The sequence below is a fragment of the Stieleria magnilauensis genome (genome assembly GCA_007753675.1).
GTDB classification, from domain to species: Bacteria; Planctomycetota; Planctomycetia; order Pirellulales; family Pirellulaceae; genus Stieleria; species Stieleria magnilauensis.
On record CP036432.1, the window covers coordinates 7567445 to 7798130 of the forward strand.

Annotated in this window: 156 protein-coding genes and 5 tRNA genes (2 of these 161 cut by a window edge); 75 read left to right on the forward strand and 86 right to left on the reverse strand. The window is 59.7% G+C overall.

The genetic code is table 11. The features are described from left to right. Window positions 1-153: the start of an ATP-binding protein gene (locus TBK1r_RS26940; protein ID WP_145217919.1), read on the reverse strand. 1230 nt of this gene lie to the left of the window's left edge; the window shows 153 of its 1383 coding nt (coding positions 1-153); the start codon lies at window positions 151-153; the stop codon falls past the left edge of the window. Between the two features lie 39 nt (window positions 154-192). Then, entirely contained in the window at window positions 193-327 is a 135-nt protein-coding gene (locus tag TBK1r_RS39130; RefSeq protein ID WP_372899467.1) for a hypothetical protein, read from the reverse strand. Window positions 328-573: 246 nt separating this feature from the next. Here TBK1r_RS39130 and TBK1r_RS26945 point away from each other — a divergent pair, with 246 nt between their 5' ends. Next, window positions 574-1680 carry a quinone-dependent dihydroorotate dehydrogenase gene (locus tag TBK1r_RS26945; protein ID WP_145217921.1) on the forward strand — a complete coding sequence of 369 codons (1107 nt, stop codon included), beginning with the start codon at window positions 574-576 and terminating at the stop codon, window positions 1678-1680. Window positions 1681-1782: 102 nt separating this feature from the next. Here the strand turns inward: TBK1r_RS26945 and TBK1r_RS26950 are convergent, their stop codons facing one another. Both TBK1r_RS26950 and TBK1r_RS26955 read right to left on the reverse strand, forming a co-directional pair. Then, the gene (locus TBK1r_RS26950; protein ID WP_145217923.1) at window positions 1783-2004 is read right to left on the reverse strand and encodes a hypothetical protein; all 222 of its coding nucleotides are present in this window, start codon (window positions 2002-2004) and stop codon (window positions 1783-1785) included. Window positions 2005-2087: 83 nt separating this feature from the next. Then, a complete protein-coding gene (locus TBK1r_RS26955; protein ID WP_145217925.1) occupies window positions 2088-2771 on the reverse strand; it encodes a sugar-binding protein in 684 nt (227 codons plus the stop codon). 108 nt (window positions 2772-2879) lie between these two features. Here TBK1r_RS26955 and TBK1r_RS26960 point away from each other — a divergent pair, with 108 nt between their 5' ends. The 3 genes from TBK1r_RS26960 to TBK1r_RS26970 all read left to right on the forward strand — a co-directional run bounded on the left by TBK1r_RS26960 (window position 2880) and on the right by TBK1r_RS26970 (window position 6716). Further along, entirely contained in the window at window positions 2880-4457 is a 1578-nt protein-coding gene (locus tag TBK1r_RS26960; RefSeq protein WP_145217927.1) for a sulfatase-like hydrolase/transferase, read from the forward strand. Then, window positions 4454-5500 carry a DUF6807 domain-containing protein gene (locus TBK1r_RS26965; RefSeq protein ID WP_145217929.1) on the forward strand — a complete coding sequence of 349 codons (1047 nt, stop codon included), beginning with the start codon at window positions 4454-4456 and terminating at the stop codon, window positions 5498-5500. The genes TBK1r_RS26960 and TBK1r_RS26965 overlap by 4 nt, the downstream gene beginning before the upstream one ends. Before the next feature lie 178 nt (window positions 5501-5678). Then, window positions 5679-6716 (forward strand): aldo/keto reductase, encoded by a 1038-nt coding sequence (locus tag TBK1r_RS26970; RefSeq protein ID WP_145217931.1) that lies wholly within the window; start codon window positions 5679-5681, stop codon window positions 6714-6716. 212 nt (window positions 6717-6928) lie between these two features. On the opposite strand, the gene TBK1r_RS26975 is transcribed toward TBK1r_RS26970, so the two are convergent. Both TBK1r_RS26975 and TBK1r_RS26980 read right to left on the reverse strand, forming a co-directional pair. Further along, a complete protein-coding gene (locus tag TBK1r_RS26975; RefSeq protein WP_419580439.1) occupies window positions 6929-7324 on the reverse strand; it encodes a DUF4430 domain-containing protein in 396 nt (131 codons plus the stop codon). A gap of 172 nt (window positions 7325-7496) precedes the next feature. Beyond that, window positions 7497-7853: a hypothetical protein gene (locus tag TBK1r_RS26980; RefSeq protein ID WP_145217935.1), complete on the reverse strand. Its 357-nt coding sequence runs from the start codon at window positions 7851-7853 to the stop codon at window positions 7497-7499. A 279-nt stretch (window positions 7854-8132) separates the two neighbouring features. Between TBK1r_RS26980 and TBK1r_RS26985 the strand changes: the two genes are divergently transcribed. Next, entirely contained in the window at window positions 8133-9089 is a 957-nt protein-coding gene (locus tag TBK1r_RS26985) for a cytochrome c (protein WP_145217937.1), read from the forward strand. Here the strand turns inward: TBK1r_RS26985 and TBK1r_RS26990 are convergent, their stop codons facing one another. From TBK1r_RS26990 to TBK1r_RS39135, 3 genes are read right to left on the reverse strand one after another with little or no spacing between them, the layout of a single operon-like run. After that, complete coding sequence (locus TBK1r_RS26990) at window positions 9090-10217, reverse strand: c-type cytochrome (protein ID WP_145217939.1); 1128 nt, start codon at window positions 10215-10217, stop codon at window positions 9090-9092. A gap of 52 nt (window positions 10218-10269) precedes the next feature. After that, window positions 10270-12696: a PVC-type heme-binding CxxCH protein gene (locus TBK1r_RS26995; protein ID WP_419581600.1), complete on the reverse strand. Its 2427-nt coding sequence runs from the start codon at window positions 12694-12696 to the stop codon at window positions 10270-10272. Further along, the gene (locus TBK1r_RS39135; RefSeq protein WP_419580440.1) at window positions 12630-13646 is read right to left on the reverse strand and encodes a ThuA domain-containing protein; all 1017 of its coding nucleotides are present in this window, start codon (window positions 13644-13646) and stop codon (window positions 12630-12632) included. The genes TBK1r_RS26995 and TBK1r_RS39135 overlap by 67 nt, the downstream gene beginning before the upstream one ends. Before the next feature lie 379 nt (window positions 13647-14025). Between TBK1r_RS39135 and TBK1r_RS27005 the strand changes: the two genes are divergently transcribed. The 5 genes from TBK1r_RS27005 (at window position 14026) to TBK1r_RS27025 (ending at window position 19480) form a co-directional block, all read left to right on the forward strand. Continuing rightward, window positions 14026-14496, forward strand: a complete 471-nt coding sequence (locus TBK1r_RS27005) for a four helix bundle protein (RefSeq protein WP_419580441.1) — start codon at window positions 14026-14028, stop codon at window positions 14494-14496. A gap of 71 nt (window positions 14497-14567) precedes the next feature. Next, the gene (locus tag TBK1r_RS27010) at window positions 14568-17546 is read left to right on the forward strand and encodes an anaerobic glycerol-3-phosphate dehydrogenase subunit C (RefSeq protein ID WP_145217945.1); all 2979 of its coding nucleotides are present in this window, start codon (window positions 14568-14570) and stop codon (window positions 17544-17546) included. Then, window positions 17543-17803, forward strand: coding sequence for a MoaD/ThiS family protein (locus TBK1r_RS27015; protein ID WP_145217947.1), 261 nt, complete (start codon window positions 17543-17545; stop codon window positions 17801-17803). Before TBK1r_RS27010 ends, TBK1r_RS27015 begins: the two co-directional genes overlap by 4 nt. 70 nt (window positions 17804-17873) lie before the next feature. Beyond that, a complete protein-coding gene (locus TBK1r_RS27020; RefSeq protein WP_145217949.1) occupies window positions 17874-18302 on the forward strand; it encodes a molybdenum cofactor biosynthesis protein MoaE in 429 nt (142 codons plus the stop codon). After that, window positions 18299-19480, forward strand: coding sequence for an aminotransferase class V-fold PLP-dependent enzyme (locus tag TBK1r_RS27025; RefSeq protein ID WP_145217951.1), 1182 nt, complete (start codon window positions 18299-18301; stop codon window positions 19478-19480). Before TBK1r_RS27020 ends, TBK1r_RS27025 begins: the two co-directional genes overlap by 4 nt. Window positions 19481-20082: 602 nt before the next feature. Here the strand turns inward: TBK1r_RS27025 and TBK1r_RS27030 are convergent. Beyond that, window positions 20083-23814: a PVC-type heme-binding CxxCH protein gene (locus TBK1r_RS27030; protein ID WP_145217953.1), complete on the reverse strand. Its 3732-nt coding sequence runs from the start codon at window positions 23812-23814 to the stop codon at window positions 20083-20085. 232 nt (window positions 23815-24046) lie between these two features. Continuing rightward, on the reverse strand, window positions 24047-24463 hold the full coding sequence (locus TBK1r_RS27035) for a neutral zinc metallopeptidase (RefSeq protein ID WP_145217955.1): 417 nt from the start codon (window positions 24461-24463) through the stop codon (window positions 24047-24049). Between the two features lie 224 nt (window positions 24464-24687). On the opposite strand from TBK1r_RS27035, the gene TBK1r_RS27040 reads away from it, so the two are divergent. Together TBK1r_RS27040 and TBK1r_RS27045 are read left to right on the forward strand one after the other, a co-directional pair. Next, window positions 24688-25635, forward strand: coding sequence for a YdcF family protein (locus TBK1r_RS27040; RefSeq protein ID WP_145217957.1), 948 nt, complete (start codon window positions 24688-24690; stop codon window positions 25633-25635). Window positions 25636-26352: 717 nt separating this feature from the next. Next, window positions 26353-26985: a response regulator gene (locus tag TBK1r_RS27045; RefSeq protein ID WP_095741090.1), complete on the forward strand. Its 633-nt coding sequence runs from the start codon at window positions 26353-26355 to the stop codon at window positions 26983-26985. A gap of 62 nt (window positions 26986-27047) precedes the next feature. Here the strand turns inward: TBK1r_RS27045 and dinB are convergent, their stop codons facing one another. Continuing rightward, a complete protein-coding gene (gene dinB / locus TBK1r_RS27050) occupies window positions 27048-28223 on the reverse strand; it encodes a DNA polymerase IV (protein WP_145217959.1) in 1176 nt (391 codons plus the stop codon). After that, window positions 28220-29620 carry an amidohydrolase family protein gene (locus TBK1r_RS27055; protein ID WP_145217961.1) on the reverse strand — a complete coding sequence of 467 codons (1401 nt, stop codon included), beginning with the start codon at window positions 29618-29620 and terminating at the stop codon, window positions 28220-28222. Before TBK1r_RS27055 ends, dinB begins: the two co-directional genes overlap by 4 nt. A gap of 150 nt (window positions 29621-29770) precedes the next feature. Between TBK1r_RS27055 and TBK1r_RS27060 the strand changes: the two genes are divergently transcribed. From TBK1r_RS27060 to TBK1r_RS27080, 5 genes are all read left to right on the forward strand, one after another. Beyond that, complete coding sequence (locus tag TBK1r_RS27060) at window positions 29771-33436, forward strand: secretin N-terminal domain-containing protein (RefSeq protein ID WP_419580442.1); 3666 nt, start codon at window positions 29771-29773, stop codon at window positions 33434-33436. Window positions 33437-33573: 137 nt separating this feature from the next. Then, entirely contained in the window at window positions 33574-34563 is a 990-nt protein-coding gene (locus TBK1r_RS27065; protein ID WP_145217963.1) for a hypothetical protein, read from the forward strand. Between the two features lie 3 nt (window positions 34564-34566). Then, complete coding sequence (locus tag TBK1r_RS27070; protein WP_145217964.1) at window positions 34567-35478, forward strand: ion transporter; 912 nt, start codon at window positions 34567-34569, stop codon at window positions 35476-35478. A 173-nt stretch (window positions 35479-35651) separates the two neighbouring features. Continuing rightward, window positions 35652-37070, forward strand: coding sequence for a PQQ-binding-like beta-propeller repeat protein (locus tag TBK1r_RS27075; RefSeq protein ID WP_419580443.1), 1419 nt, complete (start codon window positions 35652-35654; stop codon window positions 37068-37070). A 112-nt stretch (window positions 37071-37182) separates the two neighbouring features. Beyond that, entirely contained in the window at window positions 37183-37803 is a 621-nt protein-coding gene (locus TBK1r_RS27080; protein WP_145217966.1) for a phosphoesterase, read from the forward strand. Window positions 37804-38019: 216 nt separating this feature from the next. Here TBK1r_RS27080 and TBK1r_RS27085 read toward each other — a convergent pair whose 3' ends face one another. Next, window positions 38020-39729, reverse strand: a complete 1710-nt coding sequence (locus TBK1r_RS27085; protein WP_419580444.1) for an IS1182 family transposase — start codon at window positions 39727-39729, stop codon at window positions 38020-38022. Window positions 39730-40293: 564 nt separating this feature from the next. On the opposite strand from TBK1r_RS27085, the gene TBK1r_RS27090 reads away from it, so the two are divergent. The 5 genes from TBK1r_RS27090 to TBK1r_RS27110 all read left to right on the forward strand — a co-directional run bounded on the left by TBK1r_RS27090 (window position 40294) and on the right by TBK1r_RS27110 (window position 49223). Further along, window positions 40294-41460: a cysteine desulfurase family protein gene (locus TBK1r_RS27090; protein WP_145217970.1), complete on the forward strand. Its 1167-nt coding sequence runs from the start codon at window positions 40294-40296 to the stop codon at window positions 41458-41460. Between the two features lie 591 nt (window positions 41461-42051). After that, window positions 42052-44754: a PVC-type heme-binding CxxCH protein gene (locus TBK1r_RS27095; RefSeq protein WP_145217972.1), complete on the forward strand. Its 2703-nt coding sequence runs from the start codon at window positions 42052-42054 to the stop codon at window positions 44752-44754. Window positions 44755-45058: 304 nt separating this feature from the next. Continuing rightward, window positions 45059-46957 (forward strand): c-type cytochrome, encoded by a 1899-nt coding sequence (locus tag TBK1r_RS27100; RefSeq protein WP_145217974.1) that lies wholly within the window; start codon window positions 45059-45061, stop codon window positions 46955-46957. A gap of 154 nt (window positions 46958-47111) precedes the next feature. Further along, window positions 47112-48719, forward strand: coding sequence for a serine/threonine protein kinase (locus TBK1r_RS27105; RefSeq protein WP_145217976.1), 1608 nt, complete (start codon window positions 47112-47114; stop codon window positions 48717-48719). Window positions 48720-48941: 222 nt separating this feature from the next. Beyond that, on the forward strand, window positions 48942-49223 hold the full coding sequence (locus tag TBK1r_RS27110) for a membrane or secreted protein (protein WP_419580445.1): 282 nt from the start codon (window positions 48942-48944) through the stop codon (window positions 49221-49223). Between the two features lie 303 nt (window positions 49224-49526). On the opposite strand, the gene TBK1r_RS27115 is transcribed toward TBK1r_RS27110, so the two are convergent. From TBK1r_RS27115 to TBK1r_RS27125, 3 genes are all read right to left on the reverse strand, one after another. Further along, the gene (locus TBK1r_RS27115; protein ID WP_145217978.1) at window positions 49527-50651 is read right to left on the reverse strand and encodes an aldose epimerase family protein; all 1125 of its coding nucleotides are present in this window, start codon (window positions 50649-50651) and stop codon (window positions 49527-49529) included. Window positions 50652-50687: 36 nt separating this feature from the next. After that, complete coding sequence (locus TBK1r_RS27120) at window positions 50688-51731, reverse strand: galactitol-1-phosphate 5-dehydrogenase (protein WP_145217980.1); 1044 nt, start codon at window positions 51729-51731, stop codon at window positions 50688-50690. A 104-nt stretch (window positions 51732-51835) separates the two neighbouring features. Continuing rightward, window positions 51836-53059, reverse strand: a complete 1224-nt coding sequence (locus TBK1r_RS27125; protein WP_419580446.1) for an EamA family transporter — start codon at window positions 53057-53059, stop codon at window positions 51836-51838. Between the two features lie 57 nt (window positions 53060-53116). Here TBK1r_RS27125 and TBK1r_RS27130 point away from each other — a divergent pair, with 57 nt between their 5' ends. From TBK1r_RS27130 to TBK1r_RS27140, 3 genes are all read left to right on the forward strand, one after another. Further along, window positions 53117-53521, forward strand: coding sequence for a hypothetical protein (locus TBK1r_RS27130; RefSeq protein WP_145217982.1), 405 nt, complete (start codon window positions 53117-53119; stop codon window positions 53519-53521). A gap of 70 nt (window positions 53522-53591) precedes the next feature. Next, a complete protein-coding gene (locus TBK1r_RS27135; RefSeq protein WP_145217984.1) occupies window positions 53592-54527 on the forward strand; it encodes a DUF1559 domain-containing protein in 936 nt (311 codons plus the stop codon). 92 nt (window positions 54528-54619) lie between these two features. Continuing rightward, entirely contained in the window at window positions 54620-55117 is a 498-nt protein-coding gene (locus TBK1r_RS27140) for a GNAT family N-acetyltransferase (RefSeq protein ID WP_145217987.1), read from the forward strand. Between the two features lie 94 nt (window positions 55118-55211). Here the strand turns inward: TBK1r_RS27140 and TBK1r_RS27145 are convergent, their stop codons facing one another. The 7 genes from TBK1r_RS27145 to TBK1r_RS27175 form a co-directional block, all read right to left on the reverse strand. Next, window positions 55212-56675, reverse strand: a complete 1464-nt coding sequence (locus TBK1r_RS27145; RefSeq protein WP_145217989.1) for a Gfo/Idh/MocA family protein — start codon at window positions 56673-56675, stop codon at window positions 55212-55214. Between the two features lie 341 nt (window positions 56676-57016). Then, complete coding sequence (locus tag TBK1r_RS27150) at window positions 57017-60052, reverse strand: WD40 domain-containing protein (protein ID WP_145217991.1); 3036 nt, start codon at window positions 60050-60052, stop codon at window positions 57017-57019. A 258-nt stretch (window positions 60053-60310) separates the two neighbouring features. Then, the gene (locus TBK1r_RS27155) at window positions 60311-62461 is read right to left on the reverse strand and encodes a hypothetical protein (RefSeq protein WP_145217993.1); all 2151 of its coding nucleotides are present in this window, start codon (window positions 62459-62461) and stop codon (window positions 60311-60313) included. Next, window positions 62461-64950 carry a DUF1549 domain-containing protein gene (locus TBK1r_RS27160; RefSeq protein ID WP_145217995.1) on the reverse strand — a complete coding sequence of 830 codons (2490 nt, stop codon included), beginning with the start codon at window positions 64948-64950 and terminating at the stop codon, window positions 62461-62463. Before TBK1r_RS27160 ends, TBK1r_RS27155 begins: the two co-directional genes overlap by 1 nt. Beyond that, window positions 64947-66293 (reverse strand): DUF1501 domain-containing protein, encoded by a 1347-nt coding sequence (locus tag TBK1r_RS27165; RefSeq protein WP_145217997.1) that lies wholly within the window; start codon window positions 66291-66293, stop codon window positions 64947-64949. The genes TBK1r_RS27160 and TBK1r_RS27165 overlap by 4 nt, the downstream gene beginning before the upstream one ends. Before the next feature lie 207 nt (window positions 66294-66500). Then, window positions 66501-68450: an ATPase, T2SS/T4P/T4SS family gene (locus TBK1r_RS27170; RefSeq protein ID WP_145217999.1), complete on the reverse strand. Its 1950-nt coding sequence runs from the start codon at window positions 68448-68450 to the stop codon at window positions 66501-66503. A gap of 62 nt (window positions 68451-68512) precedes the next feature. Continuing rightward, window positions 68513-69412, reverse strand: a complete 900-nt coding sequence (locus TBK1r_RS27175; protein WP_145218001.1) for an ATP-binding response regulator — start codon at window positions 69410-69412, stop codon at window positions 68513-68515. A gap of 366 nt (window positions 69413-69778) precedes the next feature. Between TBK1r_RS27175 and TBK1r_RS27180 the strand changes: the two genes are divergently transcribed. Together TBK1r_RS27180 and TBK1r_RS27185 are read left to right on the forward strand one after the other, a co-directional pair. After that, window positions 69779-71017: a protein kinase domain-containing protein gene (locus tag TBK1r_RS27180; RefSeq protein WP_145218003.1), complete on the forward strand. Its 1239-nt coding sequence runs from the start codon at window positions 69779-69781 to the stop codon at window positions 71015-71017. Between the two features lie 81 nt (window positions 71018-71098). Next, window positions 71099-72268 carry a PP2C family protein-serine/threonine phosphatase gene (locus tag TBK1r_RS27185; RefSeq protein ID WP_145218005.1) on the forward strand — a complete coding sequence of 390 codons (1170 nt, stop codon included), beginning with the start codon at window positions 71099-71101 and terminating at the stop codon, window positions 72266-72268. Here the strand turns inward: TBK1r_RS27185 and TBK1r_RS27190 are convergent. The 4 genes from TBK1r_RS27190 to TBK1r_RS27200 all read right to left on the reverse strand — a co-directional run bounded on the left by TBK1r_RS27190 (window position 72255) and on the right by TBK1r_RS27200 (window position 75934). Beyond that, window positions 72255-73631, reverse strand: a complete 1377-nt coding sequence (locus tag TBK1r_RS27190; protein WP_145218007.1) for an ATP-binding protein — start codon at window positions 73629-73631, stop codon at window positions 72255-72257. The two genes, TBK1r_RS27185 and TBK1r_RS27190, sit on opposite strands and share 14 nt — an antisense overlap. Before the next feature lie 9 nt (window positions 73632-73640). Next, a complete protein-coding gene (locus TBK1r_RS27195) occupies window positions 73641-74342 on the reverse strand; it encodes a response regulator (RefSeq protein WP_145218009.1) in 702 nt (233 codons plus the stop codon). Next, entirely contained in the window at window positions 74339-74512 is a 174-nt protein-coding gene (locus tag TBK1r_RS39140; protein WP_419580447.1) for a hypothetical protein, read from the reverse strand. The genes TBK1r_RS27195 and TBK1r_RS39140 overlap by 4 nt, the downstream gene beginning before the upstream one ends. A 93-nt stretch (window positions 74513-74605) precedes the next feature. Continuing rightward, window positions 74606-75934, reverse strand: coding sequence for an outer membrane protein assembly factor BamB family protein (locus tag TBK1r_RS27200; RefSeq protein ID WP_419580448.1), 1329 nt, complete (start codon window positions 75932-75934; stop codon window positions 74606-74608). Between the two features lie 264 nt (window positions 75935-76198). Between TBK1r_RS27200 and TBK1r_RS27205 the strand changes: the two genes are divergently transcribed. The 3 genes from TBK1r_RS27205 (at window position 76199) to TBK1r_RS27215 (ending at window position 79375) form a co-directional block, all read left to right on the forward strand. Next, window positions 76199-77128 carry a WD40 repeat domain-containing protein gene (locus TBK1r_RS27205; protein WP_145218013.1) on the forward strand — a complete coding sequence of 310 codons (930 nt, stop codon included), beginning with the start codon at window positions 76199-76201 and terminating at the stop codon, window positions 77126-77128. A gap of 215 nt (window positions 77129-77343) precedes the next feature. Continuing rightward, window positions 77344-78060 carry a peptidoglycan-binding domain-containing protein gene (locus TBK1r_RS27210; RefSeq protein ID WP_145218014.1) on the forward strand — a complete coding sequence of 239 codons (717 nt, stop codon included), beginning with the start codon at window positions 77344-77346 and terminating at the stop codon, window positions 78058-78060. A 70-nt stretch (window positions 78061-78130) separates the two neighbouring features. Next, window positions 78131-79375, forward strand: coding sequence for an outer membrane protein assembly factor BamB family protein (locus tag TBK1r_RS27215; protein WP_419580449.1), 1245 nt, complete (start codon window positions 78131-78133; stop codon window positions 79373-79375). Window position 79376: 1 nt separating this feature from the next. Here TBK1r_RS27215 and TBK1r_RS27220 read toward each other — a convergent pair whose 3' ends face one another. Then, window positions 79377-80855, reverse strand: coding sequence for a sulfatase family protein (locus TBK1r_RS27220; protein WP_419580450.1), 1479 nt, complete (start codon window positions 80853-80855; stop codon window positions 79377-79379). Window positions 80856-81086: 231 nt separating this feature from the next. Between TBK1r_RS27220 and TBK1r_RS27225 the strand changes: the two genes are divergently transcribed. After that, complete coding sequence (locus TBK1r_RS27225) at window positions 81087-82238, forward strand: hypothetical protein (RefSeq protein WP_145218018.1); 1152 nt, start codon at window positions 81087-81089, stop codon at window positions 82236-82238. Window positions 82239-82512: 274 nt separating this feature from the next. Here TBK1r_RS27225 and TBK1r_RS27230 read toward each other — a convergent pair whose 3' ends face one another. Beyond that, on the reverse strand, window positions 82513-83274 hold the full coding sequence (locus tag TBK1r_RS27230) for a hypothetical protein (protein WP_145218020.1): 762 nt from the start codon (window positions 83272-83274) through the stop codon (window positions 82513-82515). 369 nt (window positions 83275-83643) lie between these two features. Here TBK1r_RS27230 and TBK1r_RS27235 point away from each other — a divergent pair, with 369 nt between their 5' ends. Continuing rightward, window positions 83644-84489, forward strand: coding sequence for a phosphatase PAP2 family protein (locus TBK1r_RS27235; protein WP_145218022.1), 846 nt, complete (start codon window positions 83644-83646; stop codon window positions 84487-84489). A gap of 45 nt (window positions 84490-84534) precedes the next feature. Here the strand turns inward: TBK1r_RS27235 and TBK1r_RS27240 are convergent, their stop codons facing one another. The 7 genes from TBK1r_RS27240 to TBK1r_RS27270 form a co-directional block, all read right to left on the reverse strand. Continuing rightward, window positions 84535-85224 carry a winged helix-turn-helix domain-containing protein gene (locus TBK1r_RS27240; RefSeq protein ID WP_145218024.1) on the reverse strand — a complete coding sequence of 230 codons (690 nt, stop codon included), beginning with the start codon at window positions 85222-85224 and terminating at the stop codon, window positions 84535-84537. 182 nt (window positions 85225-85406) lie between these two features. Next, window positions 85407-86792: a sensor histidine kinase gene (locus TBK1r_RS27245; RefSeq protein ID WP_419580451.1), complete on the reverse strand. Its 1386-nt coding sequence runs from the start codon at window positions 86790-86792 to the stop codon at window positions 85407-85409. A 44-nt stretch (window positions 86793-86836) separates the two neighbouring features. After that, window positions 86837-87619, reverse strand: coding sequence for a metallophosphoesterase family protein (locus TBK1r_RS27250; protein ID WP_145218028.1), 783 nt, complete (start codon window positions 87617-87619; stop codon window positions 86837-86839). Window positions 87620-87632: 13 nt separating this feature from the next. Beyond that, window positions 87633-88193 (reverse strand): YqgE/AlgH family protein, encoded by a 561-nt coding sequence (locus TBK1r_RS27255; RefSeq protein WP_095737078.1) that lies wholly within the window; start codon window positions 88191-88193, stop codon window positions 87633-87635. 178 nt (window positions 88194-88371) lie between these two features. Further along, window positions 88372-89373 carry a ketoacyl-ACP synthase III gene (locus tag TBK1r_RS27260; RefSeq protein WP_145223097.1) on the reverse strand — a complete coding sequence of 334 codons (1002 nt, stop codon included), beginning with the start codon at window positions 89371-89373 and terminating at the stop codon, window positions 88372-88374. 50 nt (window positions 89374-89423) lie between these two features. Beyond that, window positions 89424-90050, reverse strand: a complete 627-nt coding sequence (locus TBK1r_RS27265) for a 5-formyltetrahydrofolate cyclo-ligase (RefSeq protein WP_419580452.1) — start codon at window positions 90048-90050, stop codon at window positions 89424-89426. 29 nt (window positions 90051-90079) lie between these two features. After that, complete coding sequence (locus TBK1r_RS27270; protein WP_145218032.1) at window positions 90080-91612, reverse strand: rhamnulokinase; 1533 nt, start codon at window positions 91610-91612, stop codon at window positions 90080-90082. Window positions 91613-91909: 297 nt separating this feature from the next. Between TBK1r_RS27270 and TBK1r_RS27275 the strand changes: the two genes are divergently transcribed. Beyond that, entirely contained in the window at window positions 91910-92902 is a 993-nt protein-coding gene (locus TBK1r_RS27275) for a peptidoglycan-binding domain-containing protein (protein ID WP_145218034.1), read from the forward strand. Between the two features lie 106 nt (window positions 92903-93008). Here the strand turns inward: TBK1r_RS27275 and TBK1r_RS27280 are convergent, their stop codons facing one another. The 5 genes from TBK1r_RS27280 to guaA all read right to left on the reverse strand — a co-directional run bounded on the left by TBK1r_RS27280 (window position 93009) and on the right by guaA (window position 102051). After that, complete coding sequence (locus tag TBK1r_RS27280; RefSeq protein ID WP_145218035.1) at window positions 93009-93734, reverse strand: hypothetical protein; 726 nt, start codon at window positions 93732-93734, stop codon at window positions 93009-93011. Window positions 93735-94138: 404 nt separating this feature from the next. Continuing rightward, entirely contained in the window at window positions 94139-98278 is a 4140-nt protein-coding gene (locus TBK1r_RS27285; protein WP_145218037.1) for a hypothetical protein, read from the reverse strand. A gap of 93 nt (window positions 98279-98371) precedes the next feature. Continuing rightward, window positions 98372-98641, reverse strand: coding sequence for a hypothetical protein (locus tag TBK1r_RS27290; RefSeq protein WP_145218039.1), 270 nt, complete (start codon window positions 98639-98641; stop codon window positions 98372-98374). A gap of 101 nt (window positions 98642-98742) precedes the next feature. After that, window positions 98743-100419: an energy-dependent translational throttle protein EttA gene (gene ettA / locus TBK1r_RS27295; RefSeq protein WP_145218041.1), complete on the reverse strand. Its 1677-nt coding sequence runs from the start codon at window positions 100417-100419 to the stop codon at window positions 98743-98745. 18 nt (window positions 100420-100437) lie between these two features. Further along, window positions 100438-102051, reverse strand: a complete 1614-nt coding sequence (gene guaA / locus TBK1r_RS27300) for a glutamine-hydrolyzing GMP synthase (protein WP_145218043.1) — start codon at window positions 102049-102051, stop codon at window positions 100438-100440. A 371-nt stretch (window positions 102052-102422) separates the two neighbouring features. On the opposite strand from guaA, the gene surE reads away from it, so the two are divergent. Continuing rightward, window positions 102423-103184: a 5'/3'-nucleotidase SurE gene (gene surE / locus TBK1r_RS27305; protein ID WP_145218045.1), complete on the forward strand. Its 762-nt coding sequence runs from the start codon at window positions 102423-102425 to the stop codon at window positions 103182-103184. A 61-nt stretch (window positions 103185-103245) separates the two neighbouring features. Here the strand turns inward: surE and TBK1r_RS27310 are convergent, their stop codons facing one another. The 3 genes from TBK1r_RS27310 to TBK1r_RS27320 form a co-directional block, all read right to left on the reverse strand. Then, window positions 103246-105087 (reverse strand): CRTAC1 family protein, encoded by a 1842-nt coding sequence (locus tag TBK1r_RS27310; RefSeq protein ID WP_145218047.1) that lies wholly within the window; start codon window positions 105085-105087, stop codon window positions 103246-103248. A 93-nt stretch (window positions 105088-105180) separates the two neighbouring features. Next, on the reverse strand, window positions 105181-107979 hold the full coding sequence (locus TBK1r_RS27315; RefSeq protein WP_419580453.1) for a tetratricopeptide repeat protein: 2799 nt from the start codon (window positions 107977-107979) through the stop codon (window positions 105181-105183). Between the two features lie 195 nt (window positions 107980-108174). Then, entirely contained in the window at window positions 108175-112035 is a 3861-nt protein-coding gene (locus tag TBK1r_RS27320) for a CRTAC1 family protein (protein ID WP_419580454.1), read from the reverse strand. Window positions 112036-112080: 45 nt separating this feature from the next. Here TBK1r_RS27320 and TBK1r_RS27325 point away from each other — a divergent pair, with 45 nt between their 5' ends. After that, complete coding sequence (locus TBK1r_RS27325; protein ID WP_145218051.1) at window positions 112081-112935, forward strand: fumarylacetoacetate hydrolase family protein; 855 nt, start codon at window positions 112081-112083, stop codon at window positions 112933-112935. 64 nt (window positions 112936-112999) lie between these two features. After that, entirely contained in the window at window positions 113000-114577 is a 1578-nt protein-coding gene (locus tag TBK1r_RS27330) for an aldehyde dehydrogenase (NADP(+)) (RefSeq protein ID WP_145218053.1), read from the forward strand. A gap of 1889 nt (window positions 114578-116466) precedes the next feature. On the opposite strand, the gene clpB is transcribed toward TBK1r_RS27330, so the two are convergent. Both clpB and dnaK read right to left on the reverse strand, forming a co-directional pair. After that, on the reverse strand, window positions 116467-119112 hold the full coding sequence (gene clpB, locus TBK1r_RS27335; protein WP_145218055.1) for an ATP-dependent chaperone ClpB: 2646 nt from the start codon (window positions 119110-119112) through the stop codon (window positions 116467-116469). A gap of 287 nt (window positions 119113-119399) precedes the next feature. Further along, a complete protein-coding gene (dnaK, locus tag TBK1r_RS27340; protein ID WP_145218057.1) occupies window positions 119400-121337 on the reverse strand; it encodes a molecular chaperone DnaK in 1938 nt (645 codons plus the stop codon). A gap of 642 nt (window positions 121338-121979) precedes the next feature. Here dnaK and TBK1r_RS27345 point away from each other — a divergent pair. The 4 genes from TBK1r_RS27345 (at window position 121980) to TBK1r_RS27360 (ending at window position 128193) form a co-directional block, all read left to right on the forward strand. Beyond that, a complete protein-coding gene (locus tag TBK1r_RS27345; RefSeq protein ID WP_145218059.1) occupies window positions 121980-122621 on the forward strand; it encodes an RNA polymerase sigma factor in 642 nt (213 codons plus the stop codon). Then, on the forward strand, window positions 122618-124156 hold the full coding sequence (locus TBK1r_RS27350; protein ID WP_145218061.1) for a serine/threonine protein kinase: 1539 nt from the start codon (window positions 122618-122620) through the stop codon (window positions 124154-124156). The genes TBK1r_RS27345 and TBK1r_RS27350 overlap by 4 nt, the downstream gene beginning before the upstream one ends. Before the next feature lie 255 nt (window positions 124157-124411). After that, window positions 124412-126196: a hypothetical protein gene (locus TBK1r_RS39145; protein ID WP_419580455.1), complete on the forward strand. Its 1785-nt coding sequence runs from the start codon at window positions 124412-124414 to the stop codon at window positions 126194-126196. A gap of 287 nt (window positions 126197-126483) precedes the next feature. After that, window positions 126484-128193, forward strand: a complete 1710-nt coding sequence (locus TBK1r_RS27360; protein WP_419580133.1) for an IS1182 family transposase — start codon at window positions 126484-126486, stop codon at window positions 128191-128193. Window positions 128194-128481: 288 nt separating this feature from the next. Here TBK1r_RS27360 and TBK1r_RS27365 read toward each other — a convergent pair whose 3' ends face one another. The 3 genes from TBK1r_RS27365 to TBK1r_RS27375 all read right to left on the reverse strand — a co-directional run bounded on the left by TBK1r_RS27365 (window position 128482) and on the right by TBK1r_RS27375 (window position 133695). After that, a complete protein-coding gene (locus tag TBK1r_RS27365) occupies window positions 128482-129939 on the reverse strand; it encodes a sulfatase family protein (RefSeq protein ID WP_145218065.1) in 1458 nt (485 codons plus the stop codon). Window positions 129940-130505: 566 nt separating this feature from the next. After that, on the reverse strand, window positions 130506-131963 hold the full coding sequence (locus TBK1r_RS27370; protein ID WP_145208447.1) for an IS1380 family transposase: 1458 nt from the start codon (window positions 131961-131963) through the stop codon (window positions 130506-130508). Between the two features lie 442 nt (window positions 131964-132405). Next, the gene (locus TBK1r_RS27375) at window positions 132406-133695 is read right to left on the reverse strand and encodes a hypothetical protein (RefSeq protein ID WP_145218066.1); all 1290 of its coding nucleotides are present in this window, start codon (window positions 133693-133695) and stop codon (window positions 132406-132408) included. Window positions 133696-133929: 234 nt separating this feature from the next. On the opposite strand from TBK1r_RS27375, the gene TBK1r_RS27380 reads away from it, so the two are divergent. The 3 genes from TBK1r_RS27380 to feoB all read left to right on the forward strand — a co-directional run bounded on the left by TBK1r_RS27380 (window position 133930) and on the right by feoB (window position 138393). Continuing rightward, window positions 133930-135330: a dicarboxylate/amino acid:cation symporter gene (locus TBK1r_RS27380; protein WP_145218068.1), complete on the forward strand. Its 1401-nt coding sequence runs from the start codon at window positions 133930-133932 to the stop codon at window positions 135328-135330. Between the two features lie 600 nt (window positions 135331-135930). Continuing rightward, window positions 135931-136239: a FeoA family protein gene (locus TBK1r_RS27385; RefSeq protein WP_145218070.1), complete on the forward strand. Its 309-nt coding sequence runs from the start codon at window positions 135931-135933 to the stop codon at window positions 136237-136239. Window positions 136240-136254: 15 nt separating this feature from the next. Then, window positions 136255-138393 (forward strand): ferrous iron transporter B, encoded by a 2139-nt coding sequence (gene feoB / locus TBK1r_RS27390; protein ID WP_145218072.1) that lies wholly within the window; start codon window positions 136255-136257, stop codon window positions 138391-138393. A 1-nt stretch (window position 138394) separates the two neighbouring features. Here the strand turns inward: feoB and TBK1r_RS27395 are convergent, their stop codons facing one another. The 5 genes from TBK1r_RS27395 to TBK1r_RS27415 all read right to left on the reverse strand — a co-directional run bounded on the left by TBK1r_RS27395 (window position 138395) and on the right by TBK1r_RS27415 (window position 147015). Continuing rightward, complete coding sequence (locus TBK1r_RS27395) at window positions 138395-139576, reverse strand: HD domain-containing phosphohydrolase (protein WP_145218074.1); 1182 nt, start codon at window positions 139574-139576, stop codon at window positions 138395-138397. Between the two features lie 198 nt (window positions 139577-139774). Then, a complete protein-coding gene (locus TBK1r_RS27400) occupies window positions 139775-141910 on the reverse strand; it encodes an HlyD family efflux transporter periplasmic adaptor subunit (protein WP_419580456.1) in 2136 nt (711 codons plus the stop codon). Between the two features lie 5 nt (window positions 141911-141915). Beyond that, complete coding sequence (locus TBK1r_RS27405) at window positions 141916-143823, reverse strand: efflux RND transporter periplasmic adaptor subunit (protein ID WP_145218078.1); 1908 nt, start codon at window positions 143821-143823, stop codon at window positions 141916-141918. A 6-nt stretch (window positions 143824-143829) separates the two neighbouring features. After that, complete coding sequence (locus tag TBK1r_RS27410; protein WP_145218079.1) at window positions 143830-144663, reverse strand: efflux RND transporter periplasmic adaptor subunit; 834 nt, start codon at window positions 144661-144663, stop codon at window positions 143830-143832. A gap of 456 nt (window positions 144664-145119) precedes the next feature. Next, entirely contained in the window at window positions 145120-147015 is a 1896-nt protein-coding gene (locus tag TBK1r_RS27415) for a TolC family protein (protein ID WP_419580457.1), read from the reverse strand. A gap of 402 nt (window positions 147016-147417) precedes the next feature. Here TBK1r_RS27415 and TBK1r_RS27420 point away from each other — a divergent pair, with 402 nt between their 5' ends. Continuing rightward, window positions 147418-148095: a DUF4347 domain-containing protein gene (locus TBK1r_RS27420; protein WP_145218083.1), complete on the forward strand. Its 678-nt coding sequence runs from the start codon at window positions 147418-147420 to the stop codon at window positions 148093-148095. Here TBK1r_RS27420 and TBK1r_RS27425 read toward each other — a convergent pair. Further along, window positions 148092-149801: an IS1182 family transposase gene (locus TBK1r_RS27425; RefSeq protein ID WP_419580133.1), complete on the reverse strand. Its 1710-nt coding sequence runs from the start codon at window positions 149799-149801 to the stop codon at window positions 148092-148094. The two genes, TBK1r_RS27420 and TBK1r_RS27425, sit on opposite strands and share 4 nt — an antisense overlap. A gap of 132 nt (window positions 149802-149933) precedes the next feature. Between TBK1r_RS27425 and TBK1r_RS27430 the strand changes: the two genes are divergently transcribed. From TBK1r_RS27430 to TBK1r_RS27455, 6 genes are all read left to right on the forward strand, one after another. Beyond that, complete coding sequence (locus TBK1r_RS27430; protein ID WP_145218087.1) at window positions 149934-154850, forward strand: Ig-like domain-containing protein; 4917 nt, start codon at window positions 149934-149936, stop codon at window positions 154848-154850. Window positions 154851-154994: 144 nt separating this feature from the next. Continuing rightward, window positions 154995-163826, forward strand: coding sequence for a DUF4347 domain-containing protein (locus tag TBK1r_RS27435; protein WP_145218089.1), 8832 nt, complete (start codon window positions 154995-154997; stop codon window positions 163824-163826). Then, window positions 163823-166813, forward strand: a complete 2991-nt coding sequence (locus TBK1r_RS27440; protein ID WP_145218091.1) for an ATP-binding protein — start codon at window positions 163823-163825, stop codon at window positions 166811-166813. Before TBK1r_RS27435 ends, TBK1r_RS27440 begins: the two co-directional genes overlap by 4 nt. Window positions 166814-167000: 187 nt before the next feature. Beyond that, on the forward strand, window positions 167001-167483 hold the full coding sequence (locus TBK1r_RS27445; protein ID WP_145218093.1) for a CBS domain-containing protein: 483 nt from the start codon (window positions 167001-167003) through the stop codon (window positions 167481-167483). A gap of 57 nt (window positions 167484-167540) precedes the next feature. Then, entirely contained in the window at window positions 167541-167798 is a 258-nt protein-coding gene (locus TBK1r_RS27450) for a DUF4404 family protein (protein ID WP_145218095.1), read from the forward strand. Between the two features lie 319 nt (window positions 167799-168117). After that, window positions 168118-169650, forward strand: coding sequence for a sulfatase family protein (locus tag TBK1r_RS27455; protein WP_145218097.1), 1533 nt, complete (start codon window positions 168118-168120; stop codon window positions 169648-169650). A 2-nt stretch (window positions 169651-169652) separates the two neighbouring features. Here the strand turns inward: TBK1r_RS27455 and TBK1r_RS27460 are convergent, their stop codons facing one another. Continuing rightward, window positions 169653-170255 (reverse strand): hypothetical protein, encoded by a 603-nt coding sequence (locus TBK1r_RS27460; protein ID WP_145218100.1) that lies wholly within the window; start codon window positions 170253-170255, stop codon window positions 169653-169655. A gap of 415 nt (window positions 170256-170670) precedes the next feature. Between TBK1r_RS27460 and TBK1r_RS27465 the strand changes: the two genes are divergently transcribed. Then, the gene (locus tag TBK1r_RS27465; RefSeq protein WP_419580458.1) at window positions 170671-172986 is read left to right on the forward strand and encodes a redoxin domain-containing protein; all 2316 of its coding nucleotides are present in this window, start codon (window positions 170671-170673) and stop codon (window positions 172984-172986) included. An 89-nt stretch (window positions 172987-173075) separates the two neighbouring features. On the opposite strand, the gene TBK1r_RS27470 is transcribed toward TBK1r_RS27465, so the two are convergent. Further along, a complete protein-coding gene (locus tag TBK1r_RS27470; RefSeq protein ID WP_145218104.1) occupies window positions 173076-174890 on the reverse strand; it encodes a phospho-sugar mutase in 1815 nt (604 codons plus the stop codon). A 183-nt stretch (window positions 174891-175073) separates the two neighbouring features. Here TBK1r_RS27470 and glmM point away from each other — a divergent pair, with 183 nt between their 5' ends. After that, window positions 175074-176414, forward strand: a complete 1341-nt coding sequence (gene glmM, locus TBK1r_RS27475) for a phosphoglucosamine mutase (RefSeq protein WP_145218105.1) — start codon at window positions 175074-175076, stop codon at window positions 176412-176414. A 258-nt stretch (window positions 176415-176672) separates the two neighbouring features. Here glmM and TBK1r_RS27480 read toward each other — a convergent pair whose 3' ends face one another. Further along, window positions 176673-177074, reverse strand: a complete 402-nt coding sequence (locus tag TBK1r_RS27480) for a ComEA family DNA-binding protein (RefSeq protein ID WP_419580459.1) — start codon at window positions 177072-177074, stop codon at window positions 176673-176675. Between the two features lie 188 nt (window positions 177075-177262). Here TBK1r_RS27480 and nadC point away from each other — a divergent pair, with 188 nt between their 5' ends. The 3 genes from nadC to TBK1r_RS27495 all read left to right on the forward strand — a co-directional run bounded on the left by nadC (window position 177263) and on the right by TBK1r_RS27495 (window position 181194). Then, window positions 177263-178192 carry a carboxylating nicotinate-nucleotide diphosphorylase gene (gene nadC, locus TBK1r_RS27485; protein ID WP_145218109.1) on the forward strand — a complete coding sequence of 310 codons (930 nt, stop codon included), beginning with the start codon at window positions 177263-177265 and terminating at the stop codon, window positions 178190-178192. A gap of 70 nt (window positions 178193-178262) precedes the next feature. After that, a complete protein-coding gene (locus TBK1r_RS27490) occupies window positions 178263-179732 on the forward strand; it encodes an undecaprenyl-phosphate glucose phosphotransferase (RefSeq protein WP_145218111.1) in 1470 nt (489 codons plus the stop codon). A 145-nt stretch (window positions 179733-179877) separates the two neighbouring features. Further along, window positions 179878-181194 (forward strand): tetratricopeptide repeat protein, encoded by a 1317-nt coding sequence (locus TBK1r_RS27495; protein ID WP_419580460.1) that lies wholly within the window; start codon window positions 179878-179880, stop codon window positions 181192-181194. Between the two features lie 59 nt (window positions 181195-181253). On the opposite strand, the gene TBK1r_RS27500 is transcribed toward TBK1r_RS27495, so the two are convergent. Further along, entirely contained in the window at window positions 181254-181829 is a 576-nt protein-coding gene (locus tag TBK1r_RS27500; RefSeq protein WP_145218116.1) for a hypothetical protein, read from the reverse strand. A 138-nt stretch (window positions 181830-181967) separates the two neighbouring features. Next, window positions 181968-182867: a hypothetical protein gene (locus tag TBK1r_RS27505; protein ID WP_145218118.1), complete on the reverse strand. Its 900-nt coding sequence runs from the start codon at window positions 182865-182867 to the stop codon at window positions 181968-181970. 445 nt (window positions 182868-183312) lie between these two features. Between TBK1r_RS27505 and TBK1r_RS27510 the strand changes: the two genes are divergently transcribed. The 4 genes from TBK1r_RS27510 to TBK1r_RS27525 all read left to right on the forward strand — a co-directional run bounded on the left by TBK1r_RS27510 (window position 183313) and on the right by TBK1r_RS27525 (window position 187908). Then, the gene (locus TBK1r_RS27510; RefSeq protein ID WP_145223102.1) at window positions 183313-184464 is read left to right on the forward strand and encodes a glycosyltransferase family 4 protein; all 1152 of its coding nucleotides are present in this window, start codon (window positions 183313-183315) and stop codon (window positions 184462-184464) included. 61 nt (window positions 184465-184525) lie between these two features. Then, a complete protein-coding gene (locus TBK1r_RS27515) occupies window positions 184526-185131 on the forward strand; it encodes a lysophospholipid acyltransferase family protein (protein ID WP_095740464.1) in 606 nt (201 codons plus the stop codon). Between the two features lie 118 nt (window positions 185132-185249). Next, on the forward strand, window positions 185250-186128 hold the full coding sequence (gene kdsA / locus TBK1r_RS27520; protein ID WP_145218120.1) for a 3-deoxy-8-phosphooctulonate synthase: 879 nt from the start codon (window positions 185250-185252) through the stop codon (window positions 186126-186128). A gap of 73 nt (window positions 186129-186201) precedes the next feature. Then, on the forward strand, window positions 186202-187908 hold the full coding sequence (locus TBK1r_RS27525; protein ID WP_419580461.1) for a tetratricopeptide repeat protein: 1707 nt from the start codon (window positions 186202-186204) through the stop codon (window positions 187906-187908). A gap of 83 nt (window positions 187909-187991) precedes the next feature. Here the strand turns inward: TBK1r_RS27525 and TBK1r_RS27530 are convergent, their stop codons facing one another. From TBK1r_RS27530 to TBK1r_RS27555, 6 genes are all read right to left on the reverse strand, one after another. Continuing rightward, the gene (locus TBK1r_RS27530; protein WP_145218124.1) at window positions 187992-189041 is read right to left on the reverse strand and encodes a ThuA domain-containing protein; all 1050 of its coding nucleotides are present in this window, start codon (window positions 189039-189041) and stop codon (window positions 187992-187994) included. Between the two features lie 224 nt (window positions 189042-189265). Further along, complete coding sequence (locus TBK1r_RS27535; RefSeq protein WP_145218126.1) at window positions 189266-191257, reverse strand: S1C family serine protease; 1992 nt, start codon at window positions 191255-191257, stop codon at window positions 189266-189268. An 11-nt stretch (window positions 191258-191268) separates the two neighbouring features. Then, window positions 191269-192318, reverse strand: coding sequence for a S1C family serine protease (locus TBK1r_RS27540; RefSeq protein WP_145218128.1), 1050 nt, complete (start codon window positions 192316-192318; stop codon window positions 191269-191271). Continuing rightward, window positions 192315-194213 (reverse strand): S1C family serine protease, encoded by a 1899-nt coding sequence (locus TBK1r_RS27545; protein ID WP_419580462.1) that lies wholly within the window; start codon window positions 194211-194213, stop codon window positions 192315-192317. Before TBK1r_RS27545 ends, TBK1r_RS27540 begins: the two co-directional genes overlap by 4 nt. Before the next feature lie 8 nt (window positions 194214-194221). Further along, on the reverse strand, window positions 194222-195430 hold the full coding sequence (locus tag TBK1r_RS27550; protein ID WP_145218130.1) for an NPCBM/NEW2 domain-containing protein: 1209 nt from the start codon (window positions 195428-195430) through the stop codon (window positions 194222-194224). Window positions 195431-195627: 197 nt separating this feature from the next. Continuing rightward, window positions 195628-195843 carry a hypothetical protein gene (locus TBK1r_RS27555; protein ID WP_145218132.1) on the reverse strand — a complete coding sequence of 72 codons (216 nt, stop codon included), beginning with the start codon at window positions 195841-195843 and terminating at the stop codon, window positions 195628-195630. Window positions 195844-196163: 320 nt separating this feature from the next. Here TBK1r_RS27555 and TBK1r_RS27560 point away from each other — a divergent pair, with 320 nt between their 5' ends. The 3 genes from TBK1r_RS27560 to xerC all read left to right on the forward strand — a co-directional run bounded on the left by TBK1r_RS27560 (window position 196164) and on the right by xerC (window position 198128). Beyond that, window positions 196164-196613, forward strand: a complete 450-nt coding sequence (locus tag TBK1r_RS27560; RefSeq protein WP_145218134.1) for a hypothetical protein — start codon at window positions 196164-196166, stop codon at window positions 196611-196613. A 358-nt stretch (window positions 196614-196971) separates the two neighbouring features. Further along, window positions 196972-197217: a hypothetical protein gene (locus TBK1r_RS27565; protein WP_095740473.1), complete on the forward strand. Its 246-nt coding sequence runs from the start codon at window positions 196972-196974 to the stop codon at window positions 197215-197217. Between the two features lie 8 nt (window positions 197218-197225). Continuing rightward, entirely contained in the window at window positions 197226-198128 is a 903-nt protein-coding gene (gene xerC / locus TBK1r_RS27570; RefSeq protein WP_145218136.1) for a tyrosine recombinase XerC, read from the forward strand. A 201-nt stretch (window positions 198129-198329) separates the two neighbouring features. Here the strand turns inward: xerC and TBK1r_RS27575 are convergent, their stop codons facing one another. The 4 genes from TBK1r_RS27575 to TBK1r_RS27590 all read right to left on the reverse strand — a co-directional run bounded on the left by TBK1r_RS27575 (window position 198330) and on the right by TBK1r_RS27590 (window position 204971). Continuing rightward, a complete protein-coding gene (locus tag TBK1r_RS27575) occupies window positions 198330-201356 on the reverse strand; it encodes a M28 family peptidase (RefSeq protein ID WP_145218138.1) in 3027 nt (1008 codons plus the stop codon). Window positions 201357-201464: 108 nt separating this feature from the next. Continuing rightward, the gene (locus TBK1r_RS27580) at window positions 201465-201857 is read right to left on the reverse strand and encodes a hypothetical protein (RefSeq protein WP_145218140.1); all 393 of its coding nucleotides are present in this window, start codon (window positions 201855-201857) and stop codon (window positions 201465-201467) included. A 96-nt stretch (window positions 201858-201953) separates the two neighbouring features. After that, on the reverse strand, window positions 201954-204326 hold the full coding sequence (locus tag TBK1r_RS27585) for a multiheme c-type cytochrome (protein ID WP_419580463.1): 2373 nt from the start codon (window positions 204324-204326) through the stop codon (window positions 201954-201956). A 9-nt stretch (window positions 204327-204335) separates the two neighbouring features. Then, a complete protein-coding gene (locus TBK1r_RS27590) occupies window positions 204336-204971 on the reverse strand; it encodes a hypothetical protein (RefSeq protein WP_145218142.1) in 636 nt (211 codons plus the stop codon). 299 nt (window positions 204972-205270) lie between these two features. Between TBK1r_RS27590 and TBK1r_RS27595 the strand changes: the two genes are divergently transcribed. Both TBK1r_RS27595 and TBK1r_RS27600 read left to right on the forward strand, forming a co-directional pair. Continuing rightward, window positions 205271-208123, forward strand: coding sequence for a 2-oxoglutarate dehydrogenase E1 component (locus tag TBK1r_RS27595; protein ID WP_145218144.1), 2853 nt, complete (start codon window positions 205271-205273; stop codon window positions 208121-208123). Window positions 208124-208443: 320 nt separating this feature from the next. Continuing rightward, window positions 208444-209271: a sugar phosphate isomerase/epimerase family protein gene (locus tag TBK1r_RS27600; RefSeq protein WP_419580464.1), complete on the forward strand. Its 828-nt coding sequence runs from the start codon at window positions 208444-208446 to the stop codon at window positions 209269-209271. Here TBK1r_RS27600 and TBK1r_RS27605 read toward each other — a convergent pair. From TBK1r_RS27605 to hisH, 4 genes are all read right to left on the reverse strand, one after another. Next, the gene (locus tag TBK1r_RS27605; RefSeq protein WP_145218146.1) at window positions 209259-209996 is read right to left on the reverse strand and encodes a hypothetical protein; all 738 of its coding nucleotides are present in this window, start codon (window positions 209994-209996) and stop codon (window positions 209259-209261) included. The two genes, TBK1r_RS27600 and TBK1r_RS27605, sit on opposite strands and share 13 nt — an antisense overlap. Window positions 209997-210127: 131 nt before the next feature. Beyond that, window positions 210128-210721, reverse strand: coding sequence for a CAP domain-containing protein (locus tag TBK1r_RS27610; protein WP_372895981.1), 594 nt, complete (start codon window positions 210719-210721; stop codon window positions 210128-210130). 580 nt (window positions 210722-211301) lie between these two features. Beyond that, a complete protein-coding gene (locus tag TBK1r_RS27615) occupies window positions 211302-211793 on the reverse strand; it encodes a hypothetical protein (protein ID WP_145218148.1) in 492 nt (163 codons plus the stop codon). 11 nt (window positions 211794-211804) lie between these two features. Then, window positions 211805-212434 carry an imidazole glycerol phosphate synthase subunit HisH gene (hisH, locus tag TBK1r_RS27620; protein ID WP_145218151.1) on the reverse strand — a complete coding sequence of 210 codons (630 nt, stop codon included), beginning with the start codon at window positions 212432-212434 and terminating at the stop codon, window positions 211805-211807. Here hisH and TBK1r_RS27625 point away from each other — a divergent pair. The 9 genes from TBK1r_RS27625 (at window position 212433) to TBK1r_RS27665 (ending at window position 220607) form a co-directional block, all read left to right on the forward strand. Then, the gene (locus tag TBK1r_RS27625) at window positions 212433-212609 is read left to right on the forward strand and encodes a hypothetical protein (RefSeq protein ID WP_145218153.1); all 177 of its coding nucleotides are present in this window, start codon (window positions 212433-212435) and stop codon (window positions 212607-212609) included. The two genes, hisH and TBK1r_RS27625, sit on opposite strands and share 2 nt — an antisense overlap. Before the next feature lie 229 nt (window positions 212610-212838). Beyond that, the gene (gene hisE / locus TBK1r_RS27630; RefSeq protein WP_145218155.1) at window positions 212839-213189 is read left to right on the forward strand and encodes a phosphoribosyl-ATP diphosphatase; all 351 of its coding nucleotides are present in this window, start codon (window positions 212839-212841) and stop codon (window positions 213187-213189) included. A gap of 16 nt (window positions 213190-213205) precedes the next feature. Continuing rightward, window positions 213206-214069 carry an ATP phosphoribosyltransferase gene (hisG, locus tag TBK1r_RS27635; RefSeq protein ID WP_145218157.1) on the forward strand — a complete coding sequence of 288 codons (864 nt, stop codon included), beginning with the start codon at window positions 213206-213208 and terminating at the stop codon, window positions 214067-214069. Between the two features lie 11 nt (window positions 214070-214080). Next, window positions 214081-214419 carry a rhodanese-like domain-containing protein gene (locus tag TBK1r_RS27640; protein ID WP_145218159.1) on the forward strand — a complete coding sequence of 113 codons (339 nt, stop codon included), beginning with the start codon at window positions 214081-214083 and terminating at the stop codon, window positions 214417-214419. A 193-nt stretch (window positions 214420-214612) separates the two neighbouring features. Further along, on the forward strand, window positions 214613-215677 hold the full coding sequence (locus TBK1r_RS27645) for an AAA family ATPase (protein ID WP_145218161.1): 1065 nt from the start codon (window positions 214613-214615) through the stop codon (window positions 215675-215677). After that, window positions 215674-217137 (forward strand): DUF58 domain-containing protein, encoded by a 1464-nt coding sequence (locus TBK1r_RS27650; protein ID WP_145218163.1) that lies wholly within the window; start codon window positions 215674-215676, stop codon window positions 217135-217137. Before TBK1r_RS27645 ends, TBK1r_RS27650 begins: the two co-directional genes overlap by 4 nt. Then, entirely contained in the window at window positions 217097-219496 is a 2400-nt protein-coding gene (locus tag TBK1r_RS27655; protein ID WP_145218165.1) for a DUF4129 domain-containing transglutaminase family protein, read from the forward strand. Before TBK1r_RS27650 ends, TBK1r_RS27655 begins: the two co-directional genes overlap by 41 nt. Continuing rightward, complete coding sequence (locus TBK1r_RS27660; RefSeq protein ID WP_419580465.1) at window positions 219493-219813, forward strand: DUF167 domain-containing protein; 321 nt, start codon at window positions 219493-219495, stop codon at window positions 219811-219813. The genes TBK1r_RS27655 and TBK1r_RS27660 overlap by 4 nt, the downstream gene beginning before the upstream one ends. A gap of 317 nt (window positions 219814-220130) precedes the next feature. After that, window positions 220131-220607, forward strand: a complete 477-nt coding sequence (locus tag TBK1r_RS27665) for a hypothetical protein (RefSeq protein WP_419580466.1) — start codon at window positions 220131-220133, stop codon at window positions 220605-220607. A 71-nt stretch (window positions 220608-220678) separates the two neighbouring features. Here the strand turns inward: TBK1r_RS27665 and TBK1r_RS27670 are convergent, their stop codons facing one another. Continuing rightward, a complete protein-coding gene (locus TBK1r_RS27670; RefSeq protein WP_145218167.1) occupies window positions 220679-222634 on the reverse strand; it encodes a YjhG/YagF family D-xylonate dehydratase in 1956 nt (651 codons plus the stop codon). A 487-nt stretch (window positions 222635-223121) separates the two neighbouring features. Next, window positions 223122-224603, reverse strand: a complete 1482-nt coding sequence (locus TBK1r_RS27675; protein WP_145218169.1) for an aldehyde dehydrogenase family protein — start codon at window positions 224601-224603, stop codon at window positions 223122-223124. A 205-nt stretch (window positions 224604-224808) separates the two neighbouring features. Here TBK1r_RS27675 and TBK1r_RS27680 point away from each other — a divergent pair, with 205 nt between their 5' ends. Beyond that, entirely contained in the window at window positions 224809-225927 is a 1119-nt protein-coding gene (locus TBK1r_RS27680; protein WP_145218171.1) for a hypothetical protein, read from the forward strand. Window positions 225928-225935: 8 nt separating this feature from the next. Beyond that, the gene (locus TBK1r_RS27685) at window positions 225936-226364 is read left to right on the forward strand and encodes a hypothetical protein (RefSeq protein WP_145218173.1); all 429 of its coding nucleotides are present in this window, start codon (window positions 225936-225938) and stop codon (window positions 226362-226364) included. Between the two features lie 111 nt (window positions 226365-226475). Here the strand turns inward: TBK1r_RS27685 and rplK are convergent, their stop codons facing one another. The 9 genes from rplK to TBK1r_RS27730 all read right to left on the reverse strand — a co-directional run. After that, entirely contained in the window at window positions 226476-226901 is a 426-nt protein-coding gene (gene rplK, locus TBK1r_RS27690; RefSeq protein ID WP_095740494.1) for a 50S ribosomal protein L11, read from the reverse strand. A gap of 54 nt (window positions 226902-226955) precedes the next feature. Then, complete coding sequence (nusG, locus tag TBK1r_RS27695; protein ID WP_372894598.1) at window positions 226956-227717, reverse strand: transcription termination/antitermination protein NusG; 762 nt, start codon at window positions 227715-227717, stop codon at window positions 226956-226958. 108 nt (window positions 227718-227825) lie between these two features. Next, window positions 227826-228284 carry a preprotein translocase subunit SecE gene (gene secE, locus TBK1r_RS27700; protein ID WP_145218175.1) on the reverse strand — a complete coding sequence of 153 codons (459 nt, stop codon included), beginning with the start codon at window positions 228282-228284 and terminating at the stop codon, window positions 227826-227828. A gap of 152 nt (window positions 228285-228436) precedes the next feature. Then, window positions 228437-228509, reverse strand: a tRNA-Trp gene (locus TBK1r_RS27705). Between the two features lie 141 nt (window positions 228510-228650). Beyond that, the gene (gene tuf / locus TBK1r_RS27710; RefSeq protein WP_145218177.1) at window positions 228651-229847 is read right to left on the reverse strand and encodes an elongation factor Tu; all 1197 of its coding nucleotides are present in this window, start codon (window positions 229845-229847) and stop codon (window positions 228651-228653) included. Between the two features lie 342 nt (window positions 229848-230189). Continuing rightward, a tRNA-Thr gene (locus TBK1r_RS27715) sits at window positions 230190-230261 on the reverse strand. Between the two features lie 9 nt (window positions 230262-230270). After that, window positions 230271-230341: transfer RNA gene (locus TBK1r_RS27720), tRNA-Gly, on the reverse strand. Between the two features lie 76 nt (window positions 230342-230417). After that, window positions 230418-230499 (reverse strand) — tRNA-Tyr (locus TBK1r_RS27725). A 185-nt stretch (window positions 230500-230684) separates the two neighbouring features. Continuing rightward, a tRNA-Thr gene (locus TBK1r_RS27730) sits at window positions 230685-230686 on the reverse strand (it continues 71 nt past the right edge of the window).

Below are 230686 nucleotides of genomic sequence, written 5' to 3' on the forward strand. Positions count from 1 at the left end.
ATGGAGCGCATCTCGATAGACCTGGGCGGCTTCCTCAGCCCGCGACATTTGCAGCAGCGTTTTGGCGAGGTGGTCCGCCAACGCAATGTTCTCAGGTGCCAAACGAACGGCTTGGAGCAAGGCATCCAAGGCGACTTGGTTGGGGTCATTCATGACGTTTTTCTTGGTGGGTCGATGAACGTGGGCTTGGGCTTATTCACCCAGACCGGCGATCGAGTGCACACAGGCAATGGTGGCAATCAAGCCGATCAGGGACAGCACGATGATCGGCAACCATGACGGGCCGGCTTTGTCGAATCGATCGAAGAGTCGTTGGGAAGCGTTCATGGATCGTTAGCGGTGGGAAGTTGCCGAGGAAAGGAAACCCGGTCCACGACATGCTAACAGTTGAGCATGCCAAGTACGACCGGCGGATCGCAGGATCGGTGATCCCAGGCGATGGTTCGACCGTTTTCCACCTGCAGGCCATTTTATGCTTGAGATCGGCGGTTAGAATGACACACCGGCAGTGCCCTTTCACTCAGTCCAGAGGTCTTGGAAGCGGGGCCGTGAACCACGGTCGCTGATCGCCCCATGATCTATCAACGTCTCCTTCGTCCACTGTTGTTTCGCTTTGATCCGGAGTGGGCGCACGATCAAGCGATCGCCTGGGGGGCGGTGGCCACGCGAATTCCCGGTCTGCTTCGCTGTGCGTCACGGATGCATCGCGTCGAAGATTCGCGGCTAAACATCCAGGTCGCCGGAATCTCTTTCGAGAATCCTCTCGGTCTGGCCGCGGGGTACGACAAATCGGGACGCGCGGTCGCGGCGATGGCGTCCTTGGGGTTCGGCCACCTCGAAATTGGATCGGTTTCGGCGATGCCCTCGGCGGGAAACGCCAAACCGCGTTTATGGCGATTGCCGATCGATCACGCGATCTGCGTTCATTACGGATTACCCAACGACGGTGCCGCCGCGGTCGCGAAACGATTGCAAGGCCAGTCGATCAGCACTCCGTTGGGGATCAACTTGGTCAACACCAATCATGGCGAGTGTTTGGGCGCGTTGAGCAACGACGAGATCATTCAGGACTACGTCACCGCGGCCGAAACGTTGCAGGCGTGTGCGTCGTATTTCATGCTGAATCTGAGCTGTCCCAACACCTCTGATGGCCGAGCTTTTTTTGACACGCCGGGACGCCTCCGCGAGCTACTTGATCGACTGGCATCGATTTCCATCGACGTCCCCCTGTTTCTGAAACTCTCGCCAGACTGGGACGATGCAGCAATCGATCGGATCTTGCAGACCGTTGATGGCTTCGATTCGGTCGCCGGGTTCATGTTCAATTTGTCGTCGCGGCGGAGGTCGGGTTTGGCGACGCCGCGCGAGATTTGGAACGATTGGCCCGGCGCGATATCGGGTAAGCCGACAAGGGAATGGATGGACGGGCGGATCGTCAGTCTGTACCGGAAAATGGATCGCCGGCGTTATCGGATCATCGCCGCGGGCGGAGTGGTGACCGCCGAGGATGCCTATCGCAAACTCCGCGCGGGCGCCTCGCTGGTTCAGTTGTTGACGGCGCTGGTGTACGAAGGTCCGGGAGTGGTTCGCCGGATCAATCGTGGGCTGCTGAAATTAATGGAGCGGGACGGCGTCTCGCACGTCGCGGACATCGTGGGCACGGATGCCGATCCATCGTAGCGCATGCCGTGGCGTACGCTTCCAGCTTGCGATCCGGGCCGAAGGCCCGTGGCGATGTAGGGGATGCTGTGCCCGCCATGGTTGAAGCACCGCGGTACCGACTCACTTCAGTCGAATCCAACGCAGTCCGTTAAACATCTCGACGTCGTGCGGCTTGACGCGGAGCAGCCAACGACCGTCGCGAAAGACAACGGTCGATCGCGTGCGGCCGATCGGTTCGTCAAAGTGATTCGTCTTTGTTGTCTTGTAAGAAAACCACTCGGAGCGATGGTTGGCCTTGCAGATTTCCACCTGGATTCCCCTGCCCACTCGAAACGATTGCATCGCACATTCCTCCCTGGTTGATTGACGCGGCAATCATCCGTCGGGTGTGCGACACCCTTGGTCACTGAGCTTGGACGCGATGTCTACTCGGCGGCCGGCTGCAGAACCAACGTGCCGAAGTTTGACGTGTCTTGCCAGGAATCGTCGTCGGTGTGATTCCATTTGGCGACCGCGCCGCGTTCGCCGCTGCCCGGGTCGTCGTTGACTTGCAGTTCGACGCCCAACTTTCGGCCGGCGGTCAGTGGTTCGCCCTGGATCTTGATCGCCATTTCGACGACGTAGCCCGTTTTGGTTTTGCGAGCAGCCGCTTTCAAGTTGGATTCGTCAAAACCGGCGACTTGCCCCGACAGTTCGCCTTTGTAATTGACCCGGTATTGTGCGTCGTCGGATTCATAATAGGTTGTTCGTTTTTGGTTCTCATCCAAGAAGAATTCGACCGAATCCTGGGCCCATGAATCACTCGCGTCAGCGGACAGGTTCGAGTCTTTGACCTGCCAAAGTGCGTAGAGATGATCTTTGTCCCACAGCACGCGCACGGTCGCCGTCGCCATCTCGTCTTCGTCGACGGCAAGTAACCCTTCGACGGGCTTGTTGACGTTGACGCGGGGCGCCTTCTTCCACGCTTCGTCGACCTTGCCATCGATCTCGGGAGTTCCCTGGATCGCCTTGATCGTCGGTTCCTGTGGTTTGGGTTTCGCGTCCTCCTGGGCGACGGTCGGGCTGACAAAGGCGAGGCATACGGCGGAGAGTAGGGTCAGGCGGTTCATGATTGGAATTCCAATGACGAGGGGAGGTGAAAAGTGGAATGCCCATCGATGTTATACTGTCGCCAGGGGAGACTCTGTGTCCGAAAAGGCGTCCACTGGGGCCAATCGATGAACTATTTCCGTTTGCTTGTACTGGTGCTCTTGGGCGCGTCGTGTGTCGCCGCGGACGAGCGACCCAACATTCTGTTCATTTATACCGACGACCAGTCGTCGCGAACGGTCGGTTGCTATCCCGATTCGTTTGACTGGGTGGAAACGCCCAATCTCGACGAACTCGCCAAGACCGGAGTCCGGTTTTCACATGCTTACATCGGGTCCTGGTGCATGCCTTCGCGGGCCACGCTGTTGACCGGGTTGCACCAGCACGGGATCGAGTCCATGCGGATGGTCGGCCAATATCCCGGCAGCGACTACGATCCGAAACAGTGCCGATTCTGGCCAAGCGTGTTTCGTGCCAACGGATACACAACCGCTCAGATCGGCAAGTGGCACACGGGGATTGATCCCGGTTACGGCCGCGACTGGGATTATCAAATCGTGTGGAACCGGCCACGTCATCCCGAGAATTCGCCGAACTATTACGACAACCAGTTGATCAGCAAGAACGGCGGCCCGCCGAAGATGACCAAGGGCTATAGCACCGACAATTACACCCATTGGGCGGTCGAGTACATTCACGGTGAAGGCCGCGCGGCGGACAAGCCCTGGTACCTCTGGCTCTGTTACGGAGCCGTGCACGGACCGTTCACGCCGGCCGACCGCCATTTGGACGAGTACCCCGGCATCGATGTGCCGTTCCCCGCCGATGTCTATCCGCCGCGGCCGGGAAAGCCGAAGTACGTTCGCGAAATGGAGTTCTGGGAACCCGGCCCCGACGGCGTGCCGGTTGAACGCAAGGTCCGCGACTTAGGCCCTGTCGGCATGAAGGACATTCCTGGACGCCCGCTCGCCGATTGGATTCGCCAATACCATCAGGGCGTATTGGCCATCGACGAGGGAGTCGGCCGCCTGATGAAAGCACTCAAGGATTCCGGACAAGATGAAAACACCCTGGTCGTCTTTACGTCCGACCAAGGGTTTGCGTGGGGCCAAAAGGGGTTCAAGTCCAAAGTCGCTCCGTATCGGGGGACGGTCGAAGCGCCGTTGATCATTCGTCCGCCCGGAAAGATCGCTGATCGTTGTGCCGGACGGGTCATCGAGCAACCGGTCAGCGGCGTCGACTTGCCGCCGACGTTCTTTCGGTTTGCCGGAATCGATCTGCCCTGGAAGATGCACGGGTTTGATCTCAGCGAATTGTTTCAGTCGAAGGCGGAAAACTGGAATCACCATGCCATGCTGGTCCATACCGCGAAACAATACGGATCGGCGACCGATCAAATTCCGGCAAGCGATGATCCCGATTTGTACCATGGGCCAGGCGTCCCCTGGTACGTCATGTTGTGTGAAGGGCGTTACAAGTACATCCGTAATCTGGTCGCCGGTGAAACCGAAGAGTTGTACGACACGGAAAACGACCGCGAGGAATTGATCAACCTGGCGCACGACCCGACAAACGATCCTCTTTTGGAACGATTGCGGAACGCGACGGTCGATGAATTGAAACGCACCGAAGCGGGATTCGTCGATCAGCTTCCGCCAGTCGGGACCGAGCAAATCCGAAAAACGATGAAAGGAACTGAGGAATGAATCGCAGTGTGTTCGGCAATCGATGCCGTGTTGGGTTGTGGGTCGTGGTGGCCGTCTGTGCAATAGGACGATCGTCGATCGCACAAGATTATCGTCCGCCCCGGTGTGAGATCGTGCCGTTGGCCGATCATCAAGTCTCGCTGCGAATCGATGGTCGTGAAAAGCTGCGTTGGCACTATGGTGAGCAGTACCCGCGACCGTTTTTTTATCCGTTCAACGGACCATCGGGAGAAACATTGACGCGGATGGGGCACCCGGGCGCCCAGAATCATGATCACCATCGATCCGTCTGGTTTGCCCACCACAAAGTCGACGGAATCAATTTTTGGGCCGACGGCACCGGATCAAAAATCCGACAAACCCACTGGTACCGTTACCGAGATGGAGATGAAGAAGCCGTCATGGCGACACACTTGGTGTGGATCGACGGCGAAGGTGTTGAGCGGATGCAACAGGACGTCGTCGTCGCGCTGATGGGCATCGACAACGATGCGGAATCCGCCGAGCATGCGGTCGAGTTTCAGCTCGCGTTTCGTCCGGGCGAGGGACGAGACAAAGTAACGTTGGAGCAAACCAATTTCGGTTTCTTGGCCGTCCGCGTTGCCGCCAGTCTGTCAGCCTATTTCGGAGCCGGACGGCTGACCAACGACGCCGGGGTTCAAGGCGAACCAAGCCTGCACGAAAAGCGGTCTCGGTGGATGGATTATTCCGGACCGATCGCGGTTCCGGTCCCGGAAGGACGCAAGCTGGTCGAGGAAGGGATCACGTATTTTGATCACCCCAGCAATCCAGGCTTTCCGACGCATTGGCATGTTCGTCAAGACGGCTGGATGGGAGCGTCACCGGGGATGAAGTTCGCGATTGAGGTTACCAACGAGAATCCGCTGGTCCTTCGCTATCTGCTGTATGCCCATTCAGGTTCCGCTGATTTGGAACGCGCCGAAACGGTCCACCATGCGTTTGCCAATCGTCCGGGGTTTCGAATCCGTAAACCGAATCAAGATGAACCGCACCGGCAGTATGAGGTGGAGCGGATGCGGTAGTGGAAGGTGTTGGGGCAAGACGATGGGGGCAAGACGATGGGTGGCGTCGGGCATGAGGACGAGGTGATCCAGGAGACTCGCAAGCTGGAAGCTTACGCCACTGGTTGGGGATCGTCGGCAAACGTGTTAAAAGAATGGCCGGTCGGATGGACTGTTATTCTTTCTAGTGAGCACCTCGATGCAGCAACGTAGACTTGGACGCAGCGGAATCGTCGTCAGTGATATTTGTATGGGCACGATGACGTTCGGGCTTCAGTGTGACGAACCGACCAGTCATCGCATTTGCGACACGGCGTTCGACGCCGGAATCGATTTTTTCGACGCCGCGGAAATCTATCCCGTGCCGCCGTCGGCCGAACGATTCGGAGTGACCGAAGAGATTGTCGGTCGCTGGTTGAGCACCAAACCACGCGACTCGGTGATCGTGGCGACGAAGGTGACCGGGCCCGGGCACGGCTGGTTCAAGCCGCCGGTCCGCCACGGAAAAACCGCTTTAGATCGCAATCAAATCATCCGCGCCTGCGAAGATTCGCTGCGCCGGTTGGACACCGATTACATCGATTTGTACCAGACGCACTGGCCCGATCACGGCATGCCGTATGAAGAGGTGTTGGGCGTGCTGACGGAACTGCGTGACGAAGGAAAAGTCCGTGTCATCGGCGCAAGCAACGAAACCTGTTGGGGCATGATGAAGGCTTGTTGGGCGGCGGACGTTTACGACGTCGATCGCTACGAGACGGTGCAGAATAACTTCAGTCTGATCAACCGTCGCTGTGAAAGTGAGTTGGCGCAGGTCTGCCGCCGTGAAGGCATTTCGTTGCTGCCCTATTCGCCGCTCGGCGGTGGCGTGCTGACGGGCAAGTACCAGGATGGACCGCCGCCAGGGGCTCGCTTTACCGACTACCTGACCGGCGACGGGGAACGTCAGAAACGGATGGCCAAACGCTTCGTCAACGATCGCACGCTGGAGACCACGCGACGTCTGACCGAGATCGCCGGCAGCATCGGTGTCAGTGTGACCGCACTGGCGGTGGCCTGGAGTCGCCAGCATGACTTCGTCGCGTCAACCATCATCGGCGCCACGTCCGTCGAACAATTGAACGAATCGTTGGAAGCACGCGATCTGATTCTGTCCGATGAAATCTTGGCCCGCATCGACGAGGTCGACTTCGAGATCCCGACGCCGATGACCGAAGACGGCCTGCGGCGTCTCTAGTACGCAGGCAATTCCGAATGGTACGGGCCTACGTGCTGGTGTGCAGGCTTTAGCCGCATCGTCTCGCTGCTCCGCAGCGACCGGGGATCGCCTAAAGGCTAGACACCAACGTGCGCTGGTGTGCAGGCTTTAGCCGCATCGTCTCGCTGCGTCGCAGCGACCGGGAATCGCCTCAAGGCTAGACACCAACGTGCGCTGAATCCCGTGTCCGCTCAATTTTCGAACGTGCCGTAGGACCAGGTGACGGTTGTCGGCGGATGCAGCACGGTTTGGCCGATGCCTTGATTGGCGAATGCACCGTCGACTTTAAAGGTCCAGCCTTGGCTGGCATCGGTTTTGATGTCGCCGATCGAATCGACAAACGCGGTCGACCCGCTACCGGAAACGCTCACCGGCACTTGCTCCACCATCCGCATCACCGTCTCCAGCGTCGTTCCGTCGGCGACGTCAGGAACCTGAATCGACTGCGTCGCCGCATCCGCGGATTGGATTTCGAGGGTCACCACGCCGACAGCCGCATCGGACCCTGGCGGTGGAGGCGTTTGGCCGCAACCGACGGCGACCAGTCCGATCAACAGGCAGATCGATAACGTAAAAAAAGATCGCACGAAGACAAACTCGCTCATTTAGATGCCAGGGAAGCCAGTGACCGACTGCCACTGACTTTAGCACATGGCTACACGTGGCGTCAGCCAGTGGCGCGCGATGGCGGCGGGACACTACAACGCGCCGCTCGCGAACGCTTCCCGCTGGGATGTGTTGCCGCGCTGGGGGCTCGCGTCAGTTCGTGTGGATCGAACTTCCGTCGGAGAGTTTGCTGAGGAAATCGGGCAGGATGCCGACGTAGCAATTGCAGTGTTTGCACACGCTGGCGGCAGTGCTGATGGCAACGCCACAGCGTGAACAGGGACGCAGCTTGGGTTCACGCTCGACCGCCGGGGCGGGAGCCGCGGGGGCGTCACCGAGGATCCGCACCACGGCCGTGTCCGTCACGTCCTGACGCACCTGGTAGCCGAATACAAATTTCTCGCTGCAACGCGGACAACGTACCGTCTCGCCGATCAGATTCGTGCCGCCGCGCAGCTTGTGTCCGCGCGGGCATCGGCAGGTGATTCGTTCTTGATCGTTTTGTTTCATCTAATCTTTTCCCCTCGTTGAAGATGCGATTCCCTTCACACTCATTACAAACCCCAAGGACCCAGGCGGGTTCCGAATCAATTCGGGGCGCGAGCGAATTCGTCTTTCGCGTCGTCTTCTTGGCGGATTCAACCAGAACACGTTGACAGCCCGCAAACCCCCGCTCGGGTGTCGGCTGCCCCTTTCCTTTATCGGACGCTCGGCGCTGGATTCTTTGTGGTGCTAAACTGAATTAAACTGACGGAATCTATCCTGCCATTGCACCTGCCGAGTCACGTGATGAAGACCCGAAATCGCACTTTACCCGTTGCCGTCTTAGTGGGTGGTTCGGTGCTCTTTTCTGCCCATTCGTACATCGCGTGGGGCGAAGAAAAACGTGCGCCGGCGCCAAAGTTTTCTGCCGACGCGACCAAAGGCGTCTTCTTTGATTCAGTCGGCGATGCGATCCGCGGACAGCGGCCGACATTGCAAGCGTTGCGAAAGAAAAATGCCCAGGCGTCGAGTGTGGTTGTGGACGCACCCGAAGGCGGGGGTGGTGCGACAGCCGGACCCTGGGACAAGTTGATCTCCCCGACCTCGATCGAAGACGAGATCAAACGGATGAAGTTGCACTACGATTCCGTCGTCACTCAGCCCGGGCCGTTCAAGAGCGGAGGTTATGAGGAGGCTCGCTTGGACTTGATGGTGATGAGCAGTTTGTTTGCGATCATCAGCGAGTACGACGGCGATGTTCGCTGGAAGGAAGATGCGGCGGTCGCACGCGACCTGCTGGGGCGGACGGCGTTCAACTGCAATGCGGGAACGAATCAGGTGTTCAACGAAGCGCGGGCGCGAAAGGACGACTTGCAAGACCTGTTGTCGGGCACCGGACTGCGCGGCGGCAAGGCCGCCGAAACCAACGACTGGGCTTCGATCGCCGACCGTGCCCCGTTGATGGAATACGCCGAATTGCTCAAGGAGCAACTTCGCAATGCGACCAGCAACGCCGATGACGTCAAAGCGGAACCGAACGATGTCCGCCGCCCGGCGGAGTTGCTGGCGATCTTGGGCCGAATCCTGGTCAAGGAAGGCATGGACGACTCGGACGATGCCGACTACGTGGCGTTCAGCGAAGCGATGACCAAAGCCGCGCAGGGAGTGACACGGGGATTGGAGCTGGATGATTACGATGCGATCGGCAGAGCCGTCGGCGCGATCACCCAGTCATGTGATGATTGTCACGGCCAATACCGTTGATCAGCCTTTCTTCTTCAGCGTCATCATGTATTCCACGATGTCGATCAAGCCCTGCCGGCCGGTGATGTGGTGCAGGTTCTCCGGCATGATGGACTTGTCGCTTTTCTTGATCGTCACGACGTCTTCGGATGGAATCTTGCGATTGATCGCATCGGCCGTTCGGATCACCACTTCATCATCGGTCTGCGAGATCTTTAGTCCCGTGATCACTTGGCCTTCTTCGGTCAACACGCTGAAGTTTTCGTAGTTGTGGCTGATGCCCGCGCTGGGCGCCAACACGGCCGTTAACATCGCTTCACGCGAAAGCTTGGTTCCGATCTCCGACAGATTCGGGCCGACGTCCTTGCCGTAGTCGTTGACGATGTGACAGTTGGCACAAGTCCCTGCGCCGCGAAACAGTTTCTCGCCTGCGGCGACATCCCCGGTCATCTTGGCCAGTTCGTCGATCGGGGGTAAGGGCTGGGAATCTTTTTGGGCCGGTTGCGGCAACACGTTCGCGGCGGCTTTGCGAATGCCGCCGTCTTTGCTGCGCGCCAACAACGCGCCGGCAATCAGGACGGTGTCGCCGACCAGCGTTTTCTCGGTCGCTAAATCGATCAGCCGTTTTTCACCGTCCTTGGTTCGCGCCAACCCGGCGACGGCCGCGCGGCGCTGATCGTAGGGACGCTCGGCATCGGTCGCGACCTCGGACAGGAAATGATTGGCGCGTCCGTTACCGAGTAACCCGAGCGTTTCGATCACGCCGCGGGCCTGGTCGGGCGAGGCAAGCAAGTTGCGGATTTCTCGTCGTCCGGCATCAAGTTCCAACAACAACTCCGCCGATTCCACCGCCGCCGATCGATCATCACCGACCAACGCCACCGTCAGTTGCGATTCAATGCCATCGGGTTTGAAACGTTTGACCAGTTTCATGAATTCCGGCGTGCCCTCGCTGCGCCGGATCTGCCGCATGACGGCCTCCGCCACCGCGGGGTCGGAGCGGTAGTCATAGCCATCGATCCGCTCGATCGCCCGCACGACGATGGCGTCGCGACGAGCCTGCGCGGCATTGTCGGCAGCAGGCAAGCTTGATGGCGCGGTGAGGAGATACAGGAAGCCGACGGTCAGGATCAACGCGTGAAGTTTCATCGGGGGTGGGCAAAGAAGTGAAGGGAAAGGGGGACCAACAAAGCCGAGGCGTTCAGGGAAGCAGCCGTTTCAACGCGGCGCTGCGGACGTCCGAATCATGGAATTCGAGACTGCGAAAGTATCGATCCGTTTCACGCAGCGGTCGGTTCGGATCGGCGATCAATGAGACCATGGCGTCTGCCGCTTTAGGGGCCCGGATTCTCCAGACCACGTCTCGGCCGGCCGCCGTGTCCCAGCGGCCGTTGACGGCATCCAGGTAGGCTTCGAAACAGGCTTCGGGGCGGACGTCGCTTCCGATCCCGAGGGCTTCCAGATACCAGCGGTCCTGGCCGTCGTAGGCCGTTGCCAGCTTGGCCCACAGCGTCGGCATGGTGTCGCTGGTGTCGTAGCGGAGCGCGACAGCCAACTCGCGTCGCACCGCCGCCGATTCATCGTCGGCGGCGTCGGCCAGCCACCGAGACGGTTGGGCGGTCAGTTGCTTGGCCAAACGGATCGCCGTGATGCGAATGTCTGGATTGGAATCGGCCAAAGCCTTGGTCACATAGTGCTCTCCGCGTCCGTCGATCTTACCGAGCAACCACAGCGCGCGGGCTCGCAGTCGCGGATTGGAATCAGCGTAGAGTTCCAGCAATTCGGGTTCGGCATCGCGGCCCATCGCGTGCAGCGTTCTCCAGGCTCGCGAGCGGACGGCCAAGTTCGGGTTTCGCAGCGCTTCGACAGCGCCGTCGGCGGTGGTGAAGTCGAACGTCGGAATCGTGTAAGCCGACCCGGGAGGTGCCAGTCGAAACAGCCGTCCCCGGTCCGAGTCGCCTTGATTGTGACCTCCCACGCCGGGATCGTACCAATCGGTCACGAACAGCGAACCGTCCGGTGCGGTGCAGACGTCGGCCGGTCGGAACCAGCGGTCGGTGGTTCCCGTCATCAATGGCTCGATCGTCGCGGTGTATCCGGCGCCATCGGGCTTGGCGGGGTAAGCGCGGACCATGTTGGGGCCGGGGTCGCAGTGGATGATCTGGTCCCAAAAACGTTGCGGCAACAACCGGCCTTCGTAAAAGCAGATGCCGCTGGGCGAGCCGGCACCGGTTTGCAGCATGTTGGGGACGACACCGGGATCGTTTAGGTGCCAGTGACGGTGCATGATTTCGTCTTCTTGGTTGATCCGTTCGTCGCGCCAACCGCCGCCGGTGATCTCATCGCGATAACCGTAGTTGCCGTGTTCCATCACAAAGTTGATTCGCGTGCCGCGGTTGCCGTCATCGTCGTTGTCACTTTGCCAGAGTGTGCCGAACGAATCGACGGTGGTTTCCCAGTTGTTGCGAAAGTTGTGCGCCAGGACTTCGAAATTGGAACCGTCCAGATCGCATCGAAACGGCATGCCGCCGTACAACGGTGCTCCGTTGTCGATGACGGGGCGGCCGTGAATGTCGATGACCGTTTCGCCATCGGCGTCTTTGACTTGCTCGCCGGTGTTGCCGAAGTTCCAGTAGAGTTTTCCGTCGGGGCCGAACAGGAACGAATGGCCGGAGTGGTCGTGTTGGGGGTTGCCGACTCCGGTGAACATCGCGGTCTTGCTGTCCGGCACGTCATCGCCATCGGTATCGACGAAACGCCAGACGTTGGGCGAGGCGGTGACGATGACATCGGTACCGGTCGCGTTTTCGAGCACGCAGATGCCCATCGCTGAATCGATGTCGCGGCCTTGGTAAAACGTCTTGGCATCGTCCAAGACTCCATCGCCGTCGGTGTCCTCCAGGATCATGATCCGATCGCCTTCGGGGCGTGCGCCTTGATTGCGTCGATAATTCATCACGTCACAGACCCAAACGCGTCCGCGCGAATCGATATCCAGGTTGGTCAGGCTGCGGAGCAGCGGTTCGCTGGCCGCCAGGGTGGCTTCCAGACCTTCGGCGATCGTGATTCCCTTGATCGCGTTGGCAGGGTCGCGCTGGTCACCGTCGCTGGAGTTGTCCGGGGCGCTGCCCAGGGACGCCGGTGCGGCGCCGGCGTAGACGGCCAATCGGACGCTCGTGCTGGTGCCGCCGTTTTGACGCGTCCCCCCGGTGTCCAGGGCTCCGGTCGCCGTCAGCCGCGTGTAGCCCTCGGGGACCTTGAAGTGGATGACGCTGTTGGCGTGGGTCCCGATGGCGTGTTTTCCGATCACCTGGCCGTCGACCGACCAGGGGGCTCCACTGCAGTTGAGATCCTTGCCAACGCTGCCCCAACCGGTCGTCGCGGACTGCCATCCCAAGTCGACCAGTGACAGCGATCCGGCAGGACCGTGCAGGGTCGGGTCCACCCAGTCGACCCAATCGCATGCGAATCCATCTCCGCCGTCATCGACGATCAGAAACAAGTCCGACACGCCAGCGATCGAAGTATCGATTTCGACGCGATGGCGTTTCGTTTGGCTGGTCAGCGTGCCGGAAAGGAAGATCGGTTTGGCGGATTCAGTCGACTCTTTTTTTTTTGCGCCGTCAATTGAAACCGCTTGGCGGTTTCTTCTTCATCGAAATCATCGGGGCGTTCGTAATCTTGATCTTCCAGCAGACGTTTGATTCCGATCGGTTCTTCGCCCAACGAGGAGCCCTCCGGACCGATGGTTTCACCCGCGGTCCAGAGGATCGCGTTGGTCACCAAACGTCGCACGTCATCGTTGCCCCAGTTCCAATGGTAGTGTCCGCCGGTGAAGCCGAAGGACCGGCCGCCGTCGGGACGATCGTAAGCCCAGGCGACCGTTTGGGGTTCGCCCGCGGCAACACTCTTGCGAACGTGGGGATTGCCATGGTGTGGCCCGTCAGGCCGCTTCATGGTGTGATCGGGGGCGACCGCGGAAAGAATTGGCGTGACTTTGCCGAGTTCCGTAAACCGCAGGTGGAAGTACCACTCGTCGTCGGTTGCGAAGGGCTCGACGCCGCGTGTGATCGGATGGTCGGGCAGCGACTTGAATTCCGCCACCCAATGCGGATTGACGCTGTAGTTGATTTCGAAGTGGCCGCCGAGAAGCTCTTCCCAGTCTTTGCCGGGTTCACCGGGAACCATCTCGACCGCGTAGTGCAAGCACACCAACCCCGTTCCTTCGCCGAGACGTTGACGCAGTTGGTCGCGATGGTTCATCGCGACATGCCGCCCGCCGCCGTCGCAGTAAATGACGATCGTGTCGGCGGCGGCGATTTGGTCATCCGACGGCCAGCCGCGAACGAGTGTGACCCGAGCGGTGTCGCTGCTCTGTTGGATCGCGTCTTGCAGGATGCGAAGTCCCGCAAAGTGTTCATGAGCGCCGAATCGGTGCGACGGCGGACCGGCGACCATCAGGATCTGTTTGATCTCCGAGTCCGCGGCTGTTACCGGGGCGGCGGTCAAACCGAGGGAAAAGCAAACCGTCACGGATGCCAGGACGGTAACGAGCCAAGATCGATGTCGACGCATCATTTCGAAAAGCCTCGGGAGGCAGGCGGGGCAGGAAGCGGGCAGAAGGGAGCAGTCCGACGGCACCGCATTAACGGCACCGCAACCGCCCTAGTCTAGCAGCAACGCCCGCGCCGGGGGAGTCAGAGGGGCGGTACCCAGTACCCAGTACCCAGTACCCAGTACCCAGTACCCAGTACCCAGTACCCAGTACCCAGTACCCAGTACCCAGTACCCAGTACCCAGTACCCAGTACCCAGTACCCAGTACCCCAAACCCCAAACCCCAAACCCCAAACCCCAAACCCCAAACCCCAAAAACATTCCCCGTTGGGGGGGCTGAACCCGTCTGGTTTTCTAGTCTGTTGACGTTCTGTTTCGAATCCATGCGGGAGCGATCAAACATGGCAGGTGTGAACCGGTTTACAGAACTCTTGTTTTGGCAGAAGTCGCGAACGTGGTCGAAAGAGATTTTTCAACGAACCCGCCGCGATCCCTTTGCCTTAGACCGTCGCTTGGTCGTCCAAATCAATGACTCCTCCGAGTCCGTGATGGCAAACATTGCCGAGGGGTTTGGCCGAGGAACTCAAGGTGAATTCGTCCAGTTTCTAGGCTACTCCCTCGGCGGCCTGAATGAGACTCAGTCGCACTTGGTGGCCGCATTCGATCGGGACTATCTGGAACGAGAGGACTACAGGACGCTGTTCGCCCAAGGCACCGAAATTCGCAAGATGATGGTCGCCTTCATGCGCTCGATGGTGAAGACAGGCTCCGGTGTCAAACACATCCGAAAATACAAATCGTGGTCGGATGAAGTCTGGGAGATGTATGAGAAGTTCGCCGGAAAACAACGCCCAGAGCTGTATCGGTCGTGAATCGGGGAACTCCACCCCCCGAAACCTGCGTTGTGGTTGACTTTGGGGGCGGGATGGGTTCGAACTAATGCATGGAAATCGACCGACAACGCATTCAAGACGATTTGCGGGGCATCGTGCGCGGCGACGTGATGTGCGATGCCGTGTCGACGACGTTGTACGCCACCGATGCGAGCATTTATGAAATCCAGCCGGTCGGCGTGGTGCGGCCGCGTTCGGCCGCCGATGTGGTCGCGTTGGTGCAGTACGCCGGCGAGCAGGACTTGCCGATCCACCCGCGCGGCAGCGGCAGCGGTGTGGCGGGGGAGTCGGTCGGCCCAGGACTGGTGGTCGATTTTTCGCGCTACATGCGTCGGATGCAATTCGATCCGCTCAAGTCGCTCGCGACGGTGCAAGCCGGGCTGCCGATCGCGGAACTCAATCGCAATCTAAAACCGCTGGGCCGCTGGTACGGACCCGACCCGGCGACCCGCAGCATCACAACGATGGGCAGCGTGCTGGCGATCAACGCGTCGGGCAGCCACTACTTGCGCAGCGGTTCGGCCCGCGACAACATCGAATCGCTGCGTTTCGTCACCGTGGACGGCGAATTGCTGGACGTCTCGAAGCATCATCCCAACGATCCGGGAACGGTCGGCCGACTGGCCCGAGGGTTGCTGGAGATTCAGACGCAATATCAAGACTGTTTGGAAAAACTAAAAGACGCACCACCGGCCCGTGGCGGCTATCGGTTTGACGGCCTGGTCGACGACCTGGGACGCGTTGATTTGGCGAAATTTCTGGTGGGGACACAAGGAACGCTGGGGCTGATCGTGGACGCCACGGTTCAGACGGAGCCGATTCCGAAGCATCGTGGGGTTGTGATGCTGTTCTTCCATCGCTTGGAATCAGCGGCGCGGTGCGCCGTGCGGTCACTGGGTTATGGGCCGGTTGCATGCGACCTGATGGGGCGGCGGTTGCTGGGGATCGCGCGGGAAACCGAGCGGCAATTTGAAGCGGTCTTGCCGCAGGAGGCCGAAGCGATGCTGTTGCTGGAGCTTCAGGGGGACTCGCTCGCTGAACTGACCGACCGCATTGAAATCTTGCGCGATGATTTATCGCGTGGACCAGACGCCGCATTCGTCGCCAATTCGGCCACCGACCAGGCCACCCGAGACCAGTTCTGGGCGTTATGCCGTCGCGTCACGCCGCGGCTGAGTCGATTGAAGGGCCCGGGAATGCCGATTCCGTTCACCGAGGACATCGCGGTGCCGGCGGAGAAATTGCCGGAGGCGTTGGCGGCGATTCAAAAGACGTTGCGAGACAACGAATGCACGGCCACGATTTTTGCCCATGCCGGTCATGGTCATCTGCACGTGCGGCCGTTTGTCGATTTGTCGTCCGCCGCGGAACGCAAGAAAATTCGTCGGGTCGCCGAACAGGTCGCCGAAGTCGTCTGGCAATTCAACGGGCACGTCAGTGTCGAGCATGCCGCCGGGCTCAGCCGCAGCGCGTTGTTGCCCAAGCAGTTCGGTGAGTTCTGGCCGGCGATGGGACAGGTCAAGCGGCTCTTCGATCCACATCATCGGTTGAACCCGGGCAAGCTGTTCGGGGCCGTCCTGCAACAGCCCAACGAAAACATTCGTCCGATCGGTGAGACGATCGAAGTCACTTCGGATACGCGAACGCTGATCAAGGCCGCCGACCGGATCGTGCAGGCGGCGCGGATTCAAAACACCGCCGTTCCCGAATTGCCGGTTCTGCAGCAGTGGTCGCCCGGCCAGATGATCGACGTGGTGGCCGAGTCGTGTAACGGGTGCGCCCGCTGCAGAACGACGGCGAATTCCGAGCGGCAATGCCCGGTGTTTCGCACCACGCGGAGCGAAGAGGCGTCGCCACGTGCGAAGGCAAATTTGTTACGCGGCGTGTTGAGCGGCAAGATCGATGTCGAAGCGCTGACCGGTGATCGGGCCAAAGCCGTCGCGGACCTGTGTTTCAATTGCCATCAGTGCCGATTGGAATGTCCCGCCAGCGTGGATATCCCCAAAATCGTCGGTGAATTGAAGGCCCAGTATGTGGCGACCAATGGCCAACCGCTGTCGGATCGATTGATCTGCCGGCTCGATATCATCGCCGCGATCGGCTCTCGGTTCCCTTGGTTGTCCAATCTGTTGATCCGCAACGGACTCTCACGGTGGCTGGCCGACAAGTTGTTCGGGTTGACGGCCTCACGCGAATTGCCGCCGATCGCATCGGGCAGCTTCATGCGGTATTCCGCACGTCGCCGCTGGACCAAGCAGCCGGCCGGCGAAGGCGCCAAGGTGCTTTATTTTGTCGACCATTACGCGAACTATCACGATCCCGACCTCGGTCGCGCGTTGGCCGAGATCTTGCAACAAAACGGGATCGCGATTTACGTCCCCACGTCGCAGTCCGGCAGCGGCATGGCGCGGATCACGGCGGGGGATTTGAAAGGCGCCCGCCGTATCGCACGCCGGAATGTGCGGATGTTGGCCGAGGCGGTTCGATCGGGCTACCAGATCGTTGCCACCGAACCGGCGGCGGTGCTCTGTTTGAAACACGAGTACCCCAACCTGCTCGACGACGAAGACGCCCATCTGGTCGCCAAGAACTCTTTCGAAGCGTGCGAGTTTCTACGTGGCCTGCACGCCGAAGGAAAACTGGATCGCGAGTTTCAATCCATCGACCTGGAATTCGCCTACCACCGGCCCTGCCATTTGCGTGTCTTGGATCCGGACATCGCATCGATCGAATTATTGAAATTGATTCCCGGCTTGAGTGTTCAACATGTTGAAGCCGGATGTAGCGGGATGGCCGGAACCTGGGGATTGCAGCGAAAGAACTATCGCAATAGTCTGCGAATCGGTTGGCCGATGATTTCGGCTCTGCGGCACAGCGGGGCGCAACTTGCGTGTACCGAATGCAGCGCTTGTAAAATGCAGATCCAACACGGGACCGACCTCCAGACCCTTCACCCACTCAAGCTGCTCGCGTATGCCTATGGCCGATTGCCGAAGGTCGGTGAGGAGCTCGGATTGCCACCCGGATGACTTCCACCGCCCCGTTGCGTATTCTGCTGTTTGCCGGTGTCCGTGATGCGGCCGGTTGCGACGTCGCCAACGTCTCGGTCGATCACCCCGTCACCGCGGCGAAAGTCATCGAGACCGTGGCGACCCAGATCCCCGCGGCGGCCCCGTTGATCGGCGTCAGCCGGTTGGCCGTTGATGGCCAGTACGTCGCGGCGGATCACGTGATCGAACGCACCGACGTGGAACTCGCGTTGATCCCGCCGGTCAGCGGCGGTTAGCCGAGACGGTCCGCGACGTTGTTACGCGGACGGCGGTTTGCGCCGGCTTTCATTTCCCGGAAACGTGTTGATGATTTTCATTCGCCTTGTTCACACAGCGATCGAACTTTCCGATTGGTCGTCCAAAATTGATGATCCGGATACCGGGGCACATGCCTGGTTCGCCGGAGTGACGCGGCGAAAAACAACGACGGCTTCGGGGGCCGTGCGGATCACCAAGACGCTTCATTATCAGGCCCATGAATCGATGGCCGAAACACAACTGCGGCAACTCGCCGAACAGGCCAAACAAAGGCATTCCCTGGCCGCCGTGGTGATCGTGCATCGATTGGGTGAAGTCCCGATCGGCCAGGCAAGTGTCTTGGTCGGATGCAGCAGCGCCCATCGCAGCGATGCCTTCGCCGCCCTGCCGTGGATGATGGACCGATTGAAAGCGGACGTGCCGATTTGGAAACGGGAAACCTACATGGACGAATCGACCGAGTGGATTCATCCATGAATCGTCGCATCTACCTGGACCACGCCGCGACGTGTTTTCCCAAGCCAGCGGTCGTGCTTGATGCGATGCACGCGTACTCGGTGCGTGATGAAGCCGCCGCCGGTCGGGGAGCGTACCGGGCTTCGCGAAACGCCGGCGAGATCATCGCTCGGTTGCGGCGCGAACTTGCGGCATGGACCGGTGCCGCCAGCGACCAAGAAATCTCGCTTCATACCGGTGGCACGTCAGCCTTGAACGCCGCGCTGTTGGGGATGCTACGACCCGGCGATCACGTCGTGACCACCGCGGCCGAGCACAACAGCGTGCTCCGTCCCCTGCAGCACCTGGTCGCGAACCAAACCATCACCTGGACCGTCGTACCGGTCGATCCGCACGGTCAAGTCGATGCGGCAGATGTGATCGCGGCCATCACACCGCAGACACGGATGGTGTCGATCGTTCATGCCGCCAACGTCAACGGAACGCTGCAGCCGGTCGAAGAGATCGGGCGACGGTTGCACGGTCAGTTCGCCGCTGCCGACAAGCCGCTGTTGATGAGCGACGCGGCGCAAACGTTTGGTCATTTACCGCTGAGCGTCTCCCAAGCTCACCTCGATGTGCTGGCCGCTCCGGGACACAAGGGCGGCGCCGGACCGTTGGGAACCGGGTTTTTGTATGTCCGTCGCGAGGTCCAGGATCGGATACGTCCGACGGTGTTCGGTGGGACCGGGACGCGTTCGGAATCGCTGGAGATGCCGCAGGAGTACCCGGCCAGTTTCGAGGCGGGCAACATGAACGTTCCGGCCTATGCCGGATGGTTGGCCGGGCTGCGTGAACGTCGCGGGGACGGCTCACCAGAGCTGGCATTAGAACAATCGCAAGCCAAGCTGGCGGAGCTTGCGGCCGAACTCTACCGGGGGCTGGAGTCGATTCATGGCGTTCGCGTGATCGGTCGTCCCCACGATCCGGTGTTGCCGGTTGCCAGTATCGCGATCGATGGCTTGCCGGCCGCTGACGCCGCGATGATTCTGGACAGCGAATTCGGCATCGAAGTCCGATCGGGGTTGCACTGCGCGGCGTTGATCCACCAGGCCATCGATTCGCCGCCCGATGGAACCGTGCGGATCAGTTGCGGTGAAACGACGACCACGGAGGAGCTGGACTGTTTGTTCAACGCATTGGCCGAGCTGTGTCGGTGATGTTGGCGGAGCTGTGTCGGTGATGCTGTGCATCACATTCCGGCGTTCTCCCATCACCGCCGGCCTGGGTCGGCAGAAGAAGGCGGGCTGAAAAAAACCAGCGTAAACAACGAGACAAGAAAATAAAATGACAGGAAAATAGTTACTCCTCGCTAATCACCACGAACCCCGACTGCGGAAATTCAGTTCCGCTCGACAGATTCTGAGACGTCCCTGAGACCGATCGGCGTTGTTCGTCGCGATGCGATGGACAAGAAGGTTGGTCAAAAAATAAGAATAGCGGCACTGCACACGTGTACGAGTGAATCAATGAGAATCAACCACATAGGCCGTGCGGAACCTCAGTGGTCGATTCACTGTCGCGTTGGGGTTCCCGACGGATACCTCCGCCTCCCCCTGACGGAACTCTTCATTTTTTGACCACCAAATTTTTTGACCGATTTCTCGTCGTCCAACGGGCGTGATGAATGAAATAGGGTGGCGTTCAGCGAGAATTGTCGGAAAAAAGCATCGAAGTGTCTGACCAAACCGGCACCGGATCCGGGTCATTTTCTTGTCACCCATTTTCCTGTCGAACCACTTCCAGACCGCCGGGATCTGATTCACTCGCCGAAGACGACGGCCTGATACAGGTGGAAGGTTCCTTTGCCGTCCAGTCCGATCCGGATGTACTGCCCCTTCGTGCCTGCGGGGAAATCGATCATCCACTCGCCCTTGAGTTTGTCGGCTTTCCAAACCTGTTCGTACGACTGGCCATCCATGCTGACCCAGACCGTCAGCCCTTCGGCTCGGGAGTAGAACTGCTGGGACAATCGGTTTCGCAGCAACAGGTGTTTGAGCGTCGCGGGTTCCTTCAGCCGAATGGTGACGTATGGCGACTGCACGTCGTGGTCGCTGTGGAAGGCGAAATCGAATCCCTCGCGGCCGACGGGAGTCAGCAACAGGTGGGGGTCGGAGTTCCAGGTGCCGTTGCCGAAATTCTGTCCCAGTTTGATTGCTGCATCGTGAGAGATTTCGGACACGCCGTTGTGCGACCGCAGTTTCGGCTCGGTGCGGTACTTGGCACTCGTCCATCCGCCACGCTGTGACACCTTGCTGATCGCACGTTGTGAGGACAGGTAAGCGAGCAGGTCCAACACTTGGATCGGCGCGATTTGTTTGACCAGCCCTTCGGGCATCGAGCTGGCCTTCATCGGTTTTTCGATTTCGATGTCGTCCAGGGGGATATCGACCTGTTTGCCGTTGGCGATCCCCAGCGAAAGGGTGTCATCGGTTTTCGCGATCACGAATCCGTTGAAGGTATCGCCGTCGACGGTCAGGATATTGACCGTCTCGTAGCCTTTGCTGATCTCGGCATTTGGCATCACGATCGAGCGGATGATTTTTTCTTTGTCGAACCGCGATCCGATATCGGACAGGTCCGGTCCGAACTTCTTGCCCAGGTCGCCGATCTGGTGACAGGCCGAGCAGACTTGTTTGAATACGTCTTCGCCGCGGCCGGCGTTTCCACCGCGCAGCCCGGCCAGGGTCTTGATGGCCGCGTTTCGGTCCGCTTCGGATGCATCGACGTCGTCGGCGATTTCAAGCGGAATGACGGCCGCGCCGCCTGGGCCGGCCATGCGTTGAAATCGCAAGAAGTAGTTCTTGGCTTGCTCGGAACTGTTCGCCAGAAAGTTGTCGGATTTTTGAGCTTCCGACCAGGCCGGCTCCAGCGCGTACAAGGTGTGTTCGAGCGTGTAATCGATCCAGTAGTCGACCGGATGATCGGTCACCGCCAACGCCAATTCGGTCGCGTCGGGGGTTTCCAGGAAGCTGATTCCACGCAGGGCTTCCAGTCGAACACGCGGGTGCGGATCGGAGGTTGCGGCTGCCAGATAGTCGTGGGCGGCATCGATCCGCAGCATTTCGTTGGTGACGGTATGGATGGCCGCGGCGCGGGCTCGATAGTCGTCCGATGCCAAGACGCGGTCGATCAGATCCGTGTCGACGCTTCGAAGACTCTCTTGAATCCACATCGCTTCGCACAGCCGTCGCGGATCCTCCGTGTCGGCGATCCAGTTCGCCAGCGCTGCAAACACCTTGTCTTGCGGGCGGTCGCGCAAAACGCGTCGCACGCGATAGCGGGTGCGCAGTTCCGGCACCAACAGCTGATCGAGCAATTCGGCTTCGCTCAGTTCGGTCAAATCGACGATCGGTAACAGCGGTTTGTTCTTGTTGACCAGACGATAGACACGGCCGTGCGTGTGGTCTCGGTTGGGGTCCCGTTGCGAGTACTGCATGTGACCGATCAACGCGTTGCACCAGTCGCCGAACCAAACCGCTCCATCGGGTCCGATTTTGGGATCGACGGGGCGAAAGATCATGTCGGTCGAGGACAGCAGGTCGGCGACCCGTTCGCCCTCGTAGCCCGCCCCGTCGCTCTCGTAACGAAGATTGAATCGCGGCATGCCGTGCATGTTGATCACACAGGCATAAATGAATTGTCCCTGCATCTCGTCGGGCAGATGTCGTGACAACAGGAACTCGTTGCCGACCGCCGGACGCATGCCCTCGTTATCAAAGACCGGTCGCAGCGTCTTGCGGGTGTCGACCTCTTTGCCGGCCAAGGGGGCGATCCAATGTTGTTTCGCGTTCGTCCCGTCGCCGACGATCCCGTTGCCCCACTCGTCAAAGACCAGGCACCAGGGGTTGCCGTAGCCCGGTGTGCGATAGTGGAGGACACGTTGCGAGATCGGATCGAACACGTAGGCACCGGCGGTGCTTTTGTTGCGGAACGGGCCCCAGGGCGTTTCCAGCGTGGTCGACAACGAGACGCCTTCGAGCATGTGCAGCTGGCCGCCGTGAGAAAATTCCCAGGCTCCCATGGTGTGGTGCGTGTCGTCGGTGGCGATGCCGTCGATCAATTGAATCACTTCATCGGCCTGGTCATCACCGTCGTTGTCCTTGAGAAACAGAATCCGCGGTTCGTCCACCACCAAAACGCCGCCGTCATAGAACTCGAATCCGGTCGGGCAGATCAGTTTGTCGTAGAACGTCTTGCAGACGTCCGCTTTGCCATCGCCGTCGGTGTCTTCGAAGATCAACAGCCGGTCGTTCGGCGCCGCCGCGCCGGGTTGCCATTGCGGGTAGTTGGCCATGCACGAGACCCACAAGCGGCCCTTGGCGTCGAAGGCGATTTGATTGGGATTGGCCAGTTCGGGGAATTCACGTTCGGACGCGAACAGCTGGACTTCCATCCCATCCGGGACCGTCATCATGTCGATCGATTCTTCGGGCGTCGGATAAACGAGTTCCTGCGGTTCTCGCATCTTGCGAAAGTTCTCGTCTCGCGTTCCGAACATCGTCTCGGGGGTGACGACCTGGCCGGTACCGGAATCGTCCGGCCGGTCGGCGACGGGGTTGCCCTGGGCCAGATCCCAAATGTACTGATCTCGTACCGCGACCATCTCTCGAATCTTGCGGTATTCGCTCGGGAAGGTCTCGGTGTCCCAGGTGCGGCGACCGCCGTAAACGTACCAGCCGTTGAGCATCCGGTAGTCTTGCAGGTGCAGCCACGATTTGTCGTTGACCCACTTTTGCACCAATTGGAACCGGTCGTCATCAAACGATTGCGAATCACGGAACAGCGCGCGATCGAGCAATTGCGACACCCAACGGTCACCGCGTTCGTTCAGATGCAGCCCGTTGATCGTGTATTGGGTTCCCGGTTCGGCATCAAAGGCCGCTTTGGATTCGCTGAACAGGTCGATAAACGGCAGGTTTTCTTCGTCAGCGAGTTTCTCGATGGCGTCGCGGTAGATCTTCAGCGCCGCGTTCCGCTCGCCGGCATCGGGATGCAGGGGATGGCCGGTCGATTCAAACGCGATCGGGCTGATGAGCACGAATTGTGCTTTGCCGCCGGAATAGGTCGCGTTCATCTGGGCCAAGTAGTCGCGATAGGCAGCGACAAAGGCGGCGACGGTCGCGTCGTCCGTGCCGGCGTAGGATTCGTTGGCGCCGAAGAAACACAGGTAGGCCTCGGGGCCGAAGACGGCCAGTGGGTCGTCGATCTTGGTGTAGCTGCCCGGCCGTTGGCGGTTGCCGACTTCATCGGCCGGCCAACAGAAGTTACGAAACCGGATGTTTGTTCCGGCGTGCCGCAACTGCAGTCGGGTTTCAAAGTTCCCGTACAGGTTCATCCGCTCGCCGAGCGAATTGCCGACCAGTGCCAGTTTGATTCCTTCGCGCAGCTTCAGTGCTGGGGCGTCTGCCGCTGCGATCGGGGACGCGATAAACAGCGGGCATGCCGCCAGAAAGACAAAGAGCGATGCCGAGAGATAGCCGAGACGTCTCATGGGGGACCTGAGATTGGAAATCGGGGGCGGAAATCCGAGTCAAAACCACACCTGACCGTCCGCCGGTGAGTACGGTGGGCTGAATCAGAACGACGAAGACGAACGCTCTGGAGCGATTAGTATAACCGGCCGCTGAAAAAAAACGTCACCCGAACGGGCTTGGTGATTCCGATTTCCCGGCCCGTGGATCGGAAATGCAGCCCGATCGGTCGACGTGATGGGCGGCTACCGATCACAGTTCACGCACGCTGAACGTATCGCCCTGGCTGAAGTCGCCGGTTTCCAGTCCTCTCCTGAACCAGCGCAGACGTTGTTCACTCGTTCCGTGAGTAAAGGATTCGGGGACCGTGTAACCTTGACTCTGCTTTTGCAAACGATCGTCCCCGATCGCCGCTGCGGCGCGGAGTGCCTCCTCGACGTCGCCCGGTTCAATGATTTGCTTTGTCCTTTGGGTGTGATGCAACACGACACCGCCTTGTTGTGCCGCCTGCTGTTGCTGCTGCAAAAACTGCTGCGGATTTCCACCCAGAAGCATGATCACCACGGCGACGACGATGACTCCGAGCCCGCCGCCCGCTGCAGCCACACGACCTCCCGATCCACGACGGTCTTCGACATTGGTGCTTCGTGCTCTACCTCTCCAACGCATGATGATCTCCTCGACGGGGGGACAGAACCTGAGATGGCCGGTTGGTCCGACGATTGGTCCGTCACCGGTCTATTCCTATCGTATGGTTGAGGCAATCATGAGATTGGCGACTCGAGCAGGATGCAGCAGGTATACTTCCCCCGGGCGACTGGCTGAACGTCGGATTGGGGTAACGTCGTTGGTCGACATCTTTCAACTTTCTGTGCAAGGAAACACTACCAACGATGGAGTCTCTTGAGGTTCCCAGTCATCAACACGAGCGGTCGCTTGAGCGTCGGGGGATCGGCAAGGCGCTCGTCGTCGGAATCCTTGCGGCGGGATTGCTGGCGGTTTCGCTGGTCGCCTTGACCGGCATTCAAGCAGGCAGGTCTCCGGCCGAGCGAGCCGCGACCAGTCTCGCGATGCCGATCGCGTTGATTTGGTTGCTGTTGTTCGCCGGTACGATCGCATGCTTCATCCGCAGACGTGTCCCGCTGGCGACCCTGTTGGCACTCGCCTGGTTGACCGTGGGGATTGCGTTCAATGGCTCGGTCGCCGGCCGATGTTTGCGTTCGCTGGAATATCCTGCGGCGTCCGATCCGGCAGCGAATCTGGAGTCAACGCTGGACGCGGTGGTCTTGCTCGGTGGTTACGCCGCCGACAATCGCTTCGAGGTTCCCCAGCTCGGCGACGACGGACAGCGGCTGTTGTTTGCCGCCCAGCTCTGGCACGCGGGGAAGACAAAAACCCTGATCAGCACCGGAACGGCAATCGGTGATGCCCGAGATCCGTCGCTGATCGGGCGTGAACTGTTGACCTCCATCGGTGTTCCCGACCACGTCATTTTTGAGGTGCCGGGCGTCAACACCGATGCGGAAATGGTGCAGTTGAAAGCCTTTTTTGAGGATCCGCCGGATCAGTGGCTGCAGCTTGTCGGGGCGACGAGGAACAAATTCAGTGCGGGCCCTCAGGCTGGCGGCCCCTCGATCGGGCTGGTCACCTCAGCCGTCCATCTGTCCAGGGCCATGCGATTGGCGGACAAGCGGGGGCTGACCTTTACCCCGCTGGGCTGCGATTTCAATGGGAGGCCGGCTGGTCGGTTCGAGTTCCGCGATCTGATCCCCTCTTCCGGCGCGGGGAGAACGTTTGCAGTCGCATTAAAGGAGCAACTGGCGCGAATTGTGGGAAGGTGAAAGGGGGGAGAGTAATACCCGCAAAACTCGCGATCACACGAGATTTCGATTGGAAATTCAGTTGTCACACCCGTAGAATGAGGTAGCAACAAACCATTGGGGCCTCTCGCGAGGTGTCATGGAGCCGCTCAGTGAGCATTTTTGGCAGGTTTAGCCGGCGGCGGCCCGCCAGCACGGATTTTTTGATTCACCAGATTGACATGTTTTCGAGAAAAGAGTGGGCATTTGGCGATTTTTGAGTACTTCGGTGACATTTCTTGCCAACTTGCTCCCCCTTGGGGTGTGACAAGACCGTCCAGACGTAGTGACAGTATCTATTTCTGTGTGCGAATATCGGTCATACTCCCAGCCACTCGAAATTAGTAGCAAAACACGCTCCAGGACGGATCGAGTTCCAAACTGGTGGTGTGGGGGCGGTGAGTGGCTGCAAGTCGACATTGTTGTTTTAGTAGACGAACGTTCCGGCAGGAACGAACGACACAGGACGACGATGTGGCAGGATGCCGAGTGGTCAGGATGTTGTTCGGTTCGCCAGCCTTGGGCGGGCGAGACGAGCAGCAAAAGAGAAAGGGGTGTGGTTGGACAACAACCGAAAGCGCCCAAGCATTTGTAATTTCACATTTCTTGTCCCGCGAATCGAATTCCCCCTACTGAAGTAAGTGGTAGTGTTCGCAGGGTAGAGAGAACCCAAACCCCTGGAATCAGAAAGGAGATTCTATGAGTAAGAATCTATTAGTTGTCGACGACCATTTGGTCATTCGGATGGGCCTGAAGGCGATGTTGGAAGGCACCGATTTGGTCGTCGCCGAAGAAGCCTGTAACGCGGCAGAAGCTTTGGCGGCCGTGGAGCGATCGGTACCGGATTGTGTGCTGATGGACATTCGCATGGACGGCGGCGATGGCCTGAACACGCTGGGACGATTGAAACTGGATCATCCCGATCTGCCGATCGTTCTTTATTCGGCTTATGACAATCCGACCTACATCGCCCGTGCGGTCGCCCTCGGGGCAGCCGGCTACGTGCTCAAATCGGCACCGCGTGACCGATTGATCGACGCTTTGAACACGGCCGCAAGCGGTGAATCGGCATGGACGCGCGAAGAATTGCGACGCGTCACCGGTGCCCTGGCGACGCCGCGATTGAGCCAAGAATTGGACGTTCCGTTGACGCATCGCGAAAGCGAAGTGCTTCGTCAGATGGCCCAGGGCTTGACCAATAAAGAAATCGCCAAGATGCTCGGCATCAGCTACGAAACGGTCAAGGAACACGTCCAGCACATCCTGCGTAAGATCGGCGTGACCGACCGCACGCAAGCAGCGGTTTGGGCCGTGCGAAAGAACTTGGTCTGACCCTGACGTCGAACCATCGAACACAAAACGGCCGTCTCTGCCGATGCAAGACGGCCGTTTTTTTATTGGCGGTTTCGCCAGCGATGGCTGGCCGCACGGTACACCGTTTTATCGCCCAGCTGTTGCGAGAGTTGATCGACGACTTGGTCGACCTTTCGTTCGGCTTGCTGTTGCTGGAGATCGTCGAACAAGGAAAGCTGCACCGGTCGGTCCGAGGCGACCAGCGATCCGAGTGACACCCCCAGCAGCCGCACCGCACGCGGCTCGCTGTGGCGCATTTGATCGAGCAATTCCGAGGCGATTTGAATCACGTCACCCGTCCGGTCGGTCGGTGATCCGGTGCTGCGTGATTTTGTGAACGTCTTGAAGTCTTCTCGACGGTATTTCAGCGTGATCGTGGCCGTCTTTTGTTTACTGGTGCGCAACCGCATCGTCGTCTGTTCGCACAGGAAACAGAGCACGGCGTGCAGCAGTTCGGCATCGGTCTGGTCGTCTGAGAATGTTCGCTCGTGGCTGATTTGTTTGGCGTGGCGGTCCGGCACGACGGCACGGGCGTCGATGCCGTTGGCCAATTTCCACAGATGGTCTCCCCAATCACCGAGATGGGACACTAACAGCGTGCGATCGTAGCGGCGGATGTCGCGAATCGTCTTCAGTCCCAAGCGATGCAGCCGATGCCGTCCGACGGAGCCGACGCCCCAAAGTTTCTCAACCGGCAGCGGGTCCAAGAACGCCGTCAATTCCGACTCGCCGACGACAACAAACCCATTCGGTTTATCCAGGTCGCTGGCAATCTTGGCGACGAACTTTCGTGGCGCGATGCCGACGCTGGCGGTCAGTTGCAGTTCGTCGTGAATCGCATCCTTGATCCGACGCCCGATCGTTTCGGCATCACCATGTAAACGCTCGGTGCCGGAAACATCTAGAAACGCTTCGTCCAGTGACAACGGTTGGATGATCGGTGTGAACCGCCCAAAGATCTCACGAACCTGTCGACCGACGTCGACATAATGAGACATCCGGCCGCGGACGAAGACCGCATGCGGGCAAAGTTCGGCGGCACGACGGCCCGGCATCGCGCTGTGGATGCCGTACTCGCGGGCTTCATAGCTGGCCGCCGCCACCACGCCGCGCCCCGTCTTGCTGCCCCCGACGACCACCGGTTGACCCGTCAGTTCCGGGTGATCGCGTTGTTCGATCGACGCATAAAAGGCGTCCATGTCGATGTGCAAGATCATCGTGCGGAGGATCCATTGGAGGATGCCGAAGCATATCGGATTCGACCTCGCAGGACCGTGGTCTCGAGCCAGCGGTCGTCCCAGGCAAACATCAGCGTCGACAACGGCTGGGGAGAGTCTCGCCAGGGAACGTCGGGCCGAATGACCAGCAAATCGGCGGAGCAACCGACGGCGACGCGACCGACATCGGTCCAACCCAAGGCATCGGCATTGCCCGCGGTGATTTGGTGCCAAGCCTGGGCCGCGGTCGGGATCCACGCCGAATCATCGACTCCACGCCCCGCGTTCATCGAAACCCGGACCGCCGTTTCAATCATCGCGCGGCCGACACGAACCATGCTCCGCTCAAACCCGGCGCCGATGTCGCTGCCGAGTGTCAACGTGATTCCATGCGAAAGGTGGGAATGACGATTCATCAGCCCGCTGCCGAGAAAGGAATTGGCCGTCGGACAATGGGCGATGGTGCCGCCTTGCCGTGCCAGACGCGTTTGTGACGCCGAATCGAGGTAGATGCCATGGCCGAAAATGCTGCGTCGCGTCGCCAGTCCGGCGGCGGCGTAGACGTCAAGATAGTCTCTGCCGCCAAAACGCTGGGCAACGGCGTCGCATTCGGCGAGCGTTTCCGCCAAATGGGTTTGAATGACGGCTCGGTGCGATGCCGCCAGTCTGCCGGCATGCTCCATCAGACGCTCGCTACAGGAGAGTGCAAAGCGGGGTGTGACGGCGGCCGCCATCCGCTGGTCGGCCGGAAACTGTTCCAGCGTGCGAGCGACCTCGTCGGCCAGCTGCTGCGGCGGACGCAAAAGTTCCGGCGGCGCGTCCCGGTCCATCATCACTTGGCCGACCACGCCGCGAAATCCAATCTCACGAAATGCTTTCAAAGCGGCCATCGTGGCGTCATGGGCCACGGTCGCGTAGGCACAAACGCCCGTGGTTCCCACTGCCAGGCACTGTCGCGCTACCCGATCGATCATCGTTTGAGCAAAATCGAGATCGTTCCAACGTTGTTCGGCGGGGAAAATCACTTCCTGCAGCCAGGGCAACAAACGCAATCCGGCCACACCGATGGAGTCAAATTGGGGCAGATGAAGGTGGGTGTCGATGAATCCGGGGCAAATCAGCGTGTCGGGATCACCGTGGTCGACCCGGCTCGGCACGTTTGCGAATTCGACGCCGACGATTCGGTCGTCGGAAATCTCGACGACTCCCGGTCGGATCGTGGCATGCCCATCGGGCTGGGACTGCAGGATTTGGCCGCCAAGGGTGATCATCGTGACCGGATGGTTCAGTGAAAAGGGACGATTGGGAGCTTTGATGCCGGGTGAATGTCTTTCCGGATCAGAATAGTTTGCCAGGCTTGCCGAGGCTTTGGGGTCGTTACTTGTTGTGGCAATCATGCCTGATAGACGGATTCGCTACCAGTATCGCGGTCAGTTTGACTGTAGGGGATGCAAGGGGCACGACGATCACCAGGGATGAGCGGAGGAAGCGCTCTTGGAGTTCCGTTCTGTTTGCCGTTGACCTATGTACGCCTAAAGGTGTTGCCCGTGCACCGTTTGAAAACCGTTGTCACCCCCGTCGCCGTCGGTCTCAGGCGAGCGATGAGTCTGAAGCTGGTCGCGGCGATTGCTGTTTCGACCGCTTGTGCCCAATCGCCACAACTTCCTCCACCCGGACGAGTCACCGGCACCGCGCCATCCCGAATGCCCTCGATGGACGCCGAAGCCTACCAGCGGTATGTGCAGCGGTCGGTGCAGGGAGCGACCCACGGGGCTGCCAACTCGATGGTTCGGACGGTTGCCGCGACGACTCCGGCGACTTCGATCGGCGATTCCCCGCAGTTGCGCAAACTGGCCGTACCGGCCGCCCACGCCGACGCGATCGCGACGACGCTCAGTCTACGGTATCAAGATTTACCGGGCGTCACGATTTCTCCCGACCCGGCGAACAGCCAATTGGTGATCATGGCGCCGGCCAAGACCCAGGCGGTGATCGCATCGCAAGTCAAAACACTCGTCGCCGGCGCGGTTCGCCAAGCATCCTCGGTGACCGCCAGCCCCGTCAGCGTGCGACTGCAGAACATCTCCTGGCGCGAATTCGAACGCGACTTGAAGCAGGCCGCCGGACAAGATGTTCCGATGACGACCCGCAACAACGGCAACCAGGTGACGTTCCAGATGAACGTGCCGCCGATGCAGGGGACGTTGGTCGAAGTCGACCGCCGGCAAAACCAAGTCACCGTCCGGGCACCCGATCCCGCCATCCCCGGTTGGGAAAAAATGATTCGTGCCCTCGACCGAGTGCCCAATCGCTACGACGACGTCACCCAGGTGCACCGATTGCAACAAGCCGACATGGCACCGGTGCAACGCACCATGCGATTGCTCCGCGCACTCCGCGGCGATGGGATGTCCCCTTCCAACCCCGGTGTGTTTCGCAACGCAGTGATGCAAGCCGATCAGGGCAGTGCACCGGGTGCGGGTGACCAGGGCGGATTGCCCGCCGACGTTGAAGCCGCCGTCGAAGGGGCCGGTCCGCTGGGTGATGTGCAAATCGAATACGTACCCGAACTGGGTCAGATCATCGTCAAGGGTGCGACCCGAGACGTTCAACGCGTGATGGAATTGATCAAGGAGATCGAATCCAAAGCCCAACTGACCCAACCCGATTCGAAGGTCGTTGCCCTTCAGCATGCCGATGCCAACGCGGTGGCCGAGTTGCTCACGCAGCTTTACGACGACGTGTTGTCGACGCGCCAAGGCGACGTCAGCATCACTTCGCTGGACAGCCCCAATGCATTGTTGTTGATCGGTCGCGCCGAAGCGATCGCGTCGCTGGAAGACTTGATCAAGAAGATCGACCAGCCCGTGGAAGAAGCCAGCCGCCTGCGTGTGTTCCGGCTTCAGAACGCCTCGGCCGTGGATGCCCAAGATGCGATTTTGACCTTCTTCAGCAACCGTCCCGGGATCGAAGAAGACGTTCGCAACGGCTTGGGACCGCGTGTTCGAATCTCGGCCGACTATCGAACCAATTCGCTGATCGTCAGTGCCGCGCCGCGTGACATGACCGAGGTGACTCGGTTGATCAATGAACTCGATGTCGAAAAGACTCCGGCGACCAGTGAGTTGCGAGTCTTCCAGCTCAACAACGCCGTTGCCGAAGACTTGGCCACCACGCTTCAAGACGCCTTTGCGGCCGGCGAAGTCGCCACCGCCGGCGACGCCACCGCCCCGTCGACCTCGCTCTCGATTCTGACGGTCGATAGCGACGAGCGACGGATGGTGGAATCCGGCATCTTGGCCGGAGCCACGATCACCGCGGAAACAAATTCGAATTCAATCGTCGTTCGCGCCCCTTCCTCGAGTATGCCGTTGATCGCGGAACTGATCCGTCAATTGGACAAAGCCCCCGGCATCGACTCGCTGGTGAAGGTGTTCACGATCGAAAACGGTGACGCGGCTCAGTTGGCCGCCTCGTTGGAGACCCTGTTCGGGTCCGACGCAGCCACCAGTGGAACCAGCGTCGGTGGTGCAAACGCCGCCGGATTGCCTTCGGCCACCGCGTCTGCCGACAGCTCGCTTGTGCCGCTACGTTTCTCGACCGACATCCGCACCAACAGCATCGTGGCCAGCGGATCGTCGTCGGACTTGGAAGTCGTCGAAAGCATCTTGCTGCGATTGGACAGCGAAGGGTTCGCCGAGCGGATCACCGAAGTGATCTGGCTGAAGAACAACGAAGCGACGTTGGTCGCCGCGGCGATCACCAACTATGTCAACGAACGTCAACAATCACAAACCACGATCCAGCAATACCAACAAGGCCTCGGCCCGTACGATCTTCTCGATCGCGACATCGTGGCGATCGCCGAAGAGAACTTCAACAGCATCCTGTTGAGCGTCTCACCGCGACTGTACGAAGAGGTTCGATTGTTGATCGAGCGACTGGACCGTCGCCGCCCGATGGTGCTGATCAAGGTCTTGTTGGCCGAGGTGTCCTTGGAAGATTCGTTTGAGATCGGCACCGAACTCGGGTTGCAGGACTCGCTGGCGTTCAGCCGTGGTCAAGCTGTTGTGGATGTTCCGGGCAGTGTGGCGGCTGGAACGCCTGGCTTTAACTTCAATAATGCAGGTGTGCAGAACGTGAATGATTTGAATCAGAATAGTCTGGCCGCCAGCACCGTCTCGACGTTCGGGCTTGGCCAAAGCAACCCGGCGATCGGCTACGGCGGATTCGTGCTCAACGCCGCCAGCGAGTCGGTCAGTCTGTTGTTCCGCACCTTGCAAGACGCCGGTCGGGCACAGATTCTCAGCCGCCCGCAGTTGATGACGGCCGACAACACGGAATCGCTGATCAACGTCGGACGACAGATCGCCCGATTCCGTGGCAGCACGGTGACCAACAACACGGTGACGCAGAACATCGAAGACATCACCGTCGGTCTGATTCTGAACATTCGACCGCGTGTCGGAAGCGACGGAACGATCTTGATGGAAGTCAACATCACTCGGTCCGATCGTGATACCGCCAACGGGACGACCGTCCCGGACGGCGACGGAGGTACCGTTGTGATCGACGACATTGTCGACACCACGGCTCAAGTCACGCTGTCGACCATGAGCGGCCAAACGGTGATCATGGGAGGACTGATTCAAAAGCTTCGCGCCAACAGGAGCCGCCGTCTCCCTTACCTGTCCAACATTCCGATCTTGGGCAACCTATTCAAGTACGACTTTGAGACCGAAGAACGCCGAGAGACGTTGATCGTGTTGACGCCGATGCTGGTCACCGGCGAACAGGACTTGGAGTACATCAAGCAAACCGAGTCGAGCCGGATGAGTTGGTGCTTGGCCGACGTGGTGGAAGCTCACGGCGACGTGGGCTTGAGCGGCGGCTACGGATTGTGGGGGCCGGCGATCGGACCGACGATCTATCCCGACGTGCACCCGACGATCGATGGAGAAGTCGTCGTCGGCGAACTGCCCCCGGGTGTCATCACCGACCAGAACAAGCCCGTCATCGGTCAGCCCGCCGGCGAATCGATTCTGAATCCGACCTTCGGAACCGAAAACCTGGCACCGGCCAACCGCAGCGATTCACTGCCTGCACCGCGGCCCGACGTGAATCAGTCGTCGTTCCAGATGCCCGCCGGCATGATCGGCAGCGAAGCCGACCAGACGCTGCCGGCCGGTTGGGTCAACCAGATCAGCCAGTAGGCGATCGCCATTAGCGCAACGAGAGTGGGAGAGGTTTCCAGCCTGTCGAACCTGAACCGACAGGCGGAAAGCCTCGCCCGCTGCGTTGATCCACCACTCACTCTCCACCCGATCCTTCACGAACGATCTGAATCGATATGTCACACACAGCACGCAGCACCAAAGCATTGGCCGTCGCCGTTCTCGCTGCCGGGTCGCTCGTCGCCGGCGGATGCACCAGCCCGGCGACTCGGGGCGATTCCAAACTCGCCAACTTTTTCGAAACGCCGGGTTGGATGAAGAAGGCTCCCTGGTCCAAGAGCCAGGACGAGCCGCCGACTCCCTATCCCGGTCCGGTCAAGATGGCGACGACCTGGTCGCCCGATGTGCTGGTCCAAACCGGCAAGACGCCGACGCGTGGTTTCGGCGGACGCTTGTTCTTCTTTGATGAAAAGACGAAAGCGGTTCCGGTCGAAGGCACCCTGACGGTGCACGGTTTCGAAATCGGCGCCGACGGCAAAGACGCTCAGGTCAAGCCGTTTAAGTTCACGCCGGAACAATTCACCAAGCATTTCAGCCAAAGTGATTTCGGCGCCAGCTACAGTATCTGGATTCCGTGGGACGCCGCCGGCGGAGAAGAAAAGCGGGTCTCGCTGGTTCCCACCTTCCAAACCACCGAAGGCAAGATCGTGCAGGGTAGTCCGACCAAGGTCATTCTGCCCGGTCGTAAACCCAACCACGAGTCCGGCGTAGCCAACAGTTATCTGTCGCCCCAGTACCGCGGGCACCAAGATGCGATCGCGCAACATGCGACCCGTCCCAGCGGTCTGGTGACCACAACGATTCGGCGTCATTCCGCATCGCCTGACGGAACAACCACACTGCCCAGCGGTTCGTTGCAAGACCGCGTCAACGCAATCGCAGCGACGTATCGCAACGCGACCGGCGAAGGCAGCACGCCGTTCATCGATGTTCCGCTGACCGCCCCGTCACTGGCCGGTCAGACCCCCGGTAGGGTGTCGACACCCGGCGTGATGCCGGCCAGTGCCGTGATGTCGGACCAGGGGGCCAACCCGGTGCGATCGGCCGGCGCTGCGGTCACTGCACCGCGTCGCATCCAATCGCCCGTCGCAGGCAGCGACAGGTAACCGATGAGCCGACGCCGATCAAAAGCCGAGCAACGTCCCGATGGTCCGCCCTGGCGCGTGACCATGCACGACGTCATCTTTGAATCGGACACGCCGGCCGGTTGGGTGTTCGACGTCGCGCTGTTGCTGGCGATTTTGTTGAGCGTCACGGTGGTGGCGGTCGAAACAATCCCCTCGGTCGCCGAGCGAAACTGGCTGATCCTGGGGCGGTTCGAATGGTTCTTGACCGTCCTGTTCACGATCGAGTACACCGCGCGGCTGGCCTGCGCCCGACACCCGCTGCGGTACGCCGTCAGTTTCTGGGGTGTGATCGATCTGCTCAGTATCTTGCCGACCTACATCGGGTTCTTTTTCGTCGAGAGCGACGCCAACTCCTTCGTCATCCTCCGCAGCATTCGTCTGCTGCGGGCGTTCCGCGTGCTGAAGCTGTGGCGGATGATGGACGATGCCGAAGAGTTGTCACAGGCGATTTGGAAGGCTCGGCACAAGATCATCGTGTTCCTAATCGTCGTCTTGGTCGCCGTGACCATCAGCGGCACGTTGATGTACTTCGTCGAAAACGTGATTCCGCGGATGACGCGGGGAGAATCACCGGCGGACGATTCGGAGTTCATCGCCAGCCAGTTCGATTCCATTCCCCAGGCGATGTACTGGGCCATCGTGACGATGACGACGGTCGGCTATGGCGACATCGTCCCCAAGACCACGATCGGAAAGTTCATCTCCGCCACGCTGATTCTGCTCGGTTACAGCCTGATCATCGTGCCCAGCGGGTTTGTCACCGCTGAGCTGACGTCCAAAAAGTCCGCAGAACCCGCCGGCGAAACGAAGTGTCCACGCTGCACGTCCGCCGAACACCATGGCGAAGCCGTCTACTGCTACCGCTGTGGCGAAAGGCTGACGGCGGAGGGCTGACGGCGGAGGGCTGACGGCGGAGGGCTGATCGGCGCTTGATGGGGCGGACCATGATCGTGGGAAAGGCGTCCAGCTTGCGACGCGGACCTGGCTGGAAGCCCATCCCACTTGGTTTCCGCTCGTTGCTAGACTGGTGGTTTATCAAACCGACGAACCGATCGAAATTGAACCCCATGAAGCCTGTGTTCCGAATCCTTTCCTCCATTCCGCTGCTGTTCTGTTTTTGTAGTTTTGCGTCGTGCGATCAGCCATCGACGACGAAGGTCGTCGGCGAGACGCCGGATGCGACTGCGGCGATCCCGCCGATGGAGCTGGAAGGTTCCGACTGGCCGCGTCTGTTGGGGAAACACTTCGACGGCGTCGCTGAGGTATCCGGCAAGGCATTCGATTGGAGCAAGACGCCGGAGATCGCCTGGCGGCTGCCCGTCGGCGATGGCTATGGGCTCGGCTGCGTCGTCGACGGACGCTACTACCACGCCGACGCCGTACGCAGCGATCAGTCGTCCGGCGGGCGGCAGACGGTCGAGCGGTTGCGGGCGTTTGATCTGAACGATGCCCGTTTGATCTGGTCGGTCGAGCGTCCGCTGGAGTACCGAGACCTGTATGGTTATGAAACCGGTCCGCGAGGGACGCCGACCAGCGACGGCAAATCGATCATCACGTTCGGCTGTGACGGCGAATTGTGCTGTCGTGATCTCGCCGACGGAACGTTGAAATGGAGCGTCTCGACAAACAAAGCCTACGGCGTGGTCCAAAATTTCTTCGGCGTCGGATCGTCGCCGTTGCTGTTGGATTCGATGGTGATCGTTCCCGTCGGTGGCAGCCCCCCGGAAGATCAACAGATCGCGCCGGGGCGACTCGATCGGGTGATCCCCAACGGATCGGCGCTGGTCGCGTTTGATTTGGCCAGCGGAGAGGAGGTTTGGAAATGCGGTGGTGACTTGGCCAGCTACAGCAGCCCTCGCACGATGAAGATCGGTGATCAAACGGTGGTGCTGTTGTACGCCCGCAATCATCTGTTGGCCGTCGACCCTGCACTCGGCAAGGTGCTGTGGAAGGTGCCGCACCGAGCGGACATGCTGGAAAGTGTCAACGCGATGATGCCGGTCGTGGACGGCGATCGCGTGTTCATCAGCGAGTGTTATCAGGTGGGCAGCCAGCTGTTGGAGGTGTCGTTGCTGCAGCCGACCACGCTCTGGTTGGATCCGCCCCGAAATCGTCGCGCCCAGGCGATGCGTTGCCACTGGTCGACGCCGATCTTGGTGGACGGTTTCCTGTATGGCTGCAGCGGGCGAAACAATCCGGACAGCGATTTTCGTTGCGTCGAACTGGCCAGCGGCAAGGTGCAGTGGAGCGACGATCGGGGGATGCGAACGTCGGTCACCCGCGTCGGCGAGCACCTGGTCGTGTTGGACGAATACGGGCGGATCGAAATCGTGCGTCCCAATCCCGAGAAGCTGGAGATCTTGGCGGAATATGATTTCAGCGACCAGATTCGGACCCCCTGCTGGGCGGCACCGATCGTCGTCGGCAATCGAATGCTCGTCCGCGGCGACCGTCACGTCTTGTGCCTGGCGATCCCCACCCGCTGACCGGTCGCCCGGCGGCCGGCATCGGTACACCAATCGGATCGGGCATGTTACGATCGGGCGGTTCCAACTAAACCGCTCGTTGTTATTGATTTCCCGCCCTGCCCAAGCATTCATGTCCACCCACGAAGAACACGTCCTGGTCATTCCCGCATCGGTCATCGACGAGATCGGTGTGATCGACGGATTCGAATCCGACATCGATCGATTCCTCGGACCGATCCTGCAGAGTGACCAATTGTCCTATCGGCCACGCTCGGCGATGGAAGTCGATCCCAGTTTCAAACAATTGATCCCCTACGTCGTCTTGGAATGGACCGACAAGTCGGGCCGACTCCATGTGTTTGCCTACACCCGCGGCGGCGGTGGCGGCGAAGAACGGTTGCACGCCAAACGAAGTATCGGAATCGGTGGGCACATCAGCCGCGAAGACGCCGCCGACGGCAACGACGCTTACGCCACCGGCATGCAACGCGAACTGGCTGAAGAAATTCAATTGGATGCCCAGTACACCGAAACCCGCGAGGGTTTGATTTACGATCCGTCCAACGAAGTCGGACAGGTTCATTTGGGCGTGGTGCATCGGTTTGTGCTCGATTCACCGCAGGTCGCCAGCAACGAAGTCGAGTTGGCCGAAGGCGGCTTCGTCTCCATCGATGAATTGCGCGAGCAACACGAGCGACTGGAGACGTGGAGCCAGTTGGCACTCGATGCGCTGTATGGACAAGTGGGGTAAGCTTCCTGCTTGCCTGGCAGGTTGGGGCACGACAGGTGTTAGCGGAACGGCGCGAGCGGCCTGTCGATTTAGTTCCTGGGGACGGTTGATTCGATTTTGGTTCCGGACGAGGCTTTTATGGTGCTATGCGGGGCATCCAGAGTCGTTGGTAAGCGTGTTGACGGGATCGTGGCGTTCGCTTGTGGCGGATTTCGTTCGAAATGCCCCCTATCTCCCCTAGTTTGCTGTTCCGAGCGATTGTGTCGCCGCGGCGGCGCGCAGCTTCGCCAAGTAACTCATGATTTTCTTCAGATTGAATCCGGTCGCCGCCCAGCGCCATTCTTGATTCACACCTGCGATACCTCGAAGCAGGAATCGCCGCATATCAAGCGTGCTCTTGATCACGGCGAAAGGCGTTTCACCGAAATGCTGACGACGAGAGTAAGCCTCTTTGGCTGCAGGCGTTTCCATTCGCGCACGCTGCCGACGTCGCGCTCCTTCATGCTCATCATGCATCGTCTCGCGACCACGTGGCGGGCCAGGCTTGCGACCACGTCGCTTGCCCGCTCGCTTGTCCGACGAGGTCGCTTCGCTGGACTCCTGGGACGATGCCTCGCTGCTGCTTGCCTCGTCTTTTGGCTTCACGTTCTTGCGACAACGCCCAGCCAGCGTGCAGCCCTCGCATTCAAAACAGGTGTAAACCTTTCGCTGCACCGGAGAGCCGTCGCCATGCGTCGTGTTCTCGGTCGTCCGATGTGAAAGCACTTTGCCTGCCGGGCAGTAATAGCAGTCGTTCGCTTCGTCGTACACAAACGCTGCTTTGTCAAATCGTTTGGTTTGTGGATTAACCGGCAACTGATCAATCTGATCGGCGGCAACGGGCTCAGTCAAATCCGAACGCTCGGCAGGGTTGTTCTCGCGATTGGTTTCGGCAAGCGGGCCAATCAGTTCGATCTGTTTTTCCTCAGCCGCAGTGAGGTTTTTGCCCGTCGTGTAAGCCGAGTCAGCCATGACTCGCTTAATGTCAATTCCAAAGTCGTTGGCCACACAGTCGACGATGGTGGCAAATTCGTGGTGTTCGACGTTGCCGATCAAGACGTCCGCCGCAACGATCAGGCCGCTCTGCGTTTCGGTCGTCGCCATCGGAGTAAAGTTGGCTGCGTAACCACCCTCCTTATTGGGAAGAATGCGACTGTCCGTGTCAGTCTTGGGTAACTGGGCGGGGCCCTTCGTCCCATTTTTCCTGCGGACTTCGTCCATCGCATTGACCGTCTCCAGATGAGCGGCCAGTTGTGAGCGGCGTGACTTCAAGTTGGCGACGGCGGCGGGGAGGCGGTCCGCCGAAACGTCCTGGCCGATGAGATCTGCGTCGCATGCGTCGTTGACTTCGAAGGTTTCCAGGGCCTCATCAATTTGCGCGTCAAGTTCTTCGAGTGCTTTGGCTAATCGTTTGGCCGTCCAAGTCTTGTATTTGTTGGCGTCAGCCAGGATGCGTGTGCCGTCGATGCACAGTTCCGAGAGATTGGCGATCCCCAGGTTGATCGCCAGCTTGACCATTTGTTTGAAGATGCCTTTGACTGCATCACTATTGTTTCGGCGGAAGTCGCTGATCGTGCTGTGATCGATGCGGCGACCGCTGCTAAGCCAGATAAAATCGATCGAATGCTTGAGTTCGTATTCAATGTTCCGGCTGGATCGGATTCGCCGAATCATGGCAAACAGCAGGATCTTTGCCATTACGCTGGGATGGATCGGCGGCTGACCGAATCCGCCGTTGTAGGCCGCCTCCCAATCAGTCCAGTCCATCTGATCGAGAATCTCGTCGACCAAGCGAACGGGATGATCCTGAGGGATGAGTTCCTCCAGGGCGGTGGGAATGAGGACCAGTTGCCCGCGTGGTGTAGGAGCTTCCTGCCAATAGCTGGTCTTGGGTTGTCTCTGGCTCACTGGGCAAGCCTCCCTGCGTGAGAAGTGAATCGCGACGACGATCCGCCAAGAATAGCAAACATCGTGACGATGCCTACTAAGCCACCTCCCCTCGTTTTGTGGATACACTAAACCGACAGGCCGCGAGCCGTCCGGTTTCAGTTTGAAAACACGCTGACAGACCGGAGGGCTCGCGCCCTGCCGCTAACTGTGGCGCTGAGGGTGATAGCGGAACGGCGCGAGCCGTCCGGTTTCAGTTTGAAAACACGCTGACAGACCGGAGGGCTCGCGCCCTGCCGCTTACTGTGGCGCTGAGGGTGTTAGCGGAACGGCGCGAGCCGTCCGGTTCCAGTTTGAAAACACGCTGACAGACCGGAGGGCTCGCGCCCTGCCGCTAACTGTGGCGCTGAGGGTGTTAGCGGAACGGCGCGAGCCGTCCGGTTTCAGCTTGAAAACACCGTCCAAGACCGGAGGGCTCGCGCCCTGCCGCTAACAAGTAACACGCCGATTGGAGTTAAAGTATGTGGTGTTGCGGCGCAGGCCACTTGATCGCAAGCTGGAAGCGTACGCCACTTTGGAGGGTCGATGATTTATTTGGACAATCACGCGACGACGCCGTGTGATCCACGTGTCGCCCAACAGATGATGCCGTGGCTGGTCGAGCATTTCGGCAATCCACACAGCACGTCTCACGAGATGGGGCGAGAGGCTAAGTCAGCGATGGATGCCGCGGTGGCGATGATCGCCTCGCATCTTGGCGTCGCCGCCGATTCGGTACTGATCACCAGTGGGGCGACCGAGAGCAATAACTTGGCGATCGATGGGATCTGCCGCCACCCGCGACAGCGAAGGCGTCATGTGGTCACCAGCACGATCGAGCATCCCGCCGTTTTAGATGTCGTCGCCAGACTGGAAAAGGACGGTTTTCGGGTCACGCGTGTTCCGGTCCATCGCTTCGATCACCCGCTGGCCGGACAGATCGATCTGGAGCAACTGGCCGCAGCGATGGACGATGACACCGCACTCGTTACGGTGCATTGGGCGAATAACGAAATCGGCGTGATCCAACCGATGTCGCAGATCGCCGCCATCGCTCATCAAGCCGGCGCACTCGTCCACAGCGATGCGACCCAGGCGGTCGGGCGGATCGCGGTTGATTTGCAACGCGTCGATGTGGATCTGATCAGCGCGTCGGCCCACAAGTTTTACGGACCCAAGGGTGTCGGCATGCTGACGATGGCCGGCGGGATTCCCGGACGTCGCGTGCGATTAAAACCGATGATCGTCGGCGGTGGTCAACAACGAAATGTGCGCAGCGGCACGATGTCTCCGGCGAACGTCATCGCGCTGGCCACCGCGCTCGATCTGGCCGTCGCGGAATCGGCGCAGGTCGCCCGGCGGGTCGGTGACTTGCGCGGCCAACTTTGGGACGGATTGCGACAGGGCATCGAAGGCATCTGTCTGAATGGACCGCCGCTCGACTCGTCGATGCGAATGGAGGGCAATCTGAATTGCAAGCTGCCGGGGATCGAAGGCGAATCGTGGATGGCCGCTTGCAGCGACGTCGCGTTCAGCAGCGGGTCGGCCTGCAGCAGCGTCGACGCCAAACCCAGCCACGTGTTGACGGGATTGGGGTTGAGCGAAAGTGAAGCTCGGCGGAGCGTCCGGTTCGGAATCGGGAAATTCAACACGTCCGAGCAGATCGATCGGGCGATCGAGATCCTGGTTTCAGGCTATCGGAGTCTGGTGTGAGCTGGACCGCCGGAGCCGGTGGGCGTTGCGATTGCAGAGCAATTTGCGTCGCCGGGAAATGAGTTTGCGTCATCGACGCCGGCCGTCGTTCTCCCGGGTGTCACAAAACGCGACGGAATCTCATTAAACCGGTGTGAGAATGCGGGATACTCCGCGCAACCGACGATTCTTCGCTACCGTCTTGAGGGTCGACGGTGCATAATAGTGCGGCAAGAATTCAGCGGAGAGCATGCAGGTTGAACTCACGACCGGTCAACGCCTGTTTGACCCAGCGGTGTCACCGGCGTCTCCCCGCCCCCGCGTGCTTGATCCAGTTTGAATGGGTCTGTCACCGCACTGTGTCCGTCACCGTGCTGTGTCGGTTGCACAGTCCAGGCTCTCGTGCAGCCCAGGCTGTATCGCAGCCCAGGCTCTTGTGCAGCCCCTGCTGTGCATGTCGGCGTTCGGTCAGCCATGGCTTGGCCGACGTCGAGACTCCCACCTACAAAAGCTGGATAGAAAACTCAAACGGTGTTGCATCCCGACCGGATGTGGCGCCCCGCTTTTCAATCCCACCGATAGATCTCCATCATCCGACGGACCCTACCGACAATGAAATCACTTTCCCGGAATATCTGCCTGGCTGCTTCGGCGGCGCTGGCCTGTCTGCTGCTTTCCAACTTCACCTTCGCCGCTGATCTGAAACTGCAAAAAGGCGACCACATCTGTTTGGTCGGCAACGCTCTCGGTGAGCGGATGCAGGTTCAAAATGAATGGGAAACGCTGTTGCACACCCGCTTTCCCGAGCTGGAATTGGTGGTGCGAAATCAGTGTTTTCCCGGTGACGAACCCTACACGCGAATTCGTTCGAAAAACTTCGGCGATCCGACCAGCCACCTGACGCACAGCCAGGCTTCGGTGGTGATGTATTTCTTCGGATACAACGAGTCGTTTGCCGGCGAAAAAGGTCTTAAAAAATACAAGTCCGACCTGACCAGGTTGGTCACGGAGACAAAGACGGCGGACTACGGCAAGGGACGCCCGCAAGTCGTCTTGGTGTCGCCGATCGCATTCGAAGGATCGGACGATCCGAATCTTTCCGACGGCAAAGAACAAAATAAAAACTTGGCACTGTATACCGAAGCGATGTCGGACGTTGCGTCGCAAACCGACGTCGTCTTCGTCGATTTATTCACGCCGACCCGGGCGCTGTTCGAGAAATCACCCCAGCGTTTGACGATCAATGGGTTTCACTTGAACGACGTCGGATACGAACGGTTGGCGCCGATCTTGGATCAGGCGTTGTTTGGCAACAAGCTTGCCGCGGCGATCAATCCGGATCTGAAAAACGAAATCGACGACAAGAACTTTCATTGGTTTCACCGCTATCGTGCCGTCAATGGATTTTCCATTTACGGTGATCGTGGCTTGGCGGGACAAGACGGAGACCGCAAGTACAACAACCGCATCGTGATGGAACGCGAACGGGCAATCCTGGACGAGATGACGGCGATTCGCGATGCCCGCATTTGGGCGGTGGCCGCCGGCAAGCCGGTTCCGGAAACCATCGATGATTCGAAAACGTTGCCGTTCCTCAACCCGACCACCAACGTCGGCACGCCGAACGACAGGAACGCCAAAGCTGGGAAACTCGGATCGTTGGAATACCTGCCCGCCGCCGAACAAATCAAATTGTTCGATTTGGCCGACGGGTATGAAATCCAGTTGGTCGCATCGGAAGAGCAATTTCCCGAATTGTCCAACCCGGTCGCGCTGAATTTCGACAGCAAGGGACGATTGTGGGTCGCGACGATGAAGTCGTATCCGCACTGGAAACCCAAGTCTCCGATGAACGACAAACTGTTGATCTTTGAAGACAACGACGGCGACCATGCCGCCGATGTTTGCAAAGTCTTTGCCGAAGGGTTGCATCAACCGACCGGATTCGAACTCGGTCACGGCGGTGCCTATGTGTCTCGCCAGCCCGACATCTGGTTTATCAAAGACACCGACGGTGATGACAAAGCCGACGAGGTGACGCGACAATTGATCGGTTTCGATTCGGCCGACTCGCACCACGGCATCGCGGCGTTCGAATGGGGACCCGGCGGCAACCTGTACTTCGAAGAAGGCACGTTCAAATTCTCGGCCGTCGAATCACCTTACGGCGTGCGTCGTTTGGCCGAGGCCGGGATTTGGAAATACAATCCACGAACCGAACGCCTGGACGTTCACGCCTCGTTCGCGTTCGCCAATCCCTGGGGTTACTGCTACGACAAATGGGGACAAGACTTCATCGGTGATGCATCGCCTGGAAATGCCTACTGGGCCGCACCGATCACCGGGCATGTGGAGTTCCCCAACAAGCATCCCGGCGGAAGCCAACACCGTCGTGTCGCGTCGATGGCCGGCGGAGACCCCAGTTACAAGTTCCCGACGTTCTATCCCAAGCGGATTCGACCGTTGGCCGGATGTGCGATCGTCTCCAGTCGCCATTTTCCCGATGACATGCAAGGCAACTTCCTGGTCACCAACGTGATCGGTGAACGGGCGATTCTGAATCACAAGATCATGCCCGCCGAGAACGGCAGCGGGTTCGTCGGCGAGGAAGTCGAGATGTTGCTCTCGTGTCGCGACGGCAATTTCCGCCCGGTCGATCTTCAGTTCGCCCCGGACGGCTCGCTGTACATCGTCGACTGGCACAACGCCTTGATCGGTCACTTGCAACACAACCTGCGAGATCCCAGTCGCGATCATTCCCACGGTCGCATCTGGCGTGTCACGCACAAGGAACGCCCGTTGCTGGAACCCGCCAAGATCGATGGTGCGACGATTCCCCAGTTGCTGGAATTGCTGAAATCACCCGAAGACCGAACGCGTTATCGGGCACGTCGTGAATTGGCCGCACGCGACAGCGAACCGGTGTTGAAAGCGCTCGACGCTTGGGTGGCCGGTTTGGACGCATCGGATCCCAACGTCGAACATCAGCAAATGGAAGCCCTGTGGATGTACCAAACGCACAATCAGGTGCGGACCGATTTGCTGGACAAGCTGTCGGCTTCGGAGAACGATCGTGCCCGTGCGGCATGTGTCCGGCTGACGTCGCACATGATGCACGCGATCCCCGATCACGCCGATCGATTCGCAAAAGCCGTTCACGATGAGCATCCGACGGTTCGCTTGGAAGCCGTTCGCGCGATCAGTTTCCTGAGCGGAGACGACGCGATCGAAATGGTTCTCGGCGTGCTGGAACACGACATGGACGACTACTTGCAGTACACGCTCGATGAAACGATGCGTCAACTGGAACAGTAGGGCTGGTGATGGAGTAATCCTGTCGGGAGCGAGGGGGGCTTGAAGATAACAAGCCCCGGTTCTCAATCTGGACGGAGTACTACGGCAGTTTTGCCGGTCCAGCCAGCTCAAATCATACCCACCGATGGCAGCGCGAACCCACGGATGACAGGGTGCTGAAAATCCGTGGGTTCGCGCTGCGATCCGTGGGCTCAGTGGCCATTCTCATCGCTCTGCCTCCCGCATCAATCGACATCCCTCGGGATCCGGCGCTCACGCCAACATACCACCCCACACCACCACCAACACCATTCCAAACCAAACCATGCGTTTGCTCTCACGCCTGTTGTTGCTTGTCGTCATCGCGCAGATCGCCTTCGTCGCATCTTGTCTGGCCAAGGACGCCGAGCCACCGACAATCTTTTTGGACAAGTCGCCACGCATCGTCGCGTATCAATTGGGGCGGCTCAACGACGAGCGATTGTTGCTCGTTCCTCGGTCAACGGAGGACAAGAAGTACATCCCGGTCTATGAAGCCATCGTGGGGCGACCGGCGATGGCGGCGGGTATTCGGGACGAAGCGTTTGCGGCGCTGGCCAAACTGAAAGACAGTACGGTTGCGGCGGAAATGCTGGCGACGATCACCAAGTCGAAAATGGACACGCCGGACGCGAGGCGGTTGGTCGATCTGTTGACCGGGCTGATGTTGAAGCGTCCCGCGGCGGAATTGACGGCGCTCCAACCCGTGCTGTCCGAGCTGGCCCGCGATGACGACCCCGCGCTGCGTTCGATCGCGCTGGCGGGACTGATCGTCGCCGGCGACACGGACACGGCGCGATCGATCGCCGATACGGACGCCGACGCCACCATCGCCATGTTGGCCGCAATCCGCAAACTGCCCAACAAGAAATTGAAAGTGGCGCAGCGCGACGACGCAGTGTCCCAATTCGAATCAGCGGATTCGCTCGACGTCAAACTCGCCGCGATCGACGCGTTGTCCCGCATTCCCGCCGATCAAGACGACACCTACCAGCGATTGATCACGCAGGTCGATGATCCGGCAACGCGAGTCGCCGCCTGCCGCGGTCTGATGCGATTGCCACCGTCCGTTTTTCAAGCCGACAGCTCACTCGAGGCAGCCGAAGCCCTGGTTGCGTTCGCCGAAGTCACGCCGGCGGCCGAGCGGACGACCGACGCGTTCATCGATGCGATGCAGTTGGTCGATCGGCTGCTGACGAAGATCCCGCCACAGCAATCCAGAGCATTGCGGATCCGGCTTCGCGAAGTCACCGTCCGGGTCGTGAAGATCGGGACGGTCGAAGAAGAGATGCGTTACGACGTTGCGTACTTCGCGGTCGAAGCCGGGCGTCCGGTGCAGATTCTTTTGGAAAACCACGACCTGATGCCGCACAACCTGGTGATCACCCAACCGGGCGCACTCAAGGGAGTCGCGATGGCAGGGTTGGCGGCCGGCCCCGAAGGCAGCGGCGGATTGCCGTATGTTCCCGATTCTCCCAACGTCATCGCGGCCAGCGAGATGGTTGCGCCAGACAACTCGACACGGATCACCCTGACCGCTCCGTCGGAGCCGGGCGAGTATCCGTATGTCTGCACGTTTCCGCAACACTGGTATCGCATGTACGGCGTGATGGTCGTGGTCGACGACCTGGATGCCTGGAACCAGAATCCGGTCGAACCGGCCAATCCTCTCGGCAGCACCCGCTCGTTCGTCCAAGCGTGGACACTGGAAGATTTCGCCGGCGACTTTGATGCGGACCTTCGCGGCCGATCACCGGAGATCGGCGAGAAAGTCTTCAATGAAGCCTCCTGCGTGGGATGCCACAAGATCAACAACGTCGGCGGCGCGGTCGGACCCGAACTGACCGATACCTACACCAAATGGAAGTCCGATCACCTGGGGATCCTACGCGAGATCTTGGTCCCTTCGCATAAGATCGACAGCAAGTACGCGATGCAGATCATTCTGACCGTCGATGGTAAGACTCTGTCGGGTATCGTGGTCGATGAAAATGACGACACCGTCACGTTGTTGACCAACCCCGAAGCCAAAGAACCGGTGATCATCCTGCAGGACGACATCGAGCTGATCAAACGCAGTGCGACATCGATGATGCCCAAGGCGTTGATGGACCAGTATAGCAAAGACGAAGTGCTGGATTTGATGGCGTACCTGAAATCGGTGGCCGAGGCGAAGGTGGAATAGGCAGCCCTCGGTTGGTGCGGGGCATGCCATCACGGCGAACGTTAAGAGGGCGTGGCCGAATGTGATGCACAGCATCACCTACTTGCTGCGATGCTAAGCGTAGCTGGTAGGGCATGCTGTGCATGCCATCACGGCTTTCAGTTATAGTTGCCCAATGGCCACCGACAAAACCAATCCGAACGACACCCCGATCGAAGGCGATGACGCCTTGGACGAGATCTTGGCGGAGTATCTGCAGCGTCTCGAAGACGGGCAGTCGCCCGACCCGTCGGATTATTTGGCACGCTACCCACAGCATGCCGACGAGCTGTGTAGCTTTTTTCGCAACCATCACTGGATGGGCGAGACGCCGCCGCCGCAGATCCTGTCGCTGTGTGGTCAGGAGATCGGATCGTACCGGATCGAATCCGAGATCGCTCGCGGAGGCATGGGGGTTGTGTACCGTGCGCGTCAGACGGGACTCGATCGCCCGGTCGCGGTGAAGTTGATCAGCAACGGAGTGCTGGCCAGCGAGGAAGAACGCAAACGGTTTCGCATGGAAGCCGAATCGGCGGCCCGCTTGGATCATCCGGGGATCATTTCGATCCATGAAATCGGGACGTGGAACGGCCACGAGTACTTTTCAATGACATTGGTCGACGGGCCGACGTTGCAGCAGTTTGTCAATGACCAGTCATTGGCGGACACCCGCGCCGCCGAACTGGTCCGCGAGATCGCCCGAGCGGTCGCCTACGCGCATCGGGCGGGGATCGTGCATCGTGACCTCAAACCGGACAACATTCTGATCGACCAGGAAGGCCGACCGTTGGTGACCGATTTCGGGCTGGCCAAGTGGAGTCGCGAGGGGACGATGTTGACACGGACGGGACAGGTGTTGGGGACTCCCAATTACATGAGTCCCGAACAGGCGTCCGGTAACGCGGGATCGGGAGTCGCCTCGGACGTTTATTCTCTCGGCGCGATGCTCTACGCACTGATCACCGGCGTGCCACCGCACGAGGGCTCCAACCCGGCCGAAGTGATCCGAAGCGTGTTGCAAGATGAACCGTGTTTGCCACGCAGCTACCGTCCGCAATTGTCACGCGATCTGGAGAACATCTGTCTCAAAGCGATTCGGTACGAACCGGAATGTCGCTACCAATCCGCCGACGAACTGGCCGACGATCTGGATCGCTTTCTTGCCGGTGACACCATCAAGGCGGCCGGCAGCGGTTTGATCGAACGGGTGGCCCGCGAGATCGGACGTGACCAGCATCAAGGTCATTTTATGCATTGGCACGGCACGCTGCTGTTGCTGGGGGTGATCATCTTCGTCACGCACGTGTTGATTTTTGTCTTGCTGCAGATGAATTTTCCACCATCGATCGCCTATTGGATTCCGCGATTGACGATGTTCGCGCTGATCATCGGAACGATTTATCGAGCCCGCGACGGGGCCCTGTCGCCGCGCAGTATCGCCGAACGCCCGGTCTGGTCGATCTGGCTGGGCTACCTGAGCGCATTGGCGGTCATCAATATCTTGTTGGTCATCGGCGGCATCAATCATTCCGCGTTGTTCCCGCTCGCCTCGGCACTCAGCGGATTTGCCTTTGTGGCGATGGCCGGTCACATCTGGGGCGGCTCGGCTCTGGCGGGCATCGCGTTTTTTCTGGTTGCTCCGCTGATGGCCTGGTGGCCTGAGATCGCGCCGCTGCTGTTCGGGACGATGTATCTGGTCGCGATCTTGGCGATCAGCCAGCATTACCGCCGCCAGAACAAATGAATTGGTCTACCGCCGGGCCGGACGGTTTCGGTACGCTGCAAAGTAAGCATCCTGCTCGCCCCAAGTGGGGTAAGCATCCTGCTTGCCATTGGCTGAAGAAGAATTCACAAGCTGGAAGCCGACACCACGCTCGTAAGCTGGAAGCTGACACTACGGATCGCAAGCTGGAAGCTTACGCCACGCTCGCAAGCTGGAAGCTTACGCCACATGAGGGGATGGACGATGGACGCACGATTAATTCGACGATGCCTTTGTGGCGGTTTGGGTCTTGCCTTGACGATGACGGGCCTGACGGGCTGTCAGAGCTTGGTCAACCGCGGCTGGGTGGCTCCGCCGGGGCCGATGAATTACCAGCAAGCCAACGCAGTCGTCCACGACCCCTTTCCACAAGCCGACATCGGTCCGGACGATAAATCCATGCGTCCCCCGGACTACCAGAACCCGTTGGCCTTGCCGGTGCGAAACCAGATGAAAAACCAAGTCACGCCCTGGTTGTTGCCCTAGTGCTCTGGCTACGGTTGATTTTGCGGTAGCCCTCCAGCAATCTTACCGGGCTATCCATCGAAAATTATGCCCACCGATAGCAGCGCGAACCCACGGATGACAGGGTGCAATAAATCCGTGGGTTCGCGCTGCCATCCGTGGGCCCCGTCATCGTTTCGTCGTTCCGCAAGTTGCAGTCTGGCCACCCTATGGGGCCCGTAGGCTCGCGCCAAACGGCTGATCATCGTTTGTTATCAGCCGGTTCGCGCCAGCGCGAGCGGCGCCCCTCAGTGTCGATTGAGCGAGACGCGATTCAAGCTCACCTCAGCGCGTCGAGAACTTGAAGATCGTCTTGGTCGCGTATTCGTCGTCCGGTTTCAGGATCGTCGAGGGGAAGTTCGGCTGATTGGGGCTGTCGGGATAGTGTTGGGTTTCCAGACAAAAGCCGCCGCGGTGGACGTAGCTCTTTCCCGACTTTCCGGTCAGTCGTCCATCGAGAAAATTTCCACTGTAGAACTGAATGCCCGGTTCGGTGGTTGAAATCTCCAGCACCCGTCCGCTCTTGGGTTCGTAAACGGTCGCGGCCAACGTCATCTCGCCGGTTTGGCCGCCCTTGTCCAGGACCCAGTTGTGGTCGTAACCGCCGCCGAATTTCAACTGTTCGTTTTCAGCGGCGATGTCGCGGCCGATCGGTTTTGCGGTTGTGAAATCGAACGGGGTTCCCTGCACGGCCGGGGTCTTGCCGGTCGGGATCAGGGTTGCATCGACGGGGGTGAAACGGCGGGCGTTGATCATCAGTTCGTGGCCCAGAATCGTGCCCTCGCCTTCGCCTTTGAGGTTGAAGTACGTGTGCTGGGTCAGGTTGATCGGCGTCGCTTTATCGGTCGTGGCCGAGTAATCGATTTCGATTGCGTTCTCGTCGGTCAACCGATAGGTCACCGAGCAATTTAGATTTCCCGGGTAGCCTTCTTCACCGTCCTTGGCCAGGTAGGTCAGCGTCACCGCGTTGGCTTCCTCGTCGACGCTTCCGTTCCAGATGACTTTGTCAAAGCCGATGATTCCGCCGTGCAAACTGTTCGGCGGGTTGTTGATCGCCAGCGAGTACTCTTGGTCGTCGATCGTAAACTTGCCTTTCGCGATTCGATTCCCATAACGACCGACGACGGCACCAAAGTAGGGTTTGTCCACGGCGTTGGTGTAGCTGGCGATGTCGTTATAACCGAGTGCAATGTCGGCCATGTTTCCTTCGCGATCCGGGACCACGATGGACATGATGATCGCACCATAATTGGTGATTCGCACCGTCATGCCGTTGGCATTTTTTAGTGTATAGAGCTGAATGTCATCGGCCGTTTCGACTTCAACCGCCTTGCCGACCTGAGGAAGCAACAGGACGGACATCAGGACGAGGCCGAAGCACGGCCGAAGGAGCGCGGAGATTCGTTTCATGATCGGAAGAATTGGGAGGGATAAATTGGGGAGAGACTACGCCGACACGCCCGGTTGAATGACCACCTTCATCGCACCCTTCTCACCGGCATAAAGACGCGAGAACCATTCGGGGCCTTCTTCGAGTGTTGCCGTCGCGGTAATCAACGGTGCGACCTGAATCGCGCCGCTCCGCATCAATTCAATGCACGCAGGGTACTCACCACACGAGGCACATGTGCCAAAAACGTTCAATTCTCGGGTGACGATCGCCTGCAAGGGAACTTCAACACGAGGTGCCAGGTTGCCGACCAGCGTGATCGAGCCGCCTTTGCGCAGGCAGGCGATCGCGGTGTCGATCGTCGCACTGGCGCCGACGACTTCCAAGGCGACGTCGGCGCCGCGGCCACCGGTCAATTTTCGAACCTCTTCGGCGACATCGACCTCGTCGGCCTTGAGTGCCACGTCGGCCCCCAGTGACAACGCGGCGTCCAAGCGGTCCTGGTCCAAATCCACCGCGATCACTCGGGCGCAGCCGGCCAGCCGGATTGCTTGGATCGTCAACAATCCGATCATACCGCTGCCGACGACCACCGCCGTGTCGCCCAATTGAACCGGCGTTCGGTTGGCCGCGTGGACGGCCACCGAGACCGCTTCGATCAATGCGGCATGTTCAAACGGCATCTCTTCGGGCAAGCGGTAGCAAATGTGTTGGGGCACCGAGACCAGTTCGGCGAACGCACCGTGACGGCGGTACTCGCCACACGAGACGCCCAGGACGGTGCGGTTGTCGCACAGGTTGATCTCGCCGCGGCGACAATGAAAACAATCGCCGCACGAAACGGTGGAATCGAACGTCACGTGATCGCCGACGGCAAAGCCGGTCACCTCGCTGCCAATCTCGGCAACGATCCCGGACGCTTCGTGTCCCATCACCAAGGGCGGAATCCGACGTCCGCTGCTGCCGTCGTACCCGTGGATGTCGCTGCCGCAGATGCCACACGCTTTCACTTGAACCAGCAGATCTTTCGGCCCGACCGTGGGGTTGTCCACTTCGGTGACTTCCAAGTGTTTGTATTCGGTCAACAGCATCGCTTTCATGCGTCAAGATCTCGGTCAGGGGGGAGGTGAAACGGATTCGGACCGTTAGCCTAAAAGATAACGGATTTAACGCAATGAGATGCAGCTTGGAGCGTTTGCGAGTCTTATCCAAACAGAATCGCGATCACGACCGAAATCGTGATCAACAGGGCTCCGCCGAGGCGAAACACCATCGTTTTTCGCGATAAATTCGCTTCGCTGCCGCCCCAGATCAACGCCGCCCCCCAGGCCAGCAAGACGCCCCAAATGCCCCGCATCGAATAAACCACGTTCACCCGCGGTGCGTCGCCGAAGGCGGACAGGGTGAAGACGATGCACAACGCCTGTAAACCGATCAGCAGCCCGCCGATCAGCAGGGACCGCCGGACCGCCGGGATCGCAAATTTTTCCCGCTGAAAGCCGACCAAAAAGACGGTCGAGAAGCTCGCGACGAACCAGAACATGATCGGCAAGAAACGCCCCGATGACCACGCCGCGGTCGGCGAAGAGCAGAACCGCTGGACCAGTACGTCGAAGATCGAAAACGACGTGCTGGCAACCATTGCACTGAGAATCGTGTAGCCAATGCGGCTGTGCGTGCCCGACCCCGTCCACTGAACCAGGGCGATGCCGATGGTCGCCAGTGTGGCCGCCAACCAAATCGCCGTCGGCAGACTTTGGCCACCAATCAACGTCGCCAAAATCGCCACCAACAATACTTTGATGCCGAACAGCGGCGCCGCGATCGAAACATCGCCGTGCGTGATCGCAAAAAACGTCCCCATCTGGCCGCTGATGTAAAACACCGCTACGAGCGCCGGTTGCCAGAGCAACCAAACGTTGACCGGTTCGCTTTCGAGAAACCAAAACCCCGAAAACAGCGTCGCCGCCCACAGATTGGCGACCAAGGACACGGTCCACGGATTGGCCCCTTCGAGGGTTGCCCGTTTTAGAAAAAGCAGGCCACAAGCGAATAGAACGCTGGCGGCGAGAGGAAACAGCAGGTGATAGGAGTCGTCGAGCACGGCAGGCTGGGGGTGGCGGAGGGACCGATAGCCTAGCGGACCGGCGGCAAAGGGGAAGTCACGCTGCCGCGGGAGATCGGCAACGACTTGGTGATGCCATACAATCGAGTCATGAAACGCTTCACCGCCGCTGGCATCCCTGTCGTTTGGTCCGCCGTGGTTTGGACCCTGTTGATCGGCTGTACCGGCTGCGGCACGTCCGCGCCGCCGGAACCGGTGGTCGTCATCGATACCCAGTCGGATTTGCGGCACGATCACAAACATCTTCACGGTGATCCGCATCGCCATGACCACGACCATGGCGAGAACTTCAGTGGCGCTCACACGCATCCCCACGCCCATGGCCACCGCCATTGGCCCGCTCCACACGGAGGACACGTCGTGAGTTTGCGCTGGCGGGGCGAGCCGACTTCGGCGAACCAGCCAGCGACGCGTTCCGTTCCATTGGGGCCACATTTGGAGATCGTCGAGGGGTTTCCGGAACGATTGACGGTTCACTTCCTCTCGGAAACCGACGACGGTCGGTGGGAATCCTGGGATGTCGGTCCATCGCCGCCCGTCCTTCGCCTGACCGTCGACACCGACTCATTGACTCTGACTTTGGAAAAAAACGGTCAGGAAGGCGGATACGAAGCAACGTTGCCGCCCCAAATACAGACGCTGTTCGTGGAGGAAGACAGCGAAATCCGGCTCACGGAATGGACGATGGACGCGGCAGGCCACACATTTGACGTTTCAGAAAATGTCGTCTACCGGATGGGTGAACTGGTCGTGGTTGTAGAGTAATCTGTTCAGTCGCTGAGGAAATTCAGCCGCCAGATTCCCCGCCATTGTCCAACTTTGCGATTGAAACGACATGACTCAAGCATCGCCCCGTCGGTCTGCGTTCACCCTGGTCGAATTGCTGGTTGTGATCGCGATTATCGGAATCCTGGTCGGATTGTTGCTGCCGGCGGTCCAGGCGGCGCGGGAAGCCGCTCGGCGCATGTCGTGTCAGAACAATCTAAAACAGCTGGCGCTCGGGCTCCATAATTACGAAGCGACGTTCAAAGTGTTTCCCTCCGGCTACTTGCACAAGCCCGGCCCTCAGGGAACTCCCCTTCAGCCGGCCAACCACATGGGACTGGCTTGGGGAGCGGCGATGTTGCCACAACTGGAACAGGGGCAAGTCGCGGTGTTGTTTGATTACAACCGACCGATTTGGGCCCCCGAAAATCAAGACGCTCGAGAGATCCCGTTGGAAGTGTTCTTGTGCCCCAGCGATACGTATTCAGCCGATGCGTTTGTGATCCGCGACGAGTCGTCCGACCCGATCGAGAAGTACGCGGCGGCCAGTTACGCGGCCAACTGGGGACCTGCCGATGCATCGACCAACCTGGACGATACCCCGACCGCAAGTCGAGGCGTCTTTTATCGCAACAGCCGGACTCGGGTGGCGGCCATCCTCGATGGACTGTCCAACACCCTGGCGTTCGGTGAACGACACAACGGACCGATCCCATTGAGCCAAACGACCGCGGGAGGTCACAGTTCGTTTGAGAACGCTTGGAGTGCGGCGGTTCGTGATATCGATGAACTGGACGACGATCACGGACACATGGTGCTGTTCGAAACCCAATTTCGACCCAACCAGAAAGATGGCGATGACAAAGGTCTCGCCGCTCCCCACGTCGGGCTCTGCCAATTCGCCCTTTGCGACGGATCCGTCCGAGCGATCACCGAGAACATCGACGCCGAACTCTATGACGCCCTGGCGACACGTCGCGGCAATGAGATTATCGAAGAGTTTTAGTGACTCGGCGCGGCTCGGTTTTGCCGTAGGGGACAGCGAGTCCTTGGTTGCTTTTTCCGTTTCTATAAGACGTTGACGATCCGAGGGAGTTGATGGAGGCATTGATCAGGCTTGCGGCGGACTCCGACGCGGCCGCCATCAGCGAGATCTACAACTACTACGTTCGCACTTCCACGTGTACGTTTCACACCGATCCTGAATCGATCGAGGATCGGCTGGCCTGGCTGAGGGCGCACGGCGAGCGGCATCCGGTGACGGTCTACTGTGTCGACGGGACCGTCGTCGGCTGGGCTTCGCTGTCTCAGTGGCATCCCCGCCCGGCGTATTCCGAAACCGCCGAAGTTTCGTTTTACATCGACAGCCGGTGGCATCGACGCGGGATCGGGCGGGCGCTGCTGATGGATCTGATCGAACGCGCGTCCTCCCTCGGGTTTCATGTCTTGATCGGTGGGGTCTGCACTGAGCACGTGGCCAGCATGGAACTTCAGAAGTCGCTCGGTTTTAAGGAAGTCGCCCGATTCACCGAAGTCGGTCGAAAGTTTGATCGCTGGCTGGACGTCGCGTACTTTCAATTGACCCTGGACCAATGAAGCCTGCAGGCCTCGGTGGGGTTGTGTCACGCGCCACTGGCTAACGCGGCGTGCTGAGATGTCAGCGGGACGCGTGAGGGACCGGCGGGTGTTGCTAAACCGGTGATTCCCAGCCCTGGCGATAATCGCGGCGGACCAGTTTGCTCAGGTCATCGCGTCCTTGGATGGTCATCGATCGGGAATCCCACTGCAGTGTTTCATCGGGGTTGCGCTGGGCGATCACGCCTAACAAGATCATCTCGGTCATCGGACCGGAGTGGCCGAAGTGCGATTCGGCTTGATCGATCTTTCCGGAGACCGCGTCCATCCATTCGACGTAGCTGTTTTGTCCGCTGGCCCGCGGCAGCGACGGGGCCGGCCAATCAAACCCATCGATCGACTCGCCCGTTTCCAACACCCAATTGTTGCGGGATCGATTGAAGAACAGTTTGCCAGCGTCTCCGATGATCACGCTTCCATAGCGTGAAAAATCGACGTCCCCCAAGACTTCTTTGCTGGGATGGTTGTACTCGTCACCGTTCTTGATCAATTGCCAACTCTGGCGATCAAATTTGGCGTCGATGTAGCCGTCGTACCAGTGAAACGCGAACCCGTCTTTGGCGGAATACGGTGTCGCATCAAATTCCCATTTCAAGACCGAGTTGATCGGCGGAGAAAGATCGGTGGCGCCGGCCTGGGTGGCCCGAACACTGCGCGCCGATTTGGCATCCATCGCCCAGAAACCCATGTCCATGATGTGGCAGGCCATGTCGCCAAGGGCGCCAGTTCCATAGTCCCACCATCCGCGCCAGGCGAAGGGTGCAATGCGTGAACTGTAATCGACAAACGGAGCCGGCCCGCACCATTGTTGCCAATCGATCGCATCGGGGACGGGCTCTTTTGCGGGCGGCATGGCAAAGCCTTGCGGCCAGATCGGTCGGTTGGTCCAGGCGTGGATTTCTTGGACCTTGCCGACGATGCCCGCGCGGACCAGCTCGACGCAACGTCGCATGTGGTCGTTGGCGTGGGCCTGATTTCCCATTTGCGTTTTGACGCCGGTTCGGGTGGCCAGTTCGTTGAGCATCCGTGCTTCCCAAATCCCATGCGTCAACGGTTTTTGGCAATAGACATGTTTCCCCGCCAGCATCGCCATCGCGGAGGCGTGGAAGTGGTGGTGGTCGGGCGTCGAGACGGTCACCGCATCGACCTTGTCTCCCACGTCGGCCAGCATTTCACGGTAGTCGCGATAGAACGAAGCGTCGCTGTATTGCTCTCGCACGCCGGAAAGTTTTTTCAAACGTGAGGCAGCTTTCTTGTCACCCGGAAGATCCGCCAAACGTCGTGCATCGACGACGTCCACCAGCGATACGACCTGAAACCCTGCCTTGGCGGCACCGTTGATATCTGACAATCCCTTGCCGCCGGCACCGATCGCCGCCAGCGTCGGTTTTTCAAGTTTCTTGTCGGCCAGCGCGGGAAAGAAGTGAAAGCCGGCGGCCGCCCCGAACGTCGCCGCCGCGGTTTGATGAAAGGTCCGCCGAGAGACACGCGAGGGCTTGGGGGATTGTGGTGACGTCATGGGGCAATCCTGTGGAGAGGGAGGGGATCTTGAAGATAACAAATGCCGACATGCCGTGCGTCATCTCGTTCCTCGGCTACGCCATGGGACTCAAGTCCGGACGAAGCACTCGAGCAGTTTTCCCGGACCCACCCTCGCAAAGATTAACCCACGGATGGCAGGGCGAACCCACGGATGGCAGGGTGCAAGAAAATCCGCGGGTTCGCGCTGCTATCCGTGGGCTCAGAGTTCCTTTCATCGCTCCGCAAGCGACAGCCTGCCCCTTCTCACGCTCGACAACCACAACCCTAAATTCAAATTTGGCCGAAGCATGAGAGTTCTGGAAGTCCTCCGTCCGACGGCTACCATTGCCCGGAGGGTTTTAAGCCTTCGGTTTGCCAGACGTGGACAGCGCCGGTCTGTCCGGTGGCAAACACGCGCCCCGCATCGGTGCTGATCCCGAGCGTGAACAGGAAATCGCCCGGGGCTGCCGCCGCGGCGACCGCACCGCCGTTGTTGGTTTCGTGAATCCGCAATTGTCCGTCGGCACAGCTGCTGGCCACGCGTGTGCTGTCGCCCACAAATTCCACCGCGGTGACTTCATCGGGGAATCCGCCGATGGTGCGTTTTTGTTGGCCGGTTTCCACGTCCCATGTCTTGATCGTTCCGTCTGCGCTTCCGCTGGCGATCAGGCGACCGTCCTGTTTCCAGGCCACCGAGAGGACATGATGGGTGTGTCCGTCGAGTGCGCCGACGACTGCTTCGGTCTGCACATCCAACAATCGGATCGTCTTGTCGGCCGATGCGGTCACCAGCAGCCGGTCATCGGGCGAAAAACGAACACACAACACCGAATCACTGTGCAGATCGTCGAACCGACGTAACACGTCACCGCTGGACGTGGCGACGATCAACACTTGTCCTCGGCGACTGGGTGTCCCACTGCCGATCGCGATCGATTGCCCGTCACCGCGAAAATCCAATGACGTCACGCGGTCGGAAATAAGATCGGACTCAAGCCCACCGATCGTTCGCTCAAGTATCCATCGCTGCCGTCGATCAATCATCAGGGGAGGTCCGCTGCGACGATGGACGACCAGCTGATGTTGATCCAGGAAGTAGGCGTCGGCGAGAACGTCGGAGCCTGTGGAGTTGGCAAACTGGATCCGTTCCAGCGGCTTTCCATCGGTCAATTGATAGGTCCGCGCGCCGCCATCGACGTCTACCACGACGACCGACGACTCGTCGTCGGACAACGCGATGGATGCGATCGCGGCGGATTGATTCTGGCGATCCACGGCGCTGGCGTGGCGATGTTCTAGATCCGTCAGACGATTGTTTCGCTTCCGCAGAATCTCTTGGTGCTTGGGCAGATTCGCAGACGCCCGATCACGCGTCTTTTTTGCCGTCACCAAAGCTTGCTCTCGCTCGGCTGCGTCGGCCTGTTTCTTTTCAACCTCTTTCTCCACCGCGGCAAGGGACTCAAGCTGTTTGGTGAGTGTTGCTTTGGCGGATTCGAGTTGCTTGGCCGATTCAGCCGCCGCCGCTTTGGACTTCGTCAGGGTTTCACCGGCGACGGCGCTGGATTGCGTGACGCTGGCCAGTTCGGTTTTCTTTGCTTCGACTTGCTTTGCAATGACCTCGGCGGACTGTTTCGCGGCGGCCAGCATTCGATTGGCTTCGTCGACTTTCGCCTGGGCCAATTGAACTTGCGTGACGGCCGTCGCGGATTGTTGTTCCAGCGGTTGCAACGCGGTTTTCAACGCTTCCATTTGAGCCTGATTCTTGGCGATCAAGGCTTCGGCATCCGCAGCGGCCCGCGTCGCTGCGTCGATCTTCGCTTGGGCCTCGACGATGTTTTTTTCGGTGCCCGCGATCTGCGTGGCCGTTTCGTCTCGCTGCTTGGCTTTTTCATCGAGTTCTCTGACCGCTTTTTCACGAGCCTCGGTCACTTTGGCCAACGCCGCTTCTTCCTTTTCCAGCAATTGATTGAGTTCTTTCGTCTTGCCCTGGAGTGTTTGTAGCCACGACTGTTCGCGTTTGACGTCTCGGTCCAGCGAGGCGATTTGAAGCTGCGATTGGCGGTCACCGAGATACGTCTGCATCAGTTTTCCGTCAGCGAGGTCCCAGCGTTTTGCGATCCCATCGCTACCACCGGTGACGAGCGTCTTTCCCGCTTTGTCGATGGCGAGTGCTTGAATGCTCGAACCGTGGGCAAGTTCAAGCACAACCTTGTCAGACGCTGCGTCGATCAGTTTGACAACGCCCGATGCGGTGCCGACGACCAAGGTGCCGGGAGCGGAAAACGCAATCGAGGTGGCATCGCTGATCGCATCGATCGTTTGCGAGGGATGCGGTTGGTCACCGTCAAACAACCGGACTTGACCGTCAATGCCGAGGGAGGCGACGAAGTTGCTGTCACGGCTCTGTGCGACCGCAGCGATGGCATGATCCAGCTTCAGCCGTGCGATGGATGCTCCGTCTTGAGCACCGTAAATGCCAATGTCTCCGCTTTCGTATCCCACGACCAGTTGTTCGCTTTGCGACCAGGTGATCCCGGCGACCCGTCCAAGACTCGGCAGCGTGTGCCGCAATTCCTGTGACGCGGTCTGCCAGATTTCGACGTCACCGATGGCATTGACGACTGCGACCGAACCCCGGTCGGGGCTGACGGTGGTTGGCCCGGATGCGTGGCGAAGGGCGAGCGGAATGGCGGGCTCGGTCGGTTGTCGTTTCCAGATTCGAACGGTTCGGTAGCCGCCGGTGGCGATGCGATCGGCCCAGGGGGAAAATGCGATGGCTTGGACGACGTCAAAGTCCGCGACGCCGGGCTGGGGAAGGCTTTCGTCGATCAGATTTCCAACGTGCTGACCGGACTGTGCATCGCGCAGTTCAACGCGATTGGCGTGCCCGACGGCGACCAAGCGGTTGTCCGGTGAAACGGCGAGTGAATAGCTGTTGCGAATCGAATCGGGGATGGGTTGCCAATCGATCGCATTGTCAACGGAGTGTGCGTCCAAGATTGCGCCCTCGTTGATCCAGGTCCGCAGCAACGCAAGTTCCTCCGGTGTCAATCGTTTGGCGCCCACCGTGTTGTCGTCCGGTGGCATCGGATCGTCGTCATCGCTGGCGCGCAGATACAACGCACTCGAATCGGGTTGCTTGGCCACGAGTAACGATCCGCTGTCGCCGCCGGCCTGGATCGCCTCGTGTGTCTCCAGCGACAACCCACCCTCGGCTTGTTTGACGCGGTGACAGGCGACGCAGTTGCGTTGCAAGATGGGAGCGATGTCACGTGCGAAACTGACGGACTGGTCTGGATCGGTTTGCTCGGCAAACGCCGCGGAGCCAAGGCAGCAGAGCAAGAAGACGAGAGGCAGCGATGAAGCACGCATCATTGCGGTGTGTGGGGTGGGAGGGAGAGGGAGGGTGTGGGCCTCATGCCGCTGAAGGAGCGTCGTCGTCCCAGGGGTGGGGCCCGAAGGCTGGCGCCAATGCTACTTACTTATACACCAGTCGGGGTGTTTTCTTGTTAGCGGCAGGGCGCGAGCCCTCCGGTCTTTCAAGGTCATACCGGACGGCTCGCGCCGTTCCGCTAACTCCCTCAGTACCAAAGTAAACGCTACGACGAGCTCCAATCCGAATCCACGCTCGGCTTACTGAATCTCTAGTGTGATCAAACTCATCGGGACGTAGACGGTAAAATCTCGGGCGGCGACCTGTTTTTTGATCGCTTCGATCCGCTTGTCCGTTTCCGCGATCGCCTTGTCGATTTCTGCATGATCGCCGGAGCGGTCGGGATCGGCTCGGATGGTTTTCAGGGTGTCGCGGTACTGGGTTTCGCGCGCCAGTGCCTGCGGGTTGACGGAGAACTTGACCTTCGTTTCGCCCTGGCCCCAGAACGAGTAGCTGCCGACGGCGGTGTTGTTTTTTACATCGATCGTCCACTCGGCTTCCGATTTGTCTTTGGCGATCGTCAGGTCACCGGCGCTGACGCCCGGTGGCAGGTGTTGAGCCCTCAAGACGACGGCCTCGGATGCTCCCTCGCGACGTGTCACCTTGATGGGGACCGTGACCTTGGTTCCCTTTTTCGCCACCACCACGTCCTGACTGGCGGGGGCGATGCTGAGCGGACAGGTGTCGAGATCGGATGACGCGACCTTCAATGGATCGGTCAAACGCGTGTGTGCGGTGGGGCGATAGCCGTCTTGTTGCCAGATCACCGATGCCGCCTGCGCCTGTCGCGTTTCGCTTTGCCCGTCACGGGTGACTTCGCCGACCACTTGCAAGGGACTGTGTTGGGTCGGTGCCTGGTCCGTCGCGGTGATCACCAAGTCGGTGTGGTTTTGGTTGGCCGCGATCCAGGCGGGACGACAAACCAGTCCGGGAGGCAACTGGGGAATCGAAACCTGAATCGGCGCCGACATCTGGTTCCGGATCACGAAGACACGAATCGTCGTCGCCCCGCCGCGCATCAGATGCGTTCCCGAAGGTTGAGACGTCTTGGGGTCTTTGTGGAGATAGACGTGATAGGCCAGCAGTTGCCAATCCTGGTGGGGTGGGCCGATGGCAAGTTGATACCGCTGGCGTTCGCCGAGTGATTGGCCCGTGTCCAAGTCGGCGACCGTGATTCGATAGTCGCCGTCTTCGGGTGGTTGGAAACGCAGCACGGGATCACCCGTGGCAAATCGGATGACGGAGTCCGACAGATTGGGGCCGTCTTCGGCGGTTGCGACCCGTTGCCAGGTCTGCGTTCCCGCTGCGTCGACCAGCGATCGATCGATGATCAACCGCGCATCGGTCGGCTGGCCGATCCGATCGGACACCACTTCGATGAAGACCGGTTGGCCCTTGGACAACTTGCAAAGGTATTGATCGGTGTCGCTGGCCGAATCAAAGTCGGCTTCCACACACGCCGGGACCGTCAGTTCGATGGGGACATCGGTTTCGTCGACTTCGACCGTATCCCGCGTCACCACGCTGACTGATTTGGGGAACTCGGGTTGCAAGTCGGGCTGTGTCTGGATGCCTTCGGTCACCAGCAAACCGTAGGGATAGGCTGCACCGCCCCGGAACAATGCGTCGTGCACTGCGACGGTCAACGGGCCGTTGTCGGTTGCCGTCAGCGTGAGTTGCATGTCCGAATGGTCGCTGCCGATCGCACTTTCCAGCGTTTGCCCCTTGGCATCGGCGACCGAGACGGCGCCGATCAGCTGGGAATCGATGGCTTGTGCGATCACCCGAATGCTGTATTGCTTGCCGGCGACTGCGTCGAACGCATAGAAATCTCGTCGCTGTGGCGAAACGCGCCGGCAATGCGTTTGTCCAAGTTCCAGGGCAGTTGCCGTCGACGGATCGGTGCCCACCGAGGGGACGATGCGAATCTCTTTTTGAACGACAATCGAGCGCGGATTGGAGATCCCGAAGCGGCCAACCGCGCGGACTTCATAGCGTCCTACGGGAACGTCGGGGGCGACCGTCACACTGAAGCTTCCGTAACGCGGTGCTTCGATCTTGGTCAACGGTCTGGCCGGGCCGCTCAACAAGGTCGCCGTGATGCCCGGATGCGAGAAAACAAGCTCGCGAACCTCTTCCGTGTTTGCACCTTCGGCGATAGTGACCTCGTACGATGCTCCGGGGGCAAAGAACGATTGGGAAAGCGCCCGGAGTCCGATCACGGGCAACTGTGCATCAACGTTGCCGCCTGCCATGCAGATCATGGCGAGCAGGGCGACCAACACACGGCAAACGTAAGGCCGGTCGCCGCGCGACCGATCGGCGAAAAAAGGATTGGATGGGTGGGGCATCAGTGGTTGAACAAAAACTCTTTGGAGTTCACTAAGGCCCAGATCAAATCTTCCCAGGGCTCTTTTTGATTCTCGCGTTCCCCCAGATAGCTCAGCGTCGACTTGAGTTCTCCGTCGTTCGGTTCGCGGCTCAACGCCAGCTTGTACAGTTCTCGAATCTTGGCTTCGATCGGCCGTGAAGTGTCGGCGGCAAACGCGGCGGCTCGTCCCTGGTCATGCGTCAGCTTTTTCTGCATCTCTTCTGAATTGAGCAGGTGCAGACTTTGCGCAAGATTCGCCTCCGAGGATCGCTCGCACTCGCAGGCCGTCTTCGAATCGGGCTGACCAAACACGGACAAGAAATACGAATTGAATCCGGTGTCGGGCAGTTCGACGGCGCGTGTTCCGGCCGGCATCCCGGCGAACGCCGTGGACGCTCCGGTGACCACATCGATCGAATCGAGCAGCGTTTCGGCTTGCAAGCGTTTGGGGTAGTAGCGCGAGTGGCTGCGACGATCGATGACGTTGTCGGCGAGCGCGTCGGAGGAGGCGTTGTAAACGTCGGAGTGACAGATCAACCGGATCAACGCTTTCAAGTCGTAATTCGATTCGACAAACGATGCCGCCAAGGCATCCATCAGTTCAGGATTTGACGGCGGATTGGTGACGCGCATGTCGTCTTCCGGTTCGACCAATCCGCGTCCCAGAAAGTGTTTCCAGTACCGATTGACGAGTGCTTTGGCAAAGAACGGATTTTCTGGCGACGTCACCCAGTCACTCAAGTCACCACGCGGGTCGGTCGCCGCATCGGTCTGAATTGCTTCGGCATCGAGTCCGGCCGGCGACACGTTCTGGCCCGTTTTCGGGTGTTTGGCCGACGGTGCGGCGATGCGGGTCACGAATGTGACGTCGGTGCCCTGTGTTTTCTTTGAGATCGTCGAGAAGAACGCCGACATTCTCGCGTAGTCCTCTTGGCTCCACTTCTCGTACGGGTGGTGATGGCAACGTGCACACTGAATCCGCTGACCCAGGAACAATTGGCTGATGTCTTCGACCCGTTCGTTCTGGTCGGTGACTTGCGATAGCCAAGCGGTCGCGGGGTTGCTGAACAGCGAGCCGCTGGCGGTGAGCAATTCGTCGACGAGTTGGTCGTACGGTTTGTTGTCGCGGAACGACTCCTTCAACCAATGATGAAACAGCATGTTCGAGACTTGCAGCGAACCGCCGGTGCGTCGGTTGCGCAGGATCACGCCCCACTTGCGCGCAAAGAACGAGGCGTAATCGTCGCTCGCCAACAAGCGTTCGACCGTCTGGGCGCGTTTGTCGGCCGCGTCGTCGGCAAGGAACGTGTTGGTTTCATCCAGGGTGGGAAGCCGACCGGTCAGGTCCAGCGTCACGCGTCGAAGATACGTCGCGTCATCGCATGGCGGCGACGCGGGAATTCCGAGCGAGTGGAGTTTCTTGCGGACAAACCGGTCCACCACGTTGACCGATTCGGGTGCGGCCGGATCACCATCGGCGGCGATCGACTCGGAAGGCATCTCAATTCGCAAGGGAATTTCGGCGCGGAACACCGTCACGTGACCTTGGTAGCGGGCCATCACGGCGACATCGCCGACCAACTGGCCGGTTTGCACCAATCCCGTGGCACTGACTTCCGCCATTTGCGTGTCGTTGGATTCGTAGACCGCCGCTCGGGTGACGTCTTCGACCGAACCATCGCTGTACGTCGCGATCACTGAGAGTTGTTGCTCGCTGCCGCCTGCCATTCGGCGAACTTGGGGATAGCAGCGGATCGAACTGACCGTCCGGATTTCGCCTTGGTCGTAGGGCATTCCCTGTGAGATCCATCGCCGCAGGACGCGGTACTCGTGCGAGTCGCGATCGGTCCGGGCTCCGCCACCGTGTGGCATCGCGTTGATCGTTTTCATCAACAACAGACTGCGATCGGGCGAGGCCAACGAAACACGACGCCCGCGAGATTCCGCCACCAATCGTTTGTGATCTTCGCCGGGTTCAAAACCGAGCAAGGAAAGCCGAAACCCGTTTTGACCGGCGATCTTTCCGTGGCATCCGCCGCCGTTGCATCCCAACTTGGTAAAGATCGGAACGACTTGTCCGCAAAAGCTGACCGGTTGAGCCTGGCCGGTGCCGGAAACGACCAGCGTCACGGTGGCGTTTGCGCCATCGTCGCTGGTCGCTGACAAATTGACGGTCCCGTCGGCCAGCGGAGTGACCAATCCGCTCGGATCGATCGAAACCAAACCGTCGGGCGAAGCTGTAAATGTCACCTGCCGCGTCCAGTCGGTCGTCAGGCCGTTGGATTCAGATCGAGAAACGATCAGTTGCAGCCGAGCGTCGGTGCCGACCAACTCGGTGGCAGCGGCGCCTTCGGTATTGTCGATCTGTAGGGTGTCGGCAACGCAATGGAGGGCGGGCAAGCAGAGCATTGCGAGGAGAGCGAGGGCTCGGATCGCAAGCTGGAAGCTTTGGGGATTGGTGGGGGTCATGCGATCAACTCGGCGATCGGATCACTGTCGACCAGAAATTGCGGGCGTCCGGTCGGATCGGCAATGGTGGTCGAGTGGGTGTCGATGCCCAGGGTGTGGTACAGCGTCGCGACGACCTCTTGCATGTCGACCGGGCGTTCGACCGCCTCTTCGCCCATTCGATTGGTCGCACCGATGGCTTGACCGGTTTTTAACCCGCCGCCGGCCAGCCATGCGCAACTGACTTTGGTCCAGTGATCGCGTCCGGCGTTGGCATTGATCTTGGGAGTGCGTCCGAATTCACCCCAGACCGCGATCGCGACATCGTCCAACATGCCCCGCTCGTCCAAGTCATGGACCAGCGCACTGAGGCACTGGTCGAGTTTGCCACCGTGGTCGCGGACCAGGTCAAAGTTTTGGCCGTGGCTGTCCCAACGCCCGTAGCTAAGGCTGACGACACGGACGCCGGCTTCGACCAACCGGCGCGCGACCAGCAATTGATCGTTGCACGTCGGGGCTCCGTCGTACTGATAGTTGTACGGTTTGCCGTCGCCGTAGCGGGCAACGATTTTGGGGTCTTCTTTGGACAGGTCCAACGCATCGACCAACTTGCTGCTGGTGAGCACATCGAGTGCGCGTTGGCCGAACGCATCCATACCTTCCATCGCCCCGCTGATGTCGATGTCCCGGCGCATCGTGTCCAGTTCGTTCAACAACTGGCGGCGATCTTGCAACCGATCAAATGAAATCCCTTTCAGCGTCATGTTCTGCATGCCCGGCCCGTCGGGCTTGAAGGGCGAATAGGCCGACCCCAAGAAACCGGCTTGACCGGAGTCGGACCAGGGGACGTGACGCGTCGGCGCGGCGAGGCCGACAAAGGGCGGCACTGAGGGATCGACCGGGCCGAACAACCGCGCCGCAGCCGCACCGATCGAAGGACGGCCGCCGAGGTTCTTCAACGAGTTGCCTTCCCAACCGGTAAAGCATTGCATCCCGTCGTGTCCGCCGCGGCAACCGACGACGCTGCGAATGACCGCCGACTTGTCCATCAACGCGGCAAGTTTGGGGAACACCTCGCAGATCTGAATGCCGGGCACGTTGGTGTTGATCGGCTGGAATTCGCCCCGGACTTCACTAGGTGCCTCGGTCTTGATGTCCCACATGTCTTGGTGCGGTGGACCGCCGGCCAAGAAAATGTTGATCACTGATTTGTGTGATCGAGGAGACGGAGAGGAAGCTTCGGCGCGGTACAGGTCGGCCAACGAGAAGCCGCCCATGCCGAAGGACAGGCCGCCGATCTTTAGAAAGCTTCGCCGGTTTCGTCCGTCGCAATAGCGACTGGAAGGACCCTTGATCGTCAACATGATCAGGCCGGGGTAAGTGGTGGGATGATTCAGGTGGGACCCGGGCGGGATCAATCCGTTGGCCCGAGCGATGCATCGATCCGCAGTATAGCCGTCTAAAGGGAGTTTACGCAACCTTTTTGAGGTGCCGGCCCAATCGGGGCCTTGTCCGTCATTAGAGGGGGTTGGCGGCATCGCACCCGCCACGCGAAGAGATCCGCTTTCGGTTCAACGGGTGGGCAGGTGAAGAAACGGTGCGCCGCGTTGATAGGTATCGTTTTTGTTCTCCGCCGGGCTTTCGATCGGCATCGTTTCGGTCATCCAACTCATGTCTTGGACTTCTTGGATCGACGTGATTTTGTCACGGACCTTCATCAACGCGTCTCGTACCAGGCCGGCCCCGCCGGCGCGGATGATCGATCGGATCTCTGATTCCGGTTTGCGAGTCTGGATCGCGTCGATCAGTTCGTCATCGATCACGACGGCTTCGAAGACTCCGACTCGGCCTTTGTAACCGGTGCCGCGACAGTGCTCGCATGATCGGGGTCGGGCGATCGTCGTCGGCACGACCAGGTTGTGGGCTTCGAAAAGCGCTTGCTCTTGCTTCGTCACCGGACTGATCTGACAACAATGCGTGCACAGTCGACGGACCAGTCGTTGGGTGATCACGCCGGCCAGGTTGCTCGCCAATGTGGTCGGATCGATTTCGAAATCTTGCATCGCCGAGAGCGTCGACGAGACGTCGCGTCGGTGAATCGTGCTGAACGCGCGCTTTCCACAGGACGCGGCATGCATCGCGACCTTGGCGCCTTCACGATCGCGGATCTCGCCGACGAAGACGACGTCGGGATCCATCCGCAAGATGGTCGACAGCCCCGCCTGCATCGTGAATCCGTGCCGCTGATCGACGTCGATCTGTCTCATGAACGGAACGATCAATTCGACCGGGTCTTCGATCGAAATGATGTTTTGTTTTTCCGAAAACAGGACATTCAGCATCGAGTAAGCCGTTGTCGTTTTGCCGGCCCCCGTCGGGCCGCTAATCAAAACGACTCCGGACCGCCGATGCAGCATGCGGTAAACCGAGGCGAAGGAATTTTGGGAAAGCCCCAGCTCGCTGAGCGGTTTGCGGGATTGTTCATAATCGATCAATCGCAACGCGATGGCTTCGCCCTGGGCGACCGGTGCCGTCGTGATGCGGACCTCGTGGGTCGAGATCGAATCGGGCAGCTCCAGGCGGCTTTCGGAGGGCCGGAAGGGATCCGACAAGCTGACGTTGGCCATCAGTTTGAGTTGCTTCATCGCTTGAGACGCGATGTTCTGATGCATGGTGCAGAACTGCTGCATCTTTCCGTCGACACGAAAATGGACGACGTATTCATTTTTGGAGAGCGGGTCGAGATGAATGTCGGTGGCTTCGGCTTCGATCGCTCGACGCAGCAAGCTGATCGCCGTCGTCGTTTCGGCGAAGTCTTCGGCAGCCTTGACCGACGCGGGGGCGTCCTCGGTTTTCTCCACGTGAACCTGCCAGTGTCCGAGATGCTTCTCCGGGTCGTCGCCATCGGCCGATTCCGTCCAGGTCAAGATGCCTCGCGTTTCCATTTGTGCGATCAGGCGTTCGGCTTGTTCGCGAGGCAATTGCAATTCCGCTTCAACGGCCTCGCGCAGCTGGACGAGCGTTTGATGGTGCTGGCCGGTCCGGGGCTCGTCGCCGAGGGCTTCGACCACCTCGGCGGCGCGATGGATCTGACCCGATTGGGCCTGGTTTTCGAAGGGTTTGATCAACACCGGGATGGTCACCACGTCGAGCACGCGATTGACGATCGAACGAAACTCCTTTTTGTCCGTCGCGCCGACGCCTTCCGGGGCAAGGTACAGCATGTTGATGCCGTGATCGCGGACATAGCCGGAGATGCAATCGGTCAGCGTTCCGCGTCGAATGTCGCGTTTGACCGTAACCTGATCGTTGGGGATTTGCAGAGCGACCAGTTTTTCGCGGGCCTGGTGCAAACGTTTCTCGCTGCCGAAGCGTGGAATCGCGTGCTTGGCCACAACGTGTAGCAGATGCAATTCCGCTTGGTTGCGTGCCGCCATGGCCAATGCATCGGTCAGCGGTGAATCCGCAGACGTCTCAACGTCAATCACGGTGAGTATTCGGCGTAGCTTGATCATCGGCATCACTTCGGTCGGATGATGGGGTGGCAGCACATCGGGTGATTAGTCGAGTTCCATCGGGTTGGCTAACCGTCGGCGGTGGATCGAAAGTCTCTCACGAGCGTGACTTCATTGCCCTTGGCATTGAATGACACGTCGTCCATGAATGAACGCATCAGTCGAATGCCGCGGCCGATGCCGCCTTCAAAGGGCGACAAATCGTTTTCATCGGGTAGTTGAGCGACATCAAAGCCGGGGCCTTCATCTCGGATGACAAATTTCATCGCGGCGCCGGAGACACTGAGTCGGACGAAAATGGTGCGATCGCAGTACGGCGGTTCGTCGGACCGATTGCAAAACACGTCGCTGGACGGGTTGATGCCGTTGCTGGCCACTTCCGCGGTTAATTCGAAATTGCCATGCACCAATGCGTTGAGTAACGCCTCTTCGAGTGCCAGGCTGATGCGGATCGCTTCGGTCGCATCGCAAATGGCCAACCCCGAAGTGGTCCTTTGGACCAAGTCGACGAATTGGGGGATCAGATTGATGTCGCTGCGCAAATGAAACGTCAACTCGGCATCGGAGAGACAACGGACGACGCCGCCATAGGGATGGACGGCTTGCTTGAGCATCAGCACTTGCCGGACGGTATCGGACAGTCGTTCGGTCAACTGTAATTTGGGGACAAAACTCGCCGCGCCGACTTCTAACGCTTCGATGGCATTGCTGGCCGACCCCATCGCCGTCATCACGATCACCGGAATTTCCGGCCGGTCCTGTCGAATCCGACGGACCAATTGCAAGCCATCCATTTCAGGCATCATCAGATCGGTGACCACCAAGTCGGGGGCTTGCTGTTGGATCGATTGCATCGCCTCGACGCCGTGTCCGGCAAAGCGAAGTTCCAGATCGTGATGATTCGACAAGATCCCCTGGACCAGCGTCTGATCGACACGTGAATCGTCCACGACCAAAATAGTTGTCATCGTCAATCTGCGCGTTTCAGGATCTCGATTGTGAACGTCAGGATGGCCCCGCTCTCCAAGTGGGCGGTCCCCACTGCCCTACCGGGCGGTCGACGGCATCGTTTAGTCTATCGATCTGCACGGTCGGGTGCGGGCATGGTGGCCCGATCAGCGGGCGGAAATCAAGAATCGCCAACCGCTTTTCCGCGGGGATTGCCGCTTTCCGGATGACGCCGCGGACTGCCAATGCGGCGGGGCATGAGGGCCCTCATCTGGACCCCTGCTGATGGATCGCCGGTTAGTTGACAGCAGCGTTGAAGTAATCAATATTAGAAGTCCTCGATTCCACCCGTCCGCTTTGGTCTGGTTACTGGAGACGACCAAAGGATGGAAGAAATAAACATTAAATCCGTGGGCCGATTTGAGCTGAAACAATTGCTCAAACGTGAAGGGCGTCAGTCCGTCTATTTGGCGTATGACCCACATCTGGATCGCAAGTTGACGGTCCGAATCGCCGATTTCTCCGGCTTGGATGCACAGGTCCGCAGCGACTTTGATGCCCGTGCACACGCACTGGCGGGGCTGCGGAACGCGCATCTGTCGGCCGTTTTAGATTTCGGCCAAACCGACGGCGTGGATTACCTGGCGACGACCCTCGTCGAAGGTCCGAATCTACGCGAAATCACCGCCCAAAACGCGACGGTCGAGCCGAAGCAAGCCGCCCTGATCGAACCCCGGCAGGTCGCCCTGCTGGTCGGAAAGCTTGCGTTGGGTGTCAGTCAAATGCACGCGGCCGGCTTGGTCCACGGATACCTTTCTCCCGAATGCGTGGTACTGGAAAAGAACGGCGAACCGGTCATCGCGGATCTCGGGATGCCCGGGATGCTGTTGTCCGAAGAGGACGAGGAATCGGCGGACTTTCGCAACGAGTTCGCCGCCCCCGAGGTGTCGGTCGGATCCGGTGACGCGATCCGGCCCCAGTCGGATGTCTATTCCCTGGCTGCCATCGGATTCTTCGTGCTGACCGGTCACGCGCCCCAGTCCGCCGAGGAAGTGTTCCAGACTGCGCTGTACGAGGGATTGGACAGCGGTGCGGCCGATCAGTTCAAAACGACCTTCGCCAAGGCATTGTCGTTCGGTGCCAGCGAGCGTTATGCGTCGGCACGTGAATTAGCCGAGGCGATGGAAAGCCTGTTTCGGGTGACACCGCTGACGCAGCCGCGCGAGACGAAGTCGGCCGAAGAGGTCGCGTTCGACGAAGTGACGGAATCGGAATACGAACAATTCGATCTGCAGGAAATCGAAGGCGCCCACGTCGTGCATCTTCACGATGCCAGCGTGCTGTCGACCGAATCACTGGTGCAGACCAAGCATGAGTTGTTCGCGATGGTGGAGAAATGCGATCCGAAACGATTGATCGTCAATTTCGCTTCCGTTCGGTTTTGTTCGTCCGAAACCGTCGGAATCCTGATTCAGCTGCACACCGAACTCAAGCCCCGCGACACCCGTCTGTATCTTTGTGGGATGCGTGAATCGATTCGAGAGGTGTTCCGGGTGCTAAACTTGGATGGAACGGTCTTCGAAATCCGCGGCACCGTCACCAACGCACTCAAGAGCGCCGAATGATTCGGCCTTCGCGATGACGGAGCGTGGTTTCACCACGCCGCTCGGATTTGCATTTCTGTCGATCGATCAACGTGTCTCTGGATGATGGGAACTCAACCAAGCGAATCGGCTGCAGCGGGCGGGGACCGATTTCTGATTCTGGTCGTCGAAGATTCTCTCGTTGATGCGATGGTCGTGCGAGAACGATTGGAACGCGACGGGCGTTTTAACGTCACGCACGTTGCGACCTTGGCAGAGACGCTTGAGCGGTTGTCGCAAGGTGTCTTGCCCGATGCGGTGATCCTGGATTTGAACCTGACCGATTCGGCGGGGCTGGAGACGTTTTGTCGGATCCACGATCCGTTTCCCAATCTACCGATCATCATTTTGACCGGCGATCACGATGAGTCGCTGGGGATCAAGGCGATGCGGTTGGGCGCTCAGGACTATGTCGGTAAATCCAATTTGGACGGACAGGTCCTGGTTCGATCGCTGCTCTACGCGATCGAGCGAAACAAGCGGCGAATGGTCGAGCACCGCCAACGGGCGGTGGACCGTGAGCTGCAGTTTGCCAAACAGATCCAAGAGTATTTGCTGCCCAATGATTCACCGGAGATCCCCGGGTTCGACGTCGCGGGCCGTTGTGTCGCGATCGATTCGACGTCGGGAGATTTCTTTGATTTCATCGACCACGGGGACGGCAAATGGGACATCGTTCTAGCCGACGTCTGCGGACACGGGATCGGCCCGGCCATGATCACCGTCGGCACGCGTCGTTTGTTGAGATCGACCGCCGAACTGTATGAAGACGTAGGCCAACTGGTCACGATTGCCAATCGTGGAATTTGCGAAGACACGTTCCAATCACTCTTCGTCACGCTATTCTTTGCCAGACTCGACTCCAATGCGATGCGATTGACTTACGTCGGTGCAGGTCATCTGGGGTTCTTGATCGACTCCGATGGCAAAGTCGCTGAGTTGAGAACGCGTGGGATTCCGACCGGGGTCGATCCGGACTACACCTACCAGGTGGACGGATCGGTCGAGCTTTCGGCCGGATGCATCGTGTTGCTGATGACCGATGGGATCTGGGAAGCCCGCGGAGACGATCACGTTGCGTTCGGGAAAGAGCGCGCCGCCGAAGTCGTTCATCGCAACCGCAGCAAACCGGCTTCGGAAATCGTCGCCGAATTGATCTCCTCGGTGACGTCCTTTTGCCATCCCCATCCGATCAAGGACGACATGACGGCCGTGGTGATCAAATCGTTTTGACGCCCGCGGTGCTGGGCAGCGTCAGCGAGAATCGGGCGCCTCCGAGTTCACTTTCGGTCACGCTGACCCCGCCTCCGTGCCGCTCGGCGATGCGTTTGACCAACGCCAAGCCGAGTCCCGTGCCGGTCTGGTCCCCTTTCGAATCGGTTCCGCCGGTGAGCCGCTGAAACGGTTCAAACACCGTTTCACGATCCTCGGGTGCGATGCCGCCTCCGTCATCGTCGATGCGGATGCAAAGTTCGTGGTCGGATTCGTCCGCCGACACGATGACTTTCGATGCGGCGTATCTTCCGGCGTTGCTGATCAGGTTGCCGATCGCACGCGAGATGGCGGCGCGATTGCCGGTCAATTCGGCGCTGCCCCCGTCGTCGCTGCTCCCGTCGATGCCGACCCCTTCGCTGTCAGCCCCTTCACTGCCGGCGAGCGAGACCGCATTGTGGAATTCCACGTTCCGGTACAGCGGACCGTGCACCTCGATCAGTTCCGTCACCAGTTCGCGGACGTCAAAGGTCTCGATGTGCTTGGCGCCGCAATCCGCTTCAGACGACTGCGCGTCCAGACGCACGTAGGTCAGTAGTTCGCCGACGAGCGCATCCAACTGATCGGTAGCCGCTTCGATCGAGGTCAGGCGTTGCTTTCGTTGCTCCTCGTCGTCGGCCGTCTCGATCAGCTCGGTGGCGAATTTAATGCGAGCCAAGGGGGTGCGTAATTCGTGCGAAACCGTCTGCAGTAATTCCCGTTGTGACCGCAACAGATTTTCGACGCGATCGGCCATGGTGTTGAAGGCTTCGGCAAGAGGCCCGCTGTGTCGAAATCTTCCATAGTCGATCCGGGCACCGAGGTCACCGCCGGCGATGGCGAGTGCCGCTTTTTCGACGCCCCGCAGTTGCTTGCTGACCGGGTGCAACAGGATCGCGATGCCGATCGCGGTCAACAAGAACACGCCTCCCAACGCGAACGACAATTCGGTCTGGCTCGGCTCGTCAAAGCGGGGCAGCGGTCCCAGTTCAACCAGATAGGGCGTGTCTGCAATGGCCGTCTCCAGTCGATCGTAATACAAGATGCTTTCACCGCGGTCCAACCGCGCGGTCGACGCCTCATCCATCGGGCGCTTGTCTCGACGCACCACGCGGATCGGATAATCGAATTGATCTTCCAGGTACTCCATCGTTTCGGAAAACCCTTCTTCGCCACCGTCAACGATCCGATCACGAGCCAGTCGCCCGCTGCTGGCATAGATGTCTTCGATGACGTGGATGTTCTCCTGAATCGAACTTTTGCGAAAAACGGAGGTCTGGATCAACCAAGCCGCGATCAGAATGCCGATGACGCCTAAGTAGAATCGCAGGAACAGTCGCGTCATGTCATCACATCATTTGGCAAAAAGATACCCGACACCGCGAACCGATTTGATGCGGGTCGGCTTGTGGGGATCGTCGCCCAATTTGCGTCGCAGTCGTGAGACGCGTAGGTCGAGCGACCGGTCCATGCCATCATACGGGATTTCCAGCAATTCGACGTACAGTTCCTTGCGGGAGACCACGCTGCCGGCGCGGCGGGCCAGGTACTCGATCAAGTCGAATTCTGCGGTCGTCAACTCGATCAGTTGATCGCCGACCACGACGCTGCGACTGCCCAGGCTGATGCTCAGGTCACCGACAACGATGTCCGCCGGTATGGTGCTCGAATCGGCAGGGTGCAAGTCGAATCGACGAAGGTGGATTTTCAGGCGTGCGAGCAGGGCATTGGGACGCACGGGTTTGCTCATGAAGTCATCCGCCCCGGCTTCCAATGCGACGACTTCATCCAGTTCCTCTCCCCGCGCGGTGAGCACGATGATCGGGCCTTTGAAATGCGGTCGGACACTCTTGCAAACACTGAATCCGTCCGTCCCCGGAAGCCCGATGTCCAAGATGACCGCATCGTAGGCTTCGGATGCGATTCGCCGGATCGCCGACAAACCGTTGGCCTCGACCGCGACGTGGTATCCCTTGCCGGTCAAGAAATCCTTCATCATGCCGGACAATTCGGCATCGTCTTCGACGAGCAGCAAATGATGGAGGGTGTCACTCATGCGACATTTCCTTCGGCAGGTTGAGGGCGTTCGGCGGTTGTGATGGGTTTAGCGTCCATTGCGTCTGATGCGGCTTTGGGACGAATCCGTTTGCCATTCAATAACGTTCCGATGGGCGTGTAGCGGATGCACAGCTGATAGCTGAGCAGTAGCAGGGCGCTCGTGACCACGCAAACGATCCAAAATTTCAAAATCGGCGACAGCGAATAATCACGAACCCAGTACTGTGCGTAAATGATAAGCGGGATGTGAGCCAAATACAGCTAGTCGTCGTTGGTGATGCAAACCAGTTTCGTCAACGTGCGAATCAGCAACCGTCCGTCGGCAATGCTCGGCGTCGCGATGCAAAGTTCGTCGAGCGGATTGGTGTGCAGGATTTCAAAGTCGCGGCCCGCTTGGACCACGTACGTCAATCCGTCTTCGCTGAGGCAAAAGACTTTGCCGTCATACGCCCACGGCGATGCGGTGAACGAACCCGACGGCGAGAACCGACGTTTGCCATAGACCTCCTCGCCGGTCTTGGCGTCGTGACAGGTCATGAATCCTTGGTCGTAAACGGTATACAAGTAATCGCCGTAGACGATTTGGGAGGTGTTGTAAGGCGACGCGGTGGGCTGGTACCACTGAATGAACTCGCTGTCGGCAAAGTCGCCTTCGGGGGTGATGTCACCACTGGCGCCTGGACGAACAGCAAACGTCGGTCGGTGCGAATCGCCAACGTATCCCGAGGCGAGGTAGCAATAGCCGTGTGAGGCAAACGGCGACGGGATCACCAACACCGACATGTCGCCATCGAATTCCCACAACAGGTCGCCGCCGAGCGAGTAGCTGCGATTTTTCTTTCGACCCGTCACGACGATTTCGGTGCGTTGATCATGTTCCCAGACCAACGGCGTGGCCCAGGAATGCGTTTCGTCGCGCGGCGTTCGCCATTTCTCCTCCCCCGTTTTCGCATCAAAGGCGGCGATCCATGATGATTCCAAGTTGTCATAAACGACGATCACTTGACCGTCATGAACCACCGGTGACGCGGCGGCACCATAATCCAGATTGGTTTTGCGCGGTTCGATTTCACGTGACCAAAGCGGTTCGCCATCCAGGCTGTAGCAATACAGTCCGACGTCACCAAATAACACGTACAGGCGTTCGCCGTCGGTCGTTGGTGTTTCCGCGGCATACGAGCTTTTGGGGTGACGCGGTACGACCGGGCGTCCCGTCTTAGCTTCGTGCCGCCAGAGTTCTTTGCCGCTGTTCAAATCGAAACAGTAAACCATCCAGTGATGAATCCCCTTGGCCGGATCGCGAACACCCTTGCCGAGATACAGTCCCTTTTGAGGCTGGATGTTTTCTTCATCAGCGACGACCGATGACACAAACACGCGATTGCCGACAACGATCGGACTGCCCCAGCCCTGACCCGGCACTTCGATCGACCAGGCAACGTTTTCGGTTTGATCCCACTTCGTCGGCAAACGCGGGTCGTCGGCCACCACGCCGGTCGCATCGGGGCCGCGAAACCGACTCCAATTCTCGTCGGCGTTACTGGTGGAGTTGAAAATGCACCACACCCCGATCAGTAAAACGCACGACACTGATGGTCGATCGAACAGAGGTTTTGTCATAGAAGACCACGCGACGGTGAATAAAGGTGAGAAATGCGGGGACGAGGCGACCGCATTGTGAGTGACACCCACGTCCATCGCCACGCCGGAAACAAAAGCGTTTAGTATCATTGTGTAACGCAGCCCAAAGTGGGGTAAGCTTCCAGCTTGCCAATCCAAAACCGCAGGTAAGCTTCCAGCTTGCCAATCCGACGCCAATGGCAAGCTGGAAGCTTACCCCACGTGATCAAAGTCATGTTGAAACTTGTTTGCTCTGTTGTTGTTCTGATGACGATCTCGGTCGCTCTTGATTGCGGCGCCGAACCCCCGATCACTTCGATCGAGTTTGCTCCCGATGGATCGTCGGTGGCCACGTGTTCTCAATCTGGAGTCGCGGTGTACGGTTGGCCGGATCTCAAGCCGCTGACAACGATTCAAACGTCGTCCCCGAATCTTCACGACCTCGCGTTTTCACCCAGTGGCGATCGCCTGGCCGTCGCCGGTGGGACGCCCGCGGAAAACGGCACGGTCGAAATTCTGTCGTGGCCGGATGGGAAATCGCTGCGCGTCCTCGATGGGCATTTCGATTCGGTGATGGACATCGACTGGCTGGACGAAACCAGACTTGCCTCGGCCGGGCTAGATCACAACGTTTTGATTTGGAACACCTCGACCGGCGCTCGAACAGAGACGCTGAAGGGACATTCACGCGGGGTTTTGGCGGTCGATCATCTGGCCGCATCGGGGTTGTTGGTCAGTGCGGGAATTGACCAAAGTCTTCGTGTCTGGGAAACCGAAACGGGCAGCCTGGTTCGCAGTCTGGCAATCCATGTCCAGCCGGTCGGAAGTGTTGCCGTTCGTCCATCAGACGCGGGTTTGCCGATGATCGCATCGGCCAGCGACGACGCGACAGTGCGGTTTTGGCAACCGACGATCGGGCGGATGGTGCGATTCACGCGACTGCCGTCCAAACCGCGCCAACTCCGCTGGCTCCGCGATGGATCGCTCGTCGCGACGTGTTGCGACGACGGACGCGTCTATTTGGTGAATCCCGAGACCGTGGAGGTCACCGCTATCGACGCGGCCATCAACGGACCGGCGTACGCGATCGCGATTGCCAAGTCCGGCGGCAGTGTCCTCGTCGGCGGTGTCGACGGCCAACTCATGCGAATCGATCTGCCCTGACGACTTGGCATTCCGCAACACATCATTCTGCCCCGTATCATTCTGCCACATCTCCTCCCCACACCAATTGGCCGAACCGACGCACCGCGATGTCGCGAGGGAGGCACGCTGTGCGGGACAGCGCGCTAATTTGCATTGCAGCGCTGGCACGGGTATGTTCGCGTGGTGCGACAGCTTCGATTCAGGAGCCCCTCCTTCTCTCCAGGAATCCAACCATGACCCTCTTTCTCAGCGCGTCAGTCGGGCACCGTGGATCCAATCAGCACAAAGATGTCATGGAGGTGCAAGACGCCATCAACAAGGTTCCACTGGACGAAGGCGGCTCCCCTGTTCCATTGAAACTGGATGGCAAGTGCGGGCCGAAGACGATCAAAGCGATTCAGCGTTTTCAGCTCCATCATTTCGGTTGGGGTGGATGCGACGGATTGATCGAAGTGGGGAAGCAAACCTACTTGAAGCTGGTGCTCTACACGCTGCCGGAACTCAAACTCCCGCCACCACCGGCCAAACGGATCGAACCCAAGTCGCTGAAATTTATCATCATGCGTGAGAATGCAAATGATTCCTTCGGGGCTAAGAATCGAGATCACTATTTCGAGATTCGATCGGTCCCGCATAACTTCGCCAGCGTCTATTTCTTGGGGCGCCAGCAAGGCATGCACCCTCATCCGATTCCGACCCGCTTCGACGGTCATTTCAGTATCTTCAGAGCGAAACGCGCGATCACAACGAAGGAATTTGAATGCCAGGCGGTCTATTTCACGCGGGAGAAAGCGGGGAACACTTCAGACAGCCACCTGACGCTGTTTCTCGAATCGGGCACGATCCAAATTCCGATGGACGCCCATTTGATCGGTCCCCAAGGAATCATCTCCGGCGGTCACCCTGGGACCAGTACGTTCCGCTCCGGGATTTTTGATTTTGTATCCTGAGTCGTTCCACGGCCACGTCGATAAACTGCTTTGCGGCTTCCGTTGTTCCCTTTCCAACATGAGAAATCCTATGCGAGTTGCTTCCGTTTCGCTGATGTTGCTCTCGGCAGCCGTGATGGTGCCGAATTTGACTGCCGCCGATTGGCCACAATTTCGTGGCCCCGGTGGTCAGGGTGTGACGAGTGACACCAACCTGCCGCTGGTCTGGAGCGAATCAGAGAACGTCGCCTGGAAGACAGAATTGCCGGGGTATGGCGCGTCGAGTCCGATTGCGCTCGGGGATCGCTTGTACGTGACTTGTTACAGCGGTTATGGGATCGACCGCGAGAATCCCGGGCGGATGGAAGACCTGACGCTGCACGTTGTTTGCCTCGGTAACGACGGAGAGATCGTTTGGGACCAACATGTCCAGCCTAAACTCCCTGAATCCGAACGCGTGCGTGACCACGGCTACGCGGCTGCAACACCCGCAACCGACGGAGAGTTTCTGTACGTCTTCTTCGGCAAGACCGGTGTGTTGAAATTCGACCTGGACGGCAATCAACTTTGGCAAGCCGACGTGGGTGATAGGACGCACGGTTGGGGCTGTGGGACTTCACCGGTCTTATACAGAAATCTGGTGATCGTCAACGCGAGTGTCGAGAGTGGTTCGCTGGTGGCGATCGACAAGGAGACGGGCGAGGAAGTCTGGCGTGCCGGCGGGATGGACGCTTCCTGGAACACGCCGCACCTGGTGGACGTCGGCGGCGGTAAACAGGAACTGGTGGTCAGCGTCAAAGACAAGATCCTGGCGTTTGACCCGGCAACCGGGGCCCCGTTGTGGAACTGCGACGGGATCCCCGACTACGTTTGCCCCAGCATTGTCTCGCAAGACGGCGTCGTTTATGTCATCGGTGGGCGAACTTCGCGTGCCATCGCGGTGCGCGCTGGTGGCCGGGGCGACGTCACGGACACCCATCGATTGTGGGAAGCCAAGGCGGGGGCGAATGTCGTTTCGCCTGTGATCCACCAGGGGCACCTGTATTGGGTCAGCGATCGCAACACGATCGCCTACTGCGTGCGACTGGCGGACGGCGAAGTGGTCTACGCCGAACGGTTTCGCGGCCAGCCTTACGCGTCCGCTTTGGCCGGTGATGGCAAGCTGTACGTCGTCACCCGAAACGGCGGCACCTATGTCTTGGCTGCCAAGCCCGAGTTTGAGCAACTCGCCCACAACCGACTCGACGATCGCAGTACCTTCAACGCCAGCCCGATCGTCGCCGACGGCAAACTGTATTTGCGCAGCGACAAATACTTGTATTGCATCGGCGAGTAAGTCAAGGGTTGACCGCGCCGTTCAAGTCACGGCTTCGCGACGCCCGCTTGATGGCGGCGAGTTCCTCGCGCAGTGAATCGACCAGTTTCGGATGCTGGTCGACCAAGTTGTTCGTTTCGCCGAGGTCTTCGGCCAGGTTGTACAGTTGGCCTTTGGGGTTCTTGGGCTTGCCCTTGGCTCCGCGGTCGCTGAACCCTCCCGATCCGTCTCCGTCGATGAACTTCCAATCCCCACGGCGAATCGTCATCAGGCCTTTGCCGCTTTGAAGTGCGAGCGAGGGGCGTTGGGGCGCCGTGGAGGGTTTTCCGGTCAGTTCGCCGAGAAAGCTGAAACTGTCCGGTCCGACATCTGTCTTGTCTTTGTTTTGAAAGACCCCCGCACCGGTCAGTTCATCGGCGGTGGCGAGGAAATCGACGAAGCTGATCGTTTTGTCGCTGACCGAATTGGCCGCAACGGTTCCCGGCCAACGCGCGATCATCGGCATCCGGTGGCCGCATTCCCAGGCGTCCGCTTTCATCCCGCGCAGTCCACCCGAACTGTCGTGTCCGAATCGCTGCACGTCGGTTTCGTACCAGACCGGCCCGTTGTCGCTGGTGAAGATCACCAGCGTGTCGTCGGTCATCTTTGCCGCATCGAGTTGCTTGAGGATCTTGCCGATCATCGCATCGACCATCATCGCAAAATCACCGTACATCCCCGCGCCCGACTTGCCGGCAAACTCATCGGCGGGCAGCCACGGTGTGTGGGGCGCCGGATAGGCCACGTAGAGCATCAGCGGTTGATCGCGTCCGGCGTGCGACTGGATCACCCCGCAGGCCTCGTCGGTGAATTTGGGCAAGACGTCTTTCAGTTCCATCCCCGGGGCGATCCCACCGGCCCGCCAAAACGCCCCTTGGATCGGCGACCAGCCTTCACTCTGATTCGCCTCGATCGAATCCGACGGCGGCGCGACGGCCATCCGGTCTCGGATGTAGAAGTACGGTGGAATATCCGTCGACGCCCGGATGCCGAAGAACGAATCGAATCCACGGTCGACGGGACCACCGGGCAAGGGTTTGTCATAGCCGTCCTCATCGAACCCCACGTGCCACTTGCCGACCATCGCGGTTCGATAACCGACGTCCCGCAGCAGCGACGGCAAGGTGACTTCGTCGGGCTCGATCAACGCCTGCTTGGGCCAGCGCCCCACATTGATTCGAAACGGATAGCGTCCCGTCATCAACCCGTAACGCGACATGTGACACAGCGGTCCCGACGCGTGCGCGTCGGTAAATCGCATGCCTTCGGCCGCCAAGGAATCGATGTTCGGCGTCGGGATCTTACTGTCGGGATTGAAGCACCCGGGATCCCCGTACCCCATGTCATCGACCAGGATCAGGACGATATTGGGCAACTCGGCCGATTGGGCCTGGCCTGAGAAACCAACGATGAACAAGGCGATCATCGCGAACGATGCGATCGATTTTTGAGCGGCAATCATTGTGAGATCTACGCGGGGAGAACGTGGCGGGAGCCTCTCGTCGGGGAAGGACAATCGCAGCATTCTAATCGACAGCAGTTGGACGCGTGCCGATAGCCAACAAAGGGGTCAGGCAGCCAACAAAGGGGTCAGGCCTCTTTTGACGTTAAAAGGGGCCACCCATAAGTTTTGACAGATGACCGTTGTTTTGGTCTACTTTCCTCTGGCTTCATTCACCTTGGGGAGATTGCTATGGCTCGGAAACCTCGCTCCGAAGTTGTTGATCCTGCCGATGTTCAGGTGTTGCACTGCGTGCAACGCTGTGTCCGCAGGGCGTTCTTGTGCGGCAAGGACCACTTCACCGGCCAGTCCTTCGAACATCGACGGGAGTGGATTCGCAGCCGGCTGGAGTTTCTCGCGTCGGTCTTTGCGATCGATTGCCTGACCTTTGCTGTAATGAGCAACCATCTGCACGTGGTGCTCCGCAGCCGGGCCGATGTCGCAGCGACCTGGAGTGATGAAGAGGTCGCTCGACGTTGGCTGCGTTTGTTTCCCAAACGTCGTAACAAAGACGGTTCGCCGGCGACGCCGACTAAGCCAGAGATTGACATGATTGTCAATTGTCCCGAGGTGTTGGCGGAGCGACGGTCTCGGTTGAGCGATGTCAGCTGGTGGATGCGATGCACCGCCGAGAACATCGCCCGCCGCGCCAACGCGGAGGATGAGTGCACCGGCAGATTCTGGGAAGGACGCTACAAGGCTCAGGTGTTGCTCGATGAAGCATCACTGTTGGCGTGCGCGGCCTACGTCGATTTGAATCCGATTCGGGCTGCGCTCGCCGAAACGCCTGAAGAGAGCCAGTTTACCGGTGCCAAGGCACGGATTGATGACCTTGTTGAGCAAGAGACGGTCGAGCCGGAGCCGAAAGCAGGCCGCTTGCGGGACCGGAAGTCCAAGGCAGCGGCTTGCGCAGGCGATCAGCCTAAGTATGGTCGGCGTCGGACGCATGACTGGGAGCGAAGTCGGCGTCGCAAGCGAAGCGGATGGATGAGTCCGGTCGAGGTAGACGAGCAGAATGACTCAGCGGGTCCGGATGTGGAATCGAGTGGCCGCAGGGCGAGCAAGAAGGGGTTCTTGAGTGTATCGCTTGCCAGATACCTTGAGCTGCTTGATTGGACTGGTCGGCAAGTCCACAAGCAGAAGGCGGGGCAGATCCCAGAGCACCTCGCTCCGATCCTAAGCCGGATCGGTCTGGACAGTCACGGTTGGTGCGAACTGGTGAAGAAGTTCGGCAAGATCTTCAAGCGTGCCGCGGGGGCGACTGACAATCTAGCGGCTGAAGCCACACGTTGCGGCCAAGGTTGGCTCTGTGCGCCGGGGAACCCGCTGCAGCCGTCAGGCTGATTCAAGCCGTCGCATCTTCAGGGCCGATAAGTCAAGCAGTTGGTGTTGGCTGCTGCGCTGACGATGGCAACTCGTTCGGTTTTCGACCGCAGTTCGATCCATTGGCAGAGAAAACGGAATGTGAGCGACCTGCCTGCCACTCCGCGCTGCTGTGGAGTTTGGGTGGCCCCTTTTGAGACCGTCGGTTCGATCCATTGGCAGAGAAAACGGAATGTGAGCGACCTGCCGTGCCGCTCCGGTGGAGTTTGGGTGGCCCCTTATGAGGGCCGGCGCGTTAGCGCCGGTACTCGTTCAAGAATCCGCCGCGGGATGCGGTCTCGGTGCGGGGGTTGAAGATCTTTCGGGTGCGTTGTGGGGCGTAGGGTTGTTCGCGGACAGGATACGCGGCCTGACCGGGTGACTCGATGATGATCTCGCCCGCCGGTGGCCCGTAGCTTTCGGTCATCCCTCCGCCGCAGTTGCAGCCGCCTTCGCATCCGCACGCCGGTTCGCAACTGCAAGGGCCTTCACACCCACAGGCCGGTTCAAAGCCACAGCCGGGTTCGAAACCACATGCCGGTTCGAAACCACAGCCCGGCTCCATGACGGCGCAGTCGCAGGGGCCTTCGCAGCCGCATGCCGGCTCGATGCCGCAGCTATCACAACCATCGCATCCGCTTGCACAGGCCGGGGCGAATCCGCGTCGGGTCGTGGAGATCGGACCCGGGTCGCAGCCGCAGCGGTATCCCCAAAGTGTTCGGACGCCTGCAAACACACTGCGGCACTTGCCGCAGCTTTGTCCGTTGTAATTGCCACAGGCATCGCAAGGATCGGTGCAGTCGGCCGGATGATTGATCCATGGATCGACATACAACTCGCCGCATCCGGTGCACGAGTTACAGCTGCCGCAAGAGGAGTCGCTGCAACCGGCGTCGCAACTGCCGCCCCATCCCGGTCCGATCGACGTGCCGCAACAGCCGGCTCCCATCGGTCCGACGCATCCGGTCAGCGAGACTGTGATCCATCCAACGAGTAACAAGCCCAACACGCGTGACATCGTGATTCATCCCTGAAACGAAATCGCTTGCGAATTCCTTTGCAAAAAGTTCTCGCATGCCTTGTGATCTAATCCAACAACAGGCGACCGGCACGCCCTGCCTGCTGGCACGCCTGTCTAGAGTCGTCATCGTCAACGCAACCGTCAAAGTTGACTAAAACTGCGTAAACGGATTCTTTCGTTTCCCGGCGGGGTTCACGTCTCGGTTCCAGGCGGGTTGAAAATGCGTCTTTCATTCTCGGAGGAGATTTCGCTAGTGTCCGACGTTGAACGTGGATGGCCGGTCGAAATTAGATTGGCACCCGGCGATCCTGTTTCACGAACCGATGTTTCACGGACACCGCTCAACGCCCGAGAGTTGCCTTCCTCATGCGATCTGCAGCACCACTCCACGAGACCCCCAGCGGCGATGAACCCGGCCGGCCGACACCGCGGCCCGAACCCGCGGTGGGCGATGCAAGCTTGCGTTTGGTCTATCCGCAGACCGAGGGGGCTGTGGCCGCGTTTCGGGTCAGCGCCCTGCTCTGGTTCGCCGGAATGCTGTTGCTGTCGGTGCCGATGATCACGTTGATCGACATTTCCGTGGCGCGGTGGTTTTCAAATGATCCGTTGCCGCGCGAGCTTCGCAACGGACTGGAGTTGATGCAGATCTTCTCGCACGGCAGCGGTGTCTTTTTGGTGCTGTTCGGGATCTTTTTGATGGCTCCCCAGTGTCGCTGGCATTTGCCTCGTCTGGCGACGCTGGCGATCGGTGCCGGAGCGATTGCGACGTTGGCAAAGATGTTTGTCTTACGTCCGCGTCCGTCGGGATTGAACTTGGACGTCGCGTCGATCGATTCGGCGTGGCTGTGGGCGTTCGACTGGACGCTCTCCCAGGTCGCCACGTTTGATGCCAGCACGCGCGCCTTTCCCAGTGGGAACATGGCGACGGCCACCGCGTTGACGGTTGGGTTGTGGATGGTGTTGCCCCGAGGTCGCTGGTTGTTTGCGGCGATCTGTTTTGGGACCGGGGTGCAACGACTGGCGAGCATGGCTCACTTTCCCAGCGACATCCTGGGTGGTGCGGCGTTCGGGTTGATTTGGGCGTTCGTGTGTTTGCACCCGCGGCTGCTGGGCAACTTGTTTGACAAGATGCAACCCGAATCGGAACCACGTCGACGCCGGCGGACAGTTGGTGAGGCGACAGAGCAGGACACGTCCAACGCAGCGGCCTAAACGCCCGATGCCGCGAACAACAGGCACCCCATTTGTCGCGATGCGTTACTCTTTGAAACGGTAGCCGACACCGCGAACGGTTTCGATCAAGTCGGCGGCGCTACCCATCTTTTTGCGGAGCGCGCGGACATGGACATCGATGGTGCGGTCCAGGACAACCGTGTCTTCGCCCAACGCGGCATCGACCAATTCGCTACGGCCGAAGGCGCGTCCGGGTTGTCGGATCAGGGCGTCGAGCAGCCGGAATTCACTCTTGGTCAACTTGAGCGGAGACTCTTCGACCGTGACCACGAAGCGTCGGCGATCGACGGTCACGTTTTGGTGGCTGACCGATTCATGGTCGTCCAACATCGGTTCTCGTCGGCGCAGCAACGCTTTGATTCGTTGCAGCAGCACCTTGTAGCTTTCGACGGGTTTGACGACGTAGTCATCGGCACCGACGGCGAACCCGACCACCTGATCTGACTCTTCGCCCATGGCGGTCAGCATCAGAATCAGCGTTTCCCGGGTCTTGGGATCGGCACGCAACTGTTTGCAGACTTCGATGCCACCGAGGATCGGCAGATCGATGTCCAGGATGACGAGATCGGGAAGATAGAGTTTCGCCTGATCGACTCCCTCACGTCCGTCGCTGGCGCGATAGACTTCGTAGCCGGCTCGTTTGAGTTGATACTCAAGCGACTCCGCCAACGGGCCGTAATCTTCGACGACCAAAACCTTGGTATTGGTGGACATGCCTCAGCGTTTGACTGGATCCATGCGGACAAATCTCGAAAGGAGGCTGGCCGCCGTTTCCGCGTCTGGGGCGGTCGGCGGGCGGACAGCTCGCAAAACGACATCCTGGTGGAAATGCCTGAAAAGTACACCCTACTGAAGCACTTTTTCACCATGAAGCTTTCGTGAAGGCGTGGCGGGAATCAGGGTTTGGGCAGCCAGACTTCGAACGTCGCCCCCTCCCCGGGGCTGCTCGTTACCGAAACCGTACCACCCAAGGCCCGGGTCAGGTTCTTGACGATCGCCAAGCCGATTCCGGTCCCCCCGTCGGCCGCCTTGCGGGCCCGCTTGACGCGATAGAAGCGTTCAAAGATCCGCTCCTGGAACTCCGGGGCGATGCCGACGCCGTCGTCTTCCACGGCCATCATCCAGCCCTCATTCTCTTGCCGGCAGGACACGCTGACGTGCCCGCCGGCATCGGTGTGCCGAATCGCATTGCTGATCAGGTTTTGGGTGATCGCCAAGGCGGCTTCTTCGTCGGCCAGGACGTGAACCGGGGCACCGCTGGGACGCAGGGTCAATTCGATTTGCTTGGCTGCGGCGACCGGCAGAAACGAACTGAAGGCCTGCCGGATCACTTTTTCCAGATCGATTGTCTGGACCATCAGCGTGCCCTTGCCGGATTGGGCGCGGGCCAATCGCATCATGTCCGCGATCAGGTCTTCCAGTCTCAAGCATTGTGTGTCGATTTGGGCGATGAAATGCTTGGCCGCTTCGGGGTCGTCCTCGATCGCCAATTCCACGGTTTCGGCATACCCTTTGATGGCCGCCAGCGGGGTTTTCAGTTCATGCGAAACGTTGGCGATGAATTCACGCCGGATCGCTTCGACACGATGGGCGTCGGTTTCGTCGCGCAAGACCAGCAACAGGTGCGGCGGATCGGCGTCATGGATCCGGCTGATGCGGACGGCCACAGGTCGAACGATGGAGCCGTCGACGATTTCGACGGAGACGTTTTGATCGACGTTGTCACGTTGAGTCTTTCGAGTGGCCTGAATGATTTCGGGCACGCGAACGAGTTCTGCCAGGCGACGCCCCAAGTAGACGCTATCGATCGGGATCGCCAGCAACCGTGCTGCCGCTTCGTTGATCAGCAGGATCTCGGTCTTGGGGGACAGCATCACGATCCCATCGGACATGTGAGACAAGACCGCGCCGGTGCGTGTCGATTCAGAATGCAGCTTTCGAAATCGCGCGTTCCAAGTCTCCGCACTCATGCGTTGTTTCTCGTAGGCGTTCTCTGCGTTCTCCCAACGAAGCAGGTTGTTGATCACTAGCGCGGTGCCGACCAGAAAGCAACTCGCAGCGGTCGCGACGAGGGTTTCGGTCGTGCCCGCATCCAACAGCGTGGTCAACCAGACGGTGAGGAACACGAACGCGATGCCGGTCACGATCATGCCCGAACGCGGTTGATAGCCGACGCGGGGAAACGAATCGACGGTCGCTTTTGTCGCTCGCGACGGGCCGGGTGGATCGTGCGTGGGCAAGGGCGCGGGCGCGACGGCGATGCCGCCGGAGCGTGTCGGCATCGCAGTGGAACCCTCTGCTGCGCCGTCTGGTGGCGTGTTGCTCATCACTCCGGTTGATCGCCGGGTTTCGGCGCGTTGAGAGGTTCGGCGGGGATTGGCAGTTCCATCGGGCGACGTTTGGTGATCAATCGGTGGACGAATTTGAACGAATCTGCAACGAAGAGCAAAAACGCCGCCGCCGGGACTCGCCGACGGAATCCCTTCTTGTCCACTTGGATGATTTCATTGGTGGCCACGTTCATGCCGGTCAAGAAGCCGTTGCCGAAGCAATAGGTGTCGACACAGACCAGGTAGCCTAGATCGAGCACGATGCCGCTGGGTTGGGGCGTATGCCCGACGAAGACTTTCTTGCCTGAAAAGTGCGGGCCCGGTGTCGTGTTCAGGTGGGTCCAGTAACGCAACTCTTCGGGCTGCTCGTCCATCGGCGCTCGCGCATCGTAACAGGCGTGCACGAAGATCGACTCTGGCGTTTCGTAGTGCGGCAGCAACGACAGCAGAAACTTCTTGTGGGCGGCGGGAATCTTGTCGAGCGATCCGCCGTAGCTGGTCACGGTCGCCTTGCCACCGGCGGACAACCACATCTCACCGTCGAGCCCGCCGAAGGCGACGCCGCACAGCATGATCTCATGGTTGCCACGCAGCGCGACGACACGGCAACGCGATTGCAGTTCGATCAGCTGGTCGATCACGCCGCGGCTGTCCGGTCCGCGATCGACGTAATCGCCCAAGAAAATCAGCTCGTCGTCCGGCTCCGGCGCGATGCATTCGATCAGCGTTCGCAGAGCCTTGTCGCAGCCGTGAATGTCTCCGATTACAAAACGCCGCATTCGCCCGACCGCTTTAATTCACCGACGGATCGTTGAAACGCAATCCGGGCGAGAGTGAAGAAAGGATTTCGTGGCCGCAGCGTTTGACCGCCGACTCCCAAACCTGTTCCGGGTCCTCGAACACCACGTCGGCATTGGCCACGCCGACCAACCAACCCCCGCACTGCATTTCGTGATCCAATTGACCCGGGCCCCAACCCGAATACTGCGACACGAACCGGACGCGGGCATCGACACGCGATAACAGTAACCGCAGGTGATCTTCGTCACCGGTCAGCCACAATCCGGACGAATCTTGGCCGACCGGTGATCCGATGCCGACCAAATCGTGCAGCGCCAACAGCGGGCCGTCGACCGGACCGCCTTCGAAAATCAAGTCATCGTCGCGGACCGAACCCTGCGGCATCGACAGTTCCACGATCTCGCTGAGCCGCTGGTCGGTGGGCCGATTGAGTGACAGGCCGAACGCCCCCTCGTCGTCATGGCTGACAATCAAGACGACGCTGCGCAGAAAGTTCGGGTCGTTTAAATACGGCGACGCGATGAGCAGTTTTCCGCTTAAAAATTCGACCATGGTTGGATGCTACCTGTTCAGTCCGACCCGATGCTTTGTGGACCAGACATGGTCGTTTCTCGGGTGACGGTCACAACGCCATTGTTCAGCCTGCAGATCGAATCCGCAGTTCAAATCCGCAGTTCAAATCCGCCAATCTCTCCCCGCCTGATTCAGTCCGCCCGTTCCGCCTACCCGTTCAGCCCGCCAGATCTTGCCAGACGCAGCCTGCCCAGGACAGGCCGACGCCGAAGCCGATCAGCATGTTAACGGATTCGCGGTCCAGTCGACCAGACTTGCGGAGCTGGTCGATTAGGATCGGCAGCGTGCACGAGACGGTGTTGCCGATGTCCGCCAATTCGATCGGAAGCCGCTCGGGCGCCAGATCCAGTCGGATCCGCAATTCGTCGAGCATTTTCCAGGTCGCCTGATGCATTAAGTATTGCGAAATATCGGCGTCGGTCAGCTGCTCCTGTTGCAAAATCTGGTCGATCAACTGGGGCACGGCGTCGACGGTGAAACTGATCAGGCTCGGCCCGTCCATGTACAGCCGGCTTTTCCAGCGTTTGCGGTGTCGCGGTGGGATCGCGTCTTCGGGGGGGCGGGCGCCGCCGTCGCCGACGATCAACATGTCCGCACCGCTGCCGTCACTGCCGAATTTGAACCCTCGCAAGGAGGGCGTGTCGCCGGCGGTGACCAACGTCGCCGCGGCTCCGTCGGCGAAAATCGTTCGCAAACTGCGGTCCGCCGGGTCGATGTATTTGGTGTACGTTTCTGCAGTCAGAAACAGAATTCGCTTGGCCACCCCGCTTTGGATCAGACCGTCGGCGACGGCCAGTCCGTAAACGTAACCGCTGCAGCCGAGGTTGAAATCCAAGGCCCCACAGTGTGTCGGAAGCGACAGCCGATCCTGGATCAGGCAGCTGGTCGTCGGCAGCGGGTAGTCGGGCGTTTGTGTGCAAAAGAGCAGGAAATCGATGGAGTTCGGGTCGATTTGCTGTTCCGCGAACAGTTTCTCGGCCGCGGCCACTGCCAAGTCGCTCGATGTCTCGCCCTCGGCGGCGATGTAGCGTTGGCGAATCCCCGTTTTTTCTTCAATCAGGGCCAAATCCCATCTCGGGAATTCTCGCTGAAGCTCCTCGTTGGTTTCTACCTTTTCCGGGAAGTGAACGGCGATAGGGCCAATTTGGGCGTACGGCACAGACGGCATCCTAAAATTGCCAAGTGAATAAAGACGTTCAAAAGGAAAGCCTACCAATGTTCGCCGCCAGCGCGGACCCGGGGATCGCCCTGACAGCCTATCAAACGCTTCTCGGTGACCACCCAATCCATCGAGACGTCATGATCGTCCAGCGGGACGTGTGGCACGATCTGGCACTCAAAGGCCACACCGACGAGCGCCGTTTCAGCCCGCACGCCGGCCAACAGACGGTCGTAAAATCCGCGGCCGTGCCCCAGCCGCCCCCCGTCGGGGTCAAAGGCAACGCCCGGAACCACGATCAAATCCAATTCCGTCGCGGCAACCGAACGGTCCGCTCGGCCACGGATCTCGGGACGCGGTTCCAAGATGCCGAATGCCCCGGGTGACAGATCGTCCCACCCTCGCAAATCGAACAGATGTAGGTCCTCGCCGACACAATACGGCACCGCGATCCTCTTGCCGGCCTGCCGGGTTCCCCGCAGCGTCTGCTGCAACGCCTGTTCGGTGCGGACTTCGTCCCGGACGTGGACGTACCACAGGACGCAGCCGGCTGCGGCATACTGCGGCATCGACTGCAGCCGATCGGTGATCTGGCGGCTGAGCCGTTCTTTGTCCCCTTGTTCGCGTCGTGCAGCGGCGGCTGCGCGTCGGATCGAATCTTTCGTTGGGGCGCCCATCGGCTGGTTCTCCCGCGGGGCCGGAGGCATCAATCGGCCAGGCCGACGAATCGCTGGGCGGGCTCGTCCCACTGGGCCGCATTGTGTGGCGTGTAGGTCTTCACCGCAAAACTCTCTCGCACCAGTTTGCGGGACTGCAGCACGGCGGTGGTCAGCTCTTGTGGATTACCGCTGCCGATCACGCCGGTGCCCACCATTTGCATCAACAGGTTCCCGATCGCCGTCGCTTCGACCGGCCCGGTGATCACGGTTCGATTACAGGCATCGGCGGTCATCTGGCACAGCAGCTCGTTCATCGTTCCGCCGCCGACGATATGAATCGTCTCGATGCGGTTGTCGACCAGTTGCTCCAACATGCCCAAACAAACTCGGTACCGCAGCGCCAAGCCTTCCAGTGAGGCGCGATAGTAGCCGCCTTCGGCATCCGGTTTCGGCTGTCCCGTTTTCGACGCAAACCCGTCGATCGCATCGAGCATGTCGGTCGGAGCGGCGAAGTCGGGATGGTCCGGGTCGATCAGCAACTGAAACGGTGCCGCCGACTCGGCTTGGGTGACCATGGATTCCCACGTCACCTCGTTTCCGCGGCGTTGCATGGACTTGCGAAGCTGTTGGAAAATCCACAAGCCGCCGAGGTTCTTCAGCAAACGCGTGCTGCCGCCCACTCCGCCTTCGTTGGTGAAGTTGAATTCCGAACATTGTTCGGTGACCCGTGGTGACGCCAATTCACAGCCCATCAGGGACCAAGTCCCAGAGCTGATGTAGCACCAGTCCGGCTTCTCCGGCGCGAAACCGTCGACCGGCACCGCGAGCACCGCCGAGGCGGTGTCGTGCGTGGCCGGCAAGACGACGGCCACATCTTTCAAACCCGTCACCTCGGCAACCGAGGGTTGAACGTTGCCCAAGGTAGTCGCGGGCAATGAAACCGGACCGAGCAGCTTGGTCGGAATGCCGAGTGCCTCGATCATCTCCGTCTGCCACCGGCCCGTTCGGGGATCGAGCATCTGGCTGGTGGAGGCGTTGGTGGCTTCGATGCTGCGTTTGCCCGAGAGCAACCAGTGAAAGAAGTCGCCCATCATCATGAAGCCATCGGCAATTTGCATCGATCGCTCGTTGTGTTCGACGGCCGAAAGCAGTTGAAAGACCGAATTGATTTGCATGAACTGCAATCCCGTCGCTTCGAACATCCGTCGACGCCCTTCTTCGGCACCGCCGAGGATCTCAAAGGCGCGTTCGACCATGCCGTTGTTGCGGGCATCGCGGTAGTGCCGAATCGGCGACGCGATCTGGTCGTTTTCGTCGACCAAGACATAGTCGACGCCCCAGGTATCGACGCCGACCGATCGAATCGACTCGAAACGGGTCGCCGCGATCCGCAGACCCTCCAGAATTTCGGCCCACAAACCGTGAACGTTCCACTGCAGCGAGTTTTGAATCATCACCGGATCGTTGGCGAAACGATGCACCTCTTCCAGCTGTAGCTTTCCGCCGTCGATGCGTCCGGCAATCACGCGGCCACTGGAGGCTCCTAAGTCGACGGCCAAGTGAACGGATGTGTTGGGCATGGAAGTGGCTCAGGGGGGAAAAGAGGGAGTAGGTGTGCAGAATTCCAGGTCCGGCGTGGGAATTGCGTCAATATAAAACGTTGGGCGCGCCCCGAGTAGCAGTCTCCGGCCGCATGCGGGCTCAGGGCCTGCCGACAGGCGTCGATTCACTTCGGATCCTCTCGCCAAGACCGGCAAGAAAATGTTCGCGTTTTTCCGCCCCGTGCGAGACAATGAGGTGCCGGGTAATCAGTGCATCGACCGCGGCCACTTCGCGGGCGTGTTGACTTCTGGCCACGAGCAGTCATGAGCTGAGCGATGAAAATTCTTGCCAATACCGGTCGCGAGTGTGTCGAGCACATTTTTGAAGGGGGTGTCTCGGCTTGGGACATCGGCGCGTCGGTCGGACAGGGCGGTCGAAATGACCGCGACGACGTCCGCACGATTCAACGGCTTCTCAACTTGATTGGTCCGCAGGACGGCGGTCCTGTGATCGCGTTGGACGAGGACGGCTGGATCGGTCCGAAAACGAATAAAGCGATTCTTGATTTCCAACGCTTTCAACGGACCGGCAGTGATGGCCGTGTCGACCCGCACGGGCCGACACTCAAACGGATGAATGAGATTCCGAAGCATCGCATGAAAGCTCAAAATGCCGCGCTGCTTGCCAAGGTCGTCACTGCGATGCCGGATTTGAATCAAATGTCGCTTAAGGCGCGGCGTACGATCGAGGGCGCGATCGACTATGTGCGTCTGGGAGAGGGATTGTTTACCTCCAAACGCAACTACGAATTGGCCGATCTCTATTTCGATTTCAGCAAGCTGTCAGACTCCGAAACGCTCAGCGAACTGGGCCTCATTCGAACCACGCTCCGGCGGGCCTACGCTGCGCTCCAGGTTCCCCCGATCTCACTGACAGGCTCGAATCCTGCTGGAATCTCGATCTTCACCATCGATCCGCTTGGCAAAAATTACTATGCGTACGTTCCCCGCACAGAAACCAAGAAAAACAAACGCAGTCCAGGATCCGATCCGGCGTATATCTACGTGTGTCAAAAAATGAGCAAACCGGTGATGGACAAGTTCACCCACATTCTGATGCATGAGTTGTTTCATTTCATCGACGATGAAACGTTTCTGTACATCAGAGACCACTGCTATCGAGAAAAGATCTTCAACCTGACGCACAAGCAGCGGATGCGCAATGCGGACAACTATGCGGTGTTTACTTCACATGTCCATTTCGGACGTGAACGACTGTTGAAGAGCCAACCAAAACTCAGGCCACACATCCCGGTGCATCTGCACTAAGGTCGTTTTGGGACATGGCCGTCAAGCTTGGTTCACATCAGGAATGAGGATCCAGAAGATGACGATCCAGAAGATAACGGAGGTCGCCAAGACTTTCGGCAATTCATCAAACGGCCAAACCGATTTCCGCGTTCACTTCACGGCCGCGTCGCAATAGCAGGCTGATGGTCAGAATGACGCCGGCGTATTCAAAAAGTTCTTCGCCAACGGCAATCAATTCAAAGGTCAACGAGTAGTGCTTGTCTCCATCGTAATCGTGACCCGCCGTTTCGTATTCGACGTAGGTGCTAGCCATTTCCAGCACGATGGCACCAAAGACGAAAAGTCCTGCGGCGGTGATCAATCCGACGGCCAGCCACTTCGGCTGTCGGCTCAAGAATCGGACAAAGAAAACGGCGACAAGCAGACAGAGAATGGCGGCCGGAATGACCCAAGCATTCATCATGATGCCACTGCGGTTGCCGAATAGCTCACCGACAATGCGACTGGGCGCATTGTGGATCGACGCGACTTCATCGATTCCCATCAGCAACAACAAGACCGCGATCGCCTGCCAGCTGAGTCGATTTTCGGGTGCGTCTTTGATCGAAATCGACCCGGCCAAGAGCGCAGCGAGGTGCAACAGCGCGGCAGCGAACCAGGTTGGCAAATTGCCCTCGGCATCCACGTCAACCAGCTGTCTAAATCCCATCAGGGACGCTGTCCCCGGCCCGAGCATCAGATGGGCCGTTGCGGTCAACACCAGAAAAACTGCCGCGATCAGGGCAAGGAACCAAGGCGTTCGCTGACTGATCGTGACCGTTGTCGGGCGTGGAGGTGTGTCTTCTGGCACTGGAATGTTACTGCTGAACAAAAATGAAGCCTTCCGCAGGCAATCCCGGCGGATTTCCGGCGACGTTTTGGGCTGCGTGGCGACTTAGCTTTGCCTGATTGTAGTTTCTTAAAACGGTGTGTCAGCGGATTTTCGAAATCTCTGACAGGAGTTGATCGGCGCCCTTTTCCTGCTCCAGGATTGAGAGGGCATTGGGTCAAAAAATGAATGGGGCAAAAAATGAGAGTGCTGGACCGGATGGTTGCCGACGAGCTGGGCCACTTCATTTTTTGACCACCCCATTTTTTGACCAACACTCCGTCGTTGGCACGAAGATCGAGTCGATAGCGAAAGTCGTCTCCCGTCGCTCCGGCACACCATCAGCTGCCGGCTTTCTAGCACAACCGATGTTGGGGTCTAGGCTGCTACTCTTTGGACCGCATGTGTGGCAGTCGTCGGCCTTGGGATTGGGCGATGTCGAGTTGGTCGTTGAGGTCATCGACGGCCAGCGGAATGATTGGGATGGTCATCAATGATTCGGGATCGATCTCGCTGCTGGCGCTGCGTTTGGCGAGTTGCTCGACTTCCTCTTCCAGTGCCGCCAGCCAAGCGGGCACGTCCAACCCGGCGCCGGTCGGCGTGCGGGCGAGTAACTCGGCTTCTTCTTCCAGCAATTCAAATCGCGAACTTTCGCGGCCGGCTTCGGCATCCCGCATGGCGGGTTTGACCAAGGCGCGCATCCGCGCGATCGTCATCGGTTGGACGAAGCGTTCCAGGATGCGATCGGCGACGGTGGGCATTCGCATCGAGTAGTTCTTTTGCATCTTGCGAAGCCGCATGACGAACTTTTCGGCTTCGGCGCCGATCCGTTCGCTCAGACTGCGGCGCCACATCATCGCCGCGTTTTCCAGTCCGTTTCCGACCAGGACTTCGTGGGCCCACATGACGGGTTTCAGGTTCCATGCGATGCGTTCATAGCTGGCCCGCAGACGCAGGAAGTCCATGAACATGTAAACCAGATCGCCGCGGTCGCTTTGCGTCGTCGTGCTGTTGTAATCTTGGTACTCGGCGTGATGATCGATCAGCGTTTCGTAGACCAGTGTGATCCAACGATTGGCTTGGTTCATCGACAGCTTTCCGCTCCGCAGATCCTCGAACAATTGCATGTCGGCGATCTGGGCGTCGTCTTCATCGATCACCCGTTGCAGCCAGTCGGCGACGCCTTGGTGCAGGATGGCGCGGACGTTGCCGAGCTGCAAGAACACTTGGGTGAAGATCGGGTCACCGTAGCGGCGGATGAACTCGACCAATCGTTCCCAGCTTTGCCGATCGTTGACTGTTTCGAGCGGCGACAAACGCAGCGTTTGGCTGTGGGCGAGCCACGAACCGAGCATTGTTTCGGTCAATCGTTCGACCAGCGGAATCAGGACTTCGCCGATCGCGGTTTCGTCTCGGTTGAGTTCTTCGTAGTCACGGTCTTGGCGCACCGCGGCGGTCAACGCGTCGACCAAAGCCGTGAATCCGTCGCGGAACAAGCTGTCAAATTCCGTGACCGCGCCGATGCCGACGCTGTTTTGCTGTTCCATCAAACGCGACACTTCGATCAAGCGGCACGCTTCGCTGACCAGCCCGCGACGTGGCAGCCAGTGCATCAGGTGACGCAGAACACGTTGACGCAATCGGGCCAAATAGATTTTGACCGGGTCGCCGCCCCGCGAGATCGGAATGTACAGCAGGTTTTCGCGGCTGATCGCGTCGACGTATTCGGGGAACAGTTTGCGAGTTGATTCGACATCGCCGGCGATCAAGGACGCATACAGTTTGACCGCTTGGACGTCGTCGGCGGACATCTCGTCCAGGCCGGCCTCTTCGCCGGCCACCTGATCGGTCGACGATTCGCTGTGCTCGGCATCGCGACGCAGTGATTCGTGGCGGCCGACGTGAGCAATGATCGCGCCGCAGATCAATCGCCGCGCGTCGGACATTTCGACCGCCGTGCCGATGATCCGTTCCATCAGCGAATCGCGCAGCACCCGCGAGCGATCGTAGTCTCGCATCGACTCCTTGTCGCTACCGCCGGGCGTGATCTTGTATTCGCGGACGGCATCGAGCAGTTCCAGCAATCCGATCCGGTTGACCTTGGCCCGTTGGGACCAATCGCGAAGCGCGACCAGTTGGTCTTGGGCACGTTCGGCGTCGTCTTGGTCGTCGGTGATGACGATATCGGCAGCGACCGACCACATGCGGGCGAGCGACTGCAGGAAGGTCAGCCGATCGACCAGTCGTTTCCATTCGGCTTCCAGTTCGTCGCGGCTTCCGTCGCCGGAATACTCGAAAACGGCGCCGTCGACTCCGTCGTCGGTGGTGTCGCGATAGGAAACACCGTCGTAAGCGGCATCATACAATCCACCGGATTCGGAGTCGTCTTCTTCGTCCGGGGTTTCGCCGGCGAGTTCGCGTTCCCAGTCGCGCGGCGGTTTTGCGTTGTCGGCGAGTTCGAATTGGGGGGCCGACCAAAAGTCTTCGGCGTTGGCTTCCAAGTAGTCGAAGCACTTCCGCGCCAACGGCCAAATCTCCGACGGCTCGCAACCGGCCCGCTGGGCATCGTCTTGGGATTCGTCGTCGAACTGGCCACGCAGTCTCATCAGCCAGCGTTCGGCCAACCGCGGCAACGAGTTGCCGCCTTGGCGAAGTCCGATTTCGTTGGCGTTGCCGAGCCAGTGAATCAGCAGTGCCATCGAGGGCAGGAAGTCGTAGCGTTCCAACAGCGCCGAGATCACCAGCGAGTAGGCTCGGGGAGAATCAAAGAACTCGGCGTGAGGCGCCCAAAATTTCACGTCGCCGGCCGCCGCACCGCCTTCGTGCCAGACGCGTAGGGCTTGGGCGACCAGGCGTGCCGAATCGTAGGATTCCAGCGGATCGGCCGCTTCGAGTGATTCGACCGTGTGGGCGCCGAATTGACGCCACCACTCGGCGACTTCGCGGTAGAGCTTGCTGATCGATTCGTAAGCCGCGGTATCGTTGCGTGCCGCCGCTTCGCTCCAGACCTTGGCCATGTAGCTGAACAGCTGGTCGATCAAGTACAGCAGATCGTCGGCTCGCGAATCGTGAACGCTGCATTCGGGACTGGGGTGCAAGCTGAATTGGCCGGCAAAACCGATCAAGTCCCAGGGATCGGCCAGGGCGCCGCACTTGATGGCCCGTTTGATTAAGTCATAGACGCGCTGCGGCACTTCCATCGCCTGATCGAGCTTGCCGAACCGTAGGGCGCGCAGACCCAGTGTGGTTTCGCAGTCGATGCGGCAAATCATCCGCGCCGAGGCGGCCGGAACGACGTCGATTTGTCGTCCTGCGGCGTCGGGGTATCCCATGCGGGCGTACAGCCGCGCCAATTGGACATGTTGAACTTGCGCTGCACGGCGTTCGGCCAATGCCGCGTTCAAGTTTTGGCGGGCGGCACCAAAGGGCTGTCGGCGAACCTGTTGCTCGGCGTCCAATCGTTCGCGATGGTCACCGGTCAGTTTGCTCAGCCGGTCCAAGTAAAACGCGTCGCGATACTCTGCGATCGGTTTCATCAATGTGCTCAGCGTAACATCGCTGGAATAAGCCGTCGGTCCCCAGCCGCTGATCCCGCTGGCCATCAGGATGGTGCCGGCCAGAACCGTCGCCGCTTCGGTCATCAATTCGTCGGGGGCCAGCCCTTGGATTTCGACCTGTTCTTGATCGTTGACCCGTTTGAGCAGCGAATCGAGCGTGACCTGTCGCAGCACGAACCGATCGTAATACCCTTCGGGATTGACGCTGTGCTCGTCCCAGCCACCGAAGTGATAGTTGGGGCGTCGATTGACCGGGTGGTCGAAATCATAGGCCCGCGGGTCGAGCGACAATTCGGCCAGTTGTTCGAAGTCGAACGAGGCGCTGCGGAGGACGTCGGGGTCGCTGTCTCGCAGGATCTGGATCGTTTGTGTGATCAGCTCGTAATAGGGTCCTGCCGAGACGCCGGCCCCGCGGACATAGAGCGGGATCGGACGGACAAACTCGTTCGGGTAGGGCTGGCATCGCCGGTTTTCCAAGACCGCGACGGGGCGATAGCCGACGAAGTCATTGAGTTCGCGAATCGCTTGATAGACCAAGTCGGACGTTGCGTCCTCGTCGGCCGAGGCGTCCTGTTCGCTGTATAGTCGCAACAGGGATTCTGCGGCCCGGGCCAAGAAGAACCCATTGAACAGGACTTCGGGTTCCTGGTGGAACAGCAAGTCCCGGTGGTAGTCCATGTAGGCCGGCAGCAATTCGCTGAGCAACAGTCGCGAGACGTCGCGTGCCTGGGTGATGTCGGCAAACGCGGACGTCGACTCGGTCAGCGTGACCAAGGTTTGCTCGATCCAGTTATTGAGCACGAGCCAAGCCGGCGTTCCCGTCAGGGGATTGCCTTGGCTGGCGTGGTAATACGCTTCGTTCCAAAGCGCAGCGATCTTGGGATCGCTGCTGCCGCTGGAGAAATTCAGGTACCCCGCCAACCGCTTGAGCGAATCGCAGATCGATTCCGGTGGTGGAAGATTGGACATGGGGTGGGGGCAGCAAAAAGTAGGGCGACTCACCGAATCAGAGGACAAACAACCGTGGGCGGAATTCGACTGGAACTCGCCCCACGGCGGGGATCACTTTTTGGTCGTCTTTTTCTTTTTGACGCTCTTTTTCTTGGTGCTCTTCTTCGGAGCGGTCACGCTCTTGGCGACGACTTTCTTTGCCGTCTTCTTGGCGGCTTTCTTTTTCGCCGGCTTCTTTGCGGTCACGTCGGCGGCGGCAGCCTTTTTCTTGCTGGCCTTTTTGGCGGCTTTCTTTTTGCCCGCCTTTTTCTGCTTGCCGCCAAAAATGTCTTCCCAATTGTTGGAGTACTTTTCGTTCGTTCCGATACGAAGAATGGTCATAGCTAAGTTTGGTTAGGGAAAAAAGGGAACTGCCGCATCAACGGCATGACGGATTGGGGAATCAAGGTGTACGGCGTGTCGGCGGATGGACCGACCGGCGGTTAACCGGCATGGATGCTTTTGTAGCGGGCCTGTTTGATTTCGTTGGGGTCCTCGCCCATCCGCTCTCGCAGTCCTCGGTCGTAGACTTCGAAGTTGCCTTCGCACCACGTGACTTTGCCGTCGCCTTCGAATGCAAGGATATGCGTTGCGAGGCGATCAAGGAACCAGCGGTCGTGCGAAGTGACCACGACGCAGCCGGCGAAATGCATGATCGCTTCTTCCAGAGCACGCAGCGTGTCGACATCGAGGTCGTTGGTCGGTTCGTCCAGCAGCAGCACGTTGCAGCCACGCCGCAACAGTTTTGCCAAGTGAACTCGGTTGCGTTCACCACCGGACAGGTTGCCGACTTTCTTTTCCTGGTCGGGGCCTTTGAAATTAAAACGCGAGACATAGGCCCGCGCGTTGACGTTGCGGCCTCCCAGTACGATCGTCTCGGTTCCGCCGCTGATTTCTTCAAACACGGTGTTGTCGTCGGCCAGCGAATCGCGGCTTTGATCGACGTAGCCCAAGTCAACCGTCTCGCCGACGCGGAACTGACCTTCGTCGGCCGGTTCTTCGCCGGTCAGCATTTTGAACAGCGTCGTCTTGCCGGCACCGTTGGGACCGATCACGCCGACGATGCCACCGGCGGGCAAGCGGAACGACAGGTCGTCGATCAAGACCTTGTCGCCGAATGCCTTGTGGATGTTCTTGCCTTCGATGACCAGTTCACCCAGATGACGATTGGAGGGAATCTGGATTTCCAACTCGTCGGGCCGATCCTCGAATTTCTCGGCCGCCAAATCCTCGTAGGCCTTGATCCGCGCCTTGCTTTTCGCCTGGCGGGCTTTGGGGCTCATGCGGATCCATTCCAATTCGTTGGCCAACGTGCGTTCGCGCGCCTTGGCCTGGCGTTGTTCCAGCTGCATCCGTTTCTGGCGCGCTTCCAGCCACGCGGTGTAGTTGCCTTCGAACGGAATGCCGCGGCCGCGGTCGATTTCCAGGATCCACTGGGCGACGTTGTCCAGGAAGTAGCGGTCGTGGGTCACCGCGACGACGGTACCCGGGTACTTGGCCAGGTGTTGTTCGAGCCAAGAGACCGATTCGGCATCGAGGTGGTTGGTCGGTTCGTCCAACAGCAGCAAGTCGGGCTGGCGGATCAGCAGTTGGCAAAGTGCGACACGTCGGCGTTCACCGCCCGAGAGCGTGGTCACGGTGGAATCGCCGGGGGGCAGATTCATGACGGCCATCGCCATTTCGACTTGTCGATCGAGTTCCCACAGGTTGTAGGCATCGATCGTGTCTTGCAGCGTCGCCATTTCGTCGCACAGCTTTTGCATCTCGTCGTCGTCGGTGACGTCGCCGAGCAGCATGCTGATTTCATTGAATCGATCGACGATCGCGCGACGCTCGGCGACGGCGGTTTGAACGTTTTCAAACACCGTCTTGGTTTCGTCCAGCGGCGGTTCTTGTTCCAGGTAGCCGACGGTGAAGCCTTTGGTCAGTTTCGCGCTGCCGTCAAAGTCGGTGTCCTGGCCGGCCATGATCCGCAACAGCGTCGACTTTCCGGCACCGTTGGGACCGAGGACGCCGATTTTCGCGCCCGGATAAAACGCCAAATTGACTTCGTTGAGCACCGCCTTTTGACCGTGCTTTTTCGTCAAGTCTTCGACTTGGTAAATGTATTGCCTGCCCATGCCTTGCTTGTTCCTGTCCTATTCCCACTCGATCGTTGCGGGCGGCTTGCTGCTGATGTCATAGCAGACTCGGTTGACGCCCTTGACTTCGTTGATGATTCGTGTGCTGATCCGCGCCAGCAGCTCGTACGGCAATCGGCTCCAATCGGCCGTCATGAAATCGTCGGTGTTGACGCTGCGGACGGCGATCGCATTGTCATACGTTCGCGCGTCGCCCATCACCCCCACACTTTGGACCGGCAACAGGACCGCAAAGGTCTGGCTGGTCTCGCGGTACAGTCCCGCCGCTTCGATCTCTTCGATCACGATCGCATCGGCGGCTCGCAGCACGACCAGTTTGTCGCGTGTGACTTCGCCCAGGCATCGGACGGCCAAACCGGGGCCGGGGAACGGATGTCGCCAGACCAGTTTTTCCGGCAAGCCCAATTCCAAACCCAGTCGTCGCACTTCGTCCTTGAACAGGTCGCGAAGCGGTTCGATCAGTTCAAACCCCAGTTCTTCCGGCAGCCCGCCGACGTTGTGGTGCAACTTGATCGTCGCGGCCGGTCCGTCAGGATCGGCTCCGCTTTCGATCACGTCGGGGTACAGGGTGCCTTGGGCGAGGAAGTGGGCGTTCTCGATCGATTCGGCTTCCTTTTTGAAGCACTCGATAAAGTCATGGCCGATGCGTCGGCGTTTTTCTTGCGGTTCGACGACTCCGGCCAGCGACGCGAGGAACCGGTCTTCGGCGTCGACGACGTGCAAGTCGGCTTTGAAGTGATTGGTGAATTCGTCGATCACCAAGGCCTGTTCGTTTTTGCGGAGCAGCCCGTTGTCGATCAAGATGCACGTCAACTGGGGGCCGATGGCTTTGTACAGCAGTGCCGCGACGACGGAGGAATCGACGCCGCCGCTGAGCCCGCAGATCACGCGTCGGTCGCCGACGGCGTCACGGATCTGGCGGACGGTGGCGTCGGCGAAATCACTCAGTTGCCAATTGGGTTCACAGCCGCAGATGCCTCGGACAAAGTTTGCCAGCACCTTTCCGCCCAGCGGGGTGTGCGTGACTTCCGGGTGGAACTGCATGCCGTAAACCGGCAATTCCTTGTGCCGGATCGCCGCAAACGGGCAGGTGCTGGTGCGGGCGAGCGGTTCGAATTGCTCGCTGATCGCCGAGATCTGGTCTCCGTGGCTCATCCAGACGTCGATCTCGCCCGGCAGTTCCTCAAACAGCGTTCCGGGCTCGACGATTTCGCACATCGCGTGGCCGTATTCGCGGCGCGAGGTGTTGGTGACCTTGCCGCCGAACGCTTCGCAGGCGACTTGCAAGCCGTAGCAGATGCCCAGAACGGGAATACCCAGGCGGAACAATTCGGGATCGCAGCGGGGCGCCCCGTCCTCGTAAACACTGGACGGTCCGCCCGACAAAATGATGCCTTTGGGGGCGAGTTCGGCGATCCGATCGGCGGACAGATCGTGTCGGATGATCTGACAGTAAACGTTCTGCTCGCGAACGCGTCGGGCGATCAGCTGGGCGTACTGCGAACCGAAATCCAGGACAACGATCCGTTGATCCGTCAGCACCGAAGCGCCGGCCTCGGAAAGGCTTGATTCGGTGGAGTTGCCCGTCGAGTGGGCGCTGGAAACACTCATGCAGGTGTGAATGGATTAAAGGGGAGCCGAGGTGGCAGGGACGTCGGGCCAAACACGCGACGAATCGGAAACGCCGGCGGCGTCGATCAGCCGCCTGCGTTTTGCTGGATCGACTTTGTTGCGCGTGCCGTAGTCGCCAATGCCAAACCGGGAGTGTAGAAAATGCACCGGTAATCCCCAAGGGGCTAAACCGCTGACGCCGGGTAGATCGTTCGGCTCTGCCGGCCCTGGGGGGCGTTTTGACGGGCTGTCGATGCGACCGGACCGACCCGGATTTCGGCCGCCAGCCCCCGGGATTGACCGACGATTGACTCCGCCGATGGTTCGGCCGATCGCCAAATTTTCTTCCACGATGCCACCTTGATGAACCCATGCGAATTCTTTTGACCAACGACGATGGTGTGTTCGCACCCGGACTGGCCGCACTGGAACAACAACTCCGCCACCTCGGGGAGGTGATCGTGATCGCACCGGCGACCGAACAGTCGGGCGTCAGTCACTCGATCACCTTTCTCACCCCGTTGGTGGGGAAATCGATTCATCGCGATGGCCGGCACTGGGCATGGGCGGTCGAGGGTAGCCCCGCCGATTGCGTCAAACTGGCGATCGCCGAACTGCTGCGAGATAATCCGGTCGATCTGGTCGTCAGCGGCATCAACAACGGACTCAACGCCGGCATCAATGTGCTGTACAGCGGCACCGTCGCCGCGGCCATCGAAGGGGCCTTTTTCGGAACCACCAGCGTCGCCGTCTCACTCGAATACGACCCCGATGCCGATTTTCAGTCCGCAGCCGTGATCGCCAAAAAAATCATCGGTGGGATCGCAAAGCACCCCTCGTCCAAAGGGAAGTTGTTCAACCTGAACATCCCGACCGCAGCCACCCAGTCGCCCGCGGAATTGCAAATCGTACCGATGGGACTGGCCCAGTACGGCAACCGCTACGAAAAACGCCAAGACCCCGGCGGACGAGATTATTACTGGGCACTGTGGGAAGAACCCAGCGAGCCGCCGCAAGAAAAAACCGACATCACCGAACTGCGAAAAGGCAACGTGACCCTGACCAGTTTGCAGTTCGACATGACCAACCACCCGTTGACCGATGACATGGAAGGCTGGGGATTAAAATTGTAGGGCGTGTTGTGCATGCATGCTGTCACGCACAGCGTGACCTACGTCTCGTTGCAGTCGTCGCTTACTGCTGCACCAACTCGATCAACCGATCGACGCCGCTGACTTCCACCGGAACGGGGGCTTCGCCGGGCCAGGTTACGGTGACGCGATCGACGGTTTCCGCTTCGCCGAGCCCGAAGGTCAGCTCCAGTTCCGATTGGCTGAGGTAGCTGCGGGTCGGCATGACGACGCGTGTTTGCGATTGGTCTCCGATCGTCACGGTGACCGCGGCCCCGATGGCGTCGCGATTGCAACGTGTCCCCTGCAATCGAAATCGCAGGTAGTGATGTCCGCTGGCCTGGTCGTTGCGAAATAGCTTGGCCGGCCCGTCGCTGACCGAGATCACGACGTCTTGGTCGCCATCATTGTCAAAATCACCAAACGCCGCACCGCGGCCGACGATCGGTTCGCAAAACGACTCTCCGGTGCAGTTTTCGTCCAACAGCGCCAATTCGGATTGCGCGTCACGTCCCGCGTTCCAGAACAACTGGGGCGGTTGGGCGTAACGCAACGTCCGCTGCGTCTTTTCAATCTCCTCTTCCAGGTGGCCGTTGGCGCCCAGGATGTCCAGACGACCATCCAGGTCGGCGTCAAAGAAGAACAGGCCGAAGGTCAGGCCCAGTCGTGTCGGCGGTCCGAACCCGGTGAACATGGCCGCGTCGACAAACGTCTGCCGCTTCGGTGACGCCATGTACAGCGCGCTGGCTTCGTTGGCGAAGTTTCCGATGCCGATCGCCAGCGTGCCGTCGGTGCGAAAGACGGCGGCATCGATCCCCATCGCGCCGCGGGCATTGCCGCTGGCGAGGTCGTAGGCGATTCCGGCCAGCCGTCCCGTTTCGGTGAACGTGCCGTCACGATTGTTTTCGAACAGAAAATTGCGCACCGTGTCGTTGGCGACGACGATGTCCAGATAACCATCGCGGTTGACATCGACCGGAACGACTCCCATCGCTTTGCCCAGCACGACATCCGTTTCTGGGCTTCGCATTTGAATCCCCGCCGACTGGGAAACGTCTTTGAAAACGCCATCGCCTTCGTTGTGGTACAGGTACGAATGGGCGCCCGAGAACGCGTCGGGCGGGCCGTAGGATCGGTTTTCTCCGTCGATCGAAAACGTTTGCGAGAGGTCCAGGTCGCGGCTCCAGGTGACATAGTTGCAGACGAACAGGTCCAAGCGTCCGTCGTTGTCGTAATCGAAAAAGCCCGCGCTGGTGCTCCAAGCGCCTTCGGCTCCCGACACGCCGGCCTGGTCGGTCACATCGACAAACTTTCCGTCGTCATTTCGCAACAAGCGATTGGATCCGACTGCGGTGATGAAGACGTCGCGATCGCCATCGTTGTCGTAGTCGCCGACGGCGGCCCCCATTCCGTAAAGCGACAGATCGAGCCCGGTTTGCTCGGAGACATCCACAAACTTGAACGTGCCGTCCCCTTGATACAGACGACAGGGACTTGCCGACGCGTTTTCGGTCCAGGGCCAATCTGTCGAATTGATGAACAACAGGTCTTGGTTGCCGTCTTGGTTGTAATCGAAGACCGCGACACCGCTGCCCATCGTTTCGGGCAGCAATTTCTCGCCCTGCTTGCCGGCGTAATGTTTGAAGTCGACGCCGGACGCCTGCGTGACCTCAACCAGCGGAATTTGCGGAAGCGTGGCCTGGTCAACCTGCCGGCCTTCGGGAGCCTCGGGCTGAATCTCGATCGCCTTGCGGTCCTTCTGGCGGAGATTCAGAAAGGCCAGCATCCCGATGATCGGGAGCATCATCACGATGATGAAAATCAGCGACTTTCGAAACGCGGATTCGATCACCGCGTCGTTCTGCACGTCTTCGTCTTCGGCGGGTTCGGTCGGCAAATTGGTCATGGAGAAGTGGTCAGGGGGAGTGACTTGGCGGTCGAGGGGAGAGTCAGTGTCGGTTGCGAAAAGTGGGAATGGCTTCCAGCCTATCGCACTGTTTCATTCGCGATGCAAGTCATAGATCACGAGGGCCTCGGCCGCATGGCTGGCGGCTGGGTACTTGCGCCGCGCCGCTGGCAACGCGACAGCCGACGCATTGTCATCGAGTTTGTATCGATCGTGCAATCGGCGATGATGTTCTTGCGCCGCCTGGTCGCCTGCCAAACCCGCGATCTTGGCCAAGTTGGCATGTGCGGTCGCGTTTTCCGAGTCGAGTTCCAACACACGCAAGAACTCGGTACGTGAACGTTCCAGATCGCCTTGGAAACCCGCTTCGTCTCCCATCACGTCTTTCTGTTGCGCGATATCCAACAGCGTCAGTGCCAATTCATTGCGAACGACGTAGTCCAGCGAGAAATCAAACCCCCGCTCGGGGACGCGGGTGTCCAGCGTGCCCTGCAGCAGTTTCGCGGCGGTCTCCAGGTTCCCCTGCTGTCGGTTCACCACGCCGCTCAACCAAGCATGCGTCCACGACGGCGGCGGGGGATCCATTTCGAGCGCTTCGGTCAAGCTGTCGGTCGCACCGTTCAAGTCACCTTCGGCAAACTGAACCCGCGCCAGATTCATCGGGCCGTCGGAACGTCCAAGCTCACGCACCCTGGTGAACGCTTCGGCGGCTTGTTTCTGTTCGGCTCTGCCCCTGAGCAACATGCCGATCCCGTAATCGTTCCAGCGTTGCCAGGTCGGAATCGGTTTCAGATCATCGGACTGTTCGGCTTGAGCCCATTTGGGATCCAATGCCACGTGTTGATCGGTCACCGTCAGTGTCACTGCGTCACGCGCGATTTCGATGATCGGCAAATCGTTGGGATCGCCGACGTTGCCCAAGTCGAGTGGATCGCGCGCGGGATCGCGGTCGGCGCGGATGTAATCCAGGTACTCGGTGTCAAACTTTCGGTACAACAATCGCGCCGTGATCTCGATCGGCGCGTCGGAGCCTTGGGGGACGTTCAACAGGTAGTGGACCGTTTGACCGGCCCCCGGTGGGATTTGGTGTGCGTACAGCACGGTGAAGATATCTTGGGCGTTGCGTCGATTGATGCGATTGCCTTCGCGGTCGACGACGAAGTTGTTGACGAAGTGGGACCACTCGTCGACCCGCTCCCGCTCGTCACGACTGCCGCTCTTGCCGATCACCTCCCCGTCTTGAATCGCGGTGAACTCGATCCAAATCTGATTCGAATCGGTGGTGCCTTGGGTGAAATGGTGACCCAGAGTTAACGTTCGCAGCACGGTTTCGACCAGGTAGGACTCGCCCTTGACGACGCTGACGCCCTGGTTGGGCAGCGGCGCGATCAACTCGCCTTCGATCGACCCGCCGCGTCGCAGACCGAACAGGTCCAGACGCAGCGAACCCTCGAGTAACTTGCGGTGCGCCTCGATGCCGTCCAGGTCACCGGTCCAGTAAGACAAGGCGGAATTGGCACTGGGGAACCGGTGGTCGTGGACGGCCAAGCCACCCAGTTCAGCGTTGTACTTTGCACCGAACTGGTCGCTGGCCCGCGCCGGCATGTGGCATTCGTTACAGTTTTCCTGGGCTTTGGGCGGATAATAAAAACTCCGCGCCCCGTGACCGGACACGCCGCTGAGCAGGTAGCTGTCGTAGTGATTTTGACCACGCAGCCAGTCTTTGTAATGGGTCAATTCGCCGGGCAGAGACACCTTATGACAGGTGCCACAGAACTCGGCGGTCTTGTGAAACGGTTTCAACATTTCGGACTTGTGGAAGGCCGGTTTCGCCTTGACCATCAAATCGCTCAACGTTTGAAGCATGCCGTGATCGCTGTAGGCAAACGGGTAGTGCCGAGGTTCGTCGATCGTGTAATCCGCGTTGCCGACGTGTGAATCGATCGACTGAATCGCGTGGCACGAGGTGCAGGTGATTCCGGCATGGGCGGTCACGTCATCGACATCGTCGTAATTCGGGTCGTCGAACTTGCCTGAAAAGAAGGGAACCGGATCGTGACATCCGGCGCACCAACGCGAGGCTTGGACGGATCCGTCGCGTTGGGCGGCGACTCGCCGTGTCTCGCGGACCGACGCGCGATAGGCCGGGTTATTGAAACTGCTTAATTTGTGAACGCTGTGAACCCAGTCCTCGTGGATGTCGCTGTGGCAGCGCAAACAATAATCGTCGTTTTGTAAGACGTCTTGCGAAATGAATTTGCCCGTCGCCGTCGAGGCGAGCGAAGGCTGGAAGTACTTGTCGCCTTCGGCCGGCGCGATGCCTTCGCTGATCCGTGGATCGCTCGCTTGGAACGCCACCATCACCGCCACGAAACAGCCGATCGCCGCTGCGACGCGACGTCCGATGTGCCACTTGATCCGAGGACCGACCAAGCGATGCAGCCAGTACAGCCAAATGGCGATCAGCGGCGTCAGCAAATGCGCCCAGTAGATGACGCTTCGGACCGAAGGGTTGACGATGTTGAGCGAGCCGATCCGCGTCAGCAAGACGCCGCTGATCAGAATGATCAACGCGACGGCCAGCAATGCGTAACCGATCTTGACCGCGCGGCGATTGCGTCGATCCTTGGCACGCCACATGTGCGCGAATCCAAAAATCACCACCGGCAAAATGAGCAACAGACCGAGCCCGAGATGGCCCAGGAACATCAGCTGATAAAAATGCGACTCGTAGACCTGGCCGGTGAAAACCTGCAGCCACGTGACGCCGGTCAAGTACAGTCCGTTGGCAGCCAACACACCGAACAGCGTCAACACGACGTACAGCATGACCCGCAAGCGAGGCGTGATGACGCGCCGAGGTTTCTTGGTGGGAGCGGGAGATGCGGTCATGGGAAAAGCGGAGGGAGGTTGCTGCAGAGGGGGGCGGTCAAAGGGCTGATCTTTCGCTGACGCCTCGCAGGCGTTGTCCGCCAGAGTCCATGGTTGCGAAGAATCTGGTTCGCTCCACCTACTACGACGCAGCCAAACCGCTTTCGGTTTGGTCCGTCCGCTCCCGATGCGACGTTTTTCCGCGGCTGCTTCCTGCTAACCGGCATCGACGGTCGTTAAAAACGGTTTGTCGCTGGGCTGACCACGATTCCAAAACGCTCGGAACGATTGGCGGCGACGCAGCGAATCCGCGTTCTTGCGTTCGACCGAGTCAAATTGATCGGCCGACTCCGCCGTCGGGGGGTAGCCTCGCATGTCCCGAATCGGCAACGGTCCGATGGACTGCCCGGTCAGGGTGTTCAGGTCGGCGTCCTTGTCCCAGCCCACACAGTGCAAGATGAAATCGCGTTTCCAACCGTCTGGCAGCGTCTGCTCGGGGGCGCGAAACCGCATCCGGATTTCATCGCCGCCGCTGATCACGACCATCGAGTCATCCCACTCGCGTAGTCGTTCGGTGCAGTCGCCGAATTGGGTCACCGTGCCACGTAGCGGCGGCCATTTCGGTTGCGAATCGGCTTGCCCGTAGTCGTAGGTTTCCGGACGTGTCGAGTCCGCATGGATGCGTTTGGAGAATCCATGGAACGCGACTTCGGCGTCGATCATCGGCATCGGCTGAGTCACGCTGGACGCCGGATCGTTCTGGATCGCCAGCGAGGCTGTGTCCCAATAGATTTGCGCGCTGGTGCGGACGCGAAGGCGTGGATCGTCCGGCTGCAGGTGCTCGGAAACGTCGACGACGATCGTCTTGGTCTTGCCGCCTGGAAAACCCATGAACTCGATCGCGTTTCGCCAGCCCGATTCGGTCGATGCATCGGGCACCCACACCGACGGGAACTCGATCGCCGGCAGTTCGGGGTTTTGGTCGATTTGAATGTTCAACGACGTGTCGGTCGGCAAGATCCAACCGCGGAGCACGAGATAGACCGCCTTCTTGTCGCCGCCGCTGAGCTGTTGTTTGACCGCGTCACCGAAATCCAAATCGATCCAGTGCGGCGGGCAAAGTCCCTGTCGAATCCGTCGGTCAAAGCCTTGGACGTAGCGTTCATCGGCCGAGGTCAACAATTCAGTCACGTCGTTTGCGCGGGTGTCCGAGGCGACGGCGACCGGATGCAACTCGTTTTCATCAAAGGAAAAAATGGTCGGAGTCGCGACGCTGGGGGGGCCGACTTTTTCGTTGGAATAGATCGCGACGTCGGCGGGGTGGTCGACGGCGGTCAATTCAATCTTGTCGACGTAGGCGACTTCCCACAGTTCTTCAGTCAATCGAAACTCGTATTCGCCGTTTTCGTGTTGACGCACCAAGTCGCCGTCAATTTTCAGATACTCCCACGGTCGATCCGGCTGGACGACGCCGGCGGCGACTTGCAGTCCTAACGGAGCCGCCCACAAACAGTCGGTGACGAATGCAAACCGGTCTCCGTCCCAGCTGTACAGGTACGGGCACGATCCCTTCAGCGTTTGCTCTTCCTCGATGATCGAGTCGACTTCGGGGCTGCGGATCGTTTGCGTCAATCCATTGGGCATGATGACACGGATGGTGTCGGCCGAGTCGAATCCGTCCATGCCGAAATGTGTCCCCGGTCCACGGACGATCCGGCTTCGATAGTGTGGCCCGAAACGCAGTTCCAGGACCGAACCGATTGCGTAGTGGTTCACACGTCCACTCGCCGCGGCGTTGTCGGCGATGCCTTTGAAACGAACCGAAATCTGGTGGGCGTCTCCGGCAGACTGGTTGATGCCGACTTGGATGTCACTGCCGCTGAGCGCTACAAGGTCGATGCGGCCATCGCTGTTGAAGTCAGCGGCGGCGCCGGCCGTCAGGTTCTCGGGCAGGTCGGTGTCCGTGTTGACGACATTGATTCCCCACGGGCCGAGTTTCAGCGTTTGCGCCGACTTGGGGGATGACGCGGCGCCGATCCACTCGAGATAGGAATCGTTGTCAAAGTCAGCCAAGACCGGCCGCGATGGAAAGCCTGGACCCGTTTCGACACGGTCGACAGTCCAGACCCCGATGTCGGCTGAGTTTCCGAAGGCGACCATCGATTGTTGGCTGGACGTTGCGATGACATCCCAGCCGACGTTGGCGTCCACGTCTTCGACCACGATGCTCAGTGAGCGATCGTCTTCGGCGACCGGCAGCGGCGGCACGTCGTCTAGGGTTCGGAAGCGGAATTGCAGGTGCAACAGGTTTTCCAAAATGCTGACCCGTCCGGACTGGTGGATGGCCAAGACGTCCAGGTCGATGTCGCGGTCCAGGTCGGCAATCGTCATGTCGGCGATCGGATCGTCGGCGTCTACGGTGCTGGTTCCGATGGGAGCTTCGAAAAAGGTACGGTTGCCGCGATTGATCCAGACACGGATCTGGCCGTCCGCCGGCGCGACGATCAAATCCAAGTCGCCGTCGCCTTCCAAGTCGCCGGTCGTCACGGCCGAAATCGCCGGCAGATCTTCCAGCCCGGTCGTCTTATCGACCAACGTCAATCGCTTGTCGGCGGGAGTTTCGCTGCGGGTATCGATTTGAACCAGACGCAAACCGAACGGGCCGTACGCGACCAAGGCGGGTAACGTGTCGTGGCGTGCCTTGGTTGAATAGTCACGTTCGGTTTGATCGTCGGCAACCGGTTCGCTGCGTTTGATGCGATCGGAATCACTGCTGTCGACCATGAATAAATCCGCGGCCACCAAACCGCTCGGTGTAACGCCGAGATCGAGTTCGGCGACCGCTTCCCAGGCATCATCTTGTTGCGTCAGCAATCTCAGTTTTCCGTCGCTGGTGACGGCGGCCAGATCCATTTTGAAATCCAGATCCGCGTCCAACGGTAACACTGCTGCGGCGTCACCTGCGGACGAAAACTCAAACGAGATCGCGGTCTCGTCACCGGCGATCGGTTTGGCGGTGGCGATTTCGGTGCTCAACTGACGGACGGTGTCGAAGTTCAGTCGGTCCAACGGGTGGGGCGATGTTCGGCGCCGATCGGTGCGGACAATCTCCAGCGGATTCAAGACGTTCGACCACAAGACGGAGGACTGGTCGGCTTTGGCCCAGTCCCCCTTCTCGATCGCCTCTTTGATTTGATTGACCAGGTCTTCCGGTGAGAGTCCGATCGGTTTGGTGTACGCGGCCAAGGTCGGCTCGACGGCTTGGGCCAGCCGCCAGGTGCGATCGACCAGTTCGGCAGCGGACGGATCTTGGTTGTCGATCGACAAACGCAGTGCCCGCAGCGCCAGGAACAGATTGTCATCGTTTTCGTCAGAAAGTCGTCGCAGCGACTTGGCGGCCGGTTTCAAGACGGAATCTGGTAGCCCATCGACGGGGTCGGACATCTTTTCCAACAGGTCGATCAGCGGTCCGCCCAAGATGACGGCCCTGGGGTCTTCGCCCATCGGTCCATCGATGGCTTGGGTTAGACGCGTGAACAGATCGCGGCGCAGCGATTTGCCGATTGTTGTCCCAAGTAGTGCCGCCTCGTGTGCGTCGATGCGGCTGTTCAGCCACCGTTTGGTGATCTCATCGCCGGAATTTTTCTGATAATCTTCGATCGCCTTTCGCGCCGCTTCGATCGCGTCGGGAAGCCGCGCGCGTGCCGCCTGTTTTTCTTCGCTGGATTTGACCGAGTCGGTCGCCGCGGCGGTCAGCATGTCGACCGCCAGCACGGCGTTGAGGGCCCGGTTGAGTGCCACCGAGGGGTCGTCGGAAAACTGATTTCGCAGCCCCGACCAGAGCTGTTCGGCCTGCTCGGGTTCCATGTTTTCCGTCGCCGCGAGCGCCTGGTTGATTTTTACCAGGTTCGCCTCCGATTCACTGTTGAGCGGTGGCGTGGTACCGTTTCCGTTTCCGCCAGGGTCTCGAGTGCAGCTGCAACCGGCAAACGTCAACGTGATGGATGTTGCGACCGCGGCGAAGGCGAAGGTCAAGTGCCGATGCAGGTTCGGGCGGTTCGTCGGGGGTGCGTTCACGATGTATGCCATCCGTTGGGACCATTCATTAAAAAGGTTTGACATATGAAAGTAGCAAAATTCTTTGATGCTTCCGACACGATTCGCGTCGGACTGGTCCGCGAAAACGAATTATTTCCGTTGGTGATGACCGATGAAATCGCAAGCCTTTCGGATCTGATCGCCCATTCCACGCCAATTGCTGCTGCCGAATCACTGCAAACCGAAGCCGCGATCGAGATCGATGAGCAACTGCGATGGCTGCCGCCGATCGACCATCAGGAAGTCTGGGCGGCGGGCGTCACCTACAAGCGTTCGCAAACGGCACGGATGGAGGAGTCCGAAGCCGCTGCGTCGTGCTACGACCGCGTCTACAACGCCGATCGCCCCGAATTGTTTTTCAAGGCGACTCCCCATCGTGTGTCTGGTTACGGGCAACCGTTGCGGATTCGATCCGATGCCAGTTGGAACGTGCCCGAACCCGAAATCACGCTGGTGATCAGCCCCCAAATGCGGATCGTGGGATTGACCGTGGGCAATGACATGAGTTCGCGAGACATCGAAGGCGAAAACCCGCTCTATCTGCCGCAAGCGAAGTGTTATGACCAGTGTGCCGGGCTGGGGCCATGGATCACCTTGTTCGACACCTTGCCGCCGGCGGATTCGATTGGCGTCGACTTGCAGATCGTCCGCGACGGCCAAACGGTGTTCGATCAACAAACCAGCGGCGGCCAGATGGCACGAACGTTTGAAAACTTGGTCGACTGGCTCGCCAGAGACAATTCGTTTCCCGCCGGTGCATTTCTGATGACCGGGACGGGGATCGTGCCCACCAGCGATTTCACACTGCTGCCCGGCGACATCGTCAATATCACCATCGACGGCGTCGGCACGCTCAGTAATCCGATCATTCAGGGGTAGGCAGTTGTTCGCGCCCATCGGCTGATCGCCTGTCCCATTCAACACTAAACCCAGGAGCCTCAACATGACCGCAAAAGTACTCCTCGCCGGAACCTGGCGTGACGCCGATTCGGTCGGCACGTTCCAAGCGACCAACCCGAACACCAACGAAAAGCTGCCCACCGAGTTTCCGATCAGCTCGTGGGCCGATTGCGATGCCGCGCTGGATGCCGCCGCCGGAGCGGCTCGCGAAATGCGAACACTTCCCGCCGCGAAGATCGCGGAGTTTTTGGATCTGTACGCCGACAAGATCGACGCGGCCAAAGACAGTCTGGTCGAGGCGGCACACGCCGAAACCGGTTTGGCCAAGTCACCGCGACTGGCCGATGGAGAGTTGCCACGAACCAGTGGCCAACTTCGTTCCGCCGCAGAATCCTGTCGCAGCGGCGATTGGGCGATGGCAACGATCGACACCGCCGCCGGGATTCGCTCCTGCTACGAGCCGCTCGGACCGATCTGTGTGTTCGGTCCCAATAACTTTCCCTTTGCCTTCGGGTCGGTTTCCGGCGGAGACTTTGCCGCGGCGATTGCGGCAGGCAATCCCGTCATCGGCAAAGCCAACAGTTCCCACCCCGAAACGACGCGACTGTTTGCAGAACTTGCTTTGGAAGCCGCAAACGAAACCGGCATGCCCTCTGCCACCGTCCAGTTGATCTATCGCACCGGACACGCCGACGGCGAACGTTTGGTCGCCGATCCACGCGTCGGTGCGACCGGGTACACGGGCAGCCGATCAGCCGGATTGAAACTCAAGGCGGCCGCCGACGCGGCCGGCAAGCCGATCTATTTGGAACTTTCCAGCGTCAACCCGGTCGTCTTGTTGCCGGGCGCCCTGGCCGCCCGCGGCGATGAAATTGTCGACGAGTTTTGCGGCAGCGCGTTGATGGGATCCGGCCAGTTTTGCACCAATCCCGGCGTGGTGTTGGCGATCGCCGGTGAAGGCACTGACAAATTCATCGCCGCGGTCAAAGAACGCTTTGCCGGCTCGCCCGCGGGAACATTGTTGTCACCCGCCGTTGCCGGAAGCTTGAAAGACAGCATCGAGAAACTTTGCGGGTTTGGCGCGGAGTTGTTGGTCGGCGGCGGCGAGGTTGAAGCCGGCCGATGCGCGCTGGCCAACACGTTGATGACCGCGACGGGAAAACAGTTTCTAGACGACCCCGAAGGGTTCCAGACCGAAGCGTTCGGCAATGCATCGCTGGTCGTGGTCACCAAGGACCTGGACGAACTTTGCAGCGTGCTGGCCAGCTTGGAAGGCAACTTGACCGGCTGCGTTTACAGCGATCCGGCCGGCAGCGACGATGCGTCGTACGACCAGGTGGCGTTCGAATTGACGCCGAAGGTCGGGCGGGTGCTCAACGACAAGATGCCGACCGGAGTCGCCGTCTCGGCCGCGATGAATCACGGCGGACCCTATCCGGCGACCGGGCACCCGGGTTTCACCGCCGTCGGCGTCCCCGGATCGTTGCTGCGGTTCGGGAAACTGACCAGCTATGACAACGTCCGGCCGGAACGATTGCCGGCGTTGTTGGCGGACAAGAACCCGACCGGCCAAACCCCACGCCGGATCGACGGCGCGTGGACGACGGCGGATGTGTCGTGATGGTGTCGCCCGGGTGGGATAGGTTGTGGATGCCTACGAGCCTGTCCGTCCGTTTCGCTGCGAAGCAGCGAAACGGGCGGCTGAAGCCTGCACACCAGCGCCGGTTGGTGTCCAGCCTTCAGGCGCATCCCCACGCGCTGCGAAGCAGCAAGACGGGCGGCTGAAGCCTGCACACCAGCGCGTGTTGGTGTCCAGCCTTTAGGCGCATCCCCACGCGCTGCGAAGCAGCAAGACGGGCGGCTGAAGCCTGCACGCCAGCGCCGGTTGGTGTCCAGCCTTGAGGCGCATCCTCACGCGCTGCGAAGCAGCAAGATAGGCGGCTGAAGCCTGCACACCAGCGCTGGTTGGTGTCCAGCCTTTAGGCGCATCCCCACGCGCTGCGAAGCAGCAAGATGGGCGGCTGAAGCCTGCACGCCAGCGCGTGTTGGTGTCCAGCCTTCAGGCGCATCCCCGCGCGCTGCGAAGCAGCAAGACGGGCGGCTGAAGCCTGCACACCAGCGCTGGTTGGTGTCCAGCCTTCAGGCGCATCCTCACGCGCTGCGAAGCAGCAAGACGGGCGGCTGAAGCCTGCACACCAGCGCTGGTTGGTGTCCAGCCTTCAGGCGCATCCTCACGCGCTGCGAAGCAGCAAGACGGGCGGCTGAAGCCTGCACACCAGCGCTGGTTGGTGTCCAGCCTTTAGGCGCATCCCCACGCGCTGCGAAGCAGCAAGACGGGCGGCTGAAGCCTGCACACCAGCGCGTGTTGGTGTCCAGCCTTTAGGCGCATCCCCACGCGCTGCGAAGCAGCAAGACGGGCGGCTGAAGCCTGCACGCCAGCGCCGGTTGGTGTCCAGCCTTGAGGCGCATCCTCACGCGCTGCGAAGCAGCAAGATAGGCGGCTGAAGCCTGCACACCAGCGCTGGTTGGTGTCCAGCCTTTAGGCGCATCCCCACGCGCTGCGAAGCAGCAAGATGGGCGGCTGAAGCCTGCACGCCAGCGCGTGTTGGTGTCCAGCCTTCAGGCGCATCCCCGCGCGCTGCGAAGCAGCAAGACGGGCGGCTGAAGCCTGCACACCAGCGCTGGTTGGTGTCCAGCCTTCAGGCGCATCCTCACGCGCTGCGAAGCAGCAAGACGGGCGGCTGAAGCCTGCACACCAACGCCGGTTGGTGTCCAGCCTTCAGACGCATCCCCACGCGCTGCGGAGCAGCAAGACGGGCGGCTGAAGCCTGCACACCAGCGTCTGTTGGTGTCCAGCCTTCAGGCGCATCCCCACGCGCTGCGAAGCAGCAAGACGGGCGGCTGAAGCCTGCACGCCAGCGCCGGTTGGTGTCCAGCCTTGAGGCGCATCCTCACGCGCTGCGAAGCAGCAAGATAGGCGGCTGAAGCCTGCACACCAGCGCTGGTTGGTGTCCAGCCTTTAGGCGCATCCCCACGCGCTGCGAAGCAGCAAGATGGGCGGCTGAAGCCTGCACGCCAGCGCGTGTTGGTGTCCAGCCTTCAGGCGCATCCCCGCGCGCTGCGAAGCAGCAAGACGGGCGGCTGAAGCCTGCACACCAGCGCTGGTTGGTGTCCAGCCTTTGGGCGCATTCCCGCGCGCTGCGGAGCAGCAAGACGGGCGGCTGAAGCCTGCACACCAGCGCCGGTTGGTGTCCAGCCTTCAGGCGCATCCCTACGCGCTGCGAAGCAGCAAGACGAGCGGCTGAAGCCTGCACACCAGCGTTGGTTGGTGTCCAGCCTTTAGGCGCATCCCCACGCGCTGCGGAGCAGCAAGACGGGCGGCTGAAGCCTGCACACCAGCGCTGGTTGGTGTCCAGCCTTCAGGCGCATCCCCACGCGCTGCGGAGCAGCAAGACGGGCGGCTGAAGCCTGCACACCAGCGCATGTTGGTGTCCAGCCTTCAGGCGATTCTTACTTGAACACGTAGTGCATCCCGTCATGGTCGACCGTGACGGTGCTGCCTTCGGCGAAGTCGCTTTTCAGCAGCGCCGTTGCCAGTTCATTCTGGACTTCACGCTGGATCACGCGTTTGAGCGGGCGTGCACCGTAGGTCGGGTCGTAGCCGGTCTTGGCGATCTCATCGATGGCGGCATCGGTGACCTCAAGCGTCAACCCGTTGTCCTGCAAGCGACGTCCGAGATGGGCGAGTTGCAGTTTGACGATCTTGCGAATTTGCGCTTGATCCAACGGGCGGAAAATGACGGTGTCGTCGATGCGGTTAAGGAACTCGGGCAAGAACCGGGTGCGCAAGGCCTGTTCAACGGCCTCCCGCATCTCCTCTTCGTCTCCACCGTCGGCCGCGATCTGCTGAATCTCTTGGCTTCCCGCGTTGCTGGTCATCACGATCACCGCGTTGGTGAAGTTCACCGTCCGTCCGTGACCATCGGTCAATCGGCCGTCGTCCAACACTTGCAGCAAGATGTTGAACACATCCGGGTGTGCCTTTTCGATTTCATCGAGCAGGATCACGGTGTAGGGACGTCGACGCACGGCCTCGGTCAACTTGCCGCCTTCTTCGTAGCCGACGTATCCGGGCGGCGCACCGATCATCCGGGCGACGCTATGTCGTTCCATGAACTCGGACATGTCGATCCGCACCATCGCGTTCTCGTCGTCGAACATGATTTCGGCGAGCGCCTTGCATAATTCCGTCTTGCCGACGCCGGTCGGTCCGAGGAACAAGAAGGATCCGATCGGTCGGTTCGGGTCGGCCAATCCGCTGCGGCTGCGGCGGACCGCATCGGAGACGGCTCGAACGGCTTCGTCTTGACCGATCACACGGGTGTGCAAGCGTTCCTCCATGACCAGCAGTTTGGCCCGCTCGGTTTCCATCATCCGGCTCACCGGAACACCGGTCCAAGCTGAAACCACTTCAGCGATTTCCTCCGCCGTCACTTCTTTTCGCAGCAGTCGGCGCTCGGGTTCATCGGACGTTTCTTCGTTGGACGAACCTTGATCGCGTTTTTCGATTTCTTCCAGTTTTGATTCCAGCTCTGCCTGACGCGATTGGACTTCCAACATCTCTCGATACAGGTCTTCGGGGTTTTCACCGCGAAGCTGAGTCTGTTTGGCTTCGGCGTCGAGCGTCGCGAATCGGTGCGCCAGTGTTTCGGCTTCCTGGCGAATGGATTGCACGCCTTCGAGCCCGATCTTTTCGCTTTCCCATTGTTCCCGCAGGTCGGCAAGCTCTTTGCCGAGCGATTCCATTTCGGATTGAATCTCTTCGCGGCGGCTCACAATCGATGCATCACCGGAATCTTCGTCTTGAAGTTGTCGCTGGGCGAGTTCCAGTTGACGCAACCGGCGTTGGATGCGGTCGATGGGTTCGGGCACGCTTTCTTTTTCCATCGCCAATCGGCTGGTCGCTTCGTCAACCAGGTCGATGGCCTTGTCCGGCAGAAAGCGTTCGGTGATGTAGCGATCAGCGAGTGTGGCGGCGGCGACCAGGGCGCTGTCGGTAATTCGCACGCCGTGATGAGATTCGTAGCGTGATTTCAGGCCACGGAGAATCGCGATCGAGTCTTCGACCGATGGTTCTTCGACGTAAACCGGTTGGAATCGCCGTTCGAGTGCGGCGTCCTTTTCAATGTGTTGGCGATATTCGTCCAGCGTCGTCGCACCGACACAGCGGAGCGCGCCGCGGGCGAGTTCCGGTTTCAACAAGTTGGCCGCGTCGGGTGAACCTTCCGCCTTGCCCGCGCCGACGACCAGGTGCAGTTCGTCGATGAACAGGATCACGCGTCCATCGGAATCCTTGACTTCTCGCAGCACGGCTTTGAGGCGTTCTTCAAAATCGCCGCGGAACTTTGCCCCGGCGACCAAGGCTCCCATGTCCAGCGCGATGACGCGTTTGTTCTTCAGACTGGTGGGAACATCGGCTTCGAAAATTCGCAGCGCCAAGCCTTCGGCGATCGCGGTCTTTCCTACACCGGGTTGTCCGATCAGGACGGGATTGTTTTTTGTGCGTCGCGACAGGACTTGGATCACCCGACGGATCTCGTTGTCCCGGCCGATGACCGGATCGAGTTTTCCGGCGGCGGCGAGTTGGGTCAGGTCGACGCCGTATTTTTCGAGCGCCTGATAGGTGTCCTCGGCGTTCTGGTCGGTCACGCGTGCGCTGCCACGGATTTCGCTGGCCGCCTTCAAGACGTCGTTGGCGCTGACGCCACACAATGAGAGCAGGCTCTGTGCTTTCGTCTTGGCTTTGGCGATCCCCAGCAACAGATGCTCGGTGCTGACGAATTCGTCTTTCAGCGATTGCGCACTGGTGGCGGCTTCGTTGAGGGCCGATTGCAGTTCCGCGGCGATGCTCGGTTGTCGACCGCCGCTGACCTTGGGCAATTTGTCGAACTCGCTGGTGGTCAGTTCACGCAGTTGGTTCGCATCGGCGTTCATCTTGGACAACAGCGCGGCGGTGATGCCACCGCTTTCGTCGAGCATGGCCGAGAGCAGGTGCAGGGAGGTGATTTCGGGATTGCCGGCCGATGTCGCACGCCCCTGTGCTTCGGCGATCAGGCCTTGGGCTTTGGTGGTCAGTTTGTCGAATCGGAAGGTCATCGCGAATGCTCCTGCGTGGGTGACAAAATCCAGTTGGCATGCACAGCATGCCCTACGTGTCTGAATGAGTTAGCGGAACGGCGTGAGCCGTCCGGTCGCGTTTCAAAAACACCGTGAAATACCGGAGGGCTCGCGCCCTACCGCTAACAAAACACAGCCCGTTTGGTGGTGATGGGGTTCGGTAGGTGCGTAAAAAAAGACGGGCGACATGACGCCCGTCTGTCGTCGCCACCGACCGGCGGTGTGCCGGCCGATGACGTTTGATCGTTCAGACAACCTGTCGTCGTCTAGCTCTTGACTTCGAAGTCGGCGTCGATGGCGTCGTCATCGTCGGAGTCACCGGCCGGTGCGGCTGCTCCGGCGGCCGCGGCGTCTGCGTCGCCACCGGCTGCGGCCGTCTTCTCGTACAAGACTTTGCTGAACGCTTTGGCGGCGGCGTCCAGTTCTTCGGTCGCCTGCTTGATGGCGTTCACATCGTCGGTGCCCGACGCCGTTTTGACTTTTTCGATCGCTTTGTTGAGCGGTTCTTTGTCACCGTCGGAGAGCTTGTCGGCGTGTTCGGTCATCTCTTTTTCGAGCTGGTGAACTTGCTGATTCGCCTTGTTGCGGGCTTCGGCCAATTCGAACTGTTTGCGGTCCTCTTCGGCATTCTGCTCGGCATCGCGACGCATCTTTTCGATGTCGTCATCGCTCAGCGCACCGGCTTCCTTGATTTCAACCTTGGCTTCTTTGCCCGTTTTCAGTTCCTTCGCCGAAACGCTCAGGATGCCGTTTTGGTCGATGTCGAACTTGACTTCGATCTGTGGCACGCCACGCGGTTGAGCCGGGATGCCTTCGAGGTTGAACTCACCGAGCAGCCGGTTATTGGCCGCCATCTTGCGTTCACCTTGGAAGACACGAACAGTCACGGCGGTCTGGTTGTCCGCGGCGGTGCTGAAGACGTTCTTCTTTTCGACCGGGACGGTGGTGTTGCGTTCGACCAATGGGGTCATCACGCCGCCTTCGGTTTCGATCCCCAAGGTCAACGGTGTCACGTCCAGCAACAGCACGTCGGTCCGGTCGCCGGCCAGAACGCTGCCCTGGATCGCGGCACCGATGGCGACGACTTCGTCCGGGTTGACGCCTTGGTGGGGTTCTTTGCCGAAGATCGCCTTGACGATTTCGCGAACCTTGGGCACCCGCGTGCTACCACCGACCAAAACGATTTCGTCGATGTCGCTGGGCGAGAACCCGGCGTCCTTGAGCGCCTGCATGACCGGGGTCTTACATTGTTCGACCAGATCATCGATCAGCTCTTCGAACTTGCTGCGGGTGATCTTCATCGTTAGGTGTTTCGGACCGGCTTGGTCCATCGTGATGAAGGGCAGATTGATGTCGGTCTCGGGCAGGGTCGACAGTTCTTTCTTGGCCTTCTCACATGCTTCTTGCAAGCGTTGCAACGCCATCGGATCATTGCGAAGGTCGATCGCGTTTTCTTTCTTGAACTCGTCGGCGACGTAGTTGATCAACGCTTCGTCAAAGTCGTCACCGCCCAAGTGCGTGTTACCGGAGGTGCTGATGACCTGGAAGACGCGGCTTTCGTTTTCTTCGTCACCACTGTCGGCGACTTCCAAGACGGAGACGTCGAAGGTCCCACCGCCAAGGTCAAAGACGATGATCTTTTCGTCCTTGGCTTTGTCGAGCCCGTAGGCGAGTGCGGCTGCGGTCGGTTCGTTGATGATCCGTGCGACTTCCAGCCCGGCGATCTGGCCGGCGTCCTTGGTCGCTTGACGTTGCGCGTCGTTAAAGTACGCGGGAACCGTGATCACGGCCTTGTTGACCTTGTGACCGAGATAGGACTCGGCGGATTCTTTGAGCTTGCGAAGCACCTTGGCCGAGATTTCCTGCGGCGTGAAGGTCTCGTCGCCGACTTCGATCTTGACGTACTCGTTGGCGGCCCCGACGACACCGTAGGGGACCATCTTCTCTTCCGATTCGACCTCGTGATGACGTCGACCCATGAAACGCTTTGCGGAATAGACGGTGCGTTTGGGGTTGGTGACCGCTTGGCGTCGTGCGGGTTCACCGACAATCGTTTCCTTCTTGTCGGTAAACGCGACCACACTGGGCGTCAGCCGGTTGCCTTCGGGGTTTGGAATGACTTTCGGCTCACTGCCTTCCATGATGGCGACCACACTGTTGGTCGTTCCGAGGTCAATGCCGATGATTTTTTCGCCCTGAGCCATAACGCTTCATCTCCGTGAAAAGTGGATTGTTCGAGGTGGATTCGGCCGTGGCGTTTACCGCGCTGGGATGCACGCTTGGGGGCCGTCGTTGGGTTGTGCTGAACGTGTCAATGTTGATGGTGTTCATGGCAGGCGACCGCCGTCCGATCTGCCTGTCGTTTTCGCCTGCTGAGGCGTCGGTGTGATCGAAAAGCAAAGGACGTGCCAGTCGAACGTTCGTCGCGCAGAAAAACGTCGGCTGCCACTAGGAAACATGCGTATCCTCCGCGAATCGTTAGTTTTCCAGCGGACGAAACTCTCTGGAAACCTTTTTTGGCAGCGTCGCTTGAGAGCGGTTTTGGGGGCTCCAACGGGCAATGCCAGATTGACAGTTCTGGTGCCGGCAGCGGCACCTCGCCGCACCGACAGTCGCGCGCACGCACCGGGACGGTCGCTTGGCCCAACATGGCCATCTGCCAACAGGCTCGCCGCCGACCTCGCCGCCGGCCTCGCCGTCGACCTCGCCGTCGACCTCGCCGTCGACCTCGTCGTCGACGCGATCTTTTTCCTCGCCGGACAGGATTTCTTGTCAGAATCCGATTCCGATGGGGTCTATCACGTGTTCCCCCACACGCTGTGCGTCGTTCTGCGAGAATCGATTGAATGCATCCCTGGCCTGATACCGAACCGAAACTCGTCCGGCGCTTGGCCGACTCGCGAGACGATGCGGCGTGGAACCGCTTCGATACGCTTTACCGCCCGGTGATTTATCGCTACGCCAGGGGCCGTGGGTTGCAACACAGCGACGCCGAAACCCTGGTCGCCGAGGTGATGTCACGGGTGTTTCGCGCCGCCAGCCGGTGGTCCAGCCATTTCGAGCAAGACAACCCGGCCCGTCCGCAACGATTTCGAGCCTGGCTGCGACGCATCGCCGAGAACGCCTTGTTGAACTTGGTCACGCGCCAGTTGTCCAAACGCGGCACCGGAGGCACCAGCGCCCAGATTTCGTTGTCGCAACGCGCTCGCGCCGATGACGCGTCGCGGATCGAGTGGAATCGGCAGCACCAACAGCATCTGTTTGTCACCGCTGCCGGAAACGTTCAGTCCAAGGTCGATGCGGAGCATTGGAAAATCTTCTGGCAGACCCACGTTGACGGCCTTTCGATCGAACAGGCCGCCCAGCAATCGGGGCGCTCGATCGGATCGGTCTATGCCATCCGCAGCCGGATCGTCCGTCGGCTGCGCGATGCCGTCACGCGGATCGAACAACTTGAAGACGTCGGTCTGAGGGAGGGCTCGCGATGACCGATCAAGCGAACTGCCCCGATGAAATCACTTGGCGAGATTGGCTGACCGGCAGCGGCAACGTCGCCGTGGACGAAACGGTATTACAGAGCCATCTGGATGATTGCGAGCGGTGCCAGGGCATGGTGGCGCGTTTGTCGGCCGACGACCCGTTCCTTTGTCAGTCACGCGAGGCGCTTCGATCGACAGGGCTGACCAGTCACGATTGGCAAGTGGGCGATGCCGACGGTGCTGATCGGCCGAGTAGCGAAACATCCAGCCCCGCGATCGTTTCGCTCGTGCAGACGCTGCTCGGTCCCACCGAAGACGAACGGTCGCTCGGTCGGCTGGGACGATTTGAAATCTTGGGCGTGGTCGGCAGCGGCGGTATGGGAATCGTGCTCAAGGCACGCAGCGTCGACATGGACCGTGTCGTCGCGATCAAAATTCCGCAGCCCCAGTATTGGCAATCCCCGCAGACCTTGCTGACGCTTGAACGCGAAGCCCGCTCGGCCGCCGCGGTCGTTCATCCCAACGTGATTTCGATTTATCACGTCGATCGATACCGCGATGTTCCCTATCTGGTGATGCCGTATTTGGCCGGCCAGTCGTTGGAGCAGCGGATTCGCGATTCGGGTCCGATGCCGCTTGATGAAGCGCTGCGGATCACACGTCAAGTTGCGTCCGCGCTGGCAGCGGCACATGCCTGTGGCGTCGTACACCGAGATGTTAAACCCGCCAACATTCTGTTGAACGCCGGAACCGAACGTGCGGTGTTGTCGGATTTCGGCTTGGCCAAAGTGCAAACCGATGCGACGTGCACTGCGACAGGAACATTTGCCGGCACGCCGATTTATCTGTCGCCCGAACAAGCCTCCGGCTGTGGCGCCGGCCCGGCCGGTGACATCTATTCGTTGGGGACGGTGCTGTGGACCATGCTGGTCGGTCAGCCGCCGATGTCCGGCATGCACACGCACGCGATCGTTCGTCGCATCGCCGATTCCCAGCTTCCGCTGCTATCGGATCATTGCCGCGATCTGCCCGTCTGGGTGAATCGATTGATCGCCAAGCTTCACGCCGACATTCCCGCTGATCGACCGCCGGCTGAACAACTGACTCAGTGGATCGAAGCCTGCCAGCGACATCTCGCCGAAGGCGGGTCCGCCCCGATTCCCAAGGAGTTGTCCGTGAACGAAGTCAAGTCGAGACGCACTGCGGCGATCGCTGCAATTTGCCTGGCGACGGTGCTGATCGCCGGAGCGGGCTGGATGATGTTCGACGCATTCGGCGGTGGTTCCGAGACAACACCGCATCGCGAAAAGACGCGCACTGTCCAGCCCCGCAATTCCGGTCCGGTCAAATCAAACGCGTCCGCCCCGCAACCCTCTAAACCGACAACGCCGACCGAATCCGTCGCCGACGCACCATCCAATTCGATTGCGGACGAAACCGACACGTATCTCGACCAAGTCGAAGCGGAGCTGGACCTATTGAACCAAATCGCGCTTCCGCGATTGGAATCCGAACTGCAATCGTTACTTCCCGATTCACCGTGAGGTCTCACCGGGGCTAATCTTCCTGCCTCCAAAATCTTCCTACCTCTCCACGCAACCGCCGTGCCCTGACGCGTCGGTGGGACTCAGGGGAGGGACGGCAGAATGATTCGGGGCAGAATGATGGAAGCAGAATGTTGCAATGCGCGTCGGCTGGCGTCAAACGGCTGATCCCACGAAGCCTCCGTGGACTTGACCCCATCGAAATTCCCCGATCGAAACTTTTTAAATGAAAACGCTTATCAACGGAACCGACTCATGAATCGCACGACCCTCTTGATCTTCTTCGGTTGCCTGCTTGGGGCCCCGATCGCCGCGGCAGTCGACATCACGTTTGTGACACCCGACGGTCAACCGGCCCGCGGCACCAAGTTCTATCGCACCTATCAAGATCCGGGGATGGAGGAAATGGGAATGGACATGATGGGCGGCATGATGATGGGCAGCGGTGGCGGCGCCGAAGATGAGATGTATGGCATGGAGATGGGCATGGGAGACGGCATGGGCATGGGCGGGGGCGGGGGCATGGGAATGGGCATGGGAATGGGCCCTGGGGGGATGCCAACGGCAGGTTTTCCTTCCGCGCCGTACGTTGCATTTCTTGATGGGAAGCCACTGCAACCGATGACCCCGCCTCGAGGCGAACTGTTGACCGCCGGAGACGACGGCTCCATTGATCTGGACAAGGGGATGCTGGTGCGTCATCGCGGCGTTAGTGTGCACGCGGTGTCGGCGTTGGCCGTCCATGAATCGGGATTCAGCTTCATTCCGGCACGAACGACGTTCTCACCGAAAGTCACGCTGCGGCGAGGGGGCAAGCTCATTGTATCCCCGCCGTCGGGTATCGACGCCTCGCGGTATCAAGTCCTGACGTGTTGGCAAAACGGTTTCGCCTATCCCAGCCTGGAAGAATACAAACGGGAACTCAACTCATCCCAGGCGTTGGGCAAACAACTTGACGCCGACGATTGGCGATTCAGTCCACGGTTTCGATGGTACCAAACCGCCGAGTTGGGCGAAGTGATTTCGGTCCCGCCGGGTGAGGTTCGGGTGACGATCGTGCCTCGGCTTGCCAACGCACCGGACCCCTCGGATCGTGGTTCGGCGCAGTGGTTCGAATGGCTCACCGCGAGAGGCCCCAGCACGATCGTTGTGGTTTCGGGCTCGTCACCCGATCCGATCACCGTGGAGTTTCCGGTGTTGCGATCGTTGGTCCTACGTGCCCCAGGAAGGAGCGACGACACGCTTCCTGAATGGGGCGATCAATCATCGCCTCGCTACTATCTCGAACCGTTCCATCGCCAGTCGTTCGGGGATACGCCGACCCTGACAACACCTCCCGCATCGGCCGTGACCTCGCGATCAACGATGGCCAAGTTTTTGAACCAGCGACGCGACGAGCGAGCTGCCTATCAAAAGGTGCGATTGCCTTCGTCGACCGATGGTCGGAACATCCGGTTCGATCTGCTGCGGCCCGGCTGGTATGTCATCATTCGGGTCGGTGATGACGGTCTCACCACGCGGGGCATTCCCGTCATCGATTGGGAACAAGGCGATGGCGTCGCCACGGCAGTCTTGGCCGAAGAAAAAATCAAAGGTGTCGATGGGGCTCTGGAATTGGCCGTCACCAAGACCGGGCAGGCAATCTTTCGCAGCGATCGGTCCGCGGAAAGCGCCGCTGAGGGATCGGCCGACACGCGAAGATCTGACGCCGAGAAATTGAAACTCGTCCAAACGCTGCGACGCGATATCGAAGCGACGGTGGCGAGATTGGCCAAGCATCGAAAGCGGTTGATGGAACTCGAAGCCACGCTGCGCCGTAAACTGTTGCCGCCCAACCCCAATCAAGACCCCTTCGGCGGACCCGGCGTGATGGAAGACCCCTTCGGCGGACCAAGCGGCGGTGCCGATCCATTCGGAGGAGGTGATCCGTTCGGCGAGGGCGGCGGGACATCGAGCGATGATCCGTTCGGTGGCAGCCCGCAAACGGTTGAACCGTCTGGCGGCGGCGCTTCATTTGGAGCGGACCCGTTCGGTGGATGAGGCCGTCGGGGACGACGTGGAAAGTTTGGCTGATGCATTTCGCGTCCCGCGGCGTCGCGGAACCATTCACGGCCGCCGACCCCAACGGGCTACGCTGTGACGCAATTTTTAGCGGTAGGGCGCGAGCCCTCCGGTGTTTCATGTTTTTAGCGGTAGGGCGCGAGCGGCCTGTCGGTTTAGTGTATCCACAAAACGAGGGGAGGTGGCTTAGTAGGCATCGTCACGATGTTTGCTATTCTTGGCGGATCGTCGTCGCGATTCACTTCTCACGCAGGGAGGCTTGCCCAGTGAGCCAGAGACAACCCAAGACCAGCTATTGGCAGGAAGCTCCTACACCACGCGGGCAACTGGTCCTCATTCCCACCGCCCTGGAGGAACTCATCCCTCAGGATCATCCCGTTCGCTTGGTCGACGAGATTCTCGATCAGATGGACTGGACTGATTGGGAGGCGGCCTACAACGGCGGATTCGGTCAGCCGCCGATCCATCCCAGCGTAATGGCAAAGATCCTGCTGTTTGCCATGATTCGGCGAATCCGATCCAGCCGGAACATTGAATACGAACTCAAGCATTCGATCGATTTTATCTGGCTTAGCAGCGGTCGCCGCATCGATCACAGCACGATCAGCGACTTCCGCCGAAACAATAGTGATGCAGTCAAAGGCATCTTCAAACAAATGGTCAAGCTGGCGATCAACCTGGGGATCGCCAATCTCTCGGAACTGTGCATCGACGGCACACGCATCCTGGCTGACGCCAACAAATACAAGACTTGGACGGCCAAACGATTAGCCAAAGCACTCGAAGAACTTGACGCGCAAATTGATGAGGCCCTGGAAACCTTCGAAGTCAACGACGCATGCGACGAAGATCTCATCGGCCAGGACGTTTCGGCGGACCGCCTCCCCGCCGCCGTCGCCAACTTGAAGTCACGCCGCTCACAACTGGCCGCTCATCTGGAGACGGTCAATGCGATGGACGAAGTCCGCAGGAAAAATGGGACGAAGGGCCCCGCCCAGTTACCCAAGACTGACACGGACAGTCGCATTCTTCCCAATAAGGAGGGTGGTTACGCAGCCAACTTTACTCCGATGGCGACGACCGAAACGCAGAGCGGCCTGATCGTTGCGGCGGACGTCTTGATCGGCAACGTCGAACACCACGAATTTGCCACCATCGTCGACTGTGTGGCCAACGACTTTGGAATTGACATTAAGCGAGTCATGGCTGACTCGGCTTACACGACGGGCAAAAACCTCACTGCGGCTGAGGAAAAACAGATCGAACTGATTGGCCCGCTTGCCGAAACCAATCGCGAGAACAACCCTGCCGAGCGTTCGGATTTGACTGAGCCCGTTGCCGCCGATCAGATTGATCAGTTGCCGGTTAATCCACAAACCAAACGATTTGACAAAGCAGCGTTTGTGTACGACGAAGCGAACGACTGCTATTACTGCCCGGCAGGCAAAGTGCTTTCACATCGGACGACCGAGAACACGACGCATGGCGACGGCTCTCCGGTGCAGCGAAAGGTTTACACCTGTTTTGAATGCGAGGGCTGCACGCTGGCTGGGCGTTGTCGCAAGAACGTGAAGCCAAAAGACGAGGCAAGCAGCAGCGAGGCATCGTCCCAGGAGTCCAGCGAAGCGACCTCGTCGGACAAGCGAGCGGGCAAGCGACGTGGTCGCAAGCCTGGCCCGCCACGTGGTCGCGAGACGATGCATGATGAGCATGAAGGAGCGCGACGTCGGCAGCGTGCGCGAATGGAAACGCCTGCAGCCAAAGAGGCTTACTCTCGTCGTCAGCATTTCGGTGAAACGCCTTTCGCCGTGATCAAGAGCACGCTTGATATGCGGCGATTCCTGCTTCGAGGTATCGCAGGTGTGAATCAAGAATGGCGCTGGGCGGCGACCGGATTCAATCTGAAGAAAATCATGAGTTACTTGGCGAAGCTGCGCGCCGCCGCGGCGACACAATCGCTCGGAACAGCAAACTAGGGGAGATAGGGGGCATTTCGAACGAAATCCGCCACAAGCGAACGCCACGATCCCGTCAACACGCTTACCAACGACTCTGGATGCCCCGCATAGCACCATAAAAGCCTCGTCCGGAACCAAAATCGAATCAACCGTCCCCAGGAACTAAATCGACAGGCCGCGAGCCCTCCGGTGTTTCGGGAACGATGAGGGACCGGAGGGCTTGCGCCCTGCCGCTAACACCTCGTCAAACACAGGGGAAAAATGCTTCACAGCGTTGCCCGCTGGGGTTCCTTCCCTTCTTTGCTTTCACTTGCCCGGCCGCTTGTTGATCACGATCTCGGCGTCGTTGGTTTGCGGCAATCCGGGAGTGCTGCGGCCGCGTTTGACCTGTTCTTCCAGCAACTCTCGAAGTTCCTCCACCTTGCCTTGATGGTCTCTCGCCAGATTCGTCTGCTCGCCCAAGTCCCCGTCCATGTCGATCAACTGCACCATCGGCAATCCTTCTTTCTCGTATTTTTCCCAGGACTTTTTGGACGGTCGGGCGCCCGTCCATCCTCCGGAATCCGGGCACAGCGAGAGTTTCCAGTTGTGTTGGCGAATCGCAAAGTAGCCGCTGACGCTGTGATGGATGACGTCCTGTCGATCGTGTTCGGTTTCTCCTTTCAATAACGGCAAAAAGCTGATGCTGTCTTCGGCGGCGTTGTCGGGCAGTTCCAAATCCAAGATGTCCGCGACCGTGCGTGTGACGTCGGTCAAGCAGACCAGCCCGCTCGATCGGGAACCCGACTGCACCACGCCCGGCCAGGAAACCAGGAACGGGACGCGGTGGCCGCCGTCCCAAATGTCTGCTTTGGATCCACGCAGATCGCCGCTGGGAAAGTGTCCCATTTCTTGAAGCTGACCGATCTTCGATGTCGGTCCCGAGGTTCCGTTGTCGCTGCTACACAAGATCAACGTGTTGTCCAACAGGCCGTTGTCACGGAGCGCGTCAACGACTTTGCCGAAGCTGTCGTCGGTTTGCATGACGAAGTCCGCGTGTGCATTGAGCCCGCTCTTGCCTTGCCACTGTTTGGTCGGAATGACCGGGCTGTGCGGCGAACTCCAGGGCACGTACAGGAAAAACGGTTCCGATTGGTCTTTGCGCGATTCGATGTATTCGACGGCCGTTTTCGTCAGTCGCGGCAGCATCTCGATCGGCTCGATCGTTTCGGTGACGACGTCGTTGTCGATCCAGGTTTCGATTTGTCGGGCGTGATGAAAGCCATGGAACTCATCAAATCCGCCGCGGTCGATCGGGCCGTGAGTGACCTTGGCGCCGACCGGGACCGCTTTGGCAATGTGTTGTCCATCGAACAGCATGCCGAGGTGCCACTTGCCGATGACGGCGGTGTGATACCCCTGAGACGACAGCAGTTTGGCCAAGGTCAGCCGGTTGGTGTCGATCAAGGACGGACCGCCGGTCAGCACACCGCTTTGCAGGCGCGTTCGCCACGCGTAGCGCCCCGTCAACAGACCGTAGCGGGTCGGTGTGCAAACCGATGAACCGCTGTGGGCGTCGGTAAAGACCATGCCGCCGGCGGCGATCGCATCCAATTGCGGCGTCGGGATTTTGCCACGTCGGGGATTGAGACACTGCAGCTCGCCGAACCCCATGTCGTCGGCCAACATGATCACAATGTTCGGTCGATCGGCGGCACGGCCGTTGGTGGTCAGCACGATCGAACACGCAAGTAGAGCAACGAAGGCTCGAAGGGTTTGGTTCATGACGAGTCACCAAGTGGGAGTCAAAGGAGGATTGATAGTCGATGTTTAATTTCGCGCAGGTTGGTGTTTAGCCTTTAGGCGATTCTTTTCGCTGCTCCGCAGCGAGCGTGGGCGGCTAAAGCCTGCACACCAGCGCGGGTTGGTGTTTAGCCTTTAGGCGATTCCGTTTCGCTGCTCCGCAGCGAGCGTGGGCGGCTAAAGCCTGCACACCAGCGCAGGTTGGTGTTTAGCCTTTAGGCGATTCTGTTTCGCTGCTCCGCAGCGAGTGTGGGCGGCTAAAGCCTGCACACCAGCGCGGGTTGGTGTTTAGCCTTTAGGCGATTCCGTTTCGCTGCTCCGCAGCGAGTGTGGGCGGCTAAAGCCTGCACACCAGCGCGGGTTGGTGTTTAGCCTTTAGCCCGGATATTGCATCCGCTGACTGGTTGACTCTGATTTTAGACTGAGTTACGGCGAGGCTGTCCACGATAGCCGGTTTTTGCTGCAATCGATTCGCTGCGGGCAGAGGGCCCCCTACCCCCAGACGACCGGAAGTCGCTGCGCGGTGCCACACGATGCGATGGGAGTGGCTAATCGCTACGGCACAGACGTGCCAGCACCTGATTGAACAGCGGTTCCCAGGGGCAATGGCTGCAAAGATGAAATACCACCCGACGACAAGTCACTCGAACTCGGGCTGCTATTTTCAACAGTCGCAATCGAATCGTGTCCACACGTAGACGACTCTGTTTCGTTCCACTCAGGCCCAGGCGACGCAACCCATCGAGTAGAACGTAAGCAAATGATGAAAGCATCACGCGGAACTGATTGGCAATAAAACGGGTGCAACTGGTGCGATCAGCGAACAGACAAAGCTGTTGCTCTTTGATCCGATTCTCCATCTCGCCACGCATGCAGTAGTGCTCTCGATAAAACTTCTCCGGGTCATAAGCGACAGAGCACCATGTCCCTGGAGTCTTAACTTGTAGCGGCTGCCTTTTGCCATCGACCATCGGTCGATGGTAGGTCGTGTCGACAATGTCGTCACTTGAGAAACAGTTTGTTACGACGAAGCGAGGATTGGGGCCTTTGGCGGTATACTCTGCTTTGCCGACCACCCAGCGATGGCGGTCCCACGTCCTGCCGGTGCGATAGCGAAACCACTTGTAAAAGGCTTGTTTGCCACCACGGTGGAATCTCTCGACTCTTGCGCGAGTCATTTCGCAGGCAATTTGCTTGACCAAAACCTTATTCTTGGGCAAACCAAAGACGTAGTGGACATCGTTTTTGTCGCACCAGCGCATGAGGCGTTCGATCGCAAAACCTCCGTCACCACGAAGGGTGATTTTGACCCGAGGCCATCGTTGGCGGATCCTTGCAACAAGCAATTTTGTGATTCCGCGTGCGTGATGGCCATCACCGAGGTTGGCTGGACGAAGATACGAGACGAGAAGTTGGTCGCCGCAAAACACGTACAGAGGTTGGAAGCAATAGCTGTCGTAGTAGGCATTGAAAGCCTTTTTATCTTGATCGCCGTGTACCTTGTCGTCCGTTGCGTCTAGATCGAGTGTGATTTCATCAGGCGGGGTGTCGAAGCTGTCAAGAAAAATGTCGACGAGGATCTTGCTGAGTTCGAAGAGTTCTTTTTTGGTGATTCGGTTTTCAAATCGGGAATGAGTCGAGGGGCTCGCCAGAGTGGGATCCCAATCGTCATCCGACCTGTCATTGATTCGAGGGGGCCGTCCGGCGGCGACTTGAAAGGCGGCATCATCGCGAAGCTGCTGTTGATCGTTTGCGTCTTCGTATCCGGCCGCGATCGCAAAGATTCGACTGATAAGGATTTCCGCTTGAGAATGAACGGTGTGAATCGGATCACGCGGGTCGTGAATCGCTTGGTCGATCCGCTTGATCAAATTGAGCTTTTTGTCGACTTCGCGAAGCAGGACGAGGCCCCCATCGGAAGTGAGCGATCCGCCGTCGAAATCTACCTCAACGGCCTGCCTTCTGAGGCGTTTCAATGCGGGACGATTTCGTTTACGCTTTGTCATTGCCGAAAGCCTTGGTTTTGTGGTCTATGAAGTGTCGTAACTCCAATAGATACACGAACTAAGGCTTTCGCGCTATAGGGGCAGTCGAATAAGCGGATGCAATATCCGGGTTAGGCGCATCCCCACTCGCTGCGGAGCAGCGAAATGGGCGGCTAAAGCCTGCACACCAGCAACCGTTGGTGTCCAGCCTTTAGGCGCATCCCCACTCGCTGCGGAGCAGCGAACCTGGGCGGCTAAAGCCTGCACACCAGCAACCGTTGGTGTCCAGCCTTTAGGCGATTCCGTTTCGCTGCTCCGCAGCGAGTGTGGGCGGCTAAAGCCTGCACACCAGCGCAGGTTGGTGTTTAGCCTTTAGGCGATTCTTTTCGCTGCTCCGCAGCGAGTGTGGGCGGCTAAAGCCTGCACACCAGCGCGGGTTGGTGTTTAGCCATCGTACTGCAAATTATGCCTGTTTCAGCACCTCGGCGATGTCCAGCAGATAGACCTGGCGGCCTCCATCGTGTGGGCTGTCGATGGCGACTTGGGTTCCGTCGTTGCTGCTGCGGGGATGCGTGTCACAGCGCCATTCGCCGGTGTACGCCGGTGGCGAGGGGAAGTGGCCGAGGTCAAACCGTCGCCCGCTGGGGACGTGATACAGATAGACCGTTTGTCGCCGCGTCTTGCGGTCGGGATAGGTGTCGTTGAGGATCCAGTCTTGATAGGGGGCCGGCAGATAGGTGTTGTGTCCGTTGGTCGGCATCTTGTCATGGCCGACCGGGCGAACGTGATCGGTTTGGTCGACGAATTCGTAGAACCCTGCTTTTTGTCCGGCCGGTTTGGTCCACATCGTGACCGCATCGCTGCCTTTCCAGATGAAGTGCGAAGTGTAACCGGACGGATCGAGCACGTATCGGTCCGTGCCGTCGATCGCCGCGGTCAGCATGCGTGTGACAAACCCGCCTTTGAACTGCAACGTCTTGGGATCAAACTCGGGGCGATAGCGATGCAAGACGATGAAGCGTTGCGCGTCCGGGCTGATCAACAGATGGTTGAAGTAGTGCCACGCTTGGGCATGGTTGTCGCCGTCGGGCCAAGGCATCGCCGCGACATCGGCCAACGACAGGATCAGTTCCTCTTGCCCGGTTTCCAGGTCCACCCGCCAGATCCCCGAATCAGCCGGCGCACGCACGGCAACATTGGGATCGGCCAATCCGTCGTATCCGTAACCGGGACGCAGATTGTCGATGCGTCGAAAGTCAGCCGACAAACCAAAGCTGCCGTCCGGCGACACGGTGTAAATCGGTTTGTTGATCGTGCGTGTCGTTTGGGTGTCGGTCGAATAGATGCGGCAAACGAACGAGTCGCCTTGACGGTCGTTCCACAAGATCCGTTTGCCATCGTCGCCCAACCATTGCAGCATGCAGCCCTGCTGCCATCCCCAGGCCTTGCTGGTTCCGATGGGGTGCCAGCGATCGCCATTGCCGGTGTCCGCGTAACCCACGGCAATGCTGTCGTCCGCGGTCGGCGAACGGCCTTCGAAGGAAACTTCGTTGGAAAGCACGAGCGTGTTGGTCGGATCAAACTCGCGTTTGTCGTAGTAGCCGAACCAATGGTTCTTGGGGCCACGGGTGATCGCTCGGCACGGAACGAATGTTTCCAGCGGCCCGGTTTCCGCGGCATCGATTGCGGCGTGGTTGACAGCGATCGCGGACGAGGCGGCGATCGCACCAAATTGGCGTCGAGAGAGTTTCATGAAGGAATCGGATCGGTGAAGCTGGGGAAGCAGGTGGGACAGAGAAGATCATAGTCTAACAATCAACCCGGACCCGTTGGATCGACAGACGATCGCACTGAAGTTTGGTATGTTGGCAGGGCGTGTTTTCGGGGATGATCGATCAAACCTCTCGCCTGCTCCCCGCGCCCTTTTCGTCCGGTTCATCGTTTTCAGCGTTCGTCGTTTCGTCACCTCGCAACTTTCGGCCCACTCATGTCTGACGCCAATCCTGATTCCACTCCGGCTTCCGACGATCAACCGCACGGGAATTGGCTGGCTTATGCGATTTTCTTTTCGATCGTCGCTGCCATCGCACTGGCGCTGATCAGCCCACACCTGGCGGCGTCTCTGGAAATCGGCGGTGAAGTCTTTTTGCGAATGTTGAAGATGATCGTCGTGCCGCTGGTGTTGACCTCGGTGATGTGCGGCGTGTTGGGCATGGGCGATGTTCGAAAACTCGGACGCCCCGGTGCTGCGGCGATCGGGTTCTATCTCGTCACCACCATCTTGGCGGTCGTGGTGGGGCTGGTGGTCGTCAACATCGTGCAGCCGGGCGTCGGCACGGTTGACCAGGCGGCGGTCCAGGCGATGAACACCGAGGGGCAGGGTTCGCCGAAATCCAAGATCGTCGATGCGCTCGCCCAGACGACGGGGCTGAGCAAGGTCGAAGTCGGAGGCGTGTTGGAGGGTTTGCCGCAAGGCGAGAGCGTGCAGCCGAACATCGGCACGATCTTCAAGAACCTGGTGCTGATGTTGGTGACGGACAACCTGTTTGTTTCGGCCGCCCAAACACAGTTGTTGCCGATCATCGTGTTCGCGATCGTTTTTGCGGGCATGCTGACGACGATGCACGAGGACGTCAGCAGCATCACCCGACTGATCACACAAGCAAACAAGGCGCTGATGCAATTCGTGATGCTGCTGATGAATTTTGCCCCCTTGGGTATTTTTTGTCTGGTCGCGGCGCGTTTCGGTGAGGCTCAGGCGGAAGGCAAGTTTCTCGAAGAGCTCTCCCAAATCGGCTGGTACTTCGGGACGGTCGTGGGAGGCCTGGCATTCCACGCCCTGATCACGTTGCCGGCGATTTTTTATCTGGTCCGACGGGAAAACCCGTATCGGTTTATTCTGGCGATGTCCAAAGCCCTGTTGACCGCGTTTTCGACGGCCAGTTCTTCGGCGACGTTGCCGGTGACACTCGAATGCGCCGAGGAAGCCGGGATCTCCAAACGTTCAACCGAGTTTGTTATTCCCTTGGGCGCGACGATCAACATGGACGGGACCGCACTTTACGAAGCCGCCGCCGCCATCTTCATCGCCCAAGCGGTGCCGGGAATCGATCTCGGGTTCTGGGAACAGGTGATCGTGGCGGTGACCGCCACGTTGGCCGCGATCGGAGCGGCGGGGATTCCCGAAGCCGGGCTGGTCACGATGCTCATCGTGCTCAACGCCGTCGGGTTGCCGCTGGAATACATGGGGCTGATTCTGTCGGTCGACTGGTTGCTCGATCGCTTTCGCACCACCGTCAACGTGTTGGGAGACAGCGTCGGCGCCGCGGTGGTCGAAAAAACGCTTCCCGATCGGCCCTCCCCCCCTGGACTGGCCGCCGGGGCGTAGACGGGCGGGGCGTCGAAGTGAACCCCGCGATGGACCGTTCGACCTCGCTTCGCTCGACCCTCCTGCCAGGGCATTGGTATCTACATAAGTCACTTTTTGCCCAAAGGGCATGCATATCCATAGCCTGGGGCAAGCAAACCGAGCATTTGCGAGGGTTGCGCCGCCCCAGGAACCTCATCGCAATGAGGTTTAAATTGGCCAACGGCCATGCACAACCTTCGCGTTTGACGAGGCATTCGTTGATGGCCGTTGGCCAATCCCTCTCGTTCTCGTTTGCGGACCTTGGGCGATGCCCAAGGCTATGGATGTGAACGGCCGTTCGCCGAAACCATCCACTCAGAACAGATCTGACATACAAAAGATGTGTAGATACCTATGCTGCCAGGAGGGTGACTTTAAAAACGGCACAACCTCTGTGCGGGAGGGTGGCTGCAGATGCGTGGACAACAGCGCGTCCGGCGAGGTTGACTAACGAGGTGCGACAAGCTGGAACGCTTGACAGTTCGGGTGCCGCCTGCCATCCTATTGAGATTGATTCTCATTTCCGGCCGCAGCCTGCCTTGCGGCTCCCGCCCGCCCACGATCGGATGGTTCAACTCGATGGCAATCGTCCAGGTTCCCCCGGATCAGATTTACTCGACCACCCTCGCTGACATCCAACCCGGTCAATACGTTTGTAAGGATGTTCACGCCGCAGGCCAGGACGCGGTGCGGCTGAAGCGTTTGGGCGTTTGCCAGGGCCGAACGATCGAACTGGTGGGGCGAGGCGATCCGATGATTTTGAAGATCGGGACGTCACGTGTCGGCCTCTCGCGTCAGCTGGCCAAGTTGGTCTTGGTCGATCCAGCGTCTGTTTCGCCTTTGAATCCCGAGTCCGCGCCGGTTTCTCTCCCGGCTTCGGCCCTCTAAGCCAGAGTCCGCCCCTTGAGTCTTCCGACGGTTCGTTCGATGCCCGGGTCGGACGCTACGGCTACGAAACCGGTGGTGCTGCTGGTCGGCAATCCTAACGTCGGCAAGACGTCGTTGTTCAATGCGCTGGCGGGGATGCGGGCCAAAACGGCGAATTACCCCGGCATCACGGTCGACCTGCGCAAGGCGATGATTCACGTCGCGGCGGTGGACCAGGATGCACGCTGCCAGGCGACCAGCGAAATTGAACTGGTGGACCTGCCGGGCTTGTACAGCATGGAAACGGCGAGTCCGGAAGAAGAGGTCGCCGCGCGAAGCATTCGGGGAGAATTCCGGGGCGAGCTTAGTCGTCTGCCCGACGCGGTCGTGGTGGTCGTCGACGCGACGAACATCGCCCGCACGTTGGTGTTGGCCGGCGAGATTCTCGATCGCAATCTGCCGACGATTGTCGCAGTCAATTTGATCGACGCGGCCGAGTCGTCGGGAACCGAGATCCGGTTCGACGAATTGAGCGAAAAATTGGGCTGTCCGGTGATTCCGGTCAGCGCCCGCAAAGCGCGTGGGCTGGGCGAGTTGCGTGAAGCGATTTACGAGATGACCAAGCAGGCCAACCCGCTGCTGCCGATCGCACGCGAACCCTGTGTCGCCGGTTGCGGCGGGTGTCCGTTCGCGGCGCGTTTTGAATGGGCCGACGGCGTGGCGGGCGCGTCGGTCCGCCAGACCCCTGGCAAGGGCGTCAAACTGGAGTGGCTCGACCGATTGCTGACCTCGCAAGGGGTCGGATTGGTGACGCTGTTGGGCGTGATGCTGTCGGTGTTCTTTTTGATTTTTTCGTTGGCGGATCTGCCGATGTCGGCGATCGAAGACGGATTCGGTTGGGCCGGTCGGGTGATCGACAATCTGTTGCCGACCCGTCCGCTGTCCACGGCCATTTGGCTGCCGCTGGCGACCGCGATTTCGTTGTCGGTGTTTGCGGTCGCGTACTGGTTGAACGAAACGAAATGGACCCGTTGGTCGGCGTCGGTCGCGGTGTTGACGTCGTTGGTGATCGGCAGTTTGCCGCTGGAGGATTTTCGCTCGTTGGCGATCGACGGAGTGGTGGGTGGTATCGCGGGTGTCGTGGTGTTTTTGCCACAGATCTGCATCCTGTTCTTTTTCATCACGCTGTTGGAAGATTCCGGGTACATGGCCCGTGGGGCGTTTGTGATGGAGCGGTTGATGCGTCGTGTGGGGCTGCCCGGCAAAGCGTTTGTGCCGATGCTCTCGGCGCACGCGTGTGCGATTCCGGGGATCATGGCCGCCCGCACGATCGAGACATGGCGAGACCGGTTGGTGACGATTCTGGTGTTGCCGTTGCTGACGTGTTCGGCGCGTTTGCCGGTCTACGTGATGGTCGCGGCGTTGCTGTTTGGCGATAGCCCCTGGAAAGCATCGCTGATGTTTGCCGGTGCCTATTTGTTGGGGCTGCTGGCCGCGTTTTCCACGGCGTTTTTGTTGAAGAAAACGGTGGTACCGGGCGAAGCGGCGCCGCTGGTGCTGGAGTTGCCTAATTATCGGATGCCCAGCTTTCGCAATGCCTGGTTCACGACGGTGGAACGGGCGACGGTCTTCTTGCGTGGCGCGGGGACGACAATCCTGTTGATCTCGGTGGTCCTGTGGGCCTTGGCAACGTATCCGAAGCTGCCCGATGACCGGACGTTCGCGTCAGACAGAGAACAGGCTCAGGCGGCGCTGGAGTATTCCTTTGCGGGGCGTTGCGGCCGGATGGTCGAACCCATTTTTGCGCCGCTCGGGTTCGATTGGAAGATCGATGTCGGGATCATCACCTCGTTCGCGGCGCGTGAGGTCTTGGTGTCAACGCTTTCGATCGTGTACGGTTTGGGCGAAGACGCCGCGGAGGAACCGGCCGGTTTGGTCGAGACGCTGCGGCGGCAACGACGTCCTGACGGCACGCTGGTGTTTTCAACGGCCACCGGGTTGAGTTTGTTGGTGTTCTTTGTGTTGGCGATGCAGTGTTTGCCGACACAGGTGGTGACCAAGCGTGAGACCGGAAGCTGGAGATGGGCGGTCTTTCAATTCATCTACATGACCGTCTTGGCCTACGTCGCGGCGTTGATCGTTTTTCAGTCGCTCTCCGCGGCGGGATACGCCTAGATCACTGGTCGGCCAAACTGACGACGATCTGTGTCACTTCGTCCAGTCGTGACAGGAACGCGTCCAAGACCTTGGGGTCAAAATGTTTGCCGCGTTCTTTGCGCATGATTTCGATGCATTGATCCAGCGGCAAGGCGTCTTTGTAACAGCGTTTACTGCTGAGGGCATCGAAGACATCGGCGACGGCGGTGATCCGGCCGACGATCGGAATTTCCTCGCCGGCGAGTTGTTCCGGGTAGCCCGTTCCGTCCCAGCGTTCGTGGTGTGTTTTGGCGATCACCGATGCCATCCGCAACACGGGCGACCGCGTCACGGGACGACGGGAATGGAGAAGAAACGGTTCGCTTTCGTCGCTCGGTTGGGCTTTGAGAATTTTTTCTCCGAACTCACAGTGACGCTTCATCATCGCGAACTCGTCCTGGGAAAGCTTGTCCGGTTTCAACAGAATCGAATCGGCGATCCCGATCTTGCCGGCATCATGAAGGATGGCGGCGTGTTCGATCAGCTCGGAATCGGATTCTGAGCAACCCAGTTCTCGGGCGATGATTCCTGCGAATCGGCCGACCCGAATGACGTGGTTGCCGGTTTCCTGGTCGCGGTATTCCGCGGCACAGGCCAGCACGTGGATGACCTCTTCACGCGATTGGGCCAGATCGGCGGTCCGCTGGGCGACTTCGGCTTCGAGTCGTTTGGAATAGGCGGCCATCTGGTCGTGGTGCGCCTTCAGCACCAACGAGTTGCGGACCCGGGGCAGCAGTTCGGTGGGCTTGACCGGTTTGTGCAAGAAGTCGGTGGCGCCCAATTCGAGTGCATCGATCTTAGTCTGTTCGTCCGTCGACGCCGTCACGATCAGAACCGGCAAATGCGACTGGTCGGGCGTGTTGCGAATCGTCTCCAGGATTTCCAGGCCCGTGACGTGCGGCATCACCACGTCTAACACCAGAATGTCCGGACGGGTCGAACGCACCAAATCGACCACCTCGCGAGACTCGCTGGTGGTGACAAAATCATGGTACCCCGAGCTGCGCAGATACTTCTGAATCAACTTGATGTTGATCGGTTCGTCATCGGCGATCATGACACGACCAGACTTTGTCGCCTCGGCCTCCTTCGACTTCAACGAAGCAGCACGTGTCATGGGTGCCGCGGCACCGGCTAACGTTGATGGAGTCGTCGCGTTCATCCGCCCTTCGGGTTGGCTAGAAAACTTCGCAGGTACTGTGCTCAAACTAAAACCAGTCTGCAGCAAACCGTAAGTCAATGTGTTGGTGTGAGAGGAGATGTTGGTAGGGCAGGCCCCGCGAACAAATTGGATTTTCGACACGGGCCCCTCGTTATCGTTAGATTCGATAGGATCCGATGAACGCGTCCGAACATGAACCTACTCCATCCACTCGGCCAGCCGTTTCCACAGGTGCGATCCCACGGTCTCGTCGAGTGATCCGATCGAAACTTGTGCCCGCTGTCCGCTATACAAATCAACGCCTTGCGACGTGCTGAGCGGCACAATGGCCTCGAAATGCGGCACCAGCAATTCGAACTCCGGGCCGGATTGCGACGCATCGTTGGCAACTTGTTTGACCGGCAAAGGACCCCCGTTGGAGGCCAGTAGGGACGGATAATCCACACCCGTTCTGGCGCGGGGAATGATCTTGGCCAAGGACGAGGTGTTCGTCGCGAGTCCGCGGGCGCGATAACGCACCGGTGCGCCCACCTGGTCACGAAACTGGTCGAACCGATCCTGCGAGATCAGCACACGCAACTCCTTTTGGGATTCGTCACCGATCACCAGCAATTCATCGCCTTGGGCGACGTAGGTCCCTTCCAATTCATTCAACCGGCGACGGACCACGACACCGCTGCGGGGGGCACGGACGATCAGCGAATCGAGTTGTTCCTTCGCGTCCAGGTGTTGTTTTGTCAGAGCCTGCAGTTCGGTTGCCTCGGCCTGTGCGGCGGCGTGCCGACCTTGCAGCGTTTGTTGGCGGGTGCGGAGAGTCGATTGCTGGATTTTTGTTTCCAGCTTCCCTGCCTCCAGGACGAGGTCGGGGTTGCGAAGCGTCAACAGTTTTTGGCCCTCGGATACGCGTTGCCCCGCGGCAACATGGATCGTGTCCACAAAACCCGGCACTTCGGCGCGAATCACTTCGTGCGGTGAATACTCGACCACCGCGGGGACGGGGGCGGCGCCCGGCCAGGGGATTGCCGCCAACAGCGTCGTCAGCAATGCCGCCGATCCGGTCGCCACGCACGTGAATCGGCGACGTCCGCTGCGGGGAGCCTGGCGGAACAACTTGGCCACGCGCCAGGCGGGACCACCGATCCAAACGATGCAGGCGACGACGGCCAACAGTGTGCCCAGGCCATGGAACAGTTTCGTCGCGGCAATCGTCAGCCCGAAACAAACGAAACACTTCCACAGCAGTGCCAGCCAAGCGTAGACGGCAACCGCGATCCGGTAACCATCTTGCCAATTCGGTTCTTTCAACTCACCGCCGAAGAACCACCGCCGGGCCTGACGGGCCAAGTAGTTTTGGCTGTCTGTGTACAGATTCGGTGCCCGAACCCAATCGGTCAGTACAAAGTAGCCATCGAACTTCATCAGCGGATTGGCATTGAAGATCAACGTCGCTACACCGGCCGACAACATCACGCTGATGCAAACGTGTTTGACCAGCGGTGAATCGGCCGATTGCCAAATCAGCATGGCGGTGGCGGCGACGAGCAGTTCCACATAGATCCCGGCCGACGCAACGTGAATGCGTTGCCAGCGGCGACGAAATCGCCAAACCGAACTGACGTCGACGTAAGCCAGTGGCGCCAACAAGATGAACAGGACGCCCATCTGTCCGACATCTCCCCCGTAGCGTTTGCACACGATCGCATGCGCAAACTCGTGGAAGATCTTCAAGACGATTGTGACGGCCAGCAACAGAGTCAGTGCCGACGACGAAAACAAGTATTCCGAGGAATGCGTCAACTCGTTCCTGTGCAGGATCGCCAGGCAGCCGCCCAGCAGGATCAGCAAGATGCCGGCGGCGGTCGCCGGAAGCCCGAAGATCCAGCCGACGTACTTCATCATCTGTCCGATCAGGCGATCGGGATGAATCAGTGGGACACGAATCGCGATCGGATTGGCGTGCTGCTTGATTCGATTCGTTTTCGCTTTTTCGGTGGAGCGGTGAAGTCGAGCGGAGGATTTGGAGGACTCGGTGTGCGCCAGTTCGTTGTCGATCAGCCACCGACACAGGTCCGCCGCATCCTCTTCGGACAATTGATGGTCGGGATACTGTTCGCAGACTTCGCGATAGGCTTGGGCGATCGTGCGTGAGGCGGTCAGCCGAATGGCCAGCGCGTATTCGATTCTGCCGAGCCGATAAAACGAGCCCGCGACGGGGTCTTCGACGATCACGTGCGGTTGCCGTGCATCGTCACACGGTGTCAAACGCAAATCTTGTCGAAAGACGACGGACGTGGTGCTTTGGTCGCTGGCAAAATGCTGGTGGTTGTCTCGCATGACGTTCACCACCAGAACCATTGGGAGAGGGCTTCGATGGGTCGGTGAAACAGAATCCAGCCGAGTGCACGACGACCACAAGCGATCTTCAGCGTGCCCTTCATTCCCGGACGCAACAGTTGTTCGTCGTTGGAAAGTTTGCATTCCGCGATGAACACGTTTTCTTCGTCACGAATTTCACTGCGTGGATTGACGATTCCGATCGTCGTGTCCCAGTTGCGATCGGGATAGGCGTTCAGTCGCAACTGGGCGGTTTGGTCCTTGCGGACGTACGCGATCTGATCGTCTTTCACCGCCGCCTCGACGATCATTTCCAGCAGTGGCGCGATTTCAAACAGAGATTGACCGGTGGTCAGTGGGGCACCCTTGACGCGTTTTAGATCACCGGCGACGACCATCCCGTCGACGGGGCTGCGCAGTTCGAGTTCGCTTAATCGGAGATCCAGCAATTGAAGTTCGGATCGAAGCCCGTCGATTTCCAACTGGGCGATCCGCTGATCCGCGTAGGCGCGTGAGGCCTGGGCGGCGTCTCGTTTTTTGATCGCCTGGTCATGGTCGGCCTGCAGCGACTCTCGTTTCCACCTCAATTCGCGGCCGTCGAGCGTCGCCAGCAGATCGCCACGTCGGACAAGGTCGCCGGGCGCGACGAAACAGTCTTTGAGTGTCGCTTCGAAGGGCGCGGCCACGAAACGTTTGAAGCGGGGTTCGACACGCACGTCACAGCTTTCGCGGTGACGGAGCGGAACAAACATTGCGGCGATCAATGCGATCATGACCGTCAACGCAATCACGCCACCGCGTGATCGGACCGCTCGGACGCTGCGACGAAGTAAATCGGTTGAACGACGCTGATCGTGTGCGTGCAACACCGCCCCGAGTGACGGACCGGCCGCTTCGAAGAATTGTCGCATCGGCTGGACAGGCGATTCGGAATCCAAGATCGCCAGAAACACGGCGCACGTGTCTCTGGATTCATCGACGAGCGGCACGGCCAAGACGCTGGCGGCATGTTGACGCGCCAATTCGCCGACGCTGCGCGACGCGTCCAGTTGGGTTGTTGTCGGTTCGACGATCGAGATGGACCCCTGCATCAACGCTTCGTCCATGGCGTTTTCGATGGACCGTGTCTGGGCGGTCGTCGTATCGATTCGAGTCGAATCGCTGAGTGCGACCAATCGGCAACTGCCCGCCCCCGATGTCGCGATTCCGATCGCAGCACGGCAAAGGTTCCAGTGATCGGCCAGTTCGGTGACGATCACCTGACAGGCTTCGCTGCGAGTTTTCGAATCCAACGCCCGGGTGAGCAGGTCGACCGTGGCGGCGGCATGGGACGCGACGGCGGACTGTTGATCCAGGCGATGTTGAACGTTCCAGAGGGCGAACTGTTGGGCCAATGTGTGGACCGCTCGGGTGAAACCGTGCAAGTCCGCGGGCAACGCTGCGATCAAGCACAGGGCATCGGACGGTTGCCGCCCGGTGTCGATCGGCACGGCCAGGATGACTCGTTCGGGCTCAAGTTGTCGGCGGGAATGAATCTGGCCGCTGAGAGCAGATTGGTGACAGACCGAAATCAATTGCGTCCGTTGCGATGGGGACCTTTGTTCGGCCGGGTCGATCCGCAAGTGATGGAGTTGCTGCGACTTGTCGTTTGCGTTCGGCTGACAACGCACCACCGCAAGGATGGTGGAGAGTTCGTCGAGGCGTTCCAGCAGGATCTGGTCGGCTTCCTGGAGTGTGTTGGCCGATTGAAACGGAGACACGACCGGCGGATCGACGGTCGGATCAGCGACGTCGCGCGGCGTCGCGTGAATGCGGGTCGGCGTCGTCTCACGCGGGACCGATTCGTGCGTGACGGCGCCCACCAGGATGGGTGCAGCGAGGCCTGATCCGGCGTTGGGGATCTCGGTCGACACGGGAAATCAATCCTTCAATTGGATCGTGCAGCGGGCACCGCTGCGGAGGGTTCCGTCCGGATTGCTGATCGCAATTTTAACCAAAACGGTTCCGCTTTCGGCATCGGTCACCGGCGAGATGTAGTGGACGCGGCCGGAGATGGATTGCCCCGATTCGGTGAATTGAAGTTCGATTTCTTGGCCGGTGGTCAGCTGTTCGGCTTGGGGGCCGAGCAGTGAAAAATTGGCTAGCAGCGTGTCCAGCTGGACGAGCGTGATGACATCGGGTTTATTGGGCGCGACGAATTCACCGGGTTCTTTATGAAGTTCAGTGACGACTCCGCTGACCGGAGCCTGAATCTCGCGTCGCTTCATTTGCGTGAGCAATCGTTGGTGTTCCAAACGACGCGTTTCCATTTCTTCGACGACGCTGCGAAGGTTGGCTTGGGCGACTTGGAATTCTTTGGCCGCGCGTTGCAATTCGGCTTGGCGGGCGTGTCCTGACTGACGCAGCGATTGGAGTTTTTCCAACCGTTGAGAGGTCAATTCGACTTCCGCCCGGGCCGCATCGAGCCGTCCCTCGGCATTCATCTGCTGTTTGGCGACCTCCAACTGGGCCAAGTGGACTTGGCTGTTGAGCCGCAGCAACGGTTGGCCTTGCTCGACGGTCTGGCCTTGCCGGACCAACACTTCGGCGACGGTCCCTGTTTCGTCCGATGCCACTTCGATCGTCCGGATCGGTTCGGTGTATCCCAGCACCTCGGTGGCGAGGGAATCCCGACATGACAGTGCGATGATCGCGATCAAGACGGATTGGAAGGAGCGAATTCGCAGCTTAGAGGGGTGGTGGCAGAGTTTCATGGCGTCGCGGCAAGCACAAATGGAGACCGGGAAAACAAAGGCGGGCGGCAAGAATCACTTGCTCTGGGCAAGCTTAGGTCACCAATAAGTTGGCAGCACCGAGAAAGTCGCCCCCGTGAGAGGCGAAACAGCGGGATGCGCCTGAAGGCTGGGCACCAACCTGCGCTGGTGTGCAGGCTTCAGCCGCCCCGTCTTGCTGCTTCGCAGCGCGTGGGGATGCGCCTGAAGGCTGGACACCAACGGTTGCTGGAGTGCAGGCTTCAGCCGTGCCGTTTCGCTGCTCCGCAGCGAGTGGGAGTCGCCTGAAGGCTGGACACCAACGGTTGCTGGTGTGCAGGCTTGAGCCGCCCCGTCTTGCTGCTTCGCAGCGATTGGGGATGCGCCTGAAGGCTGGACACCAACCTGCGCTGGAGTGCAGGCTTTGGCCGCCCGTCTTGCTGCTTCGCAGCGCGGCACTCAAGGAACGGTGTTGGACGCCGACCCGATCGGTTCGATTTGCAGCAGCGTGCCGGTCGCCCGCTTCAGCCGTGACGTGCTGAGCGTGTAGTCGATTTGCGCCCTGGCGAATCCGACTTCCTCCACCAGCAAGCGGTCTTGGGCATCGAGCAAGTCCTCCAGCAGGGAGTTGGCGGAATAGCCGTCTCCGGGCAGTTCACGCCATCGATTGGAGATCAGTTCGACGTATTGTTGTGCGGAAACCATCGCCACGTAGCGTGCTTCGAGTTCTCGGTGGCTGGTTTCGACTTCGCGGACCGCCGCGGCGACCTCGGCATGGAGTTTGGCGATCGTTTCACTCAACCGACTGGCAAGTTTACGCAGTTCTGCTTGACGGCGAAGGATGTTGGCCTTGGCGGCGCGGCGCTGCAACGGCACTTCAAACCGCAGCCCGGCGCTGTAGCTCGGTTCGCCGACGCTGAACTGGTCGATCCAGGCACGGCCGATGTCTTGGCTGCCACGCAGTCCGCTGAAATAGGTTTCCAACACCAGGTCCAGCATGGGCAGCAGTTCGTTTTGGGCGACGTTCAAACGCACCCGAGCGGTATCCAGCTCGCGTGCGACTTCATTCATTTCACTCCGCTGTTGCAGGGCCGTGACCACGGCGTCTTCTAGCGACACGGGGACCAGGGCCAGCGAGGGGGGACGCACCGGGATGATCTCCGCCGTTTTGTCGCTGGTCAGTGCGGGAGAATTGACCAACATGCGGAGCTGATCTTCGGCGTTTCGGATCGAAGTCACCGCTCGGGCAAGTTCGGAGTTGCGTGTGGCGACGGCGGCTTCGGCGCGTTTGAGTTGGCTTTGCAAGGCATCCAAACCCTGCCGCTGTTCCAGCCAATCGTGAATCGACTTGGCTTGATTGAGATGACGGATTCGCAAGAGCAGCGAGGCGCGCTGGTAATACAGGTTCCACATGGATTCCTGGACGGAAAGCAAGTGGTTTTGGATCGCGGTGGTGGCGGCTTCGCTTGCGATTTGGGTGTCAAGCTTCGCCAACACGATCAGGCTTCGATTGAACGCCCGGCCGGCTCCGTTGAGCAGCGGTTGATTGAAGCTGAGGGTCAGCCGGGAATTGCCTTGGTTGTTCGGCGTGAAGAATTGCGAACTACTGTCGCGCAACCCGATCTGCTGTCCGATCTCAAACTCGGCTCCGGTTTGAAGTTTGCGCCGCAGGCCGCCGGAGAACGAAAAATCTTCTTCTCTCAAACGGTCGACGTTGCTGCCCGCGTCGAGGTCGCTGCCGGTGGGGACGCTGGTGCGCAGGAATTTTGATTCGACAAACGCGGTCGGATCAAAATCGGCGGCCGCGCGAGTGATTCCGGTGCGGGCGATGCAGATGTTTTCGTTGACCGCCGAGATGCGATAGCTGTGTCGCAAGGTCTCAAGGATCAGGCTGTCGCCATCGACGACGATCGAGGAAGGCGACAATTCAAATGGCGCCGTCGCGGTGGTTTCCCACCACGGACGAAAGTTGTCCGCAATCGGGGAACTTTCGGCCTGGGACTTCAAAAACTGGCGTACCGATTCGGGGGAAAGCGGCGTGTCGGTGTCGGACTTGGCGATCGATGTTTCGTTCAACCACTCGTCCGGCAAAGCACCAACCGTCAACGGAGGTGGTTCCGCACCCGAGTCGGTTGACGCTGGGGCGGAGTTTTGGGCCACGCGGATGCCGTGCTGCGCTTCGTCGCCGACAATTGGTTCGGCGAATACCTCTGTCAGTTCCGGCGATGGATCGAGGCTTCGCTGCGTCGGTGCAGAAAGCCACGACGGCAAATCATCCGTTTGCGCACCGGCCGATCCGGCGACCAAGCAGCAGGTCGCGATCGCGATGTAGCGTTTGCAAACGGTTCGATTCATGAAACACTCCGTCCGTGGAGTTGATGACGTGGGACACTTTGATCGTTCATCGGTTCGGAAGACCGTCGTTGGCTTCCGGCAGATGGCACAAGCCGGCCGCATTTCGGACTCGGTCACGCATCCTCGGAATGAAAGGCAAGCTCTTCAAGACTCGTCCAAACGGCTCAATCGTTACGCCTTGCCTTGGCGTTGTCGCCATCTCGGCTTCATTGGCGCATCTTCGCCAATTGCTGACTTAGGGTAGGGGTGAATGGATCAGTTCCTCATCTGAATTGTCGGGCTTAGGAAGTGCGCTGGCGTAAACGAAAATCAATTGGCGACTCAAGTTTCGTTCGTTCTACCGGATACCTGCTTGATGCTGCTGTGTTGGAAAAGCGTCTGTTGTTCAGCGCCACCCCGGTAGTGCCCGCCCCAGTTGACGGCGTCCCCTCCGATCACGAGTTGGCGGTACCGACCGTCGAACTGAATTTCTCGGACATGGCTTCCGCGGACACGGCTTCATCTGGCAATCCGTCCGGCAATTCGAGTGGTGATGCAGAACAGGCCGAACACGAGCGACAGCGATTGGAACTGGTCTTCGTCGACGCGGGCGTCCAAGATTATCAACAATTGATCGCCGATCTTCGCAGCGGCAACGAGCACGCCGACTTGGAGATCTATCTGCTCGACGCGACGCGCGACGGTGTTCGTCAGATCGGCGAGATTTTGGACGGATATGTCGATGTCGATGCGGTTCACGTGCTTTCGCACGGCAACGACGGCAAGATTCGCCTCGGCAACACCGTGCTCGACGAACGAAATCTGGCCGGATACGCGGGCGAATTCGCCGGCTGGGCAGGCTCACTAAGTGATGACGCGGACTTGATGTTGTACGGCTGTGAGCTGGCCGAAACGGTCGACGGCAGGACGATGCTCGCGGCCTGTCGATTTAGTTCCTGGGGACGGTTGATTCGATTTTGGTTCCGGACGAGGCTTTTATGGTGCTATGCGGGGCATCCAGAGTCGTTGGTAAGCGTGTTGACGGGATCGTGGCGTTCGCTTGTGGCGGATTTCGTTCGAAATGCCCCCTATCTCCCCTAGTTTGCTGTTCCGAGCGATTGTGTCGCCGCGGCGGCGCGCAGCTTCGCCAAGTAACTCATGATTTTCTTCAGATTGAATCCGGTCGCCGCCCAGCGCCATTCTTGATTCACACCTGCGATACCTCGAAGCAGGAATCGCCGCATATCAAGCGTGCTCTTGATCACGGCGAAAGGCGTTTCACCGAAATGCTGACGACGAGAGTAAGCCTCTTTGGCTGCAGGCGTTTCCATTCGCGCACGCTGCCGACGTCGCGCTCCTTCATGCTCATCATGCATCGTCTCGCGACCACGTGGCGGGCCAGGCTTGCGACCACGTCGCTTGCCCGCTCGCTTGTCCGACGAGGTCGCTTCGCTGGACTCCTGGGACGATGCCTCGCTGCTGCTTGCCTCGTCTTTTGGCTTCACGTTCTTGCGACAACGCCCAGCCAGCGTGCAGCCCTCGCATTCAAAACAGGTGTAAACCTTTCGCTGCACCGGAGAGCCGTCGCCATGCGTCGTGTTCTCGGTCGTCCGATGTGAAAGCACTTTGCCTGCCGGGCAGTAATAGCAGTCGTTCGCTTCGTCGTACACAAACGCTGCTTTGTCAAATCGTTTGGTTTGTGGATTAACCGGCAACTGATCAATCTGATCGGCGGCAACGGGCTCAGTCAAATCCGAACGCTCGGCAGGGTTGTTCTCGCGATTGGTTTCGGCAAGCGGGCCAATCAGTTCGATCTGTTTTTCCTCAGCCGCAGTGAGGTTTTTGCCCGTCGTGTAAGCCGAGTCAGCCATGACTCGCTTAATGTCAATTCCAAAGTCGTTGGCCACACAGTCGACGATGGTGGCAAATTCGTGGTGTTCGACGTTGCCGATCAAGACGTCCGCCGCAACGATCAGGCCGCTCTGCGTTTCGGTCGTCGCCATCGGAGTAAAGTTGGCTGCGTAACCACCCTCCTTATTGGGAAGAATGCGACTGTCCGTGTCAGTCTTGGGTAACTGGGCGGGGCCCTTCGTCCCATTTTTCCTGCGGACTTCGTCCATCGCATTGACCGTCTCCAGATGAGCGGCCAGTTGTGAGCGGCGTGACTTCAAGTTGGCGACGGCGGCGGGGAGGCGGTCCGCCGAAACGTCCTGGCCGATGAGATCTTCGTCGCATGCGTCGTTGACTTCGAAGGTTTCCAGGGCCTCATCAATTTGCGCGTCAAGTTCTTCGAGTGCTTTGGCTAATCGTTTGGCCGTCCAAGTCTTGTATTTGTTGGCGTCAGCCAGGATGCGTGTGCCGTCGATGCACAGTTCCGAGAGATTGGCGATCCCCAGGTTGATCGCCAGCTTGACCATTTGTTTGAAGATGCCTTTGACTGCATCACTATTGTTTCGGCGGAAGTCGCTGATCGTGCTGTGATCGATGCGGCGACCGCTGCTAAGCCAGATAAAATCGATCGAATGCTTGAGTTCGTATTCAATGTTCCGGCTGGATCGGATTCGCCGAATCATGGCAAACAGCAGGATCTTTGCCATTACGCTGGGATGGATCGGCGGCTGACCGAATCCGCCGTTGTAGGCCGCCTCCCAATCAGTCCAGTCCATCTGATCGAGAATCTCGTCGACCAAGCGAACGGGATGATCCTGAGGGATGAGTTCCTCCAGGGCGGTGGGAATGAGGACCAGTTGCCCGCGTGGTGTAGGAGCTTCCTGCCAATAGCTGGTCTTGGGTTGTCTCTGGCTCACTGGGCAAGCCTCCCTGCGTGAGAAGTGAATCGCGACGACGATCCGCCAAGAATAGCAAACATCGTGACGATGCCTACTAAGCCACCTCCCCTCGTTTTGTGGATACACTAAACCGACAGGCCGCTTGAGGCGTTGGCCGAATTGACCGGTGCGGACATCGCCGCGTCGGTCGATGACACCGGCAGCGGCTCGCTCGGCGGCGACTGGGAATTGGAGTTTGCGACCGGACGGATTGAATCCGATCCGATCCTTTCCGAATCCTATGATGCGACGTGGAGCGGATTACTCGCGACGCCGGAAATCGCGACAACGGGTGAACGACTTGTCAATTCGCCGGCGACGGGGAATCAATCGATCCTCAACCCACACCAGTCGGTCGCGGTCGACGGACTGGGCAACAGCATCGTCACCTGGATCGATTACAGTGCCGATCTGAGTGGATCGGCCGTGATGGCGCAGCGATTTGATGCTTCGGGGGCAAAGCTGGGCGGGCAATTCCAGGTCAACGTCACCACCGCCGGGGATCAGACCTTGCCGGTCGTCACCGCCGACGCCAGTGGGCGATTCGCGATCGCCTACGTTTCCGGCGATGCAGACGGAACGGGCATTTACGTCCGCCGATACGACGCCAGCGGAGCGGCGATCGATGCCGCGGATGTTTTGGTCAACGCGGGTTCGGAATCGGGCAACCAAACCAACGTTTCCATCGCAAGTAATAGCGTCAACCAAATCGTGCTGTCGTGGGAAAGTAGCGGCGCGACCGAGGGCATCTATGCACGTAATTTCGACTACACCTCCACGCCGGTCGGGAACGCGTTGTCCACGACACTGCTGACCGTGGATACTGATTCATCGGCAACCGACGCCGTGATCGACATCAACGAGGGCGGACGATTTGTCGTGCTTTGGAAGGATGGTTTGAGCTCGTACGCTCGCAAGTACGATTTTGGGTCGGGGACGGCGTTGAATTCGCGCCTTGACGTCAACTATCCGGGAGCGAACGACCGGCAGTTGGCGATCGCGGTCAAGCCGAACAATGACTATCTGATTGTGTACCGCGAGGACAATTTCCTGGGACTGGGAATCTGGACCCGCACCGTGAAGGACGACGGGACGTTGAATTTCCCGGACCGCATCATTTCGGTCGGTTCGGCGGAAGCGCCTTCGATTGCGATGGATGCGGCAGGCAACTATGTCATCAGCTACACACAGTTGGACGGCAGCGGCATGGGAGTGAAGTACATCTCCTTTGACGCGACCGACTTTCAGGTCAACGGTGTTGAATCGGTCAGTCAATCCACGTCCGGATCGCAGATCGCCGCCTCGGTTGCGATGCACGATTTGGACAACTTCGTCGTGGTGTGGAGCGGTCAAGGGGACCAACCAGGGCAAGTCGACTCGGCGGGCGTCTTCGCCAGACAGTACGGAACGGCAGTCGTTGCAAACACGGCTCCCGTCGCAGACCTGACCGCTGGCGCCCCCTACACGATCAATGAGGGCGACTCGCTTTCGCTGGACGGTTCCAATTCCTCCGATGCCAACGGGGACACGCTGACGTTTGCCTGGGACTTGGACAACGACGGGAACTTTGGCGAGACCAACGAACCGACGACCGCGACGGCAACGGTCGATTGGGCAACGCTGGCCAGTTTCGGGATCGACGACGACGGGACCTACACCATCGGATTACGCGTCGACGATGGAAACGGCGGTGTCACGACCCAGACCACCACCGTCACGGTTGAAAACTCCGGTCCCCTGTTGTCGATCACAGGGAGTAGCAATGCTGTTGCATCCACGGTTTACACCCTCAATCTTTCCGCAACCGACGCCGGCGACGACAGCATCACAAGCTGGCGTGTGGATTGGGGAGATGGAAGCATCGTCACGTATGTCGGTAACCCCAGTAGCGTGACGCACACCTACAACGTCGCGGGGCTTTCTCACAATCTCCTCGTCTCCGCTACCGACGAAGATGGGGTCTGGTTTGATGCAGACCTTTTCATCGCCACTGAAAACTCCACGCCGGTGTACCGATACGATGCCTTGACGGGAACGTTCGAGACCGGGATCGGCAGCGATGTCACACTGACGAAAGCGAGAAACATGATCTTCGGCGCCGACGGATTGCTTTACGTCACCGCATTCGATACAAGCAATGTGCAGCGATTCAATCCCGTGACAGGAATGTTCGTCGACGAGTTTGTCATGTCCGGAAGTGGAGGAATGGATCAAGCCGACGGGATCGCCTTTGGCCCTGACGGCAATCTGTACGTCAGTAGCCATCGCAACGACAATGTGCTTCGCTATGACGGAACGACAGGGGCGTTTATTGATGAGTTTGTCGTGGCAGGTGCGGGCGGAATGGACCACGCCGCATTCCTCGCGTTCGGGACCGACGGCAATTTGTACGTCGCCAGCGAGCGAACCGATCGCATCTTACGTTTCGACGGAACGACGGGGGCCTACATCGATGACTTTATCGATTTTCAAAGTGGTGGACTGACCGATTCCGCCAGTTTCGGGTTCGGCCCTGACGGGAAGTTTTACGTCGTATCAACCGTCACCGACGAAGTGCTTCGCTATGATGCCACCGGTACATTCCTCGATGTCTTTATCACCGCGGGACTGGGGGGATTAGACGATCCCGAAGGCTTGGCGTTTGGTCCGGACGGATTGGTCTATGTCACGTCGAGGGGCAACGACAACGTCTTGCGATTTGATGCGTCCGGAAATTTCGTGGATGAATACATAGCGAGTGCCGCAGGCCTCTCGCGGCCGCGGGCGTTTGCGTTTTCGCCAACGCATCAAGTCACCGTGTCGGCGAGCAATGTCGCCCCGGTCGCGTCGAACGTCAATCAAGTTAAGAACTATCTCGAAGGTGACGCTACGGTTGGGTTGGATAACATCGTCGTGACGGAACCCGATAGCGGAGATGCCGTCACTGCAACGTTAACGCTGAATCTTCCCGGGGCAGGCGTTTTGACGACGGGCACATTCGGGGCATCCACCAGTTCGTACGACGTGACGAGCGGCGTTTGGACCGTCAGTGGAAGTGTCGCTGATGTCAATGCAGCGCTCGCGGATGTCTCCTTCACTCCCGCAGCCGACAACGACATTGACGCGCAGGTGACCGTTCATCTCGAAGACTCCTTCGGTGCCGGACCAGCCGACGGGCTGATCCAGTTGAACGTCACGCCACAGAACGACCCGGCCTTCATCGATCTGGACAACGACAATTCGAGTGGGGCGCCCGGAACCGCTTTCAATGCCGCGTTCGTCGAAGGCGGCGGCCCCGTTTTCATCGCGGATGGGGCCGATGCGGTGATCACCGACATCGACAACTCGACATTGTCTTCCTTGACCGCCACGATCACCAATGCTCTCGACGGCGTGGCGGAATCCCTGTCGGCCGACACAAGCGGCACCAGCATTACGGCGTCCTTCACGGGCGGGACGTTGACGCTCAGCGGAGTCGACTCCGTCGCGAACTACCAGCAAGTGTTGCGGACCGTTCGCTACAACAATGCGTCATCGGCTCCCGATCCGACGACTCGGACGATCAGCCTGGTCGCCAACGATGGCTCCGCGGACAGCAATGTCGCCAGCGCGAACGTCACGGTGACGCCCGTGAACAGTGCTCCCACGATTGTCGTTCCCGGCACCCAATCGCCGACGGAAGACATTCCCTGGCAGATCAACGGCATCAGCTTTAACGATCTCGATATCGGAACGGGGACCATGCAGTTTTCGTTCGACGTCAGCCGAGGCAGCTTGACGCTGGATCTCACGATTACCGGTGGAGTGACGGCGGCAAATGTTTCTGGCAACGGCGGTTCTTCGCTGAGAGTCAACGTGTCGCTTGCCCAGATGAACACGACGCTTGCGGCCACCAACGGGCTGACCTACGCGAGTGATCCGAATGTCAGTGGAGCGGATGCTCTGGTTGTCGGGGCGAGTGATGGGGCGGCATCGAGCCTCGCCAACGTCGACATCAACGTGCTGCCGATCAACGATGCACCGGTCGCGGTCGCGGATTTCTATACCATGGACCCCGGCAGCACCTTGAGCCGCGGACCGGCGGGGCTACTGGCCAACGACTTTGATGCCGACGGCAACACTCTGACCGTGGTTCCGGTCAGCGGACCTTCGTCGGGGACTCTGACGCTGGGATCGGACGGCTCCTTTCAATTCACGCCGGTCGCATCATTCTCTGGGACGGTGACCTTCTCGTACGCCGTGACCGATGGCATCACCACGAGTGCGCCGGCTACGGTGGTCATTGAAGTCTCCTTGCCGATCCGTTCGGCAGACATTCAAAGCGTCAGATCCGATCACGAGCCCGAAGCTCCGCCGGAAGAACCGCCGGCCGACGATGCAGAAGACGCCGACCAGGTTGACGAGCAGGAGGACTTGTTGAACGAGATCTCGGCCACTGATTCGGGGACCGAGGTGCCGCTGGTGTTCACGCCGCGCGGTGTCGTCCAATCCGGTGAGGAAACTCTCCTGACCCTCAGCGTGATGTCTCCACGGGCGGCGACGCAGACCGAAGCGGTTGTGGAAGAAGAGGAGGCCCGCACGTCATCGGACAGCGAGGACGGTAGTCGCTCACGACGGGATCGCAAGGAGTCGTCGCGTGATGGAGTTTCCTTAGTGGGAGTCGCTAAATTCGACAGCAAGCTGCTGTGGAGTGACATGGAAGAGTTGGAGCAGGAACTCAAGCAGGGCGACAGCACGCCGTACCTCTTCGCCGGTTCCTTCGCCGGGGTCTCCAGTGCGCTCTCGGTCGGCTACGTGATGTGGACCGTTCGCGGCGGGCTGCTGGCGACGAGTTTGTTGGCTCATTTGCCGGCGTGGAGTTTCGTCGACCCGCTGTTGGTGCTCAATGAGTTCGAGGAGGACCAAGACGGCGAGGATGATTCACTCGAAGAGATGCTGGACAAGAGCGAGTCCGGAAAAAAGGAAGCACACAAGACCAGCCCGGAGGTTTTCGTTACCGCCGCGGACGATCGCACCGCTTCGCCCGCTACCCTCTGCGAGGGGAGGTGATTGACGCGGACAATCAGAAACACCCATTCAATTCATTCCTTCGTTACCAAGATCTCGGACGTTTCTCATTCACGCCGAGGAATCTGACCTACCTTTTTAGAGACGCGTCCCCCTTCCAGATTCCGGCTCTCCCAAGATTCCGCCATGCCCTGGCTCAGTCGTAAACGAAAGAACGATTCTTCGTTGGCAGGCCGAGGCAGGCATTTGCTCGACGCGGCAGTGTTGGAGAAGCGATTGCTGTTCAGTGCAACGCCGATCGCGCCGCCGGTTGATCTGGCAAGTACGGGGGTGGACGTGGACGAGCCCGAAGCGATCGATGTTACTGCCGCCGACACGGTGAGTGACGTCGGAAGCGGTAAGCAATCGGACGACCAGTCGCAACAATCCCGTCGTTTGGAACTGGTTTTCGTCGATGCGGGAATCGAGGATTACCAACAACTGCTCGACGACTTGCGATCCGATCGCGGAAACGCGGACTTGGAAATCTATTTGCTCGACGGGGCACGCAACGGGATCGACCAGGTCGGCGAGATCCTCTCCGGCTACACGGACGTGGACGCCGTTCACTTCGTCTCACACGGCACCCAAGGCCAGTTCCAACTGGGCAACACTTGGCTTTCGATTGACAACTTGGATGCCCACGCTGGATCCATTGCCAGTTGGAACGATTCGCTGCGGGACGGGGCCGACCTGTTGATCTACGGCTGTGACTTGGCGGCGAGTGATGATGGTAGGGCACTGGTGCGGTCGCTCGGGGAACTGTGCAACTGTGATGTCGCGGCCAGCGACGACAAGACGGGACAGCAAACGCTAGGGGGCGACTGGGATTTGGAATTTGTCGTCGGCGGAATCGACACTGACATTGCGTTCGGTTCACCGCTTCAGCGGGAATGGTACGGTTTGCTGGCTGGATCAAGAATCGACGGAAAGATCTATGAGGACGTTAATGGAAACGGCGACGTCGCAGACGATGGTGTAGGGGTCGGCGGTGTCACGGTCGATATCTACTTGGACGACGGGACGACGGTTGATGCGCCTGATTCCGGCGACAGTCTTGTCGGTACAGATACCACAAACGTGACGGGCGCGTACTCCATCAACGGTTTGGCCGATGGGACCTACTGGGTGATCGTTCATTCGCTGCAAATCGCGCCGGATGCGGGATTCAATTTCGGCTATGCCCAGGGCGATGTTTGGGCGGAACAAACGTTCGGCGACACCGGAAGCGTATCGTTCGATGGCGTTTCTTACAGTTTTTCTGGGGCAGCGGGCGCCCACTTTGGCGGCATGCAAGCGGGCGTTTCCGATGATGCGACCTCGTTGACCACGGCACAACACGTCACACGCGTCGTCCTCTCGGGAAGCAATGTGACCGTCGATTACGGATTTAGTTTTCAATCTGTCTCTCACACCGCTGATGCCGATCACGACCTTGTGAACAATCGTTTTTCACAAGGATCGTTGCGACAGGCGGTGCTGAATGACAATGCGGTGGTCGGCGCGAGCACGATTGCGCTGCCGGCAGGGACGTATACGAATGCGTTAGCGACCGACATGGGGGTGCTGGATGACCTGACCCTAAACGGTGCCGATCGCAGCACCACGATCATTGACGGAGCCGGCGTCTCCCGAAGCTTTGACGTCAACGGAACCTTGAACCTCTCCGATGCGACGATTCAGGGTGGCGGTGGTTACACCAAGGGCGGTGCAATCCATGTTAGTTCTGGTGGCGTGGTCGATCTCGCCCGAGTCGTGCTGACGGGCAATACGGCGGACCAAGGTGCTGCGATTTTCAATGGTGGAGTGCTTACCGCGACAGATGTTGACATCTCCGGTAACACCGGCGGCGGGGGAAGCCCGACCGGCGGTGGGATTCATAACACGGAAGATTTGACGCTCAATCGGGTCACCATTCGCAACAATACGGCCGAATTCGGCGGCGGGATTTACGTCGCGAATTCGTCATCGAACGTTTCGCTGACGAACGTCACGATCAGCGGCAATTCGGTGTCGGGGGCAGGTGAAGGAGGTGGGATTTGGACGCGAGCGGCCGTCAACTTGGTGAATTCCACGATCGCGTCCAATACCGCGGTCGACGGTGGCGGCATCTTCAACGATGACAGCGGGCCGGTCGTGACGATCACCAACACGTTGATCGGAGACAACACGGCCTCGGTCAATCCTGATGTGTTCGGCGGATTCACCAGCGACGGATCGAATCTGATTGAGAACACAACCGGAGGCACGGGATTCGATCCGGGCGACATCACCGGCGTCGACCCCAATTTGAATCCGCTGGCCGATAATGGTGGCTACACGCTGACTCATGCCCTCCAGAGGACCAGTCAAGCGAGAGACAACGGCACCACAGTCGGCGCGCCGGCAATCGATCAGCGAGGCAAGTCGCGTTACGCGGCGTATGACATCGGGGCATTCGAATTGCCGTCGCTGATCGTGACGACGGCCGACGATGTGCTGGATGCACCCGACTCGTCAACCATCAGTGCGTTGCTGAGCAACAAGGGCGGCGATGGGGAAATCTCGTTGCGTGAAGCGATCCTCGCCGCTAATGGCACCGTCGGGCTGGATGAAATCCATTTCGATATTGCGGGTGCCGGCCCCCATGTCATCAACATCGATGCGATCCTCGGCGCGCTGCCGACAATTACAGAAGCTGTTGTCATTGACGGCTACACACAGACGGGGGCATCTGCCAACACGTTGGCAGTGGGCAACGACGCGGTATTGAAAATCGCCATCGACGGATTTCCATCTGGTTTGAGCGTGGATGGGTTGACGCTGGCAAGCAGCGGCAGCACGATCCGCGGGCTCAATATTCGTGGCTTCAAGAAGAGTGGTATCGAGATCACCGCCAACGGCAACACGATCGTCGGCAATTTCATCGGAACCAACATCACCGGTACGTCGGCTATCTCAAACGATGACGCCGCGATCAATGTTCTCTCGGCGAACAATCAGATCGGCGGTGCCGCGCCTGCCGACCGCAACGTGATCTCCGGCAACAAACTCGAAGGGATTCTGATCGCCGGATCGGGCAACAATGGAAACACGATTCAAGGGAACTATATCGGGACGACCGCCGACGGCCTGTCTAACTTGCAGAACCAAGCCGAGGGAATCTACATCCAAAACGGATCGTCGAACAATCAGATCGGCGGATCGGGGGCAGGCGAAGGCAATCTGATCTCCGGTAACAAGAAGTCGGGAATTCACCTCAAGGACGCCACGACCACCGGCAACATCATCCAAGGAAACTTAATCGGAGTCGATCGGGACGGCAATTCATCGCTGGCGATGAGTAACGAGGCCAGTGCCATAGTGAGTGATGGGAACAATAACGTCTTTGGGGGGAGCGATCCGGGCGAAGGCAACACGATCTCCTCGTTGGAACCGCTCAAACATGGTATCGAACTCGGTGGTGGTACCGGGAACCTGATTAGCGGCAACAGCATCTTCGATGTCTCGGGATCTGGCATCTTTCTGGTTCCCGCGAGTGGCGCCAACACGGAACCGACGCCACTGACATTGGCCAATGCCGCTACGACGGGGACGACGCTGAGCATCGATGGCACGTACTCCGAAGGACCAGGAGTCACCTTGATAGTCGATTTCTTCTCCAATCCCACGTCGGCCACCGAAGAAGGGAAGGTCTATCTCGGCAGCGACACGTTCGTGACCGACGGTTCCGGGACGTTTACCTCGCTAATCACCGCCACCGTTCCTGTCGGCGATTACATCACCGCAACGCATCGCAATTCCGGCAACAATACAGCGGCATTTAGCAACAACTTCCAAGCCGTCGGTGCCGGGCCTCCGGTGATCACCGGGCTGGCCGGCGATACGCTCTCTTACAGCGAAGGCGATGGGGCGAAAGTCATCGAGCAGGGCGTCAACGCGGTCGTGACTGACGGCGATTCGGCTGATTTCGACACCGGCAATCTGACGGTGGCGATTCTCGCAGGCGGTGATGCAAGCGAAGATCTGCTGTCGATCCGTGACCAGGGCCCGGGTGTCGGAAACATTAGCGTTTCCGGCAGCAACGTCTTGTATGACTTCGGCGGTGGGCCGATCGTGATCGGTTCGTTTACCGGGGGCACGGCGGGTGCCGATCTGGTCGTGACCTTCAACGCCAATGCCACCGCCGTGTCGGCCGATGCGTTGATCGAAAACATCACCTACCAAAACACCGACACCGACAATCCCACGACCTCCGCCCGCACGATTCGATTCACGCTCAACGACGGCGACGGCGGAACGTCTGCAAACTATGACACCACGGTGAACGTTGCCGCACAGAACGACGTCCCGACGATCAGCAACCTGGCCGGTGACACGCTCAATTTCACCGAAGGCAATTCGGCAACAGTCATCGAGCAAGGCGGGGACGTGACGGTCAGCGACGTGGATTCAGCCGACTTCGCCGCGGGCAGTTTGACCGTGTCGGTCGTCGCCGGTGGCGATGCATCCGAAGACGTGCTGGCAATCCGTGATCAAGGTCCGGGCGTCGGAAACATTTCCCTTTCCGGCGGCAACGTGCTGTACGACTTCGGCGGCGGTCCGGTCGGGATCGGCACGTCTAGCGGTGGGTCTGCAGGTGCGGATTTGGTGGTGCTCTTCAATGCCAATGCCAACGCGACCGCCGTCGACGCCTTGATCGAGAACATCACCTACCAGAACGTCGACACCGATAACCCGACCACCGCGTCGCGGACGATTCGATACACGCTCAACGATGGCGATGGCGGCAGCAGCGCCGACCATGACACCACCGTCAACGTCGCAGCGGTGAACGACGCGGCGACGTTAGCTGACATCGCCGGTGACGGGTTCGCCTACATCCAGGGTGCCGGTGCCCTGGTGATCGACCAGGGCGGTGATGCGGTAGTGGCTGACGTCGATTCGGCCGATTTCAACTCGGGTAGCCTGTCGGTTTCGATCGCCGCCGGAAACGACGCCAGTGAAGACGTGCTGGCGATTCGCAACCAGGGAACAAACCCGACTGAAATCAGCGTCGTGGGCTCCAGCGTCTTCTACAACTTTGGTGCCGGATCGGTGTTGATCGGAACCTGGGCCGGTGGCAGCGGCGGCGCAGACCTGGTCGTGACGCTGAATTCATCCGCCGACGCGACAGCGACCTCTGCCTTGTTGCGGAACATCACGTACGAGAATACGGACACCGTCGCCGCGACCACGGGAACACGTACGATTCGCTTCACCGTCAATGACGGCGATGGCGCGGTCAGTTTGAATCACGACGCCACGGTCAACGTCGTGCAAGGTGCACCGGGAGGCGTGTTGAGCGGTCTGGCGTTGTGGTTGAGGGCTGACGCCGGTGTCACCATCGGCTTGGGCGGGGTCAGCCAATGGGAAAACCAGGTCACCAACGCGACGCTGTCCGATCTGCAACAAGTCCTCGCCACTCAGCGCCCCGATCTGATCGCGTCCGGCTTGAATTTTAACCCGATCATTTCGTTTGATGGCATCGATGATCATTTGGCGGACCTCACCGTTTTGGGATCCGACCTCTTTGGAACCGATTCCGCCTCCCTTTTCCTCGCCGGAAGCACCAACGGTTCCAATGGAGTGATGTTGCAGTGGATTGACACGCTCAGCAACCGGGTGAATCTCGAAGACGACATTCGATTTGACTTTGGCGATCTGACGAATGATCAATTGACCGCTTCGGCGCCGAGTGCCGGATACCACATTATCAATGCCCAAACGGCGCCCGGCAGTCCCGCCGGCCTGAGCATCAACATCGATGGTCGGCAAACCGCATCGGGAAATGCAAGCGTCGGCGCTCCACTGGACAACACTCAATTCGGGCAATTCTTCTTGGGTGAGTATCCGGGCGGAGGATTCAACGATGATCTGGACGTCGGCGAAATCGTGATCTTTAAGACGGACCTCAGTGCGACGGATCGATTAAAAGTGGACTCGTATCTGGCCATCAAATATGGTCTCACGCTCGATCAAACCACCGGCACGAACTACCTCGATTCGATGGGGGCGGTCGTCTGGAACGCTGCGACGAACACCGGATACGACAACGACATCGCCGGAATCGGACAAGACAACGCATCGATGCTGGCTCAGGGACAATCTCGATCCGACAACGGCGATGCCATCGTCACGATGTCGGCCGCGTCCAACCAGGACGATCGGGAGTTCCTGATGTGGGGGAACAACGATGCTGCGTTGGGTGAAGTGACCGCAGAGCCGGCAGGCGTGGCGGATCGACTCGCCCGCATCTGGCGCGTCGACGAGACGGGCGACGTCGGAACCACGACGATCACGTTTGATCTGAGCGGGTTGACCTACACCGGCACAACGGCGGCGGATTTTAATCTCATTGTCGATGGCGATGCGGATTTCAGCAGCGGTGCGTCGCTGGTTGCCGCAACCAGTTACAACGCGGGATCCAAGCTCGTCACGTTCACGGGCGTCAACCTGGCTGACGGAAACTATTTCTCGTTGGGCACGTCGATTGCGGTCAACGTCGCTCCGACAATCAACAACCTGGCCGGCGACACGCTCAATTACAGCGAAAGCGATGCGGCGACGGTGATCGAACAGGGAACCAACGTTACGGTCAGCGATGGCGACTCGACAGACTTCGACACAGGAAACCTGACCGTGTCGGTTTTCGCCGGAGGTGATGCCGCCGAAGATGTCTTGGCCGTCCGCGATCAAGGCCCTGGCGTGGGCAACATCAGCGTTTCCGGCAGCAGTGTCTTGTATGACTTTGGCGGCGGCCCCGTCGTGATCGGCACGATGACCGGCGGCACCGCCGGTGCGGATTTGGTGGTCACGTTCAACGCCAACGCCACAGCGATCTCCAGCGACGCATTGATCGAGAACATCACCTACCGGAACACCGACACCGACCAACCCACCAATTCGTCGCGAACCATTCGTTTCACACTCGATGACGGCGACGGCGGCACCAGCGCCGCGCGCGATGTAACGGTGAACGTGGCCTCGGTCAACGATTCGCCGGCGTTCAGTGGCCTTGACCATACACCGACGTTTGTCGAAGGCGGATCGGCGGTGATCTTGGACAACAACGCCACCATCGCGGATGCGGAATTGGGGGCGGCCGATGACTTTAGCGGGGCAACCCTGTCGTTGGTGCGAAACGGCGGCGCCAACGCCGACGACGTGTTTGACGGCAGCGGAACGCTTGATCCGTTGGTCCAGGGCGGCAACCTGGTTGTCGGCGCGACCACCATCGGAACCGTCACCACGAACAGCGGTGGCCTGTTGGTACTGACGTTTAACAGCAACGCCACTGCCGCACGGGTGAACAGCGTCCTGCAACAGATTTCGTATGCCAACAGCAGCGTCATGCCGCCATCGAGCGTTCAAGTTGACTTCACATTCGATGACGGAAATGCGGGGGCCCAGGGCAGCGGCGGTGCTTTGAATGATCTCGGTTCGGTCACCGTCAATCTCACGTCCGTCAATGCGGCTCCGACGATCGATCTGGACGCGAACAATTCCAGCGGTGCGACCGGTGCAGACTTCGACACAACGTTCACCGAAGGCGGCGGGCCGGTCGCGATCGCCGACTCGGCCGACGCAGTGCTCGCCGACATTGATTCGCCCAGCCTGACCCAACTGTCCGTCGTGATCAGCAACATGTTCGACGGGGCCAGCGAATCGCTCTCGGCGGACACCAGCGGAACCTCCATCACCGCCACCTATGCCGCCGGCACGTTGACACTTTCCGGAACTGACACGGTCGCCAACTACCAGCAAGTCCTGCGAACGATTGCCTACAACAACAGTTCGGCCAATCCGGACGCGACCACTCGGCTGATTCAATTCGTCGCCCATGACGGTTTAGCCAACAGCAACGTGGCAACGGCTCGCGTCGACATCGTGACCGTCAACGACGCGCCGACGGCAGCGGACGACAACTTTGTCACGCAAGTCGGCAAAACACTGACCATCGGTGCCGGCGGATTGCTCGCCAACGACTTCGATTTGGACGGCAATGCGTTGACGGTGATCCCTGTCTCGGGGCCGATCACGGGGACACTGACACTGGCCGCCGATGGCTCGTTTCAGTTCACGCCGGCGGCAAACTTCACGGGATCGATCACGTTTACCTACGCCGTGACCGACGGTATCGCGACGAGCGCCCCGACGACGGTCACGATTCAAGTCGCCAAGCCCAACGACCTCAGCGAGGTCACACCGGCGGACATTTTGAGTGCCGGCCCCGATCCAGAACCTGAGCCGGAAACATTGCCGGAACCGCCGGTCGACGAAGAGGATTCCGAGGGCGAAAGTGAATCAGAGCTTGCCACGGCGATTCTTCCAGACGCGATTCTGAACCCTGACGTTCCGTTGGTGTTGACCGGAGGCGCGGTCATTCAGACGACGGACGACGAAATCTTGACGCTGAGCATCATGCCCACCAGCACGCCGGACCTGACCGATGCCGTCCAGGAGTCGGAGCGAATCGCCAGTTTGTCCGATAGCGAGACTGGCCGTGTCAGCCGCCAGTCACGAATCGACTCAACCCGCGCAAGTGTTTCAATCCTTGGGATCGCCAAATTCGACAGCAAGCTACTTTGGGGCGACATGGAGAATCTGCAAGACGATATCAAACAATCGGATATCGCGCCGTACTACTTCGCAGGCACGTTCGCGGGTTTCTCCGGCGCCCTTTCGGTCGGCTATGTGATGTGGACCGTTCGTGGTGGTTTGTTGGCGACCAGCTTATTGGCTCATTTACCGGCCTGGAGTTTTGTCGACCCACTGCTTGTCCTGAACGAATTGGACGATGACGACGACACGGACGACGACTCTTTAGAAGAAATGTTGGACAAGACCGAAAAAGAACGAGAGAACAGCGGACCGGTTGAGACGGAGGGCCAGACGGTGCTCCAGCCAGTGCTCCAGCCAGTGCTTCAGCCAACGGGATCCGGGGAAACCGTTATATGAATTTTTTGAGACTCAACGCCAAAACGCGTATCTCGCTCGGGTTGGTCTGCATGCTGCTGTCGGTGCTGTCCGGAGCGATGATGCTGGGACTGGTGCCGGAACGCGAGTCGGCGATTCGTGAAGGACGCGGTAATCTTTGCGAAACAATCGCGCTGACCAGTTCGGAATACATCTCGTACGGCGAAACCCGTCGCTTGGACCAATTGCTTGAGGCGGTGGTCGAGCGAAACGATGATGTCGTTTCCGCTGGTGTTCGCCGGGCCAACGGAGACTTGGTGTCGGTGTTCGGTCATCACGAATCGGTCTGGCCGAAGGATGAATCGAGTCGGTCGACCGACACGCACGTCCGCGTTCCGATTCGTAGCGGCAAGGACCGCTGGGGAGCGGTGGAGTTGTGTTTTCGTTCGTTGCATGACGACAGTTGGATGGCAACGTTCACCGACCCTTGGATGCTGCTGACCGTATTCGTCTGCCTAGCGAGCTTTCTGCTGTTTCAGCTCTACTTGAAGAAGATGCTGGCCCACTTGGATCCCTCCAAAACGGTTCCCAAGCGAGTGCGGACGGCACTCGACAATCTCGCCGAAGGTCTGCTGGTGTTGGATCGACAGGGGCGTGTCGTGTTGGCCAATCAGTCCTTCGCCGATTGGGTCGGCAGCGAAGCCGACAAGCTATTGGGCAAGAAAGCAGACGAGTTGCCCTGGAATTTGGATCACCTGGAAGGTTCGCCGTGGCACGAAGCGGTGATCTCCGAATCGGTGGTTTCGGGGGGCATGATCGAGCTGAAGCAACCCGGACAACCGGCTCGGACGCTGATCGCAAACGCCTCGCCCGTGCAGGGCAGCGAAGGCAAGTGTCGTGGCGTGCTGGTCAGTTTCGATGACGTGACTCAATTGGAGGAAACCAAACGTGATCTGACCGTCGCCAAGCGCGCCGCCGACGATGCCAATCGCGCCAAGAGCGAGTTCTTGGCACGCATGAGCCACGAAATCCGAACGCCGATGAATGCCATCTTGGGCTACACCGACGTGCTGCGTCGCGGGTTCGACACGTCCGTGACCGATCGCCAGGAATACCTTGATACGATTCATGGCAGCGGCGAACACCTGCTCGCGTTGATCAACGACATCTTGGATTTGTCCAAGGTCGAATCCGGGCAGATGGAACTGGAACTGGGGCCTTGCTCGCCGTACAAATTGATCAAAGAAGTCGTTTCCTTGCTCCGCAGCAAGGCCGACGAGAAAGGCATCTCGCTCAAATTCCGCAATGAAGGTCTGTTGCCCAAGACGATGCAGGGCGACTCGGTTCGTCTGCGGCAAGCGATCATGAACCTCGCCGGCAACGCGATCAAGTTTACCGACCAAGGCGGTGTTGAAATCGTCGCGCGGATCGATCAAGACGCGTCCAAGCGACGAAGCGACGAAAACCTGGTCTTGGCCATCGACGTCACCGATACCGGGATCGGGATTTCACCCGAAGCCCAAGCCAAGGTGTTTGAGCCGTTCGCCCAAGCGGACACGTCGATCACCCGGCGGTTCGGCGGCACCGGGCTCGGGCTGGCGATCAGCAAGCAACTCGCCGAAGCGATGGGCGGCGATATTTCATTGGTCAGCACACCGGGCGAAGGCACCACCTTTACGATTCGAATCACCATCGGAAGCGCCGACGAACTGGAACTGGTTGACCCCGCCGACCAGGCCGAGGCCGAAGAGGAATCCGCGTCGGGCAAAGCCAAGGTGCGGCAGTTGCCGCCCTGCAAGATCCTGGTCGCCGACGACGGTTCTCCCAACCGAAAACTGTTGCAGTTGGTACTCGGCCAAGCCGGCGCCGAAGTTGTCGCGGTGGAAAACGGCCAGCAGGCCATCGACGCGACGAACGAACAGTCATTCGACATCATCCTGATGGACATGCAGATGCCGGTGATGGACGGTTACACCGCGACGCGCCAGTTGCGTTGCTCCGGGTACAGCAAACCGATTTTTGCACTGACCGCCAACGCGATGCAGGGCGATCAGGAAAAGTGCTTCGATGCGGGCTGCAGCGGGTTCTTGTCCAAGCCGATCAAAATCGATCATCTGCTGGAAACCTTGGCCGAGGAACTCGGAGACGAACCGGGCGCAGTAACCACCGAGGCCACTCAGGCCGATGGGGCCACGGCCGACGAGTCCATGGCCGACGAGTTACAGTCCGTGCCCTCACCGGAGAGTGGTGCGGTCGACCCGCCGGTTGAGACCGCCGCCGAAGACGAAGGGAGAATCACGTGCAGTTATCCCCTGGATGATCCCGACTTCTTGGAAATCGCGCAGGACTTTGTCGACGCATTGCGTTCGCGATTGCCCCAGCTCGATCAGCTGCTCGACGATTGTGACTTTGATGCCCTGGCCGCTGAATCACACTGGCTCAAAGGCGTCAGCGGAAGCGCGGGCTTTGAACAGTTCGTCGATCCCGCCTTTGCCCTCGAGCGGCACGCCAAGGCCGGTGATGCCGCCGCCTGTCAGCAGCCACTGAAACGACTGCACAACCTCGCCTCACGCATCGATCTGCCCGGTGACGTCGCCGATTCACCACTTGAGACAATCGAGCCGAGTCGCGAGACGCCCCGGCAAGAGTCGCCGCGGCAAGACGTTCCCTCAGGAGCCGTTTCGGTGCCAACTGTTTCAAGCGAATCAGCAGATCAACCCGAGCAGCCGATTCACTCCACGCTGCCGATGGATGACCCGGAGTACCGCGAGATCGTGATCGATTTCCTGCAGCGATTGGACGGCAAACTGTTGGACATGGATGCTGCCATTGATCGGCAGCAATGGGACGACGTGGCGTCGCTGGCACACTGGCTTCGCGGAACCAGCGGTTCGCTGGGGCTGCCGCAGTTCAGTACACCGACGTTGGCGATGGAGCGATTCGCCGAGTCGGCCGATCCGCAGGCAACCCGGTTGATCATGCAGGATATCCACGGGATCGCCAAGCGAATTGTGGTTCCGGTCGCTTGAGTGTGTCATAGTCGCTCGCGGCAGCCGAAGCGTTGAATTGGAACGCACACCCTGTGACGCCGACGCACGTTTCTGTGCGGTGATCGTCGGACTTTCATTTTTTGTTCTTGCTGGCACGGCATGTGCGGAAAGCGATCGGTATAACAAGTTCTGCACTCGCCGACGTTTTTTCACAAGGGACTCAACGATGGTTGCCCAACAAGATGTTTATACCCGGCCAATCAAAGACATCATGAACCGTGATGTCGTCACGATCAACGCGGCGGGGACGATTCATGAAGCCTTGATCTTGATGGAAGAAAACCGTGTCTCCACGCTTCCGGTGGTCGACAATGATGATCACTGTGTCGGAATCCTGTCGACGTCGGATTTGGTCGACATGACCCGCGATGTCGATGATGACGTCTACGAGCTGGATCATGCCGATCCGGCCAGCCAACGGTTCTTGGTGGAAAAACTGATCCACAGCATGGGCAGTGAGTCGGTGCAGTCGTTCATGAGCGAATCGGTCTCGACGGTGGACGCCAAGGCGACGATCATCAAAGCGGTGCGAAGAATGCTGAAGGATCAAATCCACCACTTGCCGGTCCTGGATGAGAACGGCCGATTGGTCGGAATTGTCTCCACGATGGATATCTTGGGGGAGTTTGCAGACGCGTCCACGGAATAGTCTAATATCAGGTGTGTCCCACCCCTGTGAAAGCGATTTGGCGAGAACAGCTCTGCAATGCGAAACGAACTCGAAGAAGCCCTCCGACAACTGCATACGGCGCTGGAGTCGATTGAGACCCTGGAGCCCGATGAGGCGGAGCGGCTTCGTCGTGCCGTGGCTGAGATTTCCGGCACCCTGGACGAACAGGAAGTCGATTCGGCGACCCTGGCCAAACGGTTGCAGGAGCAAACCGATGCGTTCCAGGAGTCCCATCCCGTGCTGACCCAAACCGTCGGCCGGATCGCCGACATGTTGGCGCAGATGGGCATCTAACAAACCCGCGTTTTCCTGGTTCCGCGGCCTCCTGCGGCTCTTTGTTTGCGTCAGCGCGCGGGCGCAATACCGCTGAATCGACATTGATGGGTGCCGCTCGCGCTAGCGCGAACCGGCTGATGTCAATTGAGCATCAGCCGACTGGCGCGAGCCTACGGGCCCTGCGCTGGTCAAGACCTTGTCGATTTAGCGGAATAGGCCACGAGCCCTCGGGCTTTCCAGCTGCCACCGGCCCCACCGCGCTCGACGGTCTGGATTCGATTAGAATACCGAGTCTGCCATGGTTCCCCTCCTTTCTCGCCCCCCAAGCAAATTTCCGATGTCCGCACGAATTGCGTTTTCTCTACTCGTCGCACTGACTTCTTGGCTCTCCTTGACAACGGCAGGCCGCGCCGCCGAACGGAACGTCATCTTTATCATCACCGACGATGAGAGTCCGACGCTCGGCTGTTACGGCGACACGGCTGCGAGAACCCCGGCGATCGACGCGTTGGCTGCCGATGGCGTCGTTTTCCGAAACGCGTTTGCGACCACCGCGTCTTGCAGCGCCAGCCGAAGTGTGGTGATGAGCGGTTTGCACAATCACCGCAACGGACAATTCGGGCACCAACATCACTACCACAAATTCGCGTCGTTTCATGACGTCGTTTCACTCGCGCTGCCGCGCGTGATGCAGCGAGCCGGCTATCGCACCGGTCAGATCGGAAAGTACCACGTCGCTCCGGAGACGGTTTATCAGTTCGAAACCTACCTCAACGCGAATTCACGAAACGCCGTCGAGATGGCCGAGACGTCCAAAGCATTCTTGACCAATCGTGACGACGAACGGCCGTTCTTTCTGTACTTTGCGACGTCCGATCCCCACCGCGGCGGCGGGGTGGATCAGTCCAGCGAGCGAGAGCTGAAACCGAACCTGTTCGGGAACAAACCGAATCGCGGATCGTTCCCCGGTGTCAACGAAGTCTTTTTTGATCCTGCCGATGTGACCGTGCCGCCGTTCTTGCCCGATACGCCTGAAACGCGCGAAGAGTTGGCGCAGTACTACCAGTCCTGTTCGCGAGTCGACGCGGGGGTGGCGCGATTGGTCGAAATCTTGAAAGAGGCCGACTTGTTCGACAAAACCATGATCGTCTTCACCAGTGACCATGGGATGGCGTTCGCCGGTGGGAAAACGACCGTTTACGAAGGCGGATTACGGGTGCCGTTTGTCGTCCGCGATCCGTATCAAACCCGCCGCGGCGTCGAATCCCAAGCGTTGATCAGTCACATCGATATCACGCCCAGCCTGCTCGATTTTGCCGGCGGATTGGACGCCAAAACCAACGGCCCCAAGAACCCACTCAATCCCAACAAGTTCTGGAAAGAACGCGACGAGGCGCTGAAGGAGAATCGAAACGGAAACAAGCCGTTTGTTTCGTACCACGGCAAATCATGGATGCCTGTGTTGGCCGATCCGACGAAGCCGCATCATGAAACGATCATGGCCTCGCACACGTTTCATGAAATCCAGATGTACTATCCGATGCGCGTCGTCCGCGACAACGACTACAAATTGATCTGGAACATCGCCCACCCGCTTCCCTACCCATTCGCGTCGGACCTGTGGGCTGCCAGCAGCTGGCAAGCCCAATTGGCCAAGGGCGATGACGCGCCGTACGGGCAGATGACGGTCGGACGCTACGTGCAACGACCGGAGTTTGAGTTGTACGACATGCGAACCGATCCGAACGAGTCGACGAACCTGGCAACCAGTTCCGGTCACGCGGATGTCCTGGAAAAGTACAAAGCCAAACTGAAGGCGATGCAAAAGGAGTTTGACGACCCTTGGATTTTGAAATGGACCTATGAGTGAGCTTAGTGTTCATCGCTGATCTGCGCCGCTTGCCACATCTCGCAAAACTTTTCGGCGACGTACGGTTCCAACTTGTCGGCGAAGTCTTTTGGCAAGCTGTTGGCGCGGACCAACTGAATGACATCATCAAGGTCTCTGGGGCGATGCGGCGCCGTCATGCCACTGGCCAGCTTCAGCTCCAGTAGCGTCTTGAGCGAGACGAACGGAATTCCGTCCTCCTTGACTTCCGAGACCTGTTCCGGTTCGGGGAACGAAACCGGTTTGGGCAGCCCATCACCTGGGTAGCCACCGACAAGGAGCGCGTCGATATCGACCGCACACACGGCATCACGAAAGTTCTTGGAGCCTTCGAATTTATTGATCCAGCCGCGTCCGATGTAATGCGTTTTAAACTTTTCCAATTCTTCGGCGCGAATCAAAATGTTGATGTCGGCCGTCGTCCGCCGGTGGCCGTGCGCATTGGAGGCCATGGCGCCGGCGATCGCGAACGGGATTTTCAGCTCGCCAAGCGCCTTGGTCAGACGCAGCATGGCCTGGTGAATCGGTGATTTTCCCCTAAAGAATTGCCCCGCACGCTCGGCCACTTTGGAGATCGATTCTGTCATCGGTTTGCTGACGAAGGGAATGGAGCCGACGCTTCATCCTGAACCATCGCGCTGCGTCCATCAAGTCTGTTTCGTCGCCGCATGCCCGATCAGAGCCCAAACGGCGCCGGCATCCGTCGTGACATCGTCCCAACGCCCCGCAAAACGCCCACAGAATGGACTCATGGGATCAGCCGTCGAAAGCGAACCGAGCGACGGACAGACCCCCATGAGTCAGACAAGCCGGGGACCGATCCGGACCCGTTCAACACTGCTGGTAGCATTGATCGCGACCGATCGGACACCTCCGGTCAATTGGGGTTCGCGCCCTGGCCGTCACAGACGGTGCGGAGGGATTCGGTGCCGGTGGCGTCTGGATCGATTACAATTCGGGTCCCTCCGCCAATCCCACCACCCCACTGGCCCACATTCGAACATGATTCTTTTTCGCGTTTTCTGCGCCGCTGTTCTCGCCGGATCGACTTTTGCAGGTCTCCACGCCGCGGATGCCGCGGATGCCGCGGATGCTGCGGATGCTGCGGAGACCGATTCCGTTGCCGCCGGCCACAGCTACCACGGGGAAGCGTTTAACGAAGGCCCACGACAAGCCGCGGTGATGATGCCGGGGATGGCGCCGATCGAGTTTCCCACCTCGACCAAGTCCGAGGCGGCGCAAGGGTTCACCGAACAGGGAATCGCTCAGCTTCACGGATTCTGGTACCTGGAAGCCGAACGTTCGTTCCGCCAAGCCGCCAAGGAGGATCCCGAGCTGGCGATCGCGTACTGGGGAATGGCGATGGCCAATGTCAACAACGACGACCGGGCGCGAGGGTTTATCGACCAGGCCAAAGCGAAATCCGCCAAAAATACTTCGAATCGGGAAAAGCTGTACATCGACGCGCTCGATCGTTTCTTGCCCAAGCAGGACAAGGGCGACGGCAAAAAGGACGGCGAGTCGGCGAAAGACCAGAGGGACCGTGAGAAAGAAGAAAAGAAGAAACGCGGTGAACGTTACGTCGCCGATCTGGAAAAAATCTTGCACGAGTCTCCCGATGACATCGAAGCCAAAGCATTTCTCGTCGTCCAGCTTTGGATGGGCGACCGCTACGGTGTCAAACTGACCAGCCGTTATGCCGTCGACGCGTTATTGGGTGAAATCTTTGCCGCCAACCCGGCGCATCCCGCTCATCACTACCGAATTCACTTGTGGGATTCGGCACGCCCGGACAACGCACTCGTTTCGGCTGCCCAGTGCGGACCGGCCAGTCCAGGCATCGCGCACATGTGGCACATGCCCGGTCACATCTATTCCAAGCTGAAACGGTATTCCGATGCCGCCTGGCAACAAGAGGCTTCTGCGCGGGTCGATCATGCGCACATGATTCGCACGCGATTGATGCCCGACCAGATTCATAACTTTGCCCACAACAACGAATGGCTGGTTCGCAATCTGATTCACATTGGCCGCGTTGAGGACGCTTTGGATTTGTCACGCAATCTGGTGTCGTTGCCCCAGCATCCGAACTACAACTCGTTGGAGAAACGTGGCAGCCACAAGTATGGGCGTCAACGTCTGGTCCAAACGTTGACCCGTTTCGGGTTGTGGCAGAAATTAATCGATGAAATGGGCGGTCCGTCGTTGCTGCCGACCGATCATCAAGAGACCCGTCGCGATGAACTGGGATGGCTCGGCGTGGCACAATTCATGGCCGGGCACAAATCCGAAGGCGCAAAAACGCTTCGGCGATTGCAGCGCGAACGAATCGAATTGCAAAGCCGCCTGCTGGACGTGGCCGATCGCGACGGCACCGAGGCTGACACGTCAAAGGTTGACGATCCGAAGGAGTTGAAGAAAGAGTTGGATTCATTGCGAGCAGTGATCGCACGGGTCGCTGCGGCTGCCGCGGCCAAACGCAAGGACGTGGCGACGTTTAACAAGCATCTCAAGGCCGCAAAACTTGACGCGACGATGGAGGCTCAGTGGCTGGGGCTGGCCGGAGATCGCTCCGCCGGGATCAAAGCCGCCGAGCGGGCGGTCAAGTCGGGACCGTCCGAAGTGCTGCCGTTGGCGGTGCTGGTCGATTTGCTCTGGACGGACGGCAAGCAGGACGAGGCGAAAAAGCAATTTGTAACACTGCGAACCGTCGCCGCCGACGCGGATCTGGACACCCCGATCTTGGCCGGGCTGTCGGAGTTGGCGAAGTCGGTCGGAGCGGAGGGCGACTGGAGGAAGAAGCCCGAACCGGCGAGCGATCTCGGCCCGCGTCCTCCGTTGGACGAGTTGGGGCCGTTTCGATGGCAGCCTTACATGGCCGAATCGTGGCAAGCGAAAACGCCTGAGGGCGACGTCATCACGGACGTCGAGTTGGGCAACGGCCCCAAAGTCTTGATTTTTTATCTCGGTTTTGGATGCTTGCACTGCGTCGACCAACTGCACGCGTTCGCGCCGCATGTGGAAGCGTTTCGCAAGGCGGGTATCGATCTGGTCGGTATCAGCACCGAGACGACCGACGACCTGATCACGGGCATCAAAGCGTTCGACAAGAAGCTCGAGTTGCCCTTGTATTCTGATGGCGAGCAGCAAGTCTTCAAGACGTTTCGTTGCTGGGATGATTTCGAAGACCAGCCGTTGCACGGTACGTTTTTGATCGACGCGACCGGTCGCGTCCGCTGGCAAGACATCAGCTACGAGCCGTTCATGGACGCCGAGTTTCTGTTACAAGAATCGAAGCGTCTGTTGGAACTGCCGTAGCTGCCTACTGTGGCGTACGCTTCCAGCTTGCGTCGCTCATGCTTTGCCTGAAGCCCGATCGGCATGCACAGCATGCCCTACCTGAATGATCAGCTATTCTCTTTTGCAAAGGTTCGCATGTCGGATTCCAGCGATTGGAGTCGCTGACCGAGTTTGGTTGCGGCGGCGTCCAGGTCTTGCGACTCGTCGGCGGCCAATTTGGTGAACACATAGAGTTTGATCTTGGGTTCGGTGCCGCTGGGACGTGCGGCCACATAGTTGCCTGCTTCGGCCAGGTCCATGATGATCAGGTTGCCGACCGGACCGTCCAGCGGCGATTGTTCTCCCGTGGTGGTGTCGGTGGCGACGCTGTTGAGGTAATCGCGAACGCGTGTGACGGGGATCCCGGCCATCGACTTTGGCGGGGTTTCGCGGAACGCCTTCATCAGCCGTTGCATCGCGGCCATCCCCTCGCTGCCTTCCATCACCAGATTGATCAAGTATTCCTGGTGCAGTCCGTGAGTGCGATACAGTTCGGCGAGGTGGTCGTGCATCGACACGCCGCGTTGTTTCAGTTCGGCAGCCAGTTCGCTGAGCAGCATGCAGGCGACCGCGCCGTCTTTGTCACGACAATACTGTCCGACCAAGTAGCCGTGCGATTCTTCGGTTCCGAAGACGAACTTGTCGGGGCCGTTGGCGTCCATGGCTTCGGCGATGTACTTGAACCCGACCAACAGGTCGCTGATGCATTTGACGCCGTAGCTGTCGCACAGGCTGCGGATCAGTTCGGTCGTGACCAGGGTCTTGACGACGTAGTGGTCGGCTGACAGCGTGCCCGCTTCTTTGCGTTTGCCCAGGATGTAGTCGGCCAACAGGGCGCCGATTTGGTTTCCGTTGAACGTTCCCCACTCTCCCGAGGCATCCAGGGTCTTGGGGGCGGCGACACCCAATCGGTCGCAGTCGGGATCGGTGGCCAGGATCAGATCGAATCCGTTGGCTTTGGCATGTTCGATCGGCGCTTCGAAGACCGCTTTATTTTCGGGGTTGGAAACGTGTCCGGGGACGTTGGGAAAGTCACCGCTTTTTTCGGCGTGCGGTCCATAGACTTCGACGTCGGAAAAACCATCGGCGGCCAGCAACGGCATCACGGCTTCGGCACCGACACCGTGCAGCGGCGTGTACAGGATCCGAACGTCACGCGATCCTTCGAATGCCTGCTCGGAGGTGACTTTTAAGAACGCCTCGTCGATTTCTTGGGTGATCATTTCGACTTTTCCGTCGGCCAGTGCCTGGTCGAAGGGCGTGACGCGAATTTCTTCGCAGCTCATCACCCTGTCGATGATCGCCTTGTCGTGTGGCGGCAGCACTTGGGCGCCGCTGGACCAATAGACTTTGACGGCATTGTCGCTGGGCGGGTTGTGGCTGGCGGTGACCATGATGCCGCAATCGCACTGTTTGTAACGGACCGCGTACGACAGCTGCGGCGTGGCACGGTAGTCGTCCAGGAAATACACCTTGAATCCCGCCGCGACCATGATGCCGGCACACAGCTCGGCGAAGTGTCGCGATTTGTGCCGGGTGTCGTAGGCGATCACGCACGACAGGTCTTTTTGGCCCTTGTGGTATTCGACGACGTAGTCGGCCAGTCCCTGGGCACTTTCGCCGATCGTTCGGTCGTTGATGGCGTTGGAGCCGATCGGGTACATTCGGCCGCGGCGGCCGCCGGTTCCGAACGGGATAATGGTCCAGAACGCATCGTCGAGCGCTTGCCACTTTTCCTGGGCGATCTCGGCGGCGACCTGATCGCGGTACAGTGCATAGCGATCCTCGGTCAGCCAACATTGGATGTTCTCGACGGCAGTTTCGCTCAGTTTTCCGTCGGACGAGGCTTGTTTTGCGGCGGCCAGGGCATCGGTAGCGTTCATCAAGAGGGTGCCTGTGTTGAAGGGGAGAGGCAAAAACGTCTTCTTGTCGATTCTGTTGCTGGCGATTCTATTTGTTTTTTGATGTGCTTTGCAACGACCGGTGGTCCGAATGACCGGTCGGTCAAGTGCCATGGGCGGTAACGGCGCCTTGTCCCGAATCTCTAGCGCAATCGGAACCTTTGGATGAGCAATTTGATCATCAGTGTCAGCGGACTACGCGGAATTGTCGGCGAAACATTGACGCCCGTGGTCGCGGGCAGCTTTGTGGCGGCCTTCGCGGCGGAATTGCCTGCCGGCAGCATCATCGTCGGGCGAGACGGCCGCAGCAGCGGTCCGATGCTGCGGGACGCGATCGTCGCGTCGCTGCGGGCGTGTGGTCGCGACGTGATCGATGCCGATGTGGCGTCGACGCCGACCATCGGTGTGCTGGTGAAGCAAACGGGTGCCGCCGGGGCCGTCCAGATCTCCGCCAGCCATAACCCGCCGCCGTACAACGGCATCAAGCTGTTCGGCGGCGACGGGCGGGTGCTCGACGCGGTCACCGGCGCGAAAATCCGTGATGCGTATCTCAACGGGACCGCCGCCTGGTGTCCGTTCGACCAAATCGGAGACGCTCAAACGGAACCCGATCCACACGCGCCCCACCTGGAGGCTGTGCTGAAGACGGTGGACGTCGATGCGATCCGGGCGGCAAAGTTCCGCGTGCTGATCGACAGCAATCACGGGGCCGGAGGCTTGTTGGGTGTGCGACTGTTGACGGCGCTCGGTTGCGACGTGACCGCGTTGGGCGAGACACCCGACGGCCAATTTGAACATGTCCCCGAGCCGACCGCCGAGAATCTGGCCGGGGTCGCCGAAACGGTCGCCCAGTCGGGATGTGTGGTGGGATTCTGCCAAGATCCCGACGCCGATCGGTTGGCGTTGATCGATGGCGAGGGACGCTACATCGGCGAAGAGTACACGTTGGCGCTGTGTGTTCAACGCGCGCTGGCTGACGACGCCACTCGCGGTCCAATCGTGATCAACGGGGCCACCAGCGGAATGAGCGAGCGTTTGGCCGCGGCGGCCGGAGTTGCTGCCTATCGCAGTGCCGTCGGGGAAGCCAACGTCGCCGACAAGATGATCGCCAGCAAGGCGACCTATGGCGGCGAAGGCAACGGCGGACCGATCGACCCGCGTGTCGGTTACGTCCGTGATAGCTTTGTCGCCATGGCCCAGGTCTTGGATCTGATGGCGTCGACGGGAAAGTCGCTGGCGGAATTAGCCGATGCCCTGCCGAAACTGGCGATCTGTAAAGACAAAGCCGCGGTGTCGACCGATGGCTTGCCGGAGCTTTTTCAGAAACTGCGCGAAAAATACGCCGATGCCAGCGCCGACGAGAGCGACGGGCTGCGTCTGGCCTGGCCCGATCGCTGGTTGCTGGTTCGCGGCAGCAACACCGAACCGATCGTGCGGATGATCGCCGAAGCCGAGTCGGAGACCGACGCGCAAGCGTTGTGCGACGCGGCCAAGCGGCTGATCTGAAAACGATCTGCCGATGCACTGCAAGAGTCACCCTCCCTGGCAGCATTAGTATCTACAGATCTTTTGCATGTCAGATCGATTTTGAGTGGATGGTTTCGGCCAACGGCCCTTTACATCCATAGCCTTGGGCATCGCCCAAGTCCGCTGCCCTGGCAAAAAGGGTCGAGCGCAGCAAGGGGAGGGTCGAAACGTGAGAAACCAAAACCCGATCGTCGCGACGCCCGACGGGTCTCTCCGTCAGCCTAACGGGCAGCGATCTCATCGCTCGGCGAACAGTGTTTCCTGGTGCGGTGCGATTGTCTCGACGATCGGCAGGCAATGCGGGGCGATTTCTTGGATCGTTTTGGGGCCGATCCCAGGCACGCGTTGGAGATCGTCGAGTGAAAGAAATGGGCCATTCGTTTGTCGGTCCTCCAAAATCCGCTCGGCGGTCCGCGGCCCGACGCCCGGCAACAGCATCAATTCGTGCACGGCGGCGCGATTGAGATCGACTTGGAAGGGATGCAGCGTGATAGGAGACTCGTCGTGGTGGCGACCTCGGGCCGCCCAACCCGAATACAACGCCAATCCGACGATTGCGATCAATGACAGCGCACGGGTCGCGTTCTGAATGGCCGGATGAAGCAGCGATGGTAAACTCTTGTTCGTTTCAGCGTTCATCCGCATTCGCCTTTTTGGCGTCTCCTGCGGCGCCTGCTTGGACGCCGCCACTGTGTCGCGTTAGAGTTTCTGCCACCGCCTTCATGTTTTTGCATCGTTGCGTGAGCCGCAAGGCGCCAGGAGTGGTCTGCCGTCGACTTTCGCGAAATAGATGTTGCTAGCGTTTTTCCCAACCCCACCAAACCGTCATGTCCGATTACGTCACCGTCACCCCCGATTCGTCCCTCGAGAACGACACCCGCTTGCTAGTTCGACTGGCGATCGCCGAGGACCTCAGCGATTCGGTCGACTGGACCAGTGTTTGCATGGTCGATGATGAGCAACGTGGCGGGTGTGAAATCGTGCCGCGGGAATCGGGCGTCTGTGCCGGGTTGGCGATCTTGCCGTGGATCGTCGATGAATTCGAAGCCGACCTAGAATTGGAAGTGCTCTCGGACGATGGCAGCGCGTTGGTTCCCGGACAAGCGATCGCGCGGTTGCGTGGGAATGTCCGCGACTTGCTGACCAGTGAACGGACCATTTTGAATCTGCTGTCCCGTCTGTGCGGCGTGGCGACGCAAGCCAAAACGTACGTCGATGCGATCGCCGGGGCAAAGGCGTCTGTTTTTGACACCCGGAAAACGACGCCCGGTTGGCGGTTGTTGGAAAAGTACGCCGTGGTTTGTGGCGGCGGTCGCAATCATCGTCGCGGGCTGTACGACGGATTTCTGATCAAGGACAACCACTTGCAACTCGGTGGTACCGCTGGCCAGCCGATGTCGCCTCGGGAAGCGGTCGAAAAAGCGTTGAAGTGGCGTGGCGGTCAGGTCCAGCGAATGACGGCCCCGTCGATCGTCGAGATCGAAGTCGACACGCTGGATCAATTGCGTGATGTTCTGTCGGCCGGCCCCGATATCGTCTTGATCGACAATTTCTCACTCGATGACATTCGAGCCGCCGTTGCGCTTCGCGATCAATTGAATCCCAACGTCGAATTGGAAGTTTCCGGTAACGTTACGATCGACACCATCGCTGCCATTGCTGCGACCGGTGTGGAACGCATCAGCAGCGGCGCGTTGACGCACCAAGCGACGTCGTTGGACCTGGGGCTGGATTGGTACGACGCAGCAGCGAGCTAGGCTTCCAACGAGACTCCGATCGGGTCTCGTTTCGATACGCCGCCCCTGTCCTGTCCAGACCTCGCTCGCCATGCCTGAACGTTCTTTCGACAAACACTCGTCCATCGCGGGTGAACGCCACCCGTTGGATTTGCTGCAACCGACCCTCGATGCGTTCTCCATTTTGGGGGCGCTGTATGCGGTCAAAATCGTGGCGCGAGGCTGGATGGACGATGCGGGAATCGTGCTCGGCTTGCTGGCCGTGATCATTTTCCTGATCCTGTCCAAGATCACCGGGCTGGCGCGAACGCGTGACCGTGGCAACGCGGACTATGAAATCACCGCGATCATGATCACTTGGGTGATGACGGTGATGTCACTATCGGTGATCGGATTTGCGACGCGTTATGGTGAGGTGTTTGCCCGCAGCGTGATGTTCACCTGGGCGATTCTGGCGCCGATGACGGTCGCGCTTTGCCGGATGTTGTTGCGGATTGTCCAGCAGTCGGCCAAACGTCGTGGATACGGGACGCGTCGGGTGGCGATCGCCGGGCTCAACACGCTCGGTCGACAAACGGCCCAGAACATCGATGCCGAGCCCGCACTCGGGTTCAACCTGGTCGGATTCTTTGACGATCGCGTCGAAGACCGCCCCTCGTTGTCCGTTTCGGACATGAAAGACAAACTCGCCGCGGACAGCGGTGACGGTGAGTCACACGACGAGGCCACTCTGTCGGGAAACCTGAGTGAATTGGTCGATCAATGTCGCGCCGGACAGATCGACACCGTGATGGTGACCTTGCCGATGCGCGCCGAAGATCGCATCCGATACCTGCTGGACCAACTCAGCGATTCGACAGTCTCGGTCTACATCGTTCCCGATTTTTTCGTGTTCGAATTGCTGCACTCTCGCTGGACCAACATGGGCGGCTTGCCCGCGGTCAGCGTGTTCGAGAACCCGTTGTTCGGCGTCGATGGTGCCTTGAAACGCATCGCCGACGTGGCGATCGCATCGGCAGGCTTGCTGGTCGCGGCGATTCCCATGATGTTGATTGCGTTCGGAATCAAGCTGACCAGCAAAGGTCCCGTTTTCTTTCGGCAAAAACGATACGGTTTGGACGGGAAAGAAATTCTGGTCTGGAAGTTTCGCTCGATGCGAACGTGCGACAACGGGCCGGTCGTCAAACAGGCGACCAAGGGCGATCCACGCATCACACCGCTGGGCGGCATCTTGCGAAAAACCAGTCTGGACGAGTTGCCGCAACTGTTCAATGTGATCGAAGGCACGATGTCGTTGGTCGGCCCACGGCCCCACGCGACCGCCCACAACGAACAGTATCGAGGATTGATTCGCGGGTACATGCTGCGGCACAAGGTCAAGCCGGGCATCACCGGGCTGGCACAGGTCAACGGTTGCCGCGGCGAAACCGAGACGATCGAAAAGATGGAGCAGCGGATTCAATGGGACCACCAATACATTCGACGCTGGTCGATGTGGCTGGATCTGAAAATTCTGTTCAAGACCGTGCTGGTGGTCTGGAAACAGGACACCGCGTATTAGCCCGCGTATTAGCCCGAGTACTCGTCTGAAATCGCCTCCAGACAAGACGCTCATGTGCGTGGAGCGGGTGTGGCCCCCCTCACGCGGATCTTTGATACACTGACGGTCGAACACAGGTCGATTACACCGTCAAGTGAGTCGTGTCGTGGCAACATCGGAACCGTCTTTGGCGTCGGCAATTGAGTCCTTGGGGCAAGGTGATTTCACGGAGGCGGAAAGCATTTGCAATCGCCTGCGGGCAACCGATCCCGAAAACGCCAAAGTCTGGCATCTGTCGGGGATCGTGTACGCACAGCAGAACGAATTGGCCGAGGCGACCGAGTGCTTTCAGAAAGCGATTCAGCTCCGCGACGATGTCGCGATCTATCACTACAACCTCGGCCTGGCCTGTCAAAACCTGATGGACCGTGACGGAGCGCTGCAAGCGTATCGGGCCGCGGTAGCGATCCAGCCGGAGTTCCTCGAAGCCCAGAACAACTTGGGGAATTGTCTGATCGACCTGGGCGAAACCACCGCTGCGGTCGACCATTTCCGGGAGCTCGGAAACGAGTTTCCCGACGAGAGTATCGTTCACTACAACCTGGCCAACGTGTTGCAGGACGCGGGCGAGTACAACGATTCGATCGACGAGTTTCGACGGGCGATCGAATTGGATCCGGATTTCGCCAGCGCGCGCGAAAACCTCGGCCGCGCACTTTCAGACGTCACCCGTTATGACGAAGCGTTGGAGGTGTGGAGGGCGTGGTTGGAACATGATCCCGACAACGCCGTCGCGCGACACATGGTCGCTTCGATCACCGGCGAAGGGGCGCCCGAGCGATGTGACGACGATTACGTCCGCGAGACCTTCGACGAGAACTTTGCAAAGTCCTACGAGAAACAATTGCAGCGAATCCAGTACCGGGTGCCGGAGTTGGTGGCTCAAGCGATCCAGTCGATCGGGATCGATGGGAGAGAGCTGGACGTGTTGGATGCCGGATGCGGCACCGGTTTGTGTGCCGAGGCGTTGCGACCGTTGGCCCGGCATCTGGTCGGCGTCGATCTGTCCGACGACATGTTGCAAGAAGCCAAGAAGCGGAACACCTATGACGAGCTTTACGAGCGTGAGTTGACGCAGTTTCTGATGTCCGGCGCCGGCCCCTTTGACTTGATCGTTTGCGGCGACACGCTGTGCTACTTCGGAGCGTTGGACGATGTCTTGTCCGGATTTTACAAGTGCCTGAAGCCGAATGGGAAGTTGGTCGTTACCGTTGAACGGATTGACCCAGAGGAGGAAACCAGCGAGCAAGTGTTTGAGTTGCAACCACACGGTCGCTACCGTCATCGCGAAATTTACATCCGCGACACGCTTTCCCAAGCCGGCTTTGATGCCATCAACATTGATATCGATACGCTGCGACTGGAACGTGGACGCGACGTCGTCGGTATGGTTGTCAGTGCGACGCGTCCGTCCATGGAATGACCGGCTCGCTCCAGACACTCCAACAGGCCTGGTCGGCGTCCAGCGGCGAGGCCTTTACGCTACCGCCTTCGTCTCCGCCGCAATCCCAACGAGGTTCCCAGGGCCACGAGTAGAAACCCTGAAGACGCTTCCGGAATCGCAGTGATGGTGCTGGTCTGGAAGGTAAACGCGTAGCCGAACGTTTCGAACTGTGTTTCTTGCAGCCAAATCGTGTAGTCGCCAGGACCGAGCGGCGCTGAAATTCCTAACGTGTCCGGCGCGAACGGATCGTCGTTGGTCAGCAAGTTGTCGTTCGCTTGCGAGCTGCTGATCAGTCGCGCCGTCAGCATGGTGTTACTTTCGGTCGGACTGATTTGAGTCCCTTCGGAGATTGCGAGAAAGTGTCGATCGCCGTCGACAGAAAGCAGGATCGAATCGAGGGCCAGATTCGTATCAACCGTGAACGTAAAAATGTCGATGTCACTTCGTTGGGCGTTCTCGATGAATCCGGCGACCAAACTTTCACCGAGAGGCAGCGATCCGAGCACTGTCGGGGCGGAATGAGTGTCGCTTAAATCTGTTCCCAGATCACCGAACTCCTCCAGATAAAAATTAACGGGATCTGCAACCGAAGTCGCGGCGAGACCGCAGCTCATTGCGGCCAAAAGCATGAAACGTAACATTTGAATAAGCGACCAACGACGAGAGGAGAATGGAGGATCGATCCCAGGTCAGGTCAACAGAGTATAGCCACCCGGCGTGGCCACGCCAAAGAATGGCCGGCGAATCGTTGATCAAAACCTGGGCGAGGGACGCCGCCATTGCAGGTCGCTGTCGCCACTGGTGGTCGTGGACGGAAAGGGTTCGGTCGACGGCAGGGTCGCGCTGTTGGGACGGCCGGCGGTTTGCACGTTCGAGCGGTCGCCAAAACTGGTCGCGTCCGAAAAGCCGTTCGCCGTTCGGACAAAGGTCGAGTTGGTCGGCTGACCGAAGCCCGGTTGGCTGTTGGGAAACTGGTTGCTCTGCGTCTGGGGGGCCGTCTGTGGATAGGGTGCGGACGCGGGGAACGCTCCGGCACCGGGGCGGTTCTGCGGAGGAACATAGCCGGGGGGGTAAGGGGCATGCGTCAAGTCGATCACCTGCATCCCTCCCGCACGAGGGCTGGCCGCCGGATCTGCCGTCGGGGTTGCTTGGTTTGCCGGGGACAGTCGCGGATCGACTCCGTTTCCGAATCCGTTGTTGCCTTGCGATGCGTCGCCGATCCAACCCGTTTGACGGACGCCACTGCCCGATCCCACGCCGCCGGCGTAGGCGGCCGGTGCACTCAGGTCGGTCAAACCACGCGTCATTCCGTTGGAGCCCAGCGTGGCTCCCGAAGGTGATGGACCGTTGGGGACTGATCCGCCGGGGGCGTAGTTACCCGTCGGGGCACCATAGGTGGAGGGTGCGCCGTAGTTGCCCGGCGAGCGATAGGATCCCGTGGGCGGCGGGGGCACGCGGGTGGGGGCTCCAAACGTTCCGATGCCCGAGGTCGGCTGAATCGGTGACAGCGTCGCGGTGCCTTGAACAGGCGACAGCGGTGAGAGCAGCGACGAGCCGCCGAGCGGCGAGACGGGCGTACTGGTCGTGTTGCGGCAGCCCGCCATGACCAGCAACGCCCCTGCGGTCAGCAGCACGCGGGTCAATGTGGTCATTGGGACTGTCCCCAAACGTCTTGGATTGTTTCGTCGCATGATCGGAAAGCCTGTGCGGAAAAGAAAATGCACCACGGCTTTAACAAAACGACAGATTTTGTTGAAAGTCCAACCAACGCGAAAACCTGGTTTTTCGGCCTGAAATCCGTAGAACCGTTAAAGTTCGCGTGAATCGGGGGGCCGAATCGTGTCGGCCTTGCGACGCGTCGGGATTCGTACGCCGCATGAAAGTCCGTGAGGTAAACCCTAAACAGTGTTCGCTTGTGATCCCAAACCACAGGTGGGAAGCCGATTGCCCGGTGATGACACCGCCATCGATTGACCGCGTTTGCCAGCTCGCCCCTCGCCGTCATCGCAGTTCCCCATTTATCAATAGACCAACCCCATGATGTTTCGTCGTAGGTGGAGAAGTGGTCCGCCACCACAACCCCACCGCCCCTTGCGGATGCAGTTTGTGATCACCAGCATGCCGGTCGGCGGTGCCGAGACGTTGTTGGTCAACCTGCTGCGGCGGATGGATCGCAGTGTGGTCTGTCCGGAAGTGATTTGTTTGAAGCAGCCGGGCCCACTGGGCGAGGCGATTGCCGATGAGTTTCCCGTGCACAGCCAGTTGATCGGCGGCAAATATGACGTCAGCGTGCTGTTCCGGCTGGTTCGGCTGATGCGGCGGCGTCAGACCGATGTGGTGATCACCGTTGGTGCGGGCGACAAAATGTTCTGGGGGCGTCTGGCCGCCTTCCTGGCCGGAGTGCCTGTGATTGCGTCGGCGCTGCACAGCACCGGATGGCCCGACGGCGTGGGGCGTTTGAATCGAACCTTGACGCCGTTGACCGATGCCTTCATCGCGGTGGCCCAATCACACGGCGAATTCTTGCATCAGTTCGAAGGCTTTCCCCAGGGCAAGGTCCACGTGATTCGCAATGGGGTGGATTGTGAACGGTTTGGACCCAATGAAGCCTATCGCCGGGAGGTGCGTGAGGAATTGAAGCTCGATCCGGGCGCGCAGCTGGTGGGCATCGTGGCGGCACTTCGCAGCGAAAAAAATCATTCGCTGTTGGTTCGCGCCGCGGCGCAACTGCGTGATCGTCATCCACAGTTGCATTGGTTAATCGTCGGTGACGGACCCGAGCGTGGTGCCATCGAACGGCTCGCCGAAGCGCTTCAGGTGGCGGATCGAATTCACCTGTTAGGAACACGTCACGACACACCGCGGCTGCTTTCGGCGTTGGACGTCTTCACGTTGTGTTCGCTCAATGAAGCCTCGCCGGTCTCGATCCTGGAAGCGTTTGCCTGCGAAGTGCCGGTGGTGGCGAGCGACGTCGGCTCAGTCGGCGAGACCGTCATCGACGATCGCACCGGCCGTCTGTTCGCATCCGAAGATCTCGATGCGATGTCCCAGGCGATCGAGCAACTGCTCGGCGATCCGGCGCTGCGGCGTCGCATGGGCCAGGCCGGACGGGACTTGGTGCTTCGTACCGGATCGCTCGAGTCGATGGTTGCCGGCTATCAAAATCTGGCCACGTCGCTCTATGACCGAGCCTGCCCACAACAAGCCCCGGTTGCCAAAGCGGACCCGGCGGTCATGCGGTCGCAGTAGGCCGGTCGGAGTCAGGCTGCGACCACTTATTCTCGCTGCAAACGATGATTAGACTTGGGGCATGACCCTCACTAGTCATGTCATCGTTCTGTTGGCGAAGCTGTTTAGCGGCTTCACCGTGCGCTGGGTGGATTGTCAGCCCGACACCTGTCAGCGCATCTATTTTGCCAATCACACCAGCCATTTGGATGCGGTGGTGTTGTGGTCTGCGCTGCCCAAAGAAATCCGTGCGGTCACCCGCCCCGTGGCGGCCAAGGACTATTGGAGTTCTGGCTGGGTCAAGCCGCACATGGCGGCCAGTTTCAACGCGCTGTTGATCGACCGCAAGGAGATCAAGGTGCACCGCAGTCCGATCGATATCATGCTGGAAGAAATGGGGGACATTTATTCGCTGATCGTGTTTCCCGAAGGCGGACGCAGTGCCGGCGACGAAATGGGCGAATTCAAAAGCGGGCTATATTACATGGGCAAGAAACGTCCCGATTTGGAGCTGGTGCCGGTTTACATCGACAACGTCAATCGGATTTTGCCGCGGGGCGAAGTGTTGCCGGTGCCGCTGTTGAGTTGCATCACGATAGGGGCGCCGATTTTCCTGGAGGCCGGCGAGCCGAAAAACGCGTTCCTGAAGCGTGCCAAAGAGGCAGTTCAGCGGTTGAAGGATCTGTGAGGCGGATGCCGCGCGATGGTGTTCGGTCTTCAGGCGGTCTCTCGGCTCTTGCCCGACCGGAGAACAACGCCTCGCACTGCGATTGCCAGAACTCAGCGAATCGCCCAAACTCACGGGTATGAGTAATTCAGAGACTTCCGCAGGTGTCCGATCCGTTTCCGTCGGCCCGTATCGGTGCGGCGACCGACAGCCGTTGTTGTTGATCGCCGGTCCGTGCGTCTTGCAATCGGATGAGATTTCATCGCAGATCGCCGACGTTCTGACCCGAATCAACGCGCGAGACGACGTCAATGTCGTCTTCAAAGCTTCATTCGACAAAGCCAATCGCACCAGCGCTGCGGCGATTCGTGGACCCGGCATGGAGCAGGGGCTGGCGATGCTCGACCGGATCGCGCGCCGAACCGGGTTGCCGGTGACGACTGACGTCCACTTGCCCGACCAGGCCCAGGCGGTCGCGGAGGTCTGTGATCTGCTTCAAATCCCCGCGTTTTTGGCCCGCCAGACGGATTTGATCGTTGCCGCGGCGGAAACCGGGCGGCCCCTGAATGTCAAAAAAGGCCAGTTCATGGCTCCCGAAGACATGCGATACGTGGTCGACAAAGCCAACGCCGCGGGAGATGGGGGCGTGATGCTCTGCGAACGGGGGACCTTTTTCGGCTACGGCCGACTGGTCAATGACATGCAAGCCCTGCCGGTCATGCGGTCGCTCGGCGTGCCAGTCGTGTTCGATGCAACGCACAGCGTGCAGCGGCCCGGATCGGGGCAGGGATCCACGGGGGGAAACCGGGAAATGGTCGAACCATTAGCCCGCGCGGCCGTAGCAATCGGTATCGACGCGATCTTTTTCGAGACCCATCCGGATCCAGATTCCTCCCCGAGTGATGGTGCCAACATGGTGCCCCTGGACCGATTCGAGGGCTTGGTCGATCGCCTGCTCCAGATTCGACACACGATCCTCTCCGTTGGCCAATTGAATGGCACCGACCAAGCTCCCTAGGTTTTGCTTCACCTTCCCCGTTCCAAACCGCAGTCGCGGTGGCGTCCATCGATGGGGAGCCCTGTGGATTGGCGTGGCGAGCCTGTTGACCGTCGGGTGTCAGGACGACACGGCGCTGGTCCGTGAAATCCAAAGTCGCCGGCAAGCCCAGCAAGAAACGCTCTCGCGACGCGATCACCTCGGTGAATCATTTGTGTTGCTGCGAAAGTACGTCGAACTCGATCCGCAAAAGGCGCAGGAGCAGATCGCGTTTCATCTCAACGGCTGGAGTGCCACCCGGCCGCCGAGTGAAGTCACCGAACCCAAGCTGGTCGACACCCTCGGCGATTTAATCTCGCAAAACGAATTGGCCGACCGTGTCACCGGCCGGACCTTTTTGCCTAGCGATGTAGTGCATCTGCGTGACAGCTACCTGTTCCACTCGCTGTACAGTTGGGTGGACGTGCCGCAGCAGGACGAGTCTCTGTTGACCGATTGGTTCAAGCAGCAGCGTGAAACGCTTCCGGCCGAGACGGTCGATCGGCTGGTCACGGCGACGCGTTTGTTCGACTGGACGATTCGCAACATCGCCTTGGAGCCGAACCAGCCGTTGAATCCCGCGCCGCAAGGACCCGACTTTCCTGCGGGCATCGAATTTCGCGGCGCAGGCTATCGTCAGACGGATTTTCAAACCGTCATGCGTGGAACCGGTGACGGACTGCAACGGGCCGGGGTGTTCACCCAATTGTGCCGACAGTCGGGGATCCCCGCCGCGGTGTTGGGCACGATCGACGGCCAATCCGGGGCCGTGACGCCGTTTTGCGTCGGCGTGCTGGCGGGTGACCAGATCTATCTGTTCGAGCCGACTCTGGGCGTGTTTGTCCCCGGTCCGGATCAGGTCGGAATCGCGACGTTGGCCCAAGCACGCCGCGACGCCGTCGTCTTGCGGCGTTTGGGAATTGCCGGTCTGGATCAATTCACCTATCCGGTGACCAAGGAAGACGTTCAACAATGTGTGGCGTTGTTGAATCTGTTGCCCGAGGCGATCAGCCCGCGGATGAAGAAACTTCAATCGGGTTTAACTGGCGATCGCAGGATGAACGTCTATGTCGATGCCGATACCCTTGCCGAACGATTTGACGCGGTCACGGGCATCAGCTCGGTTCGACTTTGGGACGTTCCGGTGAAAGCCGAGATCTACCAGTCGATTAGCCAACAATACACCCAACGTGATCCGGTGTTCGCGTTCTGGTACATGGCACGCTGGGCGATGATGGATGCCGGTTTCGAAAGCGCACGAGAACTGACACGCGGGCGATGGCAACACTTGAAGGGGCAGTTCGCCGATCTCGAAGAAGACAGCGTCACCGGCGCGCGGACGTTGTACATGAATCAGCGGGCGCCGGAATTCGAGATCGAGGATTTGAGGATCGATGTCGAGCTTCAAAAACAATACGGCATTCGACGTGAATTGGGCGTCGACGCACAAGTGTACGACCAACAAGTCGCTCAGATCCAAGGGTTGCTGCGAATGGGCAAACGCACCGCGACGTATTGGTTGAGTCTGCTGCAAGCCGACGACGGCCGACTGGAAACCGCCGAAAGCTGGCTTGAAAAACGCGTGCTGACCGAGGAGCAGCAATCGTATTGGACGCCGGCGGCCCGCTACAATCTGGCCCGCTTGCACGAGGCGCTCGGGAAGACCGAGCAAGCGATCGAGATGTACAAACGCGAAGGCGAACCCCAGGAACACGGCAACCGCGTTCGCGCGCGGTTGGTCGCCAAGCAAGTCGACGAATAGGTCACGCGGCGCGTGAGGTAAGTCTACGGAAAAGGGCATGCACGGCATGGCCGATGACAAATGGCATCGACGGCCGACGCGATTTACGGGCGATCGCGGAAGGGCCATTCGGGACTGCCCTTGGGGTCGTCGCGATGGGGGGCCTTGCCGAGTTCAAAGTCTGTCGGTTGCAGATTCAGCTCCTCCCAATACTCCTTGTCGTTGATGAATCCGTAGAAGGTCGGGTAATACGGATCCACGTAGGCGACGTCGGCTTTTTCCGGCACCGTTTTGTCGAGCAAGAAGTAGGTGGCGTTGACCAGCAGTCGGCGTAGATCCTCGTTGACCAAGTCGACGCTGGCACCGGCGGTCGTGCAAAACGATTGCCCCTTGGTCCCCGAGGGCGACTCATAGGGGTGCAGCCAAGCCAGGGGCTGCATCGGATCGTTCTTGGGTCCCTCGACGTTGGCCGATTTCGGGTCGAGCGACTCGGTCACCGCGCCACGCAACAGGATCGTGTCCTGGTCGGTCAGGTGGGTGACTCCATAAACGTCCGAGGGGACGAAGATGTCACTGACACTATTGAGGATCGGATGCCCTGCGGCCTGATCGGTGATCACCGCTCGCGCGCCTTGGCGTTTGTGTTGGCCGTGGTGGCTGACCCACTGCTCACCAAGGATCTTGCGTCCAAAGTTGCCATAGGTCACCTCACCGCCGAACGAACCCTTTCCGTTGAAGGCGTGTGTCGCGGTGCGGATCCCGATCAACGGTTTTCCGGCGTTGATGAACTTGGTGATGTGGGCCGCTTGCGACTCGCTGGGTTTGCGAAAACGCGTTCCGATGATCATCAAGTCGGCATCGTCGAGCGCTTCCCAGCCGACCACGCCGCTCTGGTTGTTCGGGTCGATGTATCGCCCATCGGCGGACATCGAAAACAGAACGGTGCAATCAAAGCCGTGTTTCACGCTCAGGATTTTGGCCAACATCGGCATCGACTCTTCGGTGCGATACTCTTCGTCGCCCGAAACGAGAACGATTTTGCCTTGGGAGTCACCCTTGGCGGGAAAGTGGAGCACGCCCGACTGGGCTGCCACGCTGTGACTGACCAGCGGAACGAAAAGCAGGGCGAGTGAAAGAAGCGTACGGTAAATCATGCTGCGGGACAGGGTTAAAGGACGACGGGGCAGAAAGGTGTCGCGACGGGAGCCGTCACAACAAGAGTTTAACGAGACAACGCCGGTTTGAGGTCCGGCGGTCGGAAAATACCCGCACGAAGCGTCCGCTCGTGGTCCTCGGACGCCGGCGCGAACCGGCTGAGATCAAACGATGACCAGCCGTTTGGCGTGAGCGGACGGGCCCAAACCGTGTGGCGGATCATTCAAATCGTTTGCAGCAAGCGAACCCAACGCAGCAGGTCATCGATCTCTGTTTCACCGCCCAACGCAATGGGGTATCCGGCGTTCGCCAGCGGTGCCAGCCAGGTCGGGCCGTCGTCGAGTGACTCGATCGGCAACATGATTTCCAGGGCGCGATCGGGCTCGTTTTCACGCAGCCGAACGGCGGGGGGCTTGGCACTTGCCGAGACCGCGATGCCGGCAAAATTCTTTCGATCCGACAGCGCCATCGCGATCACCATGGAATCGGCTGCCGAAGCCGGCGTGTCCTTGATCGCACCGTTCGCCGCGACCGCGCTAACGAGGACGGGGACTCGCTGCGCCATCAGGGTGGCCATGCGAGAGACGACGTCGATTTCTTTTTGTTGCCAACGCTGTTCATCTTCGCTGCAGACGGCGCAGACCACGACGCCGGATTTTCCGGCTGCATCGCGCCAACCCTGCAACGCTTTTTGCGGGTCGCGGGTGTCCGGGGGGAGCAACAGCACCAGCAACGCCAGTCCGTCGTCGGCCGCCATCGCATCGGGTTTGGGGGCCACGTAGGCGGCGAGATTGGGGACATCGGGAAGCCGCAATTCCTGGACATCCCAAGGGTTTTCAGGCGGTTCGCCGGACCATTGATCGATCGTCTTTTTGAGTGTCGGTCCGGCGATCGACGTGGGGATCAATTTGATTTCCAACGGTTCCCCGTCACGATCGATGGCCAGCGTCAGTTCTTCATCGGCGACCGCGGTGATCATCGTCCGACCGGCCGTTGCCACGTCTGTGATTTTGGTTTGATTGATTTGCTTGATCACATCGCCGGGGTTCAATTTGCCGTCGGCAGCCGTGTCGGGGACGACGGCGCGGACGACCACGTTGGGCTGCTTCGGTGCCTCGTCGTTGGCTTCCTCGGTGTCTTCTTGCGTCTCTTCGGTCAACCAGACGCCCAGACGCTGCGGATTCAACGGGGGAATCGACTCGGCCAGCGTGACGCTGACGGTCCGTGTTTCGCCGTTTCGACGCAACGTGATCTCGAGCGACTCGCCGGCGTCGTAGGGGCCGAGGGCTTGTTTGATTTGCTGAAACATCCGGACGGGTTTGCCGCCGATGGCAACGACGGAGTCCCCGGGCTGGATGCCGGATTTTTCCGCCGGGGATCGGCTGCGGACGGCTGCCAGTTCGGTGTCTTCGGCGTACGGGTCTTTGGCCTTGGGGACAATCCCGATCAGCCCCTTGCGGATGTCTTCTCCGGCACGCAGACGCGGCAGTTTGTTTGCCAACACCGGCGACGGGACGGCGAACGCGATTCCCGAGTCGTACCAACTGGTGTCGTCCGGCGCTCCGCCTTCGGCGACTGCGGGGACCAGGACACCGATCACGTTTCCGTACAGATCGACCAACGGGCCGCCGTAAAACGATGGGGAGACGCGCGCGTCGCTTTGCAACATCGTGCCTTCCAATCGGCCGGTGGCACTCAAGATGCCGCTGCTGACCATCGGCGATCGATCGCCGCCGTAGCGTCCGATGGCGACGACGGTTGACCCGATCGGCGTGTTCACCGCTTCGGCCAAGTCGATCGGGACCAGGGGCGTTTTGGTATCGACCCGGAGCATCACCAGACCGCGGTGATAGTCGCGGGAGACGAGGGTTGCGGCCAGTCGAGTCGCGTCGGGCAAGACGACCAAGATGCTGGCCGATGGACGACGGACGATGATGTCCGATGCGACGATGTACCCTTCTGCGTCAACGACAATCCCGCACGACGGAGCGTCTTGGGCGACTTCGCTTTGCTGGTTGCCGCCGCCGGCCACTTCGGCCACTCCGATCACTTCGATGGAAACGATCGATGGCAAGACACGCTCGGCAGCGTTGCGCACCGCGCGGGCCATCGCTTGGCGATACTCTGCGGTGTCACTTTGTGCCGAGCAGACGGTGCTTGCGAGCAGCCAGGCTGACACGAACGTGAACCAGTAGACCGTTTTTAATTTCACCACGCGGCGGGCTCCTAAGGTTGCAAACGAATCGGCAGCACTTCGTTGCCGCGCTGGATCGTGATTGACACGGCATCGCGCCGATCGATCCGACGCAAAAGATCGATCAGGGTTTGTTGGTCACCGACACGCTGTCCTTCCAGCAACAAGATCAAATCGTCCGGACGCAGTTTTGCATCGGCCGCCGGCGAGTCGGGGGCGACGGCATCGATGTAGGCCGGTGTGGATTCCAGGACGTTGGGCACCAGCACCAATCCCAGTGTCGTCAGGTTGTGTGACTGGTCCCGTCGCAGCACGGGGTTCTCTTCTTTGGGGACGGTCGTCGTGCGACCGGCGATGATGTCACCGAGTGCGGTTCGGAGCGCATCGATCGGCAAGGCATAATTCAGCCAGACCCCGGTGCCGCTGTCACGAAGCTCTTTCCCCAGCATGCCGATCAAGCGGCCCTCGCCATCGACCACCGCGCCGCCGGCGGCACCCGGGTTGTTCGCGATCAGATCCAAGATCAGCACTTTGCCGCGGTAGGGTGTTTGGAAGGTGCCGCGCCGTGCGTCCAAATTGGTCACCGCGGCAATGGTGCCTTGCATCACACTGGCCGGTTCGTTGCCCGCGGCAATGTTGAACAGATTGCTGACGGCCAAGATGGGATCACCCCACTGGGCATGGAGTTCTTTGTCGACTTCGAAGTACGGCAAGTCAGAGGCGTCGACTTTTAGGACCGCCAGCTCGAGCGCGGGCTCGATCCCCACGATCGTGGATTCGAACCGGCGTCCATCATCGAGCACCACGATCGGTTCGACGTCCAGCACATAGCTCCAAGCCGTCGCAATGTGGCCTTCCGGTGAAACCAGAAAACCGCTTTGGTAGGCCTCCAGCCCTTTGATTCCGCCGGCACCGTAAATCTTGACCACACGCTGTTGGACTTCACGTGTGATGGGTGCAGTGGGCGGCTGGGCCAACGCTTCGGCTGTGATCGGCAGCCAGGTGAGCAGGCCGGCCAGCAGGCAGGCCAGTCGGTGCAGCGGTGCAGCGAGGGTTGGCGAGGGAAGACGCGTGGGCATCATGGCTGTGCGGTCTCCGTTTGCTTCCAGTCGCTGATCGAGACGTTCAGTGCGACGTCGGTTCCGTAACGCAATTCCAATCCGCTGATCTTGTCGCCCTCGCGAAGGATCCAGAGTTCCGCCGGGTCCGAGTCGCGATCGGCGAACACTTCGACGCATTCGACCAAACCACTTTCGGGATGAGAAAGCCAGCGCACTTCCATGTCCCCGTACAGACCGATCATACAATCGCGGAGGGGGCGTTCGCCGCCTAACGGCATCGTGCCTTGGTAGTAAGCCTCGCCGAACTTCTGGGGGCCGAGTTTCAACATGGTCCGCCAGGCATCCAGCGCGGGCAGAATCCCGGCGATCGAATCGGTGTCGACCGCGTCATACAGCTCCGATCGTTTCGTCGCCTGCATCGCCGTTTCACCGACAAGGATCGCAAACTGATCGTCGGCGACGCTGAGTTTGACCTCCGCCTCGCCGGTCTTGCCGGTGATGGTCCACGCAGTGGATTTCGATTCCGCATCGGCGGGAAATTGATCGGCGGGGAATTGGTTTCGCAGCGAGTCGATGAAACGGTCCTGCTGAACTTGATTGAAGTGATAATTGGCGAATCCCCGGCGTTGGATGATCAGGTCGGAAACCGATTTGGGGATCGCCGGTTTGGCACCGCCGTGGGGTGATGGCGGCCGCGCCCGTTTTCGATCGGGCGGTTGAGGCGTCTCGTCATCGTCTTCGTTTTTGTCTTGATTTTCCTCGCCGTCTTTTTCTTCCGCGTCGTTTTCGTCTTCCGGTTGATCGGGAACCGGCGGTGGGGGCGGCAGGGCTGAGGACATTTTGGCCAGCAGTTCGTCCTGGCGATGAACGCCCATCAATCGTACCGGGACGCGTTTGGTGATTCCGTCGTAGCGAAACGTGACCGGGACACGCCATCCACTGGGCAGGGTACCCAGCACATTTTGAACATCGTTTGCGGTCATCACGGGACGGCCATCGATTTCCAGGATTTGGGCGTTGTAGCGAAGCCCGCGTCGGTACGCGTCACTGGATTCGAGAATGTTGCTGACGACGACTCCGCCATCGGGATCGGTCGTCACGGTCGCGCCGAGTGTGGCGTGGTCGACGATGCGGCCGCTGCGCAGATAGCCGAGGAAGTTTTTCGCCTGGTTGATGGAAATCGCGTAACCGACGCCGACGTTGACACGTCCGCGTTTTTCGAAGGAGCACCGCCCGACGATGCCCAGCAATTCGCCTTCAGCGTTGTAGATCGGGCCGCCCGAGTTTCCGGGGTTGATCGACGCATCAGTCTGCAGGCAATCGGCATATTCCAGCAACGTGCCGGAAGGATACTGATAACGCCCGACGCCGCTGAGGATTCCCCAGGTCACGGTGGGCTGAAGATTGGTCGCCAGCAGGAACGGATTGCCGATCACCATGCACCAGTCGCCGGCGCGGGCTTGTCGGCTGTCGGCCAGCGTGGCATAGGGAAAATCATCGCGTCCGAGCAGCTGAATCATCGCCAAGTCGCCGACCGGATCGAGTCCGACCAAGACGGCATCGTAGACGCGGCCGTCGCTCAACCCGCAACGCATGAACGTTCCGGCGGGGCTGGTGACGTGAAAGTTGGTCAGCGCGAAGCCGTCTGGTGAGATCAGCACGCCGCTCCCGCCGCCTCCGCCACCGGGCACAAACACGCTGACGGCGCTGGGACGGGCGCGATCAATCGCCGCGACACGCGCCTGTTCGACCGACTGCAGCAGCGGATCCAACTCGAGAGGGCCGGCGATCGAAATGGTATCGGGGGCAGCGTCTTGCGCGCGCGACACTCGCGCCGGGCAGAACGGCGTGATGGCAAACAGCGCCAACACCGACGCGGTGAAAAGCGCGGCGGATCGCGGCAATCGGTCGTTCACTCGTCGGCTCACTTGATCAACCTGGGTTTCAAGAATCGGACTTGGTCTCCGACGTCACCATCATCGCCTGCCAAGGCTTCCAGCCGGACGCGGTTGGCGCCCGCGACCGGAACGCGAAATCCTTTGCTGCTCGAATCGGTCAGCGACTGTTCCCATTGCACCTGGCCATCGACGACCACGCGAACGGTAACGGTGCCGCCGGCGGAGACAAGTTTATCTCGCCCGACGCTTCCGGCCAGCGTTTGGAATCCAGGCTCGACGCGATACTCGGCGTTTCCTCCGGCGACCATCACCAGATCTTCGCCCTCGGCCGCCGGTCCGAACCATTCGGTCATCAGGCTGGTCGGCAATTTTGTTTGCAACAGGGGGGACATTCCGTTGGAGGCGGGGCTTTCACGCGCCAACATGACTCGACCGCTGGACCACGTGATGCGCTGGATCTGATCCAATGCAATGCGATGGCGGACCTGGCCAGGCAACAGGATCTCGATCGCGTCGGTCGCGTCGCTGGGTTCCAGACGGGCGACCAGAAACGTGGAACCAAAGATGTCGCTGACCTTGACCGCTGCCCTCGCATCCGAGGACGCAGCCGAGCGAAGAAAAACGCCCTCCAGGCGGTCTCGCGGCGCTTCGATTTTGTCTCCGTCGAGTTCGAAGAGCAGGTTTTGCGGATCCAAGCCGACCACCACGCCTTCGATCGGATCGAGCTGGTCATTGCCGCGTCGAATCACCATCAAATCACTACGCTGCTCTTTGTCCTCCAATCCGAACCACTGCGGATCGGTAGCCGGTCCGCCCTGACGAAAGCGGATCGAACGCACCTGATTGATCGGAACATTGATTGCGGATTGACGCCGCGGTTCAATCTTGACCGTCGTGTCATCCATCGAAACGTCTTGCGCGAAGAGGGACGATCCGTTCGTCAACGTGACGTTGATCGTCGGGCCGGCCGACGTCTCCTGCGGCGCAGCCAGCTTCAGAGTGACGACCTGGTCGGCGGGCAACTTTCGCAGCGACGATCCGTCATGGAGTTGAAGCGACGAAGCGGTCGTCCCGGCCCATTGGCCGCTGACGATTTCACCCGAGCTTAATTCGATCTGCACCTCCGTCGCCTGAACAGGGGATGCAAAGGCCAGAACCAGCAAGGCGGCGCCGAAGACTGCAGTGCCGACGACTGCGGCACACGAGATCGCGGGCAACCACGGAAAAAGTTTCATAGAGCGCGGGTCGATAGGGAGCGTTGACGGGGTGCTTCGGTGGCGGCGAGCCACGACCGTCACAGTTTATCACAACATCCCGTCAAACGGATCGCCCGAATGGTGTCGAAGGCGGAGCCAGGCGTTGGCGCCCCCCGATGCGTCTGAAGAAGACCTGTCGGGGGTGGCGGCGACCGCAATCTGCTCTTGTTCGTCCGCTACGGCGTTTCGCCGACGGGCGTTTCGCTGGCGGTGGTCGTGTTTCCCGTCATGTTGCTGGTGGTGTTGCTGCCGCTGGTATTGCTGGTCACCGTCGCGGCCGGTTCGGAGCTGTCGGCAGCCGGCGCCGGTGGTTTTGGAGGTTGGCAGCCGAGTGAAAAAGTCATCAGTGCGGCTGCGGCGGAACCGGCGAGGATTCGTAAAACGTTTTTCATGGGGTTCTCCAAAATCAGAATGAGGGGGGCGGGACCCTGCAAACAGTTCGGCATGGGACGCCAGCAGGGTGGAGCGGGATGATTTGCCTGTGCTGCGTCATTCTTTGCAGACTGGCGTCAAATGACCATCCCCGAACGGGTGACTTTTCGGTTGGATCGAGCCAATGGCAGCAAAATAACCATCGATGACCCGATAACCGGCACGAAGAGACCGTTTGGCAGGGTTTTTGGCCTCACGTTTTTTGCCACGCTCATACCGCTGGACCCATGATGCCGATTCGATTCCCACCCGCCCTTCCAAAATTACCCCGGGGAATCCCATGAAATCCAACCTCAAAAACGGTCTGCTCGGTCTCGTCTGGGCCGCCATGGCATCAATCCTGACGGCCGGCTCGGCCCTCGCCCAGTTCCCGTTTCCCGAATCCTCTGCGCCGGACATCGCTCCGCCCGAGATCACCCGTCCCGAAGCCGCTGCGCCGCAACGCGTTGCCCAGAAGCCTGCCGCCGAGGACGCCGACATCATCGTCACGCCCCGGTTGGTCGATGTCGTGCCCAGTTCGTCCGACCTGTCCGCCGGCGAGCCGACCGCCGCCGAACTCCGCCAAGCCCGAGCCCAATTCCGTTCGCAACAGCGGATGGAGCGGATGGAACGAAACCTGTGGGCCGGCTACGAACCGCTGCGTCCCAATTGGAATTCGATTCCGATGATGAGTAGCCGCTACCCGTATCGCCAGACGGTCGTCGTACCGCTGTACGTTTACCCTCGGTAGACACCTACTCTCGGAAGACACACTGGTGTTGACCTCAAGACCGGATGCCTGTGAGTTGCGATCGATTCGTGCTCGCAGGCATTGTTGTTTTATCCCTCTTGTTGGATTCGGTCGTCCCCCGTCGATTCGAGTTGAACGATTGTGACGCCTCGGGCGTTTCGGGAATCACTGGCTTTGGTAGGGACCGCAACGCGACAAAACGGCGCTTGCATCACGATCGCAGCCAACGCCGCTCAGTACCGCCTCGCGGCATGCCGATAGCTCTCCCTGGGACGAATGGTCGAGATCATTTACTCGGCCGCACCACCGCCCCGAATCGCATCCGTGACTTCCGCTCAATTGCAGGCATCCCACGCAGATGGACAAAGAGATAAACGTGCTGGCTTTGGTCAAAGGCGAAGAGAAATTCATCTTCATGTTCGACGATGCCAATCGCGACCAAACGCTACGTCAGCTCGCACGGTTTGCCGCCAATCCCGAATTGGACTTCTCGTGGTACGACGCGGCGATGCTGAGTCGCAAGATCCGCGACGCGGTGCCCGTCGAAGACGACCTGTTGATCGATAACGAACTCGACAACCTTTCGGTCGAAGACTTTAGCTAGGAGCCCGCATGCACTCAGCGATCGCCCAGTTCCTGCGATACCTGGTGACCGAACGCAACGCGTCGGAGTTGACGATCAAATCCTATCGCGAGGATCTGTTCAGCTTCGTCGAGTGGCTCGAAGCGACGCGTGGCAAGGTGCCGCATCCCGATTCGCTTTCGCCGCAGGAACTGAGGTCGTTTCAAGCGGCGCTCCAGCAAGCCGATTACGCCCGTTCGAGCATCGCCCGCAAACTGGCGGCGCTGCGCAGTTTTTATAAATTCGCGATGCGTGAAGGTCTGGCAACGAGCAACCCGGCGAAGCCGTTGCGCAATCCGCGTCGGCAACGCAAGCTGCCACACGTGTTGACCGACGACGAGGTCGGGCGTTTATTGCTCGCCCCGCCGGCAGACAAGGTTGCCGGGCTTCGCGACCGCGCGATCTTGGAGACGATGTACTCGGCAGGATTGCGGGTCAGCGAACTGGTCGGGCTTCAGGACGGTGACATCGACACGCACGAACAAATCGTTCGCGTCCGCGGGAAGGGCCGGAAGGAACGGATTTGTCCGCTCGGTTCGTTCGCCATCAAGGCGATCGAAGCCTACGCCAAACGCCGCCAACGCAGCGACAAAAGTCAGGCGTTGGGACGCAAGGCGCCGGTGTTTGTCAATCGCTTCGGAAATCTCCTGACCGCGCGAAGTGTCGGCCGGATGCTGGAGAAATACCTGGCCGTCGCCGAACTCGATTCGCGAACCAGTCCCCACACCTTGCGTCATTCGTTCGCGACGCATCTGTTGGACCGCGGCGCGGATATCCGCAGCGTTCAAGAGTTGCTCGGTCACAAGAGTTTGGCGACCACGCAAATCTACACGCATGTCAGTGCCGCCAGCCTGCGCGCGGTTTACGAACGGGCGCACCCGCGAGCCAACTGAAAACGAGGCTCCTGACCCTTTTAGTCGCTGTTGGTGTCTAGCCTTCAGGCGATTCCGGGTCGCTGCGGAGCAGCGAAATGGGCGGCTGAAGCCTGCACACCAGCGCCGTTGGTGTTTAGCCTTGAGGCGATTCTCGGGTCGCTGCGGCGCAGCGACGGTGGGCGGCTGAAGCCTGCACACCAGCGCGCTCGTGACCCTTTTTCAGTCGCGTGAAGTGGGGGTGATCTTCAGCGGCACCTCTTTATCGCCCCGCCGAACGGTGATGCCGACTTCTTCGCCGATCTTCAGGGCTTCGATGGCGTAGGTGTAATCGTAGATGTCTTCGATCTTCTTTCCGGCGAGTTCGATGATCACGTCGCCGCCCTGAACGCCCGCTTTGGCCGCCGGACCCTCGCCGGCGACGCCGCTCAATTTCAGCCCCTTGATCTTTCCCGCCGCATAATCGGGCACCGTTCCCAGGTAGGCGGTCAGTCGCGCGCGCGGGACTTCGTCTTGTTGCTTCTCGCCTTCGTCGAGCTTGAATTCGGGAACGTCGGCGTCGGTCAACAGGCCGCGGGCGATCAGCGCGAACAGCCGAGCCGTGCTCGCTGCGCCTTCATAGTTCAGCTTCTCTTTGGTGTCCCGCGGCGTATGGTAATCTTCGTGGGCGCCGGTGAACGCCGACAAGATGGGAACATCGCGGGCGACAAAGGCCGAGGCATCGGTCGGCAATCGCGTGCTGGTTTTGTCCAGCGTCAGCGACAGGCCGACGGGTACGTTGCGGCGATTGACCAAGGTTTCAAACTTGGGCGACGAACCGATTCCCTGGACGACCAGTTTCTCGCGCAGTCGTCCCACCATGTCCAGATTCAGGTACGCGGCGATCGCGGAGGTCAACGGCGCGGCGTTGGTGGTCATGCCGTGAGCCCGCGCGGCACGCTCGGCCTCTTCATCGATCTCGACTTTGGGGGCATCGGGGTACAGTGTCTCGAACGATTCGATGAAGGATTGGGAACCGAACAGTCCCAGTTCTTCGCCGCTCCAACCGGCGATCACCAGGTCCCGCTTGGCGTTCAACCGTCCGGCCCGTTTTTCGTCTGCCAGGTATTGCGCGATCTCCAGCATCGCTGCGACTCCCGACGCGTTGTCATCGGCGCCTTGATGGATCAGATCGCGTTCGTCGTCCTTGGCCAGCGAGTTGCTGCCGGAACCACGCCCCAAGTGGTCGACGTGTGCGCCGACCATCACGAACGGGTACGTGGGGGCGGTGCTATCGCCGGCGGGCAGACGGGCGATCACGTTTCGTCCGGTTCCCGTTTTGCGTTCGATTTCGATCGTCGTGGCGACCTTCGCTCCTTCCAGGATGTAGCCCATCGCCAGCGATCCGTCGTCGAGTTGGGTTTGCTGTTCTTTCAGGTCGCCGTCGGACTCGGAGAACAGTTTGGACGCCATCGCATTGGTGATCGAGATCGCGGCGATGCTGACACCGGCCGAGGCGGTGGAGTCAAAGCGAATCAACTCGTTCTGAACTTTGCTGGTCGGGCCGGCGACGAAGATGATGCCTTTGGCGCCGAGATCGCGGGCGAAGGTCGCTTTGCGGCGCGGCGAGCTGAAACGCGCCAGTTGCTGTCGCCGTTCGGGGGTGATGTCTTGGGGCAAATCTCGAAACACCATCACCCATCGATTGGCCACGTTCAGGTGGACGTAGCTGTCGTATTCCGGCGAGTCTTCGCTGGCCGGGACACGCATGCCATAGCCGGCGAAAACGACCTCGGTGGGCTCGATCTGGCCGTCGGCTGAAAAGGAAAGTGGACGCCAATCTTCGTTCAAGGTTCCGGTCTGGTCCCCGATGGTGAGCGTGTTGTTGTCGGTCAGTGAACAACCCGCCGGGAACTGGAACTCATCAAAAAACGTGCCCGATTCGCCGGCCGGGACAAACCCCAAACTTTCCAGGTAAGCGGCGACGTAAGCGGTCGCCCGTCGTTCGCCTTCGGTCCCCGTCAAACGACCTTCCAATTCCGGACGCGTCAAGTAATCGACGTGGCGGGCGATGTCGGCGGGCGTGAATTGAGGCGATGATTCTTCGGCGGCATCGAGTGCCGCTTGTCGATCCGCGTCGTCTTGGTCGGTCAATCCCAGGCGTTTGCGGATCTCGGCATCGTTCCAGTTGCCGAGAAAGATCTGTGAACGTTTCTCGGCCGTTCGGTTGCTGGTCCACGCGATGCGATCGCCGCCGGGCAAGAAGACGGGCAGGCCATCGAATCCATCGGTGTAGGTCACGCGAACGGGTTGCCCCTGGCCATCGGCGCGGACGCAGTAAAGTTCAAAGTTGCCGAAGCCGTGTCGGTTGGTGGTGAAGATCAAGTAGTCGCTGCTGGGATGATAAAAGGGTGCCCAACTCATTGCGCCGATGTCGGTCAAGCGGCGGACGTCGGTGCCGTCGGTGGCCATCGTGTAGATTTCCGCCGTCGTTCCGTCTTCGGAAAATCGTCGCCAGCAGATGCGGGCTCCGTCGGGAGAAAAGAACGGGCCGCCGTCATAGCCGTTGACGTCGGTCAACTGGCGGACGTTCGATCCGTCGGCGTTCATGATGTACAGGTCGATGAAGTACGACTTGTCGGTCTTCAGCAACTCAGTCTCGCGCGGCGACAGCGTCTCGGAGTATGCGGCTCGGTTCGACGCGAACACGATCTGGGTTCCGTCGGGACTGTAACTGGCTTCGGCGTCATAGCCGACCGCTTCGGTCAGTCGGTTGTACGTGCCGTCATCGAGTCGCTCGTAGATTTCAAACTCGGGGTCGTAGTCCCACGAATAGCGTGGCTGTTTTCCGGTCCGGCGAAGCTCGAGCAGTTCGTTCTGCTTTGCGACCGAGGTTTCATCGTGGTGCGTGCTGGAAAACAGCACCCGATCGCCGCTGGGGTGGATCCAGGCGCAGGTCGTTTTACCCTGCCCGGGTGAGATCTGTTGCAGATCGCCGGTTTCGAGATCCATCAAAAAAATTTGGTAGAACGGATTGGCCGGATCGCGTTCACTTTGAAAGACCATCCGTTTGGCATCGCTGCTGAAGTAGCCTTCGCCGGCACGCAGTCCGTCAAAGGTGATCTGCCGTGCTTCGGAAATCAGTTCCGCTTCCTTTTCCGGCGACAGATCGGTGGAGGGATCGTCGCTGGGTGGCTGGGCGCTCAGTGAAGGGGCGCCGAGCAGGATGGCCGAAAGCGTGATCAGAAAGAGCAGGGCTGCGTGTCGCATATGAATTCGATCGTGGTAGGTTCGATGAAGGGAGGCGTGGAGGGTAGGACGGATTGTCAGTCCGTGCCCTCGTCCATCAGATTGTATTGCAAGTGGTGCGGTGTCGTTTCAGGGGTCGACCAATCCCTGGGCCCCACGCAGCTGGATCAAATCCTCGCTCCAGCGGAGAAACAATTCTCTTCGTTCGCTCGGATCTTGAAAGACCCGGACGGAGTTTGTTTTGTGGCGAATGTCGTCGCGGACCAACCCGTACAGGTTTTCGTAGACTGCTTCGGGATCGGGGCCCTCGGTTTCTTCGGCCTGCAGCCGCGCCGTCGCTTCGAAGCGAAACACCTGGAGCCAACCGGGGCGTTGGACGGCGACCAGACGCACATTTTGCAGTTTTGCCGAGCCGCCGTAGTAGCCGTTTTGGGTCAGGTGTTTTCGGATCTCCAATTCCATTTCGCGGTCGCCGCACCAGTCATTCCATTTTTGCTGAAGCGATTTCAGGAGTGCGATCATTGAATGCCTCAGCGGGTTGGCTGGCGATTGCGGATGGGAAAGGGGCTGCCCCGCGTTTTGTTCTGAGAGTAAGGGACGCACGTCGCGCCCGATTCACTATTGTGAGCTGTCCATCTTTTCCTTGAGCAGCCTGACTGCGGTTTGAAATTCGGGGTTGTCCGGTTCCAGCGTGACGGCTTTTTCGAGTTGCGAAAGTGCGGCGTCGAGTTGTCCGTCCAGGTACAGCAACAGTCCGTAGCGGTACTGAATGCCGGCGATTTGGGGCGCCAGCGCGGCGTCACGCGCCAGCAGCGGCAGTTCCTGTTTGCGGAGTGTTTTGACGCGTTTGAGCAAGGGCTCTCGCTCGGATTCGGGCACGTTCGGGGCAAGCTGTTCCAGCAGGCTGGCCAGATTGGTCCTGGCACCGACGGCGCCCGGTTCGACGCGAATCGCCGTCTGATAAGACTCGATCGCTTCGCCGTAGCGTCCCAATTGTTCGCAGATTCCCGCCCAGCCCATGTGTGCTCCGGCGCGGTCCGATGCGACCATGAACTCCTCGTGGACTTCATTCAACACGGATTCCAGTTGGGTCCGCTCGGACGGTGAAAGCTGGCCAAAGGCGGGAGATCCCAGCAGTGCACGGGCGGCCGAGGTTCGCACCAGACGCGAGTCGTCACCGAGTAGTTTCATCAGCTTGCTCTTGCCGGTCGACGCGTTGGCCATCGCCAGCACGGAGGCGGCGGTTGAGCGGACCAACGGATGCTGGTCGGTTTGATCGGCCAGTTCGGCAGCGACGCGTGGCACCGCGGCGACGCCTTGCCTGGCGAGTTCCTCCAGCAGCGTTGCTTTGGCGATCGCGGGGGCGCGTTCGTCGTTGATCGCCAGCATTTCAATCGCCTTCCGGGCGGCACTCGGATCGCCGCGACGCAGTGGCACGAGTGCTTCGGCGAAGTGCAGCGGTTGCTTCCTTTGTTCGCCGTACCATTGTTCGCAAGCGTCATCACACCACTGGTCGGTTTGCCGCATCAACTCCGCCAGGGTTTCGCCGTCGGTTCCGATGGGTTGTTCGCCGTCTTGCTCGGCGGCCAATAGCCATTGCGAGTATTCCTTGGACTGGAACGTCTCGCGATGCTCGGCGGCGATCTGCGGCAGTCGATCCTTGACGTGGCAGTGGCTACACGCGTTGGGGGTTCCCAGTTTGACCGAGAGATCCGGTCGCGGGATCCGCAAGCTGTGGTCTCGCCGCGGGTCGACTTCCATGTACGTGGTGTGGGGCATGTGACAGTTAACGCACTTGGCGCCTTCGGTGCCAGGGGCGTGATGGTGGTGGGCCGGAACATCGTATTTACCGGCGGCGTGCTGATGGCAGTTGGTGCAGGTCTCGTTGCCGGGGAATTTTAATTTCAGCGAGTGGGGATCGTGGCAATCGGTGCAACGGATGTCCTTGTGATACATCTTGCTTTGGATGAACGATCCGTAGACGTAGACTTCGTCTTTGATTTGCCCGTCACCGTGGTACGTCGCCTCGCCAAGTGTTTCCAGGCGATAGTGGTCAAAGTAATCGGGGCCGGCGGTGAACCGTTCATCCATCACGCCGCGGCGGCTGTGGCACGGCGCACAGGTCTGCAGTTGGGGCTCGGGGTCGGGCCCTTTCAATTTGGCCAATCCATATCCGTGGCGTCGGTCCCAGAACAGCGATTTCTTATTGGCCAGTTCGATGTGCAGGGACGCCGGTCCGTGACAGGCTTCGCAACTGACGTCGATTTCGGAGAACGTCGTGTGGTAGGTGCCCGAGTCGGGGTCGAAGTTGCGTTTCAGGTTGGTGGAGTGGCAATCGGCACACATCGTTTGCCAACGCTGTGCGATGCCGGTCCAGTGCAGCGGGTCGTCGGCGGCCAGTTTGTCCGCGACATCCGGCGGGCGGAGGTAGAACCACTTGTGGTCGCGCGAGTCCCAGCTGATGCGGAGGACTTGCAGACGAGCGACGTCACAGGATTCCATGTCTTCGCTGCGGTCAAATTCGACCATGTACTGTTGAAGCGGGTAGACGCCGAACACGTATTTGACTTCGAAGTCCTGCATCGTGCCGTCTTCGCCTTCGGTGTGAACCATGAAGCGTTCACCGTCGCGAAACAATCGATTGACCAATCCGTCGTGCTCGAACGTGACATCGTTAAAATCGCCGAGCACGGTTTCATCGGTCGCCAGGTCCATGGCTTTGTCGTGGTCCGACCCGATGAAATCCTCGGTTTGTTGTCGGTGGCATTCGATGCAGGCGTCGCGTCCGACGTAGCTGCGCACAATGCCTTCAGGTTCGGCCGACCAGTAATCGGCCAACACGCCACCGGCGATCAGCACCCCCAGGACAAGGACGGGAATCGACCACCGCCGTAACAAACCGCGGGGAGGCTCGACGGTGGGGGCGGCGTCCGGATTCGCTGGCGAGACAGTTGGGGGGAGCTTCGATGATGGGCGTCGGCGGTCGGACAAGATGTGCGGCTAGGGAGTGAGTCGAGGAGGGGGGCGAAGGCGGTCGTGGGATGTGGGCGACGGATCGCCGGGCAGTCCGCCGGATGTGTGTGCCCGCTGGTGCGATTGGGGCTGGTGATCCGATTGAGGCTGGAGGGGACGATGGGGATCGGCCGGATCTTGCAGCAATCGAACCGCTTCCTGGTGCATCTGATTGACCAAGTACGTCTGATTTTCACTCTTGGGTTCGATTTTGTCGAGCAAGCGAGCGGATTTCAGAAGCATTTCGGCGGCCCGCCGTCTGCGGCGGACGGACTCGGTTCCCGGCAAACTTCGTGGCGGCGCGATCGTGGGCATCTCCGGAGCGGCGAATTTTGGATCGAGCGAGGACCCGTCCAGGACACTGCCGGTACTGCGCAGCAGGTCCTGCAAGTCATCGGGTAACAGGGGGGCAGCGTCGCGATCGCCTTGCAGCGCCCGTGAGAGCGCCTCGCGGGCGGCCGGGTTATCCTGGGGTTGGGAGTCAACCGGCAAGGGGACATCGGGCAACGGCAGGATGCGCTGAGGTGGTTCGGCGGCAAGCGGTCCGGCGAGCAGGCCGAGGTGCAGCAGAAACCCGCCGGAAGCGAAGAACAACAGAGCGGGCCGCGCTAGCAACGTGATCATCGTCAAATCCGTTTGTGGTGGAGAGGTCGTGCGGGCGGGCAGGATAGCGTCTCAGGCGGTTGCGGGCCAACAACAATTCGGCTCCAAGGAAGCCCCCAATGTGACGAATGTTTTTTTGAAAATCGTTCTGGCTTTGGCGGAGCGAGGGTGGCGGTTGATCGTCCAAAATCTAGACTGTGTTGAGGACGATGGTGGAATCTCGGCGACGGTTCAGCAATGCGATGAACTCGCTTCGGCCGCCCGTCAATAAACGCTTGAACGCTTCCAACAGACCAGGCCCGTGATCGGCATCGGTTGATATGAATAGCTTTAGCTTGGACTACATCGACGATTTGTACGTCCAGTATATTCAGGATCCTGAGAGTGTCTCGGAGACCTGGCGGCAGTATTTTGAGCAGTTCTTGGTGAGCTCTCCCGCAACGGCAAGGAAACGCAACGCCGGCGTTTCACAAAGCCGTCGCGCGTCCGCATCAAAATCCGCTGCCGCCGGATCGTCCGCCGGCAAGCCCGGCGGAAACGGTTCCGCCCTGGCCGTCGCCCAGCGCCGGGGATCGACCGGTGACGAAGCGACCGATCAGGCGCTTTGGATGTCGCGGATGCAAGACCGCGTCAACCAATTGGTCCGCGAGTATCGCGTCCGCGGACACCTCAAAGCACAGCTCGATCCGTTGGGCATCGACCGCGGCGACCGGCCCGAGTTGAGCCCCCAACGCTACGGCCTCAGCGAAACCGACATGCAGCGCCGCTTGGATTCGTCTGCGGTCGAGCACGTCAAGGGTGACACGCTTGACGTCATTTTGACGAAGCTTCGCAACACCTACTGTCGGTCGATCGGCGCGCAGTTCATGCACATCGACGATCGCAACATTCGCGATTGGTTGCAGCAGCGAATGGAGAGCACCGAGAACCGGCTGGACCTGCCTCACGAAACTCAGCGGCGGATCTACGCGCGGTTGGCCGACGCCTCGATCTTCGAAGAATTTGTGCGGCGTAAGTTTGTCGGCGCGAAAACCTTTTCGCTCGAAGGTGCCGAAACCCTGATCCCGCTGATCGACTTGGCGCTGGAGAAGGCGGGCGAGCATGGGGTGCAGGAAGTCGTCATGGGGATGGCTCACCGCGGCCGTTTGAACGTGATGGCCAACATCCTCAAAAAACGCGCGATGAACATCTTCTGGTCCTTCGATGATCCCAATCCGGAACTCAGCCGTGGCGGCGGCGATGTCCGCTACCACCTGGGATACAGCAGCGACTGGAAAACCGCCCGGGGGGATCATCTCCACATCTCCTTGTGCTTCAACCCCAGCCACCTGGAATACGTCAACACGGTCGCGATGGGACGCACGCGTTGCAAGCAGGATCATCGGGGGGATGGCGACCGGCGACAGGTGATGAACGTGTTGATCCACGGCGATGCCGCGTTCGCCGGCGAAGGGGTCGTGCAAGAAACGTTGAACCTGAGCCAATTGGACGGCTACCGGGTCGGCGGCACGTTGCACATCATCATCAACAACCAAGTCGGGTTCACGACCGAGCCGGAGCAAGGCCGCAGCACCACCTACGCGACCGACGTGGCGAAGATGCTGCAAATCCCGATCTTTCACGTCAACGGCGAAGATCCCGAGGCGGTCGCGCAAGTCGTCGCCTTGGCGATGGATTTCCGTAACGAATTTCAACGCGACGTCGTCATCGATCTGTACGCGTTTCGTCGTTGGGGGCACAACGAAGGCGACGAGCCACGATTCACGCAGCCTCGCATGTACGCCGAAATCGATCGTCGCGCCGGCGTCCGCGAACAATACCTCAATCGACTCAAGGCACTCGGGAAAATTTCCGAAGAGGAAGCCGAGGAAATTCAGAAGGAACGAACCGAGAAGTTGGAGTCCGAATTCGACGCCAGCAAGAATCACCAGTTCGTCCCCGACACGCAAACGCTCGCCGCCGGTTGGAGCGATTACTTCGGTGGCCCCGAGCCGGTCGAACCGACCGACACGACCTTCGACGAAAACCTGTTGGGTGAACTGGTCGACGCGGCGACGCGGTTGCCCGAAGGGTTCGCGCAGCACAAAAAATTGAAGCGGTTGATCGCCAATCGTCGCAACATGGCGGCCGGCGAAAAGCCGTTCGATTGGGCGACCGCCGAACTGGCCGCCTTCGCGTCGTTGCTTTCAAGCGGGCATGCAATTCGGTTGACCGGCCAAGATTGCCAACGCGGAACGTTCAGCCAACGGCATGCCGTTCAGCACGACGTCAAAACCGGCGAGACCTACATGCCGCTGGAGCACTTGGCCACCAATCAGGCACGCGTCGAGCTGCACAATAGCCCGCTCAGCGAAGCCGGTGTGCTCGGATTCGAGTGGGGGTATTCGCTCGACGCGCCCGACAGCTTGGTGCTATGGGAAGCCCAGTTCGGTGACTTTTGGAACTGTGCACAAGTCATCGTCGATCAGTTCATTGCCAGTGCCGAAGACAAATGGAATCGACTGAGCGGTTTGGTGATGTTGTTGCCGCACGGGTTCGAGGGGCAAGGCCCCGAACACTGCAGCGCCCGGGTGGAACGGTTCTTGGCCATGACCGCCGAACACAACATCCAGGTCTGCCAGCCGACCACGCCGGCGCAGTACTTTCACCTGCTGCGTCGTCAAGTGATTCGCAAGTGGCGAAAACCCCTGATCGTGCTGACGCCCAAGAGCCTGCTGCGACACCCCGAAGTGGTCAGCGATCGCAAGGAACTGGCCGAAGGATCGTTCGAGCGAATCCTGAGCGACAAGGATGTGGATCTGTCGAAGGTTCGCCGCGTCATGCTGTGCACGGGAAAGATTTACTACGACTTGAAAAAGAGTCGCCAAGAACGCGAACTCGATGATGTGGCGTTGATTCGTCTGGAGCAACTTTATCCATTGGAAAGCGACGAATTGATCGCTGCCCTGGATGGAGTGCCCCGCGATGCCGAGATCTTCTTTGTTCAAGACGAACCCCGGAACATGGGAACCTGGCCTTATCTGAAGCTGAACTTCGGTGATGATTTTAATAGCGCCGGTTGGACGCTGGTTCCCATCACACGCGCCGAGTCGGCCAGCCCCAGCACGGGAAGCATGGCGGCGCACTTGATGGAACAAAAGGAACTGATCGAAGCCGCGTTTGCAGGGCTGTAGTCGCGAGAATCGCCCAAGCGGTTCCTACGAGTGGGTCGACGCCGACGGCGTACCTGTTGTTAGCGGTAGGGCGCGAGCCCTCCGGTCTGTTACTAGCGGTAGGGCGCGAGCCCTCCGGTCTTTCACGATGTTGTTGAGCTGGAACCGGACGGCTCGCGCCAACGGCTGATCATCAATCGACAACGCACGCCGAGTGGCGATGGCAAAACGTTTTGCCCAAAAGTGTTTTGCCATCAAACAGTTCGCGCATCGTTCGTTTTGACGATGGGTTACAATCCTGACCGACGCCACGTCGACGCTCTTCGATTGATTCTTTCTCCATGGCCGAAGCACGGATGAACACGCTTTCTGTTAGCCAGCTCTCAACACTGCGTTGGGACCTGGAGTCGGACGTTAACGCCTATGCCCAACGCGGGTTTGGCGGCATCGGACTGTATCGTCCCAAGGTCGAAGATTATGGTGTCGAGCGAACGATCGAATTGCTCGCCGAACATTCGATGGTGGCCACGTCGCTGTCCTGGGGCGGCGGGTTCACCGGCAGCGACGGACGGCCGTTCGAAGATGCCGTGTCGGATGCGGTCAGCGCCGTCATCCAAGCCGCGCAATTGCGTGCCGGCACGTTGATCGTGTTGGCCGGCGGCAAGAACAACCACATCAAAACACATCTTCGCCGAACCCTTTGTCAAGCGCTCGATCGGGTTGCGGCGGTTGCGTCGGAACACGGCGTCAAGTTGGCGCTGGAACCGTTTCACCCCGGTTGTGGTGACGAATGGTCGTTCGTCCATGATCTGCAATCAACGCTCGACATTATCGAACGCGTTGACAACCCGTCCCTAGGGATGGTGATAGATACCTACCACATCGGGATGGATCGAGATGCACTGCGCTGGCTACCCGACGTGGCTCGCCATCTTCATCTGGTTCAACTCGGTGACGGCCGCCATTGTCCGCACGGCGAGATGAATCGTTGCCTGCTCGGTGACGGGTGCGTGCCGTTGCCCGAACTGATCGAACTGTTGCACGAAAATGGTTACTGCGGGTCATGGGAAGTGGAGTTGATCGGAGAGGACGTCGAATCGATCAGCTACGATCATCTGCTCGATCACACCAAACGTTATCTCGATCACACCCTTGGTCAGTTGTGCTGATTTTCGATGGATGTGAAACCCGACATCCAATCCACGGCGGAAAACCGTAGATCGTCGCGTTTCTTGTCGATCGCCTTGTTCAGCTTGGCGTGAAGCTTCTCGTTGATGTCGTCGATCAAGATTTCATTGACGATCTTTTCAACGATCTCGCCCCAGGTTTCTGCGACCTCGCCACCGACCTTGCTGATCCGGTCGACATGCAAGGCGTCCAGATGCAATGACGCCGACGTCACCGTGGGGTCGATCACGATCGCCGGTGGAAGCACCGAATAATCGGGATAGCTGCTCAGCCGTCCGTGCACGGTCAGTCGGATTTCCATGTGTCCGCTGACTTCGACGCTGTACCACTGGACTCCCAGATTCCAGCGCTCGATGCGAGCGGAAAAGTCCAGTGGCGTCGCCAGTTCACATTCGATCGTCCAGCCGGCGCGCTGGGACGCGTCGCCGTTGCAATGCGTGACCTGACGCACCTCGGCAATGACGGGGCGAGGTGCCGACGCGTCGCCGGGGAACTGCACGTGGTAGCGGGTTTGCAACCCGTGGCGGACCTCACGCCAGCGACGATGCGTGGAAAGCTTCAACCCGTCGCGGCGGAACCGCACCCCGGCCCAAATCTTCTTCGTCTTTTCCCAGTTCTTCTTGCCGTTGTACTGGTGGGGCGTCTTGCGGATCGCCAAGTCCACGAGCGACTGGACCGTCGCTCGGGCTTGGTCGGAAGTCATCATCGAGCCGAGTCCATTCGGCTCGTTGTCCGGCAGCGGGGCTTGCGCCTCAACACGTCGTGAAGCGACAAGCAGCAGCGCGGCGGTTGCTAGCATGTAGCCGACCGCACGGCGGCTTGGTCGGCTGAGTTCGTTTAGCGATAGACCACGGCGAAGTAAACGCCATCGCGACCGGTGACCATGGCGGCGCCGGCGGCGGTCATTCTGGGATCGCTGGTGTAGCACGCGGAGACTCCACGAGGCGAAAAGGAGCTGGACCAGCCGACACCTTCGTAGCGGCCAGGTGCAAACGATCCCGGCGGATGCGACTTCAGACCCATGCTGGCCATCTGGCGTGCGCGGCGCTCGGCAACCGATTGCAATGTTGCGTCATATCGCAGGGTCCGCAGTCCTTGTCGAGAGCGCTGGTTGTTGAGCATGCTCAGAACGTTCTGAACGCCTCCGCTGGCTTTCTGATAAGCAACTTGGGCAACCGATCGGATCGGGGTCGCGGTTGCAGCCTGGGGCGCCGAAGTGGTGGTGGTCGTCGTCGCTGCCGGTTGCGAGGTCGCGTGGATGCGGCCGCATTTCGGGCAAACGTAACTCGACGCGGTGGTCACCACGCCCGATGTGGATGGCGCCGTCGATTGGGCGGTCACCTGATTTCCAGACAGGCTGAACATCAGGACGGGGCACAGAATCGCCAAGACTGCATGAAGGCGAACACGAGAAATTGCGGTTGAACGCACGTTGGTTTTCTCCTACGAAAAGGACTCTGCTAGTGCTCCGCCACGGCTGAGAAGGAGGGTTCTTGTGCCGACCAGCACTCTCCTCGGTCTGTTGGTTGAAGCTCCCATGTGTCGGCAAGGGGCCACGCGGCGCCCTCGCGTTCATGCCTCACATGATCGCGATGATTTCGCAAAATCGATTCAATCAACGGGCCGTTATCGAGTACCGCTACCCTAGGTCTCAAGCTGTGGCAAAACGCTAGTCGTGGCGGCCGACATCTGGCCGCGACGAGTGAATTGGCCGCAAAGCTTCTCGATCGTTCGAGATTGCGGAAGGGGCAGGGTGGGGAGAATGCAAAAGTTTTGCGGCCTGCGTTTCTTTGGCACGCCCGTAATCGAATCGCATCAAGGGCTTGCGGCGACGAGCCGTCCCGGCAAAAAATTTTGGCAGACTGTCAGGCCAGGAAGAATGCGTTAAATGGGAGGTTCCGTGTGGCCGTTGAAGGGCTGCGCCGCCGCGGCGGAGCGGGCTAGTTCAGGCGATCCCAAGGGTTACCGGATCGCGACAACGCCCGCGCCCTGCTCGATTCTCTCAGCCGATTCACCCCTCTCGGAGGCGAACGGCGTAGCACCAGCGATACGTGCCGCCACCGGAAAAGACGCCGTCGGGTCGGATTCGCGTGGACGCCGTGTCGGTCACGGTGTCGGCCGTAACGTTCGATGCCGCCGCGGGTTCGATCTGGATCGCGGCCGAGTCGTGGTAGGTCGTTCCGAGTTGCTCGGGGGTTTCTTTCGCGCGGCAGGCCCAATCGAAGCGAAATCCTTCGGGCGTCGGTTCGACACTCAAACTCCAGTGGCTCGTTCCCGCACAGCCGACACCGAGGGCCACGTCGCGTCCGTCGATGGATTCGATCGACAGCTGTTGGATCGGCGGCGATTCCGGCCACGCCTGTTCGCCGGTGCCGTTTCGGCAGGCGATCTGGCGGCCGTCGAAATCGATCGTGTGATCGAAGCGGTCATGGGTCCAGACAAAGTGGACGGTGCCGAGACCCTGCGGATGTTGCAGCGAGAGCGGCGTGGTGGAGGTGGGCACGATAGGCTCAGCTAGGTGTTGGGCTGGGTGCGGCCGGCGAGTTGGTGAAAGGATCGGAGCAGTTGCAGCCCGTTTGCCTGGCTTTTTTCGGGGTGAAACTGCGTCGCGAAAAGATTCTCGCGTGACACCATCGCACAAAACTCGTGTCCGTAATCACAGGCCAGCGCCATCAGCGACGGATCCTCGGGGCGGACATAATACGAGTGGACGAAGTAAAAGTGGCTTTCGTCGGCCAGGTCGTCCAGCAGCGCCGATTCAGACGTCTTGCGGACGGTGTTCCAACCCATGTGCGGGACTTTGAAGGTGTCGGGCAGTTCAAAACGAACGACGTCGCCGGGCAGAATGCCGAGCCCGCGGTGTGTTCCGTGTTCGTAACTTTCCTCGAACAGCAACTGAAGCCCCAGGCAAATTCCCAGGAAGGGGCGTCCGGTTTGGACAAAATCGTGAATCGGCTGCGCCAGATCACGTCGGTTGATTTCCGCCATCGCGTCCCCGAACGCTCCGACACCGGGAAGGATCAATTGTTCTGCGGTGGCGATTTCGTGCGGGTCAGACGAAAAGACGGCTTGGCCGCCGATCCGCTCGATCGCTTTCTGGACGCTCCGCAAATTCCCCATTTGGTAGTCAACGATCGTGATCATGGCAAAAACGACGGGTTTGAGCAGCGAGAACTTGGCAGCGAGAACTTGGCAGCGAGAACTTGGCAGCGAGAACTTGGGCAGCGAGAACTTGGGCAGCGAGAACTTGGGCTGCGAGAACTTGGGCTGCGAGAACTTGGGCTGCGAGAACACAGTGGACACGGAAACGACACACTAATGGGAATTGCGTTCGCTGCAAATCCCCAGCGTCACAGGGGAACGGATGGTTGACCGGAAGCGACCGGCGGTCTCCCAGGCCCCGCCGAAAGGGAGTTGCAAAGGCTCTCGATTGGTGGCGGAGTGGACGTCGGCAAACGTCTCATCTACGATCCCCGCTCCGACTATCGGGATTTTTTCCGCCGGGAATTACGTGCGCCCCATCCGCTTTACGAAACCGTTGTTTTTCGATGTCTGACTCGCTCCTGCCGCTGCGGCGACTGATGCAAACGTTGACCGAGCGAGCCCAGACGCGCCCGGAAGGGTCCTACACGACCAAGTTGATGGCGGGCGGGACCGGCAAGATCGGCGAGAAAATCTTGGAAGAGGCGCGCGAATTGATTGAGGCGGCCGACGAACCGGGCGAGGCCGGCCGCGAGCACTTCATCTATGAGGCTGGGGATCTGATTTATCACACCCTGGTGATGTTAGCCTATCGCGGTGTCGATCTGGACGAGGTCGCCGCGGAACTGGGGCGTCGTGAAGGGACGTCCGGATTGGTCGAAAAAGCCAATCGAAGTCAACCGAAAACGGACGAATAGACGCAAGCGATCCACCATGGGACAACTGAGTAACAATTTAAGAATCGGGCTTCCCAGCAAGGGGCGGCTCAGTGAATTGTCCGGCGAGCTGCTGCTGCAGGCCGGACTGAATTTTCGCCGCCAAAACCGCGGGCTGTTCGCCAAGGTCAAGGGACTGCCGATCGATTTGGTCTTTTTGCGGACCGATGACATCCCGACCCTGGTGGCCGAGGGCGCCATCGACATGGGATTCACCGGCAGCGATCTGGTGGAAGAAGCCAACGCCAACGTGACCACGCGGATGCGTTTGGGCGTCGGGCGCTGCCGTCTGGCGATTTGCATTCCCGATGACAGCCCGATCCGATCGGCCAACGAGCTGGACGGAAAACGCATCGCAACCAGCTTTCCCCACATCACCAAAGCCTATCTGGGACAACACAACGCGCTTGCGCACATGGTTTCGCTTTCCGGCAGCGTCGAAGTGATGATCCAATTGGGCGTGGCCGACGCGATCGTGGATCTGGTGGAAACCGGCAGCACGTTGGCGGCCAACCGTTTGCGCATCCTGGAAGAAATCGGTTCCTATGAAACGATTCTGATTCAAAACGATGCCTGTCGCGATTCTGAGATGGCCGATCGTGTGGTCCGACGGCTGGAAGGAGTGGTGATCGCGCGAGACTACTCGCTGTTGGAATACAACATTCCGACGGCCAAGCTGGCTGATGCGGAGAAGATCACGCCGGGATTCAATTCGCCGACCATCGGAACGCTCGAAGACGAAGCCTGGCGGAGCGTGCGAGTGATGGTGCGGAGCAGTGAGGTGATCGACGTCATGGAAAGGCTCGAACGACTCGGCGCCTCGGCGATCTTCCAAACCACCATCTCCAACTGCCGACTCTAGCGAGGAAATCAATGTCCAACGACTATCCGATCGAAATTGATGTTCAAACCGTCAAAGCACTGCAGGATTCGGATGAGTCCTTCTTGTTGCTCGATGTGCGACAAAACGAAGAGTATGCGACCGCAAAGATCGATGGCAGCGTGCTGATTCCGATGGGGGAGCTGGGTCAACGTCTGGATGAATTGGACCCTCATAAGGACCAACGGATCGTGGTGCATTGCCACCACGGCGGACGCAGCATGCAGGTGACCGAGGCATTGCGGTCACGCGGTTTTGACAAGGTTCAGAACATGGCCGGCGGGATTGACGCCTGGAGCCTGCAAATCGACAGCTCGGTTCCGCGTTATTAATCCGGCGTTATTGATCCAGGGCCATTAATGTGGCGCCGAACGCGGCGGAGTCGTGCGGGTCAGGGTACATTAGGGGAATGGGTTGTTGACGCCCTATTGTAAAAGCAGTTCCGTCGCGTTCCCGATTCCGGGTGACGGTGTTCCACTGCTGACGACTCTTCGATGATGATTTTGGCGACTGCTGGAGGCCCGCATGTTCACCCACGGAAACGAATCGCGACAATCAGAAACCGATGCGGAGTCGTCTGATGCCCCGATTGCCGACCAGCGGGAACCGTGTGATTCCCCCTCGGCCGCCGGCCGGCATCACACCGATCCCGACGTCGCTCGGGGGCTGTTGGGAAAAATCGAGACGGTCCGGACGCAATTGCAAAGCGTGATCCGCGGCAAAGCGGACGTCATCGATTCGGTGTTGACCTGTATCCTGGCCGAAGGGTCGGTGCTGGTCGAGGATGTTCCCGGTGTCGGCAAAACCACGCTGGCCAAGTCCATCGCGGCGCTGATCGACTTGGATTTCCAGCGAATCCAATGCACGCCCGACCTGCTGCCATCGGATATCTTGGGCAGCGCCATTTTCCAGCCCGCCAGCGGCGAGTTTCACTTTCGTCGCGGCCCGATTTTTTGCAACCTGTTGATCGCCGACGAAATCAACCGCGCCTCGCCGCGAACCCAGAGCGCCCTGTTGGAGGCGATGGCAGAGTCCCAGGTCACGATTGATTCGACGCAGTACCGGTTGGAGAAACCGTTTATCGTCATCGCGACTCAAAACCCGGTCGGATTCGAAGGGACCTATCCCCTGCCGGAATCGCAGCTGGATCGATTCTTGTTCCGATTGTCGATGGATTACCCGGATCAAGAAAGCGAAATTGATTTGTTGCTCGACCAAGCATCGCATGACCCTTCGAGCGAGCTGACGCCGGTGATGCATCGTGACGACCTGGCGACGCTGCAGCGTTTTGTTCGCGAAGTCACGGTGGATCGAAAGGTGGTCCGCTATCTGGTGGCGCTGGTCAATGCGACCCGCCAAGACACGCGGTTGCGAGTCGGTTGCAGTCCTCGCGGATCGAAGATGTTGCTGCGTGCGGCGCAGGCTCGGGCGGTGCTGGACCAACGCGATTACGTGTTGCCCGACGACATTCAAGAAGTCGCCGTCGCCGTGCTCGCCCACCGAGTTTCGATGCGCTCGGTGTCCACGTCATGGAATGATGCGGCGTCTGTGATCGACGAGCTGATGCGGCAGACGGAGGTGGTGGTGTGAGTGCGGACGTGTCGGTCAATCCGTCGGCTGCCCCCGGTGAGACGCTTGGCAGCCAGGGTAATGGCAGCCAGGGTAATGGCAGCCAGGAGTCGGGTAGCCAGGGGAGAATGGCTGGACGAGCGATGCGGCCGGAGGATGACCGCGGTCGGGGCGACCGTTTCAGCATCGCGTCGGGCAGAAAGTGGAGGCGCATGGCGCGCCGCGTGTTGCATGGTTTGGCACGCATTGTGACCGCGCCGATTCGGGCCTACTTGTCGCTCCGCCGCAGCATGACTGTCGCTTCGGTGTCGGTGTTGTTGGCGTTGTTCATGACGCTCAATGTGATCTGGGGGTTTCCCTGGAACGGCATGATGGGCGCCGCGGTCGGGTTGCTGGTGGTCGGTTTCGCGATCAATCGAATCATGTGTCCGGGATTGAAGCTGAGCGTTTCGCTCCCCCGATCCGCCGTCGCCGGGCACCCGTTCTCGGTCAACGTTCGGCTGACCAATGCCAGGATGTTGCCGGCATTGAATCTTCGTGTCGGCTGGCACCGCGAAGGTGTCCGCGACATCTACCCTCGTCGCAGCGCAACGGCATGGGACGCCTCACCGCCGGTGTCGTTGGATCTATTGCGGAGCGGCGACCAGATGCAATGGCACGGGGCGATGCGATTTCACGATCGAGGCATTCACGCGTTGCCCGACTTTCAAGTCGCATCCACGTTTCCGTTTTATTTGTTCCATTGTCGCCGTGGCATGGCCACCGACACCCAGATCGCGATCACGCCGGCACCGGCCCGTGATGACGATGATTCGACCACACGCGCGCTGCTCGCCGCGATCGGCGACTGGGCACAGCAACTCGTCGCCGGTGCCCCGGTGGAGTACGTCGGGAACCGAGAGTATGAAGTCGGTGTCCCGGTGCGGCGCTGGGATTTCGCCTCGTGGGCGCGGCTGGGGCGTCCGATCGTTCGCGAGTATCAATCTCCATCGATCCAGGCGGTGACTTTGATCGTCGACACGTCGCAGCGCCCGATCGACGAGCGTGCCGCATCACGCGCCCAACTGAAGCAGCGGAAACGCGAGGCGGAGGTCTTGTTTGAACGATTGATGTCGGTCACCGCGACCGCGATCGCCGAGATCACCAGTCGACGGGTGCAGCTTAATCTTTGTTTGACCCATGAGCCCGTCGTCGAACTCCCCTCGCGTTCGCTGGCCCAGCCGACCGAAGACGTCGAGCGGATGCTCGTTCGCTTGGCGGCCGCCACTCCGGTCGATCCACTCGTGGGTGAGGAACGTCTCCGCGACGCGATCCAATCGATCCGGTCACAACCGACGTTGATTTTTTCGATGTTGGATCTCGGCGATCAAGAGCGTGCCGGACTTGCCGGCAACCTGCCCGGTCATGTGACCTACATGAGGATCCGACCTCCCAAACGCGATGGCCACGAAGCACATTTGGGAGATGCAGATGATCGATAAACCGATCCATCGACGCAGTTCGCTGGTCGCTGCCGATCAATTGAACGATTCGCCGGCAAAGTTCTGGCTGTTACCCGGGTTGTTGTTGGTCCAGGCGATCTTCGTAGGATCGGCGTTCGAAACGATGGCGATGACGTTGGGCGCGTTTGCGTTTGCCCTTCTCGTCGTCGGTTTTTTTCTTCAGGGGATCGGGCAGCGCGCGGCGGTTCGGGCAAAGTCTGCGTCACCGAACCGCCCCCCGGGGCTGTCTGACTCGCGCTGGCCGGCAACCCCGGCCGACGCCCACCACAAGGATCACGCGGGGACGCCCCCCGGCAGCGATCACCTGATGTTGTTGCGGAAATTTGCGATGTTGCCAGTCCTGTTGATCGTCAGCGGACTGGGGGTGTCGCTGCGAATCGTGCATCACATGTCGGGCAATCTGAATCCGGTCGCGATGGTCGTCGATTCCACGTCGCATCTGGCATTTCTGGTGATTGCGACGCTATGGGTGTTCTACCCGCGTCGCGGACATCCGGCGATGTTGGGCTGTGGTCTGTTGCTGGTTCTGACGACCGTGACCGGCGGTGGTGTCAGCCAAACGATCACCGGCCAATTGGTCGCCGCGCTGGCGACGGTGATCGCATTTTCATTCGGGGCCGACCACATCCTGCGGCGTTGGCAGAGCGATGGATCCAGGACGAGACGCAAGGTGGCGCAAGAACGATTTCCCAAGACGACTCCCCTGCCCCGATCCACGGTTTCGATCTCGACCCATTCGGATCAGGCGAGCGCCGGCCGCAGTACCTTGATCTATTCGGTGCTGGCGCTTTCGGTCTTGCTGATGTCCACCAGCGCCGCGGGGCACTTGGCCAACCACGTCGTGCCGGGGCTGCAGCTGGATTTTTTCGATCGCCTCTCTCAATCGCTCGAAGCGGTCACGGCCAACTCCATCATCGGTGGTTCTCGCTACGTCAGGGGCAGCAAGCTGGGGTCGGTCCGAAATCACATGATCGGAGATCCGGGCGAACCCGCCGTTCGCGCGTTTTCGGTCACCGCGCCCGGATATCTACGCGGCACGGTGTTCGATTTGTATCTCGATGGCCGATGGTCCACGGCCTCGTATCGCAACTTCACACGCGGGGTCGAGATCGATTCGATTCTGCCGCGAACCGCCAAGGTGGAGGGGCCCGGTGAGACGACTCTGGTCGTCAGCAAAGGTGCCAGCTTGGATCGATTTCACGTGTCAAAGAATCCGCCAGAAGAGGATTCGGATGAGGACTTGTTGGGCACGATCGAAGTTCACAATGAGCCGCTCAAAGGCCGACTGACCTTTACGGCACTCTCGACCGATTGGATCGAAGCGTCAACGTCCGGCGCGATGCTTTCGCATCACGACATGGTGATCAATGGAGTGGATTCTCGACAGCCCTACGTGTTGGGCATCCGCTCGGACGCACCGCGGGAAACACTAGATCCGCTACGCGAAGCAATCCTGCTGGAATTGCCGCGGCAATTGCGGAATGCCATTGCCCCGGTCGCGCGATCGGTTTGTGACGGACGGCTGACGGCCCGATCGAAAGCACGTGCCATCGAAGACTACTTCCAAGCCAACTATCGCTACTCCCTCAGTGGTGTGACGACACCGACGAACGTCGATCCGATCGAACACTTCTTGAGTACCCAGCACCCGGCGCACTGCGAGTTTTTTGCCAGTGCCGCCGCCGTCATGCTTCGCGCCGAAGGCGTCCCGACGCGTTATGTGACCGGGTATGTCGTCACCGAACGGAGCGAAGGAGACGAGTATTGGCTGGCGAGGAATCGTGACGCCCACGCATGGGTGGAAGCGTACGATGAAATCAGCGAGCAATGGTTTCCCGTCGAGGCCACGGTCGGACGCACGTACCGAACATTGATGACCGATGAAGGTTTGGCGGATACCGGTGCCGGCGCCCAAGACGGTTTCTTGGATGGCGAGGAGGACCAGTCGCTGCTGGGGATGATCGTGGGGCGTCTGTTGTCGTTTCGCGCGACCGATTCGTTGACGTTTCTGTTTCGCATCGCCCAGTTGCCACTGTTTTGCATCGTCGTTGGACTGCTCTGGATCCGCCACCGCCAAAAACAAAAGGCCGGCAGTGATCCGATGGAATTCGAAAGTCGGCAAATGTTGCATCGGGTGGATCGAAAACTGCGCAAACACGCGCTGATTCGTGATCGATCCGAAACCTTGCATCAGTTCGCGTCCAGGGTCGAGTCGGTCGCGGGCGAGCGACCCGAAGCGGCGAGCTTGTTGGCCCGCGCCGCACAGTGGTATCGAGACTACGCCGCGGCTCGCTATCGCGGCAAGATGCCAACCCCGATGGATGCGACGGGCGGGTGAACGAGCAATTGGATTACAAACAGATCGATGCGGAAACGTTGCGGTTCCACGTCCGTGTCACGCCGGGCGCCAAAAAGGCCGGCGTCGGCGGCACCCACGACGGAGCGCTCAAGGTTGCCGTTCACACCGCGCCCGAGAATGGGAAAGCCAACCAGGCGGTCATCAAAGCGATCGCCAAGCAACTCGGGATCAGTAAAAGCCGGGTCGTGATCTTGGCCGGACAAACCGCGCGTGTGAAATCAATCGAAATCAACGGATTGGCCGCGGCCGAGGCAATCGAGCGACTGACGGCCTTGGCGTCGTCGCCGCTTCAATGAGGCGACACGCATCAAGTTAAGAAGTAACCTGGTGCCTATGCCTTGGACATCGCCCAAGGTCCGCTGATCGGTACAACCGGTACCATCGGCCAGATTCGCGAGTCGTTAGAGTTTCTCTTGCCCTATTCTGCTCCCTAAACGGACTCCTTTACCTAATCAGCGTGCTAGGTTTTTTTGGCCCAGCGTTCAGCAAACTTCCAGCGAGAACCATCGCCAACGCTAACCGTCCCTGACCGCGATCGAAGTCGCAGACGGGGCCGGTCGCAACGCAACGCACGGGGCCGGATGGTTCGACTGTTTCCCAAGGAATCCAACGCATGCCTTCTTCGAAAGCCGACACGTCAGATCGCACTGAAAGCCGCAACGCATCTTCGAAAAGCAAACCTAACGAGACCGCCGGTGCGGACACGAGCGCGGCGGCCGAGCAGATCGTCACGCTTGATCGCCGACGCCCCACCGCGGAACGTCGCGGCGGTGATCCGGATGCCCTGGACGTCGGTGTGATGAAAAACCCGCGACGAAAAAAACAACGTCGCCGGCACATCGATCCGACCACCTGCGAACGAGACTATTCCGATCCGGAGATCGAGTTCATGCGTGCGATGGATGATTACAAGCGAAAGAGCGGACGCATGTTCCCGACGTGTAGCGAAGTTCTGGAAGTCGTTCGCGACCTCGGCTACTTTCGATTGACCGATCAGCAAATCGACCTGCTCGGTTTGGGAGAGGGCGACGACGAGGCAGTTGACGCGGTCGACGCGGATGAGTTCGAGGAAGAAGAAGCGGACGTCTAAACGACAGCACCGCGGCATCGAAACATTCAACAGGGGCATCCGGCGATGGGGCAACGCCAGATGCCCTTTTTTTATTTCCCCCGAGCTTTCATGCCCGCCTTGAGTGTCTCGATGATCTCGTCGACGTCATAGATGCAACCGCCCCAGGCTCCGCCGCCGACCTGTTGCAATGCCGCCCACAGACGTGTGTCCTCGGGCATCGCCGATTCGACCGCCAAATCAGGATGTGGCGAACGTTGCTCCAGCAAGGTCGCCGCCGGCGTGCCATCGGCTGATTCAATCAACTCGACGCGACCATCCAGGCTGTTGCGGTCGATCTCGATTTCGATCACATCACCGTCGCGGACTTTGGCGATCGGGCCGCCGGCCAACGCTTCGGGACCGACATGACCGACACAGGCTCCCGTGCTGACACCGGAGAATCGGGCGTCGGTGACCAGCGCGACCTCTTTGCCGAACGACAGGTACTTGAGCGCCGAGGTGATTTGATAGGTTTCTTCCATACCGCATCCGAGCGGTCCGCGGCCGATCAACACGATGATGTCTCCGGCGACGATCGGTTTGCCTTGCTGGCCTTTGACCGCGGCGATCGCATCACGCTCGCTGGTGAAGACCCGCGCGGGGCCGCGTTTCCGATAAACGTCGTCGTCATCGATCACACTGGGGTCGATGGACGTCGCTTTGATCACCGAGCCTTCGGGACAGAGGTTGCCGAGCGGGAAACTGACCGTCGGGGTCAGCCCCTTGGCAGCCGCGTTGGCTGGTGGAACGATCACGTCGTCTGGATCCACGGCGTCGGACTCGGCCAGTCGTGCACGGCAAAACGCTCGGCGATCGCTGGAACGCCATTGATCCAAGATTTCGTCCCAAGTCATTCCGGTGACGGTCCGCGCGCTGGATTTCAATAATCCCAGTTCGCGTAGATGCCAGGCCACTTCCGGCACACCGCCGGCCAGGAAAAAACGAATCGTCGGATGGCCGACCGGGCCGTTGGGCAAGCAATCGACAAAGCGTGGGACCGATCGATTGATCCGGCGAAACAGCTCCGCATCCGGGCGTTTCAATCCCGCGGCGGCGGCGATGGCGGGGATGTGCAGCAACAGGTTCGTGCTGCCCCCGACGGCGGCGTGAATCAACATCGCGTTGTACAGCGCGTCCTCGGTCAGGATCTCGCCCAACGTGGCACCGGCGGCAACCTGTTCCATCGCAACGTCGGCCGAGTCGCGCGCCATCTGGGTCCAAATCGGGCCGCCGCTGGGACCGAGTGCCGCGTGCGGAACGGTCATGCCCAATGCTTCGGCGACCACCTGGCTGGTCGCGGCGGTGCCGAGGAATTGACAGCCGCCACCGGGAGTGCCGCAGGCCCGGCAGCCTTCCAGCGATGCTTGTTCGAGCGTCATTTCACCTTTAGCGTAACGCGCGCCGATCGATTGGACTTTCCCCGCGTCTTCGCCGACCGTTGCGGGCAAGGTGACGCCACCGGGAACCAGCACGCTGGGCAAGTCCTTCGCCCCGGCCAAGGCCATCATCATCGCGGGCAGACCCTTGTCGCAGGTCGCGATACCGATCACTGCCTTGCGTCGCGGCAGCGATCGGATCAGTCGTCGAAAAACGATCGCCGCATCGTTGCGGTACGGCAACGAATCGAACATCCCATGGGTACCTTGGCTACGACCGTCACAGGGATCGCTGCAGTAGGCTGAAAACGGCACGGCGCCCCGCTCGGTCAACTGCTCGGCCGCGGCCCGCACCAACAAGCCGATCTCCCAGTGTCCGGTGTGGTAGCCGAGCGCCAGCGGCGTCCCGTCGTTCTCTCGCAGACCGCCCTGCGTGCTGAGGATCAAGTATTGATCGCCCAGCACCCGACGAGGGTCAAATCCCATGCCCACACTTTGCGTCAACCCGAACAGATCACCGGAAGACCACGTCCGCAAGATTTCGTCGGTCAGCGGCAGCGTTCCGGCCGGCCCGTCGGCGTGGGTGACAAGCGAATCGGGATCAGCGGGAGTGTCGAAGAAAGCTGGCACGGAATTATTATCGAGACAGGGATGGGGGCGATCGTGTAGCGCAGGCAGGCACTATACCAAACCAAGCCCTGCCGGGATTGGACGCGAGGCGTTCGACGACTCTGAGATCGCTGACTCTGAGATCGCTGACATGACCCCGACGGGGTCAAAGCCAGTAGCCGGAGGTGAGCGAAGCGACACCTCCGGACATCCGGTCCCCCGTCAGACGCGACCCCGAAGGGTGTCGAAGCAAATGACGTCGGCGCCCTCGGACCCGGCCAGCCCGCACGCTCAAGCTCACCGATCGACTCGTTTACGAACGCGGACTGCCGCACCGCCGGCGGATTGATTCGCTGCGACCCGTCCGGGTCGAGGGGATTCTGGGGTCGTGTTCCCCGGAGGTGGCGCTGCGCTGACCTCCGGCTACTCGCTGAAATCCCTTCGGGATACTCGGATCGCTGACGCTCTCCGCTAACACCTGCAGGGCTCAACCCCCGAAACCCCTCCCCTACAGCTTCACCGTCACGGTTTTGCTTTCGGTGTAGGGCTTCAGTCCTTCTTCGCCGAGTTCGCGGCCGTACCCGCTCATCTTGAACCCGCCGAAGGGGGCGGCGGCGTCGAACACGTCGTAGCAGTTGACCCAGATCGTGCCGGCTCGCACGCGGGCGGCGAAGTCGTGGGCGTTGGAGATGTCACGGGTCCAGACCGCAGCGGCCAAACCGTAGAACGTATTGTTCGCTCGGCGGATCATGTCGTCTTTGTCGTCAAACGTCAGCACGCTCATCACCGGTCCGAAGATTTCATCGGTCGCGATCGACATGTCATCTTGCACGTTGTCAAAGATCGTCGGCGCGATGAAGTAGCCGGTGTCGCCCACACGATCGCCTCCGGCGACACACTCGGCGCCTTCGTTCTTTCCTTTGTCGATGTAAGACATGATCTTGTCGAATTGTGCCTTGTCGACTTGCGGTCCCTGTTGGGTGTCCTCGGCGAACGGGTCGCCGACTTTTCGTTTCATCGTCAGCGCGGTCAGTTTTTCGACGAACTCATCGTGGCAACTCTTTTCCACGAACACGCGGCTACCGGCACAGCAGCATTGGCCTTGATTGAGGAACAAGCCGATGTAGGCACCTTCGACGGCGGCGTCCATGTCGGCGTCGGCGAAGACGACGTTGGGGCTTTTGCCGCCGAGTTCAAACGTCAGTCGTTTGAGTGTTTCGGCGGAATCGCGGGTGATGATTTGCGCGGTGCGATGTTCGCCGGTGAACGCAATCTTGTCGATCAACGGATGTTTGACACAGGCCGCACCGGCGGTCGGTCCGAAACCGGGCACGATGTTGATCACGCCATCGGGGAATCCGACTTCTTTGGCCAGCTGAGCCATCCGCAAACATGTCAGCGGTGTCTGTTCGGCCGGCTTCATCACCACCGTGCATCCGGCTGCCAGCGCGGGTCCCCATTTCCAGGCCAGCATCAGCAGTGGGAAATTCCACGGAATGATTTGTCCGGCCACGCCGATCGGCTCGCGCCGCGTGTAACACAAATAATTTCCGCGAATCGGAATCGTGCTGCCGTGCAGTTTATCTGCGTAGCCGGCGTAGTACCGGATCGCGTCGATCGCCAGCGGCAAATCCGCGGTCAGACTGTCGTTGAGCGGCTTGCCGTTGTCGAGTGTTTCCAGCGCGGCCAACGCATGGATTTCCTGTTCCATCCGATCGGCCAACTGGTACAGCAAACGCCCGCGATCACGAGCGTCCATCTTGGGCCAAGCGCCGGAATCAAACGCGCGTCGGGCGGCCTTGGCGGCGGCGTCCACGTCGGCCGCGTCGCCTTCCGCAATTTGAGCGATCTCCTGTTCCGTTGCGGGGTTCAAGGTGGCGAACGTTTTTCCGCTGACCGCGGGAACCCATTTGCCATCAATAAAGCACTCGGTGTGTTTCACGTCGACTTCATTGGCCGATTTCGGTGCGGGTGAGAGTGTGGTGCTCATGGTGACCTCGGGCGGAAGGGGGGAATCGGTATCGGGACGGGAGGGAGTGTGTTTTACCGAATCGAATCGAGCCAAAGGGCGCTGAACTGCTCTTGACCTGATTTCTCCACCCATTTTAGGGTGATGATTGCCAGAGGGTAAACCGATAGCCGATGAAGGAATGTCGGCATGCGCCAACCAATTCGCCCGAGAAAAGGCTGCAAGGATGCAGAAACGAACGAAGCTCAAGCAACAGTTGTTGATCGCCGGTTGCGCCGGCATGATTGTCACGGCCAGCGGCTGCCGCAGCGCCATGCCCAAATGGAACATGTTCAGTTGGCGCAGTGCACCCTCGGCCGAAGCGCTCGCCGGTGCCGGTCCAACCGTCACCTACCCCGCGCCTCCCGGTGAATCCGCAACGCCCGAAGCGATCGCATCGGTCGCCGGCGGAACCAGCGGACCGTCAACACAGAACGTGATCGTGGCATCCGCCCAATCACCCAGTTCGCCCGTGACGGGCTTTGACGCGGTCGCCGCGGCCAACCGCACCGCATCGTCGACCAACCGGGCCGCCGCCCAAGCGAACGGCTTTAACGTCGCATCAAACCCATCAGCCGGCGGAGTGTCTGCAGCCAAATTGCCCGGGTATTCGAATCCCGATGCCGCTGCCCCGGGCAATCATTCTTCCGTTCCGGCGATCCCCGCCGGCTACCAATTCGGCACCAATGCGAAGTCGGCGGCGCGGCCCGAGGCTGCGGCCAGCAGCCGTTATGCGATGCCGTCGTCCTACCCGGCACCCGGTGTCCCTGAGTCCGGATCGGGCTCCGCATCCGGCTACACCCTGCCTGCCAACTCCAGTCCCGGAGCAAGTTCCTCGCCCTCTTCCGGCGCGGGCGGTTTCGGTTTCCCTGCGGCCGGTGCATCGAGCTCGGCAACGTCGCCCGGTGGGTTTGCGCTGCCCGATTCGATGATCAACACGGTCAAGGCCGCCGCATCGGGTGCTTCCGCGACGGGGCCAACCCAGTCACAGCCGTTCACGCCCAAGCCGTCGACAACCAGCGGGACGGCGACGCAATCGATCGCCGGATCGACAACCAACTCGGGGTTTAGTCTGCCTGGTGACGCCACGCCGTCGGCGCCAGCGAATGGTTCTGCGACAGCGAATCGCAGCGCGTCGGCACCCTCGTTTTCCACCGCCAGCGCGTCGCTGGCGCCGTCTGCCAATGGATCGTTCCGATCGAATTCCGGCAGCGGATATGCCCCCGGCAGCACTGCCGGATCGGGCTCTTACCCGACCACCAGCGGTTATCCGAGTACGGGGACCGACGGAAGCTTTTACCGGTAATCAGACCGATGAACTTGATGATCTACCTCGCGACATGGTCCGCCGTGTCGCTCTCGGCGGCCACGTTCTCGGCGAGCGGGATTTTGCCGGGCGGCCGCGATTCCAACACGACCGTGGCGGAAGTAGATCTGGTCGAGTTGAACCACTTTCTGGACGACCATGGCCGCGAAGTGTTTCGCCAAGTCGTCTTTTTTGACTGGTCCCGAAAGAACCGCCAATTCGAAGTCCGCGCCTGGCGGTTGGTCAAGCATCCCTCGCAACTGCCGCGCCAAGTCGACCAGTCATCGACCTACTTGGTCCGCTGGCAAGACAAGTCGATCACACGTCAGGTGCGCGCCAAGTCGATGCGCGAGACGTGGAGCCAAGAGGACCCGGAGCGAGTCAACCGCGCGATCTTGCCGGAAAATCAGCGTCGACCCCTGTGGCCGACGAACTAGCGTCTATGCAAGTGCTTCGCCCGACGGGATTGCCCAAAGGGCATGCACATCCACAGCCTGGGGGCACGGAACGAGCGCCGCGGAGTGACCGCCACCGCAGGAAAGCTGCGTTCAGCCTTCGACGTCGATGCCCATGCTGCGGGCGGTGCCTTCGATCATTCGGACCGCTTGGTCCATGCTGCGGGCGTTCAGGTCGGCCATCTTCTTGGTGGCGATGTCTTCGCACTGGGCACGGGTGACCTTGGCGACTTTGTTGACGTTCGGCACTCCGCTTCCCTTGGCGATTCCGGCGGCCTGCTTCAGCAGCGAGGCTGCCGGCGGGCTTTTGGTGATGAAGTCAAAGCTGCGGTCGTTGTAGACCGTGACGATGACCGGGATCGGGGTTCCGTTGTATTCTTTGGTGCGATCGTTGAACGCTTGGACGAACTGTCCCAGGTTCACGCCGAACTTACCCAAGGACGTACCGACGGGAGGAGCCGGAGTGGCTTGACCGCCGGGAACTTGAAACTTTGCCTGTCCTGTAACTTGCTTTGCCATGATCGGATGATTGGTATGATTTTGAGTTGACTGAGTGGTTCGGCGTTAGGTTAACTACACCGGTTCGACTTGCCAGTGATCCAATTCCATAGGAACGCTGCGGCCGAAAATATTGATGATCACAGTGATGCGGCCGTTGGCTTCATCGACGGCGTCGACATCACCTTCTTGGTTTTCAAAATTCCCTTCCTTGACCCGCACACGATCGCCGACTTTGAACGGGATCGCGGTTTTGATCGGGGCTTCTTCTTCGTCCTCGGCGATCGGCCGGTTGATGAACCGATCCACATCCGCCGGGTCCATCGGCATCGGCTTGCCCGCCGAACCGGTAAAGTCGCTGATCCCGCCGGTTTCGCGGACCAGGAACCAGGTGTCGTCGTTGATGGCCATGCGGGCCATGATGTAACCGGGCAAAAGCTTTCGTTTGGTGATCCGCTTTTTCCCGTCTCGGGTGAACGTGGCAATGTCTTCGCTGGGGACGACCACGTCACCGAAGTATTCTTCCATCCCTTCCATCGCGATTTTCTTTCGCAGCGCGTCGGCGATGGAATCTTCGCGGTTGAACGCGACCTTCAGGATGTACCAATCCATTTCGATGTCGCCGCTGGGGGCGTCGTCATCATCGTCGTCGCTGTCCAGGAAGACTTCGCCGGTCGATTCACTGGTTGATTCACTGGCCGCTTCGGCGGTTTCGGCTTCCTGAGCCTCGTTTTCCTCGGCGCCAGCGTCCGCGGAATCGTTTTCCTCAAGCACTTCACTGGACTCGTCAATCACTTCAGAGTCATCGGTGTTGGGAGATTTGGATTCGTCGGTCATTGGAACACTGGAAACGGCTGGGAGCGTAAAACGTGAAAAGCGGCGGGCGAGAGGTGCGGCGACCGACCAGATTGCAAATCTACCAGCAAATCGCCTCAGAGCAATCGGCTATGCGGTCGCCCACAGGGCATCGAAGAAAGCTTGCCAGAAGACGTCGAACAGGAACAGGGAAATCGCCAGGATCGCGATCGTCACGATCACGACGACCGAAGCCCGTTTGACCTCGTCGCGGCTGGGCCACGTCACCTTTTTCATTTCCGCTTCGACGGCGATCAGAAAATCGGCAAAGCGTGGCCAGTTGATCAGCCGAAAACCGATCCACAGCCCGGCCAGCAAGATGCCCGCGGGGATGCCCACCGCGATCGCCTTGTTGGACGTGGATCCGTCCAGGGTGGCGTACAGACGCCATGCGCCGAGTGCAACGATCAGCCAGATTGCCAGGACGGTCAACTGGCGGACGATGCGGCCTTGGTTCGGTTTGTATACGGAAGCGTGGAACAGTTCGCTTGATAGCGAACTTCCACTCGGGGCGGTACTCGCTTTGCTCCCGGCGATGTCTCGAGACACTCGATTGTCCTTACGTTCGGATCGGCCGGCTCATTCGGGCCGGCTTTTGTCAGCCAGTGTGGACGGAGGACCCGTTGCCTCCGCGGAAAGGCTCATCGTACATCCGCTCCCGGTCTTGGCACCAGAGCAGCGTGAAAAGCCGAAAATCAAAGCAGGAGTGGAGGGACTTGAACCCGCAACCGCTGGTTTTGGAAACCAGTGCTCTGCCAATTGAGCTACACTCCTTCGCTGCGGCCGAACCGAAATTCGGCTTCGCGTAGTTTAAAGCAGAGAACCAACGACCCGACAGGCGGTTCGTTGGTTCTCGCGTTATTTTTCATCGAGTTTGGCGTCCCAAACAGGTGCCAAACGGTCCCGATTCGGGGACTACTCGACGATTTTGGTCACAACGCCCGAACCGACCGTTCGGCCACCTTCGCGGATCGCGAAGCGGACGCCATCGTCCATGGCGATCGGCTTGTGCAGTTCGACGGTGACTTTGACGTTGTCGCCGGGCATGCACATTTCCGCACCTTCCAGGTTGGCGGTGCCGGTCACGTCGGTGGTTCGGAAGTAGAACTGGGGACGGTAACCGCTGAAGAACGGCGTGTGGCGTCCGCCTTCGTCTTTGCTCAAGCAGTAGACTTCGGCTTCGAACTTGGTGTGCGGGGTGATCGAGCCCGGCTTGGCCAAAACTTGGCCACGCTGGATTTCTTCACGCTTGATACCGCGGAGCAGGCAGCCGACGTTGTCTCCGGCACGTCCTTCGGTCATTTCCTTGCGGAACATTTCGACGCCGGTGCAGGTCGTTTTGGCCGAGTTCGGGCCGAGGCCGACGATTTCGACTTCTTCGCCGACCTTGATCACGCCACGCTCGATCCGACCGGTCGCGACCGTTCCACGACCTTCGATCGAGAACACGTCTTCGATGGCCATCAGGAACGGCTTGTCGTCTTCGCGGACGGGCTCGGGGATGTATTCATCCAGCGCTTCCATCAGCTCGGTGATGCACTTGCTGGCTTCCGGATCGCTGGGGTTGTTGTAGGCCGGCAGTGACGATCCGCGGATCACGGGGACGTCGTCGCCCGGGAAGTCGTACTTGCTGAGCAGTTCACGGGCTTCCAATTCGACCAATTCCAACAACTCTTCGTCGTCGACCAAGTCGCACTTGTTGAGGAAGATGACGATGTAAGGAACGCCGACCTGGCGGGCCAGGAGCACGTGTTCCTTGGTTTGCGGCATCGGGCCGTCGGCGGCCGACACCACCAGGATCGCACCGTCCATCTGGGCGGCACCGGTGATCATGTTCTTGACAAAGTCAGCGTGGCCCGGGCAGTCGATGTGGGCGTAGTGACGATTGTCCGATTCGTACTCGACGTGGGCGACCGCGATGGTCACCGTCTTGGTTGCGTCACGCACGGTACCGCCCTTGGCGATATCCGAATATCCCTTGGCTTGTGCCAAGCCTTTGGCGGCTTGGACTGCCAGGATTGCACCCGTCGTCGTTGTTTTACCGTGGTCAATGTGCCCAATCGTGCCGACGTTCACGTGGGGCTTGGTCCGTTCAAATGTTGCCTTGGCCATTTCTAACTCACCTGCGTCAGATCGTTCTTGCTACTTGTCGGGGGATACGCCCCTGACGAGCCCTCTCGAGTGGTGACCGTGTTCACACCCACGGTGGTTCACCGACCCAGCGGTCGCGACGATCCGACTTTGTTCTTCTAAACAGACAGAAAATCGTATCCAAGAACGCCCACCAAGGACGTCCCGGTTGTTGCTTCAGTACTCCCGCCAGAGAAGGCAATCATCAGTGCCGCTGGCGAGGGTGCGTAGTTGTTGCGAAAAGTCGCGTCGCTTGCAATTGCTGATTGCAAAAAATCAGCAAGATCCGCACCAACTTTCCAGATTCTCAGTTCCAGACGCTCAAGCTGCTGATGGGACTTGAACCCATGACCTCTTCCTTACCAAGGAAGTGCTCTACCACTGAGCTACAGCAGCGACGCTCAGAGCGGGTGAAGGGAATCGAACCCTCGTATTCAGCTTGGAAGGCTGCTGCACTACCATTGTGCTACACCCGCTTGTCGTGCTCGGGGATCGTTCACCCCCTCAACACGGTTCTCAGATTCGGAGATCGCGTCATCTCTCATCATTCAGTGGGGGCTATTGGATTCGAACCAATGTAGGCGTAGCCAGCGGATTTACAGTCCGCCCCCTTTAACCACTCGGGCAAACCCCCTCAACGTTTATCGTGTTGTCTTGCTCTTGTTGCTCGTCCGGTTCCTGTAAAAACGTGTCTGGAGTGTTCGTCGCGAAGTTTGTCGTTTCAAGCCGTCAGTGGCAAGGTGGCCAGGGCTTCGGTTGGGAACTTCCGGGTTGTCTGGTGGTCGGTGGTCGATGCCCAGGCCGGGAATCCCGTGCCAGAG

Bases quoted from the DNA above. Each gene is read 5' to 3' on its own strand.
- TBK1r_RS39130 (WP_372899467.1), bottom strand. From the start codon at position 327: ATGAACGCTTCCCAACGACTCTTCGATCGATTCGACAAAGCCGGCCCG.
- TBK1r_RS26945 (WP_145217921.1), top strand. From the start codon at position 574: ATGATCTATCAACGTCTCCTTCGTCCACTGTTGTTTCGCTTTGATCCG.
- TBK1r_RS26950 (WP_145217923.1), bottom strand. From the start codon at position 2,004: ATGCAATCGTTTCGAGTGGGCAGGGGAATCCAGGTGGAAATCTGCAAG.
- TBK1r_RS26955 (WP_145217925.1), bottom strand. From the start codon at position 2,771: ATGAACCGCCTGACCCTACTCTCCGCCGTATGCCTCGCCTTTGTCAGC.
- TBK1r_RS26960 (WP_145217927.1), top strand. From the start codon at position 2,880: ATGAACTATTTCCGTTTGCTTGTACTGGTGCTCTTGGGCGCGTCGTGT.
- TBK1r_RS26965 (WP_145217929.1), top strand. From the start codon at position 4,454: ATGAATCGCAGTGTGTTCGGCAATCGATGCCGTGTTGGGTTGTGGGTC.
- TBK1r_RS26970 (WP_145217931.1), top strand. From the start codon at position 5,679: ATGCAGCAACGTAGACTTGGACGCAGCGGAATCGTCGTCAGTGATATT.
- TBK1r_RS26980 (WP_145217935.1), bottom strand. From the start codon at position 7,853: ATGAAACAAAACGATCAAGAACGAATCACCTGCCGATGCCCGCGCGGA.
- TBK1r_RS26985 (WP_145217937.1), top strand. From the start codon at position 8,133: ATGAAGACCCGAAATCGCACTTTACCCGTTGCCGTCTTAGTGGGTGGT.
- TBK1r_RS26990 (WP_145217939.1), bottom strand. From the start codon at position 10,217: ATGAAACTTCACGCGTTGATCCTGACCGTCGGCTTCCTGTATCTCCTC.
- TBK1r_RS39135 (WP_419580440.1), bottom strand. From the start codon at position 13,646: ATGATGCGTCGACATCGATCTTGGCTCGTTACCGTCCTGGCATCCGTG.
- TBK1r_RS27005 (WP_419580441.1), top strand. From the start codon at position 14,026: ATGGCAGGTGTGAACCGGTTTACAGAACTCTTGTTTTGGCAGAAGTCG.
- TBK1r_RS27010 (WP_145217945.1), top strand. From the start codon at position 14,568: ATGGAAATCGACCGACAACGCATTCAAGACGATTTGCGGGGCATCGTG.
- TBK1r_RS27015 (WP_145217947.1), top strand. From the start codon at position 17,543: ATGACTTCCACCGCCCCGTTGCGTATTCTGCTGTTTGCCGGTGTCCGT.
- TBK1r_RS27020 (WP_145217949.1), top strand. From the start codon at position 17,874: ATGATTTTCATTCGCCTTGTTCACACAGCGATCGAACTTTCCGATTGG.
- TBK1r_RS27025 (WP_145217951.1), top strand. From the start codon at position 18,299: ATGAATCGTCGCATCTACCTGGACCACGCCGCGACGTGTTTTCCCAAG.
- TBK1r_RS27030 (WP_145217953.1), bottom strand. From the start codon at position 23,814: ATGAGACGTCTCGGCTATCTCTCGGCATCGCTCTTTGTCTTTCTGGCG.
- TBK1r_RS27035 (WP_145217955.1), bottom strand. From the start codon at position 24,463: ATGCGTTGGAGAGGTAGAGCACGAAGCACCAATGTCGAAGACCGTCGT.
- TBK1r_RS27040 (WP_145217957.1), top strand. From the start codon at position 24,688: ATGGAGTCTCTTGAGGTTCCCAGTCATCAACACGAGCGGTCGCTTGAG.
- TBK1r_RS27045 (WP_095741090.1), top strand. From the start codon at position 26,353: ATGAGTAAGAATCTATTAGTTGTCGACGACCATTTGGTCATTCGGATG.
- dinB (WP_145217959.1), bottom strand. From the start codon at position 28,223: ATGATCTTGCACATCGACATGGACGCCTTTTATGCGTCGATCGAACAA.
- TBK1r_RS27055 (WP_145217961.1), bottom strand. From the start codon at position 29,620: ATGATTGCCACAACAAGTAACGACCCCAAAGCCTCGGCAAGCCTGGCA.
- TBK1r_RS27065 (WP_145217963.1), top strand. From the start codon at position 33,574: ATGTCACACACAGCACGCAGCACCAAAGCATTGGCCGTCGCCGTTCTC.
- TBK1r_RS27070 (WP_145217964.1), top strand. From the start codon at position 34,567: ATGAGCCGACGCCGATCAAAAGCCGAGCAACGTCCCGATGGTCCGCCC.
- TBK1r_RS27075 (WP_419580443.1), top strand. From the start codon at position 35,652: ATGAAGCCTGTGTTCCGAATCCTTTCCTCCATTCCGCTGCTGTTCTGT.
- TBK1r_RS27080 (WP_145217966.1), top strand. From the start codon at position 37,183: ATGTCCACCCACGAAGAACACGTCCTGGTCATTCCCGCATCGGTCATC.
- TBK1r_RS27090 (WP_145217970.1), top strand. From the start codon at position 40,294: ATGATTTATTTGGACAATCACGCGACGACGCCGTGTGATCCACGTGTC.
- TBK1r_RS27095 (WP_145217972.1), top strand. From the start codon at position 42,052: ATGAAATCACTTTCCCGGAATATCTGCCTGGCTGCTTCGGCGGCGCTG.
- TBK1r_RS27100 (WP_145217974.1), top strand. From the start codon at position 45,059: ATGCGTTTGCTCTCACGCCTGTTGTTGCTTGTCGTCATCGCGCAGATC.
- TBK1r_RS27105 (WP_145217976.1), top strand. From the start codon at position 47,112: ATGGCCACCGACAAAACCAATCCGAACGACACCCCGATCGAAGGCGAT.
- TBK1r_RS27110 (WP_419580445.1), top strand. From the start codon at position 48,942: ATGGACGCACGATTAATTCGACGATGCCTTTGTGGCGGTTTGGGTCTT.
- TBK1r_RS27115 (WP_145217978.1), bottom strand. From the start codon at position 50,651: ATGAAACGAATCTCCGCGCTCCTTCGGCCGTGCTTCGGCCTCGTCCTG.
- TBK1r_RS27120 (WP_145217980.1), bottom strand. From the start codon at position 51,731: ATGAAAGCGATGCTGTTGACCGAATACAAACACTTGGAAGTCACCGAA.
- TBK1r_RS27135 (WP_145217984.1), top strand. From the start codon at position 53,592: ATGACTCAAGCATCGCCCCGTCGGTCTGCGTTCACCCTGGTCGAATTG.
- TBK1r_RS27140 (WP_145217987.1), top strand. From the start codon at position 54,620: ATGGAGGCATTGATCAGGCTTGCGGCGGACTCCGACGCGGCCGCCATC.
- TBK1r_RS27145 (WP_145217989.1), bottom strand. From the start codon at position 56,675: ATGACGTCACCACAATCCCCCAAGCCCTCGCGTGTCTCTCGGCGGACC.
- TBK1r_RS27150 (WP_145217991.1), bottom strand. From the start codon at position 60,052: ATGATGCGTGCTTCATCGCTGCCTCTCGTCTTCTTGCTCTGCTGCCTT.
- TBK1r_RS27155 (WP_145217993.1), bottom strand. From the start codon at position 62,461: ATGCCCCACCCATCCAATCCTTTTTTCGCCGATCGGTCGCGCGGCGAC.
- TBK1r_RS27160 (WP_145217995.1), bottom strand. From the start codon at position 64,950: ATGACCCCCACCAATCCCCAAAGCTTCCAGCTTGCGATCCGAGCCCTC.
- TBK1r_RS27165 (WP_145217997.1), bottom strand. From the start codon at position 66,293: ATGTTGACGATCAAGGGTCCTTCCAGTCGCTATTGCGACGGACGAAAC.
- TBK1r_RS27170 (WP_145217999.1), bottom strand. From the start codon at position 68,450: ATGCCGATGATCAAGCTACGCCGAATACTCACCGTGATTGACGTTGAG.
- TBK1r_RS27175 (WP_145218001.1), bottom strand. From the start codon at position 69,412: ATGACAACTATTTTGGTCGTGGACGATTCACGTGTCGATCAGACGCTG.
- TBK1r_RS27180 (WP_145218003.1), top strand. From the start codon at position 69,779: ATGGAAGAAATAAACATTAAATCCGTGGGCCGATTTGAGCTGAAACAA.
- TBK1r_RS27185 (WP_145218005.1), top strand. From the start codon at position 71,099: ATGATGGGAACTCAACCAAGCGAATCGGCTGCAGCGGGCGGGGACCGA.
- TBK1r_RS27190 (WP_145218007.1), bottom strand. From the start codon at position 73,631: ATGACGCGACTGTTCCTGCGATTCTACTTAGGCGTCATCGGCATTCTG.
- TBK1r_RS27195 (WP_145218009.1), bottom strand. From the start codon at position 74,342: ATGAGTGACACCCTCCATCATTTGCTGCTCGTCGAAGACGATGCCGAA.
- TBK1r_RS27205 (WP_145218013.1), top strand. From the start codon at position 76,199: ATGTTGAAACTTGTTTGCTCTGTTGTTGTTCTGATGACGATCTCGGTC.
- TBK1r_RS27210 (WP_145218014.1), top strand. From the start codon at position 77,344: ATGACCCTCTTTCTCAGCGCGTCAGTCGGGCACCGTGGATCCAATCAG.
- TBK1r_RS27215 (WP_419580449.1), top strand. From the start codon at position 78,131: ATGCGAGTTGCTTCCGTTTCGCTGATGTTGCTCTCGGCAGCCGTGATG.
- TBK1r_RS27220 (WP_419580450.1), bottom strand. From the start codon at position 80,855: ATGATTGCCGCTCAAAAATCGATCGCATCGTTCGCGATGATCGCCTTG.
- TBK1r_RS27225 (WP_145218018.1), top strand. From the start codon at position 81,087: ATGGCTCGGAAACCTCGCTCCGAAGTTGTTGATCCTGCCGATGTTCAG.
- TBK1r_RS27230 (WP_145218020.1), bottom strand. From the start codon at position 83,274: ATGTCACGCGTGTTGGGCTTGTTACTCGTTGGATGGATCACAGTCTCG.
- TBK1r_RS27235 (WP_145218022.1), top strand. From the start codon at position 83,644: ATGCGATCTGCAGCACCACTCCACGAGACCCCCAGCGGCGATGAACCC.
- TBK1r_RS27240 (WP_145218024.1), bottom strand. From the start codon at position 85,224: ATGTCCACCAATACCAAGGTTTTGGTCGTCGAAGATTACGGCCCGTTG.
- TBK1r_RS27245 (WP_419580451.1), bottom strand. From the start codon at position 86,792: ATGCCGACACGCTCCGGCGGCATCGCCGTCGCGCCCGCGCCCTTGCCC.
- TBK1r_RS27250 (WP_145218028.1), bottom strand. From the start codon at position 87,619: ATGCGGCGTTTTGTAATCGGAGACATTCACGGCTGCGACAAGGCTCTG.
- TBK1r_RS27255 (WP_095737078.1), bottom strand. From the start codon at position 88,193: ATGGTCGAATTTTTAAGCGGAAAACTGCTCATCGCGTCGCCGTATTTA.
- TBK1r_RS27265 (WP_419580452.1), bottom strand. From the start codon at position 90,050: ATGGGCGCCCCAACGAAAGATTCGATCCGACGCGCAGCCGCCGCTGCA.
- TBK1r_RS27270 (WP_145218032.1), bottom strand. From the start codon at position 91,612: ATGCCCAACACATCCGTTCACTTGGCCGTCGACTTAGGAGCCTCCAGT.
- TBK1r_RS27275 (WP_145218034.1), top strand. From the start codon at position 91,910: ATGAAAATTCTTGCCAATACCGGTCGCGAGTGTGTCGAGCACATTTTT.
- TBK1r_RS27285 (WP_145218037.1), bottom strand. From the start codon at position 98,278: ATGTCCAATCTTCCACCACCGGAATCGATCTGCGATTCGCTCAAGCGG.
- TBK1r_RS27290 (WP_145218039.1), bottom strand. From the start codon at position 98,641: ATGACCATTCTTCGTATCGGAACGAACGAAAAGTACTCCAACAATTGG.
- ettA (WP_145218041.1), bottom strand. From the start codon at position 100,419: ATGGGCAGGCAATACATTTACCAAGTCGAAGACTTGACGAAAAAGCAC.
- guaA (WP_145218043.1), bottom strand. From the start codon at position 102,051: ATGAGTGTTTCCAGCGCCCACTCGACGGGCAACTCCACCGAATCAAGC.
- surE (WP_145218045.1), top strand. From the start codon at position 102,423: ATGCGAATTCTTTTGACCAACGACGATGGTGTGTTCGCACCCGGACTG.
- TBK1r_RS27310 (WP_145218047.1), bottom strand. From the start codon at position 105,087: ATGACCAATTTGCCGACCGAACCCGCCGAAGACGAAGACGTGCAGAAC.
- TBK1r_RS27315 (WP_419580453.1), bottom strand. From the start codon at position 107,979: ATGACCGCATCTCCCGCTCCCACCAAGAAACCTCGGCGCGTCATCACG.
- TBK1r_RS27325 (WP_145218051.1), top strand. From the start codon at position 112,081: ATGAAAGTAGCAAAATTCTTTGATGCTTCCGACACGATTCGCGTCGGA.
- TBK1r_RS27330 (WP_145218053.1), top strand. From the start codon at position 113,000: ATGACCGCAAAAGTACTCCTCGCCGGAACCTGGCGTGACGCCGATTCG.
- clpB (WP_145218055.1), bottom strand. From the start codon at position 119,112: ATGACCTTCCGATTCGACAAACTGACCACCAAAGCCCAAGGCCTGATC.
- dnaK (WP_145218057.1), bottom strand. From the start codon at position 121,337: ATGGCTCAGGGCGAAAAAATCATCGGCATTGACCTCGGAACGACCAAC.
- TBK1r_RS27345 (WP_145218059.1), top strand. From the start codon at position 121,980: ATGCATCCCTGGCCTGATACCGAACCGAAACTCGTCCGGCGCTTGGCC.
- TBK1r_RS27350 (WP_145218061.1), top strand. From the start codon at position 122,618: ATGACCGATCAAGCGAACTGCCCCGATGAAATCACTTGGCGAGATTGG.
- TBK1r_RS39145 (WP_419580455.1), top strand. From the start codon at position 124,412: ATGAATCGCACGACCCTCTTGATCTTCTTCGGTTGCCTGCTTGGGGCC.
- TBK1r_RS27365 (WP_145218065.1), bottom strand. From the start codon at position 129,939: ATGAACCAAACCCTTCGAGCCTTCGTTGCTCTACTTGCGTGTTCGATC.
- TBK1r_RS27370 (WP_145208447.1), bottom strand. From the start codon at position 131,963: ATGACAAAGCGTAAACGAAATCGTCCCGCATTGAAACGCCTCAGAAGG.
- TBK1r_RS27375 (WP_145218066.1), bottom strand. From the start codon at position 133,695: ATGAAACTCTCTCGACGCCAATTTGGTGCGATCGCCGCCTCGTCCGCG.
- TBK1r_RS27380 (WP_145218068.1), top strand. From the start codon at position 133,930: ATGTCTGACGCCAATCCTGATTCCACTCCGGCTTCCGACGATCAACCG.
- TBK1r_RS27385 (WP_145218070.1), top strand. From the start codon at position 135,931: ATGGCAATCGTCCAGGTTCCCCCGGATCAGATTTACTCGACCACCCTC.
- TBK1r_RS27395 (WP_145218074.1), bottom strand. From the start codon at position 139,576: ATGAACGCGACGACTCCATCAACGTTAGCCGGTGCCGCGGCACCCATG.
- TBK1r_RS27400 (WP_419580456.1), bottom strand. From the start codon at position 141,910: ATGCGAGACAACCACCAGCATTTTGCCAGCGACCAAAGCACCACGTCC.
- TBK1r_RS27410 (WP_145218079.1), bottom strand. From the start codon at position 144,663: ATGAAACTCTGCCACCACCCCTCTAAGCTGCGAATTCGCTCCTTCCAA.
- TBK1r_RS27415 (WP_419580457.1), bottom strand. From the start codon at position 147,015: ATGAATCGAACCGTTTGCAAACGCTACATCGCGATCGCGACCTGCTGC.
- TBK1r_RS27435 (WP_145218089.1), top strand. From the start codon at position 154,995: ATGCCCTGGCTCAGTCGTAAACGAAAGAACGATTCTTCGTTGGCAGGC.
- TBK1r_RS27440 (WP_145218091.1), top strand. From the start codon at position 163,823: ATGAATTTTTTGAGACTCAACGCCAAAACGCGTATCTCGCTCGGGTTG.
- TBK1r_RS27445 (WP_145218093.1), top strand. From the start codon at position 167,001: ATGGTTGCCCAACAAGATGTTTATACCCGGCCAATCAAAGACATCATG.
- TBK1r_RS27450 (WP_145218095.1), top strand. From the start codon at position 167,541: ATGCGAAACGAACTCGAAGAAGCCCTCCGACAACTGCATACGGCGCTG.
- TBK1r_RS27455 (WP_145218097.1), top strand. From the start codon at position 168,118: ATGTCCGCACGAATTGCGTTTTCTCTACTCGTCGCACTGACTTCTTGG.
- TBK1r_RS27460 (WP_145218100.1), bottom strand. From the start codon at position 170,255: ATGACAGAATCGATCTCCAAAGTGGCCGAGCGTGCGGGGCAATTCTTT.
- TBK1r_RS27465 (WP_419580458.1), top strand. From the start codon at position 170,671: ATGATTCTTTTTCGCGTTTTCTGCGCCGCTGTTCTCGCCGGATCGACT.
- TBK1r_RS27470 (WP_145218104.1), bottom strand. From the start codon at position 174,890: ATGAACGCTACCGATGCCCTGGCCGCCGCAAAACAAGCCTCGTCCGAC.
- glmM (WP_145218105.1), top strand. From the start codon at position 175,074: ATGAGCAATTTGATCATCAGTGTCAGCGGACTACGCGGAATTGTCGGC.
- TBK1r_RS27480 (WP_419580459.1), bottom strand. From the start codon at position 177,074: ATGAACGCTGAAACGAACAAGAGTTTACCATCGCTGCTTCATCCGGCC.
- nadC (WP_145218109.1), top strand. From the start codon at position 177,263: ATGTCCGATTACGTCACCGTCACCCCCGATTCGTCCCTCGAGAACGAC.
- TBK1r_RS27490 (WP_145218111.1), top strand. From the start codon at position 178,263: ATGCCTGAACGTTCTTTCGACAAACACTCGTCCATCGCGGGTGAACGC.
- TBK1r_RS27500 (WP_145218116.1), bottom strand. From the start codon at position 181,829: ATGAGCTGCGGTCTCGCCGCGACTTCGGTTGCAGATCCCGTTAATTTT.
- TBK1r_RS27505 (WP_145218118.1), bottom strand. From the start codon at position 182,867: ATGACCACATTGACCCGCGTGCTGCTGACCGCAGGGGCGTTGCTGGTC.
- TBK1r_RS27510 (WP_145223102.1), top strand. From the start codon at position 183,313: ATGCAGTTTGTGATCACCAGCATGCCGGTCGGCGGTGCCGAGACGTTG.
- TBK1r_RS27515 (WP_095740464.1), top strand. From the start codon at position 184,526: ATGACCCTCACTAGTCATGTCATCGTTCTGTTGGCGAAGCTGTTTAGC.
- kdsA (WP_145218120.1), top strand. From the start codon at position 185,250: ATGAGTAATTCAGAGACTTCCGCAGGTGTCCGATCCGTTTCCGTCGGC.
- TBK1r_RS27530 (WP_145218124.1), bottom strand. From the start codon at position 189,041: ATGATTTACCGTACGCTTCTTTCACTCGCCCTGCTTTTCGTTCCGCTG.
- TBK1r_RS27540 (WP_145218128.1), bottom strand. From the start codon at position 192,318: ATGATGCCCACGCGTCTTCCCTCGCCAACCCTCGCTGCACCGCTGCAC.
- TBK1r_RS27550 (WP_145218130.1), bottom strand. From the start codon at position 195,430: ATGAAACTTTTTCCGTGGTTGCCCGCGATCTCGTGTGCCGCAGTCGTC.
- TBK1r_RS27555 (WP_145218132.1), bottom strand. From the start codon at position 195,843: ATGAAAAACGTTTTACGAATCCTCGCCGGTTCCGCCGCAGCCGCACTG.
- TBK1r_RS27560 (WP_145218134.1), top strand. From the start codon at position 196,164: ATGAAATCCAACCTCAAAAACGGTCTGCTCGGTCTCGTCTGGGCCGCC.
- TBK1r_RS27565 (WP_095740473.1), top strand. From the start codon at position 196,972: ATGGACAAAGAGATAAACGTGCTGGCTTTGGTCAAAGGCGAAGAGAAA.
- xerC (WP_145218136.1), top strand. From the start codon at position 197,226: ATGCACTCAGCGATCGCCCAGTTCCTGCGATACCTGGTGACCGAACGC.
- TBK1r_RS27575 (WP_145218138.1), bottom strand. From the start codon at position 201,356: ATGCGACACGCAGCCCTGCTCTTTCTGATCACGCTTTCGGCCATCCTG.
- TBK1r_RS27580 (WP_145218140.1), bottom strand. From the start codon at position 201,857: ATGATCGCACTCCTGAAATCGCTTCAGCAAAAATGGAATGACTGGTGC.
- TBK1r_RS27590 (WP_145218142.1), bottom strand. From the start codon at position 204,971: ATGATCACGTTGCTAGCGCGGCCCGCTCTGTTGTTCTTCGCTTCCGGC.
- TBK1r_RS27595 (WP_145218144.1), top strand. From the start codon at position 205,271: ATGAATAGCTTTAGCTTGGACTACATCGACGATTTGTACGTCCAGTAT.
- TBK1r_RS27600 (WP_419580464.1), top strand. From the start codon at position 208,444: ATGGCCGAAGCACGGATGAACACGCTTTCTGTTAGCCAGCTCTCAACA.
- TBK1r_RS27605 (WP_145218146.1), bottom strand. From the start codon at position 209,996: ATGATGACTTCCGACCAAGCCCGAGCGACGGTCCAGTCGCTCGTGGAC.
- TBK1r_RS27625 (WP_145218153.1), top strand. From the start codon at position 212,433: ATGGCAAAAACGACGGGTTTGAGCAGCGAGAACTTGGCAGCGAGAACT.
- hisH (WP_145218151.1), bottom strand. From the start codon at position 212,434: ATGATCACGATCGTTGACTACCAAATGGGGAATTTGCGGAGCGTCCAG.
- hisE (WP_145218155.1), top strand. From the start codon at position 212,839: ATGTCTGACTCGCTCCTGCCGCTGCGGCGACTGATGCAAACGTTGACC.
- hisG (WP_145218157.1), top strand. From the start codon at position 213,206: ATGGGACAACTGAGTAACAATTTAAGAATCGGGCTTCCCAGCAAGGGG.
- TBK1r_RS27640 (WP_145218159.1), top strand. From the start codon at position 214,081: ATGTCCAACGACTATCCGATCGAAATTGATGTTCAAACCGTCAAAGCA.
- TBK1r_RS27645 (WP_145218161.1), top strand. From the start codon at position 214,613: ATGTTCACCCACGGAAACGAATCGCGACAATCAGAAACCGATGCGGAG.
- TBK1r_RS27655 (WP_145218165.1), top strand. From the start codon at position 217,097: ATGGCCACGAAGCACATTTGGGAGATGCAGATGATCGATAAACCGATC.
- TBK1r_RS27665 (WP_419580466.1), top strand. From the start codon at position 220,131: ATGCCTTCTTCGAAAGCCGACACGTCAGATCGCACTGAAAGCCGCAAC.
- TBK1r_RS27675 (WP_145218169.1), bottom strand. From the start codon at position 224,603: ATGAGCACCACACTCTCACCCGCACCGAAATCGGCCAATGAAGTCGAC.
- TBK1r_RS27680 (WP_145218171.1), top strand. From the start codon at position 224,809: ATGCAGAAACGAACGAAGCTCAAGCAACAGTTGTTGATCGCCGGTTGC.
- TBK1r_RS27685 (WP_145218173.1), top strand. From the start codon at position 225,936: ATGAACTTGATGATCTACCTCGCGACATGGTCCGCCGTGTCGCTCTCG.
- rplK (WP_095740494.1), bottom strand. From the start codon at position 226,901: ATGGCAAAGCAAGTTACAGGACAGGCAAAGTTTCAAGTTCCCGGCGGT.
- nusG (WP_372894598.1), bottom strand. From the start codon at position 227,717: ATGACCGACGAATCCAAATCTCCCAACACCGATGACTCTGAAGTGATT.
- tuf (WP_145218177.1), bottom strand. From the start codon at position 229,847: ATGGCCAAGGCAACATTTGAACGGACCAAGCCCCACGTGAACGTCGGC.